General features: G+C 65.4%; 217 protein-coding genes, 1 tRNA gene, 17 pseudogenes and 1 riboswitch (2 of these 236 cut by a window edge). Of the genes and pseudogenes, 111 read left to right on the top strand and 124 right to left on the bottom strand.

The window, feature by feature from the left end:
* The 7 genes from ACSQ76_RS15710 to rpoD form a co-directional block, all read left to right on the top strand.
* On the top strand, nt 1-154 hold the final stretch of the coding sequence (locus ACSQ76_RS15710) for a sarcosine oxidase subunit beta family protein (protein ID WP_437157322.1). It extends 1,100 nt beyond the left edge of the window; 154 of the gene's 1,254 nt are visible here — the last part of the coding sequence; the start codon falls outside the window, past its left edge; its stop codon occupies nt 152-154.
* 62 nt (nt 155-216) lie between these two features.
* Nucleotides 217-480 (top strand): sarcosine oxidase subunit delta, encoded by a 264-nt coding sequence (locus ACSQ76_RS15705; protein WP_437157321.1) that lies wholly within the window; start codon nt 217-219, stop codon nt 478-480.
* The gene (locus ACSQ76_RS15700; protein WP_437157320.1) at nt 477-3,398 is read left to right on the top strand and encodes a sarcosine oxidase subunit alpha family protein; all 2,922 of its coding nucleotides are present in this window, start codon (nt 477-479) and stop codon (nt 3,396-3,398) included. The genes ACSQ76_RS15705 and ACSQ76_RS15700 overlap by 4 nt, the downstream gene beginning before the upstream one ends.
* Entirely contained in the window at nt 3,391-3,942 is a 552-nt protein-coding gene (locus ACSQ76_RS15695; RefSeq protein WP_437157319.1) for a sarcosine oxidase subunit gamma, read from the top strand. Before ACSQ76_RS15700 ends, ACSQ76_RS15695 begins: the two co-directional genes overlap by 8 nt.
* A gap of 41 nt (nt 3,943-3,983) precedes the next feature.
* Nucleotides 3,984-4,313: a hypothetical protein gene (locus ACSQ76_RS15690; RefSeq protein WP_437157318.1), complete on the top strand. Its 330-nt coding sequence runs from the start codon at nt 3,984-3,986 to the stop codon at nt 4,311-4,313.
* Nucleotides 4,314-4,364: 51 nt separating this feature from the next.
* Nucleotides 4,365-6,317 (top strand): DNA primase, encoded by a 1,953-nt coding sequence (gene dnaG, locus ACSQ76_RS15685; protein ID WP_437157317.1) that lies wholly within the window; start codon nt 4,365-4,367, stop codon nt 6,315-6,317.
* Nucleotides 6,318-6,430: 113 nt separating this feature from the next.
* Nucleotides 6,431-8,422, top strand: a complete 1,992-nt coding sequence (gene rpoD, locus ACSQ76_RS15680; protein ID WP_437157316.1) for an RNA polymerase sigma factor RpoD — start codon at nt 6,431-6,433, stop codon at nt 8,420-8,422.
* Between the two features lie 147 nt (nt 8,423-8,569).
* Here the strand turns inward: rpoD and ACSQ76_RS15675 are convergent, their stop codons facing one another.
* Nucleotides 8,570-8,773: a dodecin family protein gene (locus ACSQ76_RS15675; RefSeq protein WP_306129467.1), complete on the bottom strand. Its 204-nt coding sequence runs from the start codon at nt 8,771-8,773 to the stop codon at nt 8,570-8,572.
* 104 nt (nt 8,774-8,877) lie between these two features.
* Between ACSQ76_RS15675 and ACSQ76_RS15670 the strand changes: the two genes are divergently transcribed.
* Nucleotides 8,878-9,294, top strand: a complete 417-nt coding sequence (locus tag ACSQ76_RS15670; protein WP_437157315.1) for a secondary thiamine-phosphate synthase enzyme YjbQ — start codon at nt 8,878-8,880, stop codon at nt 9,292-9,294.
* A gap of 3 nt (nt 9,295-9,297) precedes the next feature.
* Here ACSQ76_RS15670 and ACSQ76_RS15665 read toward each other — a convergent pair whose 3' ends face one another.
* On the bottom strand, nt 9,298-9,975 hold the full coding sequence (locus tag ACSQ76_RS15665) for an SDR family oxidoreductase (RefSeq protein ID WP_437157314.1): 678 nt from the start codon (nt 9,973-9,975) through the stop codon (nt 9,298-9,300).
* A 239-nt stretch (nt 9,976-10,214) separates the two neighbouring features.
* Between ACSQ76_RS15665 and nrdR the strand changes: the two genes are divergently transcribed.
* The 4 genes and pseudogenes from nrdR to ACSQ76_RS15645 all read left to right on the top strand — a co-directional run bounded on the left by nrdR (nt 10,215) and on the right by ACSQ76_RS15645 (nt 12,867).
* On the top strand, nt 10,215-10,691 hold the full coding sequence (nrdR, locus tag ACSQ76_RS15660; RefSeq protein ID WP_306129470.1) for a transcriptional regulator NrdR: 477 nt from the start codon (nt 10,215-10,217) through the stop codon (nt 10,689-10,691).
* Nucleotides 10,688-11,799 (top strand): annotated as a pseudogene (ribD, locus tag ACSQ76_RS15655) (bifunctional diaminohydroxyphosphoribosylaminopyrimidine deaminase/5-amino-6-(5-phosphoribosylamino)uracil reductase RibD). Before nrdR ends, ribD begins: the two are co-directional and overlap by 4 nt.
* A gap of 34 nt (nt 11,800-11,833) precedes the next feature.
* The gene (locus ACSQ76_RS15650; RefSeq protein WP_437157313.1) at nt 11,834-12,685 is read left to right on the top strand and encodes a hypothetical protein; all 852 of its coding nucleotides are present in this window, start codon (nt 11,834-11,836) and stop codon (nt 12,683-12,685) included.
* Nucleotides 12,686-12,702: 17 nt separating this feature from the next.
* Nucleotides 12,703-12,867, top strand: a complete 165-nt coding sequence (locus tag ACSQ76_RS15645) for a hypothetical protein (RefSeq protein ID WP_437157312.1) — start codon at nt 12,703-12,705, stop codon at nt 12,865-12,867.
* A 12-nt stretch (nt 12,868-12,879) separates the two neighbouring features.
* On the opposite strand, the gene ACSQ76_RS15640 is transcribed toward ACSQ76_RS15645, so the two are convergent.
* Genes ACSQ76_RS15640 through ACSQ76_RS15630 form a run of 3 tightly spaced genes read right to left on the bottom strand, consistent with a single transcriptional unit; the run spans nt 12,880 to nt 14,728 of the window.
* A complete protein-coding gene (locus ACSQ76_RS15640) occupies nt 12,880-13,842 on the bottom strand; it encodes a sensor histidine kinase (RefSeq protein WP_437157311.1) in 963 nt (320 codons plus the stop codon).
* Nucleotides 13,827-14,519: a response regulator transcription factor gene (locus ACSQ76_RS15635; protein ID WP_437157310.1), complete on the bottom strand. Its 693-nt coding sequence runs from the start codon at nt 14,517-14,519 to the stop codon at nt 13,827-13,829. Before ACSQ76_RS15635 ends, ACSQ76_RS15640 begins: the two co-directional genes overlap by 16 nt.
* Nucleotides 14,516-14,728, bottom strand: a complete 213-nt coding sequence (locus ACSQ76_RS15630) for a hypothetical protein (RefSeq protein WP_306129475.1) — start codon at nt 14,726-14,728, stop codon at nt 14,516-14,518. The genes ACSQ76_RS15635 and ACSQ76_RS15630 overlap by 4 nt, the downstream gene beginning before the upstream one ends.
* Before the next feature lie 181 nt (nt 14,729-14,909).
* Between ACSQ76_RS15630 and deoC the strand changes: the two genes are divergently transcribed.
* Nucleotides 14,910-15,899 carry a deoxyribose-phosphate aldolase gene (gene deoC / locus ACSQ76_RS15625; RefSeq protein WP_437157309.1) on the top strand — a complete coding sequence of 330 codons (990 nt, stop codon included), beginning with the start codon at nt 14,910-14,912 and terminating at the stop codon, nt 15,897-15,899.
* A gap of 36 nt (nt 15,900-15,935) precedes the next feature.
* Nucleotides 15,936-18,280 (top strand): annotated as a pseudogene (locus ACSQ76_RS15620) (aldehyde dehydrogenase family protein).
* Nucleotides 18,281-18,327: 47 nt separating this feature from the next.
* Here the strand turns inward: ACSQ76_RS15620 and ACSQ76_RS15615 are convergent.
* From ACSQ76_RS15615 to ACSQ76_RS15600, 4 genes are all read right to left on the bottom strand, one after another.
* Nucleotides 18,328-19,002: a cupin domain-containing protein gene (locus ACSQ76_RS15615; RefSeq protein WP_437157308.1), complete on the bottom strand. Its 675-nt coding sequence runs from the start codon at nt 19,000-19,002 to the stop codon at nt 18,328-18,330.
* Nucleotides 19,003-19,054: 52 nt separating this feature from the next.
* The gene (locus ACSQ76_RS15610; RefSeq protein ID WP_437157307.1) at nt 19,055-21,094 is read right to left on the bottom strand and encodes a capsular polysaccharide biosynthesis protein; all 2,040 of its coding nucleotides are present in this window, start codon (nt 21,092-21,094) and stop codon (nt 19,055-19,057) included.
* The gene (locus ACSQ76_RS15605; RefSeq protein ID WP_437158221.1) at nt 21,094-22,200 is read right to left on the bottom strand and encodes a polysaccharide biosynthesis/export family protein; all 1,107 of its coding nucleotides are present in this window, start codon (nt 22,198-22,200) and stop codon (nt 21,094-21,096) included. The genes ACSQ76_RS15610 and ACSQ76_RS15605 overlap by 1 nt, the downstream gene beginning before the upstream one ends.
* Before the next feature lie 134 nt (nt 22,201-22,334).
* Entirely contained in the window at nt 22,335-23,627 is a 1,293-nt protein-coding gene (locus tag ACSQ76_RS15600) for a capsule biosynthesis protein (protein WP_437157306.1), read from the bottom strand.
* Nucleotides 23,628-23,779: 152 nt separating this feature from the next.
* Here ACSQ76_RS15600 and ACSQ76_RS15595 point away from each other — a divergent pair, with 152 nt between their 5' ends.
* Nucleotides 23,780-24,367 carry a riboflavin synthase gene (locus tag ACSQ76_RS15595; RefSeq protein ID WP_437157305.1) on the top strand — a complete coding sequence of 196 codons (588 nt, stop codon included), beginning with the start codon at nt 23,780-23,782 and terminating at the stop codon, nt 24,365-24,367.
* Between the two features lie 195 nt (nt 24,368-24,562).
* Nucleotides 24,563-24,697 carry a hypothetical protein gene (locus ACSQ76_RS15590; RefSeq protein ID WP_437157304.1) on the top strand — a complete coding sequence of 45 codons (135 nt, stop codon included), beginning with the start codon at nt 24,563-24,565 and terminating at the stop codon, nt 24,695-24,697.
* A gap of 71 nt (nt 24,698-24,768) precedes the next feature.
* Here the strand turns inward: ACSQ76_RS15590 and ACSQ76_RS15585 are convergent, their stop codons facing one another.
* The 7 genes and pseudogenes from ACSQ76_RS15585 to ACSQ76_RS15555 form a co-directional block, all read right to left on the bottom strand.
* Entirely contained in the window at nt 24,769-25,419 is a 651-nt protein-coding gene (locus ACSQ76_RS15585; RefSeq protein WP_437157303.1) for a DUF3726 domain-containing protein, read from the bottom strand.
* Nucleotides 25,416-27,107: a hypothetical protein gene (locus ACSQ76_RS15580; RefSeq protein ID WP_437157302.1), complete on the bottom strand. Its 1,692-nt coding sequence runs from the start codon at nt 27,105-27,107 to the stop codon at nt 25,416-25,418. Before ACSQ76_RS15580 ends, ACSQ76_RS15585 begins: the two co-directional genes overlap by 4 nt.
* Nucleotides 27,108-27,176: 69 nt before the next feature.
* A pseudogene (locus ACSQ76_RS15575) lies at nt 27,177-28,729 on the bottom strand (BCCT family transporter).
* Nucleotides 28,730-28,773: 44 nt separating this feature from the next.
* Nucleotides 28,774-29,769, bottom strand: coding sequence for a membrane dipeptidase (locus ACSQ76_RS15570; protein ID WP_437157301.1), 996 nt, complete (start codon nt 29,767-29,769; stop codon nt 28,774-28,776).
* A 366-nt stretch (nt 29,770-30,135) separates the two neighbouring features.
* Nucleotides 30,136-31,587, bottom strand: a complete 1,452-nt coding sequence (locus ACSQ76_RS15565; RefSeq protein WP_437157300.1) for an aldehyde dehydrogenase family protein — start codon at nt 31,585-31,587, stop codon at nt 30,136-30,138.
* A 100-nt stretch (nt 31,588-31,687) separates the two neighbouring features.
* Nucleotides 31,688-32,461 (bottom strand): LysR substrate-binding domain-containing protein, encoded by a 774-nt coding sequence (locus tag ACSQ76_RS15560; protein ID WP_437157299.1) that lies wholly within the window; start codon nt 32,459-32,461, stop codon nt 31,688-31,690.
* Nucleotides 32,458-32,565, bottom strand: a complete 108-nt coding sequence (locus ACSQ76_RS15555; RefSeq protein ID WP_437157298.1) for a helix-turn-helix domain-containing protein — start codon at nt 32,563-32,565, stop codon at nt 32,458-32,460. Before ACSQ76_RS15555 ends, ACSQ76_RS15560 begins: the two co-directional genes overlap by 4 nt.
* A 132-nt stretch (nt 32,566-32,697) precedes the next feature.
* Between ACSQ76_RS15555 and ACSQ76_RS15550 the strand changes: the two genes are divergently transcribed.
* On the top strand, nt 32,698-34,359 hold the full coding sequence (locus tag ACSQ76_RS15550) for an amidohydrolase (RefSeq protein WP_437157297.1): 1,662 nt from the start codon (nt 32,698-32,700) through the stop codon (nt 34,357-34,359).
* Nucleotides 34,360-34,424: 65 nt separating this feature from the next.
* On the opposite strand, the gene ACSQ76_RS15545 is transcribed toward ACSQ76_RS15550, so the two are convergent.
* The 10 genes from ACSQ76_RS15545 to glpD form a co-directional block, all read right to left on the bottom strand.
* Nucleotides 34,425-35,528 carry an iron-containing alcohol dehydrogenase gene (locus ACSQ76_RS15545; protein WP_437158220.1) on the bottom strand — a complete coding sequence of 368 codons (1,104 nt, stop codon included), beginning with the start codon at nt 35,526-35,528 and terminating at the stop codon, nt 34,425-34,427.
* Between the two features lie 13 nt (nt 35,529-35,541).
* The gene (gene glpK / locus ACSQ76_RS15540) at nt 35,542-37,029 is read right to left on the bottom strand and encodes a glycerol kinase GlpK (protein WP_437157296.1); all 1,488 of its coding nucleotides are present in this window, start codon (nt 37,027-37,029) and stop codon (nt 35,542-35,544) included.
* A 155-nt stretch (nt 37,030-37,184) separates the two neighbouring features.
* Nucleotides 37,185-38,906: an ABC transporter substrate-binding protein gene (locus ACSQ76_RS15535; protein ID WP_437157295.1), complete on the bottom strand. Its 1,722-nt coding sequence runs from the start codon at nt 38,904-38,906 to the stop codon at nt 37,185-37,187.
* Between the two features lie 78 nt (nt 38,907-38,984).
* Nucleotides 38,985-39,257 carry a DUF2160 domain-containing protein gene (locus ACSQ76_RS15530; protein WP_420556535.1) on the bottom strand — a complete coding sequence of 91 codons (273 nt, stop codon included), beginning with the start codon at nt 39,255-39,257 and terminating at the stop codon, nt 38,985-38,987.
* Nucleotides 39,258-39,342: 85 nt separating this feature from the next.
* Complete coding sequence (locus ACSQ76_RS15525; RefSeq protein WP_437157294.1) at nt 39,343-39,675, bottom strand: hypothetical protein; 333 nt, start codon at nt 39,673-39,675, stop codon at nt 39,343-39,345.
* Entirely contained in the window at nt 39,675-40,547 is an 873-nt protein-coding gene (locus ACSQ76_RS15520) for a carbohydrate ABC transporter permease (protein WP_437157293.1), read from the bottom strand. The genes ACSQ76_RS15525 and ACSQ76_RS15520 overlap by 1 nt, the downstream gene beginning before the upstream one ends.
* A gap of 4 nt (nt 40,548-40,551) precedes the next feature.
* Entirely contained in the window at nt 40,552-41,421 is an 870-nt protein-coding gene (locus ACSQ76_RS15515; RefSeq protein ID WP_437157292.1) for a carbohydrate ABC transporter permease, read from the bottom strand.
* 76 nt (nt 41,422-41,497) lie between these two features.
* Nucleotides 41,498-42,580 carry an ABC transporter ATP-binding protein gene (locus ACSQ76_RS15510; RefSeq protein WP_437157291.1) on the bottom strand — a complete coding sequence of 361 codons (1,083 nt, stop codon included), beginning with the start codon at nt 42,578-42,580 and terminating at the stop codon, nt 41,498-41,500.
* 13 nt (nt 42,581-42,593) lie between these two features.
* Nucleotides 42,594-43,682: an ABC transporter ATP-binding protein gene (locus ACSQ76_RS15505; RefSeq protein ID WP_437157290.1), complete on the bottom strand. Its 1,089-nt coding sequence runs from the start codon at nt 43,680-43,682 to the stop codon at nt 42,594-42,596.
* Between the two features lie 11 nt (nt 43,683-43,693).
* On the bottom strand, nt 43,694-45,295 hold the full coding sequence (gene glpD / locus ACSQ76_RS15500; protein WP_437157289.1) for a glycerol-3-phosphate dehydrogenase: 1,602 nt from the start codon (nt 45,293-45,295) through the stop codon (nt 43,694-43,696).
* 249 nt (nt 45,296-45,544) lie between these two features.
* Here glpD and ACSQ76_RS15495 point away from each other — a divergent pair, with 249 nt between their 5' ends.
* The 3 genes from ACSQ76_RS15495 to ACSQ76_RS15485 all read left to right on the top strand — a co-directional run bounded on the left by ACSQ76_RS15495 (nt 45,545) and on the right by ACSQ76_RS15485 (nt 47,490).
* Nucleotides 45,545-46,306: a DeoR/GlpR family DNA-binding transcription regulator gene (locus ACSQ76_RS15495; protein WP_437157288.1), complete on the top strand. Its 762-nt coding sequence runs from the start codon at nt 45,545-45,547 to the stop codon at nt 46,304-46,306.
* Between the two features lie 171 nt (nt 46,307-46,477).
* Nucleotides 46,478-46,909, top strand: coding sequence for a hypothetical protein (locus ACSQ76_RS15490; RefSeq protein ID WP_437157287.1), 432 nt, complete (start codon nt 46,478-46,480; stop codon nt 46,907-46,909).
* Complete coding sequence (locus tag ACSQ76_RS15485) at nt 46,858-47,490, top strand: HWE histidine kinase domain-containing protein (protein ID WP_437157286.1); 633 nt, start codon at nt 46,858-46,860, stop codon at nt 47,488-47,490. The genes ACSQ76_RS15490 and ACSQ76_RS15485 overlap by 52 nt, the downstream gene beginning before the upstream one ends.
* Here ACSQ76_RS15485 and ACSQ76_RS15480 read toward each other — a convergent pair.
* The 7 genes from ACSQ76_RS15480 to ACSQ76_RS15450 form a co-directional block, all read right to left on the bottom strand.
* Nucleotides 47,487-47,732, bottom strand: a complete 246-nt coding sequence (locus ACSQ76_RS15480; RefSeq protein ID WP_437157285.1) for a MoaD/ThiS family protein — start codon at nt 47,730-47,732, stop codon at nt 47,487-47,489. The genes ACSQ76_RS15485 and ACSQ76_RS15480 overlap by 4 nt on opposite strands.
* A 68-nt stretch (nt 47,733-47,800) precedes the next feature.
* Nucleotides 47,801-49,534 (bottom strand): calcium-binding protein, encoded by a 1,734-nt coding sequence (locus ACSQ76_RS15475; protein ID WP_437157284.1) that lies wholly within the window; start codon nt 49,532-49,534, stop codon nt 47,801-47,803.
* Between the two features lie 166 nt (nt 49,535-49,700).
* Nucleotides 49,701-51,953 (bottom strand): xanthine dehydrogenase family protein molybdopterin-binding subunit, encoded by a 2,253-nt coding sequence (locus ACSQ76_RS15470; protein ID WP_437157283.1) that lies wholly within the window; start codon nt 51,951-51,953, stop codon nt 49,701-49,703.
* The gene (locus ACSQ76_RS15465; protein ID WP_437157282.1) at nt 51,953-52,432 is read right to left on the bottom strand and encodes a (2Fe-2S)-binding protein; all 480 of its coding nucleotides are present in this window, start codon (nt 52,430-52,432) and stop codon (nt 51,953-51,955) included. Before ACSQ76_RS15465 ends, ACSQ76_RS15470 begins: the two co-directional genes overlap by 1 nt.
* A gap of 6 nt (nt 52,433-52,438) precedes the next feature.
* Complete coding sequence (locus ACSQ76_RS15460; protein ID WP_437157281.1) at nt 52,439-53,296, bottom strand: FAD binding domain-containing protein; 858 nt, start codon at nt 53,294-53,296, stop codon at nt 52,439-52,441.
* A 152-nt stretch (nt 53,297-53,448) separates the two neighbouring features.
* Nucleotides 53,449-53,958 (bottom strand): LysR substrate-binding domain-containing protein, encoded by a 510-nt coding sequence (locus tag ACSQ76_RS15455; protein ID WP_437157280.1) that lies wholly within the window; start codon nt 53,956-53,958, stop codon nt 53,449-53,451.
* Nucleotides 53,959-53,987: 29 nt separating this feature from the next.
* Nucleotides 53,988-54,326: a LysR family transcriptional regulator gene (locus ACSQ76_RS15450; protein ID WP_437157279.1), complete on the bottom strand. Its 339-nt coding sequence runs from the start codon at nt 54,324-54,326 to the stop codon at nt 53,988-53,990.
* Between the two features lie 91 nt (nt 54,327-54,417).
* Here ACSQ76_RS15450 and ACSQ76_RS15445 point away from each other — a divergent pair, with 91 nt between their 5' ends.
* The 3 genes from ACSQ76_RS15445 (at nt 54,418) to ACSQ76_RS15435 (ending at nt 57,770) form a co-directional block, all read left to right on the top strand.
* Nucleotides 54,418-55,572: an aromatic ring-hydroxylating oxygenase subunit alpha gene (locus tag ACSQ76_RS15445; protein ID WP_437157278.1), complete on the top strand. Its 1,155-nt coding sequence runs from the start codon at nt 54,418-54,420 to the stop codon at nt 55,570-55,572.
* Nucleotides 55,569-56,759 (top strand): aminomethyltransferase family protein, encoded by a 1,191-nt coding sequence (locus ACSQ76_RS15440; protein ID WP_437157277.1) that lies wholly within the window; start codon nt 55,569-55,571, stop codon nt 56,757-56,759. The genes ACSQ76_RS15445 and ACSQ76_RS15440 overlap by 4 nt, the downstream gene beginning before the upstream one ends.
* 114 nt (nt 56,760-56,873) lie before the next feature.
* Nucleotides 56,874-57,770 (top strand): DMT family transporter, encoded by an 897-nt coding sequence (locus ACSQ76_RS15435; protein WP_437157276.1) that lies wholly within the window; start codon nt 56,874-56,876, stop codon nt 57,768-57,770.
* A gap of 5 nt (nt 57,771-57,775) precedes the next feature.
* Here the strand turns inward: ACSQ76_RS15435 and ACSQ76_RS15430 are convergent, their stop codons facing one another.
* Together ACSQ76_RS15430 and ACSQ76_RS15425 are read right to left on the bottom strand one after the other, a co-directional pair.
* A complete protein-coding gene (locus ACSQ76_RS15430) occupies nt 57,776-58,543 on the bottom strand; it encodes an SDR family NAD(P)-dependent oxidoreductase (RefSeq protein WP_437157275.1) in 768 nt (255 codons plus the stop codon).
* Entirely contained in the window at nt 58,540-59,325 is a 786-nt protein-coding gene (locus ACSQ76_RS15425; protein ID WP_437157274.1) for an MBL fold metallo-hydrolase, read from the bottom strand. Before ACSQ76_RS15425 ends, ACSQ76_RS15430 begins: the two co-directional genes overlap by 4 nt.
* A 172-nt stretch (nt 59,326-59,497) precedes the next feature.
* On the opposite strand from ACSQ76_RS15425, the gene ACSQ76_RS15420 reads away from it, so the two are divergent.
* From ACSQ76_RS15420 to ACSQ76_RS15405, 4 genes are all read left to right on the top strand, one after another.
* Complete coding sequence (locus ACSQ76_RS15420) at nt 59,498-60,430, top strand: ABC transporter substrate-binding protein (RefSeq protein WP_437157273.1); 933 nt, start codon at nt 59,498-59,500, stop codon at nt 60,428-60,430.
* 78 nt (nt 60,431-60,508) lie between these two features.
* Complete coding sequence (locus ACSQ76_RS15415) at nt 60,509-61,516, top strand: quaternary amine ABC transporter ATP-binding protein (protein ID WP_437157272.1); 1,008 nt, start codon at nt 60,509-60,511, stop codon at nt 61,514-61,516.
* Complete coding sequence (locus ACSQ76_RS15410) at nt 61,465-61,590, top strand: hypothetical protein (RefSeq protein WP_437157271.1); 126 nt, start codon at nt 61,465-61,467, stop codon at nt 61,588-61,590. The genes ACSQ76_RS15415 and ACSQ76_RS15410 overlap by 52 nt, the downstream gene beginning before the upstream one ends.
* A complete protein-coding gene (locus ACSQ76_RS15405; RefSeq protein ID WP_437157270.1) occupies nt 61,587-63,665 on the top strand; it encodes an ABC transporter permease subunit in 2,079 nt (692 codons plus the stop codon). The genes ACSQ76_RS15410 and ACSQ76_RS15405 overlap by 4 nt, the downstream gene beginning before the upstream one ends.
* A 22-nt stretch (nt 63,666-63,687) precedes the next feature.
* Here the strand turns inward: ACSQ76_RS15405 and bchO are convergent, their stop codons facing one another.
* Genes bchO through ACSQ76_RS15390 form a run of 3 tightly spaced genes read right to left on the bottom strand, consistent with a single transcriptional unit; the run spans nt 63,688 to nt 65,629 of the window.
* Complete coding sequence (gene bchO / locus ACSQ76_RS15400; RefSeq protein WP_437157269.1) at nt 63,688-64,551, bottom strand: alpha/beta fold hydrolase BchO; 864 nt, start codon at nt 64,549-64,551, stop codon at nt 63,688-63,690.
* A gap of 5 nt (nt 64,552-64,556) precedes the next feature.
* Nucleotides 64,557-65,162 carry a VWA domain-containing protein gene (locus ACSQ76_RS15395; RefSeq protein WP_437157268.1) on the bottom strand — a complete coding sequence of 202 codons (606 nt, stop codon included), beginning with the start codon at nt 65,160-65,162 and terminating at the stop codon, nt 64,557-64,559.
* Nucleotides 65,159-65,629, bottom strand: a complete 471-nt coding sequence (locus ACSQ76_RS15390) for a hypothetical protein (protein ID WP_437158219.1) — start codon at nt 65,627-65,629, stop codon at nt 65,159-65,161. The genes ACSQ76_RS15395 and ACSQ76_RS15390 overlap by 4 nt, the downstream gene beginning before the upstream one ends.
* Between ACSQ76_RS15390 and ACSQ76_RS15385 the strand changes: the two genes are divergently transcribed.
* On the top strand, nt 65,576-65,872 hold the full coding sequence (locus tag ACSQ76_RS15385; protein ID WP_437158257.1) for a hypothetical protein: 297 nt from the start codon (nt 65,576-65,578) through the stop codon (nt 65,870-65,872). The genes ACSQ76_RS15390 and ACSQ76_RS15385 overlap by 54 nt on opposite strands.
* On the opposite strand, the gene ACSQ76_RS15380 is transcribed toward ACSQ76_RS15385, so the two are convergent.
* The 3 genes and pseudogenes from ACSQ76_RS15380 to ACSQ76_RS15370 all read right to left on the bottom strand — a co-directional run.
* The gene (locus tag ACSQ76_RS15380; RefSeq protein WP_437157267.1) at nt 65,869-66,225 is read right to left on the bottom strand and encodes a hypothetical protein; all 357 of its coding nucleotides are present in this window, start codon (nt 66,223-66,225) and stop codon (nt 65,869-65,871) included. The genes ACSQ76_RS15385 and ACSQ76_RS15380 overlap by 4 nt on opposite strands.
* Nucleotides 66,222-67,226 (bottom strand): magnesium chelatase ATPase subunit I, encoded by a 1,005-nt coding sequence (gene bchI, locus ACSQ76_RS15375; protein ID WP_437157266.1) that lies wholly within the window; start codon nt 67,224-67,226, stop codon nt 66,222-66,224. Before bchI ends, ACSQ76_RS15380 begins: the two co-directional genes overlap by 4 nt.
* A pseudogene (locus ACSQ76_RS15370) lies at nt 67,223-67,468 on the bottom strand (spheroidene monooxygenase); the annotation flags it as partial. The gene bchI and the pseudogene ACSQ76_RS15370, both read right to left, overlap by 4 nt.
* Nucleotide 67,469: 1 nt before the next feature.
* Here ACSQ76_RS15370 and crtI point away from each other — a divergent pair.
* The 4 genes and pseudogenes from crtI to ACSQ76_RS15350 all read left to right on the top strand — a co-directional run.
* Nucleotides 67,470-68,450: pseudogene (gene crtI, locus ACSQ76_RS15365) on the top strand (phytoene desaturase family protein); the annotation flags it as partial.
* Nucleotides 68,447-69,505 carry a 15-cis-phytoene synthase gene (gene crtB, locus ACSQ76_RS15360; RefSeq protein ID WP_437157265.1) on the top strand — a complete coding sequence of 353 codons (1,059 nt, stop codon included), beginning with the start codon at nt 68,447-68,449 and terminating at the stop codon, nt 69,503-69,505. The pseudogene crtI and the gene crtB, both read left to right, overlap by 4 nt.
* Nucleotides 69,502-69,978 carry a tryptophan-rich sensory protein TspO gene (gene tspO / locus ACSQ76_RS15355; protein WP_306129521.1) on the top strand — a complete coding sequence of 159 codons (477 nt, stop codon included), beginning with the start codon at nt 69,502-69,504 and terminating at the stop codon, nt 69,976-69,978. The genes crtB and tspO overlap by 4 nt, the downstream gene beginning before the upstream one ends.
* Nucleotides 69,979-70,029: 51 nt before the next feature.
* The gene (locus ACSQ76_RS15350) at nt 70,030-71,061 is read left to right on the top strand and encodes a sodium:calcium antiporter (protein ID WP_306129522.1); all 1,032 of its coding nucleotides are present in this window, start codon (nt 70,030-70,032) and stop codon (nt 71,059-71,061) included.
* Nucleotides 71,062-71,125: 64 nt separating this feature from the next.
* Here ACSQ76_RS15350 and crtC read toward each other — a convergent pair whose 3' ends face one another.
* Nucleotides 71,126-72,007: a carotenoid 1,2-hydratase gene (gene crtC / locus ACSQ76_RS15345; protein ID WP_437158218.1), complete on the bottom strand. Its 882-nt coding sequence runs from the start codon at nt 72,005-72,007 to the stop codon at nt 71,126-71,128.
* Entirely contained in the window at nt 72,004-73,551 is a 1,548-nt protein-coding gene (crtD, locus tag ACSQ76_RS15340) for a 1-hydroxycarotenoid 3,4-desaturase CrtD (RefSeq protein ID WP_437157264.1), read from the bottom strand. The genes crtC and crtD overlap by 4 nt, the downstream gene beginning before the upstream one ends.
* Nucleotides 73,552-73,645: 94 nt before the next feature.
* Here crtD and ACSQ76_RS15335 point away from each other — a divergent pair, with 94 nt between their 5' ends.
* The 9 genes and pseudogenes from ACSQ76_RS15335 (at nt 73,646) to ACSQ76_RS15295 (ending at nt 81,363) form a co-directional block, all read left to right on the top strand.
* Nucleotides 73,646-74,515, top strand: coding sequence for a polyprenyl synthetase family protein (locus tag ACSQ76_RS15335; protein ID WP_437157263.1), 870 nt, complete (start codon nt 73,646-73,648; stop codon nt 74,513-74,515).
* Between the two features lie 123 nt (nt 74,516-74,638).
* Nucleotides 74,639-74,863, top strand: a pseudogene (locus tag ACSQ76_RS15330) (methyltransferase family protein); the annotation flags it as partial.
* Between the two features lie 83 nt (nt 74,864-74,946).
* Nucleotides 74,947-75,150: a light-harvesting protein gene (locus ACSQ76_RS15325; protein WP_437157262.1), complete on the top strand. Its 204-nt coding sequence runs from the start codon at nt 74,947-74,949 to the stop codon at nt 75,148-75,150.
* 13 nt (nt 75,151-75,163) lie between these two features.
* Entirely contained in the window at nt 75,164-75,331 is a 168-nt protein-coding gene (gene pufA / locus ACSQ76_RS15320; RefSeq protein WP_152493186.1) for a light-harvesting antenna LH1, alpha subunit, read from the top strand.
* Between the two features lie 110 nt (nt 75,332-75,441).
* Nucleotides 75,442-76,281, top strand: a complete 840-nt coding sequence (pufL, locus tag ACSQ76_RS15315) for a photosynthetic reaction center subunit L (protein WP_437157261.1) — start codon at nt 75,442-75,444, stop codon at nt 76,279-76,281.
* A gap of 3 nt (nt 76,282-76,284) precedes the next feature.
* Nucleotides 76,285-77,271, top strand: coding sequence for a photosynthetic reaction center subunit M (pufM, locus tag ACSQ76_RS15310; protein ID WP_306129533.1), 987 nt, complete (start codon nt 76,285-76,287; stop codon nt 77,269-77,271).
* A 3-nt stretch (nt 77,272-77,274) separates the two neighbouring features.
* Nucleotides 77,275-78,369, top strand: coding sequence for a photosynthetic reaction center cytochrome PufC (gene pufC / locus ACSQ76_RS15305; protein WP_437157260.1), 1,095 nt, complete (start codon nt 77,275-77,277; stop codon nt 78,367-78,369).
* A 96-nt stretch (nt 78,370-78,465) separates the two neighbouring features.
* On the top strand, nt 78,466-80,394 hold the full coding sequence (gene dxs, locus ACSQ76_RS15300) for a 1-deoxy-D-xylulose-5-phosphate synthase (RefSeq protein ID WP_437157259.1): 1,929 nt from the start codon (nt 78,466-78,468) through the stop codon (nt 80,392-80,394).
* 237 nt (nt 80,395-80,631) lie between these two features.
* Nucleotides 80,632-81,363, top strand: a complete 732-nt coding sequence (locus ACSQ76_RS15295; RefSeq protein ID WP_437158217.1) for a MauE/DoxX family redox-associated membrane protein — start codon at nt 80,632-80,634, stop codon at nt 81,361-81,363.
* 6 nt (nt 81,364-81,369) lie between these two features.
* On the opposite strand, the gene ACSQ76_RS15290 is transcribed toward ACSQ76_RS15295, so the two are convergent.
* The 16 genes and pseudogenes from ACSQ76_RS15290 to bchF all read right to left on the bottom strand — a co-directional run bounded on the left by ACSQ76_RS15290 (nt 81,370) and on the right by bchF (nt 98,149).
* Entirely contained in the window at nt 81,370-81,906 is a 537-nt protein-coding gene (locus ACSQ76_RS15290; RefSeq protein WP_437157258.1) for a putative glycolipid-binding domain-containing protein, read from the bottom strand.
* Between the two features lie 102 nt (nt 81,907-82,008).
* Complete coding sequence (locus tag ACSQ76_RS15285; RefSeq protein ID WP_437157257.1) at nt 82,009-82,554, bottom strand: c-type cytochrome; 546 nt, start codon at nt 82,552-82,554, stop codon at nt 82,009-82,011.
* 3 nt (nt 82,555-82,557) lie between these two features.
* On the bottom strand, nt 82,558-83,772 hold the full coding sequence (hemA, locus tag ACSQ76_RS15280) for a 5-aminolevulinate synthase (RefSeq protein WP_437157256.1): 1,215 nt from the start codon (nt 83,770-83,772) through the stop codon (nt 82,558-82,560).
* Complete coding sequence (puhE, locus tag ACSQ76_RS15275; RefSeq protein ID WP_437157255.1) at nt 83,762-84,580, bottom strand: putative photosynthetic complex assembly protein PuhE; 819 nt, start codon at nt 84,578-84,580, stop codon at nt 83,762-83,764. The genes hemA and puhE overlap by 11 nt, the downstream gene beginning before the upstream one ends.
* A 97-nt stretch (nt 84,581-84,677) precedes the next feature.
* The gene (acsF, locus tag ACSQ76_RS15270) at nt 84,678-85,808 is read right to left on the bottom strand and encodes a magnesium-protoporphyrin IX monomethyl ester (oxidative) cyclase (protein WP_437157254.1); all 1,131 of its coding nucleotides are present in this window, start codon (nt 85,806-85,808) and stop codon (nt 84,678-84,680) included.
* Nucleotides 85,805-86,101 (bottom strand): hypothetical protein, encoded by a 297-nt coding sequence (locus ACSQ76_RS15265; protein WP_306129541.1) that lies wholly within the window; start codon nt 86,099-86,101, stop codon nt 85,805-85,807. The genes acsF and ACSQ76_RS15265 overlap by 4 nt, the downstream gene beginning before the upstream one ends.
* Nucleotides 86,102-86,119: 18 nt before the next feature.
* A complete protein-coding gene (puhC, locus tag ACSQ76_RS15260; RefSeq protein ID WP_437157253.1) occupies nt 86,120-86,527 on the bottom strand; it encodes a photosynthetic complex assembly protein PuhC in 408 nt (135 codons plus the stop codon).
* An 82-nt stretch (nt 86,528-86,609) separates the two neighbouring features.
* A complete protein-coding gene (puhB, locus tag ACSQ76_RS15255) occupies nt 86,610-87,272 on the bottom strand; it encodes a photosynthetic complex putative assembly protein PuhB (protein WP_437157252.1) in 663 nt (220 codons plus the stop codon).
* Nucleotides 87,273-87,299: 27 nt separating this feature from the next.
* Nucleotides 87,300-88,073: a photosynthetic reaction center subunit H gene (puhA, locus tag ACSQ76_RS15250; RefSeq protein ID WP_437157251.1), complete on the bottom strand. Its 774-nt coding sequence runs from the start codon at nt 88,071-88,073 to the stop codon at nt 87,300-87,302.
* 27 nt (nt 88,074-88,100) lie between these two features.
* Nucleotides 88,101-89,540 (bottom strand): MFS transporter, encoded by a 1,440-nt coding sequence (locus ACSQ76_RS15245; protein ID WP_437157250.1) that lies wholly within the window; start codon nt 89,538-89,540, stop codon nt 88,101-88,103.
* The gene (gene bchM, locus ACSQ76_RS15240) at nt 89,537-90,217 is read right to left on the bottom strand and encodes a magnesium protoporphyrin IX methyltransferase (protein WP_437157249.1); all 681 of its coding nucleotides are present in this window, start codon (nt 90,215-90,217) and stop codon (nt 89,537-89,539) included. Before bchM ends, ACSQ76_RS15245 begins: the two co-directional genes overlap by 4 nt.
* Nucleotides 90,218-90,328: 111 nt before the next feature.
* Nucleotides 90,329-91,225, bottom strand: a complete 897-nt coding sequence (bchL, locus tag ACSQ76_RS15235; protein ID WP_152493171.1) for a ferredoxin:protochlorophyllide reductase (ATP-dependent) iron-sulfur ATP-binding protein — start codon at nt 91,223-91,225, stop codon at nt 90,329-90,331.
* Between the two features lie 28 nt (nt 91,226-91,253).
* A pseudogene (locus tag ACSQ76_RS15230) lies at nt 91,254-94,818 on the bottom strand (magnesium chelatase subunit H).
* Entirely contained in the window at nt 94,808-96,370 is a 1,563-nt protein-coding gene (gene bchB / locus ACSQ76_RS15225) for a ferredoxin:protochlorophyllide reductase (ATP-dependent) subunit B (RefSeq protein WP_437157248.1), read from the bottom strand. The pseudogene ACSQ76_RS15230 and the gene bchB overlap by 11 nt, the downstream one beginning before the upstream one ends.
* Nucleotides 96,367-97,653, bottom strand: coding sequence for a ferredoxin:protochlorophyllide reductase (ATP-dependent) subunit N (locus ACSQ76_RS15220; RefSeq protein ID WP_437157247.1), 1,287 nt, complete (start codon nt 97,651-97,653; stop codon nt 96,367-96,369). Before ACSQ76_RS15220 ends, bchB begins: the two co-directional genes overlap by 4 nt.
* Nucleotides 97,650-98,149, bottom strand: a pseudogene (gene bchF / locus ACSQ76_RS15215) (2-vinyl bacteriochlorophyllide hydratase). The gene ACSQ76_RS15220 and the pseudogene bchF overlap by 4 nt, the downstream one beginning before the upstream one ends.
* Nucleotides 98,150-98,482: 333 nt before the next feature.
* On the opposite strand from bchF, the gene ACSQ76_RS15210 reads away from it, so the two are divergent.
* The 13 genes and pseudogenes from ACSQ76_RS15210 (at nt 98,483) to ACSQ76_RS15150 (ending at nt 114,918) form a co-directional block, all read left to right on the top strand.
* On the top strand, nt 98,483-99,286 hold the full coding sequence (locus tag ACSQ76_RS15210) for a cobalamin B12-binding domain-containing protein (RefSeq protein WP_306129552.1): 804 nt from the start codon (nt 98,483-98,485) through the stop codon (nt 99,284-99,286).
* A gap of 34 nt (nt 99,287-99,320) precedes the next feature.
* On the top strand, nt 99,321-100,748 hold the full coding sequence (gene ppsR / locus ACSQ76_RS15205) for a transcriptional regulator PpsR (RefSeq protein WP_437157246.1): 1,428 nt from the start codon (nt 99,321-99,323) through the stop codon (nt 100,746-100,748).
* 118 nt (nt 100,749-100,866) lie between these two features.
* A complete protein-coding gene (gene chlG / locus ACSQ76_RS15200; protein ID WP_437157245.1) occupies nt 100,867-101,769 on the top strand; it encodes a chlorophyll synthase ChlG in 903 nt (300 codons plus the stop codon).
* Nucleotides 101,766-102,932, top strand: a complete 1,167-nt coding sequence (locus ACSQ76_RS15195; protein ID WP_437157244.1) for an MFS transporter — start codon at nt 101,766-101,768, stop codon at nt 102,930-102,932. Before chlG ends, ACSQ76_RS15195 begins: the two co-directional genes overlap by 4 nt.
* Nucleotides 102,933-103,020: 88 nt before the next feature.
* Nucleotides 103,021-104,199: a geranylgeranyl diphosphate reductase gene (locus tag ACSQ76_RS15190; RefSeq protein ID WP_437157243.1), complete on the top strand. Its 1,179-nt coding sequence runs from the start codon at nt 103,021-103,023 to the stop codon at nt 104,197-104,199.
* Nucleotides 104,196-104,729, top strand: coding sequence for an isopentenyl-diphosphate Delta-isomerase (idi, locus tag ACSQ76_RS15185; protein WP_437157242.1), 534 nt, complete (start codon nt 104,196-104,198; stop codon nt 104,727-104,729). The genes ACSQ76_RS15190 and idi overlap by 4 nt, the downstream gene beginning before the upstream one ends.
* An 84-nt stretch (nt 104,730-104,813) precedes the next feature.
* Nucleotides 104,814-105,704, top strand: coding sequence for a LysR family transcriptional regulator (locus tag ACSQ76_RS15180; protein ID WP_306129558.1), 891 nt, complete (start codon nt 104,814-104,816; stop codon nt 105,702-105,704).
* A gap of 86 nt (nt 105,705-105,790) precedes the next feature.
* Nucleotides 105,791-107,477, top strand: a pseudogene (locus tag ACSQ76_RS15175) (NAD(P)H-dependent oxidoreductase subunit E).
* 3 nt (nt 107,478-107,480) lie between these two features.
* Nucleotides 107,481-110,242, top strand: a pseudogene (gene fdhF / locus ACSQ76_RS15170) (formate dehydrogenase subunit alpha).
* 201 nt (nt 110,243-110,443) lie between these two features.
* On the top strand, nt 110,444-111,139 hold the full coding sequence (locus ACSQ76_RS15165) for a GntR family transcriptional regulator (RefSeq protein WP_306129561.1): 696 nt from the start codon (nt 110,444-110,446) through the stop codon (nt 111,137-111,139).
* 4 nt (nt 111,140-111,143) lie between these two features.
* A complete protein-coding gene (gene frc / locus ACSQ76_RS15160) occupies nt 111,144-112,502 on the top strand; it encodes a formyl-CoA transferase (RefSeq protein WP_437157241.1) in 1,359 nt (452 codons plus the stop codon).
* Between the two features lie 249 nt (nt 112,503-112,751).
* Complete coding sequence (locus tag ACSQ76_RS15155) at nt 112,752-113,735, top strand: Bug family tripartite tricarboxylate transporter substrate binding protein (RefSeq protein ID WP_437157240.1); 984 nt, start codon at nt 112,752-112,754, stop codon at nt 113,733-113,735.
* 298 nt (nt 113,736-114,033) lie between these two features.
* Nucleotides 114,034-114,918: an IS1595 family transposase gene (locus ACSQ76_RS15150; protein WP_437157239.1), complete on the top strand. Its 885-nt coding sequence runs from the start codon at nt 114,034-114,036 to the stop codon at nt 114,916-114,918.
* Between the two features lie 62 nt (nt 114,919-114,980).
* On the opposite strand, the gene ACSQ76_RS15145 is transcribed toward ACSQ76_RS15150, so the two are convergent.
* The 7 genes from ACSQ76_RS15145 to ACSQ76_RS15115 all read right to left on the bottom strand — a co-directional run bounded on the left by ACSQ76_RS15145 (nt 114,981) and on the right by ACSQ76_RS15115 (nt 121,825).
* Complete coding sequence (locus ACSQ76_RS15145; protein WP_437157238.1) at nt 114,981-115,664, bottom strand: hypothetical protein; 684 nt, start codon at nt 115,662-115,664, stop codon at nt 114,981-114,983.
* A gap of 109 nt (nt 115,665-115,773) precedes the next feature.
* Nucleotides 115,774-116,757: an NAD(P)H-quinone oxidoreductase gene (locus tag ACSQ76_RS15140; RefSeq protein ID WP_437157237.1), complete on the bottom strand. Its 984-nt coding sequence runs from the start codon at nt 116,755-116,757 to the stop codon at nt 115,774-115,776.
* A 104-nt stretch (nt 116,758-116,861) separates the two neighbouring features.
* Complete coding sequence (locus tag ACSQ76_RS15135; protein ID WP_306129565.1) at nt 116,862-117,605, bottom strand: proteasome-type protease; 744 nt, start codon at nt 117,603-117,605, stop codon at nt 116,862-116,864.
* A 12-nt stretch (nt 117,606-117,617) separates the two neighbouring features.
* Nucleotides 117,618-118,415 carry a transglutaminase family protein gene (locus ACSQ76_RS15130; RefSeq protein ID WP_437157236.1) on the bottom strand — a complete coding sequence of 266 codons (798 nt, stop codon included), beginning with the start codon at nt 118,413-118,415 and terminating at the stop codon, nt 117,618-117,620.
* Nucleotides 118,416-118,419: 4 nt separating this feature from the next.
* The gene (locus tag ACSQ76_RS15125) at nt 118,420-119,361 is read right to left on the bottom strand and encodes an alpha-E domain-containing protein (RefSeq protein WP_437157235.1); all 942 of its coding nucleotides are present in this window, start codon (nt 119,359-119,361) and stop codon (nt 118,420-118,422) included.
* Between the two features lie 4 nt (nt 119,362-119,365).
* Nucleotides 119,366-120,790 (bottom strand): circularly permuted type 2 ATP-grasp protein, encoded by a 1,425-nt coding sequence (locus ACSQ76_RS15120; protein ID WP_437157234.1) that lies wholly within the window; start codon nt 120,788-120,790, stop codon nt 119,366-119,368.
* A 120-nt stretch (nt 120,791-120,910) separates the two neighbouring features.
* A complete protein-coding gene (locus ACSQ76_RS15115) occupies nt 120,911-121,825 on the bottom strand; it encodes a LysR substrate-binding domain-containing protein (RefSeq protein WP_437157233.1) in 915 nt (304 codons plus the stop codon).
* A gap of 113 nt (nt 121,826-121,938) precedes the next feature.
* Between ACSQ76_RS15115 and ACSQ76_RS15110 the strand changes: the two genes are divergently transcribed.
* The 3 genes from ACSQ76_RS15110 to ACSQ76_RS15100 all read left to right on the top strand — a co-directional run bounded on the left by ACSQ76_RS15110 (nt 121,939) and on the right by ACSQ76_RS15100 (nt 124,468).
* Complete coding sequence (locus ACSQ76_RS15110) at nt 121,939-122,871, top strand: ring-cleaving dioxygenase (protein ID WP_437157232.1); 933 nt, start codon at nt 121,939-121,941, stop codon at nt 122,869-122,871.
* Between the two features lie 216 nt (nt 122,872-123,087).
* Nucleotides 123,088-123,477 carry an alpha/beta hydrolase gene (locus tag ACSQ76_RS15105; RefSeq protein WP_437157231.1) on the top strand — a complete coding sequence of 130 codons (390 nt, stop codon included), beginning with the start codon at nt 123,088-123,090 and terminating at the stop codon, nt 123,475-123,477.
* 19 nt (nt 123,478-123,496) lie between these two features.
* Nucleotides 123,497-124,468, top strand: a complete 972-nt coding sequence (locus tag ACSQ76_RS15100; RefSeq protein ID WP_437157230.1) for a pirin family protein — start codon at nt 123,497-123,499, stop codon at nt 124,466-124,468.
* Nucleotides 124,469-124,536: 68 nt separating this feature from the next.
* Here ACSQ76_RS15100 and ACSQ76_RS15095 read toward each other — a convergent pair whose 3' ends face one another.
* The 3 genes from ACSQ76_RS15095 to ACSQ76_RS15085 form a co-directional block, all read right to left on the bottom strand.
* Entirely contained in the window at nt 124,537-124,872 is a 336-nt protein-coding gene (locus tag ACSQ76_RS15095; RefSeq protein WP_437157229.1) for a hypothetical protein, read from the bottom strand.
* On the bottom strand, nt 124,758-125,879 hold the full coding sequence (locus ACSQ76_RS15090; RefSeq protein WP_437157228.1) for a YihY family inner membrane protein: 1,122 nt from the start codon (nt 125,877-125,879) through the stop codon (nt 124,758-124,760). Before ACSQ76_RS15090 ends, ACSQ76_RS15095 begins: the two co-directional genes overlap by 115 nt.
* A gap of 307 nt (nt 125,880-126,186) precedes the next feature.
* Nucleotides 126,187-127,782 (bottom strand): GMC family oxidoreductase, encoded by a 1,596-nt coding sequence (locus ACSQ76_RS15085; protein ID WP_437157227.1) that lies wholly within the window; start codon nt 127,780-127,782, stop codon nt 126,187-126,189.
* A gap of 105 nt (nt 127,783-127,887) precedes the next feature.
* Between ACSQ76_RS15085 and ACSQ76_RS15080 the strand changes: the two genes are divergently transcribed.
* The 7 genes and pseudogenes from ACSQ76_RS15080 to ACSQ76_RS15050 all read left to right on the top strand — a co-directional run bounded on the left by ACSQ76_RS15080 (nt 127,888) and on the right by ACSQ76_RS15050 (nt 135,080).
* Nucleotides 127,888-129,120 carry a TRAP transporter substrate-binding protein gene (locus tag ACSQ76_RS15080; RefSeq protein WP_437157226.1) on the top strand — a complete coding sequence of 411 codons (1,233 nt, stop codon included), beginning with the start codon at nt 127,888-127,890 and terminating at the stop codon, nt 129,118-129,120.
* A gap of 103 nt (nt 129,121-129,223) precedes the next feature.
* Nucleotides 129,224-129,883 (top strand): annotated as a pseudogene (locus ACSQ76_RS15075) (TRAP transporter small permease); the annotation flags it as partial.
* A 7-nt stretch (nt 129,884-129,890) separates the two neighbouring features.
* A complete protein-coding gene (locus ACSQ76_RS15070) occupies nt 129,891-131,249 on the top strand; it encodes a TRAP transporter large permease (RefSeq protein ID WP_437157225.1) in 1,359 nt (452 codons plus the stop codon).
* A 12-nt stretch (nt 131,250-131,261) separates the two neighbouring features.
* Nucleotides 131,262-132,035, top strand: a complete 774-nt coding sequence (locus tag ACSQ76_RS15065) for an IclR family transcriptional regulator (protein ID WP_437157224.1) — start codon at nt 131,262-131,264, stop codon at nt 132,033-132,035.
* Between the two features lie 16 nt (nt 132,036-132,051).
* A complete protein-coding gene (gene hisD, locus ACSQ76_RS15060; protein WP_437157223.1) occupies nt 132,052-133,359 on the top strand; it encodes a histidinol dehydrogenase in 1,308 nt (435 codons plus the stop codon).
* A pseudogene (locus tag ACSQ76_RS15055) lies at nt 133,352-134,098 on the top strand (SDR family NAD(P)-dependent oxidoreductase); the annotation flags it as partial. The gene hisD and the pseudogene ACSQ76_RS15055, both read left to right, overlap by 8 nt.
* A 10-nt stretch (nt 134,099-134,108) precedes the next feature.
* Nucleotides 134,109-135,080 (top strand): alcohol dehydrogenase catalytic domain-containing protein, encoded by a 972-nt coding sequence (locus tag ACSQ76_RS15050; RefSeq protein ID WP_437157222.1) that lies wholly within the window; start codon nt 134,109-134,111, stop codon nt 135,078-135,080.
* Here ACSQ76_RS15050 and ACSQ76_RS15045 read toward each other — a convergent pair whose 3' ends face one another.
* Together ACSQ76_RS15045 and ACSQ76_RS15040 are read right to left on the bottom strand one after the other, a co-directional pair.
* Entirely contained in the window at nt 135,081-135,488 is a 408-nt protein-coding gene (locus tag ACSQ76_RS15045; RefSeq protein WP_437157221.1) for a rhodanese-like domain-containing protein, read from the bottom strand.
* A gap of 21 nt (nt 135,489-135,509) precedes the next feature.
* Complete coding sequence (locus tag ACSQ76_RS15040; protein ID WP_306129582.1) at nt 135,510-135,731, bottom strand: hypothetical protein; 222 nt, start codon at nt 135,729-135,731, stop codon at nt 135,510-135,512.
* A 136-nt stretch (nt 135,732-135,867) separates the two neighbouring features.
* Between ACSQ76_RS15040 and ACSQ76_RS15035 the strand changes: the two genes are divergently transcribed.
* The 15 genes from ACSQ76_RS15035 to ACSQ76_RS14965 all read left to right on the top strand — a co-directional run bounded on the left by ACSQ76_RS15035 (nt 135,868) and on the right by ACSQ76_RS14965 (nt 148,462).
* Nucleotides 135,868-136,791, top strand: a complete 924-nt coding sequence (locus ACSQ76_RS15035; protein WP_437157220.1) for a hypothetical protein — start codon at nt 135,868-135,870, stop codon at nt 136,789-136,791.
* 116 nt (nt 136,792-136,907) lie between these two features.
* The gene (locus ACSQ76_RS15030) at nt 136,908-137,861 is read left to right on the top strand and encodes an AAA family ATPase (protein WP_437158216.1); all 954 of its coding nucleotides are present in this window, start codon (nt 136,908-136,910) and stop codon (nt 137,859-137,861) included.
* The gene (locus ACSQ76_RS15025; RefSeq protein WP_437157219.1) at nt 137,858-138,760 is read left to right on the top strand and encodes a DUF58 domain-containing protein; all 903 of its coding nucleotides are present in this window, start codon (nt 137,858-137,860) and stop codon (nt 138,758-138,760) included. Before ACSQ76_RS15030 ends, ACSQ76_RS15025 begins: the two co-directional genes overlap by 4 nt.
* Complete coding sequence (locus tag ACSQ76_RS15020; protein ID WP_437157218.1) at nt 138,757-139,119, top strand: hypothetical protein; 363 nt, start codon at nt 138,757-138,759, stop codon at nt 139,117-139,119. Before ACSQ76_RS15025 ends, ACSQ76_RS15020 begins: the two co-directional genes overlap by 4 nt.
* Complete coding sequence (locus ACSQ76_RS15015) at nt 139,112-139,336, top strand: hypothetical protein (RefSeq protein WP_437157217.1); 225 nt, start codon at nt 139,112-139,114, stop codon at nt 139,334-139,336. Before ACSQ76_RS15020 ends, ACSQ76_RS15015 begins: the two co-directional genes overlap by 8 nt.
* A 22-nt stretch (nt 139,337-139,358) precedes the next feature.
* On the top strand, nt 139,359-140,075 hold the full coding sequence (locus ACSQ76_RS15010; protein ID WP_437157216.1) for a VWA domain-containing protein: 717 nt from the start codon (nt 139,359-139,361) through the stop codon (nt 140,073-140,075).
* Nucleotides 140,072-140,965 (top strand): vWA domain-containing protein, encoded by an 894-nt coding sequence (locus ACSQ76_RS15005; RefSeq protein ID WP_437157215.1) that lies wholly within the window; start codon nt 140,072-140,074, stop codon nt 140,963-140,965. Before ACSQ76_RS15010 ends, ACSQ76_RS15005 begins: the two co-directional genes overlap by 4 nt.
* A complete protein-coding gene (locus ACSQ76_RS15000) occupies nt 140,962-141,636 on the top strand; it encodes a hypothetical protein (protein ID WP_437157214.1) in 675 nt (224 codons plus the stop codon). Before ACSQ76_RS15005 ends, ACSQ76_RS15000 begins: the two co-directional genes overlap by 4 nt.
* A gap of 137 nt (nt 141,637-141,773) precedes the next feature.
* On the top strand, nt 141,774-142,937 hold the full coding sequence (locus tag ACSQ76_RS14995; RefSeq protein ID WP_437157213.1) for a hypothetical protein: 1,164 nt from the start codon (nt 141,774-141,776) through the stop codon (nt 142,935-142,937).
* Between the two features lie 224 nt (nt 142,938-143,161).
* Entirely contained in the window at nt 143,162-143,875 is a 714-nt protein-coding gene (locus ACSQ76_RS14990) for a LuxR C-terminal-related transcriptional regulator (RefSeq protein ID WP_437157212.1), read from the top strand.
* 33 nt (nt 143,876-143,908) lie between these two features.
* Nucleotides 143,909-145,036 carry an FIST N-terminal domain-containing protein gene (locus ACSQ76_RS14985; RefSeq protein ID WP_437157211.1) on the top strand — a complete coding sequence of 376 codons (1,128 nt, stop codon included), beginning with the start codon at nt 143,909-143,911 and terminating at the stop codon, nt 145,034-145,036.
* Nucleotides 145,036-146,997: a sensor histidine kinase gene (locus ACSQ76_RS14980; protein WP_437157210.1), complete on the top strand. Its 1,962-nt coding sequence runs from the start codon at nt 145,036-145,038 to the stop codon at nt 146,995-146,997. The genes ACSQ76_RS14985 and ACSQ76_RS14980 overlap by 1 nt, the downstream gene beginning before the upstream one ends.
* Nucleotides 146,952-147,329, top strand: coding sequence for a hypothetical protein (locus tag ACSQ76_RS14975; protein ID WP_437157209.1), 378 nt, complete (start codon nt 146,952-146,954; stop codon nt 147,327-147,329). The genes ACSQ76_RS14980 and ACSQ76_RS14975 overlap by 46 nt, the downstream gene beginning before the upstream one ends.
* 15 nt (nt 147,330-147,344) lie before the next feature.
* A complete protein-coding gene (locus ACSQ76_RS14970; RefSeq protein ID WP_437157208.1) occupies nt 147,345-148,019 on the top strand; it encodes a hypothetical protein in 675 nt (224 codons plus the stop codon).
* 116 nt (nt 148,020-148,135) lie between these two features.
* A complete protein-coding gene (locus ACSQ76_RS14965; protein WP_152476959.1) occupies nt 148,136-148,462 on the top strand; it encodes a hypothetical protein in 327 nt (108 codons plus the stop codon).
* A gap of 7 nt (nt 148,463-148,469) precedes the next feature.
* Here the strand turns inward: ACSQ76_RS14965 and pqqE are convergent, their stop codons facing one another.
* The 7 genes from pqqE to ACSQ76_RS14930 form a co-directional block, all read right to left on the bottom strand.
* Nucleotides 148,470-149,579 (bottom strand): pyrroloquinoline quinone biosynthesis protein PqqE, encoded by a 1,110-nt coding sequence (gene pqqE, locus ACSQ76_RS14960; RefSeq protein WP_437157207.1) that lies wholly within the window; start codon nt 149,577-149,579, stop codon nt 148,470-148,472.
* The gene (gene pqqD, locus ACSQ76_RS14955) at nt 149,576-149,851 is read right to left on the bottom strand and encodes a pyrroloquinoline quinone biosynthesis peptide chaperone PqqD (protein ID WP_306129146.1); all 276 of its coding nucleotides are present in this window, start codon (nt 149,849-149,851) and stop codon (nt 149,576-149,578) included. Before pqqD ends, pqqE begins: the two co-directional genes overlap by 4 nt.
* Nucleotides 149,851-150,600: a pyrroloquinoline-quinone synthase PqqC gene (gene pqqC / locus ACSQ76_RS14950; protein ID WP_437157206.1), complete on the bottom strand. Its 750-nt coding sequence runs from the start codon at nt 150,598-150,600 to the stop codon at nt 149,851-149,853. The genes pqqD and pqqC overlap by 1 nt, the downstream gene beginning before the upstream one ends.
* Entirely contained in the window at nt 150,597-151,493 is an 897-nt protein-coding gene (gene pqqB / locus ACSQ76_RS14945; protein ID WP_437157205.1) for a pyrroloquinoline quinone biosynthesis protein PqqB, read from the bottom strand. The genes pqqC and pqqB overlap by 4 nt, the downstream gene beginning before the upstream one ends.
* Nucleotides 151,494-151,520: 27 nt before the next feature.
* Entirely contained in the window at nt 151,521-151,619 is a 99-nt protein-coding gene (gene pqqA, locus ACSQ76_RS14940) for a pyrroloquinoline quinone precursor peptide PqqA (RefSeq protein WP_057796095.1), read from the bottom strand.
* An 86-nt stretch (nt 151,620-151,705) separates the two neighbouring features.
* Nucleotides 151,706-152,392 (bottom strand): response regulator transcription factor, encoded by a 687-nt coding sequence (locus ACSQ76_RS14935; RefSeq protein WP_437157204.1) that lies wholly within the window; start codon nt 152,390-152,392, stop codon nt 151,706-151,708.
* Between the two features lie 47 nt (nt 152,393-152,439).
* Nucleotides 152,440-154,008, bottom strand: a complete 1,569-nt coding sequence (locus ACSQ76_RS14930; protein WP_437157203.1) for an ATP-binding protein — start codon at nt 154,006-154,008, stop codon at nt 152,440-152,442.
* A gap of 168 nt (nt 154,009-154,176) precedes the next feature.
* Between ACSQ76_RS14930 and ACSQ76_RS14925 the strand changes: the two genes are divergently transcribed.
* On the top strand, nt 154,177-154,380 hold the full coding sequence (locus tag ACSQ76_RS14925; RefSeq protein WP_437157202.1) for a hypothetical protein: 204 nt from the start codon (nt 154,177-154,179) through the stop codon (nt 154,378-154,380).
* Between the two features lie 6 nt (nt 154,381-154,386).
* Here ACSQ76_RS14925 and ACSQ76_RS14920 read toward each other — a convergent pair whose 3' ends face one another.
* The 9 genes from ACSQ76_RS14920 to ACSQ76_RS14880 are packed head-to-tail and all read right to left on the bottom strand — an operon-like array spanning nt 154,387 to nt 161,169.
* A complete protein-coding gene (locus tag ACSQ76_RS14920; protein ID WP_437157201.1) occupies nt 154,387-155,178 on the bottom strand; it encodes an ABC transporter permease in 792 nt (263 codons plus the stop codon).
* Nucleotides 155,175-155,894, bottom strand: a complete 720-nt coding sequence (locus ACSQ76_RS14915; protein WP_437157200.1) for an ABC transporter ATP-binding protein — start codon at nt 155,892-155,894, stop codon at nt 155,175-155,177. Before ACSQ76_RS14915 ends, ACSQ76_RS14920 begins: the two co-directional genes overlap by 4 nt.
* A complete protein-coding gene (locus tag ACSQ76_RS14910; RefSeq protein WP_437157199.1) occupies nt 155,891-156,511 on the bottom strand; it encodes an ABC transporter ATP-binding protein in 621 nt (206 codons plus the stop codon). Before ACSQ76_RS14910 ends, ACSQ76_RS14915 begins: the two co-directional genes overlap by 4 nt.
* The gene (locus tag ACSQ76_RS14905) at nt 156,508-157,254 is read right to left on the bottom strand and encodes an ABC transporter permease (protein WP_437157198.1); all 747 of its coding nucleotides are present in this window, start codon (nt 157,252-157,254) and stop codon (nt 156,508-156,510) included. The genes ACSQ76_RS14910 and ACSQ76_RS14905 overlap by 4 nt, the downstream gene beginning before the upstream one ends.
* Complete coding sequence (locus ACSQ76_RS14900) at nt 157,255-158,217, bottom strand: ABC transporter substrate-binding protein (protein ID WP_437157197.1); 963 nt, start codon at nt 158,215-158,217, stop codon at nt 157,255-157,257.
* A 33-nt stretch (nt 158,218-158,250) separates the two neighbouring features.
* Nucleotides 158,251-158,499 carry a PepSY domain-containing protein gene (locus tag ACSQ76_RS14895; RefSeq protein ID WP_437157196.1) on the bottom strand — a complete coding sequence of 83 codons (249 nt, stop codon included), beginning with the start codon at nt 158,497-158,499 and terminating at the stop codon, nt 158,251-158,253.
* A 13-nt stretch (nt 158,500-158,512) separates the two neighbouring features.
* Nucleotides 158,513-158,962, bottom strand: coding sequence for a hypothetical protein (locus tag ACSQ76_RS14890; RefSeq protein WP_437157195.1), 450 nt, complete (start codon nt 158,960-158,962; stop codon nt 158,513-158,515).
* Nucleotides 158,963-158,979: 17 nt separating this feature from the next.
* A complete protein-coding gene (locus ACSQ76_RS14885; RefSeq protein WP_437157194.1) occupies nt 158,980-159,954 on the bottom strand; it encodes a YVTN family beta-propeller repeat protein in 975 nt (324 codons plus the stop codon).
* A 9-nt stretch (nt 159,955-159,963) separates the two neighbouring features.
* Nucleotides 159,964-161,169 (bottom strand): ABC transporter substrate-binding protein, encoded by a 1,206-nt coding sequence (locus tag ACSQ76_RS14880; protein ID WP_437157193.1) that lies wholly within the window; start codon nt 161,167-161,169, stop codon nt 159,964-159,966.
* A 121-nt stretch (nt 161,170-161,290) separates the two neighbouring features.
* Between ACSQ76_RS14880 and ACSQ76_RS14875 the strand changes: the two genes are divergently transcribed.
* The 5 genes and pseudogenes from ACSQ76_RS14875 to ACSQ76_RS14855 all read left to right on the top strand — a co-directional run bounded on the left by ACSQ76_RS14875 (nt 161,291) and on the right by ACSQ76_RS14855 (nt 164,059).
* Nucleotides 161,291-161,797: a DUF3280 domain-containing protein gene (locus ACSQ76_RS14875; protein WP_437157192.1), complete on the top strand. Its 507-nt coding sequence runs from the start codon at nt 161,291-161,293 to the stop codon at nt 161,795-161,797.
* Entirely contained in the window at nt 161,794-162,336 is a 543-nt protein-coding gene (locus tag ACSQ76_RS14870; RefSeq protein WP_437157191.1) for an SRPBCC family protein, read from the top strand. The genes ACSQ76_RS14875 and ACSQ76_RS14870 overlap by 4 nt, the downstream gene beginning before the upstream one ends.
* The gene (locus ACSQ76_RS14865) at nt 162,320-163,252 is read left to right on the top strand and encodes a beta-propeller fold lactonase family protein (protein WP_437157190.1); all 933 of its coding nucleotides are present in this window, start codon (nt 162,320-162,322) and stop codon (nt 163,250-163,252) included. The genes ACSQ76_RS14870 and ACSQ76_RS14865 overlap by 17 nt, the downstream gene beginning before the upstream one ends.
* Nucleotides 163,198-163,599 (top strand): annotated as a pseudogene (locus tag ACSQ76_RS14860) (thiosulfate oxidation carrier protein SoxY); the annotation flags it as partial. The gene ACSQ76_RS14865 and the pseudogene ACSQ76_RS14860, both read left to right, overlap by 55 nt.
* A gap of 118 nt (nt 163,600-163,717) precedes the next feature.
* Nucleotides 163,718-164,059: a thiosulfate oxidation carrier complex protein SoxZ gene (locus ACSQ76_RS14855; protein WP_437157189.1), complete on the top strand. Its 342-nt coding sequence runs from the start codon at nt 163,718-163,720 to the stop codon at nt 164,057-164,059.
* Between the two features lie 46 nt (nt 164,060-164,105).
* Here the strand turns inward: ACSQ76_RS14855 and ACSQ76_RS14850 are convergent, their stop codons facing one another.
* The 8 genes from ACSQ76_RS14850 to ACSQ76_RS14815 form a co-directional block, all read right to left on the bottom strand.
* Nucleotides 164,106-165,452: a hypothetical protein gene (locus ACSQ76_RS14850; RefSeq protein WP_437157188.1), complete on the bottom strand. Its 1,347-nt coding sequence runs from the start codon at nt 165,450-165,452 to the stop codon at nt 164,106-164,108.
* Nucleotides 165,453-165,497: 45 nt separating this feature from the next.
* Nucleotides 165,498-166,097, bottom strand: coding sequence for a PQQ-dependent catabolism-associated CXXCW motif protein (locus ACSQ76_RS14845; protein WP_437157187.1), 600 nt, complete (start codon nt 166,095-166,097; stop codon nt 165,498-165,500).
* A complete protein-coding gene (locus ACSQ76_RS14840; RefSeq protein ID WP_437157186.1) occupies nt 166,094-166,963 on the bottom strand; it encodes a substrate-binding domain-containing protein in 870 nt (289 codons plus the stop codon). The genes ACSQ76_RS14845 and ACSQ76_RS14840 overlap by 4 nt, the downstream gene beginning before the upstream one ends.
* Nucleotides 166,947-167,474 (bottom strand): c-type cytochrome, methanol metabolism-related, encoded by a 528-nt coding sequence (locus tag ACSQ76_RS14835; protein WP_306129130.1) that lies wholly within the window; start codon nt 167,472-167,474, stop codon nt 166,947-166,949. The genes ACSQ76_RS14840 and ACSQ76_RS14835 overlap by 17 nt, the downstream gene beginning before the upstream one ends.
* 107 nt (nt 167,475-167,581) lie before the next feature.
* Nucleotides 167,582-169,381, bottom strand: a complete 1,800-nt coding sequence (locus tag ACSQ76_RS14830) for a methanol/ethanol family PQQ-dependent dehydrogenase (protein WP_437157185.1) — start codon at nt 169,379-169,381, stop codon at nt 167,582-167,584.
* Between the two features lie 120 nt (nt 169,382-169,501).
* Nucleotides 169,502-169,894, bottom strand: a complete 393-nt coding sequence (locus ACSQ76_RS14825; RefSeq protein ID WP_169189896.1) for a c-type cytochrome — start codon at nt 169,892-169,894, stop codon at nt 169,502-169,504.
* A gap of 37 nt (nt 169,895-169,931) precedes the next feature.
* The gene (gene fghA, locus ACSQ76_RS14820) at nt 169,932-170,765 is read right to left on the bottom strand and encodes an S-formylglutathione hydrolase (RefSeq protein ID WP_306129128.1); all 834 of its coding nucleotides are present in this window, start codon (nt 170,763-170,765) and stop codon (nt 169,932-169,934) included.
* 1 nt (nt 170,766) lies between these two features.
* On the bottom strand, nt 170,767-171,894 hold the full coding sequence (locus tag ACSQ76_RS14815; RefSeq protein WP_437157184.1) for an S-(hydroxymethyl)glutathione dehydrogenase/class III alcohol dehydrogenase: 1,128 nt from the start codon (nt 171,892-171,894) through the stop codon (nt 170,767-170,769).
* Nucleotides 171,895-172,059: 165 nt separating this feature from the next.
* Here ACSQ76_RS14815 and ACSQ76_RS14810 point away from each other — a divergent pair, with 165 nt between their 5' ends.
* Nucleotides 172,060-172,674 carry a hypothetical protein gene (locus tag ACSQ76_RS14810; protein ID WP_437157183.1) on the top strand — a complete coding sequence of 205 codons (615 nt, stop codon included), beginning with the start codon at nt 172,060-172,062 and terminating at the stop codon, nt 172,672-172,674.
* A gap of 3 nt (nt 172,675-172,677) precedes the next feature.
* Here the strand turns inward: ACSQ76_RS14810 and ACSQ76_RS14805 are convergent, their stop codons facing one another.
* Nucleotides 172,678-173,709: a quinoprotein relay system zinc metallohydrolase 2 gene (locus ACSQ76_RS14805; RefSeq protein ID WP_437157182.1), complete on the bottom strand. Its 1,032-nt coding sequence runs from the start codon at nt 173,707-173,709 to the stop codon at nt 172,678-172,680.
* 106 nt (nt 173,710-173,815) lie between these two features.
* Here ACSQ76_RS14805 and ACSQ76_RS14800 point away from each other — a divergent pair, with 106 nt between their 5' ends.
* Nucleotides 173,816-174,625: a quinoprotein dehydrogenase-associated SoxYZ-like carrier gene (locus tag ACSQ76_RS14800; protein ID WP_437157181.1), complete on the top strand. Its 810-nt coding sequence runs from the start codon at nt 173,816-173,818 to the stop codon at nt 174,623-174,625.
* Nucleotides 174,626-174,707: 82 nt separating this feature from the next.
* On the opposite strand, the gene ACSQ76_RS14795 is transcribed toward ACSQ76_RS14800, so the two are convergent.
* From ACSQ76_RS14795 to ectA, 4 genes are read right to left on the bottom strand one after another with little or no spacing between them, the layout of a single operon-like run.
* Entirely contained in the window at nt 174,708-176,141 is a 1,434-nt protein-coding gene (locus ACSQ76_RS14795; protein WP_437157180.1) for an aspartate kinase, read from the bottom strand.
* A 4-nt stretch (nt 176,142-176,145) separates the two neighbouring features.
* Nucleotides 176,146-176,547: an ectoine synthase gene (locus ACSQ76_RS14790; RefSeq protein ID WP_437157179.1), complete on the bottom strand. Its 402-nt coding sequence runs from the start codon at nt 176,545-176,547 to the stop codon at nt 176,146-176,148.
* A gap of 5 nt (nt 176,548-176,552) precedes the next feature.
* Nucleotides 176,553-177,842 carry a diaminobutyrate--2-oxoglutarate transaminase gene (gene ectB / locus ACSQ76_RS14785; RefSeq protein WP_437157178.1) on the bottom strand — a complete coding sequence of 430 codons (1,290 nt, stop codon included), beginning with the start codon at nt 177,840-177,842 and terminating at the stop codon, nt 176,553-176,555.
* A 55-nt stretch (nt 177,843-177,897) separates the two neighbouring features.
* The gene (gene ectA / locus ACSQ76_RS14780) at nt 177,898-178,422 is read right to left on the bottom strand and encodes a diaminobutyrate acetyltransferase (RefSeq protein WP_437157177.1); all 525 of its coding nucleotides are present in this window, start codon (nt 178,420-178,422) and stop codon (nt 177,898-177,900) included.
* A gap of 246 nt (nt 178,423-178,668) precedes the next feature.
* Between ectA and ACSQ76_RS14775 the strand changes: the two genes are divergently transcribed.
* Nucleotides 178,669-179,151 (top strand): MarR family winged helix-turn-helix transcriptional regulator, encoded by a 483-nt coding sequence (locus ACSQ76_RS14775; protein WP_437157176.1) that lies wholly within the window; start codon nt 178,669-178,671, stop codon nt 179,149-179,151.
* A gap of 42 nt (nt 179,152-179,193) precedes the next feature.
* On the opposite strand, the gene ACSQ76_RS14770 is transcribed toward ACSQ76_RS14775, so the two are convergent.
* Together ACSQ76_RS14770 and ACSQ76_RS14765 are read right to left on the bottom strand one after the other, a co-directional pair.
* Nucleotides 179,194-179,637, bottom strand: coding sequence for a response regulator (locus ACSQ76_RS14770; protein WP_437157175.1), 444 nt, complete (start codon nt 179,635-179,637; stop codon nt 179,194-179,196).
* 2 nt (nt 179,638-179,639) lie between these two features.
* Nucleotides 179,640-180,458, bottom strand: coding sequence for a sensor histidine kinase (locus ACSQ76_RS14765; RefSeq protein ID WP_437157174.1), 819 nt, complete (start codon nt 180,456-180,458; stop codon nt 179,640-179,642).
* An 18-nt stretch (nt 180,459-180,476) separates the two neighbouring features.
* Here ACSQ76_RS14765 and ACSQ76_RS14760 point away from each other — a divergent pair, with 18 nt between their 5' ends.
* Nucleotides 180,477-180,641 (top strand): hypothetical protein, encoded by a 165-nt coding sequence (locus ACSQ76_RS14760; protein ID WP_437158256.1) that lies wholly within the window; start codon nt 180,477-180,479, stop codon nt 180,639-180,641.
* Here ACSQ76_RS14760 and ACSQ76_RS14755 read toward each other — a convergent pair.
* From ACSQ76_RS14755 to ACSQ76_RS14710, 10 genes and pseudogenes are all read right to left on the bottom strand, one after another.
* Nucleotides 180,641-180,727: pseudogene (locus ACSQ76_RS14755) on the bottom strand (hypothetical protein); the annotation flags it as partial. The gene ACSQ76_RS14760 and the pseudogene ACSQ76_RS14755 overlap by 1 nt on opposite strands.
* Nucleotides 180,728-180,918: 191 nt before the next feature.
* A complete protein-coding gene (locus ACSQ76_RS14750) occupies nt 180,919-182,928 on the bottom strand; it encodes an ATP-binding protein (protein WP_437157173.1) in 2,010 nt (669 codons plus the stop codon).
* A gap of 129 nt (nt 182,929-183,057) precedes the next feature.
* The gene (locus ACSQ76_RS14745) at nt 183,058-183,426 is read right to left on the bottom strand and encodes an Hpt domain-containing protein (RefSeq protein WP_306129115.1); all 369 of its coding nucleotides are present in this window, start codon (nt 183,424-183,426) and stop codon (nt 183,058-183,060) included.
* Nucleotides 183,423-183,782 (bottom strand): hypothetical protein, encoded by a 360-nt coding sequence (locus tag ACSQ76_RS14740; RefSeq protein WP_437157172.1) that lies wholly within the window; start codon nt 183,780-183,782, stop codon nt 183,423-183,425. The genes ACSQ76_RS14745 and ACSQ76_RS14740 overlap by 4 nt, the downstream gene beginning before the upstream one ends.
* 1 nt (nt 183,783) lies before the next feature.
* Nucleotides 183,784-184,380: a response regulator gene (locus tag ACSQ76_RS14735; RefSeq protein WP_437157171.1), complete on the bottom strand. Its 597-nt coding sequence runs from the start codon at nt 184,378-184,380 to the stop codon at nt 183,784-183,786.
* Between the two features lie 154 nt (nt 184,381-184,534).
* Nucleotides 184,535-185,517 (bottom strand): annotated as a pseudogene (locus tag ACSQ76_RS14730) (HesA/MoeB/ThiF family protein).
* Nucleotides 185,514-186,110 (bottom strand): thiamine phosphate synthase, encoded by a 597-nt coding sequence (locus ACSQ76_RS14725; RefSeq protein ID WP_437157170.1) that lies wholly within the window; start codon nt 186,108-186,110, stop codon nt 185,514-185,516. The pseudogene ACSQ76_RS14730 and the gene ACSQ76_RS14725 overlap by 4 nt, the downstream one beginning before the upstream one ends.
* Nucleotides 186,107-186,880, bottom strand: coding sequence for a thiazole synthase (locus ACSQ76_RS14720; protein ID WP_437157169.1), 774 nt, complete (start codon nt 186,878-186,880; stop codon nt 186,107-186,109). The genes ACSQ76_RS14725 and ACSQ76_RS14720 overlap by 4 nt, the downstream gene beginning before the upstream one ends.
* A 3-nt stretch (nt 186,881-186,883) precedes the next feature.
* Nucleotides 186,884-187,081: a sulfur carrier protein ThiS gene (gene thiS, locus ACSQ76_RS14715; protein WP_306129110.1), complete on the bottom strand. Its 198-nt coding sequence runs from the start codon at nt 187,079-187,081 to the stop codon at nt 186,884-186,886.
* Nucleotides 187,065-188,060 (bottom strand): FAD-dependent oxidoreductase, encoded by a 996-nt coding sequence (locus tag ACSQ76_RS14710; RefSeq protein WP_437157168.1) that lies wholly within the window; start codon nt 188,058-188,060, stop codon nt 187,065-187,067. Before ACSQ76_RS14710 ends, thiS begins: the two co-directional genes overlap by 17 nt.
* A gap of 96 nt (nt 188,061-188,156) precedes the next feature.
* Nucleotides 188,157-188,257: riboswitch (TPP riboswitch) on the bottom strand.
* 226 nt (nt 188,258-188,483) lie between these two features.
* On the opposite strand from ACSQ76_RS14710, the gene ACSQ76_RS14705 reads away from it, so the two are divergent.
* From ACSQ76_RS14705 to ACSQ76_RS14675, 7 genes are all read left to right on the top strand, one after another.
* Nucleotides 188,484-189,512 carry a peptidoglycan-binding domain-containing protein gene (locus ACSQ76_RS14705; protein WP_437157167.1) on the top strand — a complete coding sequence of 343 codons (1,029 nt, stop codon included), beginning with the start codon at nt 188,484-188,486 and terminating at the stop codon, nt 189,510-189,512.
* A gap of 247 nt (nt 189,513-189,759) precedes the next feature.
* Nucleotides 189,760-190,356, top strand: a complete 597-nt coding sequence (locus ACSQ76_RS14700; RefSeq protein WP_306129107.1) for an exopolysaccharide biosynthesis protein — start codon at nt 189,760-189,762, stop codon at nt 190,354-190,356.
* Nucleotides 190,353-191,330 carry a cytochrome c oxidase subunit II gene (locus ACSQ76_RS14695; RefSeq protein ID WP_437157166.1) on the top strand — a complete coding sequence of 326 codons (978 nt, stop codon included), beginning with the start codon at nt 190,353-190,355 and terminating at the stop codon, nt 191,328-191,330. Before ACSQ76_RS14700 ends, ACSQ76_RS14695 begins: the two co-directional genes overlap by 4 nt.
* Nucleotides 191,331-191,425: 95 nt before the next feature.
* Nucleotides 191,426-193,936, top strand: coding sequence for a cytochrome c oxidase subunit I (gene ctaD, locus ACSQ76_RS14690; RefSeq protein WP_437158215.1), 2,511 nt, complete (start codon nt 191,426-191,428; stop codon nt 193,934-193,936).
* A 10-nt stretch (nt 193,937-193,946) separates the two neighbouring features.
* On the top strand, nt 193,947-194,318 hold the full coding sequence (locus ACSQ76_RS14685; RefSeq protein ID WP_437157165.1) for a hypothetical protein: 372 nt from the start codon (nt 193,947-193,949) through the stop codon (nt 194,316-194,318).
* Between the two features lie 44 nt (nt 194,319-194,362).
* Entirely contained in the window at nt 194,363-194,881 is a 519-nt protein-coding gene (locus ACSQ76_RS14680) for a cytochrome c oxidase assembly protein (RefSeq protein ID WP_437157164.1), read from the top strand.
* On the top strand, nt 194,878-195,951 hold the full coding sequence (locus ACSQ76_RS14675; protein WP_437157163.1) for a c-type cytochrome: 1,074 nt from the start codon (nt 194,878-194,880) through the stop codon (nt 195,949-195,951). The genes ACSQ76_RS14680 and ACSQ76_RS14675 overlap by 4 nt, the downstream gene beginning before the upstream one ends.
* A 135-nt stretch (nt 195,952-196,086) precedes the next feature.
* Here ACSQ76_RS14675 and ACSQ76_RS14670 read toward each other — a convergent pair.
* Nucleotides 196,087-196,176, bottom strand: a tRNA-Ser gene (locus ACSQ76_RS14670).
* 202 nt (nt 196,177-196,378) lie between these two features.
* Between ACSQ76_RS14670 and ACSQ76_RS14665 the strand changes: the two genes are divergently transcribed.
* From ACSQ76_RS14665 to ACSQ76_RS14620, 10 genes and pseudogenes are all read left to right on the top strand, one after another.
* Nucleotides 196,379-197,317: an SPOR domain-containing protein gene (locus ACSQ76_RS14665; protein ID WP_437157162.1), complete on the top strand. Its 939-nt coding sequence runs from the start codon at nt 196,379-196,381 to the stop codon at nt 197,315-197,317.
* Between the two features lie 14 nt (nt 197,318-197,331).
* Nucleotides 197,332-198,497: pseudogene (locus ACSQ76_RS14660) on the top strand (D-alanyl-D-alanine carboxypeptidase family protein).
* The gene (gene tmk, locus ACSQ76_RS14655; RefSeq protein WP_437157161.1) at nt 198,494-199,120 is read left to right on the top strand and encodes a dTMP kinase; all 627 of its coding nucleotides are present in this window, start codon (nt 198,494-198,496) and stop codon (nt 199,118-199,120) included. The pseudogene ACSQ76_RS14660 and the gene tmk overlap by 4 nt, the downstream one beginning before the upstream one ends.
* Nucleotides 199,120-200,277 (top strand): DNA polymerase III subunit delta', encoded by a 1,158-nt coding sequence (locus ACSQ76_RS14650; protein WP_437158214.1) that lies wholly within the window; start codon nt 199,120-199,122, stop codon nt 200,275-200,277. Before tmk ends, ACSQ76_RS14650 begins: the two co-directional genes overlap by 1 nt.
* A gap of 22 nt (nt 200,278-200,299) precedes the next feature.
* Nucleotides 200,300-201,106, top strand: a complete 807-nt coding sequence (locus ACSQ76_RS14645) for a TatD family hydrolase (protein ID WP_437157160.1) — start codon at nt 200,300-200,302, stop codon at nt 201,104-201,106.
* Nucleotides 201,106-201,902: pseudogene (locus ACSQ76_RS14640) on the top strand (MBL fold metallo-hydrolase). Before ACSQ76_RS14645 ends, ACSQ76_RS14640 begins: the two are co-directional and overlap by 1 nt.
* A 4-nt stretch (nt 201,903-201,906) precedes the next feature.
* Entirely contained in the window at nt 201,907-202,836 is a 930-nt protein-coding gene (locus ACSQ76_RS14635) for an AEC family transporter (protein ID WP_437157159.1), read from the top strand.
* 137 nt (nt 202,837-202,973) lie between these two features.
* Nucleotides 202,974-203,525 carry an RNA polymerase sigma factor gene (locus ACSQ76_RS14630; RefSeq protein WP_306129097.1) on the top strand — a complete coding sequence of 184 codons (552 nt, stop codon included), beginning with the start codon at nt 202,974-202,976 and terminating at the stop codon, nt 203,523-203,525.
* Nucleotides 203,522-204,148: a hypothetical protein gene (locus ACSQ76_RS14625; RefSeq protein ID WP_437157158.1), complete on the top strand. Its 627-nt coding sequence runs from the start codon at nt 203,522-203,524 to the stop codon at nt 204,146-204,148. Before ACSQ76_RS14630 ends, ACSQ76_RS14625 begins: the two co-directional genes overlap by 4 nt.
* 1 nt (nt 204,149) lies before the next feature.
* Complete coding sequence (locus tag ACSQ76_RS14620) at nt 204,150-205,442, top strand: S8 family serine peptidase (protein WP_437157157.1); 1,293 nt, start codon at nt 204,150-204,152, stop codon at nt 205,440-205,442.
* Nucleotides 205,443-205,520: 78 nt separating this feature from the next.
* Here the strand turns inward: ACSQ76_RS14620 and ACSQ76_RS14615 are convergent, their stop codons facing one another.
* The 9 genes from ACSQ76_RS14615 to ACSQ76_RS14575 all read right to left on the bottom strand — a co-directional run bounded on the left by ACSQ76_RS14615 (nt 205,521) and on the right by ACSQ76_RS14575 (nt 214,557).
* Nucleotides 205,521-206,753: a mandelate racemase/muconate lactonizing enzyme family protein gene (locus tag ACSQ76_RS14615; protein WP_437157156.1), complete on the bottom strand. Its 1,233-nt coding sequence runs from the start codon at nt 206,751-206,753 to the stop codon at nt 205,521-205,523.
* A gap of 256 nt (nt 206,754-207,009) precedes the next feature.
* A complete protein-coding gene (locus ACSQ76_RS14610; protein WP_437157155.1) occupies nt 207,010-208,095 on the bottom strand; it encodes a zinc-binding dehydrogenase in 1,086 nt (361 codons plus the stop codon).
* 52 nt (nt 208,096-208,147) lie between these two features.
* The gene (locus ACSQ76_RS14605) at nt 208,148-209,386 is read right to left on the bottom strand and encodes a TCR/Tet family MFS transporter (RefSeq protein WP_437157154.1); all 1,239 of its coding nucleotides are present in this window, start codon (nt 209,384-209,386) and stop codon (nt 208,148-208,150) included.
* 79 nt (nt 209,387-209,465) lie between these two features.
* Nucleotides 209,466-210,254, bottom strand: a complete 789-nt coding sequence (pcaD, locus tag ACSQ76_RS14600) for a 3-oxoadipate enol-lactonase (RefSeq protein ID WP_437157153.1) — start codon at nt 210,252-210,254, stop codon at nt 209,466-209,468.
* Between the two features lie 8 nt (nt 210,255-210,262).
* Nucleotides 210,263-211,468: an endonuclease/exonuclease/phosphatase family protein gene (locus ACSQ76_RS14595; protein WP_437157152.1), complete on the bottom strand. Its 1,206-nt coding sequence runs from the start codon at nt 211,466-211,468 to the stop codon at nt 210,263-210,265.
* A gap of 129 nt (nt 211,469-211,597) precedes the next feature.
* Nucleotides 211,598-212,074, bottom strand: a complete 477-nt coding sequence (locus tag ACSQ76_RS14590) for a macro domain-containing protein (protein WP_437157151.1) — start codon at nt 212,072-212,074, stop codon at nt 211,598-211,600.
* Entirely contained in the window at nt 212,058-213,044 is a 987-nt protein-coding gene (locus tag ACSQ76_RS14585; protein WP_437157150.1) for a threonine ammonia-lyase, read from the bottom strand. The genes ACSQ76_RS14590 and ACSQ76_RS14585 overlap by 17 nt, the downstream gene beginning before the upstream one ends.
* Complete coding sequence (locus ACSQ76_RS14580) at nt 213,041-213,874, bottom strand: alpha/beta fold hydrolase (protein ID WP_437157149.1); 834 nt, start codon at nt 213,872-213,874, stop codon at nt 213,041-213,043. The genes ACSQ76_RS14585 and ACSQ76_RS14580 overlap by 4 nt, the downstream gene beginning before the upstream one ends.
* Complete coding sequence (locus tag ACSQ76_RS14575; RefSeq protein ID WP_437157148.1) at nt 213,874-214,557, bottom strand: haloacid dehalogenase type II; 684 nt, start codon at nt 214,555-214,557, stop codon at nt 213,874-213,876. Before ACSQ76_RS14575 ends, ACSQ76_RS14580 begins: the two co-directional genes overlap by 1 nt.
* Before the next feature lie 166 nt (nt 214,558-214,723).
* Between ACSQ76_RS14575 and ACSQ76_RS14570 the strand changes: the two genes are divergently transcribed.
* Together ACSQ76_RS14570 and ACSQ76_RS14565 are read left to right on the top strand one after the other, a co-directional pair.
* On the top strand, nt 214,724-215,155 hold the full coding sequence (locus ACSQ76_RS14570; RefSeq protein ID WP_222450797.1) for an FKBP-type peptidyl-prolyl cis-trans isomerase: 432 nt from the start codon (nt 214,724-214,726) through the stop codon (nt 215,153-215,155).
* Nucleotides 215,156-215,386: 231 nt separating this feature from the next.
* Nucleotides 215,387-216,037 carry a hypothetical protein gene (locus tag ACSQ76_RS14565; protein ID WP_437157147.1) on the top strand — a complete coding sequence of 217 codons (651 nt, stop codon included), beginning with the start codon at nt 215,387-215,389 and terminating at the stop codon, nt 216,035-216,037.
* 43 nt (nt 216,038-216,080) lie between these two features.
* Here ACSQ76_RS14565 and ACSQ76_RS14560 read toward each other — a convergent pair whose 3' ends face one another.
* Both ACSQ76_RS14560 and irrA read right to left on the bottom strand, forming a co-directional pair.
* A complete protein-coding gene (locus tag ACSQ76_RS14560) occupies nt 216,081-217,067 on the bottom strand; it encodes an NADPH:quinone reductase (protein ID WP_437157146.1) in 987 nt (328 codons plus the stop codon).
* A gap of 10 nt (nt 217,068-217,077) precedes the next feature.
* Nucleotides 217,078-217,518 (bottom strand): iron response transcriptional regulator IrrA, encoded by a 441-nt coding sequence (gene irrA, locus ACSQ76_RS14555; protein WP_306129083.1) that lies wholly within the window; start codon nt 217,516-217,518, stop codon nt 217,078-217,080.
* A 211-nt stretch (nt 217,519-217,729) separates the two neighbouring features.
* Here irrA and fabA point away from each other — a divergent pair, with 211 nt between their 5' ends.
* The 3 genes from fabA to ACSQ76_RS14540 all read left to right on the top strand — a co-directional run.
* Nucleotides 217,730-218,239 carry a bifunctional 3-hydroxydecanoyl-ACP dehydratase/trans-2-decenoyl-ACP isomerase gene (fabA, locus tag ACSQ76_RS14550; protein WP_306129082.1) on the top strand — a complete coding sequence of 170 codons (510 nt, stop codon included), beginning with the start codon at nt 217,730-217,732 and terminating at the stop codon, nt 218,237-218,239.
* A gap of 9 nt (nt 218,240-218,248) precedes the next feature.
* On the top strand, nt 218,249-218,743 hold the full coding sequence (locus tag ACSQ76_RS14545) for an AAA family ATPase (RefSeq protein WP_437157145.1): 495 nt from the start codon (nt 218,249-218,251) through the stop codon (nt 218,741-218,743).
* 319 nt (nt 218,744-219,062) lie between these two features.
* Nucleotides 219,063-219,252, top strand: partial view of a PAS domain S-box protein gene (locus ACSQ76_RS14540; RefSeq protein WP_437157144.1) — the start only. The gene runs 1,217 nt beyond the window's last position; only the first 190 of its 1,407 coding nucleotides appear in the window; it begins with the start codon at nt 219,063-219,065; its stop codon lies off the right edge, out of view.

The raw sequence follows: 219,252 nt of genomic DNA, 5'->3' as shown, positions 1-219,252 counted from the left end.
CAAGGCGGTGCCCGGCTCTGGGCATTGCATGGCGCATCTGCTGGCGACGGACCGCCCGCACGCGGCGGCGGCACGGTTGCGGCTGGACAGGTTCCGCACCGGGCGCGGATTGATGGACGAGGAGGGGACCGGTGCGCAGCATAACCTGCATTGAGGCGCTCGTGGCGGAGTTCGGGCCATGAGTATTTCTGGCAAGAAGAACCCGGGGGAGGTGGCATGAGGCTGCCCTGTCCGATCTGCGGCGAGCGCGATCGTCGGGAATTCTACTATGCCGGGCACGCGGTGGCGCTGGAACGGCCCTGCGAGAACGCAGGTGCCGAGGCGTGGGACGACTACGTGCACAACCGCGAGAACCCTTGTGGCGAGACGCGGGACCTGTGGTTTCACGAGAGCGGCTGCGGTGCGTGGATCGTGGTGACGCGGGACACCTCGAGCCATGCGGTTCTGAGCGCGGTGCTGGCGGAAGAGGCGGCGCGATGAGGCTGGACGGCGATGGGCTGATCGACCGGTCGCGGCGACTGGCCTTTACCTTCGATGGGCGGCAACACCTTGGGTTCGAGGGCGACACGCTGGCCTCGGCGCTGATGGGCGCGGATGTGCGGGTGGTGGCGCGGTCGTTCAAGTATCACCGGCCGCGGGGCATTTTCACTGCGGGCAGCGAGGAGCCTAATGCGCTGGTCACCCTGGGGCATGGCGCGGGGCAGGAGCCCAATGCGCGGGCCACGATGGTGGAACTGCACGAGGGGCTGGAGGCGTTCGGGCAGAACGCGTGGCCGTCGGTGGCGTTCGACCTGATGGCCGTGAACGACCTCGGCGCGCCATTTTTGGGGGCGGGCTTCTACTACAAGACCTTCATGTGGCCGAAGGCTTTCTGGGAAAAGCTTTACGAGCCGGTCATTCGCCGGGCGGCCGGGCTGGGCACCCTGTCGCGCGCGGTGGGTCCGGAGCAGTGGGAGCGGGCCTTTGCGCATTGCGACGTGTTGGTGATCGGTGCCGGTCCGGCAGGGCTGATGGCGGCATGGACGGCGGCAGAGGCCGGGGCGGATGTGATCTTGGCCGACGAGGACACGCGTCTGGGCGGTCGGCTGAATGCCGAGGTCGAGGAGGTGGACGGGCAGGCAGGCGCCGCCTGGGCCGACGTGATGCGAGGGCGGCTGGCGGCGATGGAGAATGTCCGGGTGATGACGCGCACCGCCGTGGTGGGGGCCTATGACCAGGGCACATACGGTGCGCTGGAGCGGCTGGCTCCCGAAGCGGGTCGCGCGTTAAAGGGATGTTTCTGGCGGATCGTCGCGAAACGCGCGGTGCTGGCGGCGGGGGCGATCGAACGGCCCGTGGCCTTTGCCAGCAACGATCGGCCCGGCGTGATGATGGCGGGGGCGCTCAGGGCCTATGTGAACCGCTGGCGGGTCTGCCCCGGACGCCGCGTGGCGGTTTTTGCCAACAGCGACGCCGGACACCGGACGGTGCGGGACTTGCAGGCGGCGAGGGTGCATGTGGCGGCGTTGATCGACGCGCGGCCGGATGCGGTCTGTAACCTTGATGTGCCGTTCTACGCGGACGCGCAGGTCTGCGGCACCGGCGGGCGCAAGGCATTGGAGGCGGTGAGCTTTCGTCAGGGCGAGCGTATCGAGACGGTGCAGGCCGACGTGCTGGCCATGTCGGGCGGGTGGAACCCGAGCGTGCATTTGAGCTGTCACATGAGCGGGCGGCCCGTTTGGGACAAAGGGCTGGCCGCTTTCCTGCCAAAAGAGGGCGCGGTGCCGGGGATGCGCTATGCCGGGGCGGCGATGGGCGTCTTCTCGACCCGCGGATGTCTGGAAAGCGGTGCTGCGGCGGGCACGGCGGTGGCGGAGGACCTTGGGCTGAGCGTAGTCGACGCGCCTGTGCCAAGAGCGGAAGACGGGGCCTACGAGATAACGCCGCTGTGGCATGTGCCGGGCAAGGGGCGGGCGTGGCTGGACTTTCAGAATGACGTGACGGTGAAGGATGTGAGGCTGGCCGCGCAGGAAAATTTCACATCGGTCGAGCACATGAAGCGTTACACCACACAGGGCATGGCGCCGGACCAGGGCAAGAACAGCAACATTGCGGCGTTGGCCGTGCTGGCCGATGCCTCCGGGCGCGGGATCGCCGAGACCGGGACCACCACCTATCGCCCGCCTTACGTTCCGGTGCCGATCGCGGCGATGGGGGCAGGGGCGCGGGGCAAGGGGTTCGCGCCGGAGCGGTTTACCACCTCGCACGCGGCATCCGTGGCGCGGGGCGCGCCGATGATAGAGGCGGGGCTGTGGTACCGGCCCAGCTATTTCCCGAAGGCGGGCGAAACACACTGGCGGCAATCCTGCGACCGCGAGGTGCGGATGGTGCGCGAACACGTCGGCATCTGCGATGTCTCGACCCTGGGAAAGATCGACGTGCAGGGGCCGGATGCGGCGGCGTTCCTGGATTTCCTGTACACCGGCAGGATGTCGACGCTGAAGGTAGGGCGCGTGCGCTATGGACTGATGCTGCGCGAGGACGGGCATGTCATGGATGACGGCACCTGCGCGCGATTGGGCGAGTTGCATTTCCTTGTCACCACCACCACGGCGGCAGCCGGGCAGGTGATGCGGCACATGGAGTTCGCGCACCAGGTGTTGCGACCCGATCTGGATGTGCGCTTTGCCTCGGTGACCGAACAGTGGGCGCAGTTCGCGGTGGCCGGGCCGAAGTCCCGTGCGCTGCTTGAAGGTGTGTTGGGGCAGGAATTGGGTAATGACGACTGGCCCTTCATGGCGTGCGGGGACGTGCGGACGGGTGGTGTCGGGGCGCGGCTTTTCCGCATCTCGTTCTCGGGCGAGTTGGCCTATGAGATCGCGGTGCCGGCGCGGTACGGCGCGGCACTGTTCGACCTGTTGAGCGGGAAAGCCGAGGCGATGGAGGGCGGGCCCTACGGGATGGAGGCGCTCAATGTCATGCGGATCGAGAAAGGCTTCATCACCCATGCCGAGATCCATGGGCGCACCACCGCCTTTGACATCGGGATGCAGGGCATGATGAGCGACAGGAAGGATTTCATCGGAAAGGCGATGGCGGCGCGGCCGGGCCTGATGGAGGAGGACCGGGGGCAATTGGTGGGGCTGAAACCGGTGGGCGCGGTGAAGGAACTGATCGCGGGGGCGCATCTTTTCGCGCCCGGGGCGGAGCCGGTAAGCGAGAACGACGAAGGCTACATCACCTCAGTCGCGTTTTCGCCGATGCTGGGTCACGTGATCGGGATAGGCTTTCTGGAGCGGGGCCGGGCGAGGATCGGGGAACGGGTGCGCATGGTGGAACATCTGAAAGGCTCGACGACGCTGTGCGAGGTGGTGGCGCCGGGTGGTTTCGATCCCGAGGGAGGGCGGATGCGTGGGTGAGCTGACGGCGCGGACGCCGATGGATCGGATGCTGCCGAAGAAGATCGGCGGTGTCGCGCTGCGTGAGGTCGATCTTGGCGCAATGACACTGGTCATGCCCTATCGCGGCGCGGTTGATACGCTGTCAGGCGCGCTGGAGGCGGCACATGGGCTGAGCTGGCCCGAGACGGGGCAGATGACCGGCACGACGGGACGCGGTGTGCTGTGGTTCGGGCGTGCGCAGGCGCTCCTGATCGGTGTCGTACCGGATGAGGGACTGTCTGCAAAGGCGGCGCTGGTGGACCAGAGCGATGCCTGGGCGGCGGTCGAGATCGAGGGCGACAGGGCGGCCGAGGCGCTGGCGCGGCTGACACCGGTGGACCTGCGACCCGGTGTATTCAGGGTGGGGCACACGGCGCGAACGGAAGTGGCGCACATGGCGGCCTCGCTGACGCGGACGGGTCAGGCGACGTATATGATGATGGTCTTTCGGGCCTTTGCGCGGACGCTGGTGCATGAGCTTGGCAGCGCACTGGAAGGGGTTGCCGCGCGGGGCGGGCGTTGACAGAGTTAAGTCTGTACTTGGGTTTGCCGAAAGGACGGGCGGTGTTGGTCAGGATCTTGTGGATGGCCGGGGCGATGTGCCTTGCGGGGCCGGTGCCGGCTACGGCGGCGGTGGACAAGACTGTCGTTTGCAACGAGACCGCGAAGATCGTCGAAATCGTCGCGATCGGGCGAAAGGCCGGCAAGGACGCAGAGCGCATCAAGCGAGAGCTGACCAGCGGCGAAGGCCAGGTCGAGGCCCGGCTGACGCCCATGGTGCCGCCGCTGGTTGACTGGGTGTTCACGATCGACGCACAGGAAATGAGACGGCCGGATGCGGCCCGCGCGGTGACAGAGCGATACCGCGAAGGCTGTCTGGGCTTTGAGCCCTGAATCGTGCAAAGCGCCTTGGCGCGGGCATCCGGTTGGCCCATATTGCGAGGTATGAGCCTGCCACCCGGATTCCTTGACGAGCTGCGCACCCGCACCTCCATCGTGCAGGTGGTTGGCCGCAAGGTCATGTGGGACAACCGCAAGTCCAACCAGGGCAAGGGCGACATGTGGGCGCCGTGCCCTTTCCACCACGAAAAGACCGCCAGCTTTCACGTCGATGATCGCAAGGGGTACTACTATTGCTTCGGCTGCCACGCGAAGGGCGACGCCATTTCCTTTGTGCGCGAGACCGAGAACGTGGAGTTCATGGAGGCGGTAAAGATCCTGGCGCAAGAGGTCGGAATGACCGTGCCCGAGCGCGACCCGCAGGCACAGGCCAAGGCCGACCGGCGCACGCAGTTGGTCGAGGTGATGGAAATGGCGGTGCGCCATTTCCGCCTGATGCTGAAGGCGGGCGCGGGGGCTGCCGCGCGGGAGTACCTGGCGGGGCGCGGCCTGGATGAGACGGCGCAGGACCGCTATGACATCGGGTTTGCTGCCGACGCCTGGCAGGATCTGTGGGATCACTTGAAAGGCAAGGGTGTCGAGGACGACCTGATTCTGGGCTGCGGGCTGGCCAAGTCCGGTAACAAGGGCGGCAAGCCCTATGACACTTTTCGTAACAGGATCATGTTCCCGATCCGCGACCCGCGGGGGCGCTGCATTGCCTTCGGGGGCCGGGCGATGGACCCGAGCGACAACGCCAAGTACCTCAACAGCCCGGAAACCGAGCTTTTCGACAAGTCGCGCACGCTTTATCACCACGGGCCTGCGCGAGAGGCGGCGGGCAAGGGGCAGAAGCTGATCGTTGGCGAAGGCTACATGGACGTGATCGCGCTGGCCGAGGCGGGGTTTGGCGCGTCGGTGGCGCCCTTGGGCACTGCGGTGACGGAACACCAGCTGGCGATGCTGTGGCGCATCGCGGACGAGCCGATCATGGCGCTGGATGGCGATACGGCGGGGCTGCGCGCGGCCTACCGGGTGATCGACTTGGCGCTGCCGCTTCTGGAGGCGGGCAAGTCGCTGCGTTTTGCCCTGATGCCCGAGGGGCAGGACCCCGATGACCTGTTGCGCACCGAGGGGGCAGGAGCCGTTCAGGCGCTGCTGGACAAGGCGATGCCGATGGTCGACCTGCTGTGGCAGCGCGAGACGCAAGGGCGCGATTTCGACAGCCCCGAGCGCAAAGCGGCGCTGGACAAGGCGCTGCGAGAAAAGATCATGACGATCCGCGATCCCAGCCTGCGCAGCCACTACGGACAGGCAATCAAGGATCTGCGCTGGCAGTTGTTCCGGCCGAAGCCCAAGAGCGGCGGCGGATTCGCGGCGCGGGGTGGCAAGTGGCAGAAGATCGAGCCGGTGCGGGCGACCACGAAATCGTCGCTGTTGGTGGCGTCGGGAGACGCGGCGCAGACCCATCTGCGCGAGGCAGTGGTTCTGGCCACGCTGATCCGCAACCCCGAGATCCTGCCCGAGTTCGAGGCCGACCTCGATCGCCTGCAATGCGAGCCGCCGCATCACGGGCAGATCCGCGATGCGTTGCTGTTTCATCAGCCCGGTGGCACCGGCACGCTGGAATCCGAATTGTCGGAAAAACTGGGGCTCGACGTGGTTGAAAAACTGTTGTCGCTGCCCCATGTCGCCTTAGTTCCTGCCGTGCGGCGCCCAGGAGATGCGGAGCTTGCCCGCATGACGGTTGGCGAGACACTGGCCAAGCTGGAAGCCGACCGCGGACTGGCGGCGGAAATCCGGGAGGCCGAGCAGGACATTGCTGGTGTTGCCGATGAAGCTGTCACATGGCGGCTGAATGAGGCGGCACAGGCCCGCAACCGGGCATGGACCAGCCAGCAGGAAGACAAGACGGAATATGAGCGGGGCCGCAACGGTGCCCCGGTCAGCCGCGCAGAAAGAGAGCGATTCGATGCGCTGCTTGATCAGATCGGGTTCAACAAAGGGTCTGACGGGTAACGCTTTGGATGTAATCTTATGCAATCAGGGGTTAATGGTTTGCGAATCACCCCGTCGCCATGTTGATTCGAACTAGCGAATCACCTTCACCCGGATGGGACCAGGAGAGCTGAATGGCCGCCAAAGACACCGACGACGATCAGAAGACCGAAGAACAGGATGCTGAAATCTCGCTCGACATGAGCCAGGCGGCCGTCAAGAAGATGATCGGCGAGGCGCGGGAACGCGGCTTCATCACCTATGATCAGTTGAACAAGGTCCTGCCGCCCGACCAGGTGTCGAGCGAACAGATCGAGGACGTGATGTCGATGCTGTCCGAAATGGGCATCAACATCATCGAGGAAGAAGAAGCCGAGGAAGAAGAGCAGAGGACCACCGCCGTTGCCGAGATCGGCAAGAAGGGCGAAGTGGCGCTTGGCTCGGGGAAAGACGAGAAGCTCGACCGCACCGACGACCCGGTGCGCATGTATTTGCGCGAAATGGGGTCTGTCGAACTGCTCAGCCGCGAGGGTGAGATCGCCATCGCCAAGCGGATCGAGGCCGGGCGCAACACTATGATTTTGGGCCTGTGCGAAAGCCCGCTGACCTTCCAGGCGATTACCATCTGGCGCGACGAATTGCTGGGCGAGGACATCCTGCTGCGCGACGTGATCGACCTCGAGACCACGTTCGGCAACCAGATCGGCGACGGCGAGGCGGACGAGCCCGTGGTCGAGGCGGCCAACATGGCCAGCGCGCCTGCCGAGAAATCCGAAAGCAGCGACGAGCCGGAGCTTGACGCCGACGGCAACCCGATCGCCAGCGACGATGACGAGGACGAGGAAGAGCAGGCCAACATGAGCCTCGCGGCGATGGAGGCCACGCTGAAGCCGCGCGTGCTGGAAACGCTGGATCGGATCGCCTCGGACTACGAAAAGCTGAGCGCGATGCAGGACAGCCGCATTTCGGCGACGCTGAACGAGGACGGGTCGTTCACCGACAAGCAAGAGAAGACCTATCAGAAACTGCGGTCGGAGATCGTGGAACTGGTGAACTCGCTTCACCTGCACAACAACCGCATCGAGGCGCTGATTGACCAGCTTTATGGCATCAACCGCCGGATCATGCAGATCGATTCAGCGATGGTGAAGCTGGCCGACCAAGCCCGCATCAACCGCAAAGAATTCGTCGACGAGTATCGCGGGCGCGAGCTGGACCCCAACTGGCTGGAGGACATGGCCCAGAAAGAGGGCCGCGGCTGGAAGATGTTCATGGAGCGCAGCCCCGAGAAGGTGGAAGAGCTGCGCGCCGAAATGGCCCAGGTGGGCCAGTATGTGGGGCTGGACATCAGTGAGTTCCGCCGCATCGTGAACCAGGTGCAGAAGGGCGAGAAGGAAGCCCGCCAGGCCAAGAAGGAAATGGTCGAGGCGAACCTGCGGCTGGTGATCTCGATCGCCAAGAAATACACCAACCGGGGTCTGCAATTCCTGGACCTGATCCAGGAAGGCAATATCGGCCTGATGAAGGCGGTGGACAAATTCGAGTATCGCCGGGGCTACAAGTTCTCGACCTATGCGACGTGGTGGATCCGCCAAGCCATTACCAGGTCGATCGCCGATCAGGCGCGCACGATCCGTATCCCGGTGCACATGATCGAGACGATCAACAAGCTGGTGCGCACGGGCCGCCAGATGCTGCACGAGATTGGCCGCGAGCCGACGCCGGAAGAGCTGGCCGAGAAGTTGCAGATGCCGCTGGAAAAGGTCCGCAAGGTGATGAAGATCGCCAAGGAGCCGATCAGCCTCGAGACGCCCATCGGCGACGAGGAGGATTCGCAGCTCGGCGATTTCATCGAGGACAAGAACGTGATCCTGCCGCTGGATTCCGCCATTCAGGACAACCTGAAGGAAACCACCACGCGGGTCCTGTCCAGCCTGACGCCGCGCGAGGAGAGGGTGCTACGGATGCGGTTCGGGATCGGGATGAACACCGATCACACGCTGGAGGAAGTGGGCCAGCAGTTCAGCGTGACGCGGGAACGTATTCGCCAGATCGAGGCCAAGGCTCTGCGCAAGCTGAAGCACCCCAGCCGGTCGCGCAAGCTGCGGTCATTCCTGGATCAGTAGGTCGGCAAACCCTTCGGAAAAAGACACGGAACGGCGCCGGGCGGCGCCGTTTTCATTTGCGTGAGCCGATGCAAAAGGCCCCCGGACATCCGCCCGGGGGCCATTTTCGCACTCCGCCCGGTTGAAAGCGAGCGGCGCAAGATGATGTCAGTCGTCCAGCAGGAACGTCACGGCGAGGTTCACGCGGAACTCTGAGATATTCCCGTTGGACACGCTGACGTTCGAATCCTTGACCCATGCGCTTTCGATGTTGCGCAACGTCTTGGACGCGCGCTGGATGCCCTGCTTGACGGCATCGTCGAAGCTCTCTTTTGAGGTCGCGGAAATTTCGGTTACTCGTCCGATAGACATTTGGTTCCTCCTTTTCCGTCCGATGGGGAAACGCGTCAGGTCTGGCCCTTGTTCCTGACCGTGGCGCACTGGCGGAAATCGGCTGAGACGGGTAGAACGCAGAGATGCAAACAACGTTTACGATAGAGACGCGGGGGCAAGGCCTTTACGAATTCACCGCGGATGTGTCCGGGTGGGTGGCGGACGAGGGCGTGCAGAGCGGGCTTCTGACTCTTTTTCTGCGTCACACATCCGCCAGCCTGCTGATCCAAGAAAACGCCGACCCGGAGGTGCAGACCGACCTGCGCAATTATTTCGCGCGGCTGGTGCCGCCGACGAGTGATCCGGGCATGGCGTACCTGACCCACACCTACGAAGGGCCGGACGACATGCCCGCGCATATCAAGGCGACGATGATGCCGGTAAGCCTGTCGATTCCCGTCAGCGAGGGGCGGCTCGTGCTGGGGACGTGGCAGGGCATCTACGTTTTCGAGCATCGCGATGCGCCACACAGTCGGAAAGTGGCGGCTCATCTGGCCTGAGCCTCAGCCCGTGGGCATCACGACCATCTCGCGTACGTCCGCACGCCGGGGCTGCTCCAGCGCGTAGACAACGGCGTTGGCGATATCCTCGGGCTTGAGCTTGTCGGGCTTGGCCTCGTCGAAGAAGGGCGTGTCGACCATGCCGGGGCAGATGACGGTGCAACGACCGCCCCACTCCCGCATCTCCTCGCTGAGGTTGCCGGCGAAGCCTTGCACGAACCACTTGGACGCGCCGTAGATCGAGCCGGGCAAGTTGATCTTGCCCGCGACCGAGCCTGTCAGGACCGCGTGGCCCTTGGCTTGCTGAAGGTGCGGATAGGCGGCCTTGATGGTGTAGAGCAGGCCGTTGACGTTGAGATCGAGCATGATGCGCCACTCGTCCGGATCGCCCTTTTCGACCCCTGCGGTGCCAAGGCCGCGCCCGGCGTTGGCGAAAACCGCATCGAGGCCGCCGAAGTGCTCGGCGGCGGTGTCTATGGCGGTCTGCAATTCCTCGAAATCGGTGACGTCGCCGGGCAGGGCGCGGGCGTGATCCGCTTCGAGTTCGTCGGCGAGGGCGTCGAGCTTGTCCTTACTGCGGGCAAACAGCGCGACGTTCCAGCCGGCGGCGACCGCCTTGCGGGCGGCTTCGGCGCCGATGCCGGTCGAGGCGCCGGTGATGAAGAGGGTCTTCCGGGTCATGAAAATCCTTTCGGAACGTGTGTGGAAATGCTGTCTGCAGGGCCAACACCCGTTGAGCCGATCCGTTCCGATGGCCCGGATCCAGGAGAATTTCGATAGAAATTGGTCCGAATCCACGCTTGATATTGCGGCTGAATTTGCCCTCTACCCAAAACTTTGCGGCTGTCCTATAGTAGCTGTGGATAACTGGGCAAGAGACCCATGACCGTCAGAGGCAGAGAAGAAAAGGGGACCGGCCGATGCGCTGCCCGTTTTGCGGAAATATCGACACCCAAGTGAAGGATTCACGCCCCGCGGAGGATCATGTTTCGATCCGGCGGCGGCGGTTTTGCCCGGCTTGCGGCGGGCGTTTTACCACCTATGAGCGCGTGCAATTGCGCGACTTGGTGGTGGTGAAAACGAACGGCCGGCGCGAGGATTTCGACCGCGACAAGCTGGAACGGTCGATCCGGATCGCGTTGCAGAAACGCCCTGTGGAGCCCGAGCGTGTGGAGCAGATGATTTCCGGCATCGTGCGGCGGCTGGAGTCCCTGGGCGAGACGGATATCCCGTCGAAGACGGTGGGTGAGATCGTGATGGAAAGCCTGGCGCGCATCGATACGGTGGCCTATGTCCGTTTTGCCAGCGTCTACAAGAACTTCCAGGCGGCCGACGATTTCGACAAGTTCGTCAGTGAGTTGCGGCCCGGTGCGGTGGAAGAGCCCGGCGAGCCGTGAGCGCGGACGACATCCGCTTTCTCAGGCTGGCCCTGGGCCTCGGGCGTCGCGGACTGGGCCGGACCTGGCCCAACCCTGCCGTGGGCTGCGTGATCGTCAAGAACGGGCGCATAATCGGGCGCGGCACGACGGGCCTTGGCGGGCGGCCTCATGCCGAGCGGGTTGCGCTGGCGCAGGCCGGCGCGGCGGCCGAGGGGGCCACAGCCTATGTCAGTCTGGAGCCTTGCGCCCATCACGGACGCACGCCGCCCTGCACCGACGCCATCATCGCGTCCCGGATCTCGCGGGTGGTGGTGGCCATCGGCGACCCGGATCCGCGGGTCTCGGGCCGAGGGTTCGCGGCACTCCGCGAGGCGGGGTCGCTGTCGAGATAGGGCATTGCGCGGCGGAGGCCCGGTATGACCTTGGCGGGTTCCTGAGCCGGATGACACGGGGACGCCCGGAGGTGACGCTGAAGCTGGCCGCGTCGTTCGACGGACGGATCGCGACGGCCAGCGGCCACAGCCAATGGATCACAGGGACGCAGGCGCGGCGCTGGGTGCATGCCGCGCGAGCGCGTCATGATGCGGTCATGATCGGTGCGGGTACAGCTCGGGCGGATGATCCGTCCTTGACGGTGCGTGGCATGGGCGCCACGCATCAGCCGGTGCGCGTGGTGGTGTCGCGTCGGCTGGACGTGCCGCTGATGTCGGCGCTGGCCCGGACCGCGTCGGAGGTGCCGGTCTGGATGTGTCACGGTCCGGATGCGGATGGCGCACTGATCGAGGCATGGCGGGGGCTGGGTGCCGAAATGGTGCCCTGCGGCCTGTCGGGGCGGCAACTGGACATGGGCTCGGTGCTGAACGAACTGGGGCGGCGCGGACTGACCCGTGTGTTCTGCGAAGGCGGCGGGGCGCTGGCGGCGTCCCTGCTGGCCGAGGGGCTGGTGGACCGGATGGCCGGGATCACCGCGGGCTTTGCAATGGGGGCCGAGGGATTGCCCGGTATCGGGGCGCTGGGGCTTGACCGGCTGGACGGTGCGAGCCGGTTCGATCTTGTCGAGCAATCGGCACTTGGCGGAGATGTTTTACACGTCTGGGTTGCGCGACGCCCGGACGCGGGCCTATAGATATGGAAACGGTCCGGCGAAGGAGGGACCGGGGATGATCAGGGGACTATGCGCGGCGATCGGGATGCTCTGGCTTTGGGCCGGGGCGGTTTTCGCGCAGGCGGCCTTTGACGAGGCGGTGACGCTGTGGCTGTCGGGCGACGATGCCGAAAGCCTGCCGCGGCTGGCGCAGTTGGCGCGCGACGGACACAGCGACGCGCGTATCCTGCTGGCCCGGATCGAGACGATGGATCGCGGACCGTCGCCCTATCGCATGGGGCTGGAGCCCGAGGCGCGGCGTGCGCTTTTCCGCGACATGACGGGTCCGTCCCGGTTCGGGCGCAGTTGGCTGTCGGTGGAGGCGAGCGAAGGCAACCGGCTGGCCGAGATGTTCCTGCGCTCGCGCAAGCCGTTCCTTCAGTTGCAGACGCATTTCGCCCTGTGGCAGGCGGGCGAGCGGCAGGCCACGGATTATCCGACGCGGATCGCGGCGCTCTACGGGTCGCGCGCGATGCGAGAAAAGCTGGTGGCCAGCGAGACGATCCTGCCAGAGATGCGGCCCTATCTTGCCTTTCTGGCCGACACACCCGAGCCGCAAGCCGATGGCATGGCAGCGCTGCGCCACATGCTGGCGCTGGGCGCGGAGGTTGTCAGTCCGGACGACCCCGAGACGCTGGGCATGGCGCAGTTCCTCGCGCTGGGGTTCGGCTTCGGCGACATGAGCGCGGGCAACAGGTGGCGCAAGCCGGTGGAGGACTGGGTGCTGCACGATCTGTCGGCGCGTCCGATCGCGGATCTGTGCCGCGCGGAGTGCCCGCGCCAGGCCGGGGCCTGCGGGGTGGCGCTTCTAGCGTTGACGGGGGGTTCTACGAGATGTCGCGGCTCGACAGCCCTTATGAAAAGGTGATCCCTCAGGAACGGTTTTTGAACAGTGCGCGGGCGCGGGTGATGACCCTGCGGCGCGCCGCGCTGGCGCGTGACGAACCGAACCAGAAACACCTGTCGGACCGGCCGGGCATGTCGCGCCTGTCAAGCTGTGCCGCCGTGCTGGTGCTGCAGGAGCGGGCGACCTATGCCCGGGTGCGCTGAAGGCGCGCGCCGTCAGTCGAAGGTGACCTCGAAGAGCGCGCCGCGCCCGGACGGCAGGAGCGCGATGTCGCCCCCGGCGGCGCCCAGCATGGTGCGCACGATGGCCAGCCCCATTCCGGTGCCGCCCGCGGCGCGGCGGGTCGTGAAGAACGGCTCGAAGATGCGGGCGCGGTTGCCTTCGGCGATGCCGGGCCCGTCATCCTGCACGGTAAAGCCGTCTTCGGTGCCGATGACCTTCAGCTTCCGAGCGCCATGCGCGGCGGCATTCTGCGCGAGGTGCGTCAGGATGGCGTGAAGCGCGTCGGGATCGAGCGGTACAGCGCGGTCGTGGTCGAGATCTAGCGTAAGACCCGCGTCCACCCTGTTCAGCGCCGCCGACAGCCGGGTGGGGCCGCGCCCCAGCGGGTCGCGCGCATCGGCCAGCCGCCGCAGCGCATCCAGAAGCACCTGCATCTTCAGGGCGGACGTCCGGATCGTCTCGGTCAACTGGGCGCGGTCTTCGGGCGGCATGTCGTCTTTGAGAAGTTCAGCGGCGCCGATCAGGCTGGTGAGCGGCGACTTGAGTTCGTGAGTGACATGGTTGGTATAGGCGCGCAATCCCGCCTCGCGATCCTGGAGTGTGCTGCCCATGTCAAGGACGGCCTGGCCCAGGGCGGTCAGTTCGGGCGTGCCGAAATGCCGGGGAAGGGGCGCGTCGTCGCGCCCGTCCTTCACCGCCTTGGCATGGGCGGTCAGCGCGTAGACCGGCCGCAGCACCAGCCGCCACAGAAGAAACGCCAGCAAAAGGGTTGTGACGACGGCCAACGTGCCGATCAGCAGGGTGGTCTCGCCCCAGCCGAGGATAAAGCCCGCGACCTTAAAATAGCCGATGGCGATGACCGGAAGCACCAGCACCGCCGAGAGTGTGCCGCCGATCACAAGAGCCAGGGGCGGACGCCATTTCCGGCGTATGCGCTGCTTTACGCCCGCTGGCATGTGCCCATCCGGATGCCCACCCCGTGCACGGTTTCGATGGCGTTGTCGCAGCCCGCCTCGGCCAGCTTGGCGCGCAGATTGCGCAGGTGGCTGTCGAGGGTGCGGTCCGACACGTGGATGCTGGGCCCGTAGACCGCATCGGTCAGTTGAGCCTTGGTGGCCACGTGGCCTGGGCGGGTCATCAGGTGTTCCAGCAGCGACATTTCGCGGGCCGTCAACGCGACTGTCTGGGTGCCGAAACTGCACAGATGCCGCTCGGGGTCGAGGCGAAGGGCGCCGTGGCTGAGCGGCTGGGTCACGCCGGTGACCGGGCCTTGTTCGGTGCGCTTGAGAATGGCGCGGATGCGGGCCACCAGCTCGCGCGGCGAAAAGGGTTTGGTCACGTAGTCGTCGCCGCCCAGTTCGAAACCGAGGACACGGTCGATCTCTTCGTCGCGTGCGGTCAGGAAAAGCACGGGCGTGTCGTGCTCGACGCGCAGGCGGCGGCACATCTCCAGCCCGTCCATCTCGGGCAGGCCGATATCGAGCACGATCAGGTCGGCCTTGCCGCTGCGGGCTTTGGCCAGCCCCTCGGCCCCGTCGCCGGCCTCGGCCACGTCGTGCCCGGCCTTTCTCAGGGCGATGCGCAGCACGTCGCGGATCTGGGGGTCATCGTCGACGATCAGGATATGGCTCATTCTTCGATCCGCAGGCGTACTGTTTCGGGCATGAAGCTAGGCGATTGGCCGGGTTTGGAAAAGCCCTGTCGTTCCGGCGGTGTGGCGTGGCTTGTGCCCGACACGGCGAGGCCCGACAGGATGGCGAGGCCGAGCGCGAGAAGCAGGGCGCGGCGATGTTGGAGCCGGGCACGGGGAACGCGGCGTTCGATCAGGAAAGCGTGTCGCATTGGGGTCTCCTCTGGCTGCGGGTATGGTGGTTGGGAGGGTAGGCTAGGGCAGGGATGTGCACCGGTTGGCGGCGCGGTTGTGCAGATTTCGTGCAGGTGCGCCTGCGCCCGGCTGCGGCTTGCCAAGGGGCGGCGTGCATGCGACGCTTTGCGGGTGATTTTCCATGCTTGAACGGTGGCCATGACGATCCGGACAGAGACCGCGCAGACGCACCTGCCGCAAACGTTGGAGCCGCGCAACGCGGGCGTCCCGCTGGACCTCGACCACGTGGCGAGGGTCGCGGTGAACACCTCGGCAGTCGAGAGGCGAGCGGGCACGTTGCCGGGGCGGCGGACGGTCAAGAAGGACTACCAGGCGGCGTGGCTTTGCCGGGCCATCAGCTGTATCGACCTGACCACCTTGTCGGGCGACGACACCGCCGGGCGAGTCGCGCGGCTGTGCGCCAAGGCGCGACAGCCGTTACGCACGGACCTGTTGGCCGAACTGGGGATGGAAGGGCTGAGCGTGGGCGCGGTTTGTGTTTATCACGATATGGTAGCGCCGGCCCGCCAGGCGCTGGAGGGCAGCGGAATTCCGGTGGCCGCGGTCTCGACCGGGTTTCCGGCGGGCTTGTCGCCGTTTCACCTGCGGCTGGCCGAGATCGAGGCGAGCGTCGCTGAAGGTGCCGACGAAATCGACATCGTGATCTCGCGCCGGCATGTGCTGACCGGTGACTGGCAGGCGCTTTACGACGAGATGCAGGCCTTTCGCGCGGCCTGTGGCGCGGCGCATGTGAAGGCGATCCTGGCCACGGGCGAGCTCGGCAGCCTGCGCAACGTGGCGCGGGCGTCGCTGGTGTGCATGATGGCGGGGGCGGATTTCATCAAGACCTCGACCGGCAAGGAAAGCGTGAACGCAACCCTGCCGGTGACGCTCGTGATGCTGCGGGCGATCCGGGCCTATCACGCGGCGACGGGGTACCGCGTTGGATACAAGCCCGCCGGTGGCATCTCGAAGGCGAAGGATGCGCTGGTTTACCTGTCGATGATCAAGGAGGAATTAGGCGATCGGTGGCTGCGGCCCGACCTGTTCCGATTTGGCGCGTCAAGTCTGTTGGCGGATATCGAGCGGCAGTTGGAGCACCACGTCACCGGGCGGTATTCGGCGGGGTGGCGGCATGGCCTGGGGTGAGCGCATGGAATTGAGTATTTCGGGAACGATGAAGCCATGACCGTCAAGGAAATCTTCGAAAGCATGGACTATGGCCCTGCGCCGGAAAGCGCCGCCGACGCCTATGCCTGGCTGGTGGACCAGGGTGACAGGTTCGGGCATTTCATCGATGGGGCGTTCACCGCGCCGGGCGAGGGGTTCGAGGCGAGGTACCCGGCCACGGGCGAGGTTCTGGCGTTGCTCAGCCAAGCCAGTGCGGCGGACGTGGATGCCGCTGTGACGGCGGCGCGGAAGGCCCAGCCGAAATGGGAGCGCCTAGGCGGGCCCGGGCGGGCGCGGTACCTTTATGCGCTGGCGCGGCTGGTGCAGAAGAACGCGCGGCTTTTCGCGGTGCTGGAGACGCTGGACAACGGCAAGCCCGTGCGCGAAAGCCGCGACATCGACGTGCCCTTGGTGCACCGGCATTTCTATCACCACGCCGGGCTGGCGCAGTTGCTGGAGGTCGAGCGGCCGGACCGGCGGGCGCACGGGGTGTGCGGGCAGGTGATCCCGTGGAACTTTCCCCTGTTGATGCTGGCTTGGAAAGTGGCGCCGGCGCTGGCGGCGGGCAACACGGTGGTTCTGAAACCCGCGGAATGGACCTCGCTGACAGCGCTGCTTTTCGCGGATATCTGCCGGCAGGCCGGGCTGCCCAAGGGCGTGGTCAACATCGTGACCGGCGACGGCGCGGTGGGCGAGCGGGTCGTCACGCATGAGGGCGTGGACAAGGTGGCGTTTACCGGCTCGACCGACGTGGGGCGGCGCATCCGGCAGCAGACGGCGGGACAGGGCAAGGCGCTGACGCTGGAGCTGGGCGGCAAGAGCGCCTACATCGTGTTCGAGGATGCCGATATCGACAGCGCCATCGAGGGGCTGGTCGATGCGATCTGGCTGAATGGCGGCCAGGTCTGTTGCGCGGGCTCGCGGCTGCTGGTGCAGGAGGGGATCTCTGACGATTTTCAGGCGCGGCTGCGCGAGAGGATGGGCAAGCTGCGCATCGGCAACCCGCTGGACAAGTGCATCGACGTGGGTGCCATGGCAGACCCTGTGCAGGTGGAGCGGGTGCGGCGGCTGGTCGATGGCAGTGCCGCGGGCGAGAGGTTTGCCGCTGCGGCGGAGATGCCGTCGGAGGGGGCGTTCTATCCGCCGACGCTGATCACCGGGCTGGCGCCCTCGGACGCGCTGATGCAGGAAGAGATTTTCGGTCCGGTGCTTGTCTCGACCACGTTCCGGACACCTGCGGAAGCCGTCGCTTTGGCCAACAATACGCGCTATGGGCTGGCGGCGTCGGTTTGGTCGGAAAGCCTCAACCTGGCGCTGGACGTGGCGCCGAAGCTGGCTGCGGGCGTGGTTTGGGTGAACGGGAGCAACATGTTCGACGCGGCGGCGCCCTTTGGCGGTGTGCGCGAAAGCGGGTTCGGGCGCGAAGGCGGATGGGCGGGGCTGGATGCCTACCTAAGGCCGGCAGGCGAGCAGAAGGCGCTGCGCCCGGTTGCAGCGGTCGCGGGAAATGGTGGCGGCGCTGTCGCGGGCCTGGACAGGACGCCGAAGCTGTATATCGGTGGCAAGCAGGCGCGGCCCGACGGGGGTATTCGCGCGTGGTCTACGGCAAGTCGGGAAAGGCGCTTGGGCAGGTCCCGGTGGCCAACCGCAAGGATATCCGCAACGCGGTTGAGGCCGCCCGCGGGGCAACGGCTTGGGGCAGGACCAGCGGCCACGCGCGAGCGCAGATCCTGTATTACATGGCCGAGAACCTGTCGGCGCGAGCGGGTGATTTCGCGGGGGTGCTGGACGCCATGAGCGGCGGGCGCAGTGCCGCCGGTGAGGTGGAGGCCAGTGTCGACCGGCTGTTCACATGGGCGGCTTGGGCGGACAAGTTCGCGGGCGAGGCCGCCGCGGTGCCGATCCGCGGCATGGCGCTGGCGCTGCGTGAGCCTGTGGGCGTGATCGGCGCGTTCTGCCCGGATGAGGCGCCACTGCTGGGGCTGGTGTCGGTGCTGGGGGCGGCGATGGCGATGGGCAATCGCGCCGTGCTAGTGGCGTCGGAGCCCTTCCCGCTGGCGGCGATGGAACTGGTGCAGGTGCTGGAAACCTCGGACGTGCCGGCGGGCGTGGCGAACCTGCAGGTGGGGCCGGTCGCGGAGCTGGCGCCGCACCTGGCCGGGCATGCGGATGTCGAGGCGGTCTGGAGCTTTGCCTCGGCCGACTTGTCGGGCGTGATCGAGCGGGAGAGTGCCGCCAACCTCAAGCGGACCTGGGTGAACAATGGACGCGCGCTGGACTGGTACGATGCGGGCGGGTGCCGTGCCTTCCTGGAGGCGGCGACGGAGGTCAAGACCGTGTGGGTGCCTTACGGAGAGTGACCTTTGAGCCGGGTGGCGAAGAGGTCCCGGATCGGGTCCGGGACGGGTTACGTCTTGGGGCCGGTCGGGGTGTCGCGCAGGTGGTCGCGCTTGATCCAGACGCGGGTGCCGTCGGGTCCGACCTGGGCAGTTGATGACGCGCCTTTGGGCAGGCGCAGCCAGCTGAGACGCTTGAAGTTCTCGCCGCCTTCGGTGAAGCCGCCGTCCAGCACCAGCAGTTCCAGCCCGTCGGGTGCTTCGAGAGATACGGTCGCATCCGGTGCCCAGCGTTCCAGCGCGACATCCTCAAGCCCGTCGGAAAAGAGCGGCATGATCTCGACCGCGTCGCGGTCCGGCAGAAAGCGCATCTTGTTCGTGTCGATGCGGACATGGGTGCGGTCGCCGAGGTCGAACTGCCAGAGTTTCACGAGAATGGTGCAGCCCGGCGCGGAGCCCGGCGTGTGAGAGGATTCCGGCGGATTGCGGATGTAGCTGCCTTCGGGGAAATCGCCGTACTCGTCCGAGAACACGCCGTCGAGCACGAGGAATTCCTCGCCGCCGGTATGGACATGAGACGAAAAAGCGCTGTTCGGGGCGTAGCGCACGATCGAGGTGGCGCGGGCCACTTCGTCACCGATCCGGTCGAGGATGCGGCGGTCAACGCCGGGCATGGGCGAGGCGATCCAGTTTTCGTCGGCGGCGTGTACGACCGCGCGTTGGGTGAAATCGCTGTTGCAGTCCATCCGATCCTCCATCCGGTCCGTTGCACCCAAGATAAGGCACCGGGCCGGATTGTCACCGCCAGAGTAAGGCGCGCGAGGCAAGAAGCCCCTGAAGTCTTGCAAGAAGGCGGTTGGCCGGGCCGGGATGGGGGATGTCGCCGGTGGCGAGGCGGTCCAGCACGACCTCGACCGGGCAGGGCTGGCCGGTGACGGGATCGAAATAGCGCGGATAGTCGATGAGCGCGGCATGAACGAGGCCGTGCAACGTTGGCCGCGCGGCGCGGCGGGCGGGGACGTCGCCGGTATCGGTGGTCAGGCCCCACCCGGCATAGAACGGCGCGCCAGTGGTGGTGACGGGAACGCCGCGGAGGAGTGCCTCGAACCCCATAAGCGAGGTCATGGTGAAGACGCGTTGCACTTGGGACAACAGCGCGGCGGGATCGGTGCGTGGCAGGGTGATGGCATCGAGCCTGTCCATGTCGGCATGGGCGATTGCGCCCTCGCGCAGGCCCGCCTCGACATCCGGGTGGGGTTTGTATAGCAGGACGGCATCGGGATGCGCGGCGCGGGCCGACTCCAACAGGGCGAGGTTGGTCACGATCCGACCCGCGCCGGTGCGGATGGAGGCGTCATCCTCGACCTGGCCGGGGACAAGCACGCGCGGGCCGTCAGGCAGGTCGGGGACCGAGAGGCCGAGATTGTACTTGCTTAGGCCCAAGGACACGAGGCGACGGATCAGGCGTTCGGCGCGCAGGTCCTGGTCGGGGCGCAAAATTTTGCGCCGTGCGATCCACCGTTCCAGGCGGCTTTCGCGCGTGGGATCGTAGTAGATGCCGAGATCGTCGCAGACGAGCGACAGGGGCGGCACCAGGTCCGCGCCCAGCCCTCGCGAGCGCAGGAACCCGTCCTCGACGCGGATAACCGGAAGGTCGGCAGGGGCTTTGCCGGCCCAGCACATGTGGGTGCGGTTGTTGGTGGCTGCAATTTTTGCTGCACGGGCGGGGTCGTCCTTGAAGATCACGCGCTTCTCGGTGCCGAAGATCTTTTGCAGGGGCTTGCGTTTCCACAGGCGCATGCCCGACGCGACCCAGCCACGGTGATCGGCCCGCCATGCATTCGTGCGGGCCTCGAGGATGGATATCGCGTCTTCCAGCTCGCAGAGGCGGCCGCGGTGGGGGTCGTACCACTTGGGATAAAGGATCATCGCGGCGGCAAAGAGCTGTGCCCGTGAAAGAGCGCGGCCGCGACGGGAGAGGGGGTGAGGGTGGCGATCCTCGGTCAGGCCCCAGCCGGCGTAAAAGGGCTGGCCGAAGACATGGGGTTTGTGCCCGGCGAAGATTGCCTCGAACCCGAGTTGGGAGGTGACGGCGTAGACCGCGACGGCGCCTTCCATGAGGGTCCAAGGGCTGACCGGATCGGAAAATAGCGTGACGCGGTCGGAGGTATCGTCGGGGCCGAAATAGCCCTGGCGGTGGCCCTCCACGGTTTCGGGGTGAGTCTTTACCAAGACCGGGCAGCCGGGGTTTTCCTCCTGCGCGTAATAGAGCATCTCGCGGAAGGTGTTGGCGTCGGCTCCGCCATGTGTGACCGATGCGTCGCCGCGGGACTGGTCCAGCACCAGGACATAGCCCGGCGCGGGGCAGGGCGCGGCAGGATCGAAGGCGGTGTACTTTGTAAGGTGCGCTTCGGTCATGCGGGCGATGCAGCCACGGGCCCGGTCCATGAGGGCGGTGTCGTCGAGCGGATGGGTGGCCAGAAGTGTTTCCAGGTCCGAGGGTGTGCTGCGGTCGAAATGCACGCCGGTATGGTCGATCAGCACTCCCAGCGGCGGTTCGCCCGCGCGACCGGGATGCAGCGAACGCAGGAAGGCGTCCTCGACCCGCAGGATGCTGGCGCCGGTCTTTGCCGCCATCGCCTCGCCCCGGGTGGCGTAAGGCGAGCGGCCCCAGACCGCGATCAGGTCGTCCGCGCCGGGCTTGCCAAGGTGCAGGGGCAGGCCGGCGAGCTCGAGGATGCGGCGAATGCGGCGCTGGCGCAGGAAGCCCGCGTTGAAATAGAAAACCCGCCGGGACGACTCTTCTCCGGCGGGTTCCGAAAGGGTGGTTCGCGCCATCAGGATCCGCTGAGCGTATCGCCTGCGGTCGAGATGGAGCCGACGGCGCCGAGCGTGCCGGTGAGCGCGCCGATGACCTTGCTCCACTGGGTAAAGGGAGCCTCGGTGACGTAGAGCGTGTCGTCGTCGCGAATGGCGAAGTCGCGGGCCATGAACATCCCGTTGGGCTGTGTAAGGTCCAGCACGTAGACCAGCCGCTGGGCCCCGATGAGATCGTTGCGGCCCAAGACCTGATTGGCGATTTCCGCCGGTTCGTTGCGCAGCACGAAAACGCCGGTGGGGTCGGCCGCATTGGCCTGAAGGCCGCCGACCTGGGCGATGGCCTCGATCGCCGAGATGGTGGGCGACGGGAACGGCACGCGAGCCTGCCCGCCGGTGGCGCCGAGCGCGGTGAAGGCGCGGGTGTCTTCCTCGACCAGCACGCGGTCGCCGCCGCGCAGGGCGATGTCGAACTCGGGGTGGCGGAACAGGTCCTGGAACCAGACCTTGGAGCGCATATTGCCGCGGATGACGGTGACTTGCGCGATTTCCGGCTCGATGGTCACGCCGCCCGCAGCGGCCAGCATGGTCGAGAGCGTGCGGGTGGGGCGCTCGATCGGGTAGACGCCCTGGCCGCCCACGGCGCCCACCAGCGATACCGTGGCGCCGTCGCCAGCAAGGCGGCGCACCTCGACCTGCGGGTCGGGGGTCTGTTCATCGAGCTTGGAGGTGATGATGCGCCGGATCGCCTCGGGCGTGTTGCCGGCGGCGCGGATGCGGCCCGCGTAGGGCACGAAGATGAAGCCGGCACCGTCGACCTGCACCTCTTCCAGCAGGGTCTGGTTGGCGCCTTCGCCAGCCAGCAGGCCGTCATCGACGTTTTCCCAGATTGTCAGGCCCAGGGTGTCGCCGGGGCGGATGGTGTCGGAGCCGACGAGCCCCGCATTCTTGAAGGCGTCGGTGAAGCCGAGTGCGGGCTGAACGGCGGTGGCGCGGGTCACGCGGTCATTGACCGAAACCACGAAAGCATCGCCGGATCGCTGCACGGAACCGGAGTAGATCTGGCGTTTGCTGGGGCCTGAGCGGGGGAGGAAGCTGCACGACGCGACCATGCTCACAACGAGCATTATTGCGACGGACTTCGCCCATCGTTTGGATTGGATTTTCACTGCCCGGTCTCCTCGACCTGATTTCCTGCCTCGGTTTTTTACCAACCGTAGCGTGAAGCGTCATGAAAATCCAGTGCCTTAGGGCTGGGTCTTCAGGTGACGGCCTGCAACTGTTGCCTTGGAGCCGCGGTGCCCGTGACCAGAGCGTCGTAGGGATCATCAGAGCTGAGCATCATGTCGACGGCCTGGCGCAGAAGCTGGCGGCGGCCGTTGGCGGAATAGAAGCCGCCCGCGACTTGGCTGGTTTCGAGCAGGTAGCGGCGGTAATCGCCATAGGCCTTGCGGTCGGGCCGTTCGGCTCCGGCGAAGAAATCGCGCAGCGGCTTGGTAGAGACGAATTCGGGCTTGGCATAGACCGCTTCGCCGAAGGTCTTGAGCGGAATTCCGCGCCAGAGCACCTGCTGCGCGGCGGTGGAGTTCACGGTGACGGCGCTGCGGGCCTCGTTCAGAAGGCGCGCCAGCTTGCCGCCGCGCACATAGTGCACGCGGTCGAAAATGCCGTGCTGCCGGGCCAACCGGCGAAGGGTCGCGCGGATCGGGGTGCGGCCATCCTCGAGCGGGTGGGCCTTCACCACCAGGTGATGGTGTTTGGGCGCGCCCTTGGCAAAACTCTCGGTCACGGTTTCGAGGAACTCGGTCATCGTGGTGAACGGAGAATGCTTCTGGAAAGAGGCGTCATGTTCCAGTTGCAGCAGCGCCAGATGATAGGGAAAGCCGCCGTGGCGGATGCGCCAGGTGGCGATGCGCCGGTCGATGGCCTGAAACGGCATCAGGACCAACCGCTTGAGGTAAAGGGCGAATTCCTGGCGGACGGTCAGGGCGCGGTGGGGGCGAAAATTGCGGTAGCGGCGATTAAACAGCAGCACGCAGCCGTGATAGGCCGCGCCGTAAAAGATATGCTGGCGCATGTCGCCCCAGGAGGCAGGCGGCAGGGCTGTGTCCATGTCGGAGTTTTCCAGCGCCTTGCGCATGTCGTCCACGCCCATTTCCATCAGCCGCGAATTTCCGTTGGAACCGCCACGCTCGTAGGTGACCCAGTAGGGGCGCAGGTAGCCTTCCTCGAACACGTGAATGGTGAGGCCGAGCGCTCGCGCCTCCTCGACCGCCTGGGCGTGGATCGTGCGGGTATCGCCGTAGAGCACAAGATCGGTGACGCCCTTTTCTTGCGCCAGTGCGCCGAAGGTGGGCTGCCAGTCTTCGGCGGCGCCGGTGAAGGGGATATAGCTGCGGCGGTCGGGCCAAAAGGCCGCGTCGCCGGCGTTGAAGCCCACGCGCCAGACATCCGCCCCGGCACGCCGCAACATGCCGCCCAGCTTGGAAAAAAACGGGCCGTGGGGTCCTTGCAAAAACAAGAAGACCCGGTTGTCGCCGGTTGGTGAACTCATACCCTTGTGCCTTTTTTACGCCTGGATGCGTTTAAACTTTTGGAGTCTGTTAGGCCAGTATTTAGTCGAAATTAAGGCTGGGGACGGTGGGGCGGTCCTTGCCTTGGGCGGGCTTGCCCGGTAGGTCGGAACTGGACCACAGGGAGACGGGCATGTTCACCGGGATCATCACGGATATGGGCGAGATACGGGCGCTGGAACAGCGCGGTGATCTGCGGGCGCGGATCGGCACCGGCTATGACATGGCGGGCGTCGACATGGGCGCGTCGATCGCGTGCGACGGCGTGTGCCTGACAGTGGTGGACAAGGGGCCGGACTGGTTCGACGTGGACGTGTCGGCAGAGACCCTGTCGAAGAGCAACCTGGATACCTGGGGTGAGGGCAGAAAAGTCAACCTCGAGAGGTCTTTACGGGTCGGAGACGAACTGGGCGGGCACATCGTTTCGGGGCACGTGGATGGCCTGGCCGAGGTGGTCGGCGTCGAGGATGAGGGCGACAGCACGCGGGTCAGATTGCGCGCCCCGGATGCGCTGGCGAAGTTCATCGCGCCCAAGGGATCGGTAGCGCTGAACGGCACCTCGCTGACGGTGAACGAGGTCGAGGGCGCGGTGTTCGGGATCAACTTCATCCCGCATACCAAGCAGGTCACGACGTGGGGCCGCGTGGCTGTGGGCGACCGGGTGAATCTGGAGATTGATACGCTGGCACGCTACGTGGCGCGGCTGGCCGAGGCGGGTTGAGACGGCCGGCGGGTAACGCCCTCGGAATTAACCTTTCTGAACGTCGGTATCGTGTCGGTATCCCGGTAGCATCGCGTCGGTGCCATTTTCTGAACCTGTCTGGCAGGCGATGCGACCCATGCGCAGGGGTGATCCGCGCATTCCGTTCGCTGGATGTGACGGCTTGCCCGCCAGATCGCAGAGCGAGGCATTTCGATGACCCTTCCCAACCGTTTTCGTATCGTGGCGCTGGCCGCGCTAATCCTCGGCGGGCTGATCGCCGACAGCGCCGAGTCGCAGGGCATGGCTTGCGACTATTCGTACCGGTCGGGCAGTGAGGCTGCGGCCTGAGAAAATTCTGCGAATTTTCTGGCGCGGGTGGCCGCGCGGGGGCCGGGAAAATTCGCAGAATTTTCTGGCGGTCAGTCGTTGTCGCTGAGGCCGGCGCCGGCGCCTGTCAGGCGGCTGGCCTCGGTTTCGGGGGCGTAGGTGCGCTGTGCGAAGGTTTCGAGGATTGCGATCGCCTGTGGCATCGGGGTGGCGCGGTAGAGCCGGGTGAGCATGGTGCCGTGCCGTGCCTCCGCGGCGGCGAGATGGACCGTGTCTGTCTGGGCGCAGTCGAGGGCGGCGCCGGGGTCATCGAGACGCGTTTTGCCGTCGCCCCGTGTGATCGTGCAGCCTTGCCAGTGCAGAGACAGAGGCGCGCCGGTACGGTCGGCGGCCCAGACCATGTAGGGTACCAAGAGCAAGGGCCATGCGACCGGACCCGTGGTCACGGTGCGGCCCGCGGCCCAGTCGGCGGCGAGGTCGCAGAGCGTCGCGCCGGTGGCGATGGGGCAGAGGAGGCCGCCAGACGCGGTCCACGTCTCGCCCAGGGCCTGCGGGCCAAGGCTTGCGGCGGGGGCGCCATCGTTGCGGGTCAGGACGTCGGCCAGGGCCAGCGCCCCGGGCCAGCCGGCGGCGCAGGTCCAGCGGGCGGCGCGGCCGGCTTCCTCGGCCAGGCCCCAGGCGTATCCGGCGCCGCGGGTGGCCTTGCGCGAGAGCGCCTCGATTTCATTCAGTGACCACGTCATTGCGCGCCCATTGGCAGGGGCGGGAGGGTCCAGTCGTCGCCCGTCTCCGCCAGTTCGTGCGGGAAGGGGGCGTGCTGGAACATGTTGATGCGCAGCCAGCGGTCCGAGCGGGGATCGAAATGGCAGGCACCGAAGAAGCTGAGCTTCAGCCGGAGCATGTCGACGGGCAGCATGTCGGCGGCGAGCGTGTTGTCGCGGATCTCGGCATAGGGCAGGCGGGCGGCGATCTGGGCGCGGCGGGCGATATGGCGATGCTGGGGGTGGGCCAGCAGGAATTCGGCCACGGTAGCGTGGGGCGCCTCTTGCATGGCGGCATGGGCCAGAACAGCGTCGCGGCCGGGGCCGAGGGGCTGTTCATAGGGCTCGATCGGTTCCAGGGCGCGTTCGCCCAGGCGCGGTTCGAGCTTGGCCTGGGACGTGTACCAGACGCGGGCCTGCGCCTTGCGGGCGGTCCAATCGGTGGCCAGAGCCCAAGCGTATATATCCTCGATGATGTCTCTCAGGCGGACAAGCGGCATGGTGCCGTCGATAGGGAAACTGGCCTGTTCGTCGGCGGCCATGCATTGGGTGAGGTCATCGACCAGATCGCCGTAGGGTTCCATCAGCAGCGAGGCGAGCTGTTCCTGGCCTTCAAGCGACAGGTGCGCCTCGCCCCAGAGCCAGAGGCGGTTCCAGGGGTGGTCGGTGGTGAGGTCCGCCGTTTCCAGATGCGCCATGAGCGCTTTCATGTCCGAGCGCAGGTCGGTGCATTTCTGGATCTGCATGGGGTGGGCGGAATGCCAGCCCTCGGCGTGGATCTGCGCACGGGCGGCGAAGCGGCGGAAGGCTTGCGCGGTGGTCTCTGGCGCAGTGGGCTGGGAGCGGACGCGGGCCAGCGCCTCTTCCCGCGCGGCGACCCAGGCGTTGAGCAGCGCCGGGTGGTTCACCAGGAAGGGCGCCATGCCGAGGCCGGTGGAATTGCCGATGCCGAAGCGGCGGCGCAGGGCCGGGTCGAGCGGCACGGCCGTGCCGGGGCTGCGGGCGCGGGCCATGTGCTCGACAAGGTCCATGACGAAGCAGCGGGTGAGGTAGACCGACAGCATTTCGATCTGGAACGGCCCGGCGCATTCGGGGCGGTGGCGGGTCTGTTCGCGGTCCGCTGCGCCGAACTTGCCCGACCCGTAGACCGCCGTGGTGCGCATCAGGTAGCCGACGGCGCGGACCTGGTCCTCGTCCGGTTGGTGGCCTGCGCTGAGGGCGTCGATCACGTGATCCCAGAGGCGGACCGAGCGGTTGGCGCGGGAGAGGGACAGCTCGCGGTCGGAGATGCGGCCGGATTCCTGCTTTGGCACGTTGTCGCGCAGGCGGGCGATGTCGGCCTCGGTGGGGATGCCGTCATAGAGCGTGAAGGTGGCGTCCCAGGCGGTGGCGATGACGCGGTCGGAGCGTTGATCCGCCGGCAGGTCATGGGCGAAGGCCACCAGCGAATAGGCGTGCTCGGGGCCTTGGGCAGTGTAGACGGCGTGGCCGACGCCGCCCGCGTCGATGTCGAAACTGGTTTGGTTGATGGTCCAGTCGTCGCGGTTGAGGCGGCGCAAAAGCTGGCGCATGAAGGAAAGCCGGGTCTGGTGGGCGGCGCCGAGACGGGCCAGCGTCATGACCGTGTCGGGGTCACGGGGCAGGATCGTTTGCTGTGCCGCTTGGTCCATGCCGGCTCCTTCAATGCCGATGATAGGGGCGTGGGGGCGATCCGTCCAAGGACCGCCCCGGTGGTGGTGTCAGTTCGCCTCGCGTCCCTTGGCGAGCGTGCTGCGCAGCGCGTCCCAGAGCGAGGGCAGCAGCACCAGCGACACCGGAACGGCGGTGACGACGATGAAGCTTTGCAGTTTCGAGATGCCGCCCGAGCCGGTGTAGATCAGGATCAGGGCCATCACGCCCATGGCGATGCCCCAGAAGATGCGGACCGGCAGCGAGGGGATATCCTCGTTCGACATGGCGACCGAGATCACGTAGGTCATCGAGTCGCCCGTGGTGGCCACGAAGACCGTCGTCAGGATCAGGAAGAGCACCGAGACGATGAAGCCCGCGGTCAGCGACTGGGTGATCGCCAGCAGGGCGGCGGGCAGGTTGAAGCCTTCGAACGCGCTGGAGATGGCGCCCTGGTCGTTGAGTTCGGCGCTGATGCCGGTGCCGCCGACGATGGTGAACCAGAAGCAGGTCACGATAGGCGCGACGATCGACAGCATGATGACGATCGAGCGGATCGAGCGGCCGCGGCTGATGCGGGCGATGAACATCGCCATGTGCGGGCCGTAGCCCAGGAACCAGCCCCAGAAGAACACGGTCCACCAGCCGAGCCAGCCGGGATCGCCGAAGAGGCCGGCCTCGCCGCGATAGAGCGCCATGCCGAAGAAATCGGTGATGTAGGTGGTCATGCCGCTGAAGAAGCCGTGGAAGATAAAGCCGGTTGGGCCTGCCACAAGGATGAAGAGCAGCAGGAGGGCGGCAAGGATCACGTTGAAGCGGCTGAGAACCTGGATGCCTTTCGACAGGCCCGTGGCCGCCGAGAGCGTGTAGATCGCGACGAGGCCGAGGATGACGGCGGCTTGCGTGCCGAAGGTGTCGGGGAGGCCGAAGAGCGCGTTGAGGCCGTAGCTGACTTGGAGACCCAGAAAGCCGATCGGGCCGACGGTGCCCGCGACCACGGCGATGATGCAGGACGCGTCGGCGATGAGGCCGATGGGCCCCTTGATGGCGGCATCGCCGAAGAGCGGGTAGAGCAGGGTGCGCGGGGCCATGGGCAGGCCCTTTTCGTAGTGGTAGTGCATCAGCATCACCGTGGTCAGCGCGCCGAGGATGGCCCAGGCGAGAAAGCCCCAGTGCATGAAGCTTTGCGCGAGGGCCGGGGCGACGACCTCTGCCGTGGCGCTTTCGGCGCCGAAATAGGGGGTGTCGACAGGAAGTGGGCCATGGGCTCGCCTGCCGCCCAGAAGACGCCGCCGCCTGCCAGAAGCGTGCACATGATCATGGCGCCCCATTGGAAGACGGGGAATTCCGGCGAGCTGAGGTTGCCCATCAGGGCCTTGCTGCCGGGCAGGACGATCAGGACGAGGCCGATGAGGAAGGTGGCCAGTAGCAGGAGCTGCCAGTAGAGGCCGAAATACCTGGCCGAGACCGCGAAGCTGGCATCGACCATGTTCGACAGCAGGTCGAGGTCATAGAGGGCCACGAGGCAGAAAAGGGCGATGAAGCCGCCGGTGATGGCGAACAGTGGCTTGTTGATGTGGTGCAGGTGCTTTTCGGCGGCCTGCGTCTGGGTCGTGTCGGACATGGGGGTCTCCCTGTGGACTGTCCCTGGAGTGGCGTTCCGCGCCCTCAGGAGTCCGGTTTTTGGTGTTCCGGGGTGAAGTTTGCCTCAAAAAAGCGCAGCCAGTTGTCGCCCATGAGACCGGCGATCTCGCTATCGTTGAAGCCGACGTTGCGCAGGCCGTCGGAGAGGTTCGGAAAGTCGGTGTTGTCGGTGAACCATGAAGGTTGCGGCGGAAAGCCGGGATTGGTGGCCGAGCCTTCGCCGTAGTCGATGCTTTTGGTCCACCGGCCCGTGCGCATCCATTCGACGATGCTGTCGGGCTGGTTCTGGCAGAGGTCGGAGCCGATGCCAAAATGCCGGGTGCCGTAGGTTTCGGCGGTGTCGGCGATCATCTGGCAGAAGCTTTGAAGCGTGCAGTCGGTGCCGCCTGCGAGATGATGGGGATAGAGCGAAAAACCCATCATGCCGCCATTCGTGACGACGGCGCGGATGACGTCCTCGCGCTTGTTGCGTTTCGCGGGGTGCCAGACGTGCGGGTTGGCGTGAGTGATGGCGATGGGGCGCTGGGAATGGTCCGCCGCTTCAATCGTGGAGCGGTCGGCGGAGTGGGACATGTCGACCACCAGCCCGACGCGGTTCATCTCGCGGATAACCTCGCGGCCCATGCGGGTGAGGCCCGCATCCTCGGCCTCGTAGCAGCCCGTGGCGAGGAGGCTTTGGTTGTTGTAGGTCAGTTGCATAAAGCGCGCGCCGAGGTCGTGCCAGACCTCGACAAGGCCGATATCGTCCTCGATGGGCGAGGGGTTCTGGAAGCCGAAGAAGATGGCGGTGCGGCCGGTCTCGTGCGCGGTGCGCACATCGCCCGCCCACCGCCCCTTGATGATCAGGTCGGGATATTGTTCGAACCAGCGGTTCCAGCGTTCGACGTTGAGGACGGTTTCGCGGAAGGTCTCGTGGTAGGCGATGGTGACGTGGACGGCATCGAGGCCGCCCTGCCGCATCTGGCGGAAGATCTTTTCGGACCAGTTGGCGTATTGCAGTCCATCGATGCGGTAGGTCATGGCGCGCCGCCTTCCAGCACGGTTTGAACGGTTGTGCCCGGCATCGCCGGGCCGCGCCCGCCGCTCCCCACGGGCGGGCGCATCGGTGACGTTGCGCGCCGAAGCGGTGTTCGGCAGAGTGACGCCGTCGCGCTTTGAAGGGCCGTGGAGGCGCCCACCCAGGGGCGTGCACGGCCCGGCCATGGAGCACACGCCGAGAGGGGGCCGCCCCTGGGGGGCGCTGCAACATCGGAGCTTTGCAAGAGGGCCGGATTGCGCGCCCGATCCGTGTTGCGCGGGACGTTGGCCGGGCGCCCGCCCGTGGGGAGGGGCGGGCGCGGCTCGGCGGGGCCGAGCGACGGTGATCGGATGGGGCAGCGGTGTGCGTCATTCCGGCGATCCCGCCGAGATGTAGGCGGTTTTCACGATGGTATAGAACTCGCGGGCGTGGATGCCCTGTTCGCGGGGGCCGTAAGAGCTGTTGCCGCGGCCACCGAAGGGGACGTGATAATCCGTGCCTGCGGTGGGCAGGTTGACGGTGACGACGCCGGTGCGGGCGTTGCGGCGGAAATGGCTGGCGCGGGCGAGCGAGCGCGTGACGATGCCGGAGGTGAGGCCGAAATTGGTGTCGTTGACCACGTGGAGCGCCTCGTCATAGCTGCCGACCTTGATGACGGAGGTGAGCGGCGCGAACATTTCCTCGCGGTTGATGGTCATGTCGTTGGTGGTGTTGAGGAACACGCCGGGGGACATGTAATGGCCGTCATGGTCGAGCGCGAGGCGCCTGCCGCCGCAGGCGAGTTCGGCGCCCTCGGATCGGCCTTTTTCGACATAGGCGAGGTTCTCGTTGAGTTGGGTTTCGGACACGACGGGGCCCATTTGCGTGCCTTCGGCCAACGCGTGGCCGACTTTCATGGCCTTGGCGCCGGCGACGAGTTTGTCGACGAAGGCATCGTGGATGCCCGCGTGGACGACAAGGCGCGAGGAGGCGGTGCATTTCTGGCCGGTGCCGCCGAAAGCGCCGCCCAAGGCCAGCGTGACGGCAAGCTCGAGATCGGCGTCGTCCATCACGGCGAGCGCGTTCTTGGAGCCCATTTCCATTTGCAGGCGGGTAAAGTTTTGCACAGCCGAGGCGGCGATATGGCGGCCCACCGGCACCGAGCCGGTGAAGGAGATGGCGTCGATGTCGGGGCTCTCGACCAGCCGCTGGCCGACATCCTGGCCTGCGCCCATGACAAGCTGGAAGAGGCCCGGGGGGATGTCCTGTTTCGCGATGATCTCGGTCAGGGCGACGGCGGAGGCGGGCGTGAGGTTGGCGGGTTTCCAGATGACGGCGTTGCCGCAGGCCAGCGCGGGCGCGATTTTCCAAGACGCGGTGGCGGTGGGGAAGTTCCACGGGGAAATGACGGCAACGGTGCCGACGGGTTCGCGGCGCACATCGACCTCGACGCCGGGGCGGACGGAGTCGGCGTTCTCGCCCAGCTGGCGCAGGACCTCGTGGGCGGAATAGGTGAAGAACTGCCCGGCGCGGAAGACCTCGCCCTTGCCCTCGGCGAAGGGTTTGCCCTCTTCGCGGGAGAGCAGCGTGCCCAGTTCCTCGGCGCGGGCCATGAGCTCGGTGCCGATGGCCATGAGCACGGCCTGGCGGCGTTCGAGGCCATAGGTGGCCCATTCGGCTTGCGCGGTGCGGGCGGCAGAGATGGCCTCGTCCAGTTGCGCGGCGCTGGCCTGGGTGAAGTGGCCCACAAGGTCGGAGAGATCCGAGGGGTTGCGGTTTTCGATGGAGGACGGCCCTTCGGCCCATTGGCCCGCGATGTAGTTCAGCTTGAGGTCGGTCATTGCGCATCCTTGAAATGTGGTTGGCGAAGTGTTGCCAAAGCGACAGTTCAGGGCAAACGCAAAGTTCTGTAATTAATTTCAGAGTAACTGAAGTTTGGAATCAGTGGGCCAAGGTGATTTCCTGTTCGCGAATGGTACGGGCGAGGGCGGCGGCGGCAGGGGTCGTTTCGGTTTCCGGGGGCGTGAACATCCAGACCTCGCGCCGGATCGAGGCGTCGACGAGGGGCAGGAAGGTGATGTCGTGCTCGGTGCCCTGCATGGTGAGTTCGGGCAGGAGCGTGACGCCCATGCCGGCGCGCACAAGGCTGAGGAGGGCGGCCGTGCCGGATACATTGAGCGTGGCGCGGTCGAGGATGGGACGGAAATCGGGGTCGGTCACGTAGTGGCAGAGGCCGTTGGCGATGAAGGGGATATCCGCAAGGTCGGCCCAGGTGAGCGCCTCCCAGTCGGTGGCGAGGGGATGGCCCGAGGGACAAACCACGCCGAAGCGGTCGGAGAACAGCAGATTGCGGTCGAACCCGGTTTGCGGACCGAGCGAGGCGAGGGCGATATCGGCGCGACCGGCGGCGAGATCCTGGGCGATGGTGGCGCTGTCTGTGTCGCGCATGTTGATGCGCACCAGCGGGTGGTTTTCGGCGAAGCGGTGCAGGATGGTGGGCATCAGCATCTGTGCCACCGAGGGCGTGACCGACAGGCGGACATGGCCGGCCTCGGCCCGGGACAGCCCCTCGATGGCGGCGACGGTGCTGTCGAAATGCGCGAGCTCGCGCCCCGCTTCGACACGGATGAGCTCGCCCAGGCGGGTGAGGCGGGACTTGCGCCCGGCCTCGAAGAGGGGCGCGCCGATGTGATCCTCGAACTGGCGCAGCATCATGGAGACGGCGGAGGGGTGCGGCCCAGGGCCTCGGCCGCGTCGGCGAGGTTGCCGCGCTCGGCCACGGTGAGAAAGCAGCGGAGCATGTCGATCTTGATGGCCATGAGATTCAGCTTTTGTTGAATGGGCGGGCGTGGCTGTGGGTTTGCTTAAGAAAGCGCAGGGCGGGGTGACTGTCCAGCTTGACGGCAATGGCGGGTGCGGGTTCCATGTGCGAAACAGGGCAGGAGGCAGCCATGGCACCCGAAATCGTGATCTTGAACGGGAAGGTCCTGACCATGGACCCGGATCGGCCAAGGGTCGAGGCCCTGGCAGTGGCGTCGGGGCGGATCGTGGCGCTGGGCACGAGTGCCGAGATCGGCGCGCTGGCGGGGCCGGATACGAAGCAGGTGGATGCGGCAGGCGCGACGGTGCTGCCGGGGTTCATCGACAGCCACGTGCACCTGTTCGCCGGGTCGGTGGAGATGGGGTATCTCGACCTTTATGGCGTTCAGGGAGAGGATGCGGTGACAGAGGCGGTGCGGGCCTATGCCCGTGAGTGCCCCGAGGACCGGGTCGTGTTCGCGGTGCAGGCGGCCTATGAATTGATGGGACCGGGGCGCGAGACCACGCGGCAGGATCTGGACCGGGTGCTGCCGGACCGGCCGCTGGCCCTATATGCCGCCGACCATCATACGATCTGGGCCAATACGGCGGCGCTGGAGCTGGCCGGCATCCTGCATGGCGGGCCGGTGGAGGCCGGGGCGGAGATCGTGATGGCCGAGGATGGCACGGCATCGGGCGCGCTGCTGGAGCCGTCGGCCTATGCGCATGTGCTGAGCCTGACGCGGAATGGTGGGCGGGACATGGCGGGCCTGATCACCGGGGCCGATCCGGTGCCGACGCCGGGGCCGGACGAGCGGGCGAAGGACAAGGCCGCACTGATCGCCGGGCTGAAGCATTGCGCCAGTCACGGGATCACGGGGCTGCACAACATGGACGGCAATTTCTACCAGATGGAATTGTTGGCGGAGCTGGAGGACGAGGGCGAGTTGATTGCCCGCGTGGAGGTGCCGTTTCACCTGAAGAGCCACGATCCGCTGAGCCGGCTGGACGAAGCCGAGGAGATGCGGGCACGCTTCAGCAGCGAGTACCTGTGGTGCAACCGGGTGAAGATGTTCATGGACGGGGTGATCGAGAGCCGCACGGGGCTGATGCTGGAGAATTACCCCGGCACCGACGGCAATGGCGACGCGGTGTTCACGCCTGAGCAGTTCAACGCGGCCTGTGTGGCGGCGGACGCGAAGGCGTTTCAGCTGGCCACGCACGCGATCGGGGATCTGGCGGTCCGGCAGACGCTGGATGGCTATGCCGCGGCGCGGGAGGCCAATGGTGAGCGCGATGCAAGGCACCGCATCGAGCATATCGAGGTCATTCATCCCGACGACCTGCCGCGGCTTGGAGCGCTCGACGTGGTGGCCTCGGTCCAGCCGGGGCACGCGGCGTTCGGGCATTTCTTTCCGCCCCATGGCATCCGCGACGTGCTGCGGCCCGACCAGTGGCCCTTTGCCTATGCGTGGCGGGCGCAGAGGGAGCATGCGGCTCGGATGGTGTTTTCAACAGACTGGCCGGTGATGCCGGTCGACGTGATGCCGAACGTGCGGGCGGCGGTGGATCCGATGGACCTGGGCGAGGGGTGGCCCGTCCAGTCGCAGGCGCTGTTGGAGACGCTGGAGAGTTACACGGCGGGCAATGCCTGGGTGGAGTTCAGCGAAGACCGCAAGGGGCGGCTGGCGGAGGGGTTCATGGCGGATATCGCGGTGATGTCGCATGACCTGGAAGGCATGGAGCCGTCGGAGTTGGGATCTGCGCGGGCGGTTCTGACGCTGTGCGGCGGGCGGGTCACCTGGGAGGCGTGAAGGCGCGCGCGTGGCTGGCGTGGGGTTGAGTATTTTTGGAACAGTGAAAAGCCGGGCGGCGCAAACTAACTGGCGGCGAGTATGCCTTGCAGAAGCTCGACCGGGAGTTTGACCGGGTTGGCGGCCATGGAACTGGAGGATTGCGCCTCGGTGGCGATGGCGGCGTGATCGGCGGGGGCGACGCCCATCTGCGCGAGGGTCGGCAGGCCGTGGTGGCGGGACCAGGCGGCGATGTCGGCAGTGCCAAGCGCCTCGGAGGCTCTGACGCGGATTTCAGCGATGCGGCGGGCGTGTGGGCTGTCCTTGGGCAGGGCGGTGAAGTTGGCGGCCAGCGTGGCGGGCAGGAGCGCGCCGCATACCGCGCCGTGCGGGGCCGTGGGGACGCGGCCGCCGATGACGCCGGCGAGTCCGTGGACAGCGCCGAGGCCGGCATTGGCCAGCGCGAGGCCGCCGGTGAGGCTGACGAAGGCCATGTCGTCGCGGGCGTCCGCGTTTTCGCCTTCCATCAGTTTGCGCAGGGCGCGCAGGCCGCGGGGGATGGCGGCGCGGCAGAGCGCGTCGGTGAGCGGGTTGGCGCGGGATGAGACGTAGGGTTCGATCACCTGGGTGACGGCGTCGAGGCCGGAGGCGAGGGTCACGGGCTTGGGCGTGTTGTCGGTGAGGGCGGGATCGACAAGGGCGATGTCGGCCAGCATGGCGGCGTCGCGGAGGGAGACCTTGCGGGCGTGATCGGGCACGCCGATGACTGCGTTTTTCGTAACCTCTGCGCCAGTGCCGGCAGTGGTGGGGATGGCCATGAAGGGTGCGGGCGGCGTGGTGAGAGGCTGGCCGCCGCCCACGACCTCAAGGTGATCGAGGGGGCTTGTCGTGGCGTTCAGGAGGCCCGCGACGGCCTTGCCGAGGTCGATGGCGGCGCCGCCGCCGATGGCGACCACGTGGGTGGCGCGCGCGCGGCGGGCGGTGGCGAGCGCGGTTTCCAGCAGGGCGAGGTCGGGTTCTGAGGGGCAGGCGAAGGCGGTGGTTTGCAGCCTGGGCGCGTCGAGCAGAGCCGTGGCATGGCGGGGGGTGGCGCCGTGGACGACGAAGGCGTGGGCGCCGAGGGAGGCGGCGAGGGCCGGGGCCTTGGCGAACTCGCCGCGGCCGAAGAGGATACGGGCGGGGGCCGTCAGGCCGAAGGGGTTATCATACCGACATCGTCGCTTCGACGGCGCGTTTCCAGGCGGCGTATTTGTCGTCTCGGGCGGTGGCGTCCATCGTGGGCTCGAACCGCCGGTCGAGCGCCCAGCCTTGGGCGAAACCGGCCTGGTCGGGGTAGATGCCAGCCTGCATGCCGGCGAGCCAGGCGGCCCCGAGGGCGGTGGTTTCCTGCACCTTGGGGCGGTCCACGGGGGCGCCGATGATATCGGCCAGGAACTGCATCGCCCAGGCGGAGGCGGACATGCCGCCATCGACGCGCAGGACCTGTTTGGCCGCGCCCGAGGACCAGTCGGCGGTCATCGCCTCCAAGAGGTCGCGCGTCTGGAAGCCGACGCTTTCGAGGGCGGCGCGGGCGAACTCGGCGGGCCCGGAATTGCGCGTGAGGCCGTAGATCGCGCCGCGGCAGTCGGGCTGCCAGTAGGGCGCGCCGAGGCCGGTGAAGGCGGGGACGAGGATGACGTTCTGGTGAGGATCGGCGCGGTCGGACAAGGCGTGGGTTTCGCCCGCCTCGCGGATGATCTTGAGCCCGTCGCGGAGCCATTGGACCACCGCGCCGGCGATGAAGATAGAGCCTTCGAGCGCGTAGGTGGGTTTGCCGTCAAGCTGGTAGGCGATGGTGGTGAGCAGGCGGTTCTGCGAGCGGACGGGCTCGTCGCCGGTGTTGAGCAGGGCAAAGCAGCCGGTGCCGTAGGTGGATTTCATCATACCGGGCGCAAAGCAGGCCTGGCCCACGGTGGCGGCCTGCTGGTCGCCCGCGACGCCGAGAATGGGGATCTCGCGCCCGAAGAGGTCGGTGCGGGTGGTGCCGTAGTCGGCGGCGCAGTCGCGGACCTCGGGGAGCATGGACATGGGCACGTTCAGCAGGTCGCAGATGGTCTGGCTCCACCGGCCCTTGCGGATGTCGTAAAGCAGCGTGCGGGCGGCGTTGGTGGCGTCGCTGGCATGCACCTTGCCGCCGGTGAGCTTCCAGGTGAGGTAGCAGTCGACGGTGCCAAAGAGGAGGTCGCCGGCCTCTGCCCTGGCCCGCGCGCCGTCGACGTTGTCGAGGATCCAGGCCAGTTTCGTGCCGGAGAAATAGGGGTCGAGCAGGAGGCCGGTGCGGTCGGTGATCATGTCCTCGTGGCCGGCGTCGCGCAGGGCGCGGCAGGTCTGGGCGGTGCGCCGGTCCTGCCAGACGATGGCGCGGTGTACGGGTTTGCCGGTGGTGCGGTCCCAGACGATGGTCGTTTCGCGTTGGTTGGTGATGCCGATGGCGGCGATGTCCGAAGGGGTGAGGCCCGCGCGTTCGATGGCGGCGCGGCAAGTGCCGGCCGTCGTGGCCCAGATATCGTCCACGTCATGTTCGACCCAGCCCGATTGCGGGAAATGCTGGGTGAATTCCTCTTGCGCTGTGGCGACGGGGGTGAGCCCCTTGTCGAAGAGGATGGCGCGGGAGGAGGTGGTGCCCTGGTCGATGGCGAGGATGTGGGTCATGTCGGGGGCCTTGGTTGAACTCTGCTTGTGTGACTGTCCAAAGGGAGAGGTCCCGGGTCAAGCCCGGGACGGGGATGGAAAAGAGGGCGGGGAGTATCCCCGCCCTACGGTTTTTCGGATCTGAGGGCCGGGGTGTCCCGGCCCATGGCAGGCGATTACTGCCAGCTGGCGATCAGCTCGTCATAGGAGACGGTCTTGGGCTCTTCGTCCTCGTTTTCCAGCTTGGGATAGGGCGCGCCTTCCTGGTCGTACCAGTATTGCGGGTCGCGTTCCTCGTTCAGGACCGGGCCGAGATCACCCTGCACGCCGGCGCGTTCGAGACGTTCCAGCACGCGTTCCTGATCCTCGCAGAGGGCATCGAGCGCCTCTTGCGGGGTCTTGGCGCCCGACATGGCGTCGCCGATGTTCTGCCACCAGAGCTGGGCCAGTTTCGGGTAATCCGGCACGTTGGTGCCCGTGGGCGACCATGCGGTGCGGGCGGGCGAGCGGTAGAACTCGATCAACCCGCCAAGCTTGTCAGCGCGCTCGGTGAAGTGGTCGCTGTCGATGGTGGACTCGCGGATGAAGGTGAGGCCCACATCCGATTTCTTGAGGTCCACGGTTTTCGACGTGACGAACTGGGCATAGAGCCAGGCCGCCTTGGCGCGGTCGACGGGGGTCGACTGCATCAGGGTCCACGAACCTGCGTCCTGGTAGCCGATCTTCTGGCCTTCCTTCCAGTAGACACCGTGGGGCGAGGGGGCCATGCGCCACTTGGGCGTGCCGTCCTCGTTCATCACCGGCAGGCCCGGCTCGACCGTGGCCGCGGTGAAGGCGGTGTACCAGAACATCTGCTGTGCGACGTTGCCTTGTGCGGGAATGGGCCCGGCCTCGGAGAAGGTCATGCCTGCGGCCGCGGGCGGCGAATATTTTTGCAGCCATTCGATCGCCTTGGTCACCGCGTAGACGGCCGCGGGCGCGTTGGTGGCGCCGCCGCGATCGACGCAGGAGCCGACGGGCTGCGAGTTCTCGTTCACGCGGATGCCCCATTCGTCGACCGGCAGGCCGTTGGGTTCACCCACGTCGCCCATCCCGGCCATGGACATCCACGCGTCGGTAAAGCGCCAGCCCAGGCTGGGGTCTTTCTTGCCGTAGTCCATGTTGCCGTAGACTTCGCCTTCGACTCCGAGGTGGCTGAGATCGCGGCCGGTGAAGAATTCCGCGATATCCTCGTAGGCCGACCAGTTGACCGGAACGCCAAGCTCGTAGCCGTATTCCTCCTGGAAGTCGGCCTTGTTCTTCTCGTCGTTGAACCAGTCGTAGCGGAACCAGTACAGGTTCGCGAACTGCTGGTCGGGCAGCTGGTAGAGCTTGCCGTCGGGGCCGGTGGTGAAGGACGTGCCGATGAAGTCGTCGATGTCGAGGTCGGGGTTGGTGACGTCCGATCCCTCGCCCTCCATCCAGTCGGTCAGGTTGCGTACCTGCTGGTAGCGCCAGTGGGTGCCGATGAGGTCGCTATCGTTGACATAGGCATCATAGATGTTCTCGCCCGACTGCATCTGGGTTTGCAGCTTCTCGACCACGTCGCCTTCGCCGATGAGGTCGTGAGTGACCTGGATGCCGGTGATGGCCGAAAAGGCCGGGGCAAGAACCTGGCTTTCGTATTCGTGGGTGGCGATGGTTTCCGAGACGACCTTGATCTCCATCCCCTCGAAGGGCTGGGCCGCGTCGATGAACCATTGCATCTCGGCTTCCTGCTCTTCCTGGCTGAGCGTGCTGAGGCCTGCGATTTCGTTCTCAAGGAACTCCATCGCCTCTTCCATGCCGGCCCAGGCGGCATTGCCCGTCAGGGCAATGGCCGCGGCCAGCGCGGTGGTTGATTTCAGGTTCAGGTTCATTTGGTTCCTCCCATTGGTCTTTCTGAACTTGGTTGTGTGTGGCGGCCCGCAGAGGCGGAACGCCGGGGTTGCGCGCGTCTAGACCCAGCGAAACACCGCGGCGGCGTAGATCGCGCAGACGATCAGCGCGTAGGGCTGGTTGGTGCCGACAAGGCCCAGCCACGCGAGATTGATGAAGGCGCTGCCCAGAAGCGTGATGAAGAGACGGTCGCCACGGGTGGTTTCGATCCGCAGGATGCCGGTGCGGGGCGTTTCCGGGAATTTCAGCGCGAGGATCGTGAAGGTTACGAGGAGCAGGGCGATGACGCCGAAGAAGGCGGCGGTGGGCCATGTCCATGCCATCCAGTCCATCAGGTTTCCTCCGTCATGACAAAGCTGTGTGACGCGACAGCGACAGGCGCCGCGACGTCGGGGTAGCTGAATGTGGCGGCGAGGCTCACGGGATCATCTCGCACCAGCCGGTGTGGAACCAGCCGGTCTGGTTCAGGCGGCGGCCGTCTTTGTGGATGCTTTCGGCAAAGCACCATTTGCCCTGGCATTTGCGCGTGTCGATCGGCATCGAGTCGCCGTTGCGCACGCGCAATATCTCGGGGTGGCCCGAGCCGGGGCCGGAGCGGATCGACAGGAAGCCGTCGCCGTTGGGGTCGAGGTGGCGCATGATGCAGGCGGCTTCCCATGGTTCGGCCGCTTGGGCCTGCGCGTCGGCGGGTGTGAGAGTGGTGACGGCGAGGCCGCAGGCTACGAAAATATATCGGCTGAAAATGTTCATCAAACTCTCCCCAGAGCAAAACCTTTGGCAATGTAGTTGCGGACGAAATAGATGACGAGCGCGCCGGGGACGATGGTCAGGACGCCGGCGGCGGCGAGCACGCCCCAGTCGATGCCCGCCGCCCCTTGGGTGCGCGTCATGATTGCGGCGATGGGCTTGGCGTCGACGGTTGTGAGCGTGCGCGAAAGCAGCAGTTCGACCCATGAGAACATGAAGCAGAAGAAGGCGGCGACGCCGATGCCCGACGCGATCAGCGGCATGAAGATCTTCACGAAGAAGCGAGGGAAGGGATAACCGTCGATGTAGGCCGTCTCGTCGATTTCCTTGGGCACGCCGCGCATGAAGCCCTCGAGGATCCAGACTGCCAGAGGCACGTTGAAGAGGCAGTGTGCCAGCGCCACGGCAATGTGTGTATCGAAGAGGCCGACCGAGCTGTAGAGCTGGAAGAACGGCAGGGCGAATACCGCGGGCGGGGCCATGCGGTTGGTCAGCAGCCAGAAGAACAGGTGCTTGTCGCCGAGAAAGCTGTAGCGCGAGAAGGCGTAGGCGGCGGGCAGGGCGACGGCGAGCGAGATCACCGTGTTCATCACGACGTAGATCAGCGAGTTGATGTAGCCCGAATACCATGCCGGGTCGGTGAGGATCGTCGCGTAGTTTTCCAGTGTCAGCTTGCGGGGCCAGAGGGTGAAGCTGTTGAGGATCTCGAAATTGGTCTTCAGGCTCATGTTCACCAGCCAGTAGATCGGCAGGAGCAGGAAGATGAGGTAGAGGGTCATGACGATGGCGCGGCTGTTCACGCTCGCGCGGATGCGGCGGTTGCGGCCGCTGGGCGCGAGCTTGCCGGGGATGCGGTCGGTGGTGGCGTCGGTCATCGGCTCAGCCCTCCCGCTTATCGAGGTTGGTCATGACGGTGTAGAATACCCATGAGATCAGCAGGATCACGAGGAAATACATGATCGAGAAGGCTGCGGCCGGGCCGAGGTCGAACTGGCCGAGGGCCATCTTCACGAGGTCGATGCTTAGGAAAGTCGTGGTGCTGCCGGGGCCGCCGCCGGTGACGACGAAGGGCTCGGTATAGATCATGAAACTGTCCATGAAGCGCAGGAGCACGGCGATCATCAGCACGCCCGCCATCTTGGGAAGCTCGATATAGCGGAAGACCTTCCAGCGCGAGGCCTGGTCGATCTTGGCGGCCTGGTAATAGGCGTCGGGAATGGATTGCAGGCCGGCATAGGCCAGCAGCGCTACCAGCGAGGTCCAGTGCCAGACATCCATGACAACCACGGTGACCCAGGCGGCGTAGGGATCCTGGGTGTAGTTGTAGTCGATGTTCAGCGCCGCCAGCGTGTGGCCCAGGAGGCCGATATCGACGCGGCCGAAGATCTGCCAGATGGTGCCGACGACGTTCCACGGGATCAGCAGTGGCAGGGACATCAGCACGAGGCAGACGGAAACCCAGGCGCCTTTCTTGGGCATGTTGAGGGCGACGAGGATGCCCAAGGGCACCTCGATGGCGAGGATGATGGAGGAGAACATCATCTGGCGCCCGAGCGCGTCCCACATGCGGTCGTCTTCGAGCAGTTCGCGGAACCATTCGAGCCCGGCCCAGAAGAACTCGTTGTTGCCGAAAGTGTCCTGCACGGAATAGTTCACCACGGTCATCAGCGGAATGACGGCGGAGAAGGCCACGAGGATCAGCACGGGCAGGACGAGGAACCATGCCTTTTGATTGGGGGTCTTGTCCATCAGGCGGCCTCGTTGGTTGTGGGGCGAGTGGCGGGAAGGTCCCGGGTCAAGCCCGGGACGGCGGTGTGCGGGATCATCAGGCGGCCCTCCCTGTGGGCGTCACGCGCCAGTCGTTGGCATAGACGTTCACATGGGTGGGATCGAAGGCGACGCGAGTGGCGTCTGTGCGGACCTCTTCGGCTTCACCCGCGACGATGTTGATCGGCGTGCCGAAGCAATCGGCGCGGATGATCTTGTGTCGGCCCACATCCTCCACGCGGCGGACCTTGACGGGCAACCCTTCGCTGTCGGAGAGGCGGGCGAATTCGGGGCGGACGCCCAATTCGACGCGGCCTTCGAGGGGGGCATAGGTGTTGGCCAGCGCCAACTCGGCGCCGTTGATATAGGCCTGGTTTCCCTCGACTTTCGCGGGAATGACGTTCATGCCCGGCGAGCCGATGAAGTAGCCGACAAATGTGTGTTCGGGGGTGTTGAACAGGTCCTGGGGCGTGCCGATCTGCACCACGCGGCCGTCATGCATCACCACGACCTTGTCGGCGAAGGTCAGCGCCTCGGTCTGGTCGTGGGTGACGTAGATCATGGTGTGGCCGAATTGTTGGTGCAGTTGTTTCAATTGCGTGCGCAGTTCCCACTTCATGTGGGGGTCGATGACGGTCAGCGGCTCGTCGAACAGCAGCGCGTTGACGTCCTCGCGCACCATGCCACGGCCAAGGCTGATCTTTTGCTTGGCGTCCGCTGTCAGGCCGCGCGCCTTGCGGTTCAGCGTGTCCTCTAGCCCGATCATGGTGGCGATTTCCTGCACGCGCTGAGCCACGTAAGCCTTGTCGGCGCCACGGTTCTTGAGCGGGAAGGCGAGATTTTCGCGCACGGTCATGGTGTCGTAGACGACCGGGAACTGGAAGACCTGCGCGATGTTGCGCTCGGTCGTGGGCGCGTGCGTAACGTCCACGTCGTTGAAGAGGATGCGGCCGCGACTTGGCTGCAAGAGCCCCGAGATGATGTTCAGGAGCGTGGTCTTGCCGCAACCGGACGCGCCAAGCAGCGCGTAGGCCTCGCCGTCCGTCCAGTCGTGGTTGAGTTCCTTAAGAGCGAAATCATCCTCGGATGTCGGTTTGGCGAGGTAGCTGTGCGCCAGGTTGTCGAGCGTGATCTTTGCCATTGTCGTCAGCCTCTCAGGCGGCCAGCGCGTAGGCGGCGGGTGCAACCAGCGCGCCGTCTTCGCTGAAGACGTAGATATGGGCCGGGTCGAGATAGACCGGCAGATCGCGGCCCGGTTCCAGATCGTGAATGCCGTGGATCACGCCGACCCAGCGGGTGCCCGCATGGTCGAGATGGATGAAGGTTTCCGAGCCGGTGAGTTCGGTCACGCCGAGCCTTGTCACGAAGCGCATTGCGGCGTCGGTGTGCTGTTCGATTTCCAGGTGGTTGGGGCGGAAGCCGGCGGTGTAGCGGCCCTCGGGCAGGTCGGCCATCTTGCCGGTGGCGGGAAGGGACTGGCCCTCGCCGAACATCAGCTTGCCGCCGGTTTTCGAGATCTGCAGGAAGTTCATCGGCGGGTCCGAGAAGACCCGCGCGGTTGTGGCATCCGCGGGCTGGCGATAGACCTTCGGTGTCGCGCCGAATTGCGTGACGCGGCCTTCCCAGAGGGTGGCGGTGTTGCCGCCGAGCAAAAGCGCCTCTTCGGGTTCGGTGGTAGCGTAGACGAAGATCGCGCCGGATTCCTCGAAGATGCGGGGGATCTCGATGCGCAGCTCCTCGCGCAGCTTGTAGTCGAGGTTTGCAAGCGGCTCGTCCAGCAGGACGAGACCGGCGTTCTTGACCAGCGCGCGGGCGAGGGCGCAGCGCTGTTGCTGACCGCCGGACAGCTCGAGCGGCTTGCGGTCGAGCATGGGCGTCAGTTGCAGCATCTCGGCGGTTTCGCGTACGGCGCGGTCGATTTCGTCCTTCGGTTTGCCCGACAGGCGCATGGGGCTGGCGATGTTGTCGTAGACGGACATCGACGGGTAGTTGATGAACTGCTGGTAGACCATGGCGACGCCGCGATCCTGCACGCGCATGCCGGTGACGTCCGTGCCGTCCCAGAGGATTCGGCCGGTGGTGGGGGCATCGAGCCCCGCCATCAGGCGCATCAGCGTGGTCTTGCCCGCCAGCGTGGGGCCCAGGAGGACGTTCATCGTGCCTTTTTCCAGCGTGAGGTCGGTGGGGTGGATATGCGTCTCGGCCCCCACCTGTTTCGACACGTTGTCCAGAACCAGCGTCATGCGTTGCGTCCTTATTCTGCCGCCGCGGCGATCACGGTGTCGCCCACGCGGTTGGCCTGCATCCAGTTCTGCAAGTCCTTGATTTCACTATCCGACATGCGCAGGCCAAGCTTGCTGCGGCGCCAGACGATATCCTCGGCGCTACGCGCGAATTCATGGGTCATGAGCCAACGGACCTCGCGTTCGGTGAGAGTGGCGCCGAAGGTTCGGCCCAGGTCGGCGGCGGTTCTCGCGTCACCTAAAAGGGTGCGGGCCTCGGTGCCGTAGGCGCGGAGCAGGCGGTAGGCCCAGGCTTCGGTCAGGAAGGGGTAATCTGCCTGTAATTCGCCCGCCATCCGGTCGCGGTTTTCCACGGCGAAATCGCCGCCGGGCAGGGCGGCGTCGGCGGTCCAGTCGCCCTTGGCGTTCGGGAAACGGGGGGCAAGCTTGGCCACGGCGGCCTGGGCGAGGCGGCGGTAGGTGGTGATCTTGCCGCCGAATATGTTGAGAAGCGGGGGGCCGTCGGTGTCGAGCTTCAGCACGTAGTCGCGGGTGGCGGCGGTGGCGGATTTGGCGCCGTCGTCATAAAGCGGGCGGACGCCCGAATAGGTCCAGACGATGTCGTCGCGGGTGACGGGCGTTTCGAAATACTCCGAGGCGAAATTGCATAGATACTCTTGCTCGGCAGGGGTGCAGACGGGGCGCGTGCCCGGGTCGGGGTGGTCTGCGTCGGTGGTGCCGATGAGGGTGAAATCCTGCTCGTAGGGGATGGCGAAGATGATGCGGCCATCCTGGCCCTGGAAGAAATAGCACTTGTGGTGATCGAAGAGCTTGCGTGTCACGATATGGCTGCCGCGCACGAGGCGGACGCCCGCGCGGCTGTCGATATGGGTGATGTCCTGAAGGATGTTGCCGACCCAGGGGCCTCCGGCGTTGACCAGCGCGCGGGCGTGGCGGGTCATGAGCGCGCCGGTGGCGGTGTCTTCCAGCTCGATCTTCCACAGGTCGCCGTCGCGGCGGGCGGCGGTGACACGGGTGCGGGTGAGGATCTCGGCGCCGCGACCCGCGGCGTCGCGGGCGTTGAGCGAGACGAGGCGGGAATCCTCGACCCAGCAGTCGGAATACTCGAATGCCTTTTGAAAATGGGGCTTCAGCGGGGCGCCTTCGGGCGTGCCGTCGAGCGAGAGGGAGCGCGCGGCGGGCAGGACCTTGCGGCCGCCCAGGCTGTCATAAAGGAAAAGGCCGAGGCGGATGAGCCAGGCGGGGCGGCGTCCGCGCATCCAGGGCATGAGACGTTCCAAGAGGCGCGAGGTTGGGGTGCCGCCCTCGAAGCGCATGTCGCGGTGGTAGGGCAGCACGAAGCGCATGGGCCAGCTGATATGGGGCATGTTGCGCAAGAGGACTTCGCGTTCGATAAGGGCCTCGCGGACGAGGCGGAACTCGAAATACTCGAGGTAGCGCAGGCCGCCGTGAAAGAGCTTGGTCGAGGCCGAGGAGGTGGCCGAGGCGAGGTCGTTCATTTCGGCCAGCGTGACGGACAGGCCGCGGCCGGCGGCGTCGCGGGCGATGCCGCAGCCGTTGATTCCGCCCCCGATGACGAAAATATCGCTTATATTTTCGTGAGTTGGGTGCATCCATCCTCCCCAGATGCCGCCGGAAACCGTGTCCGGTAAATGAGCACGTTCAGGTTGTTCGAGTCAAACGCTTCTTTCGTTTTTGTTCGGTTTTTGGAAAGTCATTTTATTACAAGCGTTTGCTGGCAATCAGGTCGGCGGCGACAGGACTTTCTGCGGCTGCGAAAAGGGCGGCACAATGGGATTTTCCTTTGACACGGACCGATTTTCGACGAAAACGAAAAAACACGAAATCCGAGCACGAGGCGCATGTCGCAAACCTTTCGCCATCCCGAGATCCTGGAGATCGCCCGCAACGAGGGTAAGGTCACGGTCGAGGACCTGGCCGTTCGATTTGGCGTGACGGTGCAGACGATCCGGCGCGATCTGACGGACCTGGCCGAGGCGGGGCGGCTGGAGCGGGTGCATGGCGGCGCGGTGATGCCGTCGGGCGTGTCCAATATCGGCTATGAGGAGCGGCGCGGCCTGAACGAGGCGGCAAAGCAGGCAATGGCGCAGGTCTGTGCGCAGGAGATTCCGGACGGGGCGTCGGTTTTCGTGAATATCGGGACCTCGACCGAGGCGGTGGCGCGGGCGCTTCTGAGCCATCGAGACCTGATGGTGATCACCAATAACATGAATGTTGCCAATATCCTGGTGGCCAACGCGGAGTGCGAGATCGTCGTGGCCGGGGGCGTTTTGCGCCGCTCGGACGGGGGGCTGATCGGCAACCTGACGACACGGGCGATCGAGCAGTTCAAGTTCGATTATGCGGTCATCGGGTGTTCGGCACTGGACGACGACGGGGACCTGCTGGATTTCGACGTGCAGGAGGTGCATGTCAGCCAGTCGATCATCGCGCGGGCGCGGCGGACTTACCTTGTGGCGGACCATTCCAAGTTTCACCGCATGGCCCCGGCGCGGATCGCGTCGCTGGGCGAGGTCGACACGTTCTTTACCGACCGTCCGGTGCCCGCGCCCGTGGCCGAGCGGCTGAAGGAGTTGGACACGGTCTGCCGGGTCTGCGGGTGAGCGTTTTCGTTTCGGGTTCGTTTCGCCGGCGGACGGCGGCTTGGCGCGTGGGTTGTCACCCACCCTACGTCCGGAGAGCAGAGCGGCGGGTTTTCGCATGGCTGTGAGAAAAAAGGTGTATGATTAAACTGCGACATTGACGGAGCGATTTGCGGGCCTGAAGAAAATGCCATGACGAAAGCTTTGAAGATCCCGCTGAACATCCCTCTGACATCCGAAGACATGGAACTGGGCCTGAAGGTCGCGCGTGTCGGGTTGGGCAAGGTCGATTACCGGACCAACACCTTGCGGTGCGACCCGCTGGCGGCGGAATTCTTCGGGCTGGACGCGGGCGTGGAGGTGCGGCGCGAGGAGTTGCACGCGCGGATACATCCCGACGACTGGCCGCAGGTGAAGGAGGGTCTGGGCTGCCTTCTGTCGCCGGACGATCCGCTGCAGGTGCTGGACATGACGCACCGGATCCTGGTGCCGGACGCGCCGCTGCGCTGGGTCAACGCACGCAAGCAGGTGAGTTACGACGCCGCGGGGATGCCTGTGGAGGGGTGTTCGCCATGGTCGACATCACCGCCCGGGAGATGGCCGAGCAGCGCGCGCAGTTCCTGATCGGTGAACTGGGCCATCGGGCGAAGAACCTGATCACGGTGGTGTCGGGGATCGTACGGCAACTGGCGCGGCACGCGCCGCCCGAGGAAGTGGTCGATCGTCTGCTTGCACGACTGGCGGCGCTGGGGCGCAACCAGGAAGCGATGATGCACGACGCGGGCAGCAGGTTCGGCCTGCGCGAGATTTTCACCGAGCAGGTGAGGCCTTTTGCGGGTGCGGCGCGCGAGCGGGTGGTGCTGAACGGGCCGGACCTGATGATTTCCAGCAACGCGGCGCAGATCCTGGGAATGGTGACTCACGAACTGGCCACCAACGCGGCGAAATACGGCGCCCTGTCCGAGGAAACCGGGAGGGTCGTGGTGACCTGGGCTGTCGAGGGCGACGCGCGTCCGGATTTTACCCTGGCATGGGTCGAGCGGGGCGGGCCAGCGGTGAACCCCGCGGCCAAGCCGGGCTTTGGGACGCAGGTGCTGACGAAGCTGACAGAAGCGTCGCTGGGCGCCAAGACCGAGGTCGCGTTCGAGGCGGAGGGCTTCGCGTTCCGGCTGCGGGCGCCGTTGAAGGCGTTGTCGAGCGACTAGCCGCCCTTGAGACGCGCCAGCAGGACGACCTCGCTGTCGGGCTGGATGGGCTGGAACCAGCTGTCGTTATAGACGCGCCCGTCGATGGAGACGGAGACGCCGCGGTCGAGCTGCGGTTTCAGGCCGGGGTATTTCCGCGCCAGGCCGTCGAGCAGTTGGCGCAGGTTTTCTGCCTCGATTTCGACCTCGCGGGCGTCGTCGGTGAAGCGGGCGAGGGAGCCCCATATCGTGACTTGAACCATGCTGCGTATCTTGGGCCGGAGAGGTCCCGGGTCAAGCCCGGGACGGGGTGGGGCGCTATTCCGGCATGTCAGATGAACTCGATGTAACTGTCGCTCCAGGTGGAGGCCCCGCCTTCGATGGAGAGCAGACCGGCGTCGCCTTCGAATTCGATATGGACGCTCGTGCCGACGATCGTCGAGGTGAATGCGACCGGATCGTCCTGGAACGTGTCGATCAGGATGCGATCATGCGCGGTTTCGAAGCTGCGAACGACGTCGGTGCCGAAATCGCCCCCATGGGTGAAGACGAACTCGTCGGCCTCGCCGCGGCGTCCGATCAGCCAGTCGTCGCCGGTGCCGCCGTTCATGCGCGTGGTGCCGCCAAGGGTGATATCCTCTCCCAGGCGGGCATCGATCGTGTCGTTGCCGGCGCCCCCATCGACGAGGTTGTTGCCGCCCCAGACATATATCTTGTCGTCACCGTCGCCGCCGTAGATGATGTCGAGCGAGGCCTGGGCGCTTTTCGTGCTGCCGCTGTCGCGGTCGCCGCCCTGGATGATGTCGGTCCCGTCGCCGCCAAAGACGAGATTGTTGCCGCCTTCGATATAGATGAAATCCGCGCCGTCGCCGCCCTGGACGATGTCGTCGCCCAAGCCGGTCGAGTAGTAGGTGTCGTCGCCGGCGCCGAGATCGGTTTCGGTGGGGGTGGGGGGCACGTTTTGGTGGACGTACTGGGTGCTGAGCCAGACGAAATCGTCTCCGTCGCCGGACATTACGGTATCGCTGCCGTTGGTGGAGCGGATGTAGTCATTGCCTTCGCCCGATGTCACCAGGTCGTTGCCCGAACCGGAATATACGGTGTTGTTGCCGTCGCCCGCATAGATCGCGTCGTCGAGCCCGGGTTCGTAGCCGCCGACGCCTTCCAGAAGGCCGTCCGGCGGATCGGTGGCGTGGATCACATCGTCGCCGAGCCCGCCGAAGATCACGTCCTGACCAAAGCCGGAATAGATCGTGTCGTTGCCGGTGCCGCCATCGGCGGTGTCGTTGCCCCAGCCGGTATAGATATAGTCGTTGCCCGCACCGCCATAGGCCACGTCGTCATAGCCGTAGAGGCCGTCGCCGGGATTGGGACCGTCGCCGGCGATGATCCAGTCGTTGCCGGCGCCGCCGTCGAGCGTGTCGTTGCCGAAGCCGCCGTGAAGAAAGTCGTCGTCGCCGCCGCCGAAGAGCTGGTCGTTGCCGTCTTCACCGAAGAGGTTGTCGTTGCCCTTGTTGCCACGCAACACGTCGCTGCCGTCGCCGCCGGAAAGCTGGTCATTGCCGTCGCCGCCCTTGATGGTGTCGCGGCTGGCGCCGCCGTCGATGGTGTCGTTGCCCGAGCCGCCGAGGATGAAATCGAAACCGGAGCCGCCCCCGATGCTGTCATGGCCGCCGCCGCCTTCGATGCGGTCGCTGCCTGCGCCGCCGAAAATGGTGTCGGCGCCGGATGCGCCGATGATCTTGTCCCGGCCGGTGCCGCCGTCGATGTAATCGCCGTCGTCGCCGGCATAGATGAGGTCATCGCCCGCGCCGCCGAACAGCACGTTCGAGCCGATGTCGGAGCCGCCGGGAAGGCCGCCGTAAATCACGTCGTCGCCATTGCCGCCATCGACGATATCGGAGCCGTAACCGCCGAGAATGGTGTCCGCGCCATCCATACCGAGCAGGTAGTCGTTGCCGTCGTGGCCATAAAGGTAATCATCGCCGCCAAGGGCATAGACCGTGTCGTTGCCCTTGCCGAAGCTGAGCAGATCATCGAATCCGGTGAGGTAATGGGTTGGCATCGGGTCGTCTCCTTGCTTTGATTTGACCAAGGTTCGGGAGTGTGTCGGTGATGCATGGGGTCGGGTTCAATCGCGTATGGCGGGCCCGGCATGGCGCGTGGGTTTTCACCCACCCTACGGGTTCGTGAGAGCGGCCCCGGAACTTGTCCGGGGCCTGTCCCGAGGTTTATTTGTCGTGGATCGCCTTCAGCACCTTGGGCGGCGACATGGGCAGGTCGGTCATGCGCACGCCTGCCGCCGCCGAGACCGCGTTGGCGATGGCCGCCAGGGGCGGCACGATCGAGGTTTCGCCCACCCCGCGCACGCCGTAGGGGTGGCCGGGGTTTGGGATTTCCAGGATCACCGCTTCGATCATTGGCAGGTCGGAGGCCACGGGAATGCGGTAGTCGAGGAAGCCCGCGTTCTGCAGGGTGCCGTCTTCGCCGTAGATGTATTCCTCGTTCAAGGCCCAGCCGATGCCTTGCGTGGCGCCGCCCTGGAACTGGCCTTCGACATAGTCGGGGTGCACCGCCTTGCCGGCGTCCTGGAAGACCGTGTAGCGCAGGATCTTCACGGCGCCGGTCTCGGGGTCGACCTCGGTGTCCACCATGTGCGTGGCAAAGCTGACGCCGGCGCCTTCGGGGTTGGCCTCGTGGTGGCCGGCAATGGGCCCGCCGGTGTTGGAGGCGATGGCGGCGATCTCGGCCAGGGTCATCGGGTCATGGCTGCCGGCGTTATGGCCGGTGGGGTGTACGGCCCCGTCGCGCCATTCCACCGCGTCCTCGTCGATGTCCCAGAGCTTGGCCACGCGGCGGCACATCTCGCGCTTGGCGGCGCGGGCGGCCTCGATGGTGGCGAGGCCCACGGCGAAGGTCACGCGCGAGCCGTCGGTGACCTCGTTCTGGCCCAGGCTGCCGGTGTCGGCCACGATGGTGCGGACCTTGTTGTAGGGGATGCCGAGTTCCTCGGCCGCCATCATCGACATGGACGCGCGGGAGCCGCCGATATCGGGGTTGCCCTCGGAGACGGTCACCGTGCCGTCGGGCGTGATGTTGAGCGTGACGCAGGTGTCGCCGCCGAAGTTGAACCAGAAACCGCAGGCGACGCCGCGGCCCTGATTGGGGCCCAAGGGCGCCGTCCAGTGTGGGTGGTCCTTGGCGGTGCGCAGGGTCGCCTCGAGCCCGATGGCCGGATAGGTGGGGCCGTAGGAAGCCTTGGTGCCCTCGCGCGCGGCGTTTTTCAGGCGCACTTCCAGCGGGTCGAGGCCGAGGCTCTTGGCCAGCTCGTCGATGGCGGATTCCACCGCGAAGGCGGCCATGGGTGCGCCGGGGGCGCGATAGGCGGCCTGTTTGGGGCGGTTGCTGACGATATCCCAGCCGACGGTTTTCACGTTTTCCAGGTCATACGGCGCGAAGGCGGACATGGAGCCCATTTCCACCGGCGAGCCGGGATAGGCGCCGCCCTGGTAGCGCAGTTCGGCAAAGCCGGCGGTGATGCGGCCGTCCTTTGTCATGCCGATGCGGATATCGACCGAGGAGGAGGCCGTGGGGCCGGTGGCGCGCAGCACTTCGGAGCGGGTCATCACCATCTTGACGGGCCGCGAGGATTTTCGGGCCAGCATCAGGGCGACGGGTTCGAGGAACACGGTGGTCTTGCCGCCGAAGCCGCCGCCGATTTCCGAGGCGGTGACGCGCAGCTGGCCCTGGTCCAGCCCCATGATCGCGGCGCAGGTGTTGCGCACCATGTAGTGCCCTTGGGTGCAGCACCACAGATCGGCCTGGCCGTCTTGGCTCATTTGGGCGAGACAGGCGTGGGGTTCGATATAGCCCTGGTGCGTGGCCTCGGTGCGATAGCTGCGTTCGATGACCTCGTCGGCTTGGGCCAGCCCGGCATCGATGTCGCCGTGGCCGAACTCGTACCGGGCCATGATGTTGGGCGACGCGCCGTCGGGCACGGATTCGTCGGCGCGGCCTTCGTGGAGGACGGGGGCGCCGTCGGCGATGGCGCGGTCGACGTCGGTGACGTGGTCGAGCACCTCGTAGTCGATCTTGATCGCCTTCAGCGCCTTCCTGGCGATGTGGCCCGAGCTGGCGGCGACGGCGGCGACGGCGTGGCCGTCATAGAGCGCCTTTTCCCCGGCCATGCAATTGTCGAGGATATCGGCGGTGGCATCGTCATCGGTGATCGGCGCGAAATCGGCGCGGGTGACGACGGCGTGGACGCCCTCGATGGCCTCGGCCGCCGACGTGTCGATGGATTTGATCCGGGCATGGGCGTGCGGGCTGCGCAGCACCTTGCCGATCAGCATCCCCGGCGCGGTGATGTCGGCGCCGAAGCGGGCCTTGCCGGTGACCTTGTCGATGCCGTCGGGGCGCAGGGGCCGCGTGCCGACGATCTTGAACTCTTGCGTGTCGAGGACCTGTTTGCTGTCGAGTGCCATCAGGAAGCCTTTCTGAGGTCGGCGGCCGTGTCGAGCACGGCGCGGATGATCTTGTCATAGCCCGTGCAGCGGCAAAGGTTGCCGGCGAGCCAGTAGCGGGCCTCTTCCTCGGTCGGGTCGGGATTTCTTTCCAGCAGCGACTTGGCGGCGACGAGGATGCCGGGCGTGCAGATGCCGCATTGCAGGGCGGCATGTTCGATGAACTTCTGTTGCAGCGGATGCAACTGATCGCCGTCGGCCATGCCCTCGATGGTTTCGATCTTCGCGCCCTCGGCCTCGGCCCCCAGCATGAGGCAGGAACAGACGAGGCGGCCGTTGACGGTGACCGAGCAGGCGCCGCAATCGCCGGTGCCGCAGCCTTCCTTGGAGCCGGTCATGCCGAGACGGTCGCGCAGGACGTCGAGCAGGGTTTCATCGGGCGCGCAGAGATATTCCGTGGGATCGCCGTTGATGGTGGTGGTGACGTGAATGTTGCTCATGTCTGCTTATCCTTCTGCGCGGGTCTTGGCGATGGCGGCGGCGCGGCGCGCAAGCACGCCGGCCACGTGCGTGCGGAATTCGACCGTGCCGCGCTTGTCGGCGATGGGGGAGGCGGCGGCGGAGCAGGCCTTGGCCAGCGCATCCATCGCGGCCTCATCGAGCTTGGTGCCGATCAGGGCGTCGGCGGCGGCATCGACGATCATGACGGTCGGTCCGACGGCACCGAGCGAGAGGCGAGCGGCGGTGCAGGTGCCGTCACCGTCCAGGGTGAGCGAGATCCCGCAGCCCACCACGGCGATGTCCATCTCGGTGCGGGGGATGAAGCGCAGATAGGCGTCGCCGGTGCGGTCCGCCTTGGCGGGCAGGAAGATCGAGGCGACGAATTCGCCCTTTTCCAGCGAGGTCTTGCCGGGGGCGGTAGGGATATCCTCGACCGGGACATCGCGGGTGCCCTTCGGGCCGGCGACGCGGGCCACGGCGCCGACGGCGACCATCGCTGGCACAGAGTCGGCAGCGGGGGAGGCGTTGCAGAGGTTGCCGGCGAGCGTGCAGCGGCCCTGGATCTGGGTGGAGCCGATTAGGTCGGCGGCCTCGCAGACGCCGGGGTAGGCGGCCTTGAGCTCGGTGTGCTCGTTCATTTCCGCCGAGGAGACCGCGGCGCCGATGCGCCAGCCGCCGTTCTCGGGCGTGATCCGGCGCAGGTCTTCGATGCGCTTGATGTCGAGGATGCTGTCGGGCTCGGCATCGCCGGAGCGCAGGCGGACGAGCAGGTCGGTGCCGCCGGCGAGCACGCGGCAGTCGCCGGGATCGCCGCTGAGCAACTGGATGGCGTCATCCAGCGTGGTTGGCGCGAGGTAGCGCATGAGGGACCTCTTGGCTTGGGGTGAGTCTGGTTGTCGGGGCATAGTTAAACAGGCGGCGCGAGACTTGCCAAGGCGGTGCGGTCGGCGCGGTCGGATTCGAGTGTTTTTCGCAAGAAAAGTTGAGGGTGGGGAAAGTAGCTGCGCGGGTTGCGTCAGGTCGCGGCGTCAAGGAGGCTTCGGGCCAGCTGCCGTGCCACGGGCTCTGCGCTGTCGCGCAGGATCAGGTAGTAGCCGAAAGGTGTGGTGACGGCATGGTCGATAGGGCGGACGAGGCGACCAGAGGTCAGGTCGTCGCCCAGTTGGCCCTCCCACGCGAGCGCCACGCCGAGGCCCGCGCGGGCGGCGTCGAGTTGGGCCATGTAGCTGTTGGTGCGCATCAGCGTGGTGGCGCGGGTGGGATCGAGGCCCGTTTCTGTCAGCCAGATGCCCCAGTTCATCCAGTTCCAGTGGGTGTAATCGAGATCGATGAGGGGCGCGGCAAGCAGATCTTCGGGTGTTTGCAGCGGGGTGCGAGATAGGAAATCCGGGGTGCAGACGGGAAAGACCGCGTCGTCGAAGAGGCGCGTCGCGGTGTAGCCGGGCCAGTTGCCGGCGCCGTGCAGGAGGGCAATGTCACTGGTCAGAAGCTCTGATTCCGTGTCGGACGCGATAAGATCGAGCATGAGCGGCGGGCTGTCTGCCAGGGCAGGGGCTAGGCGGGGGTCAGCCAGAGTTGGGCCATCGAGGTATCCGCGCCGAGGCGCACGCGGGGGCGGCCGTCGCGCTGGCGCAGGGCGCGGGTGGCTGCCGTCATATGCTGAAGCGCGGCGCGGACGCCGATCAGCAGCTCGCGGCCCTCGGGCGTGAGGGTGATCGTGCGATGCCTGCGAATGAAAAGCGCGGTGTCGAGCAGCGTTTCGAGCTTGCGCACGCGTTGGGAGATGGCGGATTGGGTGACGGACAGTTCCTCGGCGGCGCGGGTGAAGCTGCCGAGGCGGGCGGCGGCCTCGAACGGTTCCATCAGGTCGAGCGGGGGGAGGTGCGTTGGCATTAGGGAGGCTTGGGCAAATTCATGAGAAAACAGCGTTTGTCATGATCCTCGGTAATGGTTGACACTGTCAAGAGCCAGATGGGAGCGTGCCATGACCTTGCAGACGTTGAACCTGATGCCCGGAGACAAGCCGTTCCGGGCCGATCCGAAGAATTCCTATACCCTGCCCGCGCGGTTCTACCACGATGTGGAGATCTGGGCGGCGGAGAAGGACGCGATTTTCTACAAGACCTGGTATTACGCCGGGCATGTGAGCCAGGTGGCGGAGCCGGGTCAGTTCCTGACAGTGAAGATCCACGAGCAGAACGTGTTTGTGGCCCGCAGCCGGACGGGGGAGCTTAACGCGTTCTTCAACGTGTGTCCGCACCGGGGGCATGAGCTGGTCAGCGGGACGGGTAAGAAGAACATCATCACCTGCCCCTATCACGCCTGGGCGTTCGACTTTGACGGCAACCTGCGGTCGGCGCGGAATACAGAGAATGTAGAAGGCTTCCGCAAGGAGGAGTTTTCGCTGAAGCCGGTGAAGGTGGAAGTATTCTGCGGGCTTGTTCTCGTCAATCTGGATGAAGACGCAATACCTTTCGCCGAACAAATGGGCGAATTGGAGTCCGAGATCCGACATTATGTCCCGTCGGTCGACGATTTGCAGTTCGCGCAGCGCGACACCTACGAGGTCGAGGCGAACTGGAAAGTGCTGATGGACAACTTTCTGGAGTGCTATCACTGCGCGCCGGCGCACCACGATTTCGTCGATCTGGTGGACATGGACAGCTATCGCACGATCACCTGCGGGCTTTATTCCAGCCAGTGCGCCGGGCAGCCGCGGACGATGAACGCGCGGGCCTACAAGTTCGAGGCGGGCGACGTGGATTTCGGGTATGCGGGCTGGTTCGTCTGGCCGAACTTCACCATCTGGGCCTATCCGGGCGAGGCGAACCTGTCGGTGCTGCAGATGAACCCGACGGCGCCGGAGAAATGCGTCGAGTACCAGGACTGGTTCGTGAAGGATGGCGAGGTCACGCAGCAGCTGCGCGATGCGATCAACTATCAGAAGGACGTGTTGCAGCCCGAGGATATCGGGTTGTGCGAGAGCGTGCAGAAGGGGCTGAAGTCCAGCGGGTACAACCAGGGGCGTTTCGTGGTGGACGAAGGGCTGACCGAGCTGAGCGAGCACGCGGTACACCATTTCCAGAAGCTTGTGGCGGGGGCGCTGGGCGCGCGGCTGGATCCGGAGGCCGGCACATGATGGTTTCGAGCGACGGGCGGACTCGTGACCTGATCACCACGCGGCCCGGTGCGGGGTGGGATTTCAATCTTAACCGGCATGCGTATCACGAGATCGAGGCGCGGCACGGACCGCATTATTGCGTTTATAACCGGCGGCTGATGTGCGTGTACATGGACGACCTGCCGACCGACGAGGGCTATTGGCTGCTGAGGACGAAGGCGGCGTGCCTGCATACCGGCGAGTGGCCGCTGGAGTTCAAGGGGCCGGATGCGGAAAAGTTGATGAACCATCTGTTCGTCAACGATATTTCCAAGGTGAAGGTCGGTCGGTGCGGCTATGGCATAGCCTGTTTCGATGATGGCGGGCTGATCGTGGACGGAGTGTTCGTGCGGCTTGCCGATGACCGGTTCTGGTATGCGCAGGCGGACGGGGATTTCGTGAACTGGGCGCGGTCACATGCGAAGGGGATGGATGTGGAGATCCTGGACCCGGAGGTGAACGTGAGCCAGATCCAGGGGCCATTGTCGATGGAGATCCTGAAGGATGCGGCGACAGATGGCATCCCGGAGCCGTTCGGGTATTTCGGCAGCGCGTGGGTAGATTTGGGCGGGCAAAATGTGCTGGTCACCCGGACGGGGTACACCAACGAGCTGGGCTGGGAGTTTTATACCGAGCCGCATCACGATGCCGCGGCCCTGTGGGCGCATCTGGAAATGGCGGGGGAACCGTACGGGATGCGGATGTTCGGGCTGGATTCGATGAATATCCGGCGGATCGAGGCGGGTATCCTGAACGCCAACTCGGATTTCGACGAGACGACCACGCCTTACGACGTCGGGCTGGGCGGGTTCGTGGCGATGGACAAGGACGAATTCATCGGCAAGGCCGCGCTGGAGAAAGCCGACAAGGGCCAGCGTCTGCATGGCATCATCTGCCCTGAGGGTGAGCCGCGGGTGAATGGCCGCGTGGAGTGGAACGGCAAGGTTGCGGGCCGGGTGACGGCCGGGGCGACCTCGCCCTACCTGGGACACGGGATCGGATTTGCGCTGATGGACAGTACCGAGGCCGGGCCGGGAACCGAGCTGATGGTCGAGGGCAATGATGGACAGATGTATGCCGCGACGCTGGCCCGGACGCCGCTTTACGACGAGGCCTGCGAGATACCGCGCGGCAAGGTGGTGAACATCCCTGATCGCGCGGCCTGACGCCGCTTTCGCGCCAAGAGCGGCGCCAAATGCGCAGGCGGGGCAGCGATGCCTTGCCTTTGTGCGTAGCAGGTGCCTGACTGGGGCCGGAACACGAGAAGAGGAGATGCGGCCTTGGCCGAGGGCAACAACAGGGCTGTTCTGACGGGACTTTTCGCGGGGCTGTGCTGGGGCATTTTCTGGTTGCCGTTGCGGATGATCGAGCAGGCGGGGCTGGATGCACCCTGGGCAATGGTGGTGTTCATGAGCCTGCCCGCGCTGCTGAGCTTGCCGGCGCTCTGGGTGCTGCGGGCGGACTATGCGCAAGGGTTGCGGCCGCTTCTGGGGGGAATCCTGGCGGGGGTCGCCTTTGCGCTTTATGCGGCAGGGCTGCTTTACACCGACGTCGTGCGCGCGGTGCTCTTGTTCTACATGACGCCGATCTGGGGGTTCCTGCTGGGCTGGGTGTTCCTGGGCGACCGGATGACGTGGTTTCGGTGGCTGTCGATCTTTGTGGGGCTGGTCGGGCTGGTGGTGATCTTTGCCGACGACACTGGCGTGCCGCTTCCGCGCAACGCGGGCGACTGGTTCGGGCTGATTTCGGGGATGTTCTGGGCCGTGGGCTGTACGCTGATCCTGACGGAGCGGCGGGTGCGGATCCTGACCCATGCGGTGAACTTTCTGCTGGTGGGTGCGGTCATGGCGCTGCTGGTGGCGGGGATCGCCACGGTGCAGGGTATAGCGCGCGCGCCGGACTGGCCCGAGGTTACTGGACTGATGTGGTGGTTCGTCCCGGTGGCGGTGATCCTGATCCTGCCCAGTTCCTTTGCCACGATCTATGCGCCGTCGCGGCTGAACCCCGGGCTGGTGGGGCTGTTGTTCATGACCGAGGTCGCGGTGGCGACGGTGACGGCGGCGCTGTGGGCCGGGGAACGGTTCGGCCTGCGCGAGGCGGTGGGCCTGCCGCTGATCCTGTCGGCGGGGCTGATCGAGCCAGCGGTGATGGCGTGGCGGGCGAGGCGGCTGGCCTGACGCAGCTACCAGTGGGCACCGGCGTTGATCTGGATGTCTTCCATGGTCAGGCCAGGGGCGGCATCGGAACAGAGAAACGCGATGATGGCGGCGACCTCGTCGGGTTGGACGAGGCGGTTCTGCGGGTTGGCGCGGGCCAGGGCCGCGATCTCTTCGGCCTGTGTGGTGCCGTTCTGACTGGCGATGGTGGCGGCGGATGAGCGCAGCATTTCGGTTTCGACCCAGGTGGGGCTGACGGTGGTGCAGGTGACGCCGTGGGGCGCGCCCTCGAGCGCCACGGCGCGGGAGAGGCCGAGCACGCCGGACTTGGACGCGCAATAGGCCGGGTGGTCGGCGACCGCCGATGTGGCGGCGGTGGAGGCGATGTTGACGATGCGGCCCCAGCCCGACGCCATCATGTCGGGCAGACACGCGTGGATCATCAGGAAGGTGCCGGTGAGGTTGGTCTCAATGACGTCGTCCCAGGCGTCGAGGTCATGGTCGGAGACGGTCTGGTGGCGGGTGACGCCGGCGCCGTTGACCAGAATTTGCGGTGTGCCGAACTGGTTTTTGACGGAGGCGCAGAAGGCCGCGACCGAGCCGCGCTGGCGGACGTCGAGCGGGGCGACGAAAACATCCGCGCCGACGGTGTCGCGGGCCATATCCTGAAGCGATGTGTCGTCGCCGCGCCGGGCGCCGATGGCGATGGTATGCCCGGCCTGGTGCAGCAGGCGGGCGGTGGCGAGGCCGATTCCGGCCAGCCCGCCCGTGATGATGGCCGTGCGCTGGGTCACTGCGGCTTGCTCCTTGCTATCTTGTCGGCGAGCCATGCGTCGGCGTCGCCCAGACGGCGGCCACCGTCGCGGTATTCGTCGAGGATTTCAATCAGCTTGTCGCGCCCGAAGGATGTGAAGTGGCCGGCATGGACGGTGGTGACGTCAAGCTCGCGCAGGCGGGCGTGGGACTCGGCCAGCTTGTCGGGGTCGGAATGGTCCATGTCGTCGATGAGGTCGCCGTCATAGACCACGTCGCCGCTGAAGAGGAGGCCCGTGGCGGACTCGAAGAGGGCGATGGAGCCGGGACTGTGGCCGGGCAGGTGGAAGACGGTGAAGGCACGGTCGCCGAGATCGACCACGTCGCCTTCATCCAGCAGGGCGGAGAGGGGCGCGGGCTTTACCTTGTACTGTTCGTAGGAGAAGCCCTCGAACGGCAGCGCGGTGAAGGTCTCGGCCCGGACGAAGCCCGCGTCGGCGTAGGTGTTGGTGGGCGTGGGATTGGCGATGATGTCAGACTCGGCGCCGTGACCGCAGCGGTGGTCGAACTCGTGCAGCCCGCCCGAATGGTCGAAATGCGTGTGGGTGACGATGGCGCTGAGGGGGCGCTCGGTCAACTGCGCCAGCTCGCGCGTCATCGGGCGCAGGCCCATGCCGGTGTCGATCACGAGGTCGCGGTCGCGCCCTTGGATGTGCCAGATGTTGCAGCGCAACCATGGCGCGACATGCGGTTCCCATATGAGCGTGACGCCATCACCCATGTGTCTGGTCTGGAACCACTTTTCGGCAATTTTCAACGGCACGGCATCCTCCCTGTCGCAATGCTCATGAAACCGGCAGCCGCGCCGCGGACGCCCGTTCAGGAGCCTTGGTTTTATCACCGCATTGGTCAACGTACATTTCTGCTTGGGTCCACGTTGCGGACGTCGCATGATGGCGACCATGATCTGCATCAATAAAAACAGGGAGAGAACGATGAAGATGAATTCTGTCTTGTGGGCCGCGAGCCTTTCGATGGCCGGGGCCGGGGTGGCGCAAGCCGAGACGGTCCGGATCCCGATCAACGAATGGACTGGTCAGCATATCTCGGCACATATCACCGGCATTTTGCTGGAAAAGGCCGGACATGACGTGGAATACGTGACCGCGGGCGCGGTGCCGCAATTCGCCGCCATCGCCAACGGCGATCTGCATCTGCAGCCCGAGGTCTGGACCAACAACGTGGGCGACATCTATCCCAAGGCGGTGGAATCGGGCGACATCACGGTGGTGGGGCAACTGGGCCTGCAACCGCAGGAAGGCTGGATCTATCCGCCCTACATGAAGGAACAGTGTCCGGGTCTGCCGGATTACGAGGCGCTGTATGACTGCGCGCAGGCGTTTGCCGCCGCCGACACCTTTCCCAAGGGCCGGCTGATCACCTATCCCGCCGACTGGGGCACCCGGTCCAAGGACGTGGTTGCGATGATCGACATGCCGTTCGAACCGGTCGCGGGCGGATCGGAAGGGGCGATGATCGCCGAGCTGAAATCGGCGGTGGCGACGCAGGATCCGATCCTGATGATGTTCTGGCAGCCGCACTGGCTGTTCGCCGACATGGAGATGGAATGGGTCCAGTGGGACGCGGCCGACGGGGAATGCGTCGAGGAAGAGGGGCAGGAACGCGGGTCGGCCTGCGGCTTTCAGCAGGCCTCGATCGACAAGATCATCAATGCCGAGTTTGCCGAGGCGAACCCGGGCGTTGCCGCGGTGTTCGAGCAGATCTCGATCGACAACGAGGTGCAGAACGCGCTGATGCTGGAGATCGACCAGAAGGGCCGGGACCTCGAAGAAGTGGTGGCCGAGTGGATCGACGCCAATGAAGAGACCTGGGGGCCCTGGGTCGAGGCCGGCAAGGCCGCACAGTAAAGTGCGGCGTGAAGCTTTGGAAAGGCCGGGGGTTCTGACGCCCGGCCTTTTCGGTTTCCCAAGGGGGACAGGGTCAGCATGAACGAGAGAGCACGGGGCGATGGGGCCGGGGGCGACCAGCCGAGGTTGTCCTGCCGTCACATCTGGAAGGTCTACGGCAAGAAACCGGAGCAGTATTTTCCCGGCGGCGAGCCGGCGGACGAGACGCCGGCGCTGGCCGATCGCATCGGCGAGGATGGGGCCATTCCGGCGGCTGCGGACGTGAGCTTTGACGTCGCGGTGGGCGAGATTTTCGTAATTATGGGCCTGTCGGGCTCGGGCAAGTCGACGGTGGTGCGCTGCCTGTCGCGGCTGGTGGAGCCGACGCATGGCGAGATCCTGTTGGACGGCGAGGACCTGCGCGCGAAATCCGACAAGGAGATGATCGAGGTGCGCCGCCACCAGATCGGCATGGTGTTCCAGAATTTCGGCCTGATGCCGCATCTGAGCGTGTGGGAGAACATCGCCTTTCCGCTGAGCTTACAAGGCGCGGCGCAGGACCATACCCGCGAGCGGGTGGGACAGGTGATCGGGCTGGTGGGGCTGGAAGGGCGCGAGAAAAGCTATCCGCACCAGTTGTCGGGCGGGCAACAGCAGCGTGTGGGCATTGCCCGGTCTCTGGCCGTCGACCCGGATCTGTGGCTCTTGGACGAGCCGTTTTCGGCGCTCGATCCGCTGATCCGGCGGCAGATGCAGGACGAGTTCCTGCGGATTCAGAACGATCTGCACAAGTCGATCGTGTTCATCACCCATGATTTCCTGGAGGCGCTGCGGGTGGCCGACCGGATGATGATCATGCGCGGCGGGCGCGTGGTGCAGACCGGCACGCCGGCGCAATTGATCACCAATCCGGCGGATGACTACGTGGCCGAGTTCACCAATGACGTGCCGATGGTCCGCGTGCTGCGCGCCCATGAGGTGACGGACCCCGATGCCGGATCCGCCGAGGGGCGCGAGCGGGTGTCGGGGGGCTGTCCGTCGAGGCGCTTTTGCCGATGCTGTCGGCGCATCCCGAGGGGCTGGCGGTGGAGCAGGGCGGCACGGTGACCGGCGTGGTCACGGCGCAAAGCGTGGTCCGGGCGCTGGCACGACTGTCGGACGCGGAGGAGGCCCGGGCATGAGCGGAGACCGCACGCACTGGGCGTGGTTCGCGCTGATAGGCCTGACTCTGGTGGCGCTGGGCTTTCGCGACCGGCTGGGCTGGCTGATGGAGTTTCCCGAGGCGTGGGAATGGCCGATGACCGAGTGGTTGAATACCGCGATGGGCTGGTTGGTCGATAGGGCAGGGCCGGCATTTCGCGCGTTTTCGGACGTGATGGACCATCCCATGTCGTGGGTGCGCGGCCTGCTGCACTGGATGCCATGGGCGCTGACGGTGGGATTGCTGGTGATCGCGTCCTTTGCGGTGTCGGGCTGGAAGCTGGCCTTATTCACGTTTCTGGCGATGTTCTACATGGTCGTGATCGGCTACTGGCACGAGTCGATGAACTCGCTGGCGCTGGTGATGGTGTCGGTGCCGCTCGCTGTTGCCATCGGGTTCTGCGTGGGAACGTGGGCGTTCTATTCCGGCCGCGCCGAGCGGGTGATCACGCCTACGATGGACACGTTGCAGACGATCCCGGTCTTTGCCTACCTGTTGCCGATCCTGCTGCTGTTCGGCTTCGGGCCGGTGGTTGGGCTGATCGCCTCGGTGCTTTACGCGGTGCCGCCGATGGTGCGGAACACGACGCTGGGGCTGGCCCGTGTCGACGAAGAGGTGATCGAGGCGGGGATGATGGCGGGGGCCACGGCGGGCCAGATGTTCTGGCGGGTGCGGGTGCCGAGCGCGCTGCGCCAGATCCTGCTGGGGGTGAACCAGACGATGCTGGCGGCGTTTTCGATGATCATCATCGCGTCGATCATCGGGGGGACGTCGGATATCGGTTGGGAGGTGCTGACCCACATCCGCAAGGCGAACGTCGCCGAGGCGATACTGGCGGGCGTGGTGATCGCGCTGATGGCGATGGTGATGGACCGGATCACGGCGCGGGCCGCGATGGGGCGGTCGCCGGACGCAGGCGAGGACGAGAGTTTCATTGCCCGCTATCGCTACTGGCTCGTGGCGGGGATGTTCGCCGGTGTGATACTGGTTCTGGCGCGGGTTTTTCCGTTCCTGCAGGAGTATCCGCGGGCCTGGGAGCTCTACCCGGCGGACGCGATGAACGATGCGTTCAACTGGCTGCTGGTGGAATACGCGGGCGCGATCAAGGCGATCAAGACGACGGCGCTGTTTTACCTGATGCTGCCGGTGAAGATGGGGCTGGAGCAAACGGTCAGCCCGTTCTCCTGGGGGTTCGAGTTCACCCTGCCGATGAAGATCGGCTACGCCGTGGCGATGGCGGCGTTGGCAGGGTGGTTGCTGGTGCGGCGACGGGTGCGGGCGGCCATCGGTGTCGCGCTGCTGGCGATGCTGCTTTATTTCGGGATCACGGGCCTGCCGTGGCTGTCGATCGCCGGAGTGATGGTGTTGCTGGCGTGGCAGGCGGGCGGGCGGCAGCTGGCGATTGGCACGGCGCTGGGGCTGTCCTTCCTGATGCTGGCGGGGGTCTGGGCCGAGGCGACGATTTCGTTCTACCTGTGCGGGCTGGCGGTGGCGCTGTCGTTTTTGCTGGGCACGACGCTGGGAGTGATCGCGTCGGAGAACGATGCGGTGTCGGCCTTTCTGCGGCCGATAAGCGACACGTTGCAGACGATGCCGCTGTTCGTGATCCTGATCCCCTTCGTGATGTTCTTCAAGCTGGGAGATTTCACGGCGCTGCTGGCGATCATGGCCTATGCCATCGTGCCGGCGATACGCTATGCCGAGCACGGGTTGCGCGGGGTCAGCCCGGAGGTGATCGAGGCGGCCAAGGCTTGTGGGTCGACCCGGTGGCAGATGCTGTGGCGGGTGCGGTTGCCGCTGGCTTTGCCGCAACTGCTGTTGGGATTGAACCAGACGATCATGTTCGGGGTCGCGATGCTGGTGATCACGGCGCTGGTCGGCACGAGCGATTTGGGCCAGGAGATCTATATCGGCCTCAACAACGGGGATTTCGGCGTGGGGATGATTGCCGGGATCGGGATGGCGACGCTGGCGATGATCGCGGACCGGATGACGCGGGGCTATAGCCGGAAGGGGCAAAAGGCGCTCGGGCAGGGGCGAGACCAAAAGCTTTGAGAAAGCTTTTGGCAAATCTTTTCTAAAAAGATTTGCCCTGGAGCCAATCCAGCATGATGTCGCAAAGGCGGCCGGGGGCTTCCTCGTGGGCGAGGTGGCCCAGGCCCTCCAGCGTGACCCGCTCGGCATGGGGCAAAAGTGCGGCGGCGCGGTCCGACACCTCGGGCGACACGGCCGTGTCGCGGTCGCCGGTGATCAGCAGCACGTCACTTTCGATCTCGGGCAGGCGGTCGAGTAACGCGTCGGTGCTCCAGCGGGACATCATCTGCAACGTGCCGTCCACATGGGCGCGGTCGGCGAGGAGGCGGCTGTAATAGCCGAGTGCCTCTTCGGTGAGCGTGGAGCCTGTAGCGCGGACGACGTTGCGGGCGCGGTTCGGGCGGGCGCCACCTGCCGAGAAGGCGATGGCGGTGAGCGGGTTCAGCGCCAGCAGCTTGGCCAGCATCGGGAATATCCAGCCCGCCATGCCCTCGAACCGGTCGAGTGCGGCGTTGAGGCCGATGACCGCGGGGGCGCCGGGCAGGCGCGTGCCGAGGTCGAGAGCGACGGCGGCACCGGCGGAGTGGCCGATGAGCGCTATCGGCTGCCAGTTCCGGTCGGCGCAGAGGGCGGCGATATCTTCGGCGGTGGTGGCGAGACCGAGGCGCGAAACGCTGCCCGCGCGGGTGAAGCCGTGGCCGGGCAGGTCGAGGGCGACGACGTGGTGATGTTCAGACAAGCGCGGGATGAGTTCGCGCCATGTGTGCGTGCTGGCGCCCGCGCCGTGCAGCAGCAGGAGCGTGGGGCCGGTGCCCCATTCCTGCACATGCCAGTCGTGCGGGCGGTGGCGGACGCGGCGCGAGGCGTCGGCGTGGGGCCAATCGGGCAGGTCGCGAGCCCAGTCCATGACACTCAGGCTCCGAGCGCCGTGGTGACGGCGGTGCTGATCCCGTGGGCGTCGGCACGGGGCAGGGCGAGGTAGCGCGCGCCGAGCGCGGCGGCGATGGTGCGGGCCGTGTCGGTGGGGCGGTTGGAGGTGTCGACGAGGACGCCGGACAGGCGCTGGGCGCGCAGGCTGGCGGCGATGCGGGTGGCGTCGTCGTTCGCGGTGACGCGGTCGGGGTCGCCGGTGAGCGGGATGTTGGCGCGGCCATCGGTCAGGAGGACAAGCATCGGGGTGAGGCCGCGGCCGCGAGCCAGTTGCGCGAGGTCTCCGGCGGCCATCAGGCCGGAGGCCAGCGGCGTGCCGCCGCCGCCGGGCAGCGAGGCGAGGCGGCGCTTGGCCTGCACCAGCGAGCGGGTGGGCGGCAGGAGCGTCTCGGTTCCGGTGCCGCGAAAAGCCAGCAGCGCGACCTGATCGCGGCGGGCATAGGCCTGGGCCAGCATGAGTTCGACCGCGCCTTTCGCTTCGGCCAGCCGGGCGACGGCGGCGGAGCCGGAGGCGTCGACGGTGAAGATGAGCAGGCGGTCGGAGCGGTCCTCGAACCGCTTGATGCGGATGTCCGAGGGCAGGATCACGAGCGCGCGGTCGGCGTTGCGCCCAGTGCGGCGCAGGATCTGCCAGGGGCGGCGGCGCGGAGCGTTGCGATGGGGTCGATCCGCGCCTGGGCCGAGGGGCGGCCCGGGCGCGACGGCAGGGGCCGACCCCGGCGGTTGCGGCGGCGGCGGTCGCCCGCGCCGCTGCCCGCCGCATTGGCGGGGCGGGAGGATTTGGCGGCGAGGCGGTCGAGGATGTCGGGCGGCAGGAGTGCGGCGATGGCGGACACGAGGATGTCGTCGGGCAGGTCGGTAAGGGAGTGCTCGCCGGTTTCCGCCGCGTTGTCGGCCTGGTCCGGTTCGGGCGCGTCGGGCGGCGTTTGGCCCTCGGCCTCGGAGGGCATCATGGTGGCACGGGAGGGGTAGACCAGTTCGGTGGCTTCCTGGAGGTGGTCGTGGGTAACCGTCATCTCGGCATCGAGCGCGGCGAGAGCGCGGGCGGCGCGCAGGGCGAGGCTGGGCGCGCGCAGGCTGTGAATGCCGAAGCGGGCAGCGAGGGTGACAAGCAGCGGCAGGGCGTCGTTGGGGACCTGTACGGCGGCCAAGCGCTCGCGGGCCGCGTCGAGTTCGGCGGCGGCGGGCAGGCGGACGGGGGTGGCGGCCTCTGGCGGCTCGATATGAAAGGCGAGGCGGTCAAGCAGCGCTTGCGGCGCGCCTTCGTCCGCGCTGGCGGCCTCGTCGAGCAGGATTAGGGCATGGCGGTGATCCGCGTCGAGGAGTTGGGCGAGGCGGGCGGCGAGGCCGGGGGCGTGCGCTCGGCCATGGTGAGGGTGAGCGTGGCAGGAAGGTCGGCAAGGCCGGGCGCGCGGACGGGGCGACCCTCGGCCAGCGAGGCGGCGATGTTGAGACCGCCGAAAAGCTGGTCGTCGGGGATGGCGGGGTGGATGCGGTGCTGGGCGCCGGGCAGCTTGCGCAGGGCGGTCTCGAACGCCTGCCGGGCGGGGCCCATGCGGGCGCGGGACGTCAGGCCCTTGAGGCCGCCCGGGTCCACGACCAGAGCCGCGAGGGCGCGCTGGGTGCGGGCGGTGTCGGCCCCGTCTGTCATCCGAAGGTTTCGGCGACGGTGCGGGTGACGCGGGTGGTGGAGCCGGCCTCGTCCAGCGGGTCGCGGCGCAGACGATGGCTGAGCGCGAGAGGCGCGACGGTAGCGAGGTGGTCGCGTGTGATTGCTGCATCGGCCTCAAAGGCGGCAAGAGCGCGGGCGGCGCGCAGCAGGGTCAACTCGCCGCGCAGGCCGTCGGCGCCGAGGGCCACGGCAAGGGCGGCGCAGTCGCGCAGGATGGTGTCTGTCGCGTCGAGTTCGCGGAGTGCTTTGCGGCCAGCGAGGATGGCATCGCGGATTTTTGCGTCTTCGGGTTGCCACTTGGCGGTGAAGGCCTCGCGGTTCATGTCAAAGGCGTCGCGGCGGCGGACGACCTCGATCCGCTCGTCGATATCGGTGGGAGACCTGACCTCGACCGAGAGGCCAAAGCGGTCGAGAAGTTGCGGGCGCAGCTCGCCTTCCTCGGGGTTGCCGGAGCCCACGAGGACGAAGCGGGCGGGGTGGCGGATGGAGAGGCCTTCACGCTCGACCGCGTTGACGCCGGATTGGGCGACGTCGAGCAGGAGGTCGACGATGTGATCCTCCAGCAGGTTGACCTCGTCGATATAGAGATAGCCGCGGTTGGCGCGGGCCAGGAGGCCTGGCTCAAAGGCCTTTTCGCCCTTGGTGAGGGCACGTTCGATATCGAGCGCGCCGGTGACGCGGTCCTCGGTCACGCCCAGGGGCAGGTCGACGACGGGGGTGGGGCGTTCCACCAGATCGGTTTCGGTGATAGTGGCCCAGTCGGGGCACTCCTCGGGGCGTTCGGAATTGACCGGGCAGCCCTTGACGGCTGTTATAGGAGGCAGGAGCGCGGCGAGCGCGCGGACGGCGGTGGACTTGCCGGTGCCACGGTCGCCGAAAACCAGAACGCCGCCCAGTTCCGGGTCGATGGCCGTCAGGATCAACGCCTGTTTCATGGTGTCCTGTCCGACGATGGCGGAGAACGGAAAGGCGAGGCTCATGCGCCGACCCCCAGGTGTTTAAGTGGCTTGGCACCCTGCCACGTGCCGCATTCGGCAACGATGTTGAAGCGGGCGTAGAGTTCTTCTCGAAACCAGTCGCCGTCGCGCACGACCTTGATGGCGCGGGCGTGGGGGCCGTCGTGGCGGGCGAAGGCAGCCATGCCGGCGGTATCGGGCCAGACCGAGAAGGTGACCTGGTGCAGAAGCGGCACCTCGCCGATGCCGATCTTGAAGGCAACGTTCAAGGACGAACGGCTGCGCATGGCATTCTCGTTTCATCCGCTGTTCATCGGGGGGGATCCGTTCAACGTGACATCGATGTATATCCTTGTCAGTCACCTGGAAAAGGCGTTCGGCGTGCATTACGCCATGGGCGGTGTCGACGCCATCGCGCGGGCCATGGCCGATGTCGTGGCCGATCAGGGCGGGCTGGTCCGGCAAGGCGCGGAAGTGGACGAGATACTGGTGCGTGACAGGCGCGCGACGGGAGTGCGCCTGACCGGCGGCAAAGTTCTGGAAGCGGACGTGGTCGTGTCGAACGCCGATGCGGGGCACACCTATGACCGGCTGATGCGCAGCGCGCCGAAGCGGCGCTGGACCGGACCGAAGCTGAAGCGGTCGCGGTGGTCGATGGAACTATTCGTGTGGTATTTCGGCACGAAGGGCACGCGCGGGAAATGGGCCGACGCGGGGCACCACACGATCCTGAACGGGCCCCGCTACAAGGGACTGGTCGAGGATATCTTCCTGAAGGGCAGGCTGGCCGAGGACATGAGCCTTTACGTGCACCGCCCCACGGTCACCGATCCGAGTGCCGCGCCGGAAGGGGATGACACGTTCTATGCGCTGAACCCGGTGCCGCATCTGGGGGTCGAGAACCCGGCGGACTGGAGCGAGATGGCGGACCGGTATCGGCAAAAGGTGCAGGCGGTGCTGGAAGAGCAGTTGCTGCCGGGGCTGGAGAATCATCTGACCGCCTCGGAAGTGTTTACGCCCGAGACCTTCCGGGACCGGTACCTGAGCCCGCACGGGTCGGGCTTTTCGCTGGAACCACGGATTCTTCAGAGCGCTTATTTTCGGCCGCACAACGTGAGCGAGGAAGTGCGGGGCCTCTATCTCGTGGGGGCGGGCACGCATCCCGGCGCGGGGCTGCCGGGTGTCGTGTCGAGCGCCGAGGTGCTGGGCAAGCTGGTGCCGGATGCGGACGAGGTGCGGATGACATGAGACTGACGCGCACGGAAGCCGCCGACATGGCGCATTGCCGCGAGGCGATCCGGGACGGGTCGCGGTCGTTCCATGCGGCCTCGAAGCTGTTGCCGAGGCGTGTCCGCGATCCGGCGCTGGCGCTATATGCGTTCTGTCGGCTGGCGGACGACTCGGTGGATCTGCATTCGGAGAAGGCCGAGGCGGTGCAGCGGTTGCAGGACCGTCTGGACCTGGCCTATCGCGGGGTGCCGCGGAATGCCCCTGCGGATCGGGCCTTTGCCGCCATGGTCGCACGGTTCGACATGCCGCGGGAGCTGCCGGAGGCGCTGCTGGAGGGGCTGGCCTGGGACGCGGATGGCAGGCGGTATGACAGCCTGTCGGAGCTGCGCGCCTATGCGGCGCGGGTGGCGTCGTCCGTTGGGGTGATGATGTGCGTGTTGATGGAAATGCGCGAGGCCGACGGGCTGGCGCGGGCGTGCGACCTGGGCGTGGCGATGCAGCTGACCAACATTGCCCGCGACGTGGGCGAGGATGCCCGCGAGGGGCGGCTGTATCTGCCGCGTGACTGGATGGAGGACGAGGGGCTGGACGCGGCGGGGTTCCTTGCGGGCCCGCAGATGTCGCCGGCGTTGCACCGTGTGATCGCGCGGCTGTTGCGCGAGGCCGAAGGCCTTTATGCCCGATCCGAGGCGGGAGTGGCGACGCTGCCAGCGAGCGCTCGGCCGGGGATTTTCGCGGCGCGGTATATCTATGCCGGGATCGGGCGGCAGCTGCGGCGGCTTGAGCATGATTCCATCGCGCACCGGGCGCGGACGACCGGCACGCAGAAGCTGGGCTGGCTGATGCTGGCGAGCTTGAGGGCGGCGGGGACGGTGATGATGCCGCGCTCGGCGGTGCTGCACGCGCGGCCCTTGCCGGAGGTCGCCTTCCTGGTGGAGGCGGCGGCGGAGAACCCGGCGCCTGGGCGCGACTGGAGCGACGCGCTGTGTTCCACGATGGCGACGCTGAAAGCGCGGGATCTGGACGATCCGACCTTGCCGGTATCGGGGCGGCGCGCTAGGTCGAGGTCATGATCTGGCTTTGCTTTGTCATTTTTCTTGCGGCCTGCTTTGCGGCGGGTGCGACGGGGGCCCTGTTCCCGCCGGGCAAGTGGTACGAGGACCTCAACAAACCGGCATGGACGCCGCCGAACTGGTTGTTCCCGGTGGCGTGGACGACGCTGTACCTGCTGATGGCCGGGGCCGGCGCACGCGCCGCGGTGAGCCCCGACAATTCCGTGGCGATGGCGCTTTGGGCACTGCAGATCGCGCTGAACGGATTGTGGACGCCGGTTTTCTTCGGCTTGCGCCGGATCCGGCTGGGGCTGGGCGTGCTGGTTCTACTGTGGATTGCGGTGTTCTGGAGCATGGTCGAGCTGTGGCAGGTGGACTGGCTGGCCGGGCTGATGTTCGTGCCCTACCTGGCGTGGGTGAGCGTTGCGGGCGCGTTGAACCTTTCAGTGATGCGGCTCAATCCCGAGGTGGTGCGCGCCGAGGCGCGGCGCTGAACGTGGCTTGCATTTATGGAACCTGACCAATGACAGCGCGGTTAGGCCGGTATGCTCACTGACCTTTCCCTGACCGCCAATCTGGTCGTATTCGCCGTGGCGGGTCTGGTCATTCTTGTCGCCGGCACGAAAATGACGGGCATGGCGGACCGGATCGCGGACCGCACAGGGCTGGGCGAGGCGGTGACGGGGGGGCTGCTGCTGGGCGCGGCGACGTCGCTGTCGGGCACCGTGGTTTCCATGACGTCCGCGCTGGATGGTCATGCGAGCCTAGCGTTTTCCAACGGGGTCGGCGGGATCGCGGCACAGACGGCCTTTCTGGCGCTGGCGGATCTGATCTATCGCCGGGCGAACCTGGAACATGCGGCGGCGGACCTGGCGAACCTGTTTCAAAGCACGCTGCTGATGTTGATGATGGTGGTGCCGCTGGCGGCCTTCGTGATGCCCGAGATGGCGTTCTGGTCGGTGCATCCGGCCTCGGTGGTGCTCGTGGGCATCTACCTGTTCGGCGCGTATGCCAGTGTAGGGGTTCAGCAAAGTCCGATGTGGAGGGCGGTGGACACTCAGGAGACGCGCGCCGACCAGCCGGAAGACAAGGAAGACGCGCAGAAAAGCGTGGTGTCGCTGCTGGTGCCGTTCCTGGCGCTGATGCTGCTGCTGGGGCTGGCGGGATATGCGATCGCGCGGTCGGCGGCTGCGCTGACCGGGCAGTTGGGGCTGTCCTCGGCATTGGTGGGGGCGTTGATGACGGCTGTCGTCACCTCGCTGCCGGAGCTTGTCACGACATTGGCCGCAGTGCGGCGCGGGGCGTTGCAGCTGGCCGTGGGCGGGATCATCGGGGGCAACACGTTCGATGTGCTGTTCCTGACGCTGTCGGATGTCAGCTATCGCGAAGGGTCACTGTATCACGCCATCGGCACGGGCGACTTGTTCTGGGTCGTGGTGGGGCTGGCGATGACGGCGGTGTTGCTGATCGGGCTGATCCTGCGCCAGAAGTCGGGGCCGGTGAACATAGGGTGGGAGAGCCTGACGATGCTGGGGATCTATGGCGGCGCCGTGGGGTTCCAGGCCTGGAGCGGGTAGAGGACGTCTCACGGCACCGATTTCTTGAGAAGAAATCGGATCGAAATCTTTTCAAGATTTCGGCTTAGCGGTCGGCCGCGAAAGTCCAGCGCGCGCGGCGTGGAACGCGGACGGCCAGCATGGGCTTCAGCAACGGGGAGCGAAACCGCTTGAGGTCGAGCGCCTCGTGCACGCCCGTGGTCTCTTCCCCGTCAATTACGCTGCGCACGGCGGCGCGGGCGTAAAAGGGCGCGTCGAGCATGGGTTGAACTTGAGTGGGGGTGTGGCCCGGGTCCGCCCGGCCCTCGCGGTAGAGACCCCAGGCGGTGCGCTTCATGCGGATTTTCGGCGGGGGTGTGATGACCTTTGCCTTGCCCTGATCGTCGAAGCGGATCCCGAGGCCCAGTTCCGATTCGTCGAGGCGGGTGGCGTCGTAGAAACAGGTGCTGCCCATGCCGGTGGGAAACCGCGCCCAGGTCCAGTAGGTGAAATCCTGCTCCAGAGCCCGCGTGCCGAAATTGGCGTCGAAATAGCCGTGGCCGTCCCATTGCCAGCCGGGCGCGTCGAGATCGACGCTGATCCGTGCGGTGGGGGCGAAGGGGCGCCAGACATGGGCGCCGTCGGGTGTGAGGGGCAGTTCCACATTCGTCATGGCCGAGGGCGTGACGGTGACGCGGCCCCGGACACGGGACACCAGCGGCGGGGCGCCGATTTCGTTGATATCGATGACAAGCTGGCCGTTCGTCCAGTGCAGGGATGAGGGGCCGACGGTGAAGCTGTCCGTTGTCTGGCGCAGCGCGCTGGTGCCGCGGTCGGTCATGGTGAAGCGCCCGCCGGGACCGTAGGTGGCGACGTTGATGCAGACATGATTTTCGGGATTGCGCCGTCCGGACCAGGCGTACCAGGGCGAGAAGACCGAACCGAGGAAGGCGATTATCGAGATAGCACGGCCGCCGCCGTCTTTCAGCCCGTCGATATACCACCATGCGTAGCCGTTGGGCGGGACGGCGAGGTTGAAATTGGGTCTGTCAGTATCGCCTCGGCCGCATGCCTGCCGGAGAGGGCCGCCATCGGCACCCCCGCCCCCGGATGCACCCCGCCGCCCGCCAGGTAGAGGCCCTTGACCGGCGTCCGGGCCGTGGGGCGCTGAAAGGTTGCCATCGTGCCGTGCGGGCTTTGCCCGTAGAGGGATCCTCTGCTCTCGGGAAACAGTTGATCGAAGCCCGAGGGCGTGGTCAGCGCGGCCGGCCCCGGCAGGGGATCGAAGCCGAGGCCGAAGAGGGCCAGCGTCTGGAAGGTGCGGGTCTGACATGCGGTGAACTCCTCTGGGCCCGCGGGGACGTGCAGGGGGGGTGCGTTGGCGATGACCTCGAAGCGTTCGAGGGCGGGCGGGTCGACAGGCAGGCCCCGATCCATGGCGCAGACATAGAGCGTGGGGTCGGGGATGTGGCGGCCTTGCATCAGCGCGTCGAACTCGGGCTTGGGGTCGGCGCGGAAGAAGACATTGTGATGGGCAAGCTCGGGTCCTGTCGGCGTGGAGGCGAAGGCCCAGACTTCGGCAGAAAGGCTGCGGGGGATTTCGGCGCTTTGCGGCGCCACGCGGTCGAGGCCGGGGCCGAGTGCCCCGGTGGCGAGCGCTCGCGGGTCACCGTTGAAGACGACCGCGTCGGCCGGCAGATATGTGCCGCCCTGAAGGGTGACACCGATGGCGCGGCCCTTCTCGGTGAAGATGCGGTCGACATGGGTGTCAAAGAGGAGTTTGCCGCCGCGGGCCGTGATGGCGTCGGCCAGTGCCTGCGCCAGCCAGTGCATACCTCCCTCGACCACCCAGACGCCTGAAACCTCGGCTTGCCAGATCAGAGCCAGAAGGGCGGGCACGTGGTAGGGCGAGCCGCCGACATAGGTGGCGTAGCGGCCGAATAGCTGGACCAGGCGCGGGTCGTCGAAACTGGACTCCAACAACTGCGCGAGAGTCTTGTTCGGGGCCATCTGGCGGATCAGGTGGGGGTGGCGCAGCACGTGGGAGGTGAGGGCCGCGAGGGTCGGTTCGGGGGATTGCATGACGGGCGCGTCGAACCCTTCGAAAAGGGTGCGAGCGCGGTCGGAGAATTGGCGCATCTGTCGGCCCGCGCGGGCGCCGGCAAAGGCGGTGACGGCGTCGATATTGCGTTGCGGGTCGTCGAAGAGGTCGAGGGTGCTGCTGTCGGACCAGACATGGCGGGCGAGGAGGTGCTGGCGATGCAGGGTGACGTGATCGGCCAGCCGGGTGCCGAGCGCGGCGAAGAGATCCTCGAAGACCGGGCGCAGGGTGAGAACGGTGGGACCGGTATCGACCGGGCCTGCAGGCGTGGGCAGGGTGCGCATCTTGCCGCCGGGATGGCTGTGCCGTTCCAGAATGGTGACGCGCAACCCCGCACCAGCAAGGCGCGCGGCGGTGGCAAGCCCGCCGATCCCCGCGCCGATGATGACGGCGTGGGGCACGTCCGAGCCCGGAGGTCGTGACGATGTCATGGCAGGATAGTTGACTCGAAACGGCGAAGTGTCCAGTATGATTTACAATAAGATTGTCTCCATATGGTGACATTTGTCTGATCAGGAGCGTCCCATGCCCCTTTCGCAGAGAATCGAAGCCGCCGTCTTGCGTGCACTGGACCTGACGCAGGGACGGCAGGCTCCGGCGCAACTCAGCGAGGCTTTGGGATACGCCTGCCTGCCGGGCGGGGCGCGCATACGGCCGACGATACTTATCTCGGTAGCGATGGCCTGCGGCGACGATCGGCCTGACGTGAGCGATGCCGCAGCGGCAGCGCTGGAGGTGATCCATTGCGCCAGCCTCGTACATGACGACCTGCCCTGTTTCGACGATGCCGATCTGCGGCGCGGCAAGCCGTCTGTGCACAAGGCCTATTCGCAGCCCTTGGCGGTGCTGACAGGGGACAGCCTGATTATCCTGGCGTTCGATGTTCTGGCACGGGTCGCAGAGGCCGACCCGTTGCGCGCGGCCCGGCTGATGCAGGCGCTGGCGAGGCGCACGGGGATGCCAAGCGGGATTTGCGCGGGGCAGGGCTGGGAAAGCGAGCGGAAGGTGGACCTTGTGGCCTATCACCGCTCTAAGACGGCGGCGCTGTTCATCGCGGCCACGGAAATGGGCGCGATTTCGGCGGGGCATGATGCGGAACCCTGGGGCGACCTCGGGGCGTTGATCGGCGAGGCGTTCCAGGTGGCGGATGATCTGCGCGATGCCGTGCTGGACGAAAAGACATTGGGCAAGCCCGTGGGTCAGGACGACCTGCACGGACGGCCCAACGCGGTGGCGGAATACGGTGTCGAAGGCGCGGTGGCGCGGCTGAGGGATATCCTGGCGGGGGCGATCGCCTCGATCCCGTCCTGCCCGGGCGAGGCGGCGCTGGCCGAGATGGTACGCTTGCAGGCGCAGGCGATCATGCCGAAGCTGCCCGCACGTTATCGGGCGTAACGCGCCGTGGCGGTGCAGGAGCCTCGGGTGCCGCGCCGCGCCGGGCTGACGGGATGGATCAACCGGCAGATCGCAAAGCCGGGATTTCAGAATTTCGCCAGCGCCTTGCCCTTCGGCAGGAGTATGGCGCGCCGCGACGGCGCGGATATTTTCGATCTTTTGCAGGGGTTCGTGGCCGCCCAGGTGCTGGGCTCGCTGGTCGAGACCGGGATTCTGCGTGCGTTGCTGGACGGACCGCGCAGTGCCGAGGCGCTGGGCTTTCGGCATGACGTGCCCGCTGATCGGATGGCTCAGTTGCTACGCGCGGGCGCGGCGCTGGGGCTGTTGAAGCGGCGCCGTGATGGAGCCTATGCGCTGGCCCGGAAAGGGGGCCCGAGGGAAACCCGGCCGCGGGGTTCGCGGCGTCAGCATAACGTTCCGGAGGAAAGTTCATGGCTGATAACACCGACCTGTCCTTTACAGGTCTTACCGACGAGCAAGCAGAGTATTCTAAAAACCCAAAACAAACACCACCCCCCGGTACCGACGAGCAAGCCCAGGAGTTGCATTCGGTGTACATGAGCGGCCTTACGCTCTTCACACTGGTAGCGGTCATCGCGCACATCGCGACGTACATCTGGGCGCCTTGGTTCTGAGGAAGGAAAGAAAATGTCGAAGTTCTACAAGATCTGGCTCATTTTCGATCCGCGCCGCGTGTTCGTAGCACAAGGCGTATTCCTGTTCCTTTTGGCCGTCATGATCCACCTGGTGGTTCTGTCGAACGGCGTCAACTGGTTCGAGAATGCAGCAGCGTCCCGCGCTGCGGCGTCCGAGTGATCCAAGACAATCGTCAGACATCGTTGCGGGCGGGTCGGCCCGCCCGCAACAAACCGAACGAAGAGTGACGGCCGGGCATCGCTGGCCGGCCGAAAACGCGGAGAGAAACAATGGCGTTGCTCAGCTTTGAGAGAAAATACCGGGTCCGCGGGGGGACACTGATCGGAGGCGACCTGTTCGACTTCTGGGTCGGGCCGTTCTACGTGGGCTTTTTCGGCGTGCTGGGCGCGTTCTTTGCGCTTCTTGGCACCATCCTGATCTTCTGGGGGGCGGCCCACCAGGGCACGTGGAACCCATGGCTGATCAACATTGCGCCGCCAGACCTCTCCTACGGCCTGGGCGCGGCGCCGCTGATGGAGGGCGGTCTGTGGCAGATCATCACGATCTGCGCGATCGGGGCCTTCTGCAGCTGGGCGCTGCGCGAGGTCGAGATCTGCCGCAAGCTGGGGATCGGGTATCATGTGCCCTTCGCCTTCGGCGTCGCGATCTTCGCCTATGTCACGCTGGTGGTGTTCCGGCCCGTGCTGATGGGCGCGTGGGGGCATGGGTTCCCGTACGGGATCTTCAGTCACCTCGATTGGGTCAGCAACACCGGCTACGCGTACCTGCATTTCCATTACAACCCGGCGCACATGCTGGCGGTGACGTTCTTTTTCACCACCACGCTGGCCCTCGCGCTGCATGGCGGTCTGATCCTGTCGGCGGCCAACCCGGAAAACGGCGAGGTCATGAAGACGCCGGACCACGAGGACACGTTTTTCCGTGATTTCATCGGCTACTCGGTCGGCACGCTGGGCATCCACCGCCTCGGCCTGCTGCTGGCGCTGAACGCGGGCTTCTGGTCGGCGATTTGCATCATCATCAGCGGCCCGGTCTGGACCAAGGGCTGGCCCGAATGGTGGGACTGGTGGCTCGAACTGCCGATCTGGCCATCGCAGATGGGAGTATAGGAGATGATCGAGTATCAGAACATATTCACGCAGGTCCAGGTCCGGGGAAATCCCGAGTGGGGCATGGACAACGACAATCACATGATGGACGAGCGGGGGTTCAGGCCGCGGTTCAGCAACCTGGTGGGCTGGTTGGGTAACGCTCAGATCGGGCCGATCTACCTGGGCTGGACGGGGCTTGTCAGCACGGTCACCTTCATCCTGGCGCTCAACATCGTCGGCTTCAACATGCTGGCGCAGGTCGACTGGTCGATTCCGGAATTCCTGCGCCAGGGCTTTTGGCTGGCGTTGGAGCCGCCGGGGCCTGAACATGGCCTGTCGATCCCGCCGCTGAATGACGGGGGCTGGTTCATCATCGCCAGTTTCCTTCTGCTTGTCAGCGTGATGACATGGCTTATCCGCAGCTACCTGCTGGCGGCGCAGCACAAGATGGGCAAGCACGTCTTCTGGGCCTTCGCGAGTGCGATCTGGCTGATGCTGGTGCTGAACCTCTTCCGCCCGATCCTGATGGGATCGTGGAGCGAGGCGGTGCCTTACGGCATCTTCCCGCACCTTGACTGGACCACGGCGTTCTCGATCCGGTACGGCAACCTTTACTACAACCCGTTCCACTGCCTGAGCATCGTGTTCCTTTACGGCTCGACGCTGCTGTTCGCGATGCACGGCGCGACCATCCTGGCGGTCACGCGCTATGGCGGCGACCGGGAGCTGGAGCAGATCGTCGACCGGGGCACGGCCACGGAACGCGCGGCGCTTTTCTGGCGCTGGACCATGGGCTTCAACGCCACGATGGAAGGCATTCACCGCTGGGCGTGGTGGTTCGCGGTGCTGACGCCGGTGACCGGCGGGATCGGCATCCTGCTGACCGGGACGGTTGTGGACAACTGGTTCATCTGGGCGCAGGAGCACAACTTTGCACCGGCTTACGATGGCTCTTACGGCTACGAGGCCTACGGGTCTTACGAAGCCTTCATCGGCGAGGAGGACTGAGCCATGCTACCGAACTGGTTCAACAAGTGGAACTCCGACAACCCCGCGAACATCTACGGCCCCGCTATTGCGGTCGGCGTCGTGGGGGCGGCGGTCCTGGTGGCGGCCTGGCTGGTCTCGGCCGACAAGTCGAGCGCGGTCGACAGCCTTCAGACGGGACCACGAGGCACCGGCATGTCGGTGCCTGAGTTCAAGTCGGAGCTTGCCGCGCGCGATCCGGGCATCGAGGGCTACATGGCCATGCGCTCGGACCCGGTGGTGCCACAGGGTGGAGAAGAACTGGCCGACGATGCGCGTGAGAACGTGCCGCCGGGGCTGGAGGGGCTGACGGTCGAGAACTACGACCGCCTTCTGGCGGCGATGCAGCAGTGGACGGGAATTCCCGACCTCTTCGAGGACATGGACAGCTACCAGACCTCGGTGGGGTATACCATGATTGCGATGACCCAGAACCTGAACGAGAACTGGGATGCGCACGTCAATGCCAACGCGGAGGTGGGTGTGACCTGTTACACCTGCCACCGCGGTCAACCGGTTCCGACCGACGTATGGTTCAATATCAGCCCGGTTAACGAGCGGGTCGAAGGCTGGGGTGCGGTGCAGAACCGGGTGACGCCGTTGTCGAGCTATACCTCGCTGCCGTCGGACGCGTTGCAGACCTACCTGGTCGACGGCGATTCCATCAAGGTGCACGACCTGGAGAGCCGTGTCGAAGGCGTGCCGGGCGTCGACGGCTACCCCGGTATCCAGCATACCGAACGCACCTACGCCTTCATGAACTACATTTCCAACTCGTTGGGTGTGAACTGTGTCTTCTGCCACAACTCCCGCGCGTTCTATGACGGGGCCCAGGTGACCCCGCAATGGGCCACGGAGTTGCTGGGTATCCAGATGGTGCAAGAACTGAACAACGACTACCTGATCCCGCTGGAAGGGCTGTTGCCGGAACACCGGCTGGGTCCGAAGTACGGCGATGCGCCCAAGGCGGCGTGCCGGACATGCCATAAGGGCTATCAGAAGCCGCTTCAGGGGACGAACGTCATTCAGGACTGGCCGGAGCTGGCCACGACCTCGGGCGAGCCGGATTACGGGCAATAAAACGAAAGGCCGGGCGACACGCATCGCCCGGCCTGTCACACTGCGCTGCTTGCAGCCGTTTGCGTGCCGCGCCGGAACTCACCTTGAGGGGGTGCGATGCAACAGACCACACCACACACACCGATACTGGACCGCGTGGCGGGGCCGCAGGACTTGCGGCAGATGCCCGATGAGGATCTGGCCGCGCTGGCCGACGAGTTGCGCGCCGAAGTCATTTCCGCCGTCTCGCAGACGGGCGGGCATTTGGGGTCGTCGCTGGGCGTCGTGGAACTGGCGGTGGCGATCCATTCGGTCTTCAACACGCCGATGGACAAGCTGGTGTGGGATGTCGGGCACCAATGCTATCCGCACAAGATTTTGACCGGCCGGCGGGATCGTATCCGGACGCTGCGGCAGAAGGATGGTCTGAGCGGGTTCACCAAGCGCAAGGAGAGCGAGTACGACCCGTTCGGAGCAGCGCATAGCTCGACCTCGATCAGTGCGGCGCTGGGATTTGCGGTGGGGCGCGACATGGGGCGACCGACGGGCGATGCGATTGCCGTAATCGGGGACGGGGCGATCAGTGCGGGCATGGCCTATGAGGCGATGAACAACGCGGGCGCCGAGGGGCGGCGGATGTTCGTGATCCTGAATGACAACGAGATGAGCATCGCGCCGCCCGTGGGGGCGATGTCGTCGTACCTGAGCGGGCTTTACGCCAACGAGCCTTTAGCGCGGGTGAAAAGCCTGGCCGAGGGGTTCGAGGCGGCGCTGCCCGCGCCGATGCGCGAAGGTGCGAAGCGGGCGCGGCAGCTTGTGACGGGCGTGAGCCAGTCCGGGACGCTGTTCGAGGAGCTGGGGTTCGAATATGTGGGCCCGATCAACGGGCATGACATGGGGCAACTTCTGCCGGTCCTGCGCGCGGCGCGGACACGGGCCACTGGGCCGGTGCTGATCCATGTCTGCACGGTGAAGGGCAAGGGATACGCGCCCGCAGAAACCAGCGCGGATTGCGGGCACGGGGTGGCGAAATTCGACCCCGAGACCGGCGTGCAGACCAAGAAATCGGGCGGGGCGCCGTCCTATACCTCGGTCTTCGGCAAGGCGCTGACGGAGGAGGCGGCGCGCGATCCGAACATCGTTGCGGTGACGGCGGCGATGCCGTCGGGCACGGGCGTGAACATCATGGCCGAGCGGTTTCCCAGTCGCGTTTTCGACGTGGGTATCGCGGAACAGCACGCGGTGACCTTTGCCGCCGGGATGGCGGCAAGCGGGCTGCGGCCGTTCTGCGCGATCTATTCGACCTTCCTGCAACGGGGTTATGACCAGGTGGTACATGACGTGGCGTTGCAAGGCCTGCCGGTTAGGTTCGCGATCGACCGGGCGGGACTGGTGGGGGCCGATGGGCCGACCCATGCAGGTGCTTTCGATGTCGGGTATCTTGGCGCTTTGCCGAGGATGGTGTGCATGGCCGCCGCCGACGAGGCAGAGCTGACCCATATGGTAGCGACGGCGGCGGCGCATGACGAAGGACCGATTGCCTTTCGCTATCCGCGCGGGGCGGGCACGGGGGTTGATCTGCCCGCACGCGGCGAGGTGCTGGAGATCGGCAAGGGCCGCATGCTGCAGAACGGCGACGACGTGGCGATCCTGTCCTACGGCGCGCATTTGACGGAGTGCCAGGCTGCAGCCGCCGCGTTGGAGGCTGACGGCCTGTCGGTCACGCTGGCCGATGCACGCTTTGCCAAGCCGCTGGACATGGAGTTGATCCGCCATTTGGCCAGGCATCATAGGGCGTTAATCACGGTGGAGGAGGGCGCAATGGCTGGTTTCGGGGCGATGGTGCTTCAGGCGCTGGCCGCGGAGGGCGCGTTCGACCGGGGAATGGCGGTGCGCACAATGCATTTGCCGGACCGCTATATCGACCAGGCGAGCCCCGAGGACATGTATGCCGAAGCGGGCCTGACACCAGCAGATATCGCCGCAACCGCGCGGGCCGCTGTGGGCCGGGCGGCGGAGGTCGTGTCGCTGAACGCGGTGGGCTGACGCAGTATTTTTGAAACGGCGCGTCGTGCGTCCGGCGGTGACGGTCGGAACCGACCGCCTTTCTTTCCGTTGAGTCAGAGAGTGGCAAGGCGACCGCGTGCATCGCGGGACAGCTCTGTACGTTGGAGAAGAAGCACCCAAAGGGCTTTTAAGATGACGGCAACGGACACGATCGACGGCCCCGACACGGCCCGCGCCAAGAGCGAGGGCGGCAAGAAGACCGCGTCGCTCTATCGGATGGTGATGCCGGGGCATTTGTGCCCGTATGGGCTGAAGTCGTTGTCGATGCTGAAACGGCGGGGGTACGAGATTGACGACAATCCCCTGACGACGCGCGAGGAGACCGATGCCTTCATGTCAGCGCACGGGGTCGAGACAACGCCGCAGACGTTCATCGACGGCGAACGTATCGGCGGTTACAGCGAACTGAAAGCGCATTTCGGCTATCGCGTTCTGGAAGAAGGCGAGACGACATACATCCCCGTCATCGCGATTTTTGCCAGCACGGCGCTGATGGCATTGGCGATCGTGCTGAACCTTTATGACGGCTTTCCGGTGCTGACCTGGCTGAAATGGTTCTTTGCAGGATCGATGGTCGCCCTGGCAATCCAGAAGTTGCAGGATGTCGAAGGTTTCGTGAACGGCTTTCTGGGTTATGACCTGCTGGCGCAGCGCTATGTGCCTTATGGCTACACGTATCCTTTTGCCGAGCTTTACGCCGGCGTGGGGATGATGGCGCTGATCGGTACGGGCAGCGCCCTGATATGGTTGGTGGCGCCTGTGGCGATCTTCATCGGGGCCGTCGGCGGGTGGAGCGTGTTCAAGGCTGTCTATATCGACAAGCGGGAACTGACTTGCGCCTGCGTCGGCGGTGGATCGAACGTGCCTCTGGGTGTTATCTCGCTGACCGAGAACCTGGTGATGCTGGGCATGGGGATCTGGATGCTGTCTGTTCAGATCGCGGGATAGATCGTCTCAGGCTTGCGCGGTCCAGCGGCCCGGTTGCGATCGAACTATACCCTGATCGTCGACAGAAACCCGGATGGTTGCGCCCGTTTCGGCTGTTTCGATCTCGTAGGCGTCGTCCGAGAGGCGGCGGAATACCAGATGGAGCGGGCTGAGCTTTTCGGTGGAGACGTCCAATCTTGCCGCCATGATTTCGGACTGGTCACCAGGCCTGAGCGCAAGGCGGCGGATCGGCAGCGTGAAGGTCGCCAGCGTGAAATCGAGCATGATGTCCGTCGCCCCTAGCACATCGGGCACGGGCGTGCCGTTGTGCGTCCAGCTGCCGTCTTTCTTGCGGCGCAGTTCGAGGCGGGATTTTCTGCCTATGCGGACGCGGCGTGTGGTGCCGTCTTCGCGCGCGCGGATGCGGTATCGCAGCACGCCTCCTTCCGCGTCGGTCGACGAGCCGTCGATCAGGTAGCCCCCCTCGGCATCGGCGAAGCGGCAGGCGTCATTGCCCGAACCGTCCTCGCGCAGCCACAGAATTGCGTGTGCCCCTGCGATCATGGCGCATCTCCCTGTTGCGAGCCTATCCTAGCACGTCGCGTAGGCCACGGCACAAAAAAAGGCCGCCCCCGTGGGCGGCCTTCTGGAACGCGGGATTATTGATCAGCTTTCGGGGCCGACCGAGGCGAGAAAGGCCCAGATATCCGCGGCATCTTCTTCCTTGCGCAACTGATAGGTCATCTTGCCGCGACCGTCTTCGCCGGTGTATTCTTGGAGCCATGGTGTCGGGTCCTGGACGTAGCCTGTAAAGCTTTCCTGATCCCACTCCAGCCCGGCTTCGCCGGCGGCGACCAGAAGGTCAGAATAGTTGAAGTCCTCGACGGAGCCTGCGGTGCGGCCGGCAAGCCCATACAGGTTGGGGCCGACCTGGCCGCCCTTGACGATGGCCTCGCCTGACTCGTCAACGACAACGTGGCAGGCCTTGCACTGGCGAAAGGCTTTTTCGCCGGCTTCGGCGTCACCGTCTTGGGAGAAGGCAGGTGCGGCGAGGCTGGCAAGAGCGATGGCTGTAACGTGGATCTTCATGATATCCTCCAAACGTTTGGCTGAAGTGTCGAGATAGCGTGGATCGGGCGGCGTCAAGTGGCCATGGATCGAGAAACGACCGCATCGAACGGCCCTGTGTTGCATGCCGGCGCGTCGTTTCATGAATCAGGCCACGGCATGGGCGATGGCGCATTGCTTCCAAAGCACGCCGAGCGCCTCGACCAGGTGGTCGATATCCTCGTAGCTGTGCAGCGGGCCGGGGGTGAAGCGCAGCCGTTCGGTGCCCTTGGGCACGGTGGGATAGTTGATCGGTTGCACGTAGATGCCCCAGTCCTGCATCAGGATGTCAGACAGCATCCGGCACTTGACCGGGTCCTTGATCATCACGGGGATGATGTGGCTGGGATTGTCCATGTGCGGGATGCCGCGCCTGTTGAGCTGGGCACGCAGATAGGTGACGCGGTCGCGCTGGGCGGTGCGTTCGGCCCGGCTCTGCTTGAGATAGGCCACCGAGGCCTGCGCGGCGGCGGCCACCGCAGGCGGCAGGGCGGTGGTGAAGATGAAGCCCGAGGAAAAGCTGCGGACAAAGTCGCACATCGCAGCCGAGCCGGTGATGTAGCCGCCCATGCAGCCATAGGCCTTGCCCAGAGTGCCCTCGATCAGGGTGATGCGGTCCGCCAGTCCCTCGTGTTCGCTGACGCCCCCGCCGCGCGGGCCGTAGAGGCCCACGGCATGGACCTCGTCGAGATAGGTCATGGCGCCATGCTTCTCGGCCACCTCGACGATCTCCTTCATCGGACAGATGTCGCCGTCCATGGAGTAGACTGATTCAAAAGCCACGATCTTGGGTGCGTTGGCGGGCAGCTTGGCCAACTGGCGGTCGAGGTCTTCGGGGTCGTTGTGCTTCCAGATGCGTTTCTGCGCGCGTGAGTGGCGGATGCCTTCGATCATCGAGGCGTGGTTCAGCTCGTCCGAGAGGATCACGGCATCGGGCAGGCGGGCGCCCAGCGTGCCGAGCGCGGCCCAGTTGGACACGTAGCCGGAGGTGAAGAGCAGGGCGCTTTCCTTGCCGTGCAGATCGGCCAGTTCGTGTTCAAGCGCAACGTGATACTTGTTTGTGCCCGAGATATTGCGGTTGCCGCCCGCGCCGGTGCCGCACTGGTCGATCGCGTCCTTCATGACTTGCCGGATATGGTCGTTCTGCCCCATCCCCAGGTAGTCGTTCGAGCACCAGACGGTGACCTCGTCGGGGGTGTCGGCGTCATGGCTGCGCGCCCGGGGGAAATCGCCGCAACGGCGTTCAAGTTCGGCGAAGATGCGGTAGTTGCCCTCTTTCTTGAGTGCGCCGAGCTGCGCGTTGAACATGGCATCAAAATCCATGGGATTCCTCCGGTCTTTTTGCTTTGTCGTTTTGGGTCTTGGGCGCGGGTAGCATCCAGCGCCAGAGCTTGGCATCGGGCAATGGCAGCACCATCAGCCAATGTTCGAGAAGAGCGAGTCCCGCGAGGGCGGCCAGCAAGGCGAAGCCCACGATTTCGGCGCCGGTCTGCGCGGCGTAAAGCCGCTCGAGCCAGCAGGCGACGGCAAAGGTCAGGGCCGAAATGGAAAACGGGAAGACCCAGTTCAGTCGCTGGATGCGGAAATGGCTGGCGAGGTGGCCAAGCGCCTTGGGCAGGAACTCGGTATTGATCCGTGGCACGCCGAAATAGAGGTTCAGCTTGGCCGAGATGCGCGCGAAATAGAGGATCGTGAAGGTCCAGAGGCCGACGGTGTTCGCCGCGCCGGCGGCGAATATCCACATCGCGAGGAAGATCATCGTCAGCAGGGTTTCGTGATAGGCCACGGTGCCCCAGGCCCGGATGAAACGTTCCCATTCCGGCAGGCGGTCGGGGCAGTTGCGCAGGTTGGGGCCGGTGATCATGCCGGTCAGGAACGTGAGTTCCACCCAGCCCCAGACCGCCAGTGCGGCGAGGAACGCCCCGTAGGCGGCAAGCAGAGAGGTCTGAGGCAAGGTGGCCGCGAAGCCCCAGAGCCCCAGCCCCAGGACCGGCAGTGAGGACAAAAGGCAGAACATGCGCGCCCGGCCGCCCGCCCGGTCGGCGTGGCGCACCACCATGAGGATTGCCCCGGTGGAGAACCACCAGAGGAAAAGGGCCGCGAGGGCCTCGATCCAGGGCGAGGTCAGCATCGGGCCTCACCGTCCCGGGCCTGACCCGGGACCTCTGCCGCCGAGAGGCCCCGGACCAAGTCCGGGGCGGGTTGGTGGATATGTCGAAACCTGCGCATCAGTAGGCCGGCTCCAGCCGCACGTTTTTCGGCACCTTGTGCGACTTCGCCGGGATCAGCATCAGCCGCACGAAGGCGGTACCTGCGCGGGCCTGCGCCGACAGACGCTTGACGAAACCCATCGGTCCGCCCTCCTTACGCGCGGTGTCGAGGTCGACATTGGCCTTTTGCAGTTTTTCCAGCAGCGGCTGCCATTTCGGGCTTTCGATATCCAGCGTGATCGGGAAGATCTGCTTGGTCAGCGCGGATGTCTTGGTGAAGACCTCGTGTGCGTACCAGTCCGGATCGACGCCGAGCGCCTTGTGAAACGCTGGGCGTTGGTGGTCGCGCACGTACATCGTGGCGTAAACGGCTGTCAGGAAGAACTTGATCCAGTAGACGTTTCTGCCGGAGGTCAGCCGGGGGTCGGTCTTCATCAGCAGGGCGAAGGCCTCGCCGTGGCTGAACTCGTCGTTGCACCATTCGCGGAACCACTTGAAGATCGGGTGGAAGCGATGCTCGGGGTTGGCCTCGAGGTGGCGGTAGATGGTGATGTAGCGTGCGTAGCCGATCTTTTCCGACAGGTACGTGGCGTAGTAGATGAACTTGGGCTGGAAGTAGGTGTATTTCTTCTTCTGCGTCAGGAAGCCGAGGTTCACGCGCAGACCGGCCTCGCGCAATGCGTCGTTGATGAAGCCGGCATGCCGGGCCTCGTCGCGGGCCATGAGCTGGAAAAGCTGGGTGATGTCGCGGTTGTTGCCGCGGCGGTTCATTTCCTTGTAGAGCACGCAGCCCGAGAATTCGGCGGTGCAGCTTGAGATCAGGAAGTCGACGAATTCCTTCTTCAGGGCGGGATCCATTCCCTCCCAGTCGACATGATCCCAGTCCTCGTTCTTCTTGAAATGGCCCTTGTTGGGGTCGGCTTCCATCTGGTCGATCAGCTTGTCCCAGTCGGCGCGCACGGGGCTTACATCAATGGCGTCAAGTTTGTCGAAGTCGGTGGTGTAGAAACGCGGCGTGAGCAGCGTGTTGGACATGGCCGTTTCGGTCGCCATTTCATCGTTGTACTGGCGATCCTGCGCTTCGGCGATCGCGAGCCCCTCTTCAACGGTGGTGGCGTCGGCGGTGTGCTTCGTGGTTTGCATGTTCATAGCGTGACCTCCTCGGAGAAGGAAAACTCGCACAGCTCCATCACCTCGAAATCACCCGTGAGGCGGGTCCATAGCTGTTCCAGCTTGCTGGCGCGAAGGATCGTGGCCTCGCGCTCCTCGCTGACCACTTCGCCGAAGGGCGCCATGATCTCGGGTCCGTGGACCTTCACCTCGTCGCCGGGGTGGATCACCGCCCCGTTGTTGAACCGTACATGCGCGTGCAGGGAGTCAAAGCAATGCGATACTTCGACCGTGCAGGGCGCCCTTTCTATGTCTTTGGTCAGCCATCCCATTTTGGCGTCTCCTTTTTGCTATTGTGCCAGGAGCCTTGCAAAGGCCTTGGCGTTGTCGATGCCGAACCCCATGAGGTCGGCATTCCAGCCCGTGGACGGGTCGTGGATCGCGATGCGTCCGTTGTCGTACCGGACGAGTGTCAGCGGGCCTGTCAGGGCTACGCGGTGTTTGGTGCGCTCGCGCTGGATCACGCGCCAGACGCCCGAGATGAACCCGCCCTCTTTCGGGTTCAGCTCGGCGATGAGCGTGCCGTCCAGTTCGGTCACGGTGGCTCTGCCGGACATGTCGCCGGACAGGTTGAACGTGCGTTCGTGGGTGATCGCGCCGGTGGGCGGCGTGTAGGTGACCGGCTGGCCCGACAGGCGCGACCACGTGACCAGCGCCAGAACGATCAGCACGAAGGTGCAGACCGCGAAGACCAACACGCGCGGGACAAGCTCCTTGTCGTGGCCGTCCTGGGGGGGGCGTGGATGTGGTCGGTCTGGGCCATGCGGTGTCAGGTCCTTTTCATTCCGCCGGTACGGCGCCGGGGGCGATGTCGTCCGCGCCGGTGTCGGTTGCGGCCGGTCTGCGGGCGAGTTTCGGCGTGTTGAGCTGCGCCTCGGCGGTCTCGGCGATGAGGCGCGCGATACGGGCGGCGTCGTCGATGGCGCGCAGCGCGGGCTGCGGCTTGCGCACGTGCCAGGGCCGCACATGCGGCCAGCAGGTCAGATAGCTGAGCGGCGGCGGGTCCATCAGGTCGAGCGCGATGGTACCGTTGCCCGAGCGGCGCAGCGCCAGATCGGCGCTGGCGATGCGGCTGAAGGGCAGGTTCAGCGTGACGGTCAGCGCCGCGCCGACGCGCATCGCAACGCGCCGGTTGGTGATGGTGTAGACGGTGGCGCGGGCCTGCACGTAGCCGATCAGCAACAAGAGCGCCGCCGCCACCGCACCGATGACCAGGAACGGAAAGGACACCCGAAACGCGTGAGCCATGCCCACCTGGTCGAAGAGTGTGACGAAGCGCCAGGCGAAAAGGATCACGAAATAGCCCACCACCCAGTAGAGGTTGAGCGATTGCACCGTCAGCGCCCACCAGTTGGGCCGGCCCTGCCACAGGATATGTTCACCCTCGGGCGGGCGCTCTGGCAGGCCGGGGACCGGTTCCACTTGGAAATCGTCATGGGGCATCGTCATCTCCTTCGTCCGCCTGTCCGCTCAGCCCAGCTTGGGGTTGAGGCGGGCGTCGTCGGCGTAGATCGTGCCGCCGCCGTAATAGGCCGAGATCTTGTCTTCCTCGAGCTTGGTCACCTGGTTCGGTGAGGCGTGTTTCGGTACGCCGGCGAAGTGCTTGCCGTAGAGCTTGAGCACCTTGACGTGGTTGCTCTTGATCCGTGTGAGGGTCATCGGCACCAGCCGCTTGCCCGCGCCGTGATCGCCATCGAGTTCGATCTCGAGGTAGCGGACAAGCTGTTCGGGCTCGTCGACCCAGAGGTCGGTGATCATGCCCACGACCTCGCCGTCGCCGGCCACCACGGGAAGGCCGCGCGGGTCACGGCCCGCAGCCACCTGAAAGTGCTCGTTCGCGCCCATCGGCACGATCTTGGGGTGACCGTGGCCGTCGAGTTCCGGCACGTCCTCGCGGTTGGCCCACGACGCCGGCCCGACGCCATCGGCGAGCGGATCGCCAGTGGGTTCGAACGGAAAGCCGTTGCCTGCGGCGGTCTTTTGCAGGGCGATGTTCGGGCGGTCGCCGCGCTGGCCCGACGGGACGGTCAGTTCGCCCCGGCCGTGGGGCAGGATGAAGGTCTTGTCGCCGGGGACGGGAAACAAGCCCTGGTTGGCGGACAGGTTGCCGTCATCATCTTCCAAAGGGTAGCCCTCGCGCATGTTCTCGCGCTGGATGTAGATGATCAGCCCGGCGAAGAAGATCCAGAACAGCCAGATCGAAAGACTGGCAAGATCGAAGTTGGCGAAGAAAGCATTACTCATGGCATATCCTTTCCATGGATCGGCACATCATGTCGGGAAGTCGGCCAGGCCGATGCGGGCCGCCTCCGATGGGGTAGAATGGGTGGCGGCGCGCGGGTTGCGCACCAGTGGCCCGATGACGGCGAGCGTGACGAAGAGAAGGGCGATTTCTGTGTGGTAGACGAAAGTGTAGCCGGTGGCCGGCGTGTTCAGTACCTCGCCCCAGGCGCCGGAGGTCGCGGCGGCGTTGACCGCGTCACGGATGCCGCCGCCGAACGCGATGGCGAGCCCTGCCGCCGTGGCCTGCGCGGCACCCCAGGCCCCGAGTGCCAGGCCGTGGCCGGCCTTGCCTTGGGTCGTCATGGTCATGGCGGCCGTCAGGGTCGAGACAGCGAAGACACCGCCACCCAGCCCGATCAGGCAGGCCCCGGCAAAGAACAGAGCGGTCGAGTTCATCGGTGCGGCGAAGACGACGATGGCGAAGGCCGCGATGCCGATCAGCACGCCGAGGGCTGCCAGCCGGTGCGCGTTGCGCCCCTGCGCCAGTGAGCGCCCGGTCCAGACAAAGCCTGCGAGTGCGCCGGCGGCCCAGAGCGCGGTCAGAAGCGTGGTGGACGACACCGAGAGGCCCAGGATCTCGCCACCGTAGGGTTCCAGCAGCACGTCCTGCATGTTGAAGGCCATCGTGCCGATGAAGACCACCGCCAGAAGGCGCCCGGCTTGGCCGCCCGCCATCAGGTCGGCCCAGGCCTCGGCAAAGCGGGGGCGGGGGGCGGCGCGCTCGGCCTTGGTCATAGGCGCCATTTTTTCCTGTTTCCACAGGGCGATGAGATTGATGACGATGCCTGCAAGCGCCGCGCCCTGGACCACGCGGATCAAGGCCAGTTCGCTGAAGTCGCGCAGGAGCCAGCCGATAACGATGGCCGAGATCCCCATGCCAAGCAGGAACATCACGTAAAGCAGGGCTACGACGCGCGGGCGCGTTGTCTCATCGGCGCGGTCGGTGGCGAGCGCCAGACCGGCGGTTTGCGTCATGTGCAGGCCAAGGCCGGTCATCAGGAAGGCCAACCCTGCCAGCACCTCGCCCGCAAAGGGCACGTCGTGCACGGTATTGCCCGACAGGACCAGAAGCGCGAAGGGCATCACGGCAAGACCGCCCATCTGCCAGAGCGAGCCGAACCAGAGGTAGGGCACACGTTTCCAGCCGATAGCGCTGCGGTAGGTGTCCGAGCGAAAGCCCAGAAGCGTGCGGAAGGGCGCGATCAGGACCGGCAGTGCGATCATCACGGCGACGATGGTGGCCGGGACGGAAAGCTCGACGATCATGACGCGGTTGAGTGTGCCCAGCAGCATCACCGTGGCCATGCCCACCGACACCTGAAAGAGCGACAGGCGCAGTAGCTCGCCGATCGGCAACCCCTCGCTGGCCGCGTCCGCAAAGGGCAGGGCGCGCAGGCTGAGATGCTTGAGGGGCGACGGACGGCTCATGCAGTCACCTCCATCGCGTGGGAAATGTAGAAACCCGAGGTCACGCGCTGGAGCGGTGCGAGCCTGCCGATGCCTTCGGCCCGCGCATAGGCGCGCGACAGGCGCGCGGGGCTGTGCGGGATCATCGTGGGCGACCGGTCCGAGCGCGGGAAAAGCTTGCCCGCGTACCACATGCTCATCAGCAGCGGCGTGCGCGGGGCGATGGTGAAGACGATCCGGCCCGAGGTGCGCGCCATGAGCGTCGCCAGCGACCGGGCGATATCGGCGTCGCGGTAATAGATCAGGCTGTCCATCGCCAGAACGTGGTCGAACCGGCCCAGCCCCTCGTCCAGCATGTCGCCGGCGTGAAAGGTCACGCGGTGTGCCAGCGTTTCGGGCAGGCGCCGTTGCGCGATGCCCACGAGCGAGGGCGAAATGTCGACCGCCACCACGTCAGCCCCGCGCGCGGCGAGTTCGGTGGTCATGGCGCCGGTGCCGCAGCCCGCGTCGAGGATGCGCGCGCCGCGCAGGTCATTGGGCAGGCGCGACAGCATCTGTTCGCGCATCGCGTCCCGCCCGCGCCGCACGGTTTCCCGGATCTTGGAGACCGGCGCGTCGCTGGTCAGCGTCTCCCACGTGCGGGTGGCGGTCTTGTCGAAATAGGTCTCGACCCGGGTGAGCGTGCGGTCATAGGTCATGCCGTGCCCCTGCGCGCGTCGCGCCCCGGACTTGATCCGAGTCCTCCACGCTGGCCGGGAGGTCCCGGCTCAGGGCCGGGACGGCGGTGCGATATGTTGCGGCGTTGTTCATCAATCGAAACCAAGCAATTCGAAGATGTCGCGGTCTTCCATCGGGGCGGGGGCCAGCGGTTCGGTGCCGCGCCAGAGGGTCTCGGCCAGTTGGACGTATTCCTTGCGGGCCATGACGATGTCTTCCTCGTCGGGCATCTCGAAGAGGGTTTTCTTCTTCAGACGCGAGCGGCGGATGGCGTCGTAATCTGGCATATGCGCGATGCGGTTGAAGCCGACCTTCTCGCAATAGCGGTCGACCTCGTTGGTCTCGCGCGAGCGGTTGGCGACGCAGCCCGCCAGCCGCACCTTGTAGTTGGCCGATTTGGCCTGCACCGCGGCGATGATGCGGTTCATCGCGTAGATGCTGTCGAAATCGTTGGCGGTGACGATGACCGCGCGGTCGGCGTGCTGCAAGGGGGCCGCGAATCCGCCGCAGACCACGTCGCCCAGCACGTCGAAGATCACCACGTCGGTGTCTTCCAGCATGTGGTGCTGTTTCAGCAGCTTGACGGTCTGGCCCACGACATAGCCGCCGCAGCCGGTGCCGGCGGGCGGACCGCCCGCCTCGACGCATTTCACGCCGCCCCAGCCATCGGCCACGAAATCCTCGGGGCGCAGTTCCTCGGGGTGGAAATCGACCTCTTTCAGAATGTCGATCACCGTGGGCTGCAGGCGGCCGGTCAGGGTGAAGGTGCTGTCATGCTTGGGATCGCAGCCGATCTGAAGCACGCGCTTGCCCATCTTGGCGAAGGCCGCCGACAGGTTCGAGGACGTGGTCGACTTGCCGATCCCGCCCTTGCCGTAGACCGAGAAGACCTTGGCCCCTTCGATCTTCATCGATGGGTCCTGGTGAACCTGAACCGATCCTTCGCCGTCTTGGCCCCGGAGGGCCGGGATGTCGTCGCGAGGGCTCATATGTCGCCTGTCCTTTCGGTATTGCGTGTCATTCTGCGGCGACTCCTTCGAGGTGATCTTCGAGGGAGTCGGCGGCGTTGCGCAGGGCCGAGAGAGTGTCCTCGTCGGGCTGCCAATACGCGCGGTCATGCGCCTCGAGCAGGCGGTTGGCCATGCGGGAAGAGGCGGTCGGGTTGAGATCCGACAGCCGCTGGCGCATGTCCGCGTCCAGGATGAAGGTCTCGGACAATCGCTGGTAAACCCAGGGCTCGACCTGGCCGGTGGTGGCGGACCAGCCCATCGTGTTGGTGAAGGCGCTTTCGATCTGGCGGACGCCTTCGGCGCCGTGTTGCATAAGCGCCTCGTGAAACTTGGGGTTCAGGGCGCGGGAGCGGGATTCCAGCGAGACCTGGTCGGCCAGCGTGCGCACCTTGCCCGCCCCACGCGTAGTGTCGGAGATGTAGATCGCCGCCTCTTCACCGCCGCGGGCGCGCTTCACCGCTCGGGAAATGCCGCCCAGCGTGTCGAAATAGTGGTCGACGGTGGTGACGCCCAGTTCGACGGATTCGAGGTTCTGGTAGGCCAGTTCCACGTCGCCAAGCGCGGTTTGCAGCAGTTTGTCGTTGGCCGCGGCCTTGCCGTCGACACCGTAGGCGAAGGATTTGCGCGACAGGTAGGCGTCGGCCAGTTCGTCCTCGTCGTCGAAGGCGGAGCTGTCGACCATCATGTTGACGTTCGAGCCATAGGCGCCCTCGGCATTGGAGAAAACGCGCAAGGCAGCGGTTTGCAGGTCGCAGCCGATCTTCTCGGCATAGGCGAGTGCGTGGGCGCGGATGAAGTTCTGTTCGACCGGCTCGTCGGCCTGGGCGGCCTTGAGCGCGGCCTCGGCCAGCAGCTTGGTTTGCAGGGGGAGAAGGTCGCGGAAGATTCCAGAGAGGGTCATGATGACGTCGATGCGCGGACGGCCCAGCTCCGTGAGTGGGATCAGGTCCGCGCCGCAGAGACGCCCGAAACTGTCGAAGCGGGGGGTGGCCCCCATCAGGGCTAACGCCTGTGCCAGTTGGGAGCCGTCGGATTTGATATTGTCGGAGCCCCAGAGGACGATCGCCACGGTGCGCGGCAGGGTCTTGTGCGTTTCCAGCAGAAGCTGCGCCTGTGCCGCGCCTTCGCGGCAGGCGAATTCGCTGGGCATGCGGAAGGGGTCGAAGGCGTGGATATTGCGGCCCGTGGGCAGGATATCGGGCGAGCGGATGAGGTCGCCGCCGTGCACCGGGGGTGTGAAGCCGCCCGCAAGAGCGTGCAGGAGGGCGGGGATCTCGGTGCTTTGTTTGAGGTGTTTGTCCGCAGTGGCGCGGGTCTCGGCATCTGCGTCGGCCATGAGATCGAGATACTCGGTGCGGGCCGTGTCGGACATGCGCCGGCCCACCACGTGCAGACCCTCTGGGATGAGTGCATCCTCGGTCTCCAGGAGCTTGAGCCAAAGCGTTTCCGGGTCCGAGCCGCCCAGATCCACCGCCTCGGCTTGTTCGGCGATGAGCGTTTCCAGATCGGCGCGTTCGGATGCGCCGGGACGTGTGGCGCGCCAGCGGGTCAGGCTGTCTTTCAGCTCGGCCAGGCCCTTGTAGAGGCCGGCGGTGGCCAGGGGCGGGGTGAGGTGCGAAATGGTGACGGCGCCCGAGCGGCGCTTGGCGAGGCTGGCCTCGGACGGGTTGTTGGCGGCATATAGATAGATGTTGGGCATCTCGCCAATCAGGCGGTCGGGCCAGTCGCGGGGGCCAAGACCCGCCTGCTTGCCGGGCATGATTTCCAGTGCGCCATGCATTCCGAAATGGAGGATGGCGTCGGCTTCATACGTGTTGCGCAGCCACTGGTAGAACTGCACGAAGGCATGGGTGGGTGCGAAGCCGCGCTCGAACAGGAGGCGCATCGGGTCGCCCTCGTAGCCGAAGGCGGGCTGGACGCCGACGAAGACCTTTCCGAAATTCTGCCCCAGCACGAAGACGCCGCGCCCGTCGGATTGCACCTTGCCGGGAGCGGGGCCCCAAACCTTTTCGATCTCGGTAAGGTGGGGCGTGTGGGCGACGATGGTGTCGGCGCTGACATGGGCGGCGACATTGGCCTCTTGCCCGTATTGAGCGGCGTTGCCTTGCAGGACGGTGGCGCGCAGGGCGTCGACGGTTTCGGGTACCTCAATGTCGTAGCCTTGGGCCTGCATTTCCAGCATGATGTTGTGCAGGCTTTCGAACACGGAAAGATAGGCGGCGGTGCCCACGGCGCCCGCGTTCGGCGGAAAGCCGAAGAGCACGATGGCGATTTTCTTTTCCGCCAGTTTGCGGCGGCGCAGGCGGATCAGGCGTTCGGTCTTCTCCACCAGGCTGTCGATGCGTTCAGGACAGGGGAGCCATGGCCTTGGTGTCGGGAGCCGCGCTGCATTTGCGGTGGCAGCCGTCGCAGCCTGCCGGGCCATGGCGGCCAGCAAAGACCGTGGGGCAGGTCGCACCGTCGAGTTCCGGCAGCGCGATGAGCATCGTCGTTTCGATCGGGCCGAGGCCCTGGGGCGAGGCGGCCCATTGGCCCAGCGTCTGGAACTCCAGCGGGTGGGCGGCGATGTAGGGCAGATCGAGGCTCTTGAGTACCGAAATGGCCGCGTCGTTGTCGTTATAGGCGGGACCGCCCACGAGGCTGAAGCCGGTGAGGGACACCAGCGCGTCGATCTTTGGGCCAGCTTCATTCCGGAAGAACGCGTCGATTGCCGGACGTCCGTCGAGACCGCCTGCAAAGGCGGGAAGGACGTTAAGCCCACGCGCGTTGAGGGTGCGGATGACGGCGTCATAATGCGCCGTGTCGCCCGACAGCACGTAGGAGCGCATCATCAGCAGGCCCACGGTGAATGCGCCGGGGATGTGGCCGGGCAGGTCGGCGGGGTCGGTGGTGATGCGGTCGGGCAGGTCGGGATGGTACAACCCAGTATCGGGGTATTCCACCGGCAGGGCAACGCGGGCACCGCGCCACTCGTCATGGCGGCAGTAGCGCGAGACGAGGAAGCGGATCAGGCCTTCGACGTTTTCGTCCGACGCGCCGAGCCAGTATTGCATCGTCAGAAACCATGCGCGCAGGTCCTGGGCCTTGCCCGGGATCAGCTTGAGGATGCGCGGCAGGCGGCGCAGCATCTTCATCTTCTTGGCGCCGCTGTCGACATTCTGCTTGGTCTGGCCACGCAGCTTTTTCATCAGCTTTCGGGTGCCGGATTCGGGCGCCTGCATGTCGAGCGTGCCCATACGGGTCAGGCGCACGATCTTGGCGTCGGCGATGATGCCCGCCAGCGCGTCGCAATCCTCGCGCCGCGCCTCTAGGTCGGGCAGGATCGCGTTGATGTGGTCTTCGAGGAAAAGAAGGTTGGCGATGAGGATGTCGCCCGTGGCGATATCGGCGCGGGCGGCGGCCAGGGCGGCGTCGCTTTCGCGCCATTCGGCGGCGGCATGGACCTTGAGCTCCAGCCCCGGGAAATCCATGCCGAGATTGAGCGCCGCGCGTTCGCAGGACCCGGCGGCGTGGCTGTCCAGCGTCAGGATCACGACCTTGTAAGGACGGCTTATCATGGCATCATCGCGCATAATGGGCTTTTGCCTCGTAAAGCGTGTCGAGGCTGATCTGCGTCATGCCGCGCTCGGCGGCGAAGGTTTCTGTGTTGCGGCGGGCCTTGCCGCGCACGAAGAAGGGGATCTTCTTCAGTTCTTTTTCCGCGTCGTCGAGCCAGGTGATCGAACTGTTGTCGTTGGCTGGCTGCGGTTTCTCGGCCGGATGGGCGATAGGTCCCGGGTCAAGCCCGGGACGGTCTTCCGCCTTGCGGTCGACCGCCTTGTGACCATGGTGGCTGGCGCCGGCGTCGTCGTGGAACTCGAAATCGTCGCGGAACATGTGCAGCAGGTGCTCTTCCAGCCCCATGACCAGTGGGTGCACCCAGGTGTCGAAAATGACGTTCGCGCCCTCGATGCCCATCTGCGGGCTGTAGCGGGCGGGGAAATCCTGAACGTGGACGGGGGCGGAAATGACGGCGCAGGGGATGCCGAGGCGCTTGCCGATATGGCGCTCCATCTGGGTGCCGAGGATCATCTCGGGCGCCAGTTCCTCGATCCGTTGTTCGACGTCGAGGTAATCGTCGGTGATCAGCGCCTCGACGCCGTAGTCTTTGGCCAGGGCACGGATCGGGCGGGCCATCTCGCGGTTGTAGCAGCCAAGGCCGGCCACCTCGAACCCCATCTCGTCTCGGGCGACGCGGGCGGCGGCGGCGACATGGGTGCCGTCGCCGAAGAGGAAGACGCGCTTGCCGGTGAGATAGGTGGAATCGACCGAGGCCGAGTACCACGGCAGGCGCAGGCGGCTGTCGTAGAGGTTTGGCTCGTGCCCCGTGATCTCGGCCACCTCGGCGATGAAATCGCGGGTGGCGCCGACACCGATGGGGACGGTCCTAGTGAACGGCTGGTCCAGTTCACGCTTCATCCAGCGGCAAGCGGCCTCGCCGGTTTCGGGGTACATCAGCACGTTGAAATGCGCAGCGCCCAGCCGCGTCAGATCCTCGGGCGTCGCATTGAACGGTGCGCAGACATTGACCGAGATGCCCATGTCCTCGAGCAGTGCGGTCACCTCGGTAATGTCGTCGCGATGGCGGAAGCCCAGCGCGGTGGGACCGATGAGGTTGGCGGTGACGTGGCCTGTACGCTCCATCGGGCGGGCGAGGTGCCGCACCAGCTGGAACAGGGTTTCGTCCGCGCCGAAGTTTTCCTTGCGCTGGTAGCTGGGCAGGTCCAGCGCAATCACGGGGCAGGGCAGACCCATCTGTTCGGCCATGCCGCCGGGGTCGTCCTGAATCAGTTCGGCCGTGCAGGAGGCGCCGACGATTATCGCCTGAGGTTGAAACCGGTCATAGGCTGTCTGAGCCGCGGTTTTGAAAAGGTTTGCCGTGTCCGCACCCAGATCTCGGGCCTGAAATGTTGTATAAGTGACAGGCGGGCGGTGGTTGCGCCGCTCGATCATGGTAAAGAGAAGGTCGGCATAGGTGTCGCCCTGCGGCGCATGCAGGACGTAGTGCAGGCCCTTCATCGCGGTGGCGACGCGCAGGGCGCCCACATGCGGCGGGCCTTCGTATGTCCAGACCGACAGCTTCATTCCGCCGCCTCTAGCCGCAGCTTGGCACGGCGGTGCAGGGGTCGCGAGAAGAGGCCGGCAAGGTCGCCTGCCTGTTCGTAGAAATGCACCGGGGTGAAGACCAGTTCGATGGCCCACTTGGTGGCCAGTCCCTCGGCCTCGAGCGGGTTGGCGAGGCCGAGACCGCAGACCGTCAGGTCGGGCTGGGCCACGCGGCAGCGGTCGAGCTGCATCTCGACATCCTGGCCCTCGGAGAGCGTCGGGCCCTCTTCCAGCAGGTCGAGGTCGGGGCCGACGACGCCCTTGTGGATATAGGGCGCGCCGACTTCGAGGGCGGTCATCCCGCATTCGCGGGTCAGGAACCGGGCCAGCGGTATCTCGAGCTGGCTGTCGGGGAAAAAGAAGACGGATTTGCCGTCCAGTTTCTCCGCCGCCTGCGAGATCGCTTTTTTGGCCCGTGCGCGGGGCGCGTGTGTTACAGTGTCGAACAGGGTGATGTCGACACCGAACTCCATTGCCACGGCGCGAAGCCACGCGGTGGTGCCTTCTTCGCCGAACGGGAAAGGCGCAGGAATGTGACGCGCCCCGCGCTTTCCAAGTGCGGCGAGGGTGCCGCCGAGGAAAGGCTGGGTAAGGATGAAAGAGGTGTTGGGACCAACCGCGAGAGTGCTGTCGGCGCGGCGCGCTGGCAGCACTTTCACGGTGTCGATGCCCATTTTGGACAGAAGGTCGAGCATCTGGTCCTCGACAACGTCGGGCAGAGCGCCGACAACGAGAAGCTGACGCTCGTCCGTCTCCGGCAAGACAGGGACCATCGAGGCGAGGCAGGCATCCTCGCCCTCGGTAAAGGTCGTTTCGATGCCAGAGCCTGAGTAGTTCAGCACCCGCACATGCGGCGCATATTGCAGCGAGAGCTTTTCGGCGGCGCGGGCAAGGTCCAGCTTGATTACCTCGGACGGGCAGGAGCCGACGAGGAAAAGCTGGCGGATATCCTTGCGGCGCTCCAGCAGGCGGGCAACCTCGCGCTCAAGCTCGGTTTGGGCATCGGCAAGGCCGGCAAGATCGGTCTCCTCGAGAATGGCGGTGCCGAAACGCGGCTCGGCGAAGATCATCACGCCGGCGGCGGATTGCAGCAGATGGGCGCAGGTGCGGCTGCCCACGACAAGGAAAAACGCGTCCTGCATCTTGCGGTGTAGCCAGATGATTCCCGTCAGGCCGCAAAAGACCTCGTGCTGGCCGCGCTGTTTCAGGACCGGGGCGTCGCGGCATCCGGCGGCCGGAAGAGTCGTGGAGACGTCCGTCATGCCGGGACCTCGGACAGGCCCGCCGATTGCAGTCGAGCTGCGCGCAGTTTGAGCAGGAATTGGGCGGCGTTGAAGGCGTAGGCGGCATAAGCGGCGAGCGCCAGGATCATCAGGCCTTGGGGCGTGAGGGAGGCCGTGAACAGTGCCCAGAGATACGCGGTGTGAAGCGCGATGACGGCAAAGCTGAAGACATCCTCCCAGAAGAAGGAAGCTGCGAAAAGATACTGACCAAAAACAATTTTTCCCAGATCGCGCCAGTTATCATGATCACGTAGAGGAATCCGGTCTTCATCAGGATAGACCAGGTGGCGAGCATGTAGCCTTCGCCGGTTGACAGGTAGCGGATCACCAGGCCGAGCGAGATCAGGAAAACGAGGAATTGGGCGGGGGCGAGGATGCCCTGCACGGTGGTCCAGATACTGGCGTCGCGGCGGACGCGCTGCTCGGGTGTGTAGAGCAGGGCGCGGTTCGCGTTTGATGACGCTCGAAGCGACATGGACTCCCCCTCTCAGGCCATGAGATTCTGGTTTGATGCTAGGGTGCGGCCCACCAGAGTGTCAATTAAAATTTACACTTTGCGGCGTCGCGTGGTGTCAACACTATGTGGTGGTTCGGTAACCCGAATCACGGAAGTCGGTTAGGTTCATTCAATGGAGCATTGGCGTATTCCAGGTGGAGATTGCCGTTCAGAAACATGGGGTTGAGGTTTCGTGTTATGCGTGTGTGTCAGGAAAAATTGACATTGAAGAGCCGCCGGCGCACACTATCCTCGTCAGCGAAATTTCCGATCGCTTGCGGATCGTGACGGTGACGACGCGGGGGGAGACGCGTGACAGAGTCCTGGGACAAAAAAGGCTCCGGCCTATCGACAGTGCAACAGCCAGCCATACGGTTTCTGGTCGAGTCGGCGCTCAGAACGGTGATTTCCAACACGGCCAAAGCCGAACCGCGAACCCGCGAGCAATGGATCGAGCGCCTGGTCGAGGCGCTGATGTCCGAGTCCGACAGCAGCTATCGCGCGGTCGTCGCGTCGCTGATGGCCAGCGGTGTGAGCACCCAAGAGATCTTTCAGTCATACATCCCGACTGCCTCGGCCTATCTGGGCGAGCTCTGGGTCAGCGATCGGGCGAGCTTCGTGGATGTTACGGTCGGCGCTTCGCGGCTGCAGGGCCTGTTTCGCAACAAGCCGGCCGACGCGCCGGCCCGGTGGAGCGATCGGAGCATACCGCTAGGCCAATCTGTGCTCATGGTCGTGCCGCAGTTCGAGCAGCACGCGCTGGGCGCCTTCGTGGCGGCCGATAACCTGCGCCGGCATGGGCTTTGGGTGCATATGGCCATCGGCCTCAGGCAAGAGGAATTAGCTGAACTTGCGGGCAGTCGCCGGTTCGCCATGATCGGAATATCGGTCGCCACGCGGAATTCGGTTGAAAAAACCACCGGACTTGTAGATTACGTGCGTTCAAATACGGACTATCTGCCGCCTATCGTGATCGGGGGGCGCGCCGTGGAGGCCGATCCGAAAGCCGTTTCAAAGACCGGCGCGGATTTCTCGGTACGCACGGCACGGGAGGCGATAGAGAAGTGTGGTTTGTCGAGCGTCTCGGAAGCTCTTCCGTTCAGCGGTGTTCTGTGACGCTTATTGGTTTGGGGAAGATCGGAGTGGTCTGATGACCCGTGAGACTCGGAAGTCGGAGAGACTGCGCGCCGGTGCCTTGCCCGATCCCACTGGGGTGGAAAACATCGTAGAGCAGGCCGGCGATCTGGCCGTCTATATCTCGGCCGACGGCGAAGTTGCCGGCATTTCCGTCAATCCCGATTGCCCGTCGCTGGGGTGTCTGGACCACTGGGTCGGGCGGCCGTTCGAGAATTTCCTGACCGTCGAGAGCAAGGATAAGTTCGACCGGCGCGTGGCAAAGATGCAAGCCGATCCGGATGTGACGCCGCGGGCGCTGGAATTGAACCACGTCGACAACGCCACCTGGGAATTCCCGATCCGGTACACGCTTCACCGTGTCTATGAGGGGGGCGGTATGCTGCTGCTCGGTCGGGATATGCAGCCCATCGCCGAGGTTCAGCAGCGCCTTGTCGCGGAGCAGACGGCGCGCGAGCGCGATCAGCAACGGCTGCGCGGCGAGCAGACATTTTATCATGTCGTCCTCGAGGCGTCGGAAACCCCGCTGATTCTGGTGGAACCGGAAAAAGGTCGCATTCGCGACCTGAATAGTGCGGCGGCGGTTCTTCTGGGCACGACGCCCGAAACGCTGAGCGGGTCGTCGCTGGCGCAGGCGTTCGATGGACGCAAGCGCGAGGAGCTGATCGAGGCGATGCGCAGTGCGGCAGGATCGCGCGAGGCGCGCGGTATCGACCTGGTGGCGCGGCGCAACGAGCGCGATCTGAAGCTCTACCCCGAATTCTTCCGTGCAGCGGGCGAACTTTTCATTCTGTGCCGTGTGCGGCCCGTAGATGGCGAGGCCGGGGACTCGATCGAGGTGGCGCAGGTCATGGGCGCGCTTTTTGCAGCCGCCAGCGATGCTATCGTGATCACCGACGGCAAAGGCGTTATCCGGGATGCGAACGAAGCGTTTCTGACCATCGCGGATGCCGCGCAACTGCGCGATGTCAGGGACACCAATCTTGCCGATTTCCTCGTGCGCGGAGCGGTCGATACCAAGCTGATGCTGGAGACGGCGTCCAAGCAGGGGCGGCTGCGGGCCTATGCGACGCAGATTGCAAGCGTGGTCGGCACGCGCGCCAGTGTCGAGGCCTCGGTGACGCGGCTGCGCGACCCGTCCGGTGATTTCGGCTACGGTTTCATCTTGCGCAACACGGCGCTGAGCGAAGGCGCGGATGCTGAAGTGACCAGCGTGGTCAGCGAAGAGGCCATGAAGAATGTCATGGACCTGGTCGGAACAGCATCGTTGAAGGAACTTGTTTCCGCCACTTCGGACGTGATCGAAAAGCTGTGCATCGAGACGGCGGTTCAGTTGACCGGGAACAACCGGGTCGCGGCGGCGGAGATGCTGGGGCTCTCGCGGCAGAGCCTGTACGTGAAGCTCCGCAAACACGGCCTGATCAACGCGACCGCGGACGAGTAGGCGGCCGAAAGCTTTGAGAAGCATTGGGAGTCCTATCTGAAAGGATTTCCGCTCGGCAGCGAGTGGCGGGCCAAAAAAGACCTTTCCCGAATCCGATATGTAAACCATACATGACACCATGAGTGTCTCCTTGGGCATACGGGCGTTGCGTCGCTGGCCTGAACCGCGCGCCATCTTGACCTTGATCAAGCCGATCACGTGGTTCCCTCCGGTCTGGGCGTATCTTTGCGGCGTCGTTTCCAGCGGCATTCCGGTGATGTCGGCGCCGTGGCTGGTCCTGATAGGCGTTGTGCTGGCCGGACCCGTTGTATGCGGCATGAGCCAGGCGGCCAACGACTGGTGCGACCGGCATGTGGACGCCATCAACGAGCCGCACCGCCCGATCCCCTCTGGGCGCATTCCGGGCCGATGGGGTCTGTGGATCGCCTTGGTCATGAGCGGCATGGCGCTGGCGCTCGGGGCGACGCTGGGCCCGTGGGGCTTTGGCGCGACGGTATTTGGCGTGCTGGCGGCCTGGGCCTATTCGGCCGAGCCTGTCCGACTCAAGAAATCGGGCTGGTGGGGGCCGGGCCTGGTGGCGCTGTGTTATGAAGGTCTGCCGTGGTTCACCGGCGCAGCGGTGCTGTCGGCAGGTGCGCCGACCTGGCAAATCGTGGTGCTGGCGCTGCTTTATGCCGTGGGCGCACACGGGATCATGACACTCAACGATTTCAAGGCGCTGGAGGGCGACAGGCAGACGGGCGTGAACTCCCTGCCTGTCACGCTGGGGCCGGAGCGTGCGGCGCGCGTGGCGTGCTGGGTCATGGCGGTGCCGCAGGTTGCAGTGATCGCTCTGCTGGCGGGGTGGGGGCAGGTGTCTCACGCCGCTGGCATCGCGGCATTGCTGGTGGTACAGCTTTGGGCAATGCGCGTGATGCTGGCCGAACCCAAGGGCCGCGCGCCCTGGTACAACGGCACGGGCGTGACCCTGTACGTCAGTGGCATGATGGTTGCAGCCTTCGCGGCGAGGGGGCTGGTATGACACTGGGATGGGGCGGTATCGCACGGCTTTGCCTCGCCAACATGGCAATCGGCGGGATGGCCGCACTGCCGGTGAACCTGTTCAACCGGCTGATGACGGTGGAACTTGCCCTGCCCGCGCTGCTGCCCGGGTTTCTGGTGGCGCTGCATTATGCCGTACAACTGTCGCGGCCTGTCTGGGGGCACAGGTCGGATGCGCGCGGCGGGCGGACACCTTTCATCCTGGGCGGGACGCTTGTGGTGGGAGCGGGGTTGGTCCTGACGGCTTGGGCGATTGCCTTTGCGCCGAGCACGCAGGTTGCGATTGCGGTGTGGATCCTGGCCTATGCGCTGATCGGATTCGGGATCGGCGCGGCTGGCACGTCGTTTTTGGCGCTGCTGGCGACGGCGGCACCGGACGAGAAGAAGGGGGCGGCTGCCACCTTTGCATGGCTTATGCTGATCGCGGGGGCGATTGCGGCCTCGGTGGGGGCGGGGATCGCGCTGAAACCATACAGCCCGGAGCGCCTGATGATGGTGGTGCCGGTCGTGGCGGCGGCCTGTTTCGTGGCTGCGCTGATCGCGACGTGGGGCGTCGAGCGGCGGCTGGGGTCTGTGCCTGCGCCGCAGGAGCCCAAATTGGTCCCGGCCCTGCGGGCAACGTGGCAAGACCCTGCGGCGCGGGCCTTTACCGGCTTCGTGTTCCTGTCGATCCTTGCGTTCTACCTGAGCGAACTGGTGCTGGAGCCTTTCGCAGGACATATTCATGGTCTGAGCCCGGATGAATCGACCAGGCTGTCGGGCGGCAAGGATGGCGCCGCGCTTCTGGGCATGCTGTTAGCGGGGGCCTTTTCGACCTTCGGGATGGGCGGTCTCAGGGCATGGGCCGTGACAGGCTGCGTCGTTTCGGCTTTGGGCTTGCTGGGGCTTGGCGCAGGGGGCGCGCTGGTACCGTTCACGGTGATCCTGGGTCTTGGCAATGGCCTTTTTGTGGTGGGGGCCATCGGGTCGATGATGCGGCTGGCGGCGGCGCAGGAAGGGGCGGCCGGCACGCGGATGGGCGTCTTCGGCGCGGCGCAGGCCGTCGCCGCCGGACTGGCCGGGCTGATTGCCACGGGTACGCTGGACGCGGCCCGTACGATGATGAGCGACGGGGCAGCCTATGCTGCCGTTTTTGGGCCTTGAGGCCGTCCTTTTCTTGGCCGCCGCGCTGGTGGCGGTGCGCATCCTGCACCGGCCGCCCGCGCCGCTGCTGCAACCGGGAGAATGAACCATGTATGACGTTGTGGTGGTGGGAGGCGGGCCGGGCGGGGCCACGGCGGCCGAAGACCTGGCGCGGTCGGGCCACAAGGTGGCGCTGCTGGACAGGGCCGGACGGATCAAGCCTTGCGGAGGGGCGATCCCGCCGCGGCTGATTGCGGATTTCGACATTCCCGAGGCTCTGCTGGTGGCCAAGATCACCACCGCGCGGATGATCTCGCCTACCGGGCGCAAGGTGGACATCCCCATAGAAAACGGGTTCGTCGGCATGGTGGATCGCGAGGATTTCGATGAGTTCCTTCGTGCCCGGGCCGAGGAGGCCGGCGCAGTGCGCGCCACCGGGACTTACCGGCGCATCGCGCGGGAGGACGGACAAACCCGGGTGATCTATCGTGACAAGGTCAGCGGCAACGAGCGGGAGCTGCCCTGCAGGCTGGTGATCGGCGCGGATGGCGCGCGGTCGCACGTGGCGCGCGCCGAGGTCGAGGGCGGGGACCGAATTCCCTATGTCATCGCCTATCACGAGATCATCGCCGCCCCGGTTGCGGTGGGAGAATACGACCCGACACGCTGCGACGTCATCTATGACGGCAGGATTTCCCCGGATTTCTATGGCTGGGTCTTTCCGCATGGCAAGTCAGCCAGTGTCGGCATGGGCTCGATGGTACGGGAGGTGGACGTCAAGCAGGCCACCGCCGATCTGCGTGTGGCGAGCGGGCTGGCGGGGTGCGAGACGATCCGCAAGGAAGGTGCGCCAATTCCTCTGAAACCGCTAGACCGTTGGGACAACGGTCGCGACGTGGTGCTGGCCGGGGATGCGGCCGGCGTGGTCGCGCCCAGTTCAGGTGAAGGCATCTACTATGCCATGGCAGGCGGGCGCGTTGCGGCCACGGCAGCGGCGGCGACACTGGCCTCGGGGCGGGTCAAGGATCTGCGGCTGGCGCGGCAGCTGTTCATGAAAGAGCACAAGACGGTGTTCCGGGTGCTGGCCTCCATGCAGAATGCCTATTACAAGTCGGACGAGCGGCGCGAACGGTTCGTGTCGCTGTGCCATGATATCGACGTGCAGCGTCTGACCTTCGAGGCGTATATGAACAAGAAACTGGTAAAGGCCCGGCCCATGGCCCACCTGAAGATCGGGTTGAAGAACCTGGCGCATCTGACGCGGCTGGTGCCGGCGGCCTATACATGAGCGTGATGATCCCGACATGGGTCGGCGGCGATCTGGTGGCCGTCGAGAAGCTGGAAGCACATGAGCGCGGGTTGCGGCACAAGGCGGTGTCCGTCTTTGTGCTGTGCGGCAACGAGGTGCTGATCCAGCGGCGGGCGTTGGGCAAGTACCATACGCCGGGTCTTTGGGCGAACACCTGCTGCACCCATCCGCATTGGGGCGAGGACCCGGAAGCCTGCGCGCATCGCCGACTGAAGGAGGAACTGGGCATCGAGGGCCTGGCGCTAAATTATCGCGACCAGCTGGAATATCGCGCCGATGTGGGCAAAGGAATGGTAGAGCATGAGGTTGTCGACGTGTTCGTGGCCTCGGTCCCGGAACGGATTGCCGCGCGGCCGAATCCGTCGGAAGTGATGGACACCGCCTGGGCCGATCTTGACGCGCTGGCGGAGTGGGCGCGCAGCATGCCGGAGATCTACACGCCGTGGCTTCGCATCTACCTCGAAGAACATGCAGCGCAGATCTTCGGAAGGGCGGAGAGCCCGGTCTGATCCGGCAAGGGTTCGTTTCAAATAGACATCCGGCGCGCGTCTTGATTTAGTCCGGCGCGATTGGCGGCCGAAGATGGAGCGCACGTGCTTGACCTCAAAGACCTGCAATTTCTGACCGCGCTGGCGCGGCAGAAGCATTTTGCTCGCGCCGCCGAGGAATGCGGCGTGTCGCAGCCTGCGTTTTCGATGCGGATCGCCAAGCTGGAAGAGCATCTGGAGACCAAGATCGTTCACCGGGGCAATCGGTTTCAGGGGCTGACGCCGGACGGGGAAAGCATAGTGCGCCATGCGCTTCAGATCCTCGAGGACGTCAAGCGGCTGGAAACCGAGTTCAGCGCCGAGCCGGGCGACGTCACGGGCGTGCTGTCGCTGGCGGCGATACCGACGGCTGCGGCGCTTGCGGCAAAGACGGTGATCCGGCTGCGAGAGGCAAACCCAGGCATCACGGTGCGGGTCAAGACGATGAACTCGCTGGCGATTCTGCACGGGCTTGAGGCTGGCACCTACGATGCCGGGATAACCTATACCGACAGCGCCAATTCCGAGAGCGCGATCCACAGCTTTTTGAGCGTGACGCCGATTGACGACGAGCAATACGTGCTGCTTGTGCCCGCCGGGATGGTCGAGGAGGGCAAGACAGAGATCACCTGGAAGGAGGCCGGCGCCTTGCCGCTGTGCCTGCTGGAGCCTGGGATGCAGAACCGGCATATCATCGACACGGTGTTCCAGGAGGTGGGCACGCGTCCGCGAGTCGTGGCGGAATTGTCGGGCCTGACCGCGGGGGTTGTGATGGCCATCCAGGGCGCGGCGGCAACGGTGGTTCCCAAGGTGCTGGTCGAGAATACCGGCGCGCCGCGGTCGGTGCGCATCCTGCCGCTGGTGGAGCCTGAGGTGCACAAATCGCTCAGCTTGGTGACCGCGGACAGAGGTCCGGCGCTGCGCACGGTACAGGCCCTGAAAGAGGTCCTGCAATAAGGCCTGCTTATCGTGGGTTTGAATCATACGATTTTTGATCGCGTAATGCATGCTTTAGTATCCCGGAAGCAACGGGAGGACCGATCATGGCATTGGACGATCGCAGCGGCGTATGGAAATCTGGCAAGGGCAAGGGGCGGCATACGCCCAAGGGCCGGCAGCTGGAAGACCAGGCCTGGGAAGAAGTACGCGACCTTCTGGGGGATGCGCCCCGGCGGCGTGACCTGCTGATAGAATACCTGCACCTGATTCAGGACAAATATGGCCACCTTTCGGCGGCCCATCTGCGCGCGCTGGCAGAGGAAATGCGCATCTCGCAGGCCGAAGTCTATGAAGTCGCAACATTTTACGCGCATTTCGACGTGATCAAGGAAGGCGAGGTTCCACCCCCTGCGCTGACCATCCGGGTCTGCGATTCGCTCTCGTGCGAGCTGGCCGGGGCACAGCAGCTTAAAGCGGCGCTGGAGGATGGCATGGACCCTTCCGAAGTCCGCGTTTTGCGCGCGCCCTGCATGGGGCGCTGCGACACTGCCCCGGTGCTGGAGCTGGGCCACAATCACATCGACAACGCGACGGTTGAGAAGGTAGAGGCCGCGATTGCCGCGGATGACACCCACGCGCATATCCCCGATTACGAGGATTTCGCGGCCTACAAGGCCGATGGCGGCTATGAAAAGCTGGCGGAAATCCGCAAGAATGGCGATTTCGAGACCATTCAGCAGACCCTGCTCGATTCGGGGCTGCGCGGTCTGGGCGGCGCTGGTTTCCCTTCGGGCAAGAAATGGGGCTTCGTGCGGGCCGAAGCCGGGCCGCGATACCTGGCCGTCAACGGCGACGAGGGCGAGCCCGGCACGTTCAAGGACCGTTACTATCTGGAGCGTACGCCGCACCTGTTCCTTGAGGGCATGCTGATCGCCGCCTGGGCGGTCGAAGCGAAGACCTGCTTCATCTACATGCGCGACGAATATCCCGCCGTGCTCAAGATCCTCGCCAAGGAGATCAAGGCGCTGGAAGAGGCGGGCGTCGTCGAGGAAGGATATATAGAACTGCGCCGCGGCGCGGGGGCCCTATATCTGCGGCGAAGAAAGCGCGATGATCGAATCGATCGAAGGCAAGCGCGGCCTGCCGCGACACCGCCCGCCTTTCGTGGCGCAGGTCGGCGTCTACAACAAGCCGACGCTGGTGAACAATGTCGAGACGCTCTACTGGGTGACCCGCGTTCTGCGCGAAGGCGGCGAGATCCTGTCGGGCGTCGAGAAGAACGAGCGCAAGGGCCTGAGGTCCTTCTCGGTCTCTGGCCGGGTGAAGAACCCGGGCGTGCACTTGCTGCCCGCCGGGTCGACCATCCTGGATATCGTGGAGGCCGCCGGGGGGATGCTGGACGGTCACACGCTGAAGGCCTACCAGCCGGGCGGTCCGTCCTCGGGGCTGCTGCCCGCGCATATGGATGACGTGCCGCTGGATTTCGACATGTTGCAGCCGCATGGCAGCTTCATCGGATCGGCTGCCGTTGTGATCCTGTCGGACAAGGACAGCGCCAAGGAAGCCGCCATTAACATGCTGAAGTTCTTCGAGGACGAAAGCTGTGGCCAGTGCACGCCGTGCCGCGTGGGCTGCGAAAAGGCCGTCAAGCTGATGCAGGCGGACAAGTGGGACCAGTCACTGCTGGAAGAGCTGAGCCAGACCATGGTGGATGCCTCCATCTGTGGCCTTGGGCAGGCGGCGCCCAACCCCATTCGCCTGACGATGAAACATTTCCCGGACGAGGTGTAAGACATGACCGACAAGATCAAGTTCACACTCGATGGCAAGGAAGTCGAAGCCGAAAAGGGCATGACCATATGGGAAGTGGCCAATGGCCGGGGTCTGAAGATCCCGCACCTGTGCCACAAGCCCGCGCCGGGGTATCGCCCCGATGGCAACTGCCGCGCTTGCATGGTGGAGGTCGAGGGCGAGCGGAACCTCGTGGCCTCGTGCATTCGAGAGCCCAGCGAAGGCATGAACGTCACGACCAACTCGAACCGTGCCGCGACCGCGCGCAAGATGGTGATGGAAATGCTGGTGGCCGACCAGCCCGAGCCCGAGAAGGCGCATGACAAGTCGAGCCACTTTTGGGACATGGCGAAGCTGGCGGGCGTGTCGGAAAGCCGCCTTCCCAGGCTGGAGCCGGACCGCGTGCCGCTTCTGGATGACAGCCACGTCGCGATGAGCGTCAACCTGGATGCCTGCATTCAGTGCAACCTGTGCGTTCGCGCCTGCCGCGAAGTTCAGGTCAATGACGTGATCGGCATGGCCGGACGTGGTCATGACAGCTTTCCCACCTTCGATTTCGACGACCCGATGGGCGAAAGCACCTGTGTGGCCTGCGGCGAATGCGTGCAGGCCTGTCCGACAGGCGCGCTGATGCCGTCCACGGTGGTGGACGACGCGCAGGTGGGTGACAGTGCGGATTATGACCGCGAGGTCGAGAGCGTGTGCGCCTTCTGTGGCGTTGGCTGTCAGATCAGCATGAAGGTCAAGGACAACAAGGTGAAGTACGTCGAGGGGATCAACGGACCCGCGAACGAAGGCCGCCTGTGCGTCAAGGGCCGGTTCGGCTATGACTATATCCACCACTCGCACCGCCTGACCAAACCGCTGATCCGGCGCGAGGATGCGCCCGCGAAGGGGTTGAACGTCGATCCTGACAACTGGCAGGACTTCTTCCGCGAGGCCTCGTGGGACGAGGCCCTGGACGTGGCGGCGAACGGCCTGAAGGGCCGGGGCCGCGAGGTGGCCGGCTTCGGCAGTGCGAAATGCACCAACGAAGAGGCGTACCTGTTCCAGAAGTTCATCCGCCAGGGCTTTGGTCACAACAACGTGGACCACTGCACGCGGCTGTGCCACGCCTCTTCGGTGGCGGCGTTGATCGAGAACGTCGGCTCGGGGGCCGTGACCGCGACCTTCAACGAGATCCAGAACGCCGATGTGGCGATCATCATCGGGGCCAACCCGATCGAGAACCACCCCGTCGCGGCCACCTATTTCAAGCAGTTCACCAAGCGCGGTGGCAAGCTGATCGTGATGGACCCGCGTGGTGTGGGGATGAAGCGTTTTGCCTCGCACATGCTGCAGTTCAAGCCGGGCGCGGACGTGTCCATGCTGAACGCCATCATGCACGTGATCGTCGAGGAAGAGCTTTACGACAAGCAGTATATCGAGGCCTTCACAGAGAATTGGGAGGCCGAGAAGGCGCATTTGGCGCAATTCCCGCCCGAGAAGATGGAAGAGCTCTGCGGCATTCCCGCCGAGACCCTGCGGGAGGTCGCTCGCGAGTTTGCCACGGCGCAGTCCGGCATGATCTTCTGGGGAATGGGCGTCAGCCAGCATATCCACGGCACGGATAATTCCCGCTGCCTGATCTCATTGGCGCTGATGTGCGGTCATGTGGGGCGGCCGGGCACGGGTCTGCACCCTTTGCGCGGCCAGAACAACGTGCAGGGCGCGTCCGACGCGGGCCTCATCCCGATGTTCCTGCCCGACTATCTTTCGGTCACGGATGACGGCGTGCGCAAGGCGTTCACCGAGGTTTGGGAATCCGGTGATTTCAGCAGCGAGAAGGGCCTGACCGTCACCGAGATCATGGATGCGGTGCATGATGGACAGATCAAGGCAATGTACGTGCTGGGCGAAAACCCGGCAATGAGCGACCCTGACGTGGAGCACGCCCGCGACGCGCTTGCGATGCTGGATCACCTTGTGGTGCAGGACATCTTCATCACCGAAACGGCCAACTATGCCGACGTGATCCTGCCGGCCTCGGCCCTTTACGAGAAATCCGGCACGGTATCGAACACCAACCGGACCGTGCAGATGCTGCGCCAGGCGGTGCCGCCGCCGGGCGAGGCGAAAGAGGATTGGTGGATCGAGGTCGAACTGGCCAAGCGCTGCGGCCTGAACTGGACCTATACCGACCCGTCGCAGGTGTTCAACGAGATGGCGATCAACATGCGCAGCCTCGACAACATCACCTGGGAACGCCTGGAGAAGGAGGCAGTGACCTACCCGTCGCTCAGCCCGGAGGACCCCGGCCAGGCCGTGGTGTTCGGCGATGCCTTCCCGCGGCCTGAAGGACGCGCCCGGTTCACTCCGGCCAGCGTGATCCCGCCCGACGATCTTCCGGATGCGGACTATCCGATGGTGCTGACCACGGGACGGCAGCTGGAGCACTGGCACACCGGATCGATGACCCGCCGGGCCAGCGTGCTGGATGCGGTGGAGCCCGAAGCCAACTGCTCGCTGCACCCCTCGACCTTGCGCAAGCTGGGGTGGAGCCGGGCGGCATGGTGCGGATCACCACCAAGCGCGGCTCGATCGACGTGATGGCACGGGCCGACCGTGCGATTGCGCCGGACATGGTATTCATGCCGTTCGCCTATGTCGAGGCGGCGGCGAATATCCTGACCAACCCGGCCATCGACCCCTACGGCAAGATCCCCGAGTTCAAGTACTCGGCGGTGCGAGTGGAAAAGGTCGAAGAGGCGGTGGCGGCGGAATAACCCGCGCGTCGATCATAATTCGCGAAGGGCCGGGGCTTCCCCGGTCCTTTGCTTTTGGCGCCGTCGAGATCGGGAGACACCGCGACAGAACAGCGCTTTTTCTGCACCTACAAAAGTTTACCGTTGCAACAGGCTGGTTCGTGGTATACCAGATTGCGGATTTAACGATTCATTTAACGACTGAAAAACCGGTGTGCTGCCATGAAACTCAATCCGATCGACACGACGGTCACGCTCAAGGACCACATCTATAACCGCATGCGCGAGGCGATCCTCGACATGGACATCTATGCGGACGATGTCGACCTGCGGCTGGACGAGCGTGGACTGGCGGATCAGTTGGGTGTCTCCCGGACGCCGCTGCGCGAGGTTCTGGTGCGTCTGGAGCAGGAAGGTCTGCTGGAGGTGCGCCCGCGCCGTGGCATTTTCGTACAGCGCAAGACGCTGTCGGATATCCTGGAGATGATCGTTGCCTGGGCAGCGCTGGAAAGCATGGCCGCGCGGCTGGCGTGTGACACTGCGACGGATCGCCAGATCGCCGGCCTGCGGACCATCGCGGCGAAATACTCGGTGTCCAAGTCCGGTGCGGACATCGCGGAGTATTCCGACGACAACATCCGTTTCCACCAGAAGATCCTCGAAATCTCTGGCTGCGAGCTGTTGTCCCGCATGGCCGAGAACCTGTTCGTGCACATGCACGCGGTACGCCGCCGGTCCATGGCCGAGGAAGACCGCGTGCCGCAATCGGTGGCGGATCACATGGAAATCATCGAGGCGCTGGAGGCGCGCGATGCGGACCTTGCCGGGGCCCGCGTGCGCGATCACACGATGCGCCTGCACGACCACGTGCGCGAGGTCTGGACCCGCGCAGGAATAACGAAAAACATGGGGGAATAACCTGATGAAAGCATTGGACGGCATCAAGATTCTGGACTTCACGCATGTGCAGTCCGGTCCGACCTGCACGCAGCTTCTGGCGTGGTTCGGGGCGGATGTTCTGAAGGTGGAGCGGCCCGGCGTGGGCGACGCCACGCGGCAACAGCTGGTGGATGTGCCGGGCGCGGACAGCCTTTACTTCACCATGCTCAACCACAACAAGCGCTCGATCGAGCTCAATTCCAAGAACGAGACCGGCAAGCAGGTTCTGACCCGGCTGATCGAGGAATGCGACGTGCTGGTCGAGAACTTCGCGCCGGGCGCGCTGGATCGCATGGGCTTTTCCTGGGAGCGGATCCAGGAGATCAACCCCAAGATCATCATGGCCTCGGTCAAGGGCTTCGGCCCCGGCAACTACGAGAACTGCAAGGTCTACGAGAACGTGGCGCAATGCGCCGGCGGGGCGGCCTCGACCACCGGCTTCCGTGACGGCCCGCCCCTGGTGACCGGCGCGCAGATCGGCGACAGCGGCACCGGGCTGCACCTGGCGCTGGGCATCATGACGGCGCTTTTCCAGCGCGAGCGTACCGGCCGCGGCCAGAAGGTGCTGGCGCCGATGCAGGACGGGGTGCTGAACCTCTGCCGCGTCAAGCTGCGTGACCAGCAGCGGCTGGAGGCCGGGCCGCTGAAGGAATACAGCCAGTACGGCGAGGGCATCGAGTTCGGCGAGGCGACACCGCGCGCGGGTAACGACTCGGGCGGCGGCCAGCCGGGCCGGATCCTGAAGTGCAAGGGCTGGGAGGACGACCCCAACGCCTACACCTACTTCATCACCCAGGCCGCGGTGTGGGAGCAGATCTGCGACGTGATCGGCAAGCCCGAGTGGAAGACGGCCGAGGGCTATGCCACGCCGCCCGAGCGGCTGGACAAGCTGAACGAGATCTTCGGCACGATCGAGGAGTGGACCATGACCAAGACGAAGTTCGAGGTGATGGACATCTGCAACCCGCTGAACATCCCCGTGGGCCCGATCCTGTCGACCAAGGAGCTGATCGAGGACGACGGGCTGCGGGCGACCGGTACGATCGTCGATGTGGACCATCCCAAGCGCGGCAAGTACGCGACGGTGGGCTGCCCGATCAAGCTTTCGGACAGCGCGGTGGAGGTGACCCGTTCGCCGCTTCTGGGCGAGCACACGGTGGAGATCCTGCGCGACGTGCTGGGCTATGACGGAGGAGGAGCTGCAGGCCGTGCTCGACAGCGGCGCGGTCGGAGACCCGCAGAGGACTGCGGCGGAATAAGGATCATGCCAGGGGCAGGCCGGTGCTGGCCTGCCCCTGACCGCGGGCAGATCTTGATGCATTGCATGAAATTTGCTTCGTAGGCCATTTACGCGAAAGCATTTTCTTACCTCCGTTTTCACTCTGTCAGACGGGTGGTGCGGCGCGCGGGGCGTGTCGCGGAAGAATTTCTTGCAATGAAGCCGTACATGTTATTTGTTGCTGGGGCGTGTAATTTTATTTCGCGCCTCGGGTTTCGTGTGCAATTAAAAACAATTGTATGCAATGCGGGTTGGTTGGGAGGATCAGCTAGCGCGCCGGCGACCAGCCGGAACACCATAGGGAGGAGAACCATGAAGACCTTTAAGCTACTTGTAGCGAGCGCATCTGCGCTGGCATTGACGGCGCCCGCGGCGCTGGCGGAATGGCAGCCGCAGAAGCCTGTCGAGTTCATCATCATGGCCGGCACCGGCGGTGGTGCGGACCAGATCGCACGGCTGTTGCAGGGCCTCATCCAGAAGAAGGATCTGAGCCCGCGGCCGTTCATCCCGATCAACAAGCCGGGCGGGTCGGGCGCCGAGGCGTTGCGCTATCTGCAGGACAAGGCGGGTGACAACCACGTGGTGATGATGACGCTGAACAGCTTTTACACCACGCCGATCATCCAGGAGGACCTGGGGGTCGACGTGACCGAGTTCACGCCGATCGCGCTGATGGCGATGGACACGTTCCTGCTGTGGGTCAACACCGACCGCGAGGACATCGCCGACCTCGAGAGCTTCAACGCGGCGGTGTCCGAGGCGGGGCTCGACTGGAAGGTCGGCGGCACCGGATCGGGCCAGGAAGACAGCGTTCTGACCGCGATGATGGAGGCCGAATTCGGCTATGACGTGACCTACATTCCGTTCCCCGGCGGCGGTACGGTGGCCAAGAACCTTGTCGGTAATCAGATAGATAGCACCGTCAACAACCCCGCCGAGCAGATGGAGTTCTGGCGCGCGGGCAACACCAAGCCTCTGGTGCAGTTCACAGCCGAGCGGATGCCGGCCTTCCCGGACGTGCCCACGGCCAAGGAGCTGGGCGTGGAGATCGAGTACTACATGCAGCGCTCGGTCAACGGCCCGCCGGACATGGATCCCGAGGCGGTGGAATGGTACACGAACCTGTTCCAGGAGCTTTTCGACAGCGAGGAGTGGCAGTCTTACTGCAAGTCGGACGGCCTGACCTGCGACCAGATGATGAAAGGCGAGGACCTGGCCACGTTCCACGAGAACCAGAAGGTCGCGCATGAAAAGCTGATCGAGAAGGTCGGCGCAAGCGCGATCACCGGCGAATAAGACAAGGCATATCACCGAAAGGTTAACGGTGATTTGAGGTCGAGGGCGGCGCGGACCACGCGCCGCCCTTTTTTCAAGGCGCAAGGGGTAAACAGCGCCGGATTCGGCGTCAATGGCACGTCGGTATCGCGTCGGTATCCGAGTGGCATGGCGTCGGTGCCATTTTCCCACCTTTCGGGGGTTAACAGGGCGACCGTTGCAAGACGCGCGGAAAAGTCTTCTCAAGACTTTTGCCAAGACTTTTCAGAAAGGGGTGTATCCCCTTGACATACGGTAGGGCAATTCCCATCTATACTGTATGAAACAGACCAACGTCCGCCAGTTCTTCCAAAAGTTCCCCACCGACGAAGCTTGCCTTGAGCATTTGTTCAATGTCCGCTTCGGCCAAGGCCACGTTTGCCCAAAGTGTGAACGCGAGGCCAAATGGTATCGCCTGACCAACGAGCAAGCCTTTGCATGCCAGTGGTGCGGGCATCACATTCACCCGATGGTGGGCAGCATCTTTGAAAAGAGCCGCACCCCACTTCAATTGTGGTTCTACGCGATCTTTCTATTCACCACGTCCAAGCACGGCGTCAGCGGCAAGGAATTGCAGCGCCAGCTTGGCGTTACCTACAAGACCGCATGGCGCATGGCGCGGCTGATCCGCGAACACATGGCGGCTGTGGACGGTGACGAGCCTATCGGTGGCGAAGGCAAGGTGGTTGAGGTTGACGAGACCTACTATGGCAAGACTGTCAAAGGTCGTCGTGGTCGTTCACTGGACGGCAAAGCCGTGCTGGTTGGCATGGTTGAACGCGACGGGCGCGTGATAACCAAAGCAATTCCAGACATTAAGGCCGTTACTCTGCATGAAGCGGTTGAGCAGAGCGTTGCAAAAGGTACTGAACTGCACGCTGACCAACTTAACAGCTACAACCACCTTGATCAGAAAGGCTATGACCTCAAGCGCGTAAACAAGCTGCGCGACGGTTGGTATGTTGGCCCTGCTGGTGAAACAGTAAACGCCATTGAGAACTTCTGGCGTCACCTCAAATGCTCAATCGAAGGGACGCACACCAGCGTGTCGCCCAAGTACCTTGAGCGTTACGCCAAAGAGTTTGAATACCGGTTCAATCGCCGGATGCGTCCCGAGATGATGCTGGACGAGTTGCTTTCCCGCTTTCCTGAACTGGACGCTTGATTACATCATTCAGCTTATCGAGGTCGCCGTCTGGGTCGGCTTCGTGCTCATTGATAAACTCTTCAAGACTTTTCTCTTTTCGGGCTTTCTTCAAGTTTACCATGCTGCACATCCCATAGCGCGACTTCTATTTTTCCATCTTCTAGAAAAGATACGACACCGTCCATTTTCACTATCAGTTCATTCTTGAGACGCTGTTTCGCTCCGTAGCTAAGCGTTGCGGATACTCTTACGGGCGTTTCTTCACGCTCAGGCAACCCAGACACATCTATATTGTGGGACGCAAAATGCCCACTGCAAGTAGGGCCTACGGTTAAAAAACTAGTCATGCGCTCTTTTTCTTCCGGAATGCGATTTTTTACTTTCACGTCCAGATCATTCAAGCGCACATTAAGTGGCTTCTTGCCAATATTTAGCACGTTTACAGTTACTTGTAGGTATGGAACGATTTTATTATTGCGCGAGACAGTGCTTACCCCAACGCCTTGAAAAACCAACTTATACCGATCTGTTGACGCTTCCCATCTATCAAGTAACTGACGCGCAAGAACCGATACACAGGCGGCGACGAAAAAGAAAACGACATAAATTTGCAGCCAGGGGAGGCTTTCCGCCCAAGCCATCAAGCCAGCCCCAATTGCGATAACGGATGGAAGAACGACCGTTGACACCCATGGGTTCGTGAGAAGCCCATAGAGGCCTTCGGCTGTAAAAATCCAACCAAGCAACTTTTTGGCGCGTTCCATGCTTCCCTCATCTCACGACTCCCGCCGTGGAGTCGAGAGGTAAACGTATGCTGAGGGGATACACCCCTTTCAGAAAAGTCTTGGCGGAGGAGACGGCACGGCGGGTGGGTTACGGACGGAGCAGGATCTTGCCGCGATGGGTGGCAGATTCCATCAGCTCGTGGGCGGCCGTCGCCTCCTCGAAGGGGAAGACCGTGTGCGTGTAGGTGCCGACCGTGCCCTCGGCCAGCAGCGGCCAGACCTTTTCAAGAAGGTCCTGCGCCACGCGGGTCTTGAACGTGTCGGGACGCGAGCGGAGGGTCGAGCCGGTATAGACGAGGCGCTTGAGCATTACCGGCATCAGATCGATTTCCATCTTCGAGCCGCCGTTGAACGCCAGCTGCACGATGCGGGCGTCGGCATGGGCGGCCTTGATGTTGCGGGCCACGTAATCGCCGCCGATGATGTCGAGGATCAGGTTCGCGCCGCCGGCCTCGCGCACGATGGGGACGAAATCCTCGGTCTTGAAGTCGATGGCGCGTTCGGCGCCGAGCTTGGTGACATAGTCGATGTCATCCTTGCCGGTGCATGTGGTGAAGACGCGGCAATCCAGCGCCCGGCCCAGCTGGATGGCGGTGGAGCCGATGCCGCCGGCGCCGCCATGGACGAGCAGCAGGTCATTGGGGGCAGGGGGCCTGTCGAGAAAGAGATTGGACCAGACGGTGAAATAAGTTTCGCAAAGGCCCGCCGCGTCGGTTGCATCCATGCCCGCCGGGATGGGCAGACAGTGGGTGGCGTCGACCGCCACGTACTCGGCATAGCCGCCGCCATTGGTCAGGCCGCAGATCGCGTCGCCCACGGCCCAGCCCGAGACGTTGTCGCCAAGGGCCGCGACCTCGCCGGAGACTTCGAGGCCCAACAGGTCGGACGCGCCCTTGGGCGGCGGGTAATGCCCGCGCCGCTGGACGAGGTCGGGGCCGTTGACGCCCGTGGCGGTGACCTTGATGAGCACTTCGGACGGCGCGGGTTCGGGAACGGGGCGTTCGCCCACCTCCAGTACCTCGGGTTTGCCGGGTTCGCGCATTTCCACGGTTTTCATCATCTCGGGCAGCATGTGGATCTTCCTTTTCTGTCGGTTGACCCTGAATGTGCATTTATACCGGGGGTTTCAACCGGATTGGCCGCGTGGTGGGTTTGCACCCACCCTACGGGAGGCGGCTAGCCGAGTTCCGACAGGTCGACGTCGGGCAGGCTGTCAAGGGCATTCTTCAGCGCCTCGCCCCAGCCCTCTGACACGGCATGGAAATAGGGGCTGTCGGCCTCTATCCGGCCGGTCTGGCCTATGGTCAGGCTGTCTGTCTCGTAGATGTGGAAATCGAAGGGCGCGCCCACGGTCAGGTTGGCCTTGAGCGTTGAATCGAAGCTGACGAGCAGGAGCTTCATCGCGGCCTCGAACGTCAGGGCGGGGTCGAAGGCGCGCACGAGGATGGGGCGGCCATACTTGGTTTCGCCCATCTGGAAGAAGGGCGTGTCGGAGCCGGCCTCGATGAAATTGCCCTCGGGGTAGATCAGGAAGAGGCGCGGCGGGCTGCCGGCGATCTGGCCGCCCAGCATGATCGTGGCGTTGAACGTGCCTTCGGCGCGCTGGCCGCTCTCGCCCGTGCGCTCGATCACCTCGCGCAGGGTGTCGGCGACCATGCGCGCGGCCTGAAACAGCGAGGGCACGCCCAGGAGCGAGGGCGTGCGGTCGCCGGGAGACTTGGAGCGTTCGTCCAGCAGGCTGATCACGGATTGCGTGGTGGCGAGGTTGCCGGCTGAGAGCAGCGTGATGACCCGTTCGCCCGGGTTTTCCCAGCTTGTCAATTTCTTGAAGGTCGAGATGTTGTCGAGCCCGGCATTGGTGCGGGTGTCTGACATGAAAACGAGGCCCCGGTCGAGAACCATTCCCACGCAATATGTCATGCCCGTCCTTCGCTATTGTTGGGTGACGTCGATCTCGACCTCGAGACGTTCCTCGGGGCCGCCGATTCTGGTGCCTGTGATGGGCGCAGCATCCGCGTAATCGAGGCCGGTTGCAACGCGGACGTAGCGTGTGTCGGGGGAAATTCCGTTGGATATGTCAAAGCCGACCCAGCCCAGCGCGTCGACATGCGCCTCGGCCCAGGCGTGCATCGCCTCCTGCGCGGTGCGGTCGTCGAGCATCAGGTAGCCCGAGACGTAGCGTGCGGGAAAGCCCATGGCGCGGGCACAGGCGAGGAAGATGTGGGTGTGGTCCTGGCAGACGCCCTTGCCGTGGGTGATCGCGTCCTCGGCGGACCAGCTGGGCTCGGACGCGCCGACCTGAAAGGCGACGCTGTCGCGGATCGTCTGGCTGAGCGCGTGCAGGCGGTCGAGCGGGTCGGGCGCGTCGACCTTGCGAATGAGGGCGCGGGCGCCGGATTTCGCCTCGGTCCGCCTGGTGGCCTGTTCATAGAGCCAGAGCGGGGCGGGGCCTAGGTGCCGGCCCAGGACACCGCTGACATCCTCGAGCACCACTTCGCCCTGGCTGGTGACGGTCAGTTCGGTGGTGTCGCGGTCGAAGCTGACGAGTTCGACGGCGTTGTTGTGATGGTCGGTGAAGTCCGCCTCCTTGCGGCCGTTCTCGATGCTGGTGGTCCAGTTCAGAACCTGCTGGGCGCGCGTGGTCTTGGGCGTCTTGCGCAGCTGTTGCAGGCCATAGACCACGGGACCGGAGAAGCGGTAGCGGGTCACGTGTTTGATATGCAGGTGCATGGGGTCATTCATAGAAGCGGTACTCGCGTTCGATTTCCTGCGCGAGGTCGGCGAGAAGGGCGATGATCTCGGTGATGTATTCGTGCAGACCGTATTCGAAGATCGCGTCGACCTCGTGGGCGAGGTATTTGCGGTTGATATAGTCGAGCTTCCTCATGGCGTCGGAGGGATGCGCGTTGCCGGCATTGAGGCTGCGCAGGTTTTCCTGAAGCTGGGCGGCGCAGAAGGCGAGGCTGCGGGGAAGGCGCTGGTCGAGGATGAGGAAATGGGTGATGTCGCGGGGGCCGGAATCGGCGCCGTATTCCATGCGGAATCCGCCGCGCGCCGCGACCGAGCGCAGGATGGTTTCCCATTGCACGTTATCCAGCGCCGAGCCCACCGCGCGGGCCGTGGGCAGCAGGACGTAGTATTTCACGTCGAGAATGCGTGCGGTGTTGTCGGCGCGTTCGAGGAAGGTGCCCAGCCGGGCGAAATCGTAGCGTTCGCCGCGCAGCATGGTGCCGTGGGTCATGCCGCGCACCAGCGAGGTGTTCTGACGCAGGGTGCGCAGGCAGCCGGGCAGGTCGCGTTCGGCCACCTGGCGGGAAAGGTTATCCTGGGCGTTCATGTAGGCGCTGTTGATCGCCTCCCACATGTCGCCGGTGAGAGCGGTGCGCACGAGCCGCGCGTTCTGGCGGGCGGCGCAGATGCAGGAATAGACCGAGGAGCTGTTGCCCCGGTCGCGCAGGAGCCAGTTGATCGCGGCCTCCTTGGTGACCTCGCCCTTTGCCGCCTCGAAAGCGGGCCAGACGCCGGCGGATTGCAGGACCGAGCGCCATTCCGCCGCGCTGTCGCCCATGCGGGTCAGCGCGATGCGCTGGCCGGTCTCTATCAGGCGGGCGGTATTCTCGGCCCGTTCGAGGTAGCGGAAGAGCCAGAAGAGGCCGTTTGCGGTTTTGCCGAGCATCGCGTCAGTCCTCCAGCACCCAGGTGTCCTTGGTGCCGCCGCCCTGCGACGAGTTCACCACCAGCGAGCCTTTCTTGAGCGCCACGCGCGTCAGCCCGCCCGGCGTGACCTGGATGCCGTTCGGGTTGACCAGCACGAAGGGGCGCAGGTCGACATGCCGGGGGCTGAGACCCTTGGCGGTGAAGGTGGGCACCGTCGACAGGCTGAGCGTGGGCTGGGCGATGTAGTTCGAGGGCCGGGCGTCGAGTTTCCGGGCGAAGTCGGCGATTTCCTTTTTCGAGGCGGCGGGCCCCACGAGCATGCCGTAGCCGCCGGAGCCGTGGACCTCTTTGACCACCAGTTCGGCGAGGTGTTCGCGGACGTAGGCCAGATCGTCCGCCTCGGAACAGCGCCAGGTGGGGACATTGGGCAGAAGCGGCTGCTCGCCGGTGTAGAACTCGACGATCTCGGGCATGTAGGAATAGATCGCCTTGTCGTCGGCGATGCCCGTGCCGGGCGCGTTGGCGATGGTGATGCCGCCGGCGCGGTAGACATCCATGATGCCGGCGACGCCAAGCTGGCTGTCGGGGTTGAAATTGAGCGGATCGAGGAAGTCGTCATCGACGCGGCGGTAGAGCACATCGATGGGTTTGTAGCCACAGGTCGTGCGCATGGCGACACGGCCGTCGACCACGCGCAGGTCATGGCCCTCGACCAGTTCGACGCCCATCTGATCGGCCAGGAAGGCGTGTTCGAAATAGGCGGAGTTGTAGATGCCGGGGGTCAGCACGGCCACGACGGGCGCGTCCTTGGTGCCCGCGGGCGCGCAGGCGGCCAGAGACCGGCGCAGGTTCGTGGGGTAGTTCTGCACCGGCTGGACGCGGTTGCGGGAAAACAGCTCTGGGAACATCTGGAGCATGGTTTCGCGGTTTTCCAGCATGTAGCTGACGCCCGAGGGGGTGCGGGCATTGTCCTCGAGCACGAAGAATTCGCCCGGTCCGGTGCGCACGATGTCGATACCGACGATGTGGGTATAGACGCCGCCCGGGGGTTCGACCCCGATCATGTGGGGCAGGAAGGCGTCGTTGCGGGCGATCATCTCGGCGGGCAGGCGCCCGGCCTTCACGATTTCCTGCTTGTGATAGATGTCGTGCAGGAAGGCGTTGATCGCGCGCACGCGCTGTTCGATGCCGCGCGACAGCCTGAAGAATTCGTTGCCCGACATGATGCGGGGGATGATGTCGAAGGGGATCAGCCGTTCCTCGGCCTCGGCGCGGCCATAGACGTTGAAGGTGATGCCGGTGAGGCGGAAGAGATCCTCGCACTCTCTCTGCTTGGCGCGCAGGCGGGAGGGGTCCTCGGCGTCGAACCATTGATGGAACGTCGCATAGGGGTCGCGCAGGGTCTTCTCGGTGCCCCACATTTCGTCGAAGAAAGGGTCTGATGGCATGTTCACCTCCGGCATTTCATAGAAGCAGGCAGGCGCGAAGCTGGCAAGATAGTGGTTTGCAGCCCGGTGAACGCGTTACGCTAAGAGGCGGGAACTGCTGGATTTTTGTGCAAGGCCGGTTCAGGTGAAACGAAAGAAGACCGGCGCGGTGCGGCGGATGTAATCCTCGAAGAAGGTGGTGAAGGTGGCCACCAGCGGGGGAAACGCCTCGTAGGGCGGGTAGAAAAGCGTGAGCCAGAGGGGGCTGACCTGCCAGTCGGGCATAAGGATCGTGACCTCGCCCGAGGCCAGCCCGTCGGCCACGAGGAAATCGGGCAATACGGTGATGCCCTGGCCGTGGCGGGCCATCTGGTAGAGCAGATCGCCGTTGTTGGTGATCAGGCTGCTGCCTGCCTGGACGCTGCGCTGGGCCTGGTCGCGGGTGAACTCCCACGTCTCGGGCGTGCCGGTGGCGCTGTGGGACAAGCACAGCTCGCGGAGCAGGTCGGCAGGATCGGCGGGGGGCGCGGTGTCGGCAAAGAGGGACGGGGCGGCGACGGCGTGGCGCGGCACCTCGCAGATCTTGCGCCAGATGGTGGATTTGTCGGATGGCGGGCCGGAGATGCGGATCGAAAGGTCGTAAGGGTCTTCGATGATGTCGACGAAGCGGTCGGTCAGGGTGACGCCGAGGTCGATCCTTGGGTAGGCGTCGCGGAAGGCGGCGATAAGGCCCGGCATCAGGCGCAGGCCCAGCGACATGGGCGCGTTGAGGCGCAGGCGGCCCTGGTCGGGATGGGCCGCGTGCATCAGCGCGTCGGTTGTGGCGTCCAGCTCGGTCAGCAGGGGACGATAGCGGGCGGCCACCACGGCGCCGGCATCGGTGAGGGAGACCTTTCGGGTGGTGCGCAGGAGAAGCTGCTGGCCGAAGCTGTCTTCGAGCTTCGCGATGATCCGTGTGACGCTGGAGGGCGTCATGTCGAGCGCACGGGCGGCGGCGGCAAAGCTGCGGCGCTCGGCCACTTCGAGGAAGACGCGGATGGGCTTGATATCCTGCATGGGGCAATTATTGCACCATATGCAATAGTATATGCAAGTTTGTTGCTATTCTCCTGAGTGGCTCTTTGCTCCAGATTGCTTGGTAACGAAGGATCAACCGAAAGGGCTGTATCATGATTACCGAGATCAAGGGCCTGCACCACGTCACGTCGATGGCGGGCGATGCCAATGAGAATAACGCGTTCTTTACAAAGGTGCTGGGTTTGCGCCGGGTGAAGATCACGGTGAATTTCGACGCGCCGGAGGTGTATCACCTTTACTTCGGCGACGAGGTGGGCACGCCGGGGGCGGTGATGACGACCTTCCCCTTTGGCCAGATGCCGCGCGGTACGCGGGGCGTGGGCGAGGTGGGCGTGACCGAATTCGCGGTGCCGCATGGCGCGCTGGGTTATTGGAAAGACCGGCTGGCGGCGGCGGGCGTGACCGGGCTGGCCGAGGACACCGCCTTTGGCGAGAAGCGGCTGGGGTTTGACGGGCCGGACGGCGACGGGTTCGCGCTGGTCGAGACGGATGTGCGCGGGCGCACGCCCTGGACCGGGGCGGATGTGCCGGCAAGTGCCGCGATCCTGGGCTTTCACGGGGCCCGGTTTGCGCTGCGGGATGCGGATGCGACCGGCGAGCTGTTGCGCTTCATGGGGTATCAGAAGATGGACACCCAAGGCGACCTGACGCGGTATGTGGTCGAGGGCGGGAATGCCGCCGACACGATCGACCTGCAGGAGGCGCCCAGTGCCAAGGCGGCCCGTCAAGGTGCGGGATCGGTACATCACATCGCGTTCTCGGTCGAGGACCGGGCGACGCAGCTGGAGGTGCGCAAGCGGCTGGTGGACACAGGGTACGACGTGACGCCGGTGATCGACCGCGACTATTTCTGGGCGATCTATTTCCGCACGCCGGGCGGTGTGCTGTTCGAGGTAGCCACCAACGAACCCGGGTTCGACCGGGACGAGGATACGGCGAACCTCGGCTCGGCGCTGAAGCTGCCGGACCGCTACGAGCCGCACCGCGCCAAGATCGAGGCGCATCTGCCGAAGCTGGTGGAGTAGGGCGATGGCGCTGGACCTTTACCATGCCAAGACGCGGGCGCCGGACGCCGGCGCGCCGCTGATCTTTGCCTTTCACGGCACGGGCGGGGACGAGACGCAGTTCTTTGACCTGGTGCGGCAGGTCAACCCCGGCGCGGGCATCGTCTCGCCCCGGGGAGACGTGTCGGAGCACGGCGCGGCGCGGTTTTTCCGGCGCACGGGCGAGGGGTCTATGACATGGACGACCTGGCGCGGCGCACGCAGGCGATGGTGCGGTACATCGAGGCTCAGAAGGCGGCGCATCCGGGCGTGGACACGTATGGCTTTGGCTATTCCAACGGCGCGAATATACTGGCCTCGGTGATGATGGCGCGGCCGGAGTTGTTTGACCGGGTGGGGCTGCTGCATCCGCTGATCCCGTGGGAGCCGGAGCCGGTCGCGGGCCTGGCAGGGCGACACGTGCTTGTCACGGCGGGACGCCAGGATCCGATCTGTCCGTGGCCCGTCAGCGCGCGATTCATCGAATGGCTGGCGGCGCAGGGCGCGGAGGTCGAGACGGTGATCCATGAGGGCGGGCACGAGAGACGGCCCGAAGAATTGCAGGCGCTGGCGCGTCTTTTGACCTGAGCGAACCAAGGAGAACGAGATGAGCTGGAACCCGACGCAGAACCCCGAGTGTCCCGATGCCGGGGGACTTGACGGGATAGAGACGCTGATCATCCCGCGGGCGCGGGATCTGGGGGGCTTCGAGGTGCGGCGTGCGCTGCCCAGCCCCGAGCGGCAGATGGTGGGCCCGTTCATCTTTTTCGACCAGATGGGGCCGGCGGAGTTCATCACCGAAGGCGGTATCGACGTGCGGCCGCATCCGCATATCGGCTTGGGGACGGTGACGTACCTGTACCAAGGCGAGTTCGAGCATCGCGACAGCCTGGGCACGCACCAGATGATCTATCCCGGCGAGGTGAACTGGATGCTGGCGGGGCAGGGCGTGACCCACTCGGAACGCACGAGCGAAGAGACACGGGGCACGCGGCACAACCTGTTCGGGATACAGACGTGGATCGCGCTGCCCGAGGACCGCGAGGACATGGCGCCGGAGTTCGAGCATCACAAGGAAGCGGCGCTGCCGTTCCTGAACGATGGCGGGGCGGAGGTGCGCCTGATCCTGGGGACGGGCTGGGGCGAGAAAAGCCCGGTGACGATGCAATCGGAGATCTTCTATGCCGATGCGGTGCTGGCGCCGGGGGCGAGTTTTCCCCTTCCCGACGATCACGAGGACCGGGGGCTGTATGTCACGCAAGGCAGCGTGGAGATCGCGGGCGAGGTGTTCGAGGCGGGGCGGATGATGGTGTTCCGACCGGGCGACCGGATGAGCGTCAAGGCCGGACCGCAAGGAGCGCGGGTGATGGCGCTGGGCGGGGAAACCTTCAACGGGCCAAGATATATCTGGTGGAACTTCGTGTCCTCGGACGTGGAGAAGATCGAGGCCGCCAAGGCGGCGTGGAAGGCCGCGGACTGGGACGGAGGGCCGTTCAGGCTGCCGCCGGGCGATACGGACGAGTTCATCCCGATCACCGAGGACATGGAGCGGATGAAGGTGAAGCAGCCCAAGGGGTAGGGGCGATTTGGGGGGCGATGTCCCGGACCGGGGCCGGGACGGTGGGGTGGAACCCCACCCTACGGGCGTCAGTAAAGTTTGATCGCGCCGGAGGTTTCCTCGGGTTCGGGGTCGCGGCCCGCGATGACGGAGGCAATGGATCGGTTCAGGATATTGTCCTCGGCCTCGCGCAGGCGGATCAGCAGCTCGGGCAGCGTTCCGGTCGTGTCGGCCACGTTCTCCAGCGCAGGTCGATCGGCGAGATCGCGGGTGCGCCCCAGGCTGAGGCCGATGTCGCGGGCGAGTTCGGCTACGGTAACCCGGTGCAGATCGCGCGAAAGGCACAGCCGGCCGTCCTCGGTCTCGACGATGTAGTTGGCCTCGAGAAGGGCTTCGAGCGTGGCGTCGCGGGACAGCAGCGGCACGGACTCGGCCAGTTCGTCCTGGCTGAGCGATTGGCCTTTCGGCGCCAGCCGGACCAACGCGGCGAGGAGCGCGACGGCGACTTGCAGCGTCTCGGCCGGGGTGAGGGGGTGCCCGATAGCATGTCGCGCCGGCGCCACCAGTCGGGGAAGGACGCGGTGAGCACCGCGCCAAGGATGATCACCGTCCAGGACGAGTAGACCCAGATCAGGAAGATCGGAAAGACCGCGACGGCCCCGTAGATCGTGGAATAGGTCGCCGAGGAGGTGACGAACGTGTTGAAGCCCCATTGCAGGAGCTGAAAGGCGATGGCGGCGAAGACGCCGCCGATCAGGGCGTTGCGCACCTTGACCTGCACGGCGGGCACGACGCAGTAGAGCAGGGTGAAGACGATGGTGGTGTTGATCAGCGCCAGCGCCTCGCGCGGCCAGTCCGAGCGCAGGTTGAGCGCGGGAAGGTAGCCGGTGTCCTTGGCCCAGTCCTGAAGCGGGCGCATCACGTCGGTGGTGAGCGTGAAGCTGGCCCCGATCAGCAGCGGGCCCATGGTCAGCACCGCCCAGAACGTCAGCAGGCGGACCATCAAGGGCCGGGGCCGGGCGACGCGCCAGATGCTGTTGAGCGTGGCCTCGATCGTGGACAGCAGCAGGACGGCGGTGACCGGCAGGGCGATGATGCCCGCGACGGTCAGCTCGCTGGCGTTGCTGGTGAAATCCGAGATGTAGGTGCGCACGTCCGAGCCGACCTCGGGGATCAGGAGGCCGAAGAACATTTCCTCCATGCGGATCTTCACGGGGTCGAAGGCGGGAAAGCCCGAGAGCACGGCGAAGGCGATCACCAGGAGCGGCACGAGGGCCAGCAGGGTGGAATAGGTGAGTGCGCCCGCCGCCAGAATGAGGCCGTCGTTCACGAAGCGGCGCATGGCGAAATAGAAGAAGCTGCCGATATCGCGCAGGATGTCGAGCGGGCGGGTCTCGCGCCAGTAGTCCAGACGGGATTTCGAGCGTGCCATGTCAATGCGTTATCATAGGTCCGGGGCGGCGTCTTTCAATCGGGTGGCGCGGCGGTGGGGTTTTCCGGACGGCGTGGGTTTTGGGACACCCGGAGGTTGAGGTCCCGGTTCGGGTCCGGGACGGGGTGGCGCGTGGTGGCAGGGAGGTCCCGGATCGGGGTCCGGGACGGCGTGGCGCGTGGTGGCGAAGAGGTCCCGGATCAAGTCCGGGACGGCGTGGCGCTTGGCGGCGACGAGGTCCCGGATCAAGTCCGGGACAGGGACGCGCTTGGCGGCGTCCCTGGTTTTCACCCACCCTACGCGGGGATTACGCGTCTTCCAGGACGAGGTCGGCGCATTTCTCGCCGATCATGATGGCGGGGGCGTTGGTGTTGCCCGAGACGATTTCGGGCATGATCGAGCAATCGGCCACGCGCAGGCCCGTGAGCCCATGCACGCGCAGGCGGGCGTCGACCACGGCGTTCGCATCGTCGCCCATCTTGCAGGTGCCCGTCGGGTGGTAGATCGAGACCGAGTTGTTGCGCGCCCAGTCGAGCGTGGCCGCGTCGTCGTCCATTGCGAGGTCGGCGGTGGGGCGGAACTCTTCGGCGATCTTGGTGGAGAGCGGCGCGTGGCGGGCGATGCGGCGGGCGATCTTGACGCCTTCGGTGAGGGTGCGGCAGTCGAGATCGGTCGAGAGGTACTTCGGGTGGATCCTGGGGTAGGTCTTGGGGTCGGGGCCGTTCAGGCGGATCTCGCCCCGGCTTTCGGGGCGCAACTGGCAGACCGACATGGTGAAGGCCGAGAAGGGATGCACGCCGGTGCCGGGGCTGTCGGCGGACCAGGGCTGGACGTGGAACTGGATGTCGGGGGTTTCGACATCGGGGCGGGTTTTTAGAAAGCCGGTGGCGAGGCTGGCGGCCATGGTCATCGGCCCCGCGCGGAAGAGCGCGTATTTGAGCGCGATGCGGGCCTGCGAGGCGAGGCTGCGCACCTCGTCGTTCAGCGTGGGTTCGTTGCACTTGAAGACAAGGCGCGCCTGCAAGTGGTCCTGCAGATTGCGGCCCACGCCGGGCAGGGCGTGGCGTGGGGTGATGCCGTTCTCCTTGAGGTGCTCGGGCTCGCCGAGGCCCGAGAGCATGAGGATCTGCGGGCTGTTGATGGCGCCGCCCGACAGGATGACCTCGCGGTTGGCGCCGATGGTCTGAAGCTGGCCGCCCTTGTCGCGGTATTCGACGCCGGTCGCGCGCTTGCCGTCGAAGAGTACGCGGGTGACCTGGGCGTAGGTGACGATGTTCAGGTTCCTGCGGTCGCGGATGGGTTTGAGATAGGCAACTGCCGCGCTGCACCGGCGGCCGTTGCGGGTGGTGAGCTGGAAATAGCCCACGCCCTCTTGCTCGGCGCCGTTGTAATCGGGGTTGAACGGATAGCCCGCCGTCTGGGCGGCGGCGACCCAGGCGTCGCAGATCGGGCGCTGGATGCGCATGTTGGAGACCGACAGGGGGCCCGCGTCGCCGTGCCAGGCATCCGCGCCGCGCTCGTTGTTCTCGGCCCGCTTGAAGAGGGGCAGCACGTCGTCCCAGCCCCAGCCCGCGTTGCCCATCTGGCGCCAACGGTCGTAATCCTGCGGCTGGCCGCGCACGTAGAGAAGCCCGTTGAGCGAGGATGACCCGCCCAGAACCTTCCCGCGCGGCCAGTCGATGGCGCGGCCGTTGAGGCCGGGGTCGGGCTCGGTCTTGTAGCACCAGTCGACGGTGGGGTTGTGCATGGTCTTGAAGTAGCCAACGGGGATGTGAATCCACGGGTTGCGGTCGGGCGGGCCGGCCTCGAGCAGGGTGACGCGCACATTGGGGTCCTTGCTGAGCCGGTTGGCCACGACGCAGCCCGCAGAGCCCGCGCCGACGATCACGTAATCGGTATCCACCAGTTTTCCTCCCGCTTCTTAAAAAAACCCTATGCAGAACGGGAAAGCTATTCTAGTGTTTTTTGAAACGATACGTCTCAAAAGTTGTCAAAATGGGAGGATTAAATGACAATTTATGACCGAGTGAAGGGCGTTTCGCGCCGGGATTTTTTCAAGATTGCGGGAACTTACGGCATGAGTTCGACGGTCATGGCGGCGGGTGCGTTTGGGGGCGCAATGACGGCGGCGAACCTGGCGCGTGCGGCGGAATCGACTTATGAGAAGCGATTCTCGAAAGAGGCGAAGCACACGCTGAAGCTGGGCGCGGCGGGGTTCAACCCGCAGAACCTGCTGATCGAACGGGCGGGCGTGCTGGATTTTGCCCGCGACCTGGAGGCGCGGACGGACGGGGAAATCCGGATCGAGTTCATCGGGAACAACCAGATATGCAACCAGCTGAGCTGTGTCGAGAAAACCCAGCAGGGCATCACCGACATGTTCGCGGCCTCGACCCAGAACTCGGCCGGGGGTGCGCCTTACCTGAACGTGCTGGATTATGCCTACATGTTCCGCAGCCGGGCGGATCAGTATTATTTCCTGTATCACCCCAAGAGCGTGGAAATCCTGCGCGACCCGCTGGAGAAGCGGCACGGGCTGAAGTTCCTGTTCAGCCACGCGGAATTGCGCGGCATCCAGCTGGGCCTGTCGTGGGAGGACAAGCCGACGGTGACCAAGCTGGAGGAGCTGTTCGGCACCAAGAACCGCGTCACGGGCACGCAGCTGGGCCGGATCGCGATGAACGCGCTGAACCTCAATCCGGTGCCGATCGCGTGGGAAGAGACGCTCGATGGTCTGAAGCAGGGCTTGATCGACGGGGCGGAGACCTGGGCTTCGGCGGTGGCTTATGCCAACATGTCGCCGGTCGTGAGCCAGTGCGTGGACCTCAAGTTCTTCTGCGGGACCGAGCACACGGCGATGAGCGCATCGGTCTTCGACAGTCTGGAGGGCGCGTTGCAGGACGCGGTGATGGAATCGGCCTATTACGCGCAATCCTACGTGCAGGCGGCGAACGAGGCCGCGCTGGTCAACACGGTGGGCTTCAGCCATCCGCACCAGGGGCCCGACACGATATTCGCACAGAACAACGTGCGGGTCGCGGCGCTGCCGGACGAGGAGATCAGGAAGGCCGAGGAAATGTGCTCTCCCGAGTTCCAGCCGCAGCTGTGGGAACAGTGGCGCGAGCGGCTGAACAGCTGGGCCGGTGGCATCGACACCTACCAGGAGATCTATGACACCGTGCGCGAGCATGACGTGACGCTGGCCGAGAATGTCGAGCCGCGGCGCTGGTGGAAAGGCTGACGCTTTCTTAGACATCATTGTGCCGGCCCTCTTCGAAGGGGGCCGGTAGCAACCAGTCCGAGACCGGCGGCGCACGCCGGAGCAACGACAACGGGAGGATGCCATGTCGATCATGACCGACGTGGGAGAGATTTTTTCGGCCGTCGCATCGAATGACGCCTGGATGATCCGGGAATCGCTGCAATCGAACGCGGCATGGTACCTGGGCACGGTCGTGGCGCTGGTGGGCGGGCTGGCGCTGGCGGCGATGTACCGCGCGCTGCCCTTCGTCGAGCGGCACCTGGAGCGCACGATCATGGTGGTGGCCTACTTGGCGGTGGCGCTGATCATCTTCTGGGGCGTGATCGACCGCTTCGTCTTTTCCAGCCAGCTGCCGTGGTCGACGACGATCCCGCCCTTGCTGTTCATGATCATGGCGTGGTTCGGGGCGACCTATAACGTGGCCCTGCGCACCCATCTGAGCTTTGCGGAGTTCCGCAGCCGGATGCCGCGCGCGGGGCAGTTCGCCTGCCTGATGTTGGACGCGGTGCTGTGGTTCGCCTTTTCGGTGATCGTGATGGTCACCACCGCGCGGGCCACCGCGCTGTCGGCGTCGAATTTCCAGATCGTGCTGGGCACGGACAACACGCTGCAATGGTGGTTCCTGATCACCGCGCCGATCGCGTTCCTGCTGATGGCGGCGCGGACGTTCCAGAACCTGTTCGAGGATATTTCCAATTGGCGCTCGGGGCGGCCGCTGATCAAGCAGGCCGTGATCGGGGGGATGTGTGATGACCGACGGGACCCTCATTACGCTGATTTCACTGGGCGTGACGTTCCTGTTCATGCTGGGCGTGCCGGTGTTCCTGGTGATCGCCTATTGGGTGATCGGGTGCAGTTTCGTGCTGGACCTGACGCTGGACAACCTTGGCGCGGAACTGCTGAACGTGTTCAACAAGGGGTTCGCCCTGCTGGCGATGCCTTTGTTCATCCTGACGGGCGATTTGATCAACAAGTCGGGGATCGCGCGACGATTGTCCGATTTCGCCTATGCCTGCCTGGGATGGCTCAGGGGCGGGCTGGCCATGGCGAGCCTCGGGGCGTGCGGGCTGTTTGCCGCGATTTCGGGGTCGAACTCGGCCACCACGGCCACCATCGGTTCGATGCTGCATCCCGAGATGGTGAAGGGCGGCTATGACGAGCGGTTTTCAGCTGCCACCGCGGCGGCGGGCGGCACGGTGGGGATCATCATCCCGCCCTCGATCATCTTCATCGTCTACGGGTTCCTTATGAACCTGCCGATCTCGGACCTATTCGTAGCGGGTATCCTGCCCGGGGCGCTGATGGTCATCGGCATGCAATTCGCCTGCTGGATCATCTGCCGGATGAACGGCTGGGGGTATTTGATCCCGCTGCAACTGAACCGGGTTCTGAAGACCGCGTTCGGGGCCTGGCTGGGGTTCTTTGCCATCGGGCTGGTGCTGTGGGGCATCTATACCGGCAAGTTTTCCCCGACCGAGGCGGCGGGCGTGACGGTGGGTTTCTGCATCATCGCGGGCCTGCTGAGCTGGGTGGTAAGCCGCATGTTCCGTCTGGACGGGACGAAGCCGTGGAACGAGAAATCGTACCTGTCTATGCTGGTGGTGGAAGGTTTCACCATCCCCGAGATCCCGGGCATCGTCATGCGCTCGGCGCAGATCACGGGCATCCTGGCGCCGCTGATTGCCATCTCGGTGGTGATGCAGCAGATCCTGTCACTGCTGGGCGCGCAGGAGGTGATCGGCGATTTCCTGACCTCGATGGGGGGCTACTATCCGGTGCTGTTCACCGCGATGCTGATCGTGTTCTTTTCGGGCATGATCCTGGAATCGCTGCCCGTCACGATCATCCTGGCGCCCATCCTGGCGCCGATCGCGGCCAGTGTGGGCGTCGATCCGGTGCATTTCTCGGTGATTTTCCTGGTGGGGGCGTCGATCGGGTTCATCACGCCGCCTTACGGGCTCAACCTCTATGTGGCGTCGGGGGTGACGGGGGTGCCATACTTCAGGCTGCTGAAGTATACTGTACCGTATCTCGTTGCCTTGATCAGCGTCTGGGTTCTTGTTTCGCTGGTGCCCGACCTGGCCCTGGCGCTGTTGCCGAACAGGTAGGAAAGACTTGTCATGCCGGACGACCAGTCAAAGGACGGAAAGTACCTGATCCCCACCAACCTGCGCCTGCTGGTGCTGCTGGAAGAGGTGGCGAAGGCGGGGGTGCCGGTGGCGCCGTCGACGCTTGTCACGGCGCTTGGGTTGCCGAAGCCGACGGTGCATCGGTTGCTGGCCACCGCCGAGGCGGAAGGGTTCCTGCAGCGCGATGTCGACGGGCGGTCGTTCGGACCGGGCAAGCGCCTGCGCACGCTGTCGATCAACACGCTGTCGTCGCAACGCATCCGCACCGAGCGGCTGATGATCATGAAGGCGCTGGCCGAGGATGTGGGCGAGACCTGCAACCTGGCAGCACCCGGGCGCTACGGGATGGTGTACCTGGACCGGGTCGAGACGCATTGGCCGCTGCGCATCCAGCTGCCGGTGGGCACGCAGGTGCCGTTCAACTGCACCGCCAGCGGCAAGATGTACCTGTCGTCGTTGCGCACCGACAAGCTGGCGCGGCTGCTGCAGAACCTGGAGATGCCGCGGCGGACCGAGCGATCGCTGACCGATCCGGAGGCGTTGATGGCCGAGCTGGCGCGGATCCGCGAGCGGAACTACTCGACCGACAACGAGGAGTTCATGGATGACATGACGGCGGTTGCAGTGCCGATCCGCGACGACCAGAACCGGCTGGTGACTACGCTGTCGCTGCATTCGCCGATCCAGCGGCGGAACCTTCCGGACCTGGAGGAATACCTGCCCCGCCTGCGCGAAGCGGCGCGGCAGCTGGAAGAATTGATCTGAGGGAGGGCCGGAAGGCATGGCGCGGGACTATCTGAAGACGGCGAAACTGACCTCGCGCTCGGGCGCGTCGGATGTTCATGCGACGGTGCAGGGCATCCTTGACGCCATCGAGGCGGGCGGGGACGCCGCCGCGCTGGAATACGCTGGCAAGTTCGACCAGTACGAGGGCAGCATACTGCTGTCGGAGGAAGAGATCGCGGCGGCCTCTGCGCTGGTGCCGGAAAAGCTGAAGCAGGACATCGCGTTCGCCCATGACAACGTGCGGCGGTTCGCCGAGCGGCAGAAGGCGACGGTGGCGGACGTGGAGCTGGAGGTGGTGCCGGGGCTGGTGGCAGGGCAGAAGGCGATCCCGGTGGATGCCGCCGGTTGCTATGTGCCGGGCGGGCGGTACAGCCATATCGCCAGCGCCATCATGACGGTGACCACGGCCAAGGTCGCGGGGTGCAAGCATATCACCGCGTGCAGCCCGCCGCGCCCCGGCGTGGGCGTGGCGCCGGCGATCATCTATGCCGCGCATATCTGCGGCGCGGACAAGATCATGGCGATGGGCGGCGTGCAGGGGGTGGCGGCGATGACGTTCGGCCTGTTCGGCCTGCCGCCGGCGAATATCCTGGTGGGCCCCGGCAACCAGTTCGTGGCCGAGGCCAAGCGGATACTATTCGGCCGCGTGGGCATCGACATGATCGCGGGGCCGACCGACAGCCTGATCCTGGCAGACAGCAGCGCCGACGCGCATATCGTGGCGACGGACTTGGTCAGCCAGGCCGAGCATGGCTACAACAGCCCCGTGTGGCTGGTGACCGATGACCGGGCGCTGGCCGCGACGGTGATGGACATGGTGCCAAAGCTGATCGACGACCTGCCGGAGGTGAACCGCGAGAACGCCACGGCGGCGTGGCGCGACTATGCCGAGGTGATCGTCTGTGCCGACCGCGAGGAGATGGCGGCCTGTTCGGACGAGTATGCCCCCGAGCACCTGACGGTGCAGGCCGGGGACCTGGACTGGTGGCTTGGGCGGCTGACCTGTTACGGGTCCTTGTTCCTGGGCGAGGAGACCACGGTCAGCTATGGCGACAAGGCGGCGGGGACGAACCACGTGCTGCCGACCTCGGGGGCGGCGCGGTATACCGGGGGCCTCAGCGTGCACAAGTACATGAAGATCGTGACGTGGCAGCGGGCGACGCGGGAAGGCTCGAAGCCCGTGGCGCAGGCGACGGCACGGATTTCGCGGCTCGAGGGTATGGAAGGGCACGCGCGCGCGGCGGATGCCCGGCTGGCCAAGTATTTCCCCGGCGAGAATTTCGACCTGAGCGCGGATGGCTGACCCGCGCCGCCTGTTCGATCTGAGCGGGCGGGTGGCGTGCGTCACCGGGGCCAGCTCGGGGCTTGGGCAGAGGGCGGCGGAGGTGCTGGCCGCCGCTGGCGCGAAGGTTGTGGGCGTGGCGCGGCGAGAGGCGCCCTTGGCTGAGTTGGCCGGGCGCGTGGGAGGTGCTGCGGCCTATGTCGTGGGGGATGTGGCGGAGCGCGAGGCCTTGCCCGAGTTGGTGGCGAAGGTGTCCGCGCCGTTCGGGGCGCCGGATATCGTGGTGCATGCGGCGGGGGTGAACACGCGGCAGGCGGCGGATGACGTGATGGCGGAAGGATGGGACGCGACGCTGGCGCTGAACCTGAGCGCGCCGTTTTTCCTGAGCCAGGCGCTGGTGCCGGCAATGAAGGAGAAAGGCTGGGGCCGGATCGTGAATTTCGCCTCGTTGCAGACGACGCGGGCTTTTCCCGGCGGTATCGCTTATGGTGCGACGAAGGGTGGAATCGCGCAGTTGACGCGGGCGATGGCCGAGGCGTGGTCGGGCTTTGGCATCACGTCGAACGCCATAGGGCCGGGATTTTTCCCGACCGAGCTGACGCAGGCCGTCTTTGGCGACGAGGCGCGGGCGGCACGCAACGCGGCGCAGACCTGTATCGGGCGCAACGGGCGGCTGTAGGATATCGACGGGCCGGTCCTGTTCCTGTGTTCGGATGCTAGTACATATGTTACGGGGCAGGTGCTGATGGTCGACGGGGGTTCACGGCGAAATGAAGGCATTGATCTACGATGCGCCCGAACGTCTTGGGTATCGGGAGGCGCCGGAGCCGGTGGCCGGGGAGGGCGAACACCTGATCCGGGTCGAGGCGGTGGGGATTTGCGGCTCGGACATGCACGCCTATCTGGGCCATGACGACCGGCGGCCCGCACCGCTGATCCTGGGGCACGAGGCGGCGGGAGTGATCGTGGGCGGCCCCGACGCGGGGCGGCGGGTCACGATCAATCCGCTGGTGACCTGCGGGGACTGCGCCGCCTGCATGGCGGGGCGCGAGAACCTGTGCGAGGCGCGGCAGATCATTTCCATGCCGCCGAGGGACGGCGCCTTCGCGCAGTTCGTGGCGATGCCGGAGCGCAACCTTGTCACCGTGCCGGAAGGCGTGCCGCTGGACCGGGCGGCACTGGCGGAGCCCCTGGCGGTGAGTTGGCACGCGGTCAGGCTGGCGATGCAGGCTGTCCCGGGCCCCGAGCGGGCCCTTGTGCTGGGCGGCGGAGCCATTGGGCTGGCCGCGGCGCTGGCCCTGACGGCGATGGGGGTCACGGGCGTGACGGTGGTGGAGCCGAACGCAAGGCGGCGGGAGTTCCTGGCCGGTGTGTGCAAAGACCATGTCGTGGCGGAGGCCGATGGCTTCTATGACATCGTGGTGGATGCCGTTGGCTATGCCGCGACGCGCAAGGTGGCGTCGGCGCGGGCGAGGCCGGGCGGAGTGATCGCGCATGTGGGGCTGGGCGAGGATATGGGCGGCCTCGATATCCGGCGGATGACCTTGCAGGAGATCACGTTCATCGGGACCTATACCTATACCGATCAGGATTTCCGCGACACGGCGCAGGCGCTGTTCGACGGGCGGCTTGGGAGGGTGGAGTGGTTCGAGACAAGGGGCCTGGACGAAGGCGCGGCGGCGTTTGCCGATCTCAGGGCCGGAAAAGTGGCCGCCCCGAAGATCGTGCTGCGGCCCTGGTAGTCAGGGTTTCCTGTCTTCGGGGAATTCGACCGGGCCACCCTGGTCGGCCCAAGTGGAGAAGCCTTCGCGCAGATGTGCGGCCTTAAACCCCATGTCCTGAAGCGTGGCGGTGGCCAGCGCCGAGCGCCAACCGGAGGCGCAGTGCAGCACGTAGCGTTTGCCGGGCTGGGCGAAGACGTCGCGGTGATAGGGGCTTTCGGGGTCGACCCAGAATTCGAGCATTCCGCGCGGGGCATGAACGCTGCCGGGGATGAAGCCGCTGCGCTGGCGTTCGCGGATGTCTCGGATGTCGACGATGACGAGATCGGGGTCGTCGAGGGCCGCGATCAGGTCGGGCGTCTCGACCTGCGGGATGCGGGCGCGGGCGTCGGCGACCATCTGGGCGGCGGTGGTCTTGAGCTGGGGCATCGTAAATCCCTGGAACGCGGTTCAGCCGGTGGGCCGGGCATCGAGCCAGGCAAGCTGGTCGCGGATGAAATGCGGGTCGGTCTCCATGCGGATGAACACCGCCGTCAGGGCGGCGACGGTCGGGGACATCTCGTCTTCGGGGGTACCGTGGGGCATCAGGATTTCGCGGGTGCCGTCAGCGGCGACGGTCAGGGCGAACGTGTCCGCCGGGATCATGGTGCCGGTTTCGGAATGGTCTGGCATCTGGGACTCCTTTTCCGGGTCGAAGGGATAGGCGTTGAACGCCTGGTTGTCAAAATCCGGGCGGAACCGACCGATGGGCGGGATTTGTGGAAACGCCGGACTGACCGGTCTATGTTGCGCGATCAGGGGAGGTGCCATGCGCATCATTCAACTTGCTTTCATGCTGATCTTTGCCGGGCTGGCCGCGCAGGCGGACCAGCGCGAGGATTACCTGGACATGGCGCGGCGCGGCTGGAGTTATGAGCTGCGCACCACGATGATCGGGCGGGACATGGAGATCCCGGTGCGGATCAACGGGCGCGACATGGCGGGCGCGGCGTTGTGCGTGGTGGGCGAGAAGCCCCATGCCGAGACCCGCGCGGTTCTGGATACCTTTCGGGGGCTGATCGGCGACGTTTACGGCAAGCCGCTGCCGATGCGCTTTGCCGGGGACACGGCGCAGGGCTGTGGGGCGGGCCGGGTCGTGTTGTTGCGGCTCTATTCCGGGCGGCCGCCGAACCGGGCGCTGTCGGCCGACGTGGAGTGGATGAACAGCGCCTTCGGGCTGGGTCTGCCAAGGGGGCGGGATTATGCGGCGATGTCGCCGGCGATGGCGCAGACGTTCTTTGGCCACCTGGGGCAGGTCACGCATATCATGGTCAAGCAGCCGGGGCCGTCGAGCCCTGGAAACCTTGAGCGGAAGTTCTATCGCTCGATCCTGGTGGAGGAGCTGTACCAGTCCTTCACCTTCGGAATGGATGTGCTGAAATTCGACCGAAAGGCGCAGTTCGTGTCGAAATTGCAGGAATTTCCGGTGAACATGGGCCGGATGCCTTGGAGTTCGCGCGGATTCATGCGGGCGATCCTGGGGTCCAACCCGGTGGGGCTGTGCCGGTTCGACGTGTTCATGCTGCACGCGGTGGCGCAGTCGCCGGGGGCCGAGACCAATTCGGCCGAGTTCATAGATTTCATCGACGCGAATTACGAGCGGCTTGATGCGCTGGGCGCGGAGAGTTTTGCCGATGCGCGGTTCGCGCCGCTGATGGACCCGGATTGCGCGGCGGACCGGACGGTGCGCTAGGGCGGCGGTCGAGGGCGGTTAAGACTTTCGGTTAGGTAGGCGGCGACGGGCGGCTTGGCCTAGCGTTGATCTGACGCAGGGCGCGGGCGAGCGTCGTGTTTCGGGGAGGACAGGATGTGCTGAAAGAGGCCGGCCAGCGCGATATCGCGGGATTGTTGCAGCAGCTTGGGAATGGGCTGATCGGGCATGAGCGCCTGATCGAGCGGATGACGATCGCGCTGTTGACCGGGGGGCACCTGCTGGTGGAAGGCGCGCCGGGGCTGGCCAAGACGCGGGCGGTGAAATGTCTGGCGCGGGCGGTGGAAGGGTCGTTCGCGCGCATCCAGTGCACGCCCGACCTGATGCCTGCCGATCTGACTGGCACGCCGGTCTACAAACCCGGGGACGGCAGTTTCGAGTTCGTGAAGGGGCCGGTCTTTCACAACCTTGTCTTGGTGGACGAGATCAACCGGGCGCCGCCCAAGGTGCAGTCGGCGCTGTTGGAGGCGATGGGCGAAGGACAGGTCACGGCGGGCAGCGAGACGCACGGGCTGCCCGATCCGTTCCTGGTGGTGGCGACGCAGAACCCGATCGAGCACGAGGGGACCTTTCCGCTGCCGGAGGCGCAGCTGGACCGCTTTTTGCTGCACGTGGTGCTGGACTTGCCGGATATCGAGACCGAGCGGGCGATCCTGAACCTTGTCGAGGCCGAGACGCATGGCGAGGCCGTGGCGTCGGACGCGACGATCAGCCAGCAGAGCCTGAAGGAGGCGCGCAAGGCGGTGGCGGACGTGCACCTGGCCGCCGAGTTGCGCGACTATATCGTGCGGCTGGTGATGGCAACGCGGGGCGGGGATTTGGCCGGGGATATCCAGCACGCGGTGTCGCCACGCGGTACGCTGGCGCTGGCGGCCTCGGCGCGGGCGCGGGCGTTCCTGAAGGGGCGGGACCATGCGCTGCCAGAGGACGTGGCGGCGCTGGCGCCCGACGCGCTGGCGCACCGGATGGTGCTGAGCTGGCGGGCGATGGCCGAGGGGCGGCGTGCGCGGGACGTGGTGGCGGAGATCGTCAAAGCGGTGGAGCCGTTGTGAGTGCCGCGCTGGAGCAGCCGGGGGTCCGGCTTGCCGCCGGGGACCTGATTGCGCTGCGCGCCCACGCGCTGACCGGGCCGGGCGGGGCGGAGCAATGCGCCACGCTGCCGGGTGGGCACGCGACGCGGGTCAAGGGCCAGGGGATCGAGGTGGCGGATATCCGGGATTACCTGCCCGGCGACGACATCCGGCACCTGGACCGGGCGAGCACGGCGCGGACGGGCAAGCTGCATGTGCGGCAGTTCCAGGCGGAGCGGGACCGGGTGCGATACCTTGTGGCGGATTTGCGCAGTGAAATGCTGTGGGGGCTGCGGCGCGCGCTGTTGTCGGTGGCCGCCGCCGAGGCGCTGGTGCTGGATGCCTGGCCGCTGGTCGAAGAGGGCGGGCGCGTCGGCCTGCTCGCGGTGACGGACCTGGACGTGACGGTGGTGCCGCCACGGGGGCGTATCAGAGGGATGCTGGATGTGATCGGCGGGCTGGTGGAGGCCCATGCACGGGCGCTGGAGGATGCGGCGCGGGACAAGGGTGCTGCCGGCGGGGCGCTGTCGCTGGACCGGGCGCTGCACCGGCTGGAACGGCTGGCGCCGTCGGGGGCGGAGATCGTCATCGCCTCGGGGTTCGATGCGCCGGGCGAGGAGTTGGTGAAGGTGCTGGACGGGTTGGGGCAGCGGCGCGCCATACGGCTGCTGCTGGTGTCCAACACCGATGCGCTGCCGGCGGGGCGGTATCCGGTGCGGCTGGCTGATGGGCGGCGGGCGAACTTGCGGATTGGTGTTAATGACGCGGTGCCGACGATGGTGCGGATCGCGGGGCGCGAGGCGCTGGTGGTGGATGCGGGCGCGGACCCGCGCGACACGGCGCGGGTGCTGATCCGCTATCACGACGAGCGCGCGGCATGAGCGGGGAACCCCTTTCGGAGGCCGCGATGCGCGAGAGCCTGCTGGATATACGGTTGCCACCGGGGGGCGCATTGGACGCGGTGGCGGACGTGCTGGTGTCGGCGGGGCTGGCGGGGTGTGTGGCGCTGGCGGTGGTGGGCCTCATGCGGTTGGCGTTCATGCGACGGCGCGGTGCCGGGACACCGGGAGTTGAGGCGCGGATCACCGCGCTGGTGGAGTTGCCCGAGGATGCCCGGCGGGTGGGTCTGCTGCATCTGCTGAAGGAGGTGGCGCCGGAGCGGTATGATGCGTTGCGCCCCAACCTCTATCGGCGGGACGCGGAGATCGACGTGGAGGCGGAGGTCAGGGCGCATGTTTGAGCTGGCGCAGCCGCTGGCGCTGCTTTTGTTGCCGCTGCCGTGGCTGGTGCAGCGGTTCATGGCGGCGCGAAGCGTGGGCGGCCGCGCGCTGGTGCTGCCGCGCCGGGTGGGCGAGGAGTTGCTGGCGCGGGCGCGGCGTGGCGGCGCGGGGGGGCAGGCGTGCCGCTGCGCGACGGGGCGTTGTGGATGGCGTGGGCGCTGCTGGTGGTGGCGCTGAGCGGTCCAGGGACCTGGCGCCGGTGTCGGCGCTGAAGGTGTCGGGGCGGGACCTGGCGATTGCGCTGGACCTGTCGGGCTCGATGGTGCGGGACGATTTCGACCTGGATGGCCGGCAGGTGACGCGATTGGAGGCGGTGCAGACCGTGGGGGCGGAATTCGCGCGTCGGCGGGGGGGCGACCGGCTGGCGCTGATCGTGTTCGGCTCGGAGGCCTATTACGCGACGCCCTTCACCTTCGACATCGAGGCGGTGGCGCAGGAGATCGAGACCTCGGTGATCGGGATTTCGGGGCGGGCGACGAACATCTCGGACGGGCTGGGGCTGGCGCTGAAGCGGATGGCCGAGAGCGCGGCGGCGAGCAAGGTGGTGATCCTGCTGTCCGACGGGGTGAACAACGCCGGGGCGACGAAGCCGCTGGGCGTGGCGGAACTGGCCGCCCGGATGGGCGTGCGGGTGCATACGATCGCGCTGGGGCCGAAGGACCTGGAGAGTGCCGAGGAGGGCGAGCGCGGCGTGGTCGACGCGCGGACCTTGCGGGCGATTGCGGAGGTCTCGGGCGGGGAGAGCTTCCGGGTGCGCACGACCGAGGATCTGCAACAGGTGGCCGATGCGCTGGACCGGCTGGAGGCGAATGACAGCGACGGGTTGGCCGCCGAGGTTTACCGCGATTACTGGCCCTGGCCGGCTGCGGCGGCGGCGCTGTTGTGTCTGTTCGTGATCGCGAGGGAGCCGGCATGAGCCTGGACGTGACATTGCTGAGGCCCCTGTGGCTGTTGGCGCTGCCGGTATTGGCGGGGCTGGCGTGGTGGCTGTGGTCGCGGCGGCAGGGGCTGGGCGACTGGCAGCCGGCGGCGGACCCGGGCATGATCCGGGCGATGGCGGCGCTGGGCCGGGTGGAGGCGCAGCCGGGACGGTCGGGTCTCTGGGCGGGGATGGCGGTGCTGGTGATCGCGGTGCTGGCGCTGGCAGGGCCGGCGGTGGAGCGGCGGGACACGCCGAGTTTCCGCAACCTCGACGGTGTGCTGTTCGTGGTGGACGCTTCGAGCAGCGTGACGGAGGACGTGCGCTGGCCGCAGATGCAGGCGCTGGGTCGGTTCGGGCTGGCGCGTCTCGGGACGCGGCCCGGGGGGATCGTGGTTTATGGCGGGGATGCCTACCTGGCGACGGGGATGACGCTGGATCACGTGCAACTGGGGCAGACATTCTCGTTGATCGACCCGGAGCTGGTGCCGGACCCCGGCACGCGGCCCGCGCGGGCGCTGGCGCTGGCGCTGGCGCGGCTGGAGGAGGCAAAGATCATCGCGGGCGATGTGGTGCTGTTCACCGACGGGGCGGGGCTGGGGCCGGAGAGTTTGCGGCTGGCCGCACGGATGGCTGAAATGGGCGCGCGGCTGTCGGTGGTGGGGATGGGCGGGGACCCGTCCTTCGCGACCCATGCGCGGGCGGGAGGCGGGCGGGTCTTTGGCCTGAACGATGCGGAGGCGCTGGCGGATTGGCTGGGGCAGGACATGAGCGCAAGGCTGGAGCGGCAGGATTATCCGCTGATCTTCTGGAGCGACATGGGCCGGTATCTGCTGTTGCTGGCCGCGGTGCCGATGCTGCTGATGTTCCGAAGGCAGGTCGCATGAGGGGGCTGGCGTTGATAACGGCGGTGTTCCTGCTGGCGGGGCTGGCCCTGGGCGGCGCGGCGTCGGTGGGGCGCGTTCTGTTGGCGGTGGGGCTGCCGGGATGGGCGGCGGCAGTGTTCGAGGCGCCGGACTGGCAGGGCGTGGCGCGGTTCCGTGCGGAGGAGTACGGCGCGGCGGCAGAGGCCTTCGCGGCGGCGGGGCAGGACTATAACCGTGGCAATGCGCTGGTGTTCGCGGGGGAGTATGCAGGCGCGCTGGAGGCCTATGACCTGGCCATCGCGGCCGGCGATCCGCGGGCGCGGGCGAATTTCGATGTGGTTGCGGCCTATTACGCGGGGCTGGCGATCGACCCCGAGGCGCTGGACCTGCTGCCCGACCGCAAGCGCGGTCCCACGGCAAAGGCCGAGGTGGGAGAGGGCGACGCGCGGGCGGCGTCGACCGGGGACGGGGTGAGCAACACCGGCGCGGCACTGGGCATGGCAGAGCTGGAAGGCCGTGGCAAACTGGGGGTGCGGCGGGTCTTCAAGGACTATTTCATGGTGGCCGACGACCGCTGGCTGTTACAGTTGGAGGACGTGCCGGGGGAGTTCATGTCCGAGCGGATATTGCAGGAGCACAAGCGGCGCATGAAACTGGGCCTCGCGCCGCCCGAGGCGGAGGATCCGCGATGACGATTGCTTGTGAGACGCCCGCCGCGGGTCCGCCCCGGCCCCTGAGCCGGGGCCTGTCGCGGGAGAAGGCGAGAGGTCCCGGATCAAGTCCGGGACGGCGGGGGCGTGTGTTTGCGGTCGGAGTGTTGGCGCTTGCGATGCTCGTGCTTCTGATGCCGGCGATGGCGTTCGGGCAGACGCGCGAGGTGCATCCCGGTGAGTTGGCCTTGGAGGTCAGCGTGGAGGAACGGCAGGCGACACCCTTCACGCGGGAAATGGTGCTGCTGACCATCCGTGGCACCTATCGGCGCTATATCACTCGCGAGATGCTGGTTCAGCCGGAACTGGAGGGCTTCAACTGGTCGCAGCTGGGGCCCGACACCTGGCGTGAGGAGCGGATGGACGGGCGCAAGGTCAAGGTCTTCATCCGGCGCATGGCGGTCTATCCGGAGCGGCCGGGAACCCTGACCATCGGGGCGTTTCGCCACCGGCTGACGCTGACGGACGAGGGCGACGACTGGTTCGAGCACGAGGTCGCGTCGGAGCCGCTGACGATCGAGGTGGCGGCGGCGCCGGAGGGCAGTGGCTGGTGGTTTCCGGTGCGGCGGCTGGAAGTGTCGGACACGTGGTCGAACGCGCCCGACCAGCTGGTGCCGGGAGAGGGTGTGTTGCGGGTGATCCGCGTCGAGGCGCTGGGCGCGACGCCCGAGATGATCCCGCCGATGCCGGAGCTGAACTCGCCTTCCGGCATGATCTTTGCGCATCCCGAAAAGCGGCTGATCCAGTTGACGCCGGAAGGGCCGAAGACGATCGCCTTCTGGCGCTGGACGGTTCGGCCGGGCAACGATGTGTCGGCGGTCGTCGAGCCGCTGAGCTTTGACTATTTCGACACCACGACGCGCGAAACCCGGACGGTGGAGATCGATGCGCAGCGGGTGGCCTATGGCGCGCGGCTGCCGGGAAGCGGGGCCGATGCTCAGGCCGCCACCGGGCCCGAGCCTGCCGAAGCGGCATTGCCGGGCGGTCCTGCGCTGGGCGCGGCACTGGCGGTATTCGTCGCGGCGCTGATGCTGGGGCTGAGGGGACGGTCGTGGTCGGGGCTGCCCAGGGTTTCGGACTGGGTGCCGGCATTGCATCCCAAGCGGCGCGCGCTGCGCCGGGCGGCGCGCGCCGGGCGGGTCGGGGAGATGCGGCAGGCGCTGGTGGCGCTGTCGCAGGCCGGCCGGGGCGCCGAGACCTACCGCGCGCGGCTGGCGGAGCTTGACCGGGCGATCTTTGCGGGCACCGGCGAGCCGGGCGATTTGACGCGGTTCGCGCGCTGAGAACGTGCCGGCCAGCCGGCTGCGCCCCGGGGCGACGTTGGCGCGGCGCAGAAAACGCTGTGTCGCAAGGGCTTGCAGGGGCAGGATCCGGAGGATTTCCGAAAACCTGTGGCGGGCACGCGGTTGGCGGGGCGTTAGGCTGTCTGTCGCCGGTCCGCCCCTGTCGGAGCCAAATGGTTGATCATTCTCGATTTGATGCTACTTTTCTCTTTGGGAGGACCGGCATGTTGGCAGCAAGAGACAATTGCGCAAACGCGCAGCCTGTGTCGTCGGTGATGATCGTGGACGACCATCCGCTTTACAGCGACGCGCTGGAGACGGCGCTGACGTTGGGATTTCCGGAATGCGACATTCGCAAGGCGGGCAGCCTGAAGGCCTGTTTCGATCTGCTGGACGAGGGATTTCTCCCCGATCTGGTGATGTTCGACCTCAAGCTGCCGGACGTGACCGGCGTGTCGGGATTCGAGAAGTTGCGTGAGCGGCTGCCGGAAGCGCGGGTGCTGGTGATTTCGTCGCTGGCGTCGAGCCAGCTGGTGCACACGCTGTTGCGGTCGGGCGCGATGGGATTTTTGCAAAAGGACGCCTCTGCCAAGACGTTGCAATTCGCGGTGTCCGAGATCACTGCCGGGCGGCGCTATATTCCCGCCGAATACGTCAATGCCGAGGCCGGCGAGGGCCAGGACGACCTGTTCAAGACCACGCCGGAACTGAGCATCCTGACGCCGCAGCAGGTCAACATCCTGAAGCTGATCTGCGCGGGCAAGCCCAACAAGCAGATCGCTTACGAGCTGTCGCTGGCGGAGGCGACGGTAAAGGCGCACATCACCGCGCTGTTGCGGCGGCTGGACGTGCGCAACCGGACCCAGGCGGTGGTGTTCGTGGAGTCGGTGATGGCGCGCCATGCCGAACCCGAGGCGCGCGCTTTCCTGCAGCACTAGGCGCAGGCGCGTGAAATCCTCCCCCCTGAATTCGTGATCATCGGGGAATCCCGGGCCGAGGACCCCGCCACCGCCGTTGCGGAAGCGGCGGCGGGGATGGCGGGCAAGGGCCTGTGTTTCGTGTTCGCGATCCTGCCCGGTTGCCTGGATGTCGATGAGACCAGCGCGCTGTTGTCCGGGGCGTTCCGGGGCGTACCGGTCTTCGGGTGCAGCTCGGCGGGGCAGATCACCACCGACGGCTATGACGACCAGGCGCTGCTGCTGCTTGGGTTCCCGCGGCGCAATTTCCGCTGCGCGTCGATGCTGTTCCGGGACCTGTGCCCGGATCACGCCACCGCCTTTGCCGCCGAGGCGCAGAAACAGGCCGAGCGGTTCCGGCACACGGCGGGCTGGAACCGGTTCGCGCTGATCGTGGCGGACGGGTTGTCGAAACAGGAGGATCTGCTGGTTTCGACCCTTGATGCGGTGCTGGGCGACGTGCCGATCTTCGGCGGATCGGCGGCGGACGGGCTGAAGTTCGAGCGGACGTTCGTGCTGCATGACGGCAAGGCGCATTCCGGGGCCGCCGTGCTGTTGCTGATCGAGACCGACCTGCAGTTCCAGGGGGTGGCCTTCGACCATTTCCAGCCCGAGGGGGCGCAGATCGTCATCACCTCGGCCGACCCCGAGGAGCGGCTGGTCTACGAGATCAACGGGGCGCCGGCGGCGGAGGAATACGCGCGGCTGGTGGGCTGCCCGCCCGAGGCGCTGAGCCCGGAGGTGTTCGCGGAGAACCCGATGATGCTGCGCCACAACCTGACGCATTACGCTCGCGCGATCAGCGACACCAAGCCGGGCGGGGCGCTGTCGCTGCTGGCGGCGATCGACGACGGGCTAATCCTGACGCTGGGCCGCGCGCAGGGCAGCCTTGATGCTCTGCACGAAGGGTTGTCGACGCGCGACGCGGCGGGGCAGCCGCCGGATTTCATCCTTGGGTTCGACTGTTTCCTGCGGCGGCTGGAGTTCGAGCACAAGCAGCTGACACAAGAGGTTTCGGACATTCTGCGCACCCATCGGGTGATCGGGTTCAACACCTACGGCGAGCAGAAATCGGGCCTGCACATGAACCAGACCTTCGTGGGCGTGGCGTTCTTCAGGCCCGAGGCGCGGGTGCTGAACTGATGCTGGTGAATCCCGACGATCCGCTGGACATACAGGTCGAACGGCAGGCGCGGATCATCGACGCGCTGATGCGGCGGGCCAACCGGCAGGACGATGTGCGCCCGTCGGCGTTTCGCGCCTTCCAGTCGGCGATCGAGTTGCAGGAGAAGATGCAGGCGCAGGGCCGCGACCTGGCGCGCGCGGTGTCCGAGCTGGAAACGGTCCGCGGCGAGCAGGAGCGGATGCGCAAGAGCCTGGTGGCGGCGCTGTCGTCGATGGAGGGCGGCTTTGCCCTGTTCATCGACGGCAAGCTGGAGTTGTGCAACCACCTGTTCCTGCAGCTTTTCCCCGACATCTCGAACAAGATCGACACCGGCCTGACGATCGGGCGGTTCTTTGCGCGGCTGGTGTCGAGCAAGTTCTTCCGCTCGGCCGACCGCAACCTGGCCACGCTGCCCACCACGCTGGAGAAGCGGCGCGATGAAGGGGTGATCACCTCGGTCATGATCGAGATGGCCGACGACCGCTGGTTCCAGCTGAGCGCGCAGCACACCTCGGGCGACAACGTGGTGTTGCTGTTGACCGAGATCACCGATTTCGTGCGGCGCAACCGGTCGGAGAAGGAAAGCCTGATCGACCGGCAGGAGGACTATCTCAAGGCGGTGTTCCAGACGCTGACCTCTGGGGTGTGCACGTTCTCGTCGCGGGGCAAGGTGCTGATGCATAACGGCCAGTTCCGCGAATTGCTGGGCCTGCCCGCGTCCTATGTTGCGGAAGGTGAGCCGGTGACGGCGCTGGTGGAGTATCTTTTCGCCAACGGTCTGGCTGTCGAGGGGGGCGCCGTCAATATCGAGGCGATCTATCGCAAGCTGGTGACCGAAGGCGCGTTCCGCCAGCGCGTACGGCTTGGGCCGGAGCGTGTGCTGGAGCTGCACATGCACGAGATGCCCGACAGCGGCTACCTCGTGGAGGTCGAGGACGTGACGCTGGAAGCACGCGCGACCGAGACGCTGGAACGCCGGGTGATGGAGCGCACCGCCGAGCTGACCCGCGCCAACGAGAAGCTGACCGAGGAGTACGAGAAAAAGGCGCGGGTCGAGGAAGCGTTGCGCGATGCAAAGGACAAGTCGGAGAAGGCTGTGTCGTCGAAGACCCGCTTTCTGGCTGCCGCATCCCACGACCTGTTGCAGCCGATCAATGCCGCGAAGCTGCTGATCTCCACCCTGCTGGAGACGTCCCGCGGGACCGACATGCACCCGATGGTGGAGCGGCTGGAAGGCTCGTTCCGGTCGACCGAGCAGCTGTTGCACCTGCTTCTGGACATCTCGCGGTTGGAAAGTGCGGCGCCCGACACGGTGTCGCCGCTGGTGGTGAACCTGACGGCGATGATGAACAGCATCCATGCCGATCAGAGCCTTGTGGCCGAGCAGAAGAACGTGCGGCTGAAGATGGTGCCCTGTTCGGTGCTGGTGCGGTCCGACCCGGTGTACCTGTTGCGGTCGATCCAGAACCTGGTGGTGAACGCGATCCAGTACACCCAGCCGGGAGGGCGTGTCCTGGTGGGCTGCCGCCGCCGCAAGGGGCGGGTTGTGTTGGAGGTCTGGGACACCGGCATCGGCATTCCCAAGCGCGACCAGCAGCGAGTGTTCGAGGAGTTCGCCCGCGCCGATGGCGAGAAGCTGGCCGCGGGCGTCGGCCTGGGCCTGTCGGTGGTGGAACGGGCCTGTCGCCTGCTGGGGCACAAGCTGTCGGTGAAATCGAAGCCCGGTGTGGGGTCGGTGTTTCGGATCGAGCTGGAGACGGTCGCGGATGCGCCGGCGGTCAACGAACCGCTGAGCCTTGCGTCGAATGCCGACGACCTGCTGGAAAACCAGATCGTTCTGCTGATCGAGAATGACGAGGATGTTCTTTTCGGCACCACCAAGCGGCTGGAACAATGGGGGCCGACGTGCTGGCTTGCCGGTCGATCGACGAGGCGCTGACCTGTGTCGAGGACATGGGCATGGCGCCCGATATCATTCTGGCCGATTACACGCTGGACAATGACGAGACCGGAGTGGACGGCATAGCGAAAGTGCGCAAACTGACCGGGGCGCACGTGCCGGCGATCCTGATCACCGCCGATCGCAGCCCCAGGGTGCGGGCGGCGGGGCTGACCTATGACATCTCGGTGATCTACAAGCCGGTGAAGCTGAACCGTCTGCGGCCGCTGATGGCGTGGAAGATCGGTCAGCAAGGCGGTGCCGATGGGCAGGGTGATACGAAAGTGGCCGGTGACAGCGTCGCCGGAGCCTATAGTGTCTGGTCCGAATAGGGAGGAGATTTGAGCATGATGACGCGTCTGACGAGCGCCGTGATCGGGGTCGCGCTGAGCTGTGCAACGGCGATGGCCGCCCCGCTCGACGGGCAGGAAACCTATGATCTTTTGTTCAAGAACGGCACGCTGGACAGCGTGTCGCGCGATCAGTCGCTGGTCTATGAGCGGGAAGTCAGCAACGCGCTGGCGCCCGACGCGGCAGAGCGCGATTCCGGCAAGGTGGCGCTGACGGTGGGCGAGGGCGAGAGCCCGATGGCGGTGCTGGAGCTGCGGCAGGGCGAGAAGTACCGCAAGCTGGGCCAGTTTCCGGCCAGCGTGGGCAACCCGATGATCATGTTCTTCTACGAGTCCACCGTGCGCGACATGGCCGAGAGCGCGGGCGGCAGCAAGTTCTACATCCGCAACCGGGTGAAGGAGGCGCTGGTGCAGCCCAACGAGGTGACGATTGGCAAGACCGAGTATGACGGTGAAACCATCGAGACCCAGACCGTGACGATGCAACCTTTTGCCGAGGACCCCAACCGCGCCCAGATGCGCGGTTTCGGTGACCTGAAGCTGACGGTGACGATGTCCGAGGACGTGCCGGGATGGTATCTGAACCTGCTGGCCGAGGCGCCGGGGCCGGAGGGTGGCGAGGGCTATCGCTCGGAACTGACATTCGAGACGCTGGAGGAGGCGACGCAATGAGACAGCCGTTTGAGTTCGGTCCCCCCCGTCCCGGGCTTGACCCGGGATCTCTGCGTGCGAAGGCCGGGAGGCCCCGGCTCGGGGGCCGGGGCGGCGTGGGGCGTGCGTTGGTTGCGATGATGATCGCGGCACCGGGGCTGGCCTTCGGTCAGACCGCGGCCGAGCGACTGAACGATTTTCCGACGGCGGCGCGGGCGGATTACGTGTTTGCCTGCATGTCCACCAACGGAACCACGCGCGAGATGTTGCAGAAATGCTCGTGCTCGGTGGACGAGGTGGCGCAGATCCTGTCCTACGAGGAATACCTGGAGGCCGAAACGGTGCTGTCGATGCGCCGGGTGGGCGGCGAACGCATGGCGGTGTTCAACAGCTCGGCCGCCGCGGCGAACCTGGTGGCGGAACTGCGCCGGGCGCAGGCGGAAGCCGAGATCGTCTGTTTCTGAACAGACCTCAGCTGGTTGGCTCGACCTCTTTCTTGCCGGGCATGGTGCGGTAGACCAGCGGCGCCTCGGTGTTGGACGCGTGGGTGTCCGCCTTTGTCTGCAGCGCGCCGTGGTGGGGTGACTTGATACACACGGGGTCTGTCGCGGCGGGGTCGCCGACGATAGCCATGGCCTGGCACCGGCAGCCGCCGAAATCCACCAGCTTGCGGTCGCAGGACTTGCAGGGCTCCTGCATCCAGTCGGTGCCGCGATAGGCGTTGAAGGCGCTGCTGTTGTACCAGATCTCGTCCAGCGGCTTGTCGCGGACGTTTTCAAATTCGAGATGCGGGATGGATTGCGCGGCGTGGCAGGGCAGAACCTGCCCGTCGGGGGCGACGTTGAGGCCCGTGCTGCCCCAGCCGCCCATGCAGCGCTTGGGGTAATCGTCGTGATAATCCGCCGGCACGTAGTCGATCACCAGCTTGCCTTTAAGCGCGGCGCGGGATTCGGCGACGATGCGGGTGGCCTCGCGGGCCTGATCTTTCGTGGGCATGAGCGTGTCGAGGTTCTTGAGGGCCCAGCCGTGGAATTGCACGGTGGCGACCTCGATCCGGCGGGCGCCCATCTCCTGTGCCATCTCGATGGCGCGGGGCAACTGGTGCAGGTTGCGCCGGTGCAGGACGGCGTTGAGCGTCAGGGGAAAGCCAATCTGGCCGATCCATTCGGCCACCTGCATCTTGCGTTTGTAGCCCCCGTTATAGCCGCCGATCTCGTCGGCCATTTCGGGCGTGGTGCCTTGCAGGGACAATTGAATGTGGTCGAGGCCGGCCTCGTCCAGTTCCTTCAGCCGGCGCTCGGTCAGGCCGATGCCGGAGGTGATGAGGTTGGTGTAGAGCCCCGCGTCGCGGGCGGCCTGCACGAGCGGGACGAGATCCCGGCGTGAGGCAGGCTCGCCGCCCGAGAGGTGGAGTTGCAGCACGCCGAGCCTTGCGGCCTCGTCGAAGACGCGGACCCAGGTTTCCGTGTCCAGCTCAGAGTCCTGCCGGGCCAGTTCCACGGGGTTGGAACAATAGGGGCAGGAGAGCGGACAGCGGTGTGTCAGCTCGGCGAGCATGGCTATGGGGGCGGGTATGGTCATTGGGTCACGTCCAGGAACCGTCGGTCGCGCAGGGCCGTAAGGAAGCCGCTGCTGTCCTCGGTGATCTGCTCGACCGGGGCGTTGTACTTGTCCGACAGGGCCTGCGTGATCTCGCCGAAGCTGCGTCGGCCGTCGACCTCGGTCAGGATGGCGTGGCCGATCTGGTCGAGGGTGATGGCGCGTTCGGGGGCCAGAAGGACCCAGGTGTCACGCACCTTGTCGAAATGCAGGCGCACGCCGCGGGGCAGGGAGGGAATGTCGGTGGCGATCATCACGAGGCCCTTTCGAGCAGCAGCCCTTCGCCCGGTTGCCAGCCGCCGGGCGGGATGCGGGCGGGTTCCACGTAAGCGCTCCAGAGGGCGTCGAGCTGGGACCAGAGCACATCTGTCTTGAAGATCAGGGCGTTCGCGGCCGCGTCCTGTTTTTCCTGCGTATCGGCGTGGTCGAGCACCCAGGCAAGGCCGAAGGCGACGTCCTTGGGCGCTTCTTTCAGTCGGGTCTTGAAATAGCTGAGCGAGCTGTCGTCGGCGAAGTCGTAGTTCTTCAGGAGGCCCTCGATCCGGTTGGCGTGGATCTTGGGCGCGAAAAGCTCAGTGAGGGAGGAGGCGACGGCTTCGAGCAGGGTCTTGTCGCGGACGAAGCGGACATAGGCGTCGCAGGCGAATTTGGTGGCGGGCAGGACGCCCTCACGAGAGGCGACATAGGTCGGGTTGAGGCCCACGGCCTCGGCCAGCCGCAGCCAGCGCTTGATGCCGCCTTCGTTCTCTGCAGTGCCGTCGTGGTCCTCGATGCGCGACCGCCAGGCGCGGCGCAGGTCGGGGTTTTCGACGCGGCTCATGAAGGCGGCGTCCTTCATCGGGATGGTGTGCTGGTAGTAATAGCGGTTCAGCACCCAGGCGCGGACCTGGTCGGGGGTGCAGTCGCCGCCGTGCAGCCGGTCGTGGAACGGGTGCAGGTCGTGGTACCGCTCGGCGCCGATCCTGCGCAGGCGGGATTCAAAGTCTTCGCGGCTTTGCGTCATGGGGTGATCTCCATTCCGTCCTGTCCGATGATCCAGCCCGCTGCCTGGGCCTCGGCTTTTTCCGCCGAATCCGGGCGCAGCACCGGATTGGTGTTGTTCATGTGCACGAAGACCTTCTTGCCGATTTCGAGCCCCTCGAAAGCGGCGATGGAGCCGTCGGGGCCGGACATGGACATGTGGCCCATGCGTCTGCCGGTCTTCTGGCCCAGCCCGGCGCGGACCATTTCATCATCGCGCCAGAGCGTGCCGTCGAAAAAGACCATGTCGGCACCCTGAAGGCGCTCCCGCAGGTCGTCGTTCAGCCGGGCGCAGCCGGGGATGTAGAAGGCCGTGGTATCGCCGTTTTCCAGCATCACGCCCACGGTCTGTTCGCCCATCAGGTCGGTTTCGACCGTCTCGCCCTCCATGTAGAGCGGCACCTTGCCGGGGACAGCGAAAAGCGTCGCGGTCAGGTCGGGTGCCAGCTCGAAAGGCTCGTCGAGGGCGATGTTGCGGCGGGTCACCACTTGTGCGTTCAGCGCGTCGAAGATGGGGTTGGCGGCCAGAACCTCGTGGATGCCCTTGGTGGCGAACAGCGTGAAAGGTTGCATTTCACGCAAGGTAAGAAGGCCGGCCACATGGTCGATATCGCCATTGGTTACCAGTACGGAAGTCAGCGGCAGCTTGCGCAGGTCCGTGGGGTAAAGGGCCGGCGTGTTGGCCAACTGGTCACGTATGTCGGGCGATGCGTTCAGGATCGCCCAATCGAACCCGTTGCCTGTGACGGCGAGGGACGATTGCGTTTGTGAGGGTATGTCGCCTGAACGTGCAAGATTGCAGTTGTCACAACCGCAATTCCACTGGGGCAGGCCGCCCCCGGCAGCAGCGCCGAGAATTTGCGCGCGGAATGACATCAAGTATCCTCCCGCGCGCAAGCCGTCTTAGATCAGGACTTCGCGCTCTTCGTCGAAGTCAGGTCCGTACATGTTGATTTCCATGCCGCATTCGATTTCGCGGATGATCGGTTTTGCCCATGCCATGATGGTATCCTCCTTTGAATGACACTAGAAAGATGACAACTCGGCCGCTTCATTGCGACTCTTATTTTCTTTGAAACGCTTAGACTTTAGTCCCGGTTCCCGGGTTCGAGCCGCGGGGCGAGGCCGTCGATGATGAAGCCCTGATTGCGTACAGTCTTGATTTCGAAGCAGAAATCGGCGTCGCGCAGTTTTTTGCGCAGATAGCCGATATAGACGTCCACCACGTTTTCGTTACCCGAACCTTCGGCCTGCCAGAGCGCATCGAAGATATCGCCGCGGGGCAAAGGCGTGCCGTCATGGGTGATGAGAAGGCGCAGAAGGTCGTCCTCGCGCTCGGTCAGGGACACGCGGGCGGTGTCGGTATGCAGGACGCGCTCGCGGGTCAGTGTGGCGGGCTGCGGGCGCTGCGAGGTCGCGCGACGCTCCTGGACGCGCAGGCGGGCCACCAGTTCGTCGAAGCTGAAGGGTTTGACCACGTAATCGTCGGCCCCGGCCTCGAGCCCGGCGGTGCGGTGTTCCACGTCCGACAGCGCCGAGAGCATCAGGATGGGCAGGGTGGCGCCGTTTTCGCGGGCACGGCGCACGAGGTCGAGGCCACTATCGGCGCCCAGCATGACGTCGATGATGGCGCCCGAGAAGGTCTCGGCGCGCAGCATTTCAAGCGCGTGGTCATAGCGGTTGACCGTCTCGGCCTCATAGCCATGCAACCCCAGCCCCGCGCGCAGGGCGGAGGTGATTTCCGGGTCGTCGTCGACGATCAGGAGGCGGGTCATGGCGGTGCGGTCTCTTTCACGGCTGCGGCGCTGAGAATAGCGCCGTTTTAGCCGGTTGAAAGAGAAAGGCGAACCGCGATCTTTGTCCCGGGTGCGGCGCCCAGGGCGTCGGCGGGGGGAACGGGGCTTTCGAGGGTGATGGTGCCGTCATGGGTCTCGACCACCCAGCGGGCGAGCGCCAGCCCGATGCCGAACCCCTGGGCCGAGGCGCTGCCCGATTGCGCGAAGCGTTCGAAGATGTCGGGCTGGTCGTCGGGCGCGATGCCGGGTCCGTTGTCGATGACGGCGATCATGGCTGTTTCGCCTGTGGCCTGCGCGTCGAGGCGGACCTGTCCACCATCGCGGGCGTGGCGGATGGCGTTGCGGACGAGGCCCACCAGCACCTGCCGGATCCAGTTGCGGTCGCAGGTAAGGGTGACGTCAGGGATCTCGGACAGGGTCAGGGTCATGCCAGCGTTGTCGGCCTCGGCGCGGACTTCTTCGTGCACTTCGCTCATGAGGTCGGGGAGGGCGACCGTGGCGTGATCGAGCGCCAGTTGGCCGCTGTCGGAGCGCGCGACGCGCAGAAGGTCGTCGATACGGCGGTTGAGACGGGCGGCGCGGGCCTCGATCGTGGCGAAGGCGTCGGCATCGGGTCCGCCCGCCGCGCGGCCGATCTGGGCCTCCATGAGGATGACGGTGAGGGGCGTGCGCAGCTCGTGGCTGATGTCGGCGAAGAAGCGGCGGCGGTTCTCGTCGATCTCGGCCAGGGTTTCATTCGCGGCGCGCAGCTCCTCGGTCCGGGCGGAGATGATGCTGTTGAGTTGCGCACGGTCCTGTTCGACCGCCGATTTGCGGGCGGCGAGCGCGTGGGCCATGCGGTTGGTCTCGGCGTAAAGCCCGCCGATCTCGTCGCGGCGGGTTTCGGGCAGGTCGATGGCGAAGTCTTCCTGCCCGATCTTCTGCGCAGCGTCGCGCAGACGGTCCAGCCGGGCGAATTGCGGGCGAATGAGGCCGAAATAGAAGGCCAGCACCATGACTATGGCAGCCACCGCGATGCCGATGGCGGCCAGCGTCAGTCTCTGTCGCAGGTTGACGATGTCGGCCCGGATGGCGTTGCGAAAGAGCTGTTCGGTCTGCACGGCCTGGCTGAGAAGCGGATCGAAGCCGGTGGCGAAGCTGTCGATATGGGCTTGCAGGCGGGGGCGGTCGATGTCGTCGCTCGAGAGGCCGCGCATGGTGCTGGTCAGGAGCGCCTCCATCCGGGCGAGGCCGAGGGATTGGGTGCCAAAGCGGGACTGGGCCTCGATGCCGAGATCCTCGGCCTCCTGCACGGCCTGGGCGACGTTCTGTTGCAGGCGCACGAAGGACGTGCGGAGATTTTCGACGACGGGCTCCAGCCGCTCGGCGCGGGTTGCGGCGGGCATCTCGCGCTGCACGGCCTCTGTCGCGACGACGAGGAAGGTGGCGGCCTGGGTCGAGAGGCCGGCATAGCCCGACATGCGCTGCTCGGCCTTGAGGGTGGCATCCAGCCGGTCGGAGACGGCGAGAAGACCCAGCCAGAGGATCAGCGCGGTGACCCATGTGCCGACGCCAAGGGCGAGGGCGCCGAGACCGAGCAAAGACTTCAGCGACATGACGGGACCGCCCTAGGATTGGGCAATCGCGGTGAAGTGCCGCATTCTTTCGCACAATTTCTGGCGTGACGCGGTGCGCACGGTGCGGTTACGCTTTTCTTCAGGGGTTTGCTGTTGGATGAAAGACGGCACGGGAGCGAGGACCAACGCAACGCGTAAGGAACGGATATGATAGAGCTCCTGTTCGTCGCCTGCCTGGCGACAGATCCCACCCGATGCCGTGAACGCAGTCTTGTCTTTACCGACGTGACGCCGATGCAATGCCTTGCCGGGGCGCAGCCGGAACTGGCGCGATGGGTATCGACCCACCCCAACGAGCGGGTCCTGAGCTGGCGCTGCCGGACGGTGAACGATACCGAATTCGACATCTGAGCGGCCTCAGGTCTTGCGCTTCATCAGGCCGCGGGCCGGGTCGTAGCCCCAGATGGCCAGCGCGCAGAAGACCAGCGTGCTGCCCAGGACCCAGGCGAGCGCGGTCCAGTTGACCTGCAGGTAAAGCGAGAAGCGGATCAGCTCGACCGCGTAGGTGAAGGGGTTGAGTGCGCAGATGTCGCGCAGGAGCGGTGAGCTTTCGGCCATTTTCCACAAGGGGTAGAGGGCCGAGGACATGAAGAACATCGGGAAGATGACGAAGTTCATCACGCCCGCGAAGTTTTCCAGCTGCTTGATGAAGCTGGACAGGACCAGCCCGAGACCGCCGAGCATCAGCCCGCCGAGAATCAGGCTGGGCAGGACGGCGAGGTAACCCCATGTGGGCATTGTGATGCCGAACGCGGCGGCGATGGCGAGGAAGGTGTAGACCTGCAGCACCGAGATGATCGTGGCGCCGAACAGGCGGCAGATCAGCAGCCACCATCGCGGGAAGGGGCTGGTCAGCAGAAGGCGCATCGAGCCCATCTCGCGGTCGTAGACCAGGCTGAGCGAGGATTGCATTCCGTTGAAGAGCAGCACCATCGCGCACAAGCCGGGGACGATATAGGTCTCGTAGGTGATGTAGGTCTGGTAGGGCGGGATGATCGACAGGCCAAGTGCCGCGCGGAAGCCGGCGGCGAAGATCAGCAGCCAGACGAGCGGGCGGACAAGGGCCGCGATGAAGCGCTCGCGCTGATGCACGAAGCGCAGGAATTCGCGGGCGATGATCGCCTTGGCGACGCGGAAGGTGCCGGTCATGCGACCTCCCCCGTGCGCGACAGGAACCAGTCCGACAGGCTTTGATCGCCGCGGGCGGCCCCGGCGGTGCCGCGGTGGATGATCTGTCCCTTGTGCAGGACGACGAGGTCGTCGCCGTCGCGCACCTCGTCCGTGAGGTGGGTGGTCCAGAGGACGCAGAGGCCGGTTTTCGTGAGTTCGTGGACGTGGTCGGTGATGCCCTGCCGCGAGGCGGCGTCGAGGCCGACGGTGGGTTCGTCGAGCAAGAGCACGTGCGGGTCGTGGATCAGGGACCGCGCGAGTTCGGTGCGGCGGCGGTGACCGCCGTTGAGGTCGCGGGCCTTTTCGTCGGCGCGGTGGCGCATGTCGAGCTGGTCGAGGGCGGCGTCGATGCGGCCGGGGATCTCGGATTTCGGCAGGCCCTGCAGGGCGGCGAAATAGGCGAGGTTCTGGCGGACCGAGAGGTTGAGGTCGAGCGTGGATTGCTGGAAGACGACGCCGAGCTTGCCCAGAGCCTTGCGGGGTTCGCGGCGCATGTCGTGGCCGGCGACAGTGATTTCGCCCTGGGGGGCCACCAGCAGGCGGGTCAGCAGGGCGATGAGCGTGGATTTGCCCGCGCCGTTGGGGCCGAGAAGGGCGCAGAAGGTGCCGGGGGTGACATCGAACGTCACGTCGTCCAGCGCCTGCTTGGCGCCGTAGTTGAAGCTGAGGTCGTTGACGGTCAGGCCTGTGGTCACGTGGTCCGGTCCTTTGGTCCTTCGGCAAGTTGCGCGCCCTTTGGCCCACTTTCCAGTGTCAGGGTCCGGTGTGCAAGCCGTGTCGCCTCGGCCATGTCGTGGGTCACGAACAGGGTCGCGGGCTGGTGGCGGGCGATGAGTTGCTCGGTGAGGGTCAGCATCCGGTCGGCGGCGGCGGCGTCGAGCGAGACGAAAGGTTCGTCCATGATGAGCAGGTCGGGCTGGCCCGCGAAGGCGCGGGCGAGCGCGAGGCGGCGCTGCTGGCCGAGGGAGAGCTGGCCGGGGAAGAGCGTCTCCTTGCCGGTAAGGCCGACCTCGTCGAGCGCGGCGAGGGCGCGGTCGCGGGGCAGGCCCGGATGCAGGAGCGTGAGGTTGTCGAGGGTGGAGCGCCAGGGCAAAAGGGTGGGTTCCTGGAAGACCATGGCGATGGCGTCGGGACGGTCGATGCGGCCCGCATAATCGGTGTCGATGCCCGAGACCAGCCGCAGGAGGGTGGATTTGCCGATGCCGGAGGGGCCGACGAGGGCGACGGTTTCGCCTGCCGCGATCTCGAAAGCGATGGGGCCAAGCACGCGGTCGGCGCCAAAGCGTTTCTCGGTGACGGAGACGGTAATCATGCGCGGCGCCACCGGGTCGCGTGGCGTTCCCACGGTTGCAATAGCGCCCATTCCACCAGCAGCATCACGGTGATGAAGGAAAAGGCGTAGACCAGCACCATGGCGACGTCGAAAAGCTGGAAATAGAGGTGGATCTGGAAGCCGACGCCCGAGGAGCGGCCGAGAAATTCGACCACGAGGACGATCTTCCAGATGACGGCCACACCGCCCCGCGCGGCGGCGGCGATGAAGGGGCCGAGTTGCGGCAGGATCACGTGGCGCAGGCGGGTCCAGCCGGACATGCGGTAGACACGCGCCAGCGCGTCGAGTTGCGGGTCCAGCGCACGGGCGCCTTCGCGGATGACGATGGCGACGTTGGGCACCTTGTTGAGCGTGACGGCGGCGATGGCGGCGGCCTCGGTCAGGCCGATCCAGAGGTAGCAGAGTACGATCAGCACCAGCGCGGGCAGGTTGAGGAAGATGACCAGCCACGGGTCGAGCCAGCGGTTGAGCGCAGGCGACCGGCCCATGGCAAGGCCGATGATCCCGCCCAGCGTCATGGCGAGGCAGAAGGCCCAGAGCACACGCAGGAGGGTGGCCGAGAGGTGGGTCCAGAGCTCACCGCTGGCGATTTCCTGGGCGAAGAGGGGCGCGAGGGCCCAGGGGGTGGGCAGCACCTGCGGGTCGGCCTTGAGCGTTGACGCCACGACCCAAAGGGCCAGAAGCCCCGCGATGGAGAGGAGCGGCGTCAGCTTGGTCTGCATTTACCGGACGTCGGCGAAAAGACCGTCGGGGAGTGTATCGGCCTCGCCCACGAGTTCCGCGCCGCCGAGGTCGTGCATCAGGCTGAGAAGGGCCTGGGCGGCGTCGGTGTCAATGGGTTTGCGGGCCGGGATGCCGGCGATCCAGTCGGTGCGGAGTTGCTCGAATTCCGCGTCGGTGTCGGCGTTCATGATCGGGCGCAGGTCCCGCCAGGTCTCGTCGGAGGACATGAGCAGGGCCTTGGCCTCTCGGCTGGCCTCATAGAAGGACTGCGCGAGGTCGGGGTGCTCCGACAGGAAGCCCTCCTTGAAGTAGTATCCCAGAAGAGGCGTTTCGGGGTCGAGGCCCAGTTCGCGCGCGGCGGTGTCGACGGAAATGAGTTCGTGCATGCCGGCGGCTTTCATCTTGGCGAGGTAGTGCCAGTAGTTGATGGCACCGGCGAGGCCGCCGTCAAGGGCGGTGCGGAAGATAAGGGGCGGGGCGCCGAAGACCTGTTCGGTTTCTGCTTCGAGGTCGAGGTCATGGGCCTGTTGCGCGTAGGCGCGCAGGATGAGCCAGGACTTGTCGAGCGGGCCGCCGGCAATGCCGATCTTCTGGTCGGCAAGGTCGGCCAGCGTTTCGGCAGTGGAGTCGGCGGGGACGACCACGCCGCCCACGGCGCGGGAGTAGGGAATGAAGACGTACGGCTTGCCTGCGGCGCGCTGGCGGGCGACCCAGATCCAGTCGGCGACGGCCATGTCGGCCTCGCCCCCTTCGACGGCGATTCGTGTGGCGCTGTTGTCGGCATAGGGCTGGATCTCGAGGGTCAAGCCGTGTTTTGCGTCGAGGCCTTCATCGACGATGGTCTGAAGCTCCCAGTTGACGGTGCCGATCTTGAGAGTCGCGGCGCGAATCGTTGGGGGCTCTTGGGCGTAGGCCGCCATGCTGCTTAGCAAGAAGGAGAGAGATGCTATGATGCGCAACATGGCGGGCCTTTACTCCATGGGAGAACGGATAATTTACTCGGCGCGGCGTTCGACCTCGTTCAGGTCGGCGTCGAGGACGATGTCGAACTGGTCGCCGCCTTTGCAGATCACGTCGTCAAGCTCGTAGCCGCCGTCGTCTTCGGCTTCGATGTCGGCGGGATCCATCTGGCATTCGATGGAGGCGAGATAGGCCTCGATTTTTTCCACCGTTTCTGCATCGACGTGGTCGTCGGCGAGGGCGGGCGAGGCGACCAGCGCCGCGATTGCGAAGATACGTTTCATTTTGAAGGCTCCGTTACTGGATGTTGAAGGTGACTTGTTGCGTTTCGCCGGTGGAGCCGGGGATGCGCAGCGTGTGGCTGCCCGGCTTGATGGCGATGAACGAGATCGTGGCGACGCCCGCCTTGTCGAATTCAAGGGAATCGACGGCCATGGGACGGATCTCGATCTGGTTGATGACGATTTCGTTCATCCAGATCGCGCGGAAGAAATCGCTGCCGGTGACGGCCAGCTCGGCCGAGCCGTCGGCGGTGATTTCAAGCGTGTAGTAGGCGCCCGATTGCAGGTTCACGGACCCCGTTTCGTGCAGGGGCTGACCCGAGGCGAGGGTGATCGGGATGTCGTCACCGCGGTTGCAGGCGGCGAGCAGACCGGCAAAGCCGAGGTCGTCGCAGAGCGGGGCGGCGACCGCGGGGCCGGTGAGGCAGGTGGCGGCGGTGGCCGCGGCCATCATGAGTTTCTTCATCGTATCAGTCTCCTTCATTATTCGATGGTCACCACGCCCCAGGGCTGTTCGCCAACCTGGATGGAGCGCACGGCCTCTTCCTTGGCCACGTCGATGACGGTGATGTCGTTGGAATTGCCGTTGGTCGTCAGCAGGTATTTCTCGTCTGGCGTGAAATCGAGCTGCCAGACGCGCTGGCCCACGAGGATGTAGTCCAGCACCTCGAGGCTTTGGGCATCGACCACGGCGACGCGGTTCGACGGGCCGAGCGCCACGAAGAGGCGCTTGCCGTCGGAGGTGACCTTGGCGCCCACGGGTTGCAGCCATTCGGGCTGCACGTTGGGGACCTCGAAGCTGATCTTCTCGATCAGGGTGGGCGTGCCGTCCTCGGCGATGTCCATGACGCTGACCGTGCCGCCGATCTCGGACGTCACGAACAGGCGCGTGCCGTCCGCGGTATACTGGGCGTAGCGCGGGCGCTGGTCGACAAGGATGTTGTGCTTGATCGTGTAATCCTCGGTCGAGATGAAATGCGCCATGTTGGTGGTTTCGGACGTGTTCACCACCCACTTGGCGTCGGGGCTCATGCCCATCCCTTCGGGCTCGACGCCCACGGGCACCTCGGCCAGCACGGTGCGGCTTTCGGTGTCGGTGACGGTCACCAGGTTGTCATCCTCGTTGGCGATGTAGAGCCGCTTGCCCGAAGGCTCGATGATGAAAAGCTCGGGATCGGGGCCGGAGGGCAGCGAGGGTAGTTCCTCGTAGGTTTCCGAATCGAACACCCGGACGAGATTGTCGTCGGAGGCGCAGACATAGATCTTGGTGCCGTCGGGGCTGGCGGTGATGCCGCGGGGGCGGTTGCCGGCGAAGAACTCGTCGGTCACTTCCCATGTTTCGGTGTCGATCACGGTGATGGTGTTGCCGCGTTCGTTGGTGACGAAGGCTTTGCCGGCCAGCGCGGGCCCGGCGGCGAGCGCCAGGGCGGAGGTCAGAAGGAGTGCCTTGAGTTTCATGTGTTCCCCTTAGTTGTTGAAGGCCGTGCAGGCCGATTCCGGGCGGTCGAGGCCGAGCGTGTCCTGCACGGCGTTCTGGTGCAGGAACCCTTCCTGCGGGCTGACGCTGACAGTGATGCGGCCGTCATAGAGCATGACCTGCTGGCGCATCTGGCCGTTCCAGTCGCGGAAGGTGACTTCCTGCCCCTTGAAGCCGGCCAGTTCGAATTGATCGGACAGGAGGTACTCTTTCACGCCGTCGGGCTCGGCGGTCTGGGCGCGGGTCACCGCCTCGCCCACGGCGCGCAGGGCGATCCAGACGTTGTAGTCGGCATCCTTGATATAGCGGCCCGCCAGTTCCTCGAAGCGGGTCTGAAGCTGGGTCGCGCCGTAGGATTCGTGCCCGCCGTGCATCTGCACCGGGCGCAGGCCCGAGGAGCCCATGACAGGGCGCGGATCCCACATGTGATAGGTGAGGTAGGCGGCGAAATAATCGGTTTCGTCGGCGGTGATGACCACGTCATGCTCGGGCAGGCCCTGCATGAAGGTGGGCAGTTGGCGCTGCACCTGGGCATGGCCCGAATCTGTGCGGCGGGCGCCGCCGGTGTCCTCGAACACGCGTTCCTCGACGATCTCGGCGCCGAACTTGGTGGCGGCGCGGCGATAGGCGTCGGCCAGCGCGATGTCGGCGGGGTTGGAGCCGGAAATGAGCACCCAACGGGGCCACTTCTTCCAGATGGCGAATTGCGCGATGGCGTCGGCCTGCTGGGCATAGCTGGTGGCGGTATGCAGCAGGTTGGCGCGGCATTCCTCGTTGCGCATCGGCATGTCGCCGGCGCGGGCGTTGAAGACCAGCGCGCCCTCTTCGGCGGCGCGGTCGGCAAGGCGCAGAACGTCCTCTTCCCGGGCATGAACGACGATCAGGCGGATGCCTTCGGCGAGAATCTCATCAAGGGCGGCATCGGCGCCGTCGGGCGCGGCGGATTTCTGGACCGTCTCGTAGGTATGGCCCATGAAGCTGCCGGTGGAGTTGTTGTCCTGATCGGCCAGCGCGGCGCCGGCGAAGCCCAGATCCTCGGGCGCCTCGTCGAAGCGCGAGATCGGGCGCTGGACCTGGTAATCGACGCGCAAGACGGCGGCGCGCACGTCGATCGCGGCGGCAGATCCTGCGGTGAAAATCAGCGTGGCGGCGCAGAGCTGCGCGGCCGCGAAAAGCGTCGCAATACGGTTCAGCACTTTTATCCTCCCTTACCGCGAAGTTGGTCCTCGCGGCCCGACCAATACCAATTGCCGTGTTTCGCAATCACTGTACGCAACGCAGAATGAAGGGCGACTCTTAACTTCTAAGAACGTCCGTATGCATTTGATATTGTTCCTGTTCCTGGCTTTCGCCCCGGCTGCGCACGCGCAAGGGGAGGTGGCCTTTTTCGGGCTGCATCTGGAGGACAGTTCGGACCAGACGACGCAATCTTCTTCGTTGATGGCCGAGGGGCCGGGCGAGGCCGATCTGGCCCGTGTCGAGGTGCTGGAAGGGATGCTGGCGGAGCGATTCGAGGCCGAGGGCTACGCGCTTTTGGGCCTTGCGCCGGTGGCGGAGGAACTGGAGCGCGTGAGCAACCCGGCAAGCTGTTACGGGTGTGACATCCGCATGGCCGAGACGCTGGGCGCGGAGTTCATCCTGGTGGGCGAGGTCAACATGGTGTCGCCCGTACTGGTGTCCATCGCGGTCCAGTTGAAGGATGCCGCCAGCGGCGAGATCGTGAAGGGCGGCAGCGTCAGCGTGCGCGGCAGCACCGACGAGATCTGGGCGCGGGGGATGCGACAAATCTTGAAAAACCGAATCTTCAGGGAGGAAGATACATGAGAAGACGAGTGTTCATGGCAAGCCTGACGGCGTTGATGCTGCCGGGCATTGCGCTGGCACACGGGCCGACACGGCAGAAGGTGACGCTGACCACCGAAGTGGCGGCCGACCCGGCCGAGGTCTGGGAGGCGATCGGGAATTTCCAGGACATGTCCTGGCACCCGGCGGTGCATTCGACCCAAGGCGAGGGCGGCAACGAGATCGACGCGACGCGCGTGCTGACGCTGGGCGATGAAGGTGGGCCGACCATCGACGAGGTGCTCTACAAATACGATGCCGAGAAGATGAGCTATTCCTACCGGATCACCGAGGTGGCGGTCGAGACGCTGCCGGTGACGAATTACTCGTCTCACCTGACGGTGAAGCCGCGTGACGGCGGCGGATCTATCGTGGAATGGCGCGGCGCGTTCTATCGCGGCTATCCGAACAACGATCCGCCGCCCGAACTGAATGACGAGGCGGCGATTGCGGCTGTCAGCGGCGTCTACCAGGCGGGGCTGGATGCCCTGACCGAGCGGTTCGGTGCGCCGGGCTCTTAATGCGCTGGCGCTTTGCCTGGCCACGCCGGTGGCCGGGCAGACCGCTTTCGTCACCTGTCAGCCTGCCGATGCGTTGAGCGTGATCGATGTCGCCCGAGGGGTCGAGGTCGCTCGCTGGGACGTGGCGGGCAAGCCTGCCGGGGTCGCTGTTGGTGGCGATGCGGTCTTTTCCGTCTCCCCGGATACCAAGACCGTGCGGCGTTTTTCGCCCACCGGCGGGCTTTTGAATGAAACGCAGCTGGATGGCGGGCCGACCGGCGTGGCGCTGGATGCCGCGCGCGGGCGGCTGTTCGTGTCGGACTGGTACAATGCGCGGCTTTGGGTGTTGGATGCCGAGACGCTGGAGGTTCTGGCGAAGCTGAAGACCGGGGCGGAGCCGGCTGGCATCGCTCTGTCGGAAGATGGCCGGTTTCTGGCCAGTGCCGAGAAAGATGCCGACCGGGTGTCGGTCTTCAATGCCGAGACGCTGGAGGTCTTGCACCGGGTGGATGTGGGCGTGCGGCCCTATGGGCTGGGCTTCGCGCCGGATGGGCGGCTGTTCGTGGGCAACGTGGGCAGCAATGACGTAAGCGTCGTGGATGCCGAAGCCGGCACGGTGCTGGCCACGGTGCCGGTGGGCGAGCGGCCCTATGGCGTGGCCTTCGCAGGCGGTCGGGCCTTTGTGACCAACCAGTATGCGAACAGCCTGAGCGTGATCGACCTTGAGACGCTTGAGGCGGTGGAGGAGGTCAGCGTCGGCGAGTATCCCGAAGGGATTGACGCCACGGCGGACGGGACCCGCGTGGTCTTTGCCAACTGGTTCGAGAACACGGTGAGCGTGATGGACGCACGAACGCTGGACGTGATATATGACGTGGAGACATGCGACGGCCCGCGGGCTTTTGGCATGTTCCTGTCGGGAGGAGACACGGAATGATCGCAACATCCATGCGCGCGCTGGGGGCGCTGTGCCTGATGGCGATGCCGGCCCTGGCGGGCACCTGGGAGGACTTGAGCGCCGAGATGTATGGCGAGCGGGTGCTCTTGGATGGCGCCGAGGTGATCGCCATCGACGCGCCGTACCGGACGGGCAACGATGCGCGCACGCAGCTGGCGGCGCATGTGGTGGCGCCGCAGGGGGCCGAGATTGCCAGCGTGACGCTGGTGATCGACGAGAACCCGATGCCGGTGTCGGCGGTCTTTGACCTAGATACCCCGTTGCCCGCATTCTTTTTCGACGTGACCATGCGGATCAACGGGCCGACGCCGATGCACGTGGTGGCCGAGACGACCGACGGGCGGCTATTCGTCGCCGGGACCTTCGTCAAGACCTCGGGGCAGGGGGCCCTGTGCGGCGCCGCCGGGGACCGACCCCAAGCTGGCGCTGGAAACGCTGGGGCGGATGGAAATCGAACTGGCCGGGCGTCTGACCGGACTGGGGCAGAGTGCGGTGGACAAGCTGGCCAATCGGCTGAACCGGATGGACGTGGACATTTCGCACCCGTCGCATTCGGGGATGCAGATGGACCAGATTTCGCTGCTGTTCATCCCGATGCGCTATGTCGAGACGGTCGAGATCGACCTGGATGGCGCCGGATATGTCGAGATGACTGGCTCGATTTCGCTGTCGGAGAACCCGCAGGTGGCGCTGTCGGTGCCGAGCCGGGCGCAGGCGGTCGACGTTAAGATGACAGATACCGATGGCACCGTCGCCCACGCGCACAAGAAACTGACCGGATACTGAAAGGGGCCGACCCCGGACGCGGAAAGCACCCGGGGTCGGCTCTGGATTATTCGCAGGCCGAGGCGAAGCGCGCGGTTTTGTTCTCGACGCTTTCGACGGTCAGCGTACAGCCGTTGTCGAGTTCGACCTCGGAGCCGGACTCGGCGGATTGCAGGTTGAACCCGTTGACAGCAAAACGCACGGTGTCATCGGCGATGGAGCTGACGAAGATGCGGATGTCGCCACCGTTCAGCATCGCGGTGGAGCCGACGCCGAAGGTTTCAGTATCTTCGCCCGACTCAGAGCCGCCGCCGTTATTGCCGGAGCCGCCTTGGCTGAGCTGCGCCTCGAGCGCGGCAACGCGTTCTTCGAGCGCTGCGATCTTGTCGGCGCTGGATTGCGAGCCGTCGGAGCCTTCGCTGCCGCTCTCGGCGGCGGCGGTCTGCTCTTCGGAGCCTTCGGAGTCGCTCGCGGCGGAGGCGGTCTGCTCTTCTGAGCCCTCGCTATCGCTCTCGGCGGAGGCGGTCTGCTCTTCGGAGCGCTCGCTGTCGCTCTCGGCGGATGCGGCCTGCTCTTCGGAACCTTCGCTGTCGCTCTCGGCGGATGCGGCTTGCTCTTCGGAACCTTCGGTGCCGCTCTCGGTGGAGGCGGTCTGCTCTTCTGAGCCTTCGGTGCCGCTTTCGGCGGATGCGGCCTGCTCTTCGGAGCCTTCGGTGCCGCTTTCGGCGGACGCGGTCTGCTCTTCGGAGCCTTCGCTGTCGCTCTCGGCGGATGCGGCCTGCTCTTCTGAGCCTTCGGTGCCGCTCTCGGCGGATGCGGCCTGCTCTTCTGAGCCTTCGGTGCCGCTCTCAGCGGCGGCGGCCTGCTCTTCGGAGCCTTCGCTGTCGCTCTCGGCGGCGGCGGCCTGCTCTTCGGAACCTTCGCTGTCGCTCTCGGCGGATGCGGTCTGCTCTTCGGAACCTTCGCTGTCGCTCTCGGCGGCGGCGGCCTGCTCTTCTGAGCCTTCGGTGCCGCTCTCAGCGGATGCGGTTTGCTCTTCGGAGCCTTCGGTGCCGCTCTCGGCGGATGCGGCCTGCTCTTCGGAACCTTCGCTGTCGCTCTCGGCGGATGCGGTCTGCTCTTCGGAACCTTCGCTGTCGCTCTCGGCGGCGGCGGCTTGCTCTTCGGAGCCTTCACTTTCGCCTTCAGCGGCGGCAGTTTCCTCCCCGGCGCCTTGGCTTTCGCTCTCGGCGGCAGCGTCTTCCTCGGAAGCTTCGCTGTCGCCCTCGGCCGCGGCCGTCTCTTGCTCGGAGCTTTCGGCGTTGGCTTGGGCGGTCTGGTCGCCCAGCGGTTCGGGTCTCGGGCGCAGGGCTGCCACCGCAAGGAGTACGGCCACAGCCGCAATCAGGACCCCGTAAATCAACTTGTCATTCAATGTTTCCACTCCCAGGTCTTAGTGTTTTCGTTGCGTGAGTCGCGTTCAAAGCATATGGGTCGACCCGGCCAAACGGCAAATTAACTGCGCTTCGGCGCCTGTCAGGGTAGGGAACGGCTCTGTTTCCTCTAGCGGAAAGTCCTGAAACGCCCACCCGTCCGTACCATCGGGGAACCAGTAGACCTGCGAATGGTTCCATTCGATCGCGCGTTTCGCGGCGTTCCAGCTCATCCAGCATTCGGCCAGGCAAAAGAAGGCGACCGGGCGGTCGGGATCGCCGCCAGTGGCGTGATCGAGCCCGGCGCGGAAATAATCGGCGGTGACGTCGGCCAAGGCACCATAGCCCACGTTGGGCAGCCAGACCGCGCCGGGTATGCTGGTCCGGGGCTTGTCGCGCCAGATGGTGCCTTCGGGCAGGTTTTCGGGTTTCGGAGGGCGGGGGAGGACGTCGATGAAGGCGGCTTCGCCAGACTGCCAGAGGGCGTGGGCGTCTTCCGTGTCGATGACGGTGCCGCCCTTGAGCGTCGCGGGCACCGGGGCGCGGTAGTGGTCCATGCGGTAGTCGGAGGGCTCGGTCACGTCCCCGGCGGTGGCTGCGGTGGCAGCCCCGGCCGCGAGGGCAAGGGCCACCAGCAGGCGGTTCACTGGCCGGTTTCCAGCATCTCGTTGCCCATGTCGCTGACCAGCGGCACGCCGGCTTCGACCAGGAGTGCGTTGATCTCGTCCTGATGGCGGCGGATCAGAGAGTTGAGCTCGCGCTGCCAGACCTTTTCACCTTGGCGCACACCCATGGTGATGCGGAAGAAGAGGCGTGGGGGCAGTTCCTCGTTGATGAGGGGGATGACCTTCATGCCGGGATAGTCGGCCTTGACCAGGGGGCCGCCGAGCGGGCCCCAGAGGATGGCGGCGTCGATGTCGCCGGCCTTGAGGTCGTCGAGCATGTTGGTCGCCGGGTTCTCGTGCCGGCGGTCGACGACGAGGTTGTAGGGCTTGGCCTTGCCGATCAGCCCGTGCCGCGCGAGATGCGCCGAAGGCGGCGTGCCGGCGATGATGCCGATGCGGGTGCCTTGCAGGGCGTCGTCGGTGAGCGACTCGACCGAGGCGAGGGTGCTGTCCTGCGGCACGATCAGCGTATAGACCGAGCTGAAATAGTGGTTGGTGTTCAGCACCAGCTCGTGCCCCTGGGCATAGCCCATCACCACGTCGCAGCGCTTGATCTTGAGCGTGTTGCGGATGAAGCCAGTCGCCTGGGGGTACCAGGTGTATTGTACCGGCAATTCCAGCTTGGACGCGATGAGTTCCGCCAGCTTGTTCTCGTAGCCCGTGCCCTCTTTGTTGGACATGGGGTAGTTGGCCGGGTCGGCGCAGACGCGGAACGCGTTCTGCGAGACGAGATCCGAGGTTTGCGCTGTTGCCGGCCCCGAAATCAGCATCGCCGAAAGGTAAAGCGCCGCCGATCCGGTGATGCGGGCGGCGGCGCGATTTGCGAGGTATTTAGCCCATGCAGGCATCTTCATCCTCTTGGATCGCGTCGGATTTGGCCTCTTTCGAGCCGGGGCGTCCGCGCGGGATCGCGTCCATGCCGCGGGCCTTGAGATAGACGTAGATATCGTCGAGATAGCACATCACGTTCGGGTTGTCGCCGAAGTGGGGCATGACGGAGTTGCCATTGCCACGGCCGTTCACGACGACATCGTAGAAGTCGTAATAGCCCATGTGGACGGCGGAATTCTTGACTTTGGGGGCGTAGGACGAGCCTTCGCCATCGGGGCCGTGGCACACGTGGCACTCGGCGTGATAGCGGCGGAAGCCCGAGAAGGTCAGCCAGTCGACGGTTCCGTCTTCGGCCACGTTGTAGGTCGGTACGTCTTCCTCGTTGAAGTAGCGTCCGTTTTCCTCGTAGGCGACGGCCTCGTCGTGGTTCGCAGGATCGACCGGCTGATCGCTCCAGTTCTGGGCCGAGGCTGTGATCGGCAGTGCGACCAGGGCCGAGGCGAGTGTCAAGCGGATACCGGTGCTCATGATGCGGTCATACCTTTCCTGTTTCCTGTACTGATAATCAATCGTTTCTTCTGGGCACGGGGCCGGCCCTCCGCGTTGGAGGACCGGCCCCGGCTGTTGCACAAAGCTTAGTCCGGCAGGGTGAATACGGTCAGCTGGCCACCCAGTGCGGTGTAGTCGCTGAGGGCAGCATAGCCACCCACGGCACCCAGACCGTCATTGGGGTTGGTCAGACCGGCCGCGAGACCGATACCGGCCCAGCCACCGACACCCGACAGCACAGCGATATGTTGCTTGCCGTCGCGCTCGTAGGTCATCACGTTGCCGATGATGCCCGAGGGGGTCCGGAACTTGTAGAGCTCTTCACCCGTCTCGGTGTCGACGGCCTTCAGATAGCCTTCGAGCGTACCGTAGAACGTGATGCCGCCCGCGGTGGTCAGAGAACCGGACCAGACCGAGAACTGCTCGGGGTTGGACCACTTGATCTCGCCGTTGATGTTATCCCAGGCGATGAAGTTGCCCATGCCGCCATGGCTGTCCGGGGCAGGGTACATCGACAGGGTCGCGCCCACATAGGGCTGACCTGCGGTGTAGCTGACGCGGAACGGTTCGTAGTCCATGCAGACGTGGTTGGTGGGAACGAGGAACAGGCCCAGATTCGGGTCGTAAGACGCCGGCTGCTGGTCCTTGGTGCCAAGCGCCGCCGGGCAGATGCCCGTCGAGTTGACGTCCTCGCCGTTCTGTTCGGTGGAGTATTGCGCCACCACTTCCGGACGACCGTAGGTGTCGGACTCGGGGTCCATGTCGACGCCAGAGGTCCAGTTAACGACCGGGTCGTATTTTTCGGCCACCAGAAGCTCACCAGAGACACGGTCCATCGTGTAGGCCAGACCGTTGCGGTCGAAGTGGGTCAGAAGCTTGCGCTCCTCGCCGTCAATTTCCTGCTCCGTCAGGATCATTTCGTTGACGCCGTCGTAATCCCACTCGTCATGCGGGGTCATCTGGTAGAACCACTTGGCCTCGCCAGTGTCGATGTCGCGGGCCATGATGGTCATGGACCAGCGGTTGTCGCCCGGACGCTGCGAGGGGTTCCATGTCGACGGGTTGCCGGTGCCGTAGTACATCAGGTTCTCGTCGAGATCCGCCGAGTACCAGCCCCAGGTGGTGCCGCCGCCGATTTGCCACTGGTCGCCTTCCCAGGTGTTGGTGCCGGAGTTTTCGCCGACAGGCTCACCCAGGTGAGTGGTGTTCTCGGGGTCCACGAGGATGTCCTCGTCCGGGCCCATTGAATAGGCGCGCCAGGCCTGGCTGCCGTCCGAGATGTTGTAGGCGGTCACGTGACCGCGCACGCCGAACTCGCCGCCCGAGATGCCGACGATGACCTTGTCCTTGACCGGAAGAACGGTCGCGGTGTTGGTTTCGCCGATGGACGGATCGCCGTTCACGACTTCCCATTCGACCGAGCCGTCTTCGGCATTGAGTGCGACGACCTTGGTGTCGGCCTGGTGCAGGAAGATCTTGCCGTCGGCATAGGCCACACCGCGGTTCACGGTGTCACAGCACATCACCGGAATGACGTCCGGGTCCTGCTTGGGCTCGTACTTCCACTTGATCTTGCCTTCGTCGGCCAGATCGAGCGCATAGACGATGTTCGGGAAGGGCGTGTGGACATACATCGTGTCGCCCACGACGAGCGGCGAGCCTTCGTGACCGCGCAGAACGCCGGTCGAGAAGGTCCATGCGACCTGCAGGTCACCGACGTTTTCCTTGTTGATCGAGTCCAGCTTGGAATAGCGCTGGTTCTTGTAGTCGCCCGTCTGGATCGCCCATTGGGTCGGGTCGTCCATCTGCTGGACAAGGTCGTCATTGGCGACGGCCATGCCCGCGCAGAGCGCGAGTCCCGAGGTTAAGAGCATAAGCTTCTTCATTGTAGTCCTCCCATTTAAGCAGCGGTCTTCCGCCGCATTGGAATGGTCGATTTATCGACCGTTAAAGCGGGGGTCCCAAGCTCTCTCCTTCAAGGAGCCCCCGCGTTCTGAGGTGCCGCGTTATTCGCCAGTGGAGGCGAGGTACGCGATCACGTTCATTCTTTCCTCTTCCTTGCGCAGACCGGCGAAGGCCATCTTGGTGCCCTTGGCGTAGTCGCGCGGTTTCTCAAGGAAGGCCGCCAGTTCTTCGGGCGTCCAGGTCTTGCCCTCGGCGCCCATCTCGGCGAGCACGTCGGAATAGTCGAAATCCTCATTCGCCGCGATGGGCGCGCCGACGATGTCGTTCAGAACGGGGCCGACCTTGTTCTTGGCGTCTTCGCCGACGGCGTGGCAGGCCATGCATTTGCGGAACACCTTTTCGCCGGCTTCGGCGTCGCCTTCGACGTCTTGCGCAAAGCCAAGCGCAGGAGTTGCGGTCAGGATGGCGGCGGCGAGGATGGTACGAATGGTCAAGTTGATGTCTCCCTAGTCAACAGTGTCAGTACACACATCATTGCAGAAGGCGTTCGGCGTGCCACAAGACGTGGTCGGCGGCGAAAGTCTGCACGAAAAAGTACGAGTGGTCATAGCCCGGCTGGATGCGGATCTGGCCGGGCTGGCGGCGTTTGGCCATGGTGTCGGCCAGCGCCTCGGGTTTGAGCAGGTCGAGGAATTGATCGCTCGATCCCTGGTCGATCAGAACGTCTCCTTTCCAGCCGTGTTCCTCCAATAGTAGGGTGGAATCATGCTGCGCCCAGGTGCTTTCGTCGTCGCCCAGATAGGCGCTGAGCTGCTTGCGGCCCCAATCCGAGCGGGTCGGGTTGGCGATGGGGGCGAAGGCGGAAAGTGACTCGAACTTGTCGGGGTTGCGCATGGCGATGGTCATGGCACCGTGCCCGCCCATGGAGTGGCCGGTGATGCCGTGACGGTCCTGCACCGGCTGGGTCTCCGCGATGATCGAATAGAGCTCGTTCACGATGTAGTCGTACATGCGGTAATGCTGCCGCCACGGGTCGCAGGTGGCGTTTACGTAGAAGCCGGCCCCCTGGCCGAGGTCATACGCCTCGTCATCCGCCACGTTCTCGCCACGGGGCGAGGTGTCGGGGAACACCAGAGCGATGCCTTCGCGCGCCGCGTGCTCCTGGAACCCGCCCTTGGTCATGGCGTTCTCGTGGTTGCAGGTCAGGCCCGAAAGGTACCAAAGCACCGGAACCGGGCCATCCTTGGCCTGGGGAGGCTGGTAGACAGCGTAGGTCATCTCGCACGCACAGGTGTTGGAACTGTGCTTGTAGACGATCTGTTCGCCGCCGAAGCTCCTGTTTTGTGAGACGACCTCGTGGGACAAATCAGAACTCCACCACGGCGCGGATCGATTTGCCTTCGTGCATCAGTTCGAACCCGTGGTTGATCTCTTCCAGCTTGAGCTTATGCGTGATCATGGGGTCGATCTCGATCTTGCCGTCCATGTACCAGTCGACGAATTTCGGCACATCGGTCCGGCCCTTGGCGCCGCCGAAGGCGGTGCCTTTCCAGACCCGGCCGGTGACCAGCTGGAAGGGGCGGGTGGAAATCTCGGCGCCCGCGGGGGCCACGCCGATGATGACCGAGCAGCCCCAGCCGCGGTGCGAACACTCCAGCGCGTCGCGCATCACCTTGACGTTGCCGGTGGCGTCAAAGGAATAGTCCACGCCGCCGATCTGGTCGTTGCCCCGTTTGGTCATGTTCACGATCTCCTGGACCGTGTTGTCGACCTTGGTGGGGTTCACGAAATGGGTCATGCCGAACTTGCGGGCCATCTCGGCCTTGTCGTCATTGAGATCGACACCGATGATCATGTCGCAGCCCGCCATGCGCAGGCCCTGGATCACGTTGAGGCCGATGCCGCCCAGGCCGAAGACTGCGGCGGTCGAGCCGATTTCGACGCCGGCGGTGTTGATCACCGCGCCGATGCCGGTGGTGACGCCGCAGCCGATATAGCAGATCTTGTCGAAGGGCGCGTCCTCGCGCACCTTGGCCAGCGCGATTTCCGGCATAACCGTGTGGTTGGCGAAGGTCGAGCAGCCCATGTAGTGGTGGATCGGGGTACCATCGAGCATCTTGAACCGCGTGGTGCCGTCTGGCATCAGGCCCTGGCCCTGGGTGTTGCGGATTGCCGTGCAGAGATTGGTCTTGCCCGAGAGGCACGACGCGCATTCGCGGCATTCGGGCGTGTAGAGCGGGATCACGTGGTCGCCGGGCTTGAGCGTGGTGACGCCTTCGCCGACTTCCAGCACCACGCCGGCGCCTTCATGGCCCAGGATGGCCGGGAAGATGCCTTCGGGGTCGTCGCCCGAGCGGGTGAATTCGTCGGTGTGACACAGGCCTGTCGCCTTGATTTCCACCAGAACCTCGCCGGCCTTGGGGCCTTCGAGTTCGACTTCCATGATTTCCAGTGGTTTGCCGGCCTCGAGGGCCACGGCAGCTTTCGTGCGCATGATAGTGTATTTCCTCCCGTTCGCGCCGCAGACATGGCGCGTGATTCCAGATTGATGGTAGGGGGCGGCGGCGGCGCGACACAATTAGTACCTTGGTTGGTATTCCAATGTGGACACTTGCCGGGGATGGATGGGCGTGTTCCCATGGGACCAAGGGAGGACCATATGAGGACGCTGATTATTACGGCATTCGCCGGGTTTCTGAGCATCCCCGCCCCGCTGATGGCGGAGGATTTCTCGGATCCGACATGGCCTTGCGTGCAGCGCAAGGTCGAAACCTTGTCGCTGGGGCTGATGTGGCCAATCGCGCTGCCCGAGAACGAGGTCGAGGATGCCGCGCTGGCGGCGGATATCGGGGACCTGGCAGGCACGCTGGCGGTGCGGCGGCTGGAGATGGACGCGCTGCGGCAGGCGGCGGAGGATTTCGTCGGTCGCTGGCCCGAGGACAAGGAGGTCAACCTTGGCCGGGCCTTTGCGCAGACGTTCAAGACGCTCAACACGCGGCGGTCGCAGATCATCAACGGGATCGCGGATTTCTCGCTGGGGCAGATCGCGCTGGCCGAAAAGATCGACGAGATGCGGCTGGAGATGGACACGGCACTGGAAGCCGAGGAGCCGGATTACGACCGGATCGATGAATTGGAAGAGAGGCTGGACTGGGACCAGGTGATCTATTCCGACCGGCAGCAGTCGATCACCTACCTGTGCGAGACCCCGCAACTGATCGAGAAGCGTCTGTTTGCCATTGCGCAGATGTTGCAAGGCGTGGCGAAGGACTAGGCGTTATTCCCATTCCAGTTCGGTGAAGGCGACGGTGGCGTTGCGCGGGTTGTAGGCATCGAAAAGCTTCCACTTGTCGGCCTCGCTGTCTGCGATTGTGGTGACGGCCTCGCCCAGGCGGGTGCCGTTGGAAATTGCGGCGCGGGTGTCGTCGCGCAGGGTTTCGAGATAACGGCGCTGATCCTTTGCGCCTTCGGGCCAGTCCAGCACCGGGCCGCCGTGGCCGGGGACGATGCGGGCGATATCCCACTCCTGCAGTTGATCCAGAACGTCGAGCCAGCCCAGCACGCTGCCGTCGAGCGCGGGGGTGTGGATGTGAAATACGAGGTCGCCGGTGAAGAGCGTGCCGGTCGTCTCGTCAAGCACGGTCAGATCGTTGCCGGTATGGGCGGTGGGCCAGGCGTGCAGGGTGAGGACGCGTCCGCCGAGGTCGATCTGCATGGGCGCGTCCGGCGACACGGTGATGTCGACCTCGGGCATGGTCGAGCCGGCGAAGGCGGGGCCGATGAGGCGCGTGAGGCTTTCCGCGTAATTGGCCTGCCGGTCTGCCAGTGCGCGGGGCAGGGCGGCATGGGACACGACCTGTGCCCCGGTGGTGCTGAACGCATCCGTGCCCGACACGTGGTCGGGGTGCATGTGGGTCAGGATCACCTGGCTGACGGGCTTGTCGGTATTCTGACGGATGGCGCGCCAGAGCGCCTCGCCGATCCAGCGGGCCGAGCCGGTGTCGATCACCGCGACGCTGTCGTCGCCCACGATGAAGCCGAGATTGGCGACGTCGCCATGGTTTAGCGTATCGGGCTCCGCTATCTGTCCCAGATGGGCGTAAACACCGGGGGCGACCTCGGTCATTTCGAGCGCGCGGCCGACGGGCTCGCAGCGCGGCGACTCGTAGCTTTTCGCCAGAGCGGGCAGTTGCGCCTCGCATTGGGCCGGCGTGGATGCCTCATAGCCCGCCAGCAGCATGTCGCGGCAGGCGGATTCGGCCCCTTGGGCGGCAAGCGATAGACAGGCGGTGACGACGACTTCGAACATGGGCGGATCATGGCACACGCGATTGTGAGGTCCATGCCCCATTTCGTATAAGTGGATTCTGACGCCGTTTCGTGGCATAAACGGTCGCATTACGGGAGGAGACCGTATGAGACATGCGATTGCATCCGTTGTGGCGCTGGGCCTGATGGCCACGGCCGGTTGGACCGAGGAGGCGGTCAATAACCCCTTGACCGAAAGCCCGACCTGGCAGGACCTGCGCTATGACGTGCTGGGCGAGGCCACGCTGGAGGAGGCGGAGGGCCCGCTTGGCGTCGAGGCGCCGTACCGGGCGCATGACGCGGCGACCGTGCCGGTGCACCTGAAACAAACCGATCCGGACGCGCAGATCACGTCGGCCACGGTGGTGATTGACGAGAACCCTGCGCCCTTGGCGGGCGAATTCACGTTCGGGCCCGGAATGGGCCAGATCGATTTCGAAATGCGCGTCCGCGTGAACCAATATTCCAACGTGCGGGTGATCACCGAAACCGAGGACGGTCTTTACATGACCGGACGGTTCGTGAAGGCATCAGGTGGCTGTTCGGCCCCGGCCTCGAAAGACCCCGAGCAGGCGCTGGCGGGCATGGGCCGGATGAAGCTGCGCAGCTTTGGCGAGACGGCGGCGGTGTCCACGCCCCGGCGCGAGGCGCAGATCATGATCCGGCATCCGAATTATTCGGGGCTTCAGCGCGATCAAATCACGCAGCTGTTCATCCCGGCGCATTTCATCGACACGATCGAGGTGCGGCAGGGCGACGAGATGCTGTTCTCGATGACAGGGGGGATTTCGATTTCGGAAAACCCGTCATTCCGGTTTTTCTATAATGACAACGGCTCGACCGACCTGACGGTGAAGGCGACGGATACCGAGGGCAACGTGTTTGAAAGCACCTTGCCGAAATCGCTGGACGGCTGAGCGGCCACGCAGTCCGGAATTAAAAAGCGCGCACCCGCAGAACGGCGCGCGCTTTTTCATGTCAGCTAGGGCGAGGGTGCTGTCAGGCAGCGATCGTGATCTCCGGCTTTTTTGCCGGGTTAGACGCCTTGCCGAAAAACATGTCGTGCAGCGCCTTGATCGCCGGATCGCGGTCCTCTCGTTCGAGGATGAACTGCGTGTCGACGTGGCGCGGGCCCTGGGTGGCGCCGAGCGAGGCCATGCCGTTGTCGGCCAAGGCCTGCAGCCCGCGTTGCAGCGTGCTGAGCCCGTCAAGATCGCGGCCGATGACGGAGACCAGCGCAAGCTTGCGGTTGCGGATCTCTGACTGCGGGTACTTCTCCGCCAGGTCGTCGGCCACCTTGCGCATGGCCTTGACCGATGCGTCCACGTAATGCGTGATCGTGTTGGCGTTCGACGCTTTCGACACGATGCGCACGTCGTGGCGCGTCAACGCGTCGAGGATCGCCGCGTCATACCCTTTGACGCCGACCATGTCCTGTTCGAACACTTCCAGCGCGATAATGTCGAGGCCGGTTACCATCTCGACCGCCGGTGTGTCGGCGGGCTGGTCGTCGATGATCGTGCCGGGCTCGTCCGGCTCGAACGCGTTGGTCACGCGCAGGGGCACGCCGGCCTGGCGCAGAGTCTTTGCGGCGGAGGGATGGATCGCCTCCATCCCGAGGTTCGCCATCTGGTCGGCCACGTCATAGTTGGTATGACCCAGGGTGCGCACGTTTTCCGCGCCAACCAGCTTGGGGTCGGCGGAAGAGAGGTGGAACTCCTTGTGGATGATCGCCTCGCGCGCGCCGGTGAGGGCGGCCATCTGGGAAAACGTGACCTCCGAATAGCCGCGGTCGAACTCCTTCATCAGGCCCTCGCGGCACTGCGCATAGCCGGTGACGATGGGCATCTCGGTGGCCGCGTCGACGCTGGACATGGCGTTGTTGATGCGCTCGTCGAGCGTGACTTCGCCGTCTTCGCGCCACCCGGTCAGATCCACGGCGCGGGCGTTGACACCGGCTCGCTTCAGGAGCAGCGCGGCCACATGGGCGCTGTGCGCCTCGCCAAGGCCCGACAGCAGCTCGCGGATATGCATTAGGTGCGCGTTCAGGCGGAAATGGCCGTAGGAGCACAGGCGCTGCAGGTCGATCAGGCAGTTGCGCGCGCCCTCGATCCGCTCGTTCACGAATGCTGTGGCGTCGGAAATGTCGCCGGGGTGCTCGAGGACATCCTCGTGCGCCTTGATCATGGCGCGGCACGCCTTGGTCAGGGCATCGTGCCAGCCGTGATCGTCCTCGGCGTCGGCAAAGGCGGCATAGGCGCCGTCCTCGCCCGTCTTCTTGTGTTCCAGCAACATGTCGGTGATGCCGCCGAAGGCCGAAACCACGAAGATCCGGCCATATTGCGGCTCGCCCTTCTTGATGAACAGCGTGTCGCGCAGTTCGTGCAGGCGGGACATGGACGTCCCGCCGATTTTTTCCACTGTGTGGGTCATTGTCTTACGCCTCGACGATTTCGGGCGCCGCGTAAGAGCCATCTTCCTGATGGACCTCGTTGCCGGTGACCGGCGGGTTGAAGCAGCAGGCCATCACCAGCTCTTCGGTGGCGCGCAGGATGTGGCGGTCGTGCTTGTTCAGCGCGTACATGACGCCGGGCTTGATCTCGTGCGTCTCGCCGGTGGCGATGTCGGTGATCGAGCCGGTGCCCTGAACGCAATAGACGCTCTCGAAGTGGTTCTTGTACTCGAACGTGTGTTCGGAACCTGCCTCGAGAAATGTGATGTGGAACGAAAAGCCCATGTTGTCGTCGGCCAGCAGCATCCGGACGCTGGTCCAGTTGGCGTCGGACACGACACGGTCGGGTTCGTTCTGGGTAATCTCGTTGAAATCTCTGACAATCATTTCGGTTACTCCGCAGCGATATTGTGGCCTTCGACGCAGGTCGAGGCGGCTTTTTCGAGGATGTCGAGACCCTTCTCGAACAGCTCGACCGGAATGGTGAGCGGTGCGAGGACCTTGACCACCTCGTCGAAGCTGCCGGAGGTCTCGATGATGAGACCGTTGCGGAACGCTTCGCCGCAGATCTGCTCGGCCAGTTCGCCCGAGCCGACATCGACGCCGCGCATCATGCCGCGGCCCTTGAGCCTGGCGCCCGGCACCATGTCGGCGATGCGTTGCAGGCGCGTCTCGAGGATCTTGGCCTTTTCGGCGATCTCGTTCTTGAACGTGTCGTCCGACCAGAATTTTTCGAGCGCCACGCGCGCCGTGACAAAAGCGTGCGTGTTGCCACGGAAGGTCCCGTTGTGCTCGGCCGGTTTCCAGATGTCGAGGTCGCGGCGGATCAAGAGCGCGGCGAAGGGCAGGCCGAAGCCGGACAGTGATTTCGCCAGCGGAATCATGTCGGGTTGCACGTCCATCTCGTCGAAGCTGAAGAAGCTGCCCGTGCGGCCGATGCCGGCCTGAATGTCGTCCACGATCAGCAGGCTTCCGTGCTTCTTGGCCAGGCGGCCCAGGCGTTCGACCCACTCCTTGGATGCGGCGTTGAGGCCACCTTCGCCCTGAACCAGTTCCACCAGGAACGCGGCGGGTGCGACGACACCCGATGAAGGATTGTCGAGCATCATCTCCAGCTGGGCTATCGTGTCGACATCATCGCCGAACGCGCCTTCGTAGGGCATCCGGTTCACGTCGGGAAGCGACACGCCCCCGGCGCCGCCGCGCTTGCCGGCGTTGCCGGTCGCGGCCAGGGCGCCCATGGTCATGCCGTGAAAGCCGTTGGTGAAGGCAACGATGTCCCGGCGGCCTGTGACCTTGCGCGCGAGCTTCAGCGCGGACTCGACGGCGTTGGTGCCGGTCGGGCCGGTCATCATCATCTTGTGGTCCATGCCGCGCGGCTCGAGGATCAGTTTTTCGAAGGTCTCAAGGAACTGCGCCTTGGTGTCGGACATCATGTCGAGCCCGTGGGCGATGCCGTCATTCGAAATGTGCTCGAGCAGAGCCGCCTTCATGTCGGGATCGTTGTGGCCGTAGTTCAGCGAGGAACAGCCGGCCAGAAAGTCGATATAGGTGCGACCGTCCACATCGGTCATCTCGGCGCCGGATGCGGAGGTGAAGACCGTGTCGAACCCGCGGCAGTAGCTGCGGGCCTCGGATTCACGGCGCTCGAAAACAGGTTTATGGGAGGTATTCGTAGACATACGACCTCTCTTTCAGGTTCAGAATTTGAGGGGAAAATGGGGGGCGGCCCCGGGGTCAGGCCGCCTTGGCCAGCTCTTCAGCCAGCTTGATGGTTACGAGGTTCTCCGTCTTGCTTTGACCGTTGAAGTGCTCGTCCTTTTCATAATACGCCTCAGCCGACAGGTCGGTTCCGAACTCGTCGGCAAATTTCCGGAAGAGCGCCCAGGATGCCTTGTTGTCCGAAGTAATCGTCGTCTGGATCTTGTTCACGTCCTGACAGGCATCGCGTTGCAGCGCCTCTTTGAGCATCAGCGAGCCGAGGCCCATGCCGCGGGCGTCCTCGGACACAGCCACCTGCCAGATGAACAGCGTTTCAGGGTCGCTGGGAATGACGTGGCCCGAAACCCAACCGACCGGCTTGCCGTCGATTTCGGCCAATACGCAGGTTTCTGCGAAATGGTCGCACTGGATCAGGTTGCAGTACATCGAGTTTTCGTCGAGCGGCTTGCAGGCACGCACCAACTCCCAGATTTCGGAGCCGTCGGTCGCCTCCGGCTCTCGAAGGGTGGGGATCGTTTCTTTTGCAAGGTCGCGGGGCATAGATTTTTTCTCCAATTTGCTTTGGCAAACAAAGTAGCACTGGCAGGGGAGAGCTTCAAGAGGCTAAGCAAATTTTTTGTTAGGCTAACTAATTTAAGCCTAAACCCCTTGAAAAAATGATGAAAAAACTTCGCCACGTGTGGCGTGGGGGAAGGGGCCTGCTTGGTCTAGCTAAGGACTAAGGGCTTCACAAGTGGGAATTCAGGGTATATGTTTAGCTATCCAAACGAAACGCCAAAGGTAGGAATGGACCGCATCGATACTTCATTAGTCGCATTGAGACGCATTCTCCGCGCGACCGAACTGTTCGGCCGTGAGGTCAAGCAATCCGCCGGGGTGACCCCGGCCCAGTTCCGGGTCTTGCAGATCATAGGTGAGACCGGGCAGGCTACGGCGACCGCGATATCATCGCGGATGCGTGTGACGCAAGCGACCGTCACCTCGCTGGTGGACAAGCTGGTGGGCGAAGGCATGGTGCTGCGCGAGAAGTCGACGCAGGACCGGCGCCAGACCAATATCCACCTGACTGCGAAAGGGCGCGAGACGCTCGCCAAGGCGCCGGACCCGCTGCAACAGCGGTTCGTGCGCAAGTTCTCGGTCATGGAAGACTGGGAACAGGCGATGCTGGTGTCGAGCCTGGAGCGCGTGGCGGCGATGCTGGACGCGGACGAGTTCGACGTCGCGCCGGTGCTGGATTCGGGCGATTTCAAGCACTTGGGCGACGGCTGACTCGCCGGATTGCGGTGTCGCCGAACCCGCGCGGCAGACCAATTAGGTCCGGTTGGCGGTTTCCCAAATCTGCTCGATCTGCGTTGCCAACATCATCGGATCAACCGGCTTGGTGATGACGGAAAGGGCGCCCTTGTCGCGTAGCTGCTTGGAAAAGGAATCCTCGGCTTTCGCGGTCAGAAAAACGGTGGGAATATCGTCCAGGCCAGGCTGGGCCGTGACCGCGCGCCAGACGTCTTCGCCCGACATGTCGGGCATCATCACATCCAGCAACAGCATCTGAGGACTCACCGCGGCGGCGCTCGAGACGGCCGCCTGTCCGCTGGAAAACTGGTGCACCTCGAAGGACCCGACGGTTTCCAGAGCCATCTTGATGATTACGCGGATGTCGTCGTCGTCATCCACATGCAGAATCGTTTTCAGTGGCTGTGACGTCACGCCTGTCTCCTTCTTAAATCGGCTAGGAAAGCTCAAGATCTCGGTCATGCCTAGCCCGCCGCTGCGTCCGCAGTGTCGTGCGGATCGGTCCAGAGTACAAGGTGCGACGGTATACGGAACTGAAAAGTGCTGCCCTGGCCAACGACAGATTGGAAATCGACCGGATAATCGAGGCGTTCGGCGATCGCGGCCACGATGGCAAGGCCAAGCCCGGTGCCCGGACGTTTGCTGCCGTCGCCGGCGCGGGCCTGCGAGAACGGTTTGAAAAGCATTCGGTTCTGATCTTCGGAAATGCCGGGGCCATGGTCGGTTACGGAAATGACGATGCCGTCTTCGGTCTGGGTGATGCCTATTCGCACCGGGGCGCCCTTGGGCGAATACTTGATCGCGTTCGAGGTGAAGTTGGTTATGACCTGCGAGATGCGCTCGGGGTTGCCGAGCACCATGGCGTTGCGCAGATCGGAACCGACGTCGAGCCGCACGTCGTTTTCCAAAGCCGCGCCGGCGATCATCTCGACAGTATCGTTCACGCAGCTCACGACGTCCATTTCCGCGATGGAAAAGTCCATCTTGTTGCTGTTGATCTTTTCGAGGTCGAGGATGTCGTTGACGATCGAGAGCAGGCGGTCGGTGTTGCGCGCGGCGATGTCGACCACGTTTTGCGTCTTGGGGTCCAGCTCTGCCACAGCGCCGGCCTTGAGCAGTCGAAGCGCGCCGTGGATCGAGGTGAGCGGCGTGCGCAATTCATGGCTGACGGTCGAGACGGTCTGCACCTTTTCGAACTGAGAGCATTTACGGTCGGAAATGTCGCGCAGGATTGAGACGAAGAAGTCGCCTTCGTCGGCGGTGCGCACCATCCGTGTGGACACTTCGATGGGCCCGGTGAAATGTACCAGTTCCAGGGTGATGACGCTTTGCTCACCACTGAGGAGGGGGCGGCCGCGCGGAAAAAGGATTTGGTGTTGAATGTCGCGGCGGTATCGCTGATGCGTTTCTTGCGGGTTTCCTCGCGGGTCCAGCCGTGGCGGGCGCGGGCGGCTTCGTTCATGTAGCGGATGCGAAGCGTGTCGCTGGCATAGACGTAGACACCGTCCTGCAGGCTTTCGAGGATCGTTTCGAGAAACGACAGGTTGGTCATTGCGGCCTCGTCGGGACGCGGCGCACCAATGTTGTCGCCTTTCTGAGGGTGTGCAATTGGTTGCATTGATGCCCTTTCATACCGTGCAAGAGAGCCAGCCCAGGAAACCGTAGATCGCGGGGGTGGTGTTCATTGGGCTGGATAATGGAAAACTTTAGGCAATTTCGTTAACTCCGAACGGGCCAGGCGCGTCACGCGGCCAGCTCGAGGTATCGGGCGTGGAGGGGAAGAGTGATGGTAAAGCAGCTGCCGCGGCCCTGTTCGCTTTCGACCGAAATCGTGCCGCCATGCAGTTCAACGAGTTGGCGTGCAATCGCCAGCCCCAGACCGGTGCCCGAATTGCGCCGCGTGACCGAGGTGTCGACCTGTACGAACTGCTTGAAGATAAGGTCCAGCTGATCGGCGGGAATGCCGCAGCCGGTGTCGCGCACGATGATCCGCACATTGGTTTCGTCATGGTCAGAAGACAGGTGGACGCCGCCGGTCTCGGTGAACTTGACGGCGTTGCCGACGATATTGATCAGCAACTGGCGCAGACGCTTGGCATCGGCGTTGACCGAAAGGGGAACGACATCCGAAGTCAGGGTGATCCCCTTTTCGGCTGCCCTGATTCCAAGGTCGGAGGTCACCGCGCTGACCATGTCTCCGAGATCGACTGGCGCGATGCAAAGTTCGACGGTGTCGGCCTCGAGCTTGGCCCGATCGAGGACGTCGTTGATCAGCCCCAGAAGGTGATCGCTGGCGGTGGTGATCCGGCCGGACATGTTGGCGACGTCGCTGCGAAGCGCGGCGAGCGCCCGCGTGCATTCGGCCCGGTCGGCACCGGTGCGTACGGCATTATCCAGCGCCTTGAAGCCGGGCAGAATATCGACGTTTTCCAGGAACCGTGCATAACCGATGACCGAAGTCAGCGGTGTGCGGAGTTCGTGGCTGATGATGTTGAGGAAATTGTTCTTGGCCCGGTTCGCGGCCTCGGCGCGTTCGCGGGCCTGCTTGAGTTCGGTGATGTCGACGCGGAATCCCACGGTGTTGCCATCGGGCGAGCGGGTTTCGGCCACCTTGAGCCAGCGGCCGTCGCCCAAGTTTTGCTCGATCGGTTCGGTCGGGTTGAAATGCATGGCAAGCCGTTCCTCCAGCCATGCGTCCTCGCGGCCGATGGCATCCTTGTACTGGCCTTTTTCCAGACCTTCCTTGAGGATGTTCTCGAAAGTGTTGCCGGGGAAGATCGCATCGCGCGAGAGCTCGTAGTAGGACAGGTATTTTTCATTGGCGAACACCAGACGGTCGAGCGGGTCGAACAAGGCGAACCCGTCCTCAATGGAGTCGATGGCCGAGCGCAGCTGGTTTTCGGCGGCACGCTTGGAGCGGTACATCATCCAGAGCGCCAGGAACATTGCGCCCAGAAGACCGATTGCAAGAAAGCTGAGCGCCCAAACGAGGTTTCCGATCCGGACCTTGTCAGGCCAGCCCGATGCCGGCACAAATCCGATCTGCCAGGTGCCGCCGTCGGTGGGAACCTGGCGCAAGACCGGCTGGCCGCCGAACGTTTCGTCTGACCCGTAAAGCATCTGGACGGGGGTCTGGTCAGGGCCCAGGCTTCGGATAGCGATGTCGTAGGACATCGTGCCGTGGCTTCGGGCAATCTCGTCCAGCAGGCGATCTCGGTCGACAACGACCGAAACTATTCCGGTGGCGATCCGGGACATATCATTGGTGGTCCGCGCGTAATACGGGGCTCGCTGGATGAACGCCTGCCCACCCTGAACGAGGTTTACAGGACCCTGCAGGGATGTCTCGCCGGACCGCAAAGCTCTGTCGACACCGATAAATTGCCGCGGAACAAGGCGATAATCCAGACCGACCGCCTTTTCGTTGCCTGCGACGGGAAAAACCTGTTCCAGAATGTATCCGCGCGATCGCCCGACCAAAAGGATCGAGGGCGTCGTTGCGATAAGCGGCTCGACCAGTTGGCTGAACTCCTGCTGCGTGGTATCGGGAGTCTGTTCAAGCGCATGGCGGATTGCGCGGGCGATGACGTCGACCTTGGTCAGTTCGCGCTGCAAGGCGCTTGCGATGGCATCTGCGTCCCCGTGCGCTTCCTCCTGGACGGCTTGCCGGGCCATGTTCAGCAGGTTCGCATTGATCTTGGTGGCCAAAAGGGAGGTCAGCGCGAGAACAAGCACGATCGTGAGACTTGCCACGATCGCGGTCACGCGACGTTTGCAGAAACTTCTGAGTTTTTCCAGTCTTCCAGCCACTCAAAGTGCCCTTTCTTCGGTGGTTGTGCGCGCCTGCAGGAACTTGGGGTATCCTGTGGCTGTGCTGCTCAATCAGTCGTCGGTCAGGTGATCTTCGAGCAGGTCAAGAAAGTCCTCGACCCGGCGGTTCAGTTCCTTTTGTTCGTCCGGTGACAAGGGCCGGCCTTCGATCCTGCCCACATGCTCTTCCAGGGCGCGGGCCTGCGCCGAGACGGCGTTGAGACCCAGACTGCCGGCGACGCCGCATATGCGGTGTGCTTCGAATTTCAGGCTTTCGAGCGCCGCCCGCGTGTCGGAGGCGACATCCAGGCGGGCGGACTCGATCCGGCAGATACGCGCATCGAGGCCGGCGCAGAAATCTCGGCGCATCCCCTCGAGGGCATCTTCGATTGTGGACCGCGCTACGTGGCTGCCCGGGGTGGAACGGGCCGGCGCGGTCATGCGATTGCCCGCAACTGGCCCGCCTCACCGGCCCGTTCGGGCGCGCGGGCGGCGCGGCGAGCGCGCGCGATGAGGGAAGTCGGGCACTGCGTGCGGAAGAGACCGGTGCGGACGGGCGCGCCGATATCGATTTGCGGCAGCGTCATGTCGATGGCCGAAAAGCGCAGGCGCAGGGCTTCGATCTCGTGCGCGAGATTATCCTCGATCAGGGCCGTGTCGACATGCGGCCGGTCGATCAGAAGCGCCACGATATCTCCGTTGCCGGGACAGGTCAGCATGTGCGGATAGGCCGACAAAGCCCGCGATATGGCCTGCGCCATGTCGCCGATGAGCACGGCATAATAGGTCGGGTCCATCTTATGGAAATACCGCTCGGCCTGCGGCAGGCTGGAAGCCGATCGCGGAGGATTGGCGCAGACGGATGTTGCCCTGCTTGAGAAGGAAGTTCTCCATCGACATCAAGCTGACGGCGCCGGGGACATCTTCGAGGATGATCTCGCCGCCGAAATCGGCGGAGGGGAACAGGATCGCCTCCTGTTTCAGCACATGTTCGTGCAGCAGGCGGGCCTGCGCACGTTCGGCCAGGATGTTGCGGGCCATCTCGAGACGGATCTTGAGTTCGACCATCTCCAGCGGCTTGGTGATGTAGTCGTTCGCACCTGCCATGAAGGCGGCGTCGATCGACGCCTTGTCGGTCAGGGCCGAGAGCATCACGATGGGCGTTGCCTGATGATGCGGAAGAGCGCGCAGGCGGCGGACCAGTTCGATGCCGTCCATCGGCATCATGCGAATGTCGACGATGAAGCATTCGACCGGTCTGGTCCGGGAAGCTGCGATATCGAGGGCGTCCTGACCGGTGAAGGCGGTATCGACGTTCGTATAGCCGAGCTGGTCTAGCCGCGTCTTCAGCAGATCGCAGAAGATCGGCTCGTCATCTATCGCAAGAATACGCATTGTCACTCATTCCCAGTCGTTCCCAGTCGTTGTCTGCTCGCGTTCCGATTGTTCCTAACCAATTCGGGCAAAAGTTTGGCACACTCACGGAGAAAGATGATTTTTCTTAAACTTTTCGCGTTTAAGTGGCGTATAGGACTCACCTGTCCGCGGTTCACATCCCGGGCGTGTCGCCCGCCGCGACGAGCGCGATTTCGCCGGTCCAGCTCTGGCGCAGATGGGTCGCCGCCTGCCACGCGCGCAGGCCGGAGCGACAGGCAAAGACGGCGCGGGCCCCGTCGGGCGGCATGAGGCCGGGTCCCTTTCTGAATGCGTCGAGACCGATGCGCCGCGCGTGGGACGAGACCGGTACGGGCGCCTCGTCCGCAGCGCGCAGTTCGACCACGAGATCGCCGGCGGTGATCTGGCTGGCGGCGATGAAACGCAGATCCGCGGCGGGCTCAGGCGCCGCGTCGAAGCGAAAGCTGCTGCTGCGATAGGTCTGCATGTCGATCGTCAGGACCTGGCCCAGCGGCGAGGGGGACTGGCCGGTCAGGCAGGCCAGGGCCATCTGCGCCTGCGCCGCGCCGATCATGCCGACGACCGGCCCCATCACGCCCGCCGTGGCGCAGCTGGCGGCGCGGTCGGGCAAATCGGGGAAGACGGCGCGTAGCGAGGGCGCGGTGCCGCAGAACCCGCCCGTGTAGCCCACCACGCCCAGCACCGAGGCGCTTATCAGCGGCACACCCGCGGCCAGGCAGGCGTCGGACAGGATGTAGCTGACGGCGAAACTGTCGGCGCAGTCCAGGACCAGCGTGGCGTGCGCCACGAGCTTTGGAGCATTGGCCGGGTCGAGGGGGTGACGACACTTTCGATGGTGCAGTCAGCGTTGAGGGCGCGCAGGGTTTCGGCGGCGGCCTTGACCTTGGGGCGATCGATGTCGGCTTCGCGAAAGAGCGTCTGGCGATGCAGGTTCGACAGCGACACGAAATCCCCATCCACGAGTGTCAGCCGTCCGATGCCTGCGCCGACAAGGTATTGCAGCGCCGGCGCTGCAAGCCCGCCCGCGCCGACAACCAGCACATGCGCGGTACGGATCGCGGCCTGTCCGGGCTCGCCCATTCCGGGCAGGCAGGTCTGGCGAGCGTAGCGGTTCATCGGGTTGCCTTCAGCCATTCGCGGACACGGGTCTCGGGGCTGTCGTTGAGGGTGATGTCGGTGACGGCGGCGACCACGTCGGCGCCTGCCGCGAAGGCGCCGGCCGCGCGATCCACCGACATGCCGCCGATGGCGATGAGCGGCAGGTCTCCGATCAGGCCGCGCCATTGCGTCAGCCGGTCGAGCCCCTGTTCATGCCATTTCATCTTTTTCAGGATGGTCGGATAGATCGGGCCCAGGGCGATGTAGTCGGGCGTCAGCGCCAGGGCGCGTTTGAGTTCCGCCTTGTCGTGGGTGCTGATGCCGAGGCGCAGGCCGGCCTTGCGGATCGCCGATATGTCGGCGGTATCAAGATCTTCCTGCCCGAGGTGAATGTAGGCGCAGCCGGTCTGGATGGCCTCTTGCCAGTGATCGTTGACGATCAGGGTGCAGTCGTGCGCATCGCAGACCGCCTTGGAGCGCAGGATGTGATCGCGCATTGCGTCGGGGGCAGCGTCCTTCACGCGCAGCTGCACCAGCTTGATTCCCAGCGGGACCAGCCGTTCGATCCAGTCGGCGCCGTCGAATATGGGATAGAAACGGTCGAGCGTCATTCTAGAAAGGCCTTGCCGATCACGGGAGTCGAGGGAGCGGCCATGTCGCGCGGCTCCATCGGGTCGGCGGATCGGGCGAGTTTGCCGGCCTTGAGGGCCAGGGCGAAGGCTTCGGCCATCGCCGCCGGGTCGCCCGCCTTGGCGACAGCGGTGTTGAGCAGGATCGCGTCATAGCCCAGTTCCATCGCCGCCGCGGCCTGCGAAGGCAGGCCAAGCCCTGCGTCGATCACCAGCGGCACGTCGGGGAAATGCGCCCGTAGCGCGCGCAGGCCGAAGATGTTGTTGAGGCCCAGCCCCGAGCCGATGGGCGAGCCCCAGGGCATCAGCACCTCGCAGCCCGCGTGCAGCAGGCGGTCGGCGACGACGAGATCCTCGGTGGTGTAGGGAAAGACCTGAAAGCCGTCCTCGGTCAGGATGCGCGCGGCCTCGACCAGGCCGAAGACGTCGGGTTGCAGGGTGTCTTCCTCGCCGATGACCTCGAGCTTGATCCAGGGCGTCTCGAACACTTCGCGGGCCATGTGCGCGGTGGTCACGGCCTCCTTCACGCTGTGACACCCGGCGGTATTGGGCAGGATATGCACGCCCAACTCGCGGATCAGGTTCCAGAAGTCCTGTCCGGCGCGGTCCTGCCCGCTTTCGCGGCGCAGCGATACGGTGGCCACGCTGGCGCCGCTGCGCCGGAACGCCTCGGCCAGGATGGCCGGCGAGGGGTATTGCGCGGTACCCAACATGAAACCGTTGGCGAGCGGGGTGCCGTAGAAGTCGCGCATCGCTCAGCCGCCCTGCATCGGGGCCAGAACCTCGATGCTGTCGCCGTCGGCAAGGGCATGGGCGGGGCGCAGGGTCGCGGGCACGAAGGTGCCGTTGACGGCCGTGGCCACCTTGGCGTCGCCGTAGCCCTGTGCCGTCAGAAGCTCGGCAAGTGTGGCGACCTCGGCGTCAACTTGCGTGCCGTTAAGCTGCAATCTCATCGGAAACCTCCGGTGTCTTGTCGTGAAGGATCAGGTCCGTGACCATCCGCGCCAGCGCGGGGGCGAGCAGGAAGCCATGCCGATAAAGCCCGTTGGCGCGGATCAGGGTGCCGTCGCGGCGGATGCGCGGCAGGTTGTCGGGAAAGGCCGGGCGGTTGTCGACGCCGATCTCGACCACTTCTGCCTCGCCGAAGGCCGGGTTGAGCGCGTAGGCGGTGCTGAGCAGTTCCAGCATGGCGCGGGCAGTGACGTGGCGACCGGCGCGGCCCTCGACCATCGTGGCGCCCAGCATGAACATCCCGTCGCCGCGCGGCACGATGTAGATCGGCACGCGGGGGTGCAGCACGCGGATGGGGCGCGAGAGCGCCACGTCGGGGCACGACAGGATCAGCATCTCGCCCTTTACACCGCGCAGGTCCGGCAGCGTGTCGCGGGCGGCAAAGCCGCGGCAGTCGACGGTCAGGCCGTGCGTGGCGCAGGCGTCGGGATCGGCCTCGTCCTGCCGGAAAGTGGCGCCATCGGCGACAAGGCTTTCGTGCAGGCGGGTCAGCGCGGCGCGGGGGGCAAGATGCGCTTCGGTCTCGAAATAGAGCCCGCGGGTGAAGCGGGTACCGAGGTCGGGTTCCAGCGCGGCGATCTCTGGCCCCGTGACGGAGCGGTGGCCTGTCGTCAGCCGGGCAAACCGGGCGAGGTCGGCCTTGTCGCGGCCGGGCGAGACCACCAGCGAGCCGTGCTGTTGCACGCTTCCTGTCTGCGCCTGCCACCAGTCGGCGGCTTCGGCGCCGAGGCGGATGACGGGTTCTTCGGCGCTTTCACCTTCGCAATAAGGGGCCAGCATGCCACCCGCCCACCAGGAACAGGCGTGGGGGCCCGGCGCGGCGTGGCGGTCGATCAGGGTCACCGCCGCGCCGCGATCCAGCAGGGTGCGGGCCACGCAGAGGCCGGCGACACCGGCGCCTATGACGGTCACGGGTGTCATGCCGGGGCGTCCGATGCGCGTGCGGTCACGGGTAATATCACTGGCGCGTCTCCAGGTCTGGGGGCGTGCCAACGCGAGAATGAGTCTGTGCTATGGTCGCACACTCTACCCGTTCCCTACGCCGGTATTGCCCGGATCAGGTTCGACGGGTCGGCGCATGCACCTCTCAGCCCTTGCGGGCCCCCCGACGGATGAATTTTGCAGCGCCGGGCCGGGATGGCACGTGGCGCGTCGTGTTTGCCACATACATAATTCGGCTGCACGCCTGCTGCAACGTCTGATGCAAAGGCCAACTGCATTCGGTGGGTTGCAGGCCGGTGGTCGCGTGGCGGCTGGTGGCATTGCGCCGCCGCCGGGCCGGCCGATTTCCGCCCCCAGCCTTGACGTTCGGTCCGTTGGGGGCGTTATTCTGCAAGAGGTTTCATGGAGGGTGATGTCGTGACAGGTGCACGCGGTTTTTACAGTCTTCGACCCGGGACCATCGCCCGGGTCTGCGCAGTTCTGCTGCTTGGTGCGGGTGGTGCAGCGGGCCAGACGCAAGGGACCGATCCGCTGCCCGAGCCTTTGCCGGAGCCGCCCGCAACGACCGCCACGCCGCTGGACGACGCAGGCGCCGCGCAAGGTGACGCCGGCATCGAGGCGGACCGCACCGACCCGGACGCGACGGGGGCCGCGGACAGCGAGGACCGCGAAACCGCAGCGCCATCGGCTGACGCAGACGTGCTGCCCGCGCCGATGGTCACGCGGTCCGAACCTGCGCCTCCGCTTCGGGACCAGATCGCGGCCTGTTACCCGGGCGATGCGGAGGCGTCGGGCGGCGAGAGCGTCACCATCAGCTTCGTTCTGGACAGTGCGGGCCTGCTTTTGGGCATTCCCAACCATGTCGGCGATGAAGCGCAGTCGGCGGTGCAACGGCGGCTGTTTCTCGATGCCGTGGTGGCGCTGGAAGAGTGCGCGCCCTATTCCGTCAGCGGGTCCAAGACGACCTATGAGGCGCTGTTCACGCCCGGAACCGTTTCCGCGGTCAACATCGTCGACTCGGCACCGTTGGTGACGGAGCCGGAGGTGATGGGAACCGCGCGCGCCAACCCGTCGGCGATTGCGACCGAGGAGATCGAAGACGCGCTGGATCTGTCGCGCGGTGAGCGCCGGGAGGTCCAGAACCGCCTGCGCCTGGTGGCGCATGATCCGGGCGGTGCGGACGGTGTCTTTGGGCCGAATACCCGCACGGCGATTTCGTCGTGGCAGACGGAACGCGGGTTTCCGGCCAGCGGGTATCTCGACGATGTACAATTGTCCGCCCTGCGCGAGCAGAGCGAAACCGAGTACCAGGCGTTTTTGGAAACCCAGCCCGAGCCGAGGAGCGAGCCCGAGCGGAATGCCGAGCGCGTGCGGGTCTGCAAGCGCGGTGTGTTCGGGGTGCTTTACGATTGCCGCTTTGTCTGGCGCTAGGAGCTAGCGGTCGCGGCATCCGACGCCCGGGAAGCGGGACCAAAGCCGTGCGGCGCGCAAGCGCGCTGGAAAAAGCAGCAGGCGCATTGCCCGGGGCGGGAACCTATCGTGAGCACCGGCGTTGTATCTGCGATACAAAAAGGCCGAAGATGCATCACCGACAATCTGCAAGTTCTTCTACTCCGGTCGTGCCCCCCGGATCGTGCGGCGTGGATCGTGCGCAAGGCCGTTTGCGAAGGCATGTTCCGTGAGCCGCAGCCTTCAGACTCCGACCAACCATCCACTGACCGACGTGATAAGCCGAATTCGGTCCGTGGCGGACCGGCCCGAGGTTTCTGTCGGTACGATCCTGGAGGCCGCGGGCCAGGCCGGGGTGCTGCCGCTGATTTTCGTGCCTGCGCTGATTGCGGCGACGCCGCTTTCTGGGATTCCGGGTGTCTCGATGGTGTGCGGCGTGCTGATCGCGCTGTTCTCCGCCGAGTTGATCCTGGGGATGAAGGAATTCTACCTGCCGGACCGCTTGAAGCGAAAGACCATCGACGGGGACAAGCTTGATCACGCCATGAAGCGGATCACGCCGGTGATGCAATGGATCGAGCGCCATACCGGCCAGCGCCTGTCCTTCCTGTTTCACCGCCCGCTGCTGTGGGTGCCGCAGGGGATTTGCCTGCTGAGCGGGATGGCCATGCCGTTTCTGGAATTCATCCCCTTTTCGGGGTCGGTCGCGGCCACGGGCGTGTGTCTGCTGGTGATGGCGATGCTTACCCGAGACGGTGTGGTTTTCGTGCTGGCGCTGCTGCCTTACGCGGTGGGCGCGTGGCTGCTGGTGCGGTTCCTGCTGTGAGGGGGCCGGCCGTCGTCCTGCTGCCGCTTTTCGTGCTGTGTGCCTGTGACCGGCCGCAATCGGTGCTGGACCCGGCGGGACGCGATGCCGAAGTGCTGGCGACGCTGTTCTGGGTGATGCTGGCCGGAGCGGTGGTGTTGTGGGTGGCGCTGAACGGGTTGATCCATTTCGTGACCAGGATTGCGCCGCGCCCGCTGAACGCCCGCGCCGCCGAGGCGCTGATCATCGGCGGCGGCGTGGTGGTGCCGGTGATCTTGCTGTCGATCCTTCTGGCTTATGCGCTGAACGATATGCCCAGACAAAGGGATAGGGGCGAGGGGCTGCGCGTGGAGGTGACGGGCCATCAGTTCTGGTGGCGCGTGGCCTATTGGCCGGAAGGCGCGGAGACGCCTATCGTGACGGCCAACGAGGTGCGGCTGCCTACAGGTCAGCGCAGCGAGATCACGCTGAACGCCGAGCGGGTGATACACTCGTTCTGGATACCCGCACTGGGGGGCAAGACCGACATGATCCCCGGGCGCGAGACGCGGATGTCGCTGGAGCCGACGAGACCGGGTGAATACCGCGGGCAATGCACCGAGTTCTGCGGCGAAAGTCATGCGTACATGGCGTTCGGCGCGGTGGTGATGGAGCCCGAGGCGTTCGAGGAGTGGTTGGAGCGGGAGGCGGCGCCGGCGGTCGAGCCGGCGACCGAGAAAGCGCGGCGCGGAGCGGCGTTGTTCCTGTCGGAGGGTTGTGGCGGTTGTCACGCCGTCAGGGGAACAGCGGCCGAAGGGCAGGTGGGCCCGGACCTGACCCACCTTGCGTCGCGGGTCTCGCTGGCGGCGGGCATCCTGCCGATGACACAAGACGCGCTGCGCAACTGGGTGCGTGATCCGGCGGAGTTCAAGCCCGGTGTCGAGATGCCGGGATATGACCACCTGTCGGAGGACGAACTGTCGGCGATGGCGGCCTATCTTGGGGGACTGGAATGAGCGAGACGAACACCCTCCGAGATTCCGCGCGACATGGCGATGGCGGCAAGGTTTTCGACGCCGGGCCCGAGGGCACCTATCCGCCGACCGAGGAGATGCTGGACGCGCCCGTCGACCCGGAGGTGAAAGCGAGGCGCGAGGCCGAGCTTCGCAAAGCCTGGGAGACGCCGAAGGGCTGGCGCTATTGGTCGGCGGTGAACAATACCGAAGTGGGGGTCTGGTATTCGCTGACGGCCTTCTTCTTCATGCTCTGCGCAGGTGTATTGGCGCTCTTGATGCGCATCCAGTTGGCAGTGCCGGACAACGATTTCCTGAGCGCCGACCGTTTCAACCAGTTCTTCACCATGCACGGCTCGGCGATGATGTTCCTTTTCGCCGTGCCGATGTTCGAGGCGGTTTCGATCCTGATCCTGCCCGCGTTCCTGGGGGCGCGAGACATGCCGTTTCCGCGTCTGTCGGCCTATGGCTACTGGTCGTTCCTGATCGGCGGAATCTTCGTGCTGGGCTCGATCCTGTTCAATGTCGCGCCCAGTTCGGGCTGGTTCATGTATCCGCCGCTGGCGACCGAGCAGGAGGGGATCGGGCCGGACATCTGGCTGTTGGGGCTGTCGTTCATCGAGGTCGCGTCCATCGCGGCGGCGGTGGAGCTGATCGTGGGAACGATCAAGTGCCGCCCGCCGGGAATGCGCATCAACCTGATGCCGCTTTACGCGTGGTACGTGCTGGTCGTGGGCGTGATGATCCTCTTCGCCTTTCCGCCGCTGATCGCGGGGGACTTCCTGTTCGAGCTGCAACGCTCGATGGACTGGCCGTTCTTCGATCCCGACCGGGGCGGCGACCCGCTCCTGTGGCAGCACCTGTTCTGGATCTTCGGGCACCCGGAGGTTTACATCGTCTTCCTGCCGTCCATCGCCATCGCCGCGATGATCGTGCCCACGGCGGCGCAGCGGCCCATGGTGGGATATTCCTGGATCGTGCTGTCGGCGGTGGGCGTGGGGTTCCTGAGCTTCGGCCTGTGGGTGCACCACATGTTCACCACCGGGCTGCCGTCGCTGTCGCTGGGCTTTTTCTCGGCGGCGTCCGAAGCGGTGGTGATCCCGACAGGCGTGCAGATCTTCGCCTTTGTCGCCACGCTGATGGTGGGCCGGGTGACGATGAGCCAGCCGATGCTGTGGATCGCCGGCGCGCTGGCGATTTTCACGGCGGGCGGGCTGACGGGCGTGATGGTGGCCATCGCGCCCTTCGACTGGCAGGTGCATGACACCTATTTCATCGTGGCGCACCTGCATTACACGCTGTTCGGCGGCATGGTCTTTCCGATCATCGGCGGGATCTATTATTTCTACCCGTTCATCACCAAGAAGAAGATGTCGGACCGGCTGAGCAAATGGGCCTTCTGGCTGACCTTTTCGGGGTTCAACATCTGCTTCCTGCCGATGCACCTGACCGGGTTGCAGGGGATGCCGAGGCGGGTGTTCACCTATCCGGAAGCCGCCGGGTGGGACGTGCTGAACATGGTGTCGACACTGGGCAGCTTCATCTTGGCGGCGGGCATCCTCGTCTTTGCGTGGGACCTTTTGCGCCCCAAGGGCAAGCAGCCCCTGACCGAGCGAAACCCGTGGAACGCGGGCACGCTGGAATGGTCGCACGACGTTCCCGAAGAGGCGTGGGGCGTGCGGTCGGTGCCTTATATCGCCTCGCGCTATCCGCTGTGGGAGCAACCGAAGTTCCTGGAGCGTTTCGATGACGGCAAGTTCTACATCGCCGACGCGCCGGAGGGGAGGCGCGAGACAATCGTGACCTCGGCGGTGGATGCGGTGCCGCAGGCGGTGGTGCAGGTCACCGGGCCGGCATGGGTCACGCTGTGGGCGGCGGCGTTCACCGGCGGGGCGTTCATCCTGCCGGTCTTCAAGTTTTACTGGCTGTCGGCCTTTTCCGGCGCCTGTGCGGTGGCCTGCGTGATCTACTGGCTGTGGACCTCGACCGCGCAGGTGCCGAAAGACCCGATGCGGGACGCGGGCCTGGGCCTTCGCCTGCCGGTCTACGTGACCGGGCCCAAGGCGCCGGGGTGGTGGGCGGTGTTCATCACCATGCTGGGTGATGCGACGGCTTTTGCCAGCCTTGTCTTCGGCGTGTTCTTTTTCTGGACCGCGCGGCCGGATTTCCCGCCCGAGGGCGCGCCGCTGCCCGAGATGACCTGGGCGCTGTCGGCCATGTTGGCCTTCGTGGTTGCGTGGGGCGCGACGGTGGCGGCGCGAGAACTGAACCGGGGCGGGCGACAGGGCGTGGCACGCTGGTGTATCGTCGGTGCCGTGCTGGCGACCTGCGCGGCGCTGGGCGGCATGTGGCTGGCGATTGTGATGCCGGGGCTGCAACCCGAGACGCACGCCTTCCCGGCGGTGATGTACGCGCTGACGGTTTGGACCTCGGCGCATTGCGTGCTGGCGATCGTGATGCTGCTCTATTGCCTGGCGGGTAGCGTGTTCGGCAAGCTGACGCAGCTGTATGATGCCGATCTGCGCAACACGACGCTGTTCTGGCATTTCATGTGCCTTAGCGGCGTGATCACCACGCTGCTGGTCGGCGTGGCCCCGAGGCTGATGTGAGGCGGAAAAGATGACCGAGGAAACCCCGTTCCGGCACGAGAGCATTTGGCACATGATCGCGGCACCCACCGTCTGGACGCTGCATTTCGCGATCATCTACGCGATCACGGCCGTGGAATGCAGCAAGATCGGCACGCCCGATCTGGCGCGGCTGTCGATCCTGGTGCTGACCGTGCTGGCGCTGGCGCTGATCTGCTGGATCGCCTGGAGGGCGTGGGTGCAATGGGATTACCTCGACGATCAGGATTACGTGCATGACAAGCCCACTGTCGAGGCACGGCGCGAGTTTCTGGGCCATGCGGGGTTCCTGTTGAGCATCGCGTCGGCCATCGGGGTTATTTTCGTGGCGATGCCGGCGCTTTTCATCGAGACCTGCCTGTGAGGTTGGCAGGGATCTCTGCGCTGGCGTTGCTGGCTGGACTGTACATGCCCCCGTGGGAGGCGTGGCTTGGGCCTTTCCCGGCGCACATGCTGCGGCATATGGGGCTGGTGGCGGGCGTGGCGCCGCTGGCGGTGCTTGCCTGGCCGGGTGCCGCGCGGCGCTTTGCCGTGCCGGTGATGCTGGCGGCGGTCGTCGAATTCATCATCGTCTGGGCGTGGCACCTGCCGCAGCTGCACGGTTTCGCGCAGTTGACCTTCGGCGGGCGGGTACTGGAACAGGCGGCGTTCCTGTCCGCGGGGTTGGCGGTCTGGTCCGGGGCGCTCTACGCGCGTCAGCCCCTGGTGGGGGCAGGGGGGCTGTTCCTGACGTCGATGCACATGACGTTGCTCGGCGCCTTGCTGGTCCTCGCGCCCGGCGACCTTTATGCCGAGATCTGCGGTCGGGCGCCGGACCTGTCGGGGCAGCAGTTGGGCGGCATCCTGATGCTGGCCATCGGCACGCCGGTCTATCTGGTCGGGGCGCTGGTGCTGGCGGCGCGCGTGATAAGGGAGGAGACGGCGTGAGATTGTTGCGGGAACTGCACGGCAGGACGGTGATCGCCATCGCGGGCGCCGCCGCCGTGCTGGGGCTCGCGGCGGCGGTGCTGATCGTCGGCGTCGGCCTGTTCAACGTTTCGGCGCGGCACGGACACTGGCCGGGCGTGACCTGGGCCATGCACACCACGTTCGAAAGCTCTGTCGCGTTCCGGGCGCCCCCGAAAAGCGCGGTGCCGGACAACCTCGATACGCCGGACATGGTGGCGCTGGGGGCAGGGCATTACAAATCTGCCTGCATGGAATGCCACGGCGCGCCGGGCGTTCCGCGCAGCGCCACGGTGCAGCAGATGCTGCCGGAACCGCCCTCGCTGGCGTTGGTGGCCGACCACTGGAATGCGCCCGAGATGCACTGGATCATTCATAATGGCATCAAGATGAGCGGGATGCCCGGCTGGCCTGCCGACCGGAAGGATGACGTCTGGCCGCTGGTCGCTTTCCTGCGAGCGCAGAAGGGGATGACTCCGGACACGTGGGAGGCAATCACGGACGACACCGAGGGCGGTTGTGCGGTATGCCATGGACGGAACGGCGTCAGCGAGAACGTGCAGGTGCCTCGGCTGGATATCCTGTCGGAAGAGTACATCGCCCAAAGCCTGGCCGCGTATCGCGACGGCACGCGTGACAGCGGGATCATGTACGAGGTGATGAGCCAGCTTCCGGCCGCATCGGTCGAGCGGCTGGCCCGGACGTTTGCGGATGTCTCGCCCGAGGGCACGGCGATTGAGCCGTCGGAACTGGCCGAGCAGGGCCGGGCTCTGGCCTTTGCCAAGGGTGGCTCGCAAAGCGTGCCGGCGTGCCGCGCCTGTCACGGGCCGTGGCCCGAGCCGATCAACCCGGCCTTCCCGTCGCTGGCGGGGCAGCACGCACCTTACCTTGCACAGCAGCTGACGCTGTGGCGCGAGGGCAATCGCGGTGGCGGACGGGCGGCGGAGCTCATGTTCAAGGCCTCGAAGGACCTGACCGACCGTGAAATCGAGGCGCTGGCGGCCTATTATGCGAGTCTTGAGCCTGCCAAGCTCGACGACACGGCGGACTAGGGTTGGGGAATAGTCGCTGGAGCTGCGTGTCTGGCGAAACCCACGGTATTCATGACGCTTTCCGGGCTGAAACGGTCCTGATTTCTCTGAAATGAAATTGAGTTTAACGGCTTGCTCGTCTGCGTGCCGAGCAGGTGGCGGAGGCTCAGGGATTCGAACCCTGGGGACGCTTTCACGCCCGCCGGTTTTCAAGACCGGTGCATTCGACCACTCTGCCAAACCTCCGCATTGGGACGTGTTACTGTGGCTTCGGCGATTCTTAAAGGCATCAGTTGTCGTGGATTTTGGCTGGAATCGCTTTGCAGACTTTTCAGAACGGCCCGGAGCGGTTATTCTGTATGCAGGCGCAGGCAACTGCGCGCTCGAGCAAACGCCGGAAAACCGGCACCCGCACCCAAAACGGTGCATGACAGGCAAGGGACGAAACATGATATTTCAATGGACGGGCAAAGGTGCGCGCGTGCGCCTGATCACCGCCTCCAGCGTGATTGCGCTGGTTCTGAGCGGTTGCACCGAGGGCGGAGAATTCGGCCTTTTCAAATCGCAAGCCAATGAGACCGACGAGGTGACCTCGGCGGACAACTCGGTCAAGCTGATCGAGCGGGACGTGGAAGCGCCGGATGTCTTCCAGGTGACCGACAAGGGCCTGTGGGACGGCCGCCCGTCGCTGGGCGGTGTATGGGTCGCGCACCCCGACGTGCAGGAGCCCGAGCGCGTCATCATCCGCAACACCAAGAACGACAAGTTCGTGATCGGCGCGCTCTTCCGCCGGGAACGCAGCAATCCGGGGCCGATCTTTCAGGTCTCTTCCGATGCCGCCGATGCTCTGGGCATGCTGGCCGGTGCGCCGTCGCAGTTGAACGTGACCGCCCTGCGCCGGGAGTCCGCGCCGGACCCCGAGGCGCTGGCTGCCGCCGAGAGCGAAGGTGAGACCGGCTCGCTGGCCCCTGCTACGGTCGAACAGACCACGCTGGACCCGCTGGCCGGGGCTGCCGCCGCGATCGAAAGCGCCGAGGCCATCGATCCGGTGAGCCCGGCGACCCAGACCGCGGGTACGACGCCCGCCGTGGCCACCGAAGCCGCCCCGCAAGCGACCCCCGCCGCGGCGACGCCGGTGCAGGCGGGCTCGTCCCTGTCCAAGCCCTATCTGCAGATCGGCATCTTCTCGGTCGAGCAGAATGCGCGGAATACCGCCACCGCCATGCGGCAGGAGGGCATGGTGCCGACCGTTAAAAAACAGAGCTCGCAGGGCAAGACCTTCTGGCGGGTGATCGTGGGACCCGCGCAGAGTGCGTCGGAACAATCTGTCCTGTTGAAAAAGGTCAAGGACGTCGGTTTTGATGATGCATACGCTGTAGCAAACTGATACGGGACCTGCCCATGACCCTTCTTGCACGACTTCTGACCGCCTGTGTCGCGGTGATTGCGCTTTCCTTGCCGGCGCAGGCTTTCGACACCAGCGCCAAGGCCGCGTATGTGAAGGATCTGGGCACCGGGACCGTCCTGCTCAGCCGGAACGCCGACGAGCCTTTGCCGCCGGCCTCGATGTCCAAGCTGATGACGCTATACGTGGCGTTCGAGGCCATCCGCGACGGGCGGCTTTCCCTGCAGGAAAAGCTGCCGGTGTCGCAGCACGCGATGAGCTATGGCGGCTCGACCATGTTCCTTGACACCACCGACCGGGTGAGCGTCGAGGATCTGTTGCGCGGGATCATCGTGCTGTCGGGCAACGACGCCTGCGCCGTGATTGCCGAGGCGCTGAGCCCCGACGGCACGGAGGCCGGGTTCGCCCGGTTCATGACCCAGAAGGCGCGGGACATGGGCATGACCAACTCGACCTTCGCCAACTCGAACGGCTGGCCCGCCGCAGGACACCGGATGAGCATGCGCGACCTTGCGATCCTGGCCGAGCGGCTGATCGTGGACTTCCCCAACTTCTACCCGATGTTCGCCGAAACCGAATACGAGTTCGACGGCCGCGCGCCGCAGAACACGCAGAACCGCAACCCCTGCTGAAGCTGGGGATCGGGGCGGACGGCCTTAAGACCGGGCATACCGAAGCCGCCGGCTATGGGCTTACCGGCTCGGCCGAACAGGGCGGGCGCCGCGTGGTGTTCGTGCTGTCGGGATTGGAAACCGCTGCCCAAAGAGCACAAGAGGCGGAAGCCCTTGTGAACTGGTCCTTTCGCCAATTTGCCGAAAAAGAGATCGTCAAGGCCGGCAGCGAAGTCTCGCGCGCCAACGTCTGGATGGGAAGCACGGCAACCGTAGGGCTGACCCCTGCCAAAGACCTGACGACGCTGGTCCCGGTGCTGGGCTCGGACAACATGAAGGCCGAGGTGGTCTATGAAGGCCCCGTGAGCGCGCCCATCGCGCAGGGCGACGAACTGGGCGAGCTGGTGTTCACGCCCGAGGGGCTGCCTGAAATGCGCGTGCCGCTGGTGGCCGCCGAAAGCGTCGCGGTGGGCGGCTTTGCCGTGCGGCTGAAGACCGTCGCGGGTGTGCTGTTGAAACGCTTGCAACAGGGGCCCGAGGGTGCGCTTTGAGCGGGAAGGGCCGCTTCGTCACCTTTGAAGGCATCGACGGGTCGGGCAAGTCCACGCAGGCCCGTATATTGGCAGAGCACCTGCAAGGCACGGGGCGCGAGGTGATCCTCACGCGCGAGCCGGGCGGCAGCGAAGGCGCCGAGGAAATCCGCAAGCTGGTGCTGGAAGGCGCGGCCGACCGCTGGTCGGCGGAGACCGAATTGCTTCTGTTCACCGCGGCGCGGCGGGACCACCTTGAACGGCTGATCGAGCCTGCACTGGCGGCCGGGAAAATGGTGATCTGCGACCGTTTCGCCGACAGCACGCGCATGTACCAGGGGCTGAGCCGGGGCGATTTGCGCCAAAAGGTCGATGCGCTGCACGACCTGATGATCGGGCGTGAGCCGGACCTGACTGTCCTGATCGACATGGACCCGGGCACGGGGCTGGAGCGCGCTTTGTCGCGCGGCGGCAGCGAAGAGCGGTTCGAGAGCTTTGGCGCCAGCCTGCAGGCGCAGATGCGGCAGGGGTTCCTGGACCTTGCGGACGAATTTTCAGACCGCTTCGTTGTGGTCGACGGCAACCGTGGGATCGAAGCGATTGCGGCGGATGTGCGGGCTGCGGTAGAACCGCGCCTGACATGATGGACCGTGACATCCCGCTTCCCGACCGCGTCGAAGGCGCGCCGCACCCGGCCGAGACCGCTCGCCTTTACGGGCAGGAGGCCGCGCAGGGCGCATTTTTGCAGGCGTTCAACACGGGGCGGTTGCATCACGGCTGGCTGATCCATGGGCCTCGCGGCGTGGGCAAGGCGACGCTGGCCTGGCGGATCGCGCGGTTCCTGCTGGCCACACCGGACCCCGAGGCGGATGGCGGGGGGCTTTTCGGCGATGCGCTGCCCGCGCCCGTCAGCCTGGAAATTGCGGACGACCACCCGGTGACGCGGCGCGTGCTGGCGGGGTCCGAGCCGGGGTTGCACCTTGTGCGGCGCGGCGGGCAGGGGAACAGCGACAATGATCGTCAGAAGAATTTCGAGGAGGGCAAGTTCTCGCGCGAGATTCGGGTGGACGAGGTGCGCGAGCTGGCCGATTTCGTGAACCTGAGCGCCGTGGATGGCGGGCGGCGGGTGGTCATCATCGACGCCGCCGACGAGATGAACACCTCGGCGGCGAACGCGCTGTTGAAGATGCTGGAGGAGCCGCCGGCGCGCACCACGCTGCTGCTGATCGCGCATCAGCCTGCGCGGCTGTTGCCGACGATCCGTTCGCGCTGCCGCGAGTTGCGACTGGACCGGCTGAGCTCCGAGGACGTGATCGCGGCGCTGGACCAGGCGGGGATCGACCCCGGTGGCCAGGCACCGGGACTGGCGGAGCTTTCCGGTGGCTCGGCCGGCGAGGCGGTGCGGCTTTACAACCTCGACGGGCTGAAGATCTATGCCGAGATCGTGGGTCTGGCGGCAAGCCTGCCGATGCTGGACCGGCCGCGCGCGATCAAGCTGGCCGAGGCGGCGGCGCAGCGCGGCGCCGAGCAGAAACTGGACCTGCTGCTGGCGCTGATGGACATGTTCCTGGCCCGCGTTGCGCGGGCGGGGGCCACGGGCATCCTGCCGCCCGAGGCCGTGTCGGGCGAGGCCGAGGCGATCGGCAAGCTGGCGGGCAACCCGGTTCAGGCACGGGCCTGGGCCGATTGCGCGCAAGAGGTCGGCGCACGGGCGCGTCACGGGCGGGCGGTCAACCTTGACCCTGCGGCCCTCGTGCTTGATACGGTGTTCAGATTGCAGCAGACCGCTACATCCCTTTGAGCACCGTCACATCCAAGGCCCCATGACCGACCAAGTCCAGATCACCGACAGCCATTGCCATCTTGATTTCGAGACCTTCGACGAAGAGCGTGACGACGTCATTGCCCGCGCGGTCGAGGCTGGCGTCACCCGCATGGTCACGATTTGCACCAAGCTGCGGCTGGAGCCGCAGGTGCGGGCGATTGCCGAGGCGCATGACGAGGTCTTCTATGCGGCCGGGACCCATCCGATGAGCGTGGCGGACGAGCCGATGGCCTCGGTGGACGAACTGTTGGCGCTGGCGACGCATCCCAAATTTGTGGGTATCGGCGAGACGGGGCTGGATTATCACTACACCGCCGAGAGTGCGGATGCACAGCAGAAGAGTCTGCGCCTGCATATCGAGGCGGCACGTCAGACCGGCCTGCCGCTGATCATCCACGCGCGGGATGCCGACGAGGACATGGCGCGTATCCTGACCGAAGAGCACAGGGCCGGCGCATACAGCTGCGTGATGCATTGCTTTTCGTCCGGCGCGGCGCTGGCCAGGACGGCGCTCGACCTCGGCTTCTACCTGTCGATGTCGGGCATCTCGGCCTTTCCCAAGAGCCAGGAGTTGCGCGACATATTCGCAACCGCCCCGGTGGACCGCATATTGGTGGAAACTGACGCGCCCTATCTGGCCCCGCCGCCCTATCGCGGCAAGCGCAACGAGCCGGCCTATACCGTGCACACGGCCAAGGTGGGGGCAGAGGTTTTCGGCATGGACTGGCCCGACTTCGCCGCACAGACGCAGGGCAATTTCGACCGGCTGTTCTGGAAGGCCGCCCAATGGAAAGCCGCCGCCTGATGGGAGAGACGCGGTTCACCATCCTGGGCTGCGGGTCGTCCGGCGGCGTGCCGCGCCTTGGCGGACATTGGGGCGATTGCGATCCCGAGAACCCCAGGAATTATCGCCGCCGCTGCTCGATGCTGATCGAGCGCGAGCGCGAGGACGGCATCACGCGCGTGCTAATCGACACCTCGCCCGACCTGCGCGCGCAGCTTCTGGATGCCGGTGTGGGGACTCTTGATGCGGTGGTCTATACCCATGCCCATGCCGACCACGTGCACGGGCTGGACGATCTGCGGATGATCGTCTTCAACATGCGTCAGCGCCTGCCGGTCTGGGCCGATGGCGACACGCAGAATGCTCTGTACGCGCGCTTCGGTTATGCCTTCATCCAGCCAGAGGACAGCCCCTACCCGCCGATCCTCGACATGCACACGATCAAGGGCGACGTGGTGATCGAGGGGCAGGGCGGGCCCATTACCCTGCGGCCCTTCGAGGTCAACCACGGCTCGATCGACGCGCTGGGGTTCCGGGTTGGCGACCTCGCTTATCTGCCGGACGTGGCAGCGATCCCCGACGAAAGCTGGGACATCCTGAAAGGGCTGGATTGCTGGGTTCTCGACGCGCTGCGACGCACGCCGCATCCGACACATGCCCATCTGGAGCAATCGCTGGAGTGGCTGGCGCGCGCCGCCCGCGCCGCGGCGTGCTGACCAACATGCATATCGACATGGACTACCAGACCCTTGTCGACGAAACCCCCGACCATATCACCCCGGCTTTTGACGGCATGGTGATCACCTACAGGGACTAATCCGTTGCAGGCCCTGCTGGACGTCATCCTGCCGGTCTTCATGGTCATCGGGTTCGGCTACGTGGCGGTCTGGCGCGGCTGGTTCAGCCAGAGCGGCGTCGACGGGCTGATGAAGTTCACCCAGAGCTTTGCGATCCCCTGCCTGCTGTTCGTGGCCATTGCGCGGCTTGATCTCGGACAGCATTTCGACTGGCGGGTGCTGCTGAGTTTCTATGCCGGAGCATTATCTGGCTTCGCGCTGGGAATGCTTGGCGGCCGGTTCCTGTTCGGACGCCCGTGGGAGGATTGCGTCGCCATCGGCTTTTGCTGCCTGTTCTCGAACTCGCTCCTGCTGGGGCTGCCGCTGACCGAACGCGCCTACGGCCCCGACGCGCTGGAGGCGAACTATGCGATCATCGCGATGCACTCGCCCTTCTGCTATGGCGTCGGGATCACGACGATGGAGATCGTCCGCGCCAAGGGACAGGCCGGTGCGGGGTTTGCGATGCGGGTGGCGAAGGCGATGTTTTCCAACACGCTGATCCTCGGCATCCTGCTGGGCTTTGTCGTCAACCTGAGCGGTCTGCCTTTGCCTGGAACGGTGAACGATGCGCTGGATTTGCTGGTGCGCTCGGCTCTTCCCGCGGCGCTCTTCGGATTGGGCGGGGTTCTGGCCAGCTACCGGCCTGAAGGCGATCTGCGGCTGGTGCTGTACCTGTGTCTGATCGGTCTGGTGGTACATCCGCTGATCACGCGGGGTCTGGGCCTTGCCTTTGCCCTGCCGGTCGAGGCGACACGCTCGGCGGTGCTGACGGCGGCGATGGCGCCGGGGATCAATGCCTATATCTTTGCCAGCATGTATGGCCGGGCAATGCGGGTGGCGGCGACGACAGTGCTGGTGGCGACGGCCCTGTCGGGGCTGACGATCTGGCTTTGGCTGGGTCAATTGCCCTGAATTCGCGTTTTGGTCAAGCGTGACCGACCCCGGAAGGGCGCAGTTTGCATGTTAGGCTTTGACCGCGCGGGCGATCCCATTGCATCCTGTGGCGGGTGGCGCCTGCGATGGCGCGCAGGGGCAAGCGACGGTGCAGCATGCAGAACAAGGACCTGGCAGATCTTCTGAAGCGCATGGCCGATGGCGACCGGACCGCCTTTGCCGCCTTCTACAAGGAGCTGGAGAAACCGGTTTTCCGGTTCATCGTCTCGAAAATGAACGATCCGCATGAAGCGGCCGACATACAGCATGACGTCTTCATGGACATCTGGCGCTCGGCAGGGCGCTTTGAGGGTCGGTCGACGGTGAAAACATGGGTATTCGGCATAGCCTACAGGAAAACGATGGATCATTTTCGCAAACACAAACGGGTCGACCTGACCGACGAGGTCGATGAGCGGGTCGATGACAGCCCCGACGCGGCAGCCTGCCTGGCCTCTGCGCAGGAGGCGGAGCATCTGCGTTACTGCATGGATCAGCTCAAGCCGCAGCACCGGGCGGCGGTGGAACTGGCCTTCTACCAGGACATGAGCTACGGCGAGATCGCCACCGTGGCCGAGGTGCCCGAAGGCACGATCAAGACGCGGGTCTTTCACGCCAAGAAGCTGCTGCTGCATTGCCTTTCGGGGCGGATGGAGGTGCGGTCATGACCGACAAAATGGATTTGTCTCGCGACGAGATCGAGGCCCTGCTGGTTTTTCTGGCCAATGACACGTTGGAAGGCGAGGAGCGCGCCGCCGTCGAGGCCGCCGTGGCCGCCGACCCGCAACTGGCCGGAGAGTTGGAAGCGCTGAAGGCCATGCGCAGCGAGATGCAGGCCGAAGAGGTGCAATCGCCTGGCGAGATGGGCCTGGCGCGGTTGATGCGAGAGATCGACGCCGAGGCGGCAAGCCCGGTGGTGCCGCAGGCCGGTCTGCCGGAGGCGGCGAACCTGCCGACGGCGCCCGGCAGCTTCTGGAAGATCGCGGCGGTTGTGTTATTCGGTCTGGTTGTGGCGCAAACCGCGTATATCGGGTATGATGGCGGTACAGATTTTGAACTGGCCGGTGGTGAAAGCCCGGCGGCGAGCGCGGAGTTCACGATCCGCGTGGCCTTTGCCGCGGATGCCGCGGAGGCGGAGATCCGGGCGTTGCTGCTGGAGCAGGGGCTGGTGATCGTGGACGGGCCGTCGGCGATCGGGCTTTACACGCTGGCTGCCCCTGATGACGCTGCGCGCGCCGAGGCCGTGACGGCATTGATGGCGCGGGACGATATTGTTGAAAGCGCTGAATGACATGAGTTTCCTTCGCTTCCTGACTGCCGTTGCAACGCTGTGTCTGGTGTTGGCCTTGATGCCGCAGGGCGCGCGCGCGGCGGTGGCGGTGGCCGAGCCTGCGTGCGCCGGGGCGTGCGGTGTTCCCGGCCTTTTCCAAGTGCAGCAGGGCACCGGCGGCCGGGGCGGGGACGCGGGCAACAACCCGCGCAAGAAACCGACCGGTGGGCTGCGACGGGCGGCACGGGACGAGGTGCAGGCCACCGATGGCTCGCCGGAGTACGTGCTGCTGGTCAACAGGGGGCAGGCGGCGGGCGCGGTGCAGGCGCTGGTCACCGCGGGCGCCACTCTGTTGCGCGAACGGCCGCTGCCGCAATTCGGGCAGCAGATGTATTTCTTCGCCTTTCCGCGCACCTTGACGCTAGAACAGGGTCGGGCGCTGCTGGCAGGGCGGACACAGTCGGCGGTGCTGGATTTGCACAAGATCTATTTCCGCTCGGCGGGTCCGCGGGTTTACCACGCCCTTATGGTTGGCGACGCGCCGGGCCAGAGTTGCCGCGTCGGGCGCAGCATCCGCGTGGGCGTGATCGACGGTGCGGTCAATACGGGCCACCCGGCCTTTGGCGGGGTCCGGATCGTGCGGCAGAGCTTTCTGCGCGAGGGCGCGCGCCGCACCGGGGCCAGCCATGGCACCGCCGTTTCGGGCCTGATCGCGGGGTCCAGCGGGGCGGGGCCGTTGGCGGGCCTGGCGCCGGGGGTGCAGGTCTATGCCGCCGAGGCGTTCGGGCTGGAAAAAAGCAGTGATGGCGGGCGGTTGGAGGCCGTGGCGGCCGGGCTGGACTGGGTGGTCGGAAGCGGTGTGCGGTTGGTCAACATGTCCTTTGCCGGGGCCAGCAACCAGGTCTTCGCCAAGCTGCTGGCGCTGGCGCAGAACAAGGGCGTTGTGATCGTGGCCGCGGCGGGCAATGACCGCTCCGGGGCACCGGTCTATCCCGCCGCGTCGCCCAGCACCATCGCGGTGACGGCGGTGGATGCCGGCGGGCGGCTGTACGGTCGGGCCAATTACGGCAATCACATCGAGTTCGCGGCCCCCGGCGTGGACCTTTACGTGGCCTGGGGCAACGGGGGCAGCTATCGTTCGGGCACATCCTTTGCCGCGCCGGTGGTGACCGCGATCCTGGCGCGACGGGCGTCGCGCGGGGGGCTATCGCTCGATGGCGCGCGGGCGTTCCTGCGCAGTTCGGCCAAGGATTTGGGGCCCGGCGGTCGTGACACGCATTATGGCTACGGCCTGGTGCAGTCGGGTGGCTGCTGAGCGTTTGTTCTCCGAGATCAGACCATGAAGCGGTTAAGCATGTCTTAAGGCGTCGGCGCATTGCGCCGCGACCGGGGTTCAGCCGGTCTTGACCGGCGCGCCGCCGGCGAAGGAATTGCCATTCACGTAATCGCAGGGCGAGTCCTGCATTTGCAGGTGCAGACCGTCGCCGGTGAAGGGGTGCGCGCGGGCCAGATCCTCGTCCACCTCGATCCCCAGGCCGGGGGTTTCGGGCGGGATGATGAAGCCGTCCTCGATCTGAATGGTGTTCTTGATCAAGCGGTTATGGAACTCCGTCTCGATAGTTTCGGCCATCAGGATATTGGGGATCGAGGCCGCGAGATGGATGTTCGCCGCCCATTCCACCGGCCCGGCATAGAGGTGCGGGGCCATTTGCGCGTTGTAGACTTCGGCCATGGCGGCGATCTTCTTGACCTCCCAGATGCCGCCCGCACGGCCCAGGGCCGGTTGCAGGATCGACGCCGCGCCGGAGCGCAGGACAGGTGCGAACTCGGCCTTGGTGGTCAGGCGCTCGCCGGTGGCGACGGGGACCCGGGTGGCGGCGGCGACCTTGGCCATTTCCGCAACGTTATCAGGGGGTACCGGCTCTTCGTACCAGAGCGGGTCGTAGGGTTCGATCGCCTTGGCGAGGCGGATGGCGCCCGCCGTGGTGAACTGGCCGTGGGTGCCGAAGAGCAGGTCGGCACGGTCGCCCACGGCCTCGCGGATCGCCTTGCAGAAGGCGGCCGAGAGCGAGATATCGGTGCCGGCCGGCATGTGGCCGCCGCGCATGGTGTAGGGGCCGGCGGGGTCGAACTTTACCGCGGTATATCCGCGGCTTAGCAGGTCGAGCGCGGACTCGGCGGCCATGTCGGGCGAGGTCCAGAACGGCGCGATGTCGTGCTGCGGCAGGGGGTAGAGATAGGTATAGGCGCGGATGCGGTCGTTCATGCGCCCGCCGAGCAGGGCCCAGACCGGGCGCTCGCGGGCCTTGCCGAGGATGTCCCAGCAGGCGATTTCCAGGCCGGAAAAGGCGCCCATCACGGTCAGATCGGGGCGCTGGGTGAAGCCCGAGGAATAGGCGCGGCGGAACATGAGTTCAATGTTTTCAGGGCTTTGTCCTTGCATGTGCCGGGTGAACACGTCGGTGATCACGGCGGTCATGGCGTCGGGGCCGACGCTGCTGGCATAGCATTCGCCCCAGCCGGTAATCCCGTTATCCGTGGTCAGTTTCACCAGGATCCAGTACTGCCCGCCCCAGCCCGGTGCGGGGGGCGCGGTGACGAGGATGTCGAGGTCCTTGAGTTTCATGAAGCTCTCCCTGCTTTCGGTGTCACGGTGGCCCGAGCGGCGCGACGGGGCAAGCCGGAAATCGGTGCGATTCGGGGCAAAGGGTTAACGGCGGCGAAAGCCCGAAATCCGTGTCGGTATCACGTCGGTATCCGGGTGGTATCGCGACGGTGCGCGCCTCGCGGCCCCATGTTTCAACAGACCGCATGGCGGGGACCGGAAAATGCGCATTTTCCGGGGCATTTTCTGCGCAGAAAATGCCGCGCCCGGCTGCGGCCTAGCGCAGCATTATGACGTTGCGCCGGGCGTTGCCGGTCTTGGTGTCCGCGATGGCGTCGTTGATCTGGTCGAGGGTCCAGCGGTTGGAGATCAGCTCGTCCAGTTTCAACCGGCCCTGGCCGTAGAGATCGACCATCCAGGGGATGTCGCGGCGGATCACCACGTCGCCCATTTTCGAGCCGACCATGCTCTGCCCGGCGGCGGCGAAGTTGGCGGCCTCGTAAGTCGATTGGGCCCCCGAGGCGGGCATGCCGACCATGATGACCTTGCCGCCGCCCGCGATATAGCGGGGCGCCTCGTCATAGGCGCGGGCGGCGCCGACGGTGACCAGCACGGCGTCGGCGCCGCGGCCCATGGCCTGTTTCGCGGCGCGCCAGGGTTTGTCCTGGGAGGCCAGAACGCCGTCGGTGGCGCCGAAAGCCTTGGCATCGGCCAGCTTCTCCTCGGTCATGTCGACGGCGACGATGCGGCGGGCGCCGGCGATGCGGGCGCCCTGGATGGCGTTGAGGCCGACGCCGCCCGCGCCGATCACAACCACGTCCTGTCCGGCGCGGAGCTGGGCCGCGTTGACCACCGCGCCGACGCCGGTGACCACGCCGCAGGCCAGGAGCGCGGCCGCGTCCATGGCCATGCCTTCGGGGATCTTCACCACCTGGGAATTGTGCACGACGACGTCGGTGGCGAAGGCGCCGCAGGCCATGGCCTGGTGCAGTCTGCCGCCGTCGGCCGTGCTCAGCGCGCCGTGGTCGCCGTCGAACGGCGTTTCGCAGCCCGTGGGCCGGCCCGCGCCGCAGCTGGGGCATTGGCCGCAGGCGCGGATCAGCGTGACCACCACCGGGTCGCCCACGGCAAGGCCGGTCACGCCGTCGCCGAGGACCGAGATTCGGCCCGCGGCCTCGTGGCCGTAGACCGCAGGCAGGGATCCGCCCCAGGCGCCATCGGCATAGGAGATGTCGGAATGGCAGATCGCCACGGTTTCCAGCGCGACCTCGACTTCGTTCTGTTCGGGGGCGCGCAGGCGGACGTCCTCGATCACGAGGGGCGCGCCGAATTCGTGGCACACGGCGGCTTTGATGGTTTTCATGATCCCTCCCGTTCTTGCTGACCGCCAGCCTGATCGGTTTTTCCGCGCGGTTTCAAGGCCGATTGCGGCCTGTCGCGACGTAATCGGCGGAGGCGTGGCGCCTGCGGGTGAGAAAGAGCACGAGGCCGAGGGTCACCAGCACGAGCGCGGCAAGGAACGGCGCGCCGGGCAGGGTGAGGGGGGCGTCGGGTTTGGTGAAGGCGGCGAAGATGTTGGTCATCATCAGCGGCGAGATGATCATGGCCAACGCGCCGACGGACGTGAAGATGCCCTGAAGCTCGCCTTGGGCATCGTGTGGCGTGCGGCGGGACATGATGGCTTGCAGCGCGGGCACGCACATGGCTGCCAGCGCCGAGACGGGGGTGAGGGCGAGCGCCAGCCAGCCATTGGAGATCACGCCCAGCACCGCGAAGCTGAGGATGGCGAAGCCGAGCGCCAGCACCACGGTCCCGGCCTCGCCCAGCCGCGAGATGGCAAGGCCGATCAGCCCCGCCTGCACGGCGAAGATCGAGATGCCGAAAATGCCGAGCGAGAGGCCGATCATCGACGGGTCCCAGCCGAAGGCGGCGGTGGTGAAGTAGGACCAGACGGCGGGGTAGACGTTGAATGCCAGTTGATAGAGCAGCAGGACGACCAGCAGACGCCCGAGGCCGGGCAGGGCGCGGATCTGTCTCAACGCGCCGAACGGGTTGGCGCGGGCCCAGACGAAGGGACGGGCGCGGTCGGGCGTGATGGTCTCGGGCAGGACCGCCCAGCCGAAGAGGAAGTTGGCGAAGGCGAGGGTTGCGGCGGCATGGAAAGGGGCGCGGGGCCCGAGATCGCCCAGGAAACCGCCGATCACGGGGCCGAGCACGAAGCCCATGCCGAAGGCCGCCGACACGAGGCCGAAGCCCGCGCCGCGTTTTTCGGGCGGCGAGGTGTCGGCCATGAAGGCAGCCGCCGTTGACTGCGTGGCGGCCATGATGCCGCCCACGAGACGGCCCAGCACCAGGAGCCACATGGCGTGGGCCACGGCCATCACCAGGTAGTCGAGCGCCAGGATCAGGAGAGAGCCGAGCAGGATCGGGCGACGTCCGAAACGGTCCGACAGGTTGCCGATCATCGGCCCGAAGAGAAACTGCATGACGGCAAAGAGCGAGGTCAGCACGCCGCCCCAGAGAGCCGCCGAGGCGAGCGTGCCGCCGTCGATATCCATGATGAGCTCGGGCATCACGGGGATGATGATGCCGATGCCCATGGCGTCGATCATGACGGTGATCAGGATGAACGCGGTGGGCAAGCGGGACGACATCAAGGCTCCGGTCCGGATCTGTGAAGCGACTGTAGCCGGCGCTGGGCAAGGCGGAAAGGGCGCGGTGCACCTGCCCGGCTCAGATGTGGCCGGTATCGCGCAGGAACTGCGTCAGGCGGGCGGCATAGGCCTCGGGCGCCTCGACGCAGGGCAGGTGGCCCGCGCGGCGCATCAGGTGGAATTCGGACCCCGGGATCAGATCCACCGTTTCGCGTACCAGATCGGGCGGGGTAGCGCCGTCCTCGGACCCCGCGATGCCAAGGGTGGGCAGGCGCAGGCCGCTGGTGGGCGTGTAGAAATCGGTGCCGGAGATCGCGGCGGAGCAGCCGATATAGCCTTCGGCCGGCTGGCTGGTCAGCATGTCGCGCCAGGTTTGCAGGTCCGGACCGGCAAGGAAGTCGCGGGAGAACCAGCGTTGCATGGTGGCGTCGGCCAGCGCCTCGATTCCGCCCGAGCGGACGGTGTCGATACGGTCCTGCCAGATCTGTTGGTTGCCGATCCTGGCGGCTGTATTGGACAGGACCATGCACCGGACGAGGTCGAGGCGTTTGACCGCCAGACCTTGCGCGATCAGACCGCCGATCGACAGGCCGACGAAGACGCAGTCACGGACGTTCAGATGGTCCAGCAGCGCCTCGGCGTCGCGCACGAGCGCGCCCATTGCGTAGGGCGCGGGCGGCGCGCTGGTCCGGCCGTGGCCGCGCTTGTCATAGCGGATGATCCGCAGGCCGGCGGGCAGGTGGGGCAGGAGCGCGTCCCACAGGTGCAGGTCGGTGCCGAGCGAGTTGGCGAAGACGAGGGGCGCGCCGTCGGGGTCGCCTTCGTCAAGGTAGTGGATTTCGATGCCGTTCAGCGTGGCGTGGGGCATGAGTGCGCTCAGCCTTTCATGCGCAGGTGGGCCATGATCTGGCCGTGGTCGGAGGCGAGCTTGTTGTACGGTGCCTCGGGGTGCGAGCCGTCGGTGATGTGGTCGTTGAAGACGCTTAAATAGGTCATGTCGCCCGCGCGGTCGGGATTGTCGGGGTGGAAGTGGCGGGACATGAAGATCTGGTCGATGCTCTCGAAGATGCCGCCGAAGGCGGAGGTATAGACCATGTCGCGCAGGGATTTGCGCACGAACATCTTTTCCGCCGAGTGGAGGCGCACGCGCTCGACATCCTCGGTGATCTGGCGGTTTTCCTCGTCGGAATAGCGGTCGGAGCGGTCCTGCGCGTCGTGTCGCAGCATCCAGGAATAGTTCCTGAAGGGCGCCTCGCCGGTGATGATCTCGGACGACACCGCGTGTTCGCCATCGTTGAAATCGCCCAGCACCATGACCGGGTGGCCGGCCTCGATCTCGCGCACGACTTCGCGGCGCAGCACCCACGCCTCGGCCATGCGGCGCAGGGCGGCCCGCAGGGACCCCATGGCGCGACCGATGGGATCGTAACGGGTCAGGTCCTCTTCGGGGGCATAGTCGGCGCCTTCGGGCGTGATGTATTCGCCCAGCTTGGATTTCAGGTGGCAGTTGAAGACCGTGACGACCTGTCCGCCCACTGGGATGCGGGCCTTGATGACGGGCCGCGAGAGGCGGCGCAGCACGTAATGGCCGGCATCTTGCGCGCCCTCCATGCCGCGCAGGGGCTGGAAAGGGATGGTGAGCGGCTCTTCGAGGTCCTGGATGATTTCGGGCGTGCCGTCAAAGCCCAGCCGCGACAGGATGGCGACGCCGGAGCGGCGTTTGCCGGGCGTGCCGGTGTCGGCGGCATTGGGGGCGAAGGCGAGCGTGGCGTTGTCATAGGGGGTGACGGCCAGTTTGCGGAAGATCGCCTTGCGGTGATAGCGCTTCGAGCGGTCGGGAATGGCCGCGTCGTTGAGCGCGCGGGCGCGCAATGACGCCTCGTCGATGACGGCGTGCAGGGCGTCCTTTTCGAAGATCTCCTGGAAGCAGACGACGTCGGCGTCGAGCGTCAGAAGCTGGTCGGCCATCCAGTCGAGTTTCCAGGCGTATTCCTCGGGGGTGTAGCTTTGGAACTCGTAGTATTCCTGGTCGGGACCGATCAGGTTCTTGGCGTTGAAGCTGGCGATGGTGACGTCGGTCATGACGGGCCTTCTGGTGTTGCGCCGGGTCGGGCCGGGGGCGTTTTCCGCGCGGAAAACGGGATGGAAAATGCGCATTTTCCATCCCGGAATTTGCGCAAATTCCGGGGGCGCGACGGGCGCGGCATTCGCCTAGCGTCCCGCGTCGGGCAGGACCACGAGGGCATGGTCCATCCCGTCGAGGGCGGTGTCGATGCGCGGGGCGATCTCGTCCCAGTCGCCACCTGCGAGGCCCGCGCCGATTAGCGGGTAGCCGATGCGGGCGTCGGGAAATTCGCGGGCCACGGCCTCGAACGCCGATTGCAGCGCGTCGTAATCGACCTTTTGCCCGTGTCCGCTGTGATCGAACTGGGTGTAGGCGTTGACGATGGTGAGGCTGTGGCCGTCGCACTCGACCGTGGCATGGGAGATGGTGCCCAGCTTGGCGCGGTCGCCCTTGGAGGTGTCCATGTCGGCCTGCGCGGCGGCAGGAAATTCCTTGGCGATGATCTTGGCGATACCGGCGCCCATGGCGTGAAAGCAGTTGCAGCCGTGCACGAGCACGTCGAACTGTCCGGATTTGGCCAGGGCGATCAGGTCTCCTTCGACTTTTTCATGGTGTGTCTCCAAGCGTTTCGAGGGCGCGGGCGAACATGGGCGCCTCGACGTTGCCGCCGGAAATCGTGCAGATGACCGTGTCGGCGTTTAGCCGGTCGCCGTGATAAAGCGCGGCCGCGAGCGCGGCGGCGCCGCCGGGTTCGACCACCAGTTTCAGGCGTTGGAAGGCGTGGGCCATGGTGCGCAGGCAGTCATCCTCGGAGACCGCGATGCCGGGGCCGCAGAGGCGTTTGAGGATGGGGAAGGTGATTTTGCCCGGCGCGGGGGTGAGGATGGCGTCGCAGATATTGCCGCTGACGGCTGCGTTGGTCTCGATCTGCCCCGAGGCGAGCGAGCGGGTGACGTCGTCGAAGCCTTCGGGTTCCACCGGTCGGACGGTGAAGCCCGGTGCCTCGGCCTCGAGCGCCAGTGCGATGCCGGAGGTGAAGCCGCCGCCGCCGCAGCAGACCAGCATTTCGGCTTCATGGATGCCGAGCTCTGCCGCTTGTTCCGCGATTTCCAAGCCACAGGTGCCCTGGCCCGCGATGACCTGCGGTTCGTCATAGGGGCGGATCAGGGTGAGGTCGCGCGCGGCCTGGAGTGTCTCGCCCAGTTCCTCGCGGCTTTCGCCGGCGGCGCGGTCGTAGAGAACGACCTCGGCGCCGAGGGCGCGGGTGTTGGCGATCTTCAACTGGGGCGCGTCGGCGGGCATGATGATGACGGCGGGGGCGCCCAGTTCGCGCGCCGCCAGCGCGACGCCTTGCGCGTGGTTGCCGGAGGAGAAGGCGATGACGCCCTTGGCGCGGGTTTCGGCGTCGAGCGCGGACACGGCGGAGCGGCCGCCGCGATACTTGAAGCTGCCGGTGTGTTGCAGGCATTCGGGTTTGACGAGGATGCGGCGGCCTGCGATCTCATCAAGGAAGGGCGACGACAGCAGCGGCGTGCGGCGGGCGTGGCCCTTGAGGCGCTCGGCGGCGGCGCGGATGAGGGTGATGTCGGTCATTGCGCGGCGTCCAGCAGTTGGCGGATGGCGGCCAGCGATTGCGGCTCGTCGAGGAACGGGACGTGGCCGCGGTTTGGCACCACGGTGGTGATCATGTCGGGGTGGCGGGTTTGCATCTGCGCCTGGGTTTCGGCGGTGAAGAGATCGGAATTCTCGCCCCGGATCGAGGCGGTGGGGATGGGTTTCAGCCCGTCGAAAAGCGCCCAGAGGTCCACGGATTCGCCCGCGCCGGCCTGTCCGACCAGCGCGTCGCGCAGGCGGGGGTCGTAGCGCAGGGTGATGCCGCCTTGCGGGTTGTCCTGCCACATGAACTCGGCCTGTTCGCGCCAGCGGGTCAGGGGGATGTCGGGGAAATCCCGTGCGTGGCCTGCGGCCAGCGCGTCGGCGGCGGCGTCGAGGGTGTCGAAGGGCGGCGTCTTGCCGACGTAATCCATGATGCGTTCGATGCCGATGGGGGCCACTTCCGGCCCGATATCGTTCAGCACCACGCCGGCGAGGCGGTCGGGGTGGCTGTGCGAGAGGGCCATGGCGATGAGGCCGCCGCGCGAGGTGCCGATGAGGATGGTTTTCTCGATGCCCAGGTGATCGAGCAGTTCGATGGCATCCTGGCCTTCGCGCAGGATGTTGTAGGTCATGTAATCCTCGGCATGGTCCGACAGGCCGCGACCGCGATAGTCGAGGCGGATGACGCGGTGATCGGGCAGATGCGGCGCAAGGTACGTGAAATCGGTCACGTTGCGGGTAAGACCGGCAAGGCAGAGGATGGGCGTGCCGGTTCCCTCGTCGGTGTAGTGCAACGAGAGGCCGTCGGAGGTGGTGAAGTGCGGCATTATCGGGCAAGCTCCGGGATGCCGGTGAGGTCTGTCAGCACGTGGCCCGGGATGGCGGGCAGGCGGTCCATCGGGGCGCCGGCGCGGTTGACCCAGGCGGTGGTGAAGCCGTAGCCCGCCGCGGCCGCGGCGTCCCAGCCGTTGGAGGAGACGAAAAGGACCTCGGACCTGGCGCAGCCGAAGCGGTCGCCTACGAGGTCGTAAACGCTGGCGTGAGGTTTGAAGATGCCGACGCTTTCGACCGAGAGCACGTCATCGAGCACATCGCCGATGCCCGCCGATTTCACCGCGCCGTCCAGCATGTCGGGCGAGCCGTTGGACAGGATCGCGGTGTTCATGCCCTTGGACTTGAGCGCGTGGAGCATGGCGGGGACTTCCGGGTAGGCTTCAAGCTCCCAGTAGAGTTGCAGGAGGCGTTCGCGCAGGTCGGCGTCGCCCGACAGCCCCTCGGCCTCGAGCGCCCAGTCGAGGCCGTCCCGGGTGACGGTCCAGAAATCGGTGTGGTCGCCGGTGATGGCGCGCAGCCAGGTGTATTGCAGCTGTTTCAGGCGCCAGTGTTCGGCGATGGCGGGCCAGTGGGCGCGAAACGCCTCGCGCCCCGGTTCGTCGGCGGCGGTGCGGGCGGCGGCGGCCACGTCGAAAAGCGTGCCGTAGGCGTCGAAGATGCAGGTTGTGATGGGCATGGGGGCCTTGGAGATGCGGTGTTTCGGGCGCAGAGTGGCACGTCTGGGGGTGGGTTGGAACCCTGTTTGCAATCGCTTCACGGGCAGGTTAGCCTTGGGCAGATCATCAAGCACCCGCGCGAGGCGCGGCCTTGGAAACCCATCCCCCAAACAGATTGGAAACCACATGACGCAGGTGAAATCCGGCGATACGGTAAAAGTACATTACAAGGGCACGCTGGCCGACGGCACGACCTTCGACAGCAGCGAGGGGCGCGACCCGCTGGAGTTCACGGTGGGCTCCGGTCAGATCATCCCCGGCCTCGACAAGGCCATTCCGGGCATGGAAGTGGGCGACAAGAAAACCGTCGAAGTGCCCGCCGACGAGGCCTATGGCCCGCTGGACCCGGCCGCCAAGCAGGCTGTGCCGCGCGCCGACATTCCCGACGACATTCCGCTGGATATCGGAACGCAGTTGCAGGTGCAGACGCCGCAGGGCCAGACCCTTCAGGTGATGGTGGCCGAAGTGACCGACGAGCAGGTGACACTGGACGCCAACCACCCGCTGGCGGGCAAGGACCTGACATTCGACGTCGAGCTGGTCGGGATCGACAGCTGATGTGATCTGCGCGGGCGGCGGCCTTGTCGCCCGCAGCGCGTTCCGGGGCAGACCGGGGCGCGGGACATTGCAAAACGCGCGTGACGGAAGGCTGTTGCGCGCGTTTTTTCTTGCGCGGAGTGGGGCCTCAATCGTTCGGCGGCGTGCGGGTGATGGGCGGGCCGGAACACGTGCGCACGGTCCGCGTTGGACCTCATGCAACCGGCGGAAAGATCAAGGGGCGCGAGGGCAATGTTGGAGTTCATCAAGGAAAACGTGGAAATCGCGCAGATCGCGGTCAGCCTGATGACGGCGATCATCTGGCTGGTCTATCTGCATATCTTCCTGAGCGGGTACATCCAGCAACGGCGGTCCAGCATCCTGATCAACCGCGGCGGCGGCCCCGACATGCAGGCTCGGTGCCTGGTGTCGAACATGGGCGCCCAGCCCGCCTATCTGCTGGACGTGCTCGCGTCGCTGGGCACGGGCGATGACATCAATGTCTCCAGTGTTATCGACCGCGAGGAGCTGCGGAAGGAAGAACTGGAGCAGCCCACGAACGTGACGGGCCAGGGGCCGATTCCCTCGGGCGGATACGTGGATATCGGTACCTTCGAGGATGTTGCGCGTCGTGCGGGGCACAGTGCCGAAGACGGCAACCTGGAGGACCGTTGCCTTAAGCTGGTGGCGGTCTGTGCGACGAACCAGGCCAATCACGTCGTCGCCGCGGTGCGCGAGTTCGACCTGCATGCCGCGGACGGAGGCGTGCGGCTGGTGCCCCGGAAGCTGGAGGCGCGACAGATCCGGTCGCGGCGGCTGAGGAAGAAGATCACGTCGATGCTGGAGCGACTTGAGCGCAAGGACGGAAATGCCGAGATCGGCGCGGAGTTCGCCGGGCTGTGACGACGATACGAGAGGGCGCGGACCGGCGTGGTGGCAGGCGGCCTCAGCCCGTTTCCAGCAGGACCGCGCCGCGGCGGCCGGGGCTGAGCACCATGTTGTGAGCCGTGACGCAATCGGTCAGCGGCAGGCAGGCGTGGATCGCAGGTTTCAGCACGCCTTCGGTGAGGGCCGCGTGCAGGCGCGCGATGGCCGCGGCGCGGTCCGCCGGCGGCAGGATGTAGATCAGGGTGATGTCGATCTTGAGCGCCTTGAACAGCATCGCGCCAAAGGGCAGTTCGGGCGTCATGGCCTTGGCCGAGCCGTAGGTGGCGATGGTGCCCATCGGTTTCATCACCTCGGCCAGAAGGGGGGCGTTGGTGCCGAATTCGACCTCTACGGCGCGGTCGATGCCATTCGGGGCAATGTCCTTGATTTTTGCTGTCAGCTCCGCGTCGCGGTAGTCGAGCACGTGATCGGCGCCGGTGTCGGCCACGTAATCGGCGGCGTCGGCGGAGGCGGTGGTGATGACGGTGGCGCCGCCCCATTTGGCCAGCTGCACCGCCATGTGGCCGACGGCGCCCGCGCCGCCGGAAATAAGCAAAGTTTGCCCCGTCACCTCGCCGTCGCCGAAGACGGTCTGGCACGCGGTCAGGCCGGGAATGCCGAGCGTGGCGCCGACCTCGTGGCTGACGCCCTGGGGCAGGGGCACGGCCTGATCGGCGGGCAGGGCGATCATCTCGGCCGCGGTGCCGTGGGCGCGTTGCCACTGGGCGTTCCAGAGCCAGACGTGTTGATCCATGCGGGAGGCGTCAACGCCTTCGCCCACGGCGAAGATCGTGCCGGCGCCGTCGGAATGGGGAATGATGCTGGGAAAATCGGGCTTGGTCACGCCGGGGCGGGTGCCGGCGCGGGACTTGGCGTCGGACGGGTTGACGCCGGAATGGGTAAGCCGCACGAGCACCTCGCCCGGGCCGGGCGTGGGGGTGTCGACCTCGCCCACGGTGAGGACGTCTTCGGCGGGTCCGAATGTTTCGTAATGGGCGGCGCGCATCGGGGCCGGGTCAGCCGGACTTGCGGCGCAGGCGGATCACCACGTCGACCGATGCGATTTCCGCGCCTGCGGGCGCGCCGGGCAGGCGGGCGATCTCGAGCTCCTCGGCGGGGGCGTCGGAGAGGCGCTGCTCGTCCTCCCAGAAGAAATGCGGGTGGTCGTGGGTGTTGGTGTCGAAATAGCTTTTCGAGCCGTCGACCGTGACCTCTTGCAGAAGGCCCGCGTCGCAGAAGGCGCGCAGGGTGTTGTAGACGGTGGCAAGCGACACGCTGTCGCCGTTTTCGCAGACGGCGGCAAAGAGGCTTTCGGCGGTGACGTGACGGTGCTGTCCGTCGCCCACCAGAAGAGTCGCCAGCGCGACACGCTGACGGGTCGGGCGCAGGCCTGCGCCGGCCAGCCATTCGGTTCCGCGGTTGGTGGCCTCGGTTGTCGTTGCCTCGGTTTTGGTCATGCAACCTCCTGTAACAGCTTTAATATAAGGGGCGGGACGGGAGGATTTCAAACAAAAATTCGCCCGTGTCGCGCAGCGTGACAAAGGCGCGCGGGGGCGGGGTGATGCAGGCGGGTGCGGCCGTGCAGGGCGTCTACGGGGCTTGCACGTGGGTTTTGCGGGATGCTACACGGTCAGGTAACGGAACTGACAGAGAAAAGGGTGCGACCCTATGGCCGACTTCCCGAGCAGCTTCGACCGCGAAGACCTGCTGAAATGCGCACGCGGCGAGCTTTTCGGCCCCGGCAATGCGCAGCTGCCCCTGCCGCCGATGTTGATGATGGACCGGATCACCGATATTTCGGGCGATGGCGGTCCGCACGGCAAGGGGCACGTGGTGGCCGAGTTCGACATCACGCCGGACCTGTGGTTTTTCGAGTGTCACTTTCCGGGCAACCCGATCATGCCGGGATGCCTTGGCCTTGACGGGCTGTGGCAGCTGACCGGCTTCAACCTGGGCTGGCGCGGCTGGCAGGGGCGCGGCTATGCGCTGGGTGTGGGCGAGGTGAAGCTGACGGGCATGGTGCGCCCCGACCGCAAGATGCTGACCTACTACGTTGATTTCACCAAGGCGGTGCAGACGAGGCGCCTGACCATGGGCGTGGCCGACGGCCGGGTCGAGGCCGATGGCGAGGTGATCTACCAGGTCAAGGACATGAAGGTCGCGCTGAGCGAGACCTGAGGCGCGACCATGGCTGGGGCCGGCCCGACACTTCACCTGATCTGCGGCAAGGCGGCGGCGGGCAAGTCCACTCTGTCGGAGTCCCTTGGGCGCGCGGCGAGGACCGTGCGCATTTCCGAGGACGACTGGCTGGCGCTGCTTTTCGGTGACAGGATGGAAACGCTGGCCGATTACGTCGCGTTCTCGAAACGGCTGCGGGCTGTTGTCGGGCCGCACGTGACGCAGCTTTTGCAGGCAGGTGTGAATGTCGTTCTGGATTTCCCGGCCAACACCGCAGAGGCGCGGGCCTGGATGAAGGGCGTGGCGGAGGCGGCGGGCAGCGCCTGCGTCCTGCATTACCTCGACGTTCCGGACGCGGTCTGCAAGGCGCGGCTTGCGGTGCGCAATGCAGACGGCGCGCATCCCTTCAGCGTGAGTGAAGAGCAGTTCGACAGGCTGACGCGATATTTCGAGCCGCCTTTACCCGAGGAGGGGATCGAGATCTTCCGGAATGCCGCGCCCTGAAGCGACAAGGGTGTTGATCCTGGATTGCAACAGGAGCTCCGCCGCCCGGAGGGGCAGACGCGAGAAAAATGCTGTCACATCGGTCGGATGGCCTCGTTTTTTCGCGTTGGACGCGCTCGGTGCCTCGCTAAGTGCCTGATTTGAAATAATTTCGGCGAATTTTCGCTTACGCGACGTAAGGTTAACCTTATTTAAACGAGTTTATTGCGGCCCCCATGCCCGGTTGGGATAAGGTCGGTTCAAGACACCAAGGTTGCGCCTGTGGAGCATCACCCCCACGTCAATGGCCAGTCGCAAGAGATTAACGAGGCAAGAGCGCGTGCAAACCAACAGTGATGCTTTCGGGCCGGTCGGCCGGATCGGCGTGACGGAATTCATAGATGCGCTGCCGGACGAGTTCGTGATCGTGGATTCCGACGGCGTGGTCATCGCCGCCAATTCCGCATGGAAGCAGTTCAGCGCCGAGAATGACGGAGCGCCCTCGGGCTATGTCGGAAGCAATTACTTCG

It is taken from the genome of Roseovarius sp. B08 (genome assembly GCF_051417955.1).
Taxonomy (GTDB): domain Bacteria; phylum Pseudomonadota; class Alphaproteobacteria; order Rhodobacterales; family Rhodobacteraceae; genus Roseovarius.
Note: the sequence above shows the minus strand (reverse complement) of the source record. Positions and strands in the feature narration are given on the sequence as shown.

Excerpts from the sequence above, each read along its gene's own strand:
- pcaD (WP_437157153.1), bottom strand. The coding sequence starts at position 210,254 with ATGCCCCACGCCACGCTGAACGGCATCGAAATCCACTACCTTGACGAA.
- ACSQ76_RS15705 (WP_437157321.1), top strand. The coding sequence starts at position 217 with ATGAGGCTGCCCTGTCCGATCTGCGGCGAGCGCGATCGTCGGGAATTC.
- puhA (WP_437157251.1), bottom strand. The coding sequence starts at position 88,073 with ATGAGTAATGCTTTCTTCGCCAACTTCGATCTTGCCAGTCTTTCGATC.
- ACSQ76_RS14800 (WP_437157181.1), top strand. The coding sequence starts at position 173,816 with ATGAGACATGCGATTGCATCCGTTGTGGCGCTGGGCCTGATGGCCACG.
- ACSQ76_RS15475 (WP_437157284.1), bottom strand. The coding sequence starts at position 49,534 with ATGCCAACCCATTACCTCACCGGATTCGATGATCTGCTCAGCTTCGGC.
- ACSQ76_RS15615 (WP_437157308.1), bottom strand. The coding sequence starts at position 19,002 with ATGGACTGCAACAGCGATTTCACCCAACGCGCGGTCGTACACGCCGCC.
- ACSQ76_RS15285 (WP_437157257.1), bottom strand. The coding sequence starts at position 82,554 with ATGAAACGACGCGCCGGCATGCAACACAGGGCCGTTCGATGCGGTCGT.
- ACSQ76_RS15105 (WP_437157231.1), top strand. The coding sequence starts at position 123,088 with ATGGACGACCTGGCGCGGCGCACGCAGGCGATGGTGCGGTACATCGAG.
- ACSQ76_RS14545 (WP_437157145.1), top strand. The coding sequence starts at position 218,249 with ATGGCTGGGGCCGGCCCGACACTTCACCTGATCTGCGGCAAGGCGGCG.
- ACSQ76_RS15100 (WP_437157230.1), top strand. The coding sequence starts at position 123,497 with ATGAGCTGGAACCCGACGCAGAACCCCGAGTGTCCCGATGCCGGGGGA.
- ACSQ76_RS15630 (WP_306129475.1), bottom strand. The coding sequence starts at position 14,728 with ATGCGACACGCTTTCCTGATCGAACGCCGCGTTCCCCGTGCCCGGCTC.
- ACSQ76_RS14595 (WP_437157152.1), bottom strand. The coding sequence starts at position 211,468 with ATGACCGACGTCACCATCGCCAGCTTCAACGCCAAGAACCTGATCGGT.
- crtB (WP_437157265.1), top strand. The coding sequence starts at position 68,447 with ATGAGACTGACGCGCACGGAAGCCGCCGACATGGCGCATTGCCGCGAG.
- ACSQ76_RS15195 (WP_437157244.1), top strand. The coding sequence starts at position 101,766 with ATGACACTGGGATGGGGCGGTATCGCACGGCTTTGCCTCGCCAACATG.
- ACSQ76_RS14900 (WP_437157197.1), bottom strand. The coding sequence starts at position 158,217 with ATGTTGCGCATCATAGCATCTCTCTCCTTCTTGCTAAGCAGCATGGCG.
- ACSQ76_RS15455 (WP_437157280.1), bottom strand. The coding sequence starts at position 53,958 with ATGCTCGATCTTATCGCGTCCGACACGGAATCAGAGCTTCTGACCAGT.
- ectB (WP_437157178.1), bottom strand. The coding sequence starts at position 177,842 with ATGTCTACGAATACCTCCCATAAACCTGTTTTCGAGCGCCGTGAATCC.
- ACSQ76_RS14665 (WP_437157162.1), top strand. The coding sequence starts at position 196,379 with ATGATATTTCAATGGACGGGCAAAGGTGCGCGCGTGCGCCTGATCACC.
- ACSQ76_RS15150 (WP_437157239.1), top strand. The coding sequence starts at position 114,034 with ATGAAACAGACCAACGTCCGCCAGTTCTTCCAAAAGTTCCCCACCGAC.
- ACSQ76_RS14890 (WP_437157195.1), bottom strand. The coding sequence starts at position 158,962 with ATGAAGAAACTCATGATGGCCGCGGCCACCGCCGCCACCTGCCTCACC.
- ACSQ76_RS14565 (WP_437157147.1), top strand. The coding sequence starts at position 215,387 with ATGTTGGAGTTCATCAAGGAAAACGTGGAAATCGCGCAGATCGCGGTC.
- ACSQ76_RS15405 (WP_437157270.1), top strand. The coding sequence starts at position 61,587 with ATGAGCGGAGACCGCACGCACTGGGCGTGGTTCGCGCTGATAGGCCTG.
- frc (WP_437157241.1), top strand. The coding sequence starts at position 111,144 with ATGAAAGCATTGGACGGCATCAAGATTCTGGACTTCACGCATGTGCAG.
- ACSQ76_RS15510 (WP_437157291.1), bottom strand. The coding sequence starts at position 42,580 with ATGGCAAAGATCACGCTCGACAACCTGGCGCACAGCTACCTCGCCAAA.
- ACSQ76_RS14710 (WP_437157168.1), bottom strand. The coding sequence starts at position 188,060 with ATGACACCCGTGACCGTCATAGGCGCCGGTGTCGCCGGCCTCTGCGTG.
- bchL (WP_152493171.1), bottom strand. The coding sequence starts at position 91,225 with ATGAGCCCTCGCGACGACATCCCGGCCCTCCGGGGCCAAGACGGCGAA.
- ACSQ76_RS15700 (WP_437157320.1), top strand. The coding sequence starts at position 477 with ATGAGGCTGGACGGCGATGGGCTGATCGACCGGTCGCGGCGACTGGCC.
- ACSQ76_RS15665 (WP_437157314.1), bottom strand. The coding sequence starts at position 9,975 with ATGACCCGGAAGACCCTCTTCATCACCGGCGCCTCGACCGGCATCGGC.
- ACSQ76_RS14760 (WP_437158256.1), top strand. The coding sequence starts at position 180,477 with ATGTACCAGTTCCAGGGTGATGACGCTTTGCTCACCACTGAGGAGGGG.
- pufL (WP_437157261.1), top strand. The coding sequence starts at position 75,442 with ATGGCGTTGCTCAGCTTTGAGAGAAAATACCGGGTCCGCGGGGGGACA.
- ACSQ76_RS14620 (WP_437157157.1), top strand. The coding sequence starts at position 204,150 with ATGAGTTTCCTTCGCTTCCTGACTGCCGTTGCAACGCTGTGTCTGGTG.
- ACSQ76_RS15000 (WP_437157214.1), top strand. The coding sequence starts at position 140,962 with ATGAGGGGGCTGGCGTTGATAACGGCGGTGTTCCTGCTGGCGGGGCTG.
- ACSQ76_RS15560 (WP_437157299.1), bottom strand. The coding sequence starts at position 32,461 with ATGATGCTGCGCCAGTTCGAGGATCACATCGGCGCGCCCCTCTTCGAG.
- puhE (WP_437157255.1), bottom strand. The coding sequence starts at position 84,580 with ATGCTGACCTCGCCCTGGATCGAGGCCCTCGCGGCCCTTTTCCTCTGG.
- ACSQ76_RS15485 (WP_437157286.1), top strand. The coding sequence starts at position 46,858 with ATGGTCGACATCACCGCCCGGGAGATGGCCGAGCAGCGCGCGCAGTTC.
- ACSQ76_RS14930 (WP_437157203.1), bottom strand. The coding sequence starts at position 154,008 with ATGTCGCTGAAGTCTTTGCTCGGTCTCGGCGCCCTCGCCCTTGGCGTC.
- ACSQ76_RS15265 (WP_306129541.1), bottom strand. The coding sequence starts at position 86,101 with ATGGGATGGCTGACCAAAGACATAGAAAGGGCGCCCTGCACGGTCGAA.
- ACSQ76_RS15035 (WP_437157220.1), top strand. The coding sequence starts at position 135,868 with ATGCGCATCATTCAACTTGCTTTCATGCTGATCTTTGCCGGGCTGGCC.
- dnaG (WP_437157317.1), top strand. The coding sequence starts at position 4,365 with ATGAGCCTGCCACCCGGATTCCTTGACGAGCTGCGCACCCGCACCTCC.
- ACSQ76_RS15480 (WP_437157285.1), bottom strand. The coding sequence starts at position 47,732 with ATGGTTCAAGTCACGATATGGGGCTCCCTCGCCCGCTTCACCGACGAC.
- ACSQ76_RS14775 (WP_437157176.1), top strand. The coding sequence starts at position 178,669 with ATGGACCGCATCGATACTTCATTAGTCGCATTGAGACGCATTCTCCGC.
- ACSQ76_RS14720 (WP_437157169.1), bottom strand. The coding sequence starts at position 186,880 with ATGCGCGACTTCTACGGCACCCCGCTCGCCAACGGTTTCATGTTGGGT.
- ACSQ76_RS15605 (WP_437158221.1), bottom strand. The coding sequence starts at position 22,200 with ATGCTCGTTGTGAGCATGGTCGCGTCGTGCAGCTTCCTCCCCCGCTCA.
- ACSQ76_RS14745 (WP_306129115.1), bottom strand. The coding sequence starts at position 183,426 with ATGACCGCGCCGGCCCGTTCCACCCCGGGCAGCCACGTAGCGCGGTCC.
- ACSQ76_RS15675 (WP_306129467.1), bottom strand. The coding sequence starts at position 8,773 with ATGTCTATCGGACGAGTAACCGAAATTTCCGCGACCTCAAAAGAGAGC.
- ACSQ76_RS15420 (WP_437157273.1), top strand. The coding sequence starts at position 59,498 with ATGAAGATGAATTCTGTCTTGTGGGCCGCGAGCCTTTCGATGGCCGGG.
- ACSQ76_RS15505 (WP_437157290.1), bottom strand. The coding sequence starts at position 43,682 with ATGACGCTGGTTCTGGACAACGTGTCGAAACAGGTGGGGGCCGAGACG.
- pqqE (WP_437157207.1), bottom strand. The coding sequence starts at position 149,579 with ATGACCATACCCGCCCCCATAGCCATGCTCGCCGAGCTGACACACCGC.
- ACSQ76_RS15005 (WP_437157215.1), top strand. The coding sequence starts at position 140,072 with ATGAGCCTGGACGTGACATTGCTGAGGCCCCTGTGGCTGTTGGCGCTG.
- ACSQ76_RS14995 (WP_437157213.1), top strand. The coding sequence starts at position 141,774 with ATGCTCGTGCTTCTGATGCCGGCGATGGCGTTCGGGCAGACGCGCGAG.
- ACSQ76_RS14795 (WP_437157180.1), bottom strand. The coding sequence starts at position 176,141 with ATGACCCACACAGTGGAAAAAATCGGCGGGACGTCCATGTCCCGCCTG.
- ACSQ76_RS15190 (WP_437157243.1), top strand. The coding sequence starts at position 103,021 with ATGTATGACGTTGTGGTGGTGGGAGGCGGGCCGGGCGGGGCCACGGCG.
- ACSQ76_RS15220 (WP_437157247.1), bottom strand. The coding sequence starts at position 97,653 with ATGACGGACGTCTCCACGACTCTTCCGGCCGCCGGATGCCGCGACGCC.
- ACSQ76_RS14965 (WP_152476959.1), top strand. The coding sequence starts at position 148,136 with ATGATGATCGCGGCACCGGGGCTGGCCTTCGGTCAGACCGCGGCCGAG.
- ACSQ76_RS14615 (WP_437157156.1), bottom strand. The coding sequence starts at position 206,753 with ATGAAACTCAAGGACCTCGACATCCTCGTCACCGCGCCCCCCGCACCG.
- ACSQ76_RS14735 (WP_437157171.1), bottom strand. The coding sequence starts at position 184,380 with ATGCGTATTCTTGCGATAGATGACGAGCCGATCTTCTGCGATCTGCTG.
- ACSQ76_RS15325 (WP_437157262.1), top strand. The coding sequence starts at position 74,947 with ATGGCTGATAACACCGACCTGTCCTTTACAGGTCTTACCGACGAGCAA.
- ACSQ76_RS15135 (WP_306129565.1), bottom strand. The coding sequence starts at position 117,605 with ATGACATATTGCGTGGGAATGGTTCTCGACCGGGGCCTCGTTTTCATG.
- ACSQ76_RS14830 (WP_437157185.1), bottom strand. The coding sequence starts at position 169,381 with ATGAAGAAGCTTATGCTCTTAACCTCGGGACTCGCGCTCTGCGCGGGC.
- ACSQ76_RS15380 (WP_437157267.1), bottom strand. The coding sequence starts at position 66,225 with ATGACAGACGGGGCCGACACCGCCCGCACCCAGCGCGCCCTCGCGGCT.
- ACSQ76_RS15115 (WP_437157233.1), bottom strand. The coding sequence starts at position 121,825 with ATGCAGGATATCAAGCCCATCCGCGTCTTCCTCGAAGTGGCCGAGCGC.
- ACSQ76_RS14585 (WP_437157150.1), bottom strand. The coding sequence starts at position 213,044 with ATGACCGACATCACCCTCATCCGCGCCGCCGCCGAGCGCCTCAAGGGC.
- ACSQ76_RS15080 (WP_437157226.1), top strand. The coding sequence starts at position 127,888 with ATGACAATTTATGACCGAGTGAAGGGCGTTTCGCGCCGGGATTTTTTC.
- ACSQ76_RS14570 (WP_222450797.1), top strand. The coding sequence starts at position 214,724 with ATGACGCAGGTGAAATCCGGCGATACGGTAAAAGTACATTACAAGGGC.
- ACSQ76_RS15440 (WP_437157277.1), top strand. The coding sequence starts at position 55,569 with ATGATGGTTTCGAGCGACGGGCGGACTCGTGACCTGATCACCACGCGG.
- ACSQ76_RS15495 (WP_437157288.1), top strand. The coding sequence starts at position 45,545 with ATGTCGCAAACCTTTCGCCATCCCGAGATCCTGGAGATCGCCCGCAAC.
- idi (WP_437157242.1), top strand. The coding sequence starts at position 104,196 with ATGAGCGTGATGATCCCGACATGGGTCGGCGGCGATCTGGTGGCCGTC.
- pufM (WP_306129533.1), top strand. The coding sequence starts at position 76,285 with ATGATCGAGTATCAGAACATATTCACGCAGGTCCAGGTCCGGGGAAAT.
- ACSQ76_RS15650 (WP_437157313.1), top strand. The coding sequence starts at position 11,834 with ATGATCAGGGGACTATGCGCGGCGATCGGGATGCTCTGGCTTTGGGCC.
- ACSQ76_RS14910 (WP_437157199.1), bottom strand. The coding sequence starts at position 156,511 with ATGATTACCGTCTCCGTCACCGAGAAACGCTTTGGCGCCGACCGCGTG.
- ACSQ76_RS14885 (WP_437157194.1), bottom strand. The coding sequence starts at position 159,954 with ATGAAACTCAAGGCACTCCTTCTGACCTCCGCCCTGGCGCTCGCCGCC.
- acsF (WP_437157254.1), bottom strand. The coding sequence starts at position 85,808 with ATGAACATGCAAACCACGAAGCACACCGCCGACGCCACCACCGTTGAA.
- ctaD (WP_437158215.1), top strand. The coding sequence starts at position 191,426 with ATGCTGGACGCGCCCGTCGACCCGGAGGTGAAAGCGAGGCGCGAGGCC.
- irrA (WP_306129083.1), bottom strand. The coding sequence starts at position 217,518 with ATGACCAAAACCGAGGCAACGACAACCGAGGCCACCAACCGCGGAACC.
- ACSQ76_RS15525 (WP_437157294.1), bottom strand. The coding sequence starts at position 39,675 with ATGAACATTTTCAGCCGATATATTTTCGTAGCCTGCGGCCTCGCCGTC.
- ACSQ76_RS14855 (WP_437157189.1), top strand. The coding sequence starts at position 163,718 with ATGGAAATCGAACTGGCCGGGCGTCTGACCGGACTGGGGCAGAGTGCG.
- puhB (WP_437157252.1), bottom strand. The coding sequence starts at position 87,272 with ATGCCCCATGACGATTTCCAAGTGGAACCGGTCCCCGGCCTGCCAGAG.
- ACSQ76_RS15670 (WP_437157315.1), top strand. The coding sequence starts at position 8,878 with ATGCAAACAACGTTTACGATAGAGACGCGGGGGCAAGGCCTTTACGAA.
- ACSQ76_RS15155 (WP_437157240.1), top strand. The coding sequence starts at position 112,752 with ATGAAGACCTTTAAGCTACTTGTAGCGAGCGCATCTGCGCTGGCATTG.
- chlG (WP_437157245.1), top strand. The coding sequence starts at position 100,867 with ATGAGTGTCTCCTTGGGCATACGGGCGTTGCGTCGCTGGCCTGAACCG.
- ACSQ76_RS15490 (WP_437157287.1), top strand. The coding sequence starts at position 46,478 with ATGACGAAAGCTTTGAAGATCCCGCTGAACATCCCTCTGACATCCGAA.
- ACSQ76_RS15450 (WP_437157279.1), bottom strand. The coding sequence starts at position 54,326 with ATGCCAACGCACCTCCCCCCGCTCGACCTGATGGAACCGTTCGAGGCC.
- dxs (WP_437157259.1), top strand. The coding sequence starts at position 78,466 with ATGCAACAGACCACACCACACACACCGATACTGGACCGCGTGGCGGGG.
- ectA (WP_437157177.1), bottom strand. The coding sequence starts at position 178,422 with ATGCCCCGCGACCTTGCAAAAGAAACGATCCCCACCCTTCGAGAGCCG.
- ACSQ76_RS15110 (WP_437157232.1), top strand. The coding sequence starts at position 121,939 with ATGATTACCGAGATCAAGGGCCTGCACCACGTCACGTCGATGGCGGGC.
- ACSQ76_RS15290 (WP_437157258.1), bottom strand. The coding sequence starts at position 81,906 with ATGATCGCAGGGGCACACGCAATTCTGTGGCTGCGCGAGGACGGTTCG.
- nrdR (WP_306129470.1), top strand. The coding sequence starts at position 10,215 with ATGCGCTGCCCGTTTTGCGGAAATATCGACACCCAAGTGAAGGATTCA.
- ACSQ76_RS14975 (WP_437157209.1), top strand. The coding sequence starts at position 146,952 with ATGGGGGCCGACGTGCTGGCTTGCCGGTCGATCGACGAGGCGCTGACC.
- ACSQ76_RS14970 (WP_437157208.1), top strand. The coding sequence starts at position 147,345 with ATGATGACGCGTCTGACGAGCGCCGTGATCGGGGTCGCGCTGAGCTGT.
- ACSQ76_RS15635 (WP_437157310.1), bottom strand. The coding sequence starts at position 14,519 with ATGAGCCATATCCTGATCGTCGACGATGACCCCCAGATCCGCGACGTG.
- ACSQ76_RS15015 (WP_437157217.1), top strand. The coding sequence starts at position 139,112 with ATGTTTGAGCTGGCGCAGCCGCTGGCGCTGCTTTTGTTGCCGCTGCCG.
- deoC (WP_437157309.1), top strand. The coding sequence starts at position 14,910 with ATGACGATCCGGACAGAGACCGCGCAGACGCACCTGCCGCAAACGTTG.
- ACSQ76_RS15065 (WP_437157224.1), top strand. The coding sequence starts at position 131,262 with ATGCCGGACGACCAGTCAAAGGACGGAAAGTACCTGATCCCCACCAAC.
- ACSQ76_RS14575 (WP_437157148.1), bottom strand. The coding sequence starts at position 214,557 with ATGCCCATCACAACCTGCATCTTCGACGCCTACGGCACGCTTTTCGAC.
- ACSQ76_RS15585 (WP_437157303.1), bottom strand. The coding sequence starts at position 25,419 with ATGACGTGGTCACTGAATGAAATCGAGGCGCTCTCGCGCAAGGCCACC.
- glpD (WP_437157289.1), bottom strand. The coding sequence starts at position 45,295 with ATGCACCCAACTCACGAAAATATAAGCGATATTTTCGTCATCGGGGGC.
- ACSQ76_RS15040 (WP_306129582.1), bottom strand. The coding sequence starts at position 135,731 with ATGCCAGACCATTCCGAAACCGGCACCATGATCCCGGCGGACACGTTC.
- ACSQ76_RS14935 (WP_437157204.1), bottom strand. The coding sequence starts at position 152,392 with ATGACCCGCCTCCTGATCGTCGACGACGACCCGGAAATCACCTCCGCC.
- ACSQ76_RS14605 (WP_437157154.1), bottom strand. The coding sequence starts at position 209,386 with ATGTCGTCCCGCTTGCCCACCGCGTTCATCCTGATCACCGTCATGATC.
- ACSQ76_RS14805 (WP_437157182.1), bottom strand. The coding sequence starts at position 173,709 with ATGTTCGAAGTCGTCGTCACCGCCTGTCTATCGCTTGCCGCCCAAGGG.
- ACSQ76_RS14990 (WP_437157212.1), top strand. The coding sequence starts at position 143,162 with ATGTTGGCAGCAAGAGACAATTGCGCAAACGCGCAGCCTGTGTCGTCG.
- ACSQ76_RS14870 (WP_437157191.1), top strand. The coding sequence starts at position 161,794 with ATGAGAAGACGAGTGTTCATGGCAAGCCTGACGGCGTTGATGCTGCCG.
- ACSQ76_RS15640 (WP_437157311.1), bottom strand. The coding sequence starts at position 13,842 with ATGCCAGCGGGCGTAAAGCAGCGCATACGCCGGAAATGGCGTCCGCCC.
- ACSQ76_RS15600 (WP_437157306.1), bottom strand. The coding sequence starts at position 23,627 with ATGAGTTCACCAACCGGCGACAACCGGGTCTTCTTGTTTTTGCAAGGA.
- pqqB (WP_437157205.1), bottom strand. The coding sequence starts at position 151,493 with ATGTCATTCCGCGCGCAAATTCTCGGCGCTGCTGCCGGGGGCGGCCTG.
- ACSQ76_RS15120 (WP_437157234.1), bottom strand. The coding sequence starts at position 120,790 with ATGCCATCAGACCCTTTCTTCGACGAAATGTGGGGCACCGAGAAGACC.
- ACSQ76_RS15165 (WP_306129561.1), top strand. The coding sequence starts at position 110,444 with ATGAAACTCAATCCGATCGACACGACGGTCACGCTCAAGGACCACATC.
- ACSQ76_RS14560 (WP_437157146.1), bottom strand. The coding sequence starts at position 217,067 with ATGCGCGCCGCCCATTACGAAACATTCGGACCCGCCGAAGACGTCCTC.
- ACSQ76_RS15050 (WP_437157222.1), top strand. The coding sequence starts at position 134,109 with ATGAAGGCATTGATCTACGATGCGCCCGAACGTCTTGGGTATCGGGAG.
- fabA (WP_306129082.1), top strand. The coding sequence starts at position 217,730 with ATGGCCGACTTCCCGAGCAGCTTCGACCGCGAAGACCTGCTGAAATGC.
- bchM (WP_437157249.1), bottom strand. The coding sequence starts at position 90,217 with ATGACCTATGACCGCACGCTCACCCGGGTCGAGACCTATTTCGACAAG.
- ACSQ76_RS15610 (WP_437157307.1), bottom strand. The coding sequence starts at position 21,094 with ATGGCGCGAACCACCCTTTCGGAACCCGCCGGAGAAGAGTCGTCCCGG.
- hisD (WP_437157223.1), top strand. The coding sequence starts at position 132,052 with ATGGCGCGGGACTATCTGAAGACGGCGAAACTGACCTCGCGCTCGGGC.
- ACSQ76_RS15550 (WP_437157297.1), top strand. The coding sequence starts at position 32,698 with ATGGCACCCGAAATCGTGATCTTGAACGGGAAGGTCCTGACCATGGAC.
- ACSQ76_RS15580 (WP_437157302.1), bottom strand. The coding sequence starts at position 27,107 with ATGGACCAAGCGGCACAGCAAACGATCCTGCCCCGTGACCCCGACACG.
- ACSQ76_RS15070 (WP_437157225.1), top strand. The coding sequence starts at position 129,891 with ATGACCGACGGGACCCTCATTACGCTGATTTCACTGGGCGTGACGTTC.
- ACSQ76_RS14770 (WP_437157175.1), bottom strand. The coding sequence starts at position 179,637 with ATGACCGAGATCTTGAGCTTTCCTAGCCGATTTAAGAAGGAGACAGGC.
- ACSQ76_RS15350 (WP_306129522.1), top strand. The coding sequence starts at position 70,030 with ATGCTCACTGACCTTTCCCTGACCGCCAATCTGGTCGTATTCGCCGTG.
- ACSQ76_RS14905 (WP_437157198.1), bottom strand. The coding sequence starts at position 157,254 with ATGCAGACCAAGCTGACGCCGCTCCTCTCCATCGCGGGGCTTCTGGCC.
- ACSQ76_RS15595 (WP_437157305.1), top strand. The coding sequence starts at position 23,780 with ATGTTCACCGGGATCATCACGGATATGGGCGAGATACGGGCGCTGGAA.
- ACSQ76_RS15295 (WP_437158217.1), top strand. The coding sequence starts at position 80,632 with ATGGTGATGCCGGGGCATTTGTGCCCGTATGGGCTGAAGTCGTTGTCG.
- ACSQ76_RS14815 (WP_437157184.1), bottom strand. The coding sequence starts at position 171,894 with ATGCGCACGAAAGCTGCCGTGGCCCTCGAGGCCGGCAAACCACTGGAA.
- ACSQ76_RS15555 (WP_437157298.1), bottom strand. The coding sequence starts at position 32,565 with ATGGCCATCAAGATCGACATGCTCCGCTGCTTTCTCACCGTGGCCGAG.
- ACSQ76_RS15415 (WP_437157272.1), top strand. The coding sequence starts at position 60,509 with ATGAACGAGAGAGCACGGGGCGATGGGGCCGGGGGCGACCAGCCGAGG.
- bchI (WP_437157266.1), bottom strand. The coding sequence starts at position 67,226 with ATGAGCCTCGCCTTTCCGTTCTCCGCCATCGTCGGACAGGACACCATG.
- ACSQ76_RS14705 (WP_437157167.1), top strand. The coding sequence starts at position 188,484 with ATGGAGGGTGATGTCGTGACAGGTGCACGCGGTTTTTACAGTCTTCGA.
- rpoD (WP_437157316.1), top strand. The coding sequence starts at position 6,431 with ATGGCCGCCAAAGACACCGACGACGATCAGAAGACCGAAGAACAGGAT.
- ACSQ76_RS14650 (WP_437158214.1), top strand. The coding sequence starts at position 199,120 with ATGGACCGTGACATCCCGCTTCCCGACCGCGTCGAAGGCGCGCCGCAC.
- ACSQ76_RS15410 (WP_437157271.1), top strand. The coding sequence starts at position 61,465 with ATGCTGTCGGCGCATCCCGAGGGGCTGGCGGTGGAGCAGGGCGGCACG.
- ACSQ76_RS15590 (WP_437157304.1), top strand. The coding sequence starts at position 24,563 with ATGACCCTTCCCAACCGTTTTCGTATCGTGGCGCTGGCCGCGCTAATC.
- ACSQ76_RS14630 (WP_306129097.1), top strand. The coding sequence starts at position 202,974 with ATGCAGAACAAGGACCTGGCAGATCTTCTGAAGCGCATGGCCGATGGC.
- bchO (WP_437157269.1), bottom strand. The coding sequence starts at position 64,551 with ATGGACTGGGCTCGCGACCTGCCCGATTGGCCCCACGCCGACGCCTCG.
- ACSQ76_RS14740 (WP_437157172.1), bottom strand. The coding sequence starts at position 183,782 with ATGGACCCGACCTATTATGCCGTGCTCATCGGCGACATGGCGCAGGCC.
- ACSQ76_RS15460 (WP_437157281.1), bottom strand. The coding sequence starts at position 53,296 with ATGCGCTACCTCGCGCCAACCACGCTGGATGACGCCATCCAGTTGCTC.
- ACSQ76_RS14810 (WP_437157183.1), top strand. The coding sequence starts at position 172,060 with ATGAGGACGCTGATTATTACGGCATTCGCCGGGTTTCTGAGCATCCCC.
- tspO (WP_306129521.1), top strand. The coding sequence starts at position 69,502 with ATGATCTGGCTTTGCTTTGTCATTTTTCTTGCGGCCTGCTTTGCGGCG.
- hemA (WP_437157256.1), bottom strand. The coding sequence starts at position 83,772 with ATGGATTTTGATGCCATGTTCAACGCGCAGCTCGGCGCACTCAAGAAA.
- ACSQ76_RS15470 (WP_437157283.1), bottom strand. The coding sequence starts at position 51,953 with ATGGCACTCGACAGCAAACAGGTCCTCGACACGCAAGAGTTCAAGATC.
- ACSQ76_RS15530 (WP_420556535.1), bottom strand. The coding sequence starts at position 39,257 with ATGGACTGGATGGCATGGACATGGCCCACCGCCGCCTTCTTCGGCGTC.
- ACSQ76_RS15535 (WP_437157295.1), bottom strand. The coding sequence starts at position 38,906 with ATGAACCTGAACCTGAAATCAACCACCGCGCTGGCCGCGGCCATTGCC.
- thiS (WP_306129110.1), bottom strand. The coding sequence starts at position 187,081 with ATGAGATTGCAGCTTAACGGCACGCAAGTTGACGCCGAGGTCGCCACA.
- ACSQ76_RS15520 (WP_437157293.1), bottom strand. The coding sequence starts at position 40,547 with ATGACCGACGCCACCACCGACCGCATCCCCGGCAAGCTCGCGCCCAGC.
- glpK (WP_437157296.1), bottom strand. The coding sequence starts at position 37,029 with ATGACCCACATCCTCGCCATCGACCAGGGCACCACCTCCTCCCGCGCC.
- ACSQ76_RS14920 (WP_437157201.1), bottom strand. The coding sequence starts at position 155,178 with ATGACCGGCACCTTCCGCGTCGCCAAGGCGATCATCGCCCGCGAATTC.
- ACSQ76_RS14925 (WP_437157202.1), top strand. The coding sequence starts at position 154,177 with ATGATAGAGCTCCTGTTCGTCGCCTGCCTGGCGACAGATCCCACCCGA.
- ACSQ76_RS14875 (WP_437157192.1), top strand. The coding sequence starts at position 161,291 with ATGCATTTGATATTGTTCCTGTTCCTGGCTTTCGCCCCGGCTGCGCAC.
- ACSQ76_RS14685 (WP_437157165.1), top strand. The coding sequence starts at position 193,947 with ATGACCGAGGAAACCCCGTTCCGGCACGAGAGCATTTGGCACATGATC.
- pufC (WP_437157260.1), top strand. The coding sequence starts at position 77,275 with ATGCTACCGAACTGGTTCAACAAGTGGAACTCCGACAACCCCGCGAAC.
- pqqC (WP_437157206.1), bottom strand. The coding sequence starts at position 150,600 with ATGACGCAAAGCCGCGAAGACTTTGAATCCCGCCTGCGCAGGATCGGC.
- ACSQ76_RS15465 (WP_437157282.1), bottom strand. The coding sequence starts at position 52,432 with ATGAGCAACATTCACGTCACCACCACCATCAACGGCGATCCCACGGAA.
- ACSQ76_RS15125 (WP_437157235.1), bottom strand. The coding sequence starts at position 119,361 with ATGCTCGGCAAAACCGCAAACGGCCTCTTCTGGCTCTTCCGCTACCTC.
- ACSQ76_RS14840 (WP_437157186.1), bottom strand. The coding sequence starts at position 166,963 with ATGCCTGCATGGGCTAAATACCTCGCAAATCGCGCCGCCGCCCGCATC.
- ACSQ76_RS14645 (WP_437157160.1), top strand. The coding sequence starts at position 200,300 with ATGACCGACCAAGTCCAGATCACCGACAGCCATTGCCATCTTGATTTC.
- ACSQ76_RS15090 (WP_437157228.1), bottom strand. The coding sequence starts at position 125,879 with ATGGCACGCTCGAAATCCCGTCTGGACTACTGGCGCGAGACCCGCCCG.
- pqqD (WP_306129146.1), bottom strand. The coding sequence starts at position 149,851 with ATGATCGCCACCGACATTCCCTCCCTGCCCCGCGGCGTGCGCCTGCAT.
- pufA (WP_152493186.1), top strand. The coding sequence starts at position 75,164 with ATGTCGAAGTTCTACAAGATCTGGCTCATTTTCGATCCGCGCCGCGTG.
- pqqA (WP_057796095.1), bottom strand. The coding sequence starts at position 151,619 with ATGGCATGGGCAAAACCGATCATCCGCGAAATCGAATGCGGCATGGAA.
- ACSQ76_RS14580 (WP_437157149.1), bottom strand. The coding sequence starts at position 213,874 with ATGCCGCACTTCACCACCTCCGACGGCCTCTCGTTGCACTACACCGAC.
- ACSQ76_RS15565 (WP_437157300.1), bottom strand. The coding sequence starts at position 31,587 with ATGACCGACCTCAAGCTGAACTACATCGCGGGCCAATGGGCCGAAGGG.
- bchB (WP_437157248.1), bottom strand. The coding sequence starts at position 96,370 with ATGAAGCTGTCGGTCTGGACATACGAAGGCCCGCCGCATGTGGGCGCC.
- ACSQ76_RS15245 (WP_437157250.1), bottom strand. The coding sequence starts at position 89,540 with ATGAGCCGTCCGTCGCCCCTCAAGCATCTCAGCCTGCGCGCCCTGCCC.
- ACSQ76_RS15145 (WP_437157238.1), bottom strand. The coding sequence starts at position 115,664 with ATGGAACGCGCCAAAAAGTTGCTTGGTTGGATTTTTACAGCCGAAGGC.
- ACSQ76_RS14790 (WP_437157179.1), bottom strand. The coding sequence starts at position 176,547 with ATGATTGTCAGAGATTTCAACGAGATTACCCAGAACGAACCCGACCGT.
- ACSQ76_RS14895 (WP_437157196.1), bottom strand. The coding sequence starts at position 158,499 with ATGAAACGTATCTTCGCAATCGCGGCGCTGGTCGCCTCGCCCGCCCTC.
- ACSQ76_RS15020 (WP_437157218.1), top strand. The coding sequence starts at position 138,757 with ATGAGCGGGGAACCCCTTTCGGAGGCCGCGATGCGCGAGAGCCTGCTG.
- ACSQ76_RS14980 (WP_437157210.1), top strand. The coding sequence starts at position 145,036 with ATGCTGGTGAATCCCGACGATCCGCTGGACATACAGGTCGAACGGCAG.
- ACSQ76_RS14625 (WP_437157158.1), top strand. The coding sequence starts at position 203,522 with ATGACCGACAAAATGGATTTGTCTCGCGACGAGATCGAGGCCCTGCTG.
- ACSQ76_RS15335 (WP_437157263.1), top strand. The coding sequence starts at position 73,646 with ATGCCCCTTTCGCAGAGAATCGAAGCCGCCGTCTTGCGTGCACTGGAC.
- ACSQ76_RS15045 (WP_437157221.1), bottom strand. The coding sequence starts at position 135,488 with ATGCCCCAGCTCAAGACCACCGCCGCCCAGATGGTCGCCGACGCCCGC.
- ACSQ76_RS14725 (WP_437157170.1), bottom strand. The coding sequence starts at position 186,110 with ATGACGCTCGACCGTTTCTATCCCATATTCGACGGCGCCGACTGGATC.
- ACSQ76_RS15130 (WP_437157236.1), bottom strand. The coding sequence starts at position 118,415 with ATGCACCTGCATATCAAACACGTGACCCGCTACCGCTTCTCCGGTCCC.
- ACSQ76_RS14835 (WP_306129130.1), bottom strand. The coding sequence starts at position 167,474 with ATGAGCACCGGTATCCGCTTGACACTCGCCTCGGCCCTGGTCGCACTG.
- ppsR (WP_437157246.1), top strand. The coding sequence starts at position 99,321 with ATGACCCGTGAGACTCGGAAGTCGGAGAGACTGCGCGCCGGTGCCTTG.
- ACSQ76_RS15445 (WP_437157278.1), top strand. The coding sequence starts at position 54,418 with ATGACCTTGCAGACGTTGAACCTGATGCCCGGAGACAAGCCGTTCCGG.
- ACSQ76_RS15515 (WP_437157292.1), bottom strand. The coding sequence starts at position 41,421 with ATGGACAAGACCCCCAATCAAAAGGCATGGTTCCTCGTCCTGCCCGTG.
- crtD (WP_437157264.1), bottom strand. The coding sequence starts at position 73,551 with ATGACATCGTCACGACCTCCGGGCTCGGACGTGCCCCACGCCGTCATC.
- ACSQ76_RS14610 (WP_437157155.1), bottom strand. The coding sequence starts at position 208,095 with ATGAAAACCATCAAAGCCGCCGTGTGCCACGAATTCGGCGCGCCCCTC.
- ACSQ76_RS15570 (WP_437157301.1), bottom strand. The coding sequence starts at position 29,769 with ATGACCTACCGCATCGATGGACTGCAATACGCCAACTGGTCCGAAAAG.
- ACSQ76_RS15140 (WP_437157237.1), bottom strand. The coding sequence starts at position 116,757 with ATGCTGCCCGAGATGATGAAAACCGTGGAAATGCGCGAACCCGGCAAA.
- ACSQ76_RS14680 (WP_437157164.1), top strand. The coding sequence starts at position 194,363 with ATGCCCCCGTGGGAGGCGTGGCTTGGGCCTTTCCCGGCGCACATGCTG.